This is a genomic window from Rhodococcus sp. DMF-1 (assembly GCF_021441945.1).
Classification (GTDB): Bacteria; Actinomycetota; Actinomycetes; order Mycobacteriales; family Mycobacteriaceae; genus Rhodococcus; species Rhodococcus ruber.
Genome location: NZ_CP090442.1, coordinates 222,946 through 450,897, shown reverse-complemented (window position 1 = coordinate 450,897; position 227,952 = coordinate 222,946). Strand labels below are relative to the sequence as shown.

213 protein-coding genes, 3 tRNA genes and 1 pseudogene (2 of these 217 cut by a window edge) are annotated in these 227,952 nt (G+C 70.7%); 94 read left to right on the top strand and 123 right to left on the bottom strand.

Translation table 11 applies throughout. The annotated features are described in order from the left end of the window. On the top strand, positions 1-529 hold the 3' end of the coding sequence (locus tag LZP97_RS02240; protein ID WP_048771849.1) for an FAD-binding oxidoreductase. 1,094 nt of this gene lie to the left of the window's left edge; 529 of the gene's 1,623 nt are visible here — the last part of the coding sequence; its start codon lies beyond the left edge, outside the window; it ends in the stop codon at positions 527-529. Here LZP97_RS02240 and LZP97_RS02235 read toward each other — a convergent pair. The 3 genes from LZP97_RS02235 to LZP97_RS02225 all read right to left on the bottom strand — a co-directional run bounded on the left by LZP97_RS02235 (position 516) and on the right by LZP97_RS02225 (position 2,778). Continuing rightward, positions 516-1,739, bottom strand: a complete 1,224-nt coding sequence (locus tag LZP97_RS02235) for an EAL domain-containing protein (protein ID WP_053085911.1) — start codon at positions 1,737-1,739, stop codon at positions 516-518. The genes LZP97_RS02240 and LZP97_RS02235 overlap by 14 nt on opposite strands. Before the next feature lie 80 nt (positions 1,740-1,819). Further along, positions 1,820-2,026, bottom strand: a complete 207-nt coding sequence (locus LZP97_RS02230) for a hypothetical protein (RefSeq protein WP_029539881.1) — start codon at positions 2,024-2,026, stop codon at positions 1,820-1,822. Positions 2,027-2,307: 281 nt separating this feature from the next. Further along, positions 2,308-2,778: a nitroreductase family deazaflavin-dependent oxidoreductase gene (locus LZP97_RS02225; protein WP_010592551.1), complete on the bottom strand. Its 471-nt coding sequence runs from the start codon at positions 2,776-2,778 to the stop codon at positions 2,308-2,310. Positions 2,779-3,074: 296 nt separating this feature from the next. Here LZP97_RS02225 and LZP97_RS02220 point away from each other — a divergent pair, with 296 nt between their 5' ends. From LZP97_RS02220 to LZP97_RS02210, 3 genes are all read left to right on the top strand, one after another. Continuing rightward, on the top strand, positions 3,075-3,689 hold the full coding sequence (locus LZP97_RS02220) for a class I SAM-dependent methyltransferase (protein WP_010592552.1): 615 nt from the start codon (positions 3,075-3,077) through the stop codon (positions 3,687-3,689). 160 nt (positions 3,690-3,849) lie between these two features. After that, positions 3,850-4,812, top strand: coding sequence for a hypothetical protein (locus LZP97_RS02215; protein ID WP_048772021.1), 963 nt, complete (start codon positions 3,850-3,852; stop codon positions 4,810-4,812). Positions 4,813-4,933: 121 nt separating this feature from the next. Continuing rightward, positions 4,934-5,911, top strand: coding sequence for a pseudouridine synthase (locus LZP97_RS02210; protein WP_048771852.1), 978 nt, complete (start codon positions 4,934-4,936; stop codon positions 5,909-5,911). Positions 5,912-5,998: 87 nt separating this feature from the next. On the opposite strand, the gene ychF is transcribed toward LZP97_RS02210, so the two are convergent. Genes ychF through LZP97_RS02195 form a run of 3 tightly spaced genes read right to left on the bottom strand, consistent with a single transcriptional unit; the run spans position 5,999 to position 8,135 of the window. After that, the gene (gene ychF / locus LZP97_RS02205) at positions 5,999-7,078 is read right to left on the bottom strand and encodes a redox-regulated ATPase YchF (protein WP_017680264.1); all 1,080 of its coding nucleotides are present in this window, start codon (positions 7,076-7,078) and stop codon (positions 5,999-6,001) included. Positions 7,079-7,090: 12 nt separating this feature from the next. After that, a complete protein-coding gene (locus tag LZP97_RS02200) occupies positions 7,091-7,732 on the bottom strand; it encodes a class I SAM-dependent methyltransferase (protein ID WP_017680265.1) in 642 nt (213 codons plus the stop codon). Further along, positions 7,719-8,135 (bottom strand): hypothetical protein, encoded by a 417-nt coding sequence (locus tag LZP97_RS02195; RefSeq protein ID WP_010592852.1) that lies wholly within the window; start codon positions 8,133-8,135, stop codon positions 7,719-7,721. The genes LZP97_RS02200 and LZP97_RS02195 overlap by 14 nt, the downstream gene beginning before the upstream one ends. A 130-nt stretch (positions 8,136-8,265) precedes the next feature. On the opposite strand from LZP97_RS02195, the gene LZP97_RS02190 reads away from it, so the two are divergent. Then, the gene (locus tag LZP97_RS02190) at positions 8,266-9,435 is read left to right on the top strand and encodes an AI-2E family transporter (RefSeq protein ID WP_010592853.1); all 1,170 of its coding nucleotides are present in this window, start codon (positions 8,266-8,268) and stop codon (positions 9,433-9,435) included. A gap of 10 nt (positions 9,436-9,445) precedes the next feature. Here LZP97_RS02190 and LZP97_RS02185 read toward each other — a convergent pair whose 3' ends face one another. Both LZP97_RS02185 and LZP97_RS02180 read right to left on the bottom strand, forming a co-directional pair. Continuing rightward, positions 9,446-12,421: an AAA family ATPase gene (locus LZP97_RS02185; RefSeq protein WP_048771856.1), complete on the bottom strand. Its 2,976-nt coding sequence runs from the start codon at positions 12,419-12,421 to the stop codon at positions 9,446-9,448. Next, positions 12,418-13,593 carry an exonuclease SbcCD subunit D gene (locus LZP97_RS02180; RefSeq protein ID WP_010592855.1) on the bottom strand — a complete coding sequence of 392 codons (1,176 nt, stop codon included), beginning with the start codon at positions 13,591-13,593 and terminating at the stop codon, positions 12,418-12,420. The genes LZP97_RS02185 and LZP97_RS02180 overlap by 4 nt, the downstream gene beginning before the upstream one ends. Positions 13,594-13,677: 84 nt before the next feature. Here LZP97_RS02180 and LZP97_RS02175 point away from each other — a divergent pair, with 84 nt between their 5' ends. Both LZP97_RS02175 and LZP97_RS02170 read left to right on the top strand, forming a co-directional pair. Next, the gene (locus tag LZP97_RS02175; protein WP_026137639.1) at positions 13,678-14,841 is read left to right on the top strand and encodes a DNA recombination protein RmuC; all 1,164 of its coding nucleotides are present in this window, start codon (positions 13,678-13,680) and stop codon (positions 14,839-14,841) included. A gap of 23 nt (positions 14,842-14,864) precedes the next feature. Further along, positions 14,865-15,845: a DUF6542 domain-containing protein gene (locus LZP97_RS02170; protein ID WP_064066190.1), complete on the top strand. Its 981-nt coding sequence runs from the start codon at positions 14,865-14,867 to the stop codon at positions 15,843-15,845. A 44-nt stretch (positions 15,846-15,889) separates the two neighbouring features. On the opposite strand, the gene LZP97_RS02165 is transcribed toward LZP97_RS02170, so the two are convergent. After that, complete coding sequence (locus LZP97_RS02165; protein WP_010592858.1) at positions 15,890-16,891, bottom strand: 4-hydroxy-3-methylbut-2-enyl diphosphate reductase; 1,002 nt, start codon at positions 16,889-16,891, stop codon at positions 15,890-15,892. A gap of 79 nt (positions 16,892-16,970) precedes the next feature. Between LZP97_RS02165 and LZP97_RS02160 the strand changes: the two genes are divergently transcribed. From LZP97_RS02160 to LZP97_RS02150, 3 genes are read left to right on the top strand one after another with little or no spacing between them, the layout of a single operon-like run. Beyond that, the gene (locus LZP97_RS02160) at positions 16,971-17,726 is read left to right on the top strand and encodes a lipid droplet-associated protein (RefSeq protein ID WP_010592859.1); all 756 of its coding nucleotides are present in this window, start codon (positions 16,971-16,973) and stop codon (positions 17,724-17,726) included. Continuing rightward, the gene (gene xseA / locus LZP97_RS02155) at positions 17,723-18,970 is read left to right on the top strand and encodes an exodeoxyribonuclease VII large subunit (RefSeq protein WP_040275280.1); all 1,248 of its coding nucleotides are present in this window, start codon (positions 17,723-17,725) and stop codon (positions 18,968-18,970) included. The genes LZP97_RS02160 and xseA overlap by 4 nt, the downstream gene beginning before the upstream one ends. A gap of 10 nt (positions 18,971-18,980) precedes the next feature. Continuing rightward, on the top strand, positions 18,981-19,241 hold the full coding sequence (locus LZP97_RS02150) for an exodeoxyribonuclease VII small subunit (RefSeq protein ID WP_010592861.1): 261 nt from the start codon (positions 18,981-18,983) through the stop codon (positions 19,239-19,241). Positions 19,242-19,322: 81 nt separating this feature from the next. Here LZP97_RS02150 and LZP97_RS02145 read toward each other — a convergent pair whose 3' ends face one another. Continuing rightward, entirely contained in the window at positions 19,323-19,892 is a 570-nt protein-coding gene (locus tag LZP97_RS02145) for a DUF4245 domain-containing protein (RefSeq protein WP_082170354.1), read from the bottom strand. 178 nt (positions 19,893-20,070) lie between these two features. On the opposite strand from LZP97_RS02145, the gene glpX reads away from it, so the two are divergent. The 3 genes from glpX (at position 20,071) to LZP97_RS02130 (ending at position 23,662) form a co-directional block, all read left to right on the top strand. After that, positions 20,071-21,108, top strand: coding sequence for a class II fructose-bisphosphatase (gene glpX / locus LZP97_RS02140; protein WP_010592864.1), 1,038 nt, complete (start codon positions 20,071-20,073; stop codon positions 21,106-21,108). Between the two features lie 84 nt (positions 21,109-21,192). Further along, the gene (locus LZP97_RS02135; protein WP_048771860.1) at positions 21,193-22,602 is read left to right on the top strand and encodes a class II fumarate hydratase; all 1,410 of its coding nucleotides are present in this window, start codon (positions 21,193-21,195) and stop codon (positions 22,600-22,602) included. Positions 22,603-22,687: 85 nt separating this feature from the next. Next, positions 22,688-23,662, top strand: a complete 975-nt coding sequence (locus tag LZP97_RS02130) for a phosphotriesterase family protein (protein ID WP_048771863.1) — start codon at positions 22,688-22,690, stop codon at positions 23,660-23,662. A gap of 53 nt (positions 23,663-23,715) precedes the next feature. On the opposite strand, the gene LZP97_RS02125 is transcribed toward LZP97_RS02130, so the two are convergent. Then, on the bottom strand, positions 23,716-25,233 hold the full coding sequence (locus tag LZP97_RS02125; protein ID WP_017680273.1) for an AMP-binding protein: 1,518 nt from the start codon (positions 25,231-25,233) through the stop codon (positions 23,716-23,718). A gap of 165 nt (positions 25,234-25,398) precedes the next feature. On the opposite strand from LZP97_RS02125, the gene LZP97_RS02120 reads away from it, so the two are divergent. Beyond that, positions 25,399-26,766: an MFS transporter gene (locus LZP97_RS02120; protein ID WP_010592868.1), complete on the top strand. Its 1,368-nt coding sequence runs from the start codon at positions 25,399-25,401 to the stop codon at positions 26,764-26,766. A gap of 66 nt (positions 26,767-26,832) precedes the next feature. Here the strand turns inward: LZP97_RS02120 and LZP97_RS02115 are convergent, their stop codons facing one another. Then, complete coding sequence (locus tag LZP97_RS02115) at positions 26,833-27,309, bottom strand: MaoC family dehydratase (RefSeq protein ID WP_010592869.1); 477 nt, start codon at positions 27,307-27,309, stop codon at positions 26,833-26,835. A 169-nt stretch (positions 27,310-27,478) separates the two neighbouring features. On the opposite strand from LZP97_RS02115, the gene LZP97_RS02110 reads away from it, so the two are divergent. The 3 genes from LZP97_RS02110 to LZP97_RS02100 are packed head-to-tail and all read left to right on the top strand — an operon-like array spanning position 27,479 to position 30,552. Then, on the top strand, positions 27,479-28,729 hold the full coding sequence (locus LZP97_RS02110; RefSeq protein ID WP_010592870.1) for an acyl-CoA dehydrogenase family protein: 1,251 nt from the start codon (positions 27,479-27,481) through the stop codon (positions 28,727-28,729). Positions 28,730-28,731: 2 nt separating this feature from the next. Then, complete coding sequence (locus LZP97_RS02105) at positions 28,732-29,529, top strand: SDR family oxidoreductase (protein WP_017680274.1); 798 nt, start codon at positions 28,732-28,734, stop codon at positions 29,527-29,529. Between the two features lie 39 nt (positions 29,530-29,568). Further along, positions 29,569-30,552 (top strand): NADPH:quinone oxidoreductase family protein, encoded by a 984-nt coding sequence (locus LZP97_RS02100; protein WP_010592873.1) that lies wholly within the window; start codon positions 29,569-29,571, stop codon positions 30,550-30,552. 19 nt (positions 30,553-30,571) lie between these two features. On the opposite strand, the gene LZP97_RS02095 is transcribed toward LZP97_RS02100, so the two are convergent. Next, the gene (locus LZP97_RS02095; RefSeq protein ID WP_010592874.1) at positions 30,572-31,159 is read right to left on the bottom strand and encodes an LGFP repeat-containing protein; all 588 of its coding nucleotides are present in this window, start codon (positions 31,157-31,159) and stop codon (positions 30,572-30,574) included. 254 nt (positions 31,160-31,413) lie between these two features. Between LZP97_RS02095 and LZP97_RS02090 the strand changes: the two genes are divergently transcribed. Genes LZP97_RS02090 through LZP97_RS02080 form a run of 3 tightly spaced genes read left to right on the top strand, consistent with a single transcriptional unit; the run spans position 31,414 to position 33,912 of the window. Continuing rightward, positions 31,414-33,027: a serine hydrolase gene (locus tag LZP97_RS02090; protein ID WP_048771869.1), complete on the top strand. Its 1,614-nt coding sequence runs from the start codon at positions 31,414-31,416 to the stop codon at positions 33,025-33,027. Then, on the top strand, positions 33,024-33,449 hold the full coding sequence (locus tag LZP97_RS02085; protein ID WP_010592876.1) for a limonene-1,2-epoxide hydrolase family protein: 426 nt from the start codon (positions 33,024-33,026) through the stop codon (positions 33,447-33,449). Before LZP97_RS02090 ends, LZP97_RS02085 begins: the two co-directional genes overlap by 4 nt. Before the next feature lie 52 nt (positions 33,450-33,501). Continuing rightward, on the top strand, positions 33,502-33,912 hold the full coding sequence (locus LZP97_RS02080; protein WP_010592877.1) for a carboxymuconolactone decarboxylase family protein: 411 nt from the start codon (positions 33,502-33,504) through the stop codon (positions 33,910-33,912). A gap of 102 nt (positions 33,913-34,014) precedes the next feature. On the opposite strand, the gene LZP97_RS02075 is transcribed toward LZP97_RS02080, so the two are convergent. The 3 genes from LZP97_RS02075 to LZP97_RS02065 all read right to left on the bottom strand — a co-directional run bounded on the left by LZP97_RS02075 (position 34,015) and on the right by LZP97_RS02065 (position 38,233). Then, positions 34,015-35,370, bottom strand: a complete 1,356-nt coding sequence (locus tag LZP97_RS02075; protein WP_172603586.1) for a PhoH family protein — start codon at positions 35,368-35,370, stop codon at positions 34,015-34,017. Positions 35,371-35,636: 266 nt separating this feature from the next. Then, the gene (gene glyA / locus LZP97_RS02070) at positions 35,637-36,932 is read right to left on the bottom strand and encodes a serine hydroxymethyltransferase (RefSeq protein ID WP_010592879.1); all 1,296 of its coding nucleotides are present in this window, start codon (positions 36,930-36,932) and stop codon (positions 35,637-35,639) included. 98 nt (positions 36,933-37,030) lie between these two features. Continuing rightward, positions 37,031-38,233: a hypothetical protein gene (locus tag LZP97_RS02065; protein ID WP_017680280.1), complete on the bottom strand. Its 1,203-nt coding sequence runs from the start codon at positions 38,231-38,233 to the stop codon at positions 37,031-37,033. Between the two features lie 172 nt (positions 38,234-38,405). Between LZP97_RS02065 and coaA the strand changes: the two genes are divergently transcribed. Then, positions 38,406-39,338, top strand: a complete 933-nt coding sequence (coaA, locus tag LZP97_RS02060) for a type I pantothenate kinase (RefSeq protein WP_003935077.1) — start codon at positions 38,406-38,408, stop codon at positions 39,336-39,338. A gap of 61 nt (positions 39,339-39,399) precedes the next feature. On the opposite strand, the gene LZP97_RS02055 is transcribed toward coaA, so the two are convergent. Next, positions 39,400-40,167 carry an isoprenyl transferase gene (locus LZP97_RS02055; protein WP_010592881.1) on the bottom strand — a complete coding sequence of 256 codons (768 nt, stop codon included), beginning with the start codon at positions 40,165-40,167 and terminating at the stop codon, positions 39,400-39,402. Positions 40,168-40,326: 159 nt separating this feature from the next. Here LZP97_RS02055 and trhA point away from each other — a divergent pair, with 159 nt between their 5' ends. Further along, positions 40,327-40,995, top strand: coding sequence for a PAQR family membrane homeostasis protein TrhA (trhA, locus tag LZP97_RS02050; protein ID WP_010592882.1), 669 nt, complete (start codon positions 40,327-40,329; stop codon positions 40,993-40,995). A 62-nt stretch (positions 40,996-41,057) separates the two neighbouring features. Then, positions 41,058-41,972: a mechanosensitive ion channel family protein gene (locus tag LZP97_RS02045; protein WP_010592883.1), complete on the top strand. Its 915-nt coding sequence runs from the start codon at positions 41,058-41,060 to the stop codon at positions 41,970-41,972. A 12-nt stretch (positions 41,973-41,984) separates the two neighbouring features. Here the strand turns inward: LZP97_RS02045 and LZP97_RS02040 are convergent, their stop codons facing one another. Genes LZP97_RS02040 through mca form a run of 3 tightly spaced genes read right to left on the bottom strand, consistent with a single transcriptional unit; the run spans position 41,985 to position 45,173 of the window. Continuing rightward, positions 41,985-44,012, bottom strand: coding sequence for a thioredoxin domain-containing protein (locus LZP97_RS02040; protein ID WP_048771873.1), 2,028 nt, complete (start codon positions 44,010-44,012; stop codon positions 41,985-41,987). A gap of 10 nt (positions 44,013-44,022) precedes the next feature. Further along, a complete protein-coding gene (locus LZP97_RS02035) occupies positions 44,023-44,298 on the bottom strand; it encodes a hypothetical protein (RefSeq protein ID WP_006940388.1) in 276 nt (91 codons plus the stop codon). Then, positions 44,295-45,173 (bottom strand): mycothiol conjugate amidase Mca, encoded by an 879-nt coding sequence (gene mca, locus LZP97_RS02030; protein WP_026137642.1) that lies wholly within the window; start codon positions 45,171-45,173, stop codon positions 44,295-44,297. The genes LZP97_RS02035 and mca overlap by 4 nt, the downstream gene beginning before the upstream one ends. A 154-nt stretch (positions 45,174-45,327) precedes the next feature. On the opposite strand from mca, the gene LZP97_RS02025 reads away from it, so the two are divergent. Continuing rightward, positions 45,328-45,759 (top strand): DUF4307 domain-containing protein, encoded by a 432-nt coding sequence (locus LZP97_RS02025; protein ID WP_017680284.1) that lies wholly within the window; start codon positions 45,328-45,330, stop codon positions 45,757-45,759. A 223-nt stretch (positions 45,760-45,982) separates the two neighbouring features. Continuing rightward, on the top strand, positions 45,983-46,477 hold the full coding sequence (gene greA, locus LZP97_RS02020) for a transcription elongation factor GreA (protein ID WP_003935085.1): 495 nt from the start codon (positions 45,983-45,985) through the stop codon (positions 46,475-46,477). 87 nt (positions 46,478-46,564) lie between these two features. Here greA and LZP97_RS02015 read toward each other — a convergent pair whose 3' ends face one another. The 3 genes from LZP97_RS02015 to LZP97_RS02005 form a co-directional block, all read right to left on the bottom strand. Next, a complete protein-coding gene (locus tag LZP97_RS02015; RefSeq protein ID WP_026137643.1) occupies positions 46,565-47,962 on the bottom strand; it encodes a bifunctional lytic transglycosylase/C40 family peptidase in 1,398 nt (465 codons plus the stop codon). A gap of 198 nt (positions 47,963-48,160) precedes the next feature. Beyond that, positions 48,161-49,315, bottom strand: a complete 1,155-nt coding sequence (locus tag LZP97_RS02010) for a cystathionine gamma-synthase (protein ID WP_048771876.1) — start codon at positions 49,313-49,315, stop codon at positions 48,161-48,163. 80 nt (positions 49,316-49,395) lie between these two features. Beyond that, positions 49,396-50,781 carry a cystathionine beta-synthase gene (locus LZP97_RS02005; RefSeq protein WP_010592891.1) on the bottom strand — a complete coding sequence of 462 codons (1,386 nt, stop codon included), beginning with the start codon at positions 50,779-50,781 and terminating at the stop codon, positions 49,396-49,398. A gap of 115 nt (positions 50,782-50,896) precedes the next feature. On the opposite strand from LZP97_RS02005, the gene LZP97_RS02000 reads away from it, so the two are divergent. Next, positions 50,897-51,859, top strand: a complete 963-nt coding sequence (locus LZP97_RS02000; protein ID WP_010592892.1) for an SGNH/GDSL hydrolase family protein — start codon at positions 50,897-50,899, stop codon at positions 51,857-51,859. Here LZP97_RS02000 and LZP97_RS01995 read toward each other — a convergent pair. From LZP97_RS01995 to LZP97_RS01985, 3 genes are all read right to left on the bottom strand, one after another. Then, a complete protein-coding gene (locus LZP97_RS01995) occupies positions 51,856-52,707 on the bottom strand; it encodes a Bax inhibitor-1/YccA family protein (protein ID WP_026137644.1) in 852 nt (283 codons plus the stop codon). The two genes, LZP97_RS02000 and LZP97_RS01995, sit on opposite strands and share 4 nt — an antisense overlap. A 95-nt stretch (positions 52,708-52,802) precedes the next feature. After that, positions 52,803-53,933: a class I SAM-dependent methyltransferase gene (locus LZP97_RS01990; RefSeq protein ID WP_048771880.1), complete on the bottom strand. Its 1,131-nt coding sequence runs from the start codon at positions 53,931-53,933 to the stop codon at positions 52,803-52,805. Further along, the gene (locus LZP97_RS01985; RefSeq protein ID WP_048771882.1) at positions 53,927-54,286 is read right to left on the bottom strand and encodes a hypothetical protein; all 360 of its coding nucleotides are present in this window, start codon (positions 54,284-54,286) and stop codon (positions 53,927-53,929) included. Before LZP97_RS01985 ends, LZP97_RS01990 begins: the two co-directional genes overlap by 7 nt. A gap of 161 nt (positions 54,287-54,447) precedes the next feature. Here LZP97_RS01985 and LZP97_RS01980 point away from each other — a divergent pair, with 161 nt between their 5' ends. Beyond that, positions 54,448-57,942, top strand: a complete 3,495-nt coding sequence (locus tag LZP97_RS01980) for a serine/threonine-protein kinase (RefSeq protein ID WP_048771885.1) — start codon at positions 54,448-54,450, stop codon at positions 57,940-57,942. A 44-nt stretch (positions 57,943-57,986) separates the two neighbouring features. Then, on the top strand, positions 57,987-59,003 hold the full coding sequence (locus LZP97_RS01975) for a magnesium transporter CorA family protein (RefSeq protein ID WP_048771887.1): 1,017 nt from the start codon (positions 57,987-57,989) through the stop codon (positions 59,001-59,003). A 31-nt stretch (positions 59,004-59,034) separates the two neighbouring features. On the opposite strand, the gene LZP97_RS01970 is transcribed toward LZP97_RS01975, so the two are convergent. Further along, positions 59,035-59,226, bottom strand: coding sequence for a hypothetical protein (locus tag LZP97_RS01970; RefSeq protein WP_010592900.1), 192 nt, complete (start codon positions 59,224-59,226; stop codon positions 59,035-59,037). Positions 59,227-59,336: 110 nt separating this feature from the next. On the opposite strand from LZP97_RS01970, the gene LZP97_RS01965 reads away from it, so the two are divergent. Further along, positions 59,337-59,534, top strand: a complete 198-nt coding sequence (locus LZP97_RS01965; RefSeq protein WP_003935098.1) for a CsbD family protein — start codon at positions 59,337-59,339, stop codon at positions 59,532-59,534. Between the two features lie 72 nt (positions 59,535-59,606). Here the strand turns inward: LZP97_RS01965 and LZP97_RS01960 are convergent, their stop codons facing one another. Continuing rightward, positions 59,607-61,103: a DUF4389 domain-containing protein gene (locus tag LZP97_RS01960; RefSeq protein ID WP_048771891.1), complete on the bottom strand. Its 1,497-nt coding sequence runs from the start codon at positions 61,101-61,103 to the stop codon at positions 59,607-59,609. A gap of 357 nt (positions 61,104-61,460) precedes the next feature. On the opposite strand from LZP97_RS01960, the gene LZP97_RS01955 reads away from it, so the two are divergent. The 5 genes and pseudogenes from LZP97_RS01955 (at position 61,461) to LZP97_RS01935 (ending at position 63,538) form a co-directional block, all read left to right on the top strand. Beyond that, positions 61,461-61,604, top strand: a complete 144-nt coding sequence (locus tag LZP97_RS01955) for a hypothetical protein (RefSeq protein WP_169833332.1) — start codon at positions 61,461-61,463, stop codon at positions 61,602-61,604. A gap of 297 nt (positions 61,605-61,901) precedes the next feature. Next, positions 61,902-62,603 (top strand): type 1 glutamine amidotransferase domain-containing protein, encoded by a 702-nt coding sequence (locus tag LZP97_RS01950; RefSeq protein ID WP_040274538.1) that lies wholly within the window; start codon positions 61,902-61,904, stop codon positions 62,601-62,603. A gap of 4 nt (positions 62,604-62,607) precedes the next feature. Further along, positions 62,608-63,037: pseudogene (locus tag LZP97_RS01945) on the top strand (glutathione-dependent formaldehyde dehydrogenase); the annotation flags it as partial. 54 nt (positions 63,038-63,091) lie between these two features. After that, positions 63,092-63,244, top strand: coding sequence for a hypothetical protein (locus tag LZP97_RS01940; RefSeq protein WP_156525151.1), 153 nt, complete (start codon positions 63,092-63,094; stop codon positions 63,242-63,244). A 132-nt stretch (positions 63,245-63,376) separates the two neighbouring features. Continuing rightward, positions 63,377-63,538 carry a hypothetical protein gene (locus LZP97_RS01935; protein ID WP_234420170.1) on the top strand — a complete coding sequence of 54 codons (162 nt, stop codon included), beginning with the start codon at positions 63,377-63,379 and terminating at the stop codon, positions 63,536-63,538. A 31-nt stretch (positions 63,539-63,569) separates the two neighbouring features. Here the strand turns inward: LZP97_RS01935 and LZP97_RS01930 are convergent, their stop codons facing one another. From LZP97_RS01930 to LZP97_RS01895, 8 genes are all read right to left on the bottom strand, one after another. Continuing rightward, positions 63,570-63,740 (bottom strand): hypothetical protein, encoded by a 171-nt coding sequence (locus LZP97_RS01930; RefSeq protein WP_162919285.1) that lies wholly within the window; start codon positions 63,738-63,740, stop codon positions 63,570-63,572. 182 nt (positions 63,741-63,922) lie between these two features. Continuing rightward, positions 63,923-64,765: a hypothetical protein gene (locus LZP97_RS01925; RefSeq protein ID WP_234420169.1), complete on the bottom strand. Its 843-nt coding sequence runs from the start codon at positions 64,763-64,765 to the stop codon at positions 63,923-63,925. Positions 64,766-64,898: 133 nt separating this feature from the next. Beyond that, positions 64,899-64,975 (bottom strand) — tRNA-Leu (locus LZP97_RS01920). Between the two features lie 118 nt (positions 64,976-65,093). Next, positions 65,094-66,050, bottom strand: coding sequence for a Ppx/GppA phosphatase family protein (locus tag LZP97_RS01915; protein ID WP_040274533.1), 957 nt, complete (start codon positions 66,048-66,050; stop codon positions 65,094-65,096). Continuing rightward, complete coding sequence (locus LZP97_RS01910) at positions 66,047-66,574, bottom strand: DUF501 domain-containing protein (RefSeq protein ID WP_040274530.1); 528 nt, start codon at positions 66,572-66,574, stop codon at positions 66,047-66,049. Before LZP97_RS01910 ends, LZP97_RS01915 begins: the two co-directional genes overlap by 4 nt. After that, entirely contained in the window at positions 66,571-67,233 is a 663-nt protein-coding gene (locus LZP97_RS01905; RefSeq protein WP_048771906.1) for an FtsB family cell division protein, read from the bottom strand. The genes LZP97_RS01910 and LZP97_RS01905 overlap by 4 nt, the downstream gene beginning before the upstream one ends. Before the next feature lie 10 nt (positions 67,234-67,243). Beyond that, positions 67,244-68,530 (bottom strand): phosphopyruvate hydratase, encoded by a 1,287-nt coding sequence (gene eno / locus LZP97_RS01900; protein ID WP_003935106.1) that lies wholly within the window; start codon positions 68,528-68,530, stop codon positions 67,244-67,246. A gap of 153 nt (positions 68,531-68,683) precedes the next feature. After that, positions 68,684-69,445, bottom strand: coding sequence for a lytic transglycosylase domain-containing protein (locus LZP97_RS01895; RefSeq protein WP_010592911.1), 762 nt, complete (start codon positions 69,443-69,445; stop codon positions 68,684-68,686). Positions 69,446-69,584: 139 nt separating this feature from the next. Here LZP97_RS01895 and efeU point away from each other — a divergent pair, with 139 nt between their 5' ends. The 3 genes from efeU to efeB are packed head-to-tail and all read left to right on the top strand — an operon-like array spanning position 69,585 to position 72,893. After that, complete coding sequence (gene efeU / locus LZP97_RS01890) at positions 69,585-70,463, top strand: iron uptake transporter permease EfeU (protein ID WP_010592912.1); 879 nt, start codon at positions 69,585-69,587, stop codon at positions 70,461-70,463. Between the two features lie 28 nt (positions 70,464-70,491). Beyond that, the gene (gene efeO / locus LZP97_RS01885; RefSeq protein WP_040274524.1) at positions 70,492-71,631 is read left to right on the top strand and encodes an iron uptake system protein EfeO; all 1,140 of its coding nucleotides are present in this window, start codon (positions 70,492-70,494) and stop codon (positions 71,629-71,631) included. Continuing rightward, positions 71,628-72,893, top strand: coding sequence for an iron uptake transporter deferrochelatase/peroxidase subunit (gene efeB / locus LZP97_RS01880; RefSeq protein ID WP_040274522.1), 1,266 nt, complete (start codon positions 71,628-71,630; stop codon positions 72,891-72,893). Before efeO ends, efeB begins: the two co-directional genes overlap by 4 nt. A 29-nt stretch (positions 72,894-72,922) precedes the next feature. On the opposite strand, the gene LZP97_RS01875 is transcribed toward efeB, so the two are convergent. The 6 genes from LZP97_RS01875 to LZP97_RS01850 form a co-directional block, all read right to left on the bottom strand. Further along, a complete protein-coding gene (locus LZP97_RS01875; RefSeq protein ID WP_040274520.1) occupies positions 72,923-74,296 on the bottom strand; it encodes a sugar transferase in 1,374 nt (457 codons plus the stop codon). A gap of 260 nt (positions 74,297-74,556) precedes the next feature. Continuing rightward, on the bottom strand, positions 74,557-76,413 hold the full coding sequence (locus LZP97_RS01870; protein WP_003935112.1) for a putative bifunctional diguanylate cyclase/phosphodiesterase: 1,857 nt from the start codon (positions 76,411-76,413) through the stop codon (positions 74,557-74,559). Between the two features lie 44 nt (positions 76,414-76,457). Further along, on the bottom strand, positions 76,458-78,590 hold the full coding sequence (locus LZP97_RS01865; RefSeq protein WP_040274517.1) for an Rv1355c family protein: 2,133 nt from the start codon (positions 78,588-78,590) through the stop codon (positions 76,458-76,460). Beyond that, the gene (locus LZP97_RS01860) at positions 78,587-79,270 is read right to left on the bottom strand and encodes a hypothetical protein (RefSeq protein WP_040274515.1); all 684 of its coding nucleotides are present in this window, start codon (positions 79,268-79,270) and stop codon (positions 78,587-78,589) included. Before LZP97_RS01860 ends, LZP97_RS01865 begins: the two co-directional genes overlap by 4 nt. 213 nt (positions 79,271-79,483) lie before the next feature. Further along, a complete protein-coding gene (locus tag LZP97_RS01855) occupies positions 79,484-79,909 on the bottom strand; it encodes a hypothetical protein (RefSeq protein WP_003935115.1) in 426 nt (141 codons plus the stop codon). Further along, a complete protein-coding gene (locus LZP97_RS01850; RefSeq protein ID WP_040274513.1) occupies positions 79,906-80,367 on the bottom strand; it encodes an effector binding domain-containing protein in 462 nt (153 codons plus the stop codon). Before LZP97_RS01850 ends, LZP97_RS01855 begins: the two co-directional genes overlap by 4 nt. A gap of 246 nt (positions 80,368-80,613) precedes the next feature. On the opposite strand from LZP97_RS01850, the gene LZP97_RS01845 reads away from it, so the two are divergent. The 4 genes from LZP97_RS01845 to LZP97_RS01830 are packed head-to-tail and all read left to right on the top strand — an operon-like array spanning position 80,614 to position 84,353. After that, on the top strand, positions 80,614-81,870 hold the full coding sequence (locus LZP97_RS01845; RefSeq protein WP_040274512.1) for a class I SAM-dependent methyltransferase: 1,257 nt from the start codon (positions 80,614-80,616) through the stop codon (positions 81,868-81,870). Next, on the top strand, positions 81,867-82,661 hold the full coding sequence (locus tag LZP97_RS01840) for a hypothetical protein (RefSeq protein ID WP_003935118.1): 795 nt from the start codon (positions 81,867-81,869) through the stop codon (positions 82,659-82,661). The genes LZP97_RS01845 and LZP97_RS01840 overlap by 4 nt, the downstream gene beginning before the upstream one ends. Next, complete coding sequence (locus tag LZP97_RS01835) at positions 82,658-83,302, top strand: PIG-L deacetylase family protein (RefSeq protein WP_003935119.1); 645 nt, start codon at positions 82,658-82,660, stop codon at positions 83,300-83,302. Before LZP97_RS01840 ends, LZP97_RS01835 begins: the two co-directional genes overlap by 4 nt. A 10-nt stretch (positions 83,303-83,312) precedes the next feature. Then, on the top strand, positions 83,313-84,353 hold the full coding sequence (locus tag LZP97_RS01830; RefSeq protein ID WP_040274511.1) for an NAD-dependent epimerase/dehydratase family protein: 1,041 nt from the start codon (positions 83,313-83,315) through the stop codon (positions 84,351-84,353). 20 nt (positions 84,354-84,373) lie between these two features. On the opposite strand, the gene rfbC is transcribed toward LZP97_RS01830, so the two are convergent. Beyond that, positions 84,374-84,928, bottom strand: coding sequence for a dTDP-4-dehydrorhamnose 3,5-epimerase (gene rfbC, locus LZP97_RS01825; protein WP_003935121.1), 555 nt, complete (start codon positions 84,926-84,928; stop codon positions 84,374-84,376). Between the two features lie 71 nt (positions 84,929-84,999). Between rfbC and LZP97_RS01820 the strand changes: the two genes are divergently transcribed. After that, the gene (locus LZP97_RS01820; protein WP_040274509.1) at positions 85,000-86,130 is read left to right on the top strand and encodes a class I SAM-dependent methyltransferase; all 1,131 of its coding nucleotides are present in this window, start codon (positions 85,000-85,002) and stop codon (positions 86,128-86,130) included. Between the two features lie 520 nt (positions 86,131-86,650). Here the strand turns inward: LZP97_RS01820 and LZP97_RS01815 are convergent. From LZP97_RS01815 to LZP97_RS01800, 4 genes are all read right to left on the bottom strand, one after another. Further along, complete coding sequence (locus LZP97_RS01815; protein WP_267966309.1) at positions 86,651-88,189, bottom strand: oligosaccharide flippase family protein; 1,539 nt, start codon at positions 88,187-88,189, stop codon at positions 86,651-86,653. A 2-nt stretch (positions 88,190-88,191) separates the two neighbouring features. Further along, a complete protein-coding gene (locus LZP97_RS01810; RefSeq protein WP_040274503.1) occupies positions 88,192-89,223 on the bottom strand; it encodes a glycosyltransferase family 2 protein in 1,032 nt (343 codons plus the stop codon). A 2-nt stretch (positions 89,224-89,225) separates the two neighbouring features. Continuing rightward, positions 89,226-90,590, bottom strand: coding sequence for a nucleotide sugar dehydrogenase (locus LZP97_RS01805; RefSeq protein WP_230831641.1), 1,365 nt, complete (start codon positions 90,588-90,590; stop codon positions 89,226-89,228). A gap of 64 nt (positions 90,591-90,654) precedes the next feature. Next, on the bottom strand, positions 90,655-92,772 hold the full coding sequence (locus LZP97_RS01800) for a heparinase II/III family protein (protein ID WP_230831639.1): 2,118 nt from the start codon (positions 92,770-92,772) through the stop codon (positions 90,655-90,657). Between the two features lie 37 nt (positions 92,773-92,809). Between LZP97_RS01800 and LZP97_RS01795 the strand changes: the two genes are divergently transcribed. Then, positions 92,810-94,246, top strand: coding sequence for a putative glycoside hydrolase (locus LZP97_RS01795; protein WP_234574956.1), 1,437 nt, complete (start codon positions 92,810-92,812; stop codon positions 94,244-94,246). A 1-nt stretch (position 94,247) separates the two neighbouring features. Here the strand turns inward: LZP97_RS01795 and LZP97_RS01790 are convergent, their stop codons facing one another. Genes LZP97_RS01790 through LZP97_RS01770 form a run of 5 tightly spaced genes read right to left on the bottom strand, consistent with a single transcriptional unit; the run spans position 94,248 to position 101,677 of the window. Then, positions 94,248-95,465 carry a glycosyltransferase family 4 protein gene (locus tag LZP97_RS01790; protein ID WP_048771911.1) on the bottom strand — a complete coding sequence of 406 codons (1,218 nt, stop codon included), beginning with the start codon at positions 95,463-95,465 and terminating at the stop codon, positions 94,248-94,250. Next, on the bottom strand, positions 95,462-97,735 hold the full coding sequence (locus tag LZP97_RS01785; RefSeq protein WP_200903447.1) for a glycosyltransferase: 2,274 nt from the start codon (positions 97,733-97,735) through the stop codon (positions 95,462-95,464). The genes LZP97_RS01790 and LZP97_RS01785 overlap by 4 nt, the downstream gene beginning before the upstream one ends. Beyond that, positions 97,732-98,799, bottom strand: a complete 1,068-nt coding sequence (locus LZP97_RS01780; protein WP_230831637.1) for a glycosyltransferase family 4 protein — start codon at positions 98,797-98,799, stop codon at positions 97,732-97,734. Before LZP97_RS01780 ends, LZP97_RS01785 begins: the two co-directional genes overlap by 4 nt. Then, entirely contained in the window at positions 98,796-100,292 is a 1,497-nt protein-coding gene (locus LZP97_RS01775; protein WP_040274490.1) for an O-antigen ligase family protein, read from the bottom strand. The genes LZP97_RS01780 and LZP97_RS01775 overlap by 4 nt, the downstream gene beginning before the upstream one ends. After that, complete coding sequence (locus LZP97_RS01770) at positions 100,289-101,677, bottom strand: hypothetical protein (RefSeq protein ID WP_048771915.1); 1,389 nt, start codon at positions 101,675-101,677, stop codon at positions 100,289-100,291. Before LZP97_RS01770 ends, LZP97_RS01775 begins: the two co-directional genes overlap by 4 nt. A gap of 227 nt (positions 101,678-101,904) precedes the next feature. On the opposite strand from LZP97_RS01770, the gene LZP97_RS01765 reads away from it, so the two are divergent. Further along, a complete protein-coding gene (locus LZP97_RS01765) occupies positions 101,905-102,627 on the top strand; it encodes a GNAT family N-acetyltransferase (RefSeq protein ID WP_234575099.1) in 723 nt (240 codons plus the stop codon). A 288-nt stretch (positions 102,628-102,915) separates the two neighbouring features. Here the strand turns inward: LZP97_RS01765 and LZP97_RS01760 are convergent, their stop codons facing one another. Beyond that, positions 102,916-104,310 (bottom strand): polysaccharide pyruvyl transferase family protein, encoded by a 1,395-nt coding sequence (locus LZP97_RS01760; protein ID WP_048771918.1) that lies wholly within the window; start codon positions 104,308-104,310, stop codon positions 102,916-102,918. 302 nt (positions 104,311-104,612) lie between these two features. Between LZP97_RS01760 and LZP97_RS01755 the strand changes: the two genes are divergently transcribed. Continuing rightward, entirely contained in the window at positions 104,613-105,983 is a 1,371-nt protein-coding gene (locus LZP97_RS01755; protein WP_048771921.1) for a glutamate-1-semialdehyde 2,1-aminomutase, read from the top strand. On the opposite strand, the gene LZP97_RS01750 is transcribed toward LZP97_RS01755, so the two are convergent. The 6 genes from LZP97_RS01750 to LZP97_RS01725 all read right to left on the bottom strand — a co-directional run bounded on the left by LZP97_RS01750 (position 105,968) and on the right by LZP97_RS01725 (position 113,203). Then, the gene (locus LZP97_RS01750) at positions 105,968-106,855 is read right to left on the bottom strand and encodes a MazG family protein (protein WP_029539902.1); all 888 of its coding nucleotides are present in this window, start codon (positions 106,853-106,855) and stop codon (positions 105,968-105,970) included. The genes LZP97_RS01755 and LZP97_RS01750 overlap by 16 nt on opposite strands. Before the next feature lie 100 nt (positions 106,856-106,955). After that, positions 106,956-110,588, bottom strand: coding sequence for a transcription-repair coupling factor (mfd, locus tag LZP97_RS01745; protein ID WP_010592940.1), 3,633 nt, complete (start codon positions 110,586-110,588; stop codon positions 106,956-106,958). A gap of 261 nt (positions 110,589-110,849) precedes the next feature. Continuing rightward, complete coding sequence (locus tag LZP97_RS01740; protein ID WP_048771923.1) at positions 110,850-111,419, bottom strand: PIN domain-containing protein; 570 nt, start codon at positions 111,417-111,419, stop codon at positions 110,850-110,852. A gap of 11 nt (positions 111,420-111,430) precedes the next feature. Next, positions 111,431-111,763 (bottom strand): helix-turn-helix domain-containing protein, encoded by a 333-nt coding sequence (locus tag LZP97_RS01735; protein ID WP_017679512.1) that lies wholly within the window; start codon positions 111,761-111,763, stop codon positions 111,431-111,433. A 51-nt stretch (positions 111,764-111,814) separates the two neighbouring features. Then, complete coding sequence (locus LZP97_RS01730) at positions 111,815-112,450, bottom strand: ScbR family autoregulator-binding transcription factor (RefSeq protein WP_017679511.1); 636 nt, start codon at positions 112,448-112,450, stop codon at positions 111,815-111,817. A gap of 159 nt (positions 112,451-112,609) precedes the next feature. After that, positions 112,610-113,203, bottom strand: a complete 594-nt coding sequence (locus LZP97_RS01725; RefSeq protein ID WP_010592944.1) for a TetR/AcrR family transcriptional regulator — start codon at positions 113,201-113,203, stop codon at positions 112,610-112,612. Between the two features lie 236 nt (positions 113,204-113,439). On the opposite strand from LZP97_RS01725, the gene LZP97_RS01720 reads away from it, so the two are divergent. From LZP97_RS01720 to LZP97_RS01695, 6 genes are all read left to right on the top strand, one after another. Continuing rightward, positions 113,440-113,511: transfer RNA gene (locus LZP97_RS01720), tRNA-Gln, on the top strand. A 71-nt stretch (positions 113,512-113,582) separates the two neighbouring features. Continuing rightward, positions 113,583-115,061 carry a bifunctional UDP-N-acetylglucosamine diphosphorylase/glucosamine-1-phosphate N-acetyltransferase GlmU gene (gene glmU / locus LZP97_RS01715; protein ID WP_048771927.1) on the top strand — a complete coding sequence of 493 codons (1,479 nt, stop codon included), beginning with the start codon at positions 113,583-113,585 and terminating at the stop codon, positions 115,059-115,061. Beyond that, positions 115,058-116,038, top strand: a complete 981-nt coding sequence (locus LZP97_RS01710) for a ribose-phosphate diphosphokinase (protein ID WP_003937863.1) — start codon at positions 115,058-115,060, stop codon at positions 116,036-116,038. Before glmU ends, LZP97_RS01710 begins: the two co-directional genes overlap by 4 nt. Before the next feature lie 53 nt (positions 116,039-116,091). Then, positions 116,092-116,721: a DUF2461 domain-containing protein gene (locus LZP97_RS01705; protein WP_017679508.1), complete on the top strand. Its 630-nt coding sequence runs from the start codon at positions 116,092-116,094 to the stop codon at positions 116,719-116,721. A gap of 193 nt (positions 116,722-116,914) precedes the next feature. Continuing rightward, positions 116,915-117,568 (top strand): hypothetical protein, encoded by a 654-nt coding sequence (locus LZP97_RS01700; RefSeq protein ID WP_010592947.1) that lies wholly within the window; start codon positions 116,915-116,917, stop codon positions 117,566-117,568. Between the two features lie 232 nt (positions 117,569-117,800). After that, positions 117,801-120,362 (top strand): LuxR C-terminal-related transcriptional regulator, encoded by a 2,562-nt coding sequence (locus LZP97_RS01695; protein ID WP_234574954.1) that lies wholly within the window; start codon positions 117,801-117,803, stop codon positions 120,360-120,362. A gap of 109 nt (positions 120,363-120,471) precedes the next feature. Here LZP97_RS01695 and LZP97_RS01690 read toward each other — a convergent pair whose 3' ends face one another. Continuing rightward, positions 120,472-121,113 carry a class I SAM-dependent methyltransferase gene (locus LZP97_RS01690; protein WP_010592950.1) on the bottom strand — a complete coding sequence of 214 codons (642 nt, stop codon included), beginning with the start codon at positions 121,111-121,113 and terminating at the stop codon, positions 120,472-120,474. Positions 121,114-121,167: 54 nt separating this feature from the next. On the opposite strand from LZP97_RS01690, the gene LZP97_RS01685 reads away from it, so the two are divergent. Next, positions 121,168-122,397 carry an MFS transporter gene (locus LZP97_RS01685; protein ID WP_040274475.1) on the top strand — a complete coding sequence of 410 codons (1,230 nt, stop codon included), beginning with the start codon at positions 121,168-121,170 and terminating at the stop codon, positions 122,395-122,397. A 4-nt stretch (positions 122,398-122,401) separates the two neighbouring features. On the opposite strand, the gene LZP97_RS01680 is transcribed toward LZP97_RS01685, so the two are convergent. From LZP97_RS01680 to LZP97_RS01655, 6 genes are all read right to left on the bottom strand, one after another. Next, the gene (locus tag LZP97_RS01680) at positions 122,402-123,598 is read right to left on the bottom strand and encodes an MFS transporter (protein ID WP_082061346.1); all 1,197 of its coding nucleotides are present in this window, start codon (positions 123,596-123,598) and stop codon (positions 122,402-122,404) included. A 71-nt stretch (positions 123,599-123,669) separates the two neighbouring features. Beyond that, on the bottom strand, positions 123,670-124,626 hold the full coding sequence (egtD, locus tag LZP97_RS01675; protein ID WP_017679505.1) for an L-histidine N(alpha)-methyltransferase: 957 nt from the start codon (positions 124,624-124,626) through the stop codon (positions 123,670-123,672). Beyond that, on the bottom strand, positions 124,623-125,369 hold the full coding sequence (egtC, locus tag LZP97_RS01670) for an ergothioneine biosynthesis protein EgtC (RefSeq protein ID WP_026137478.1): 747 nt from the start codon (positions 125,367-125,369) through the stop codon (positions 124,623-124,625). The genes egtD and egtC overlap by 4 nt, the downstream gene beginning before the upstream one ends. Further along, on the bottom strand, positions 125,362-126,657 hold the full coding sequence (gene egtB / locus LZP97_RS01665; protein WP_040274471.1) for an ergothioneine biosynthesis protein EgtB: 1,296 nt from the start codon (positions 126,655-126,657) through the stop codon (positions 125,362-125,364). The genes egtC and egtB overlap by 8 nt, the downstream gene beginning before the upstream one ends. Further along, entirely contained in the window at positions 126,654-127,886 is a 1,233-nt protein-coding gene (gene egtA / locus LZP97_RS01660; protein ID WP_017679502.1) for an ergothioneine biosynthesis glutamate--cysteine ligase EgtA, read from the bottom strand. The genes egtB and egtA overlap by 4 nt, the downstream gene beginning before the upstream one ends. 79 nt (positions 127,887-127,965) lie before the next feature. Continuing rightward, positions 127,966-129,207, bottom strand: coding sequence for an APC family permease (locus LZP97_RS01655; RefSeq protein ID WP_064065647.1), 1,242 nt, complete (start codon positions 129,205-129,207; stop codon positions 127,966-127,968). 45 nt (positions 129,208-129,252) lie between these two features. Here LZP97_RS01655 and LZP97_RS01650 point away from each other — a divergent pair, with 45 nt between their 5' ends. The 4 genes from LZP97_RS01650 (at position 129,253) to pth (ending at position 133,477) form a co-directional block, all read left to right on the top strand. Further along, on the top strand, positions 129,253-130,431 hold the full coding sequence (locus LZP97_RS01650; RefSeq protein WP_234574952.1) for an aminotransferase class V-fold PLP-dependent enzyme: 1,179 nt from the start codon (positions 129,253-129,255) through the stop codon (positions 130,429-130,431). An 88-nt stretch (positions 130,432-130,519) separates the two neighbouring features. After that, on the top strand, positions 130,520-131,989 hold the full coding sequence (locus LZP97_RS01645) for an FAD-dependent oxidoreductase (protein ID WP_048771943.1): 1,470 nt from the start codon (positions 130,520-130,522) through the stop codon (positions 131,987-131,989). Between the two features lie 206 nt (positions 131,990-132,195). Then, entirely contained in the window at positions 132,196-132,801 is a 606-nt protein-coding gene (locus tag LZP97_RS01640; protein ID WP_010592961.1) for a 50S ribosomal protein L25/general stress protein Ctc, read from the top strand. A gap of 103 nt (positions 132,802-132,904) precedes the next feature. Continuing rightward, positions 132,905-133,477 carry an aminoacyl-tRNA hydrolase gene (gene pth / locus LZP97_RS01635; RefSeq protein WP_010592962.1) on the top strand — a complete coding sequence of 191 codons (573 nt, stop codon included), beginning with the start codon at positions 132,905-132,907 and terminating at the stop codon, positions 133,475-133,477. 45 nt (positions 133,478-133,522) lie between these two features. Here the strand turns inward: pth and LZP97_RS01630 are convergent, their stop codons facing one another. Beyond that, a complete protein-coding gene (locus tag LZP97_RS01630; RefSeq protein ID WP_010592963.1) occupies positions 133,523-135,157 on the bottom strand; it encodes a fatty acyl-AMP ligase in 1,635 nt (544 codons plus the stop codon). Positions 135,158-135,374: 217 nt separating this feature from the next. Here LZP97_RS01630 and LZP97_RS01625 point away from each other — a divergent pair, with 217 nt between their 5' ends. After that, on the top strand, positions 135,375-137,045 hold the full coding sequence (locus LZP97_RS01625; RefSeq protein WP_010592964.1) for a peptide chain release factor 3: 1,671 nt from the start codon (positions 135,375-135,377) through the stop codon (positions 137,043-137,045). Positions 137,046-137,149: 104 nt separating this feature from the next. After that, positions 137,150-137,683, top strand: coding sequence for a hypothetical protein (locus LZP97_RS01620; protein ID WP_048771946.1), 534 nt, complete (start codon positions 137,150-137,152; stop codon positions 137,681-137,683). Between the two features lie 88 nt (positions 137,684-137,771). On the opposite strand, the gene LZP97_RS01615 is transcribed toward LZP97_RS01620, so the two are convergent. The 4 genes from LZP97_RS01615 to LZP97_RS01600 form a co-directional block, all read right to left on the bottom strand. Further along, entirely contained in the window at positions 137,772-138,809 is a 1,038-nt protein-coding gene (locus LZP97_RS01615; RefSeq protein ID WP_017679495.1) for an enoyl-CoA hydratase/isomerase family protein, read from the bottom strand. Between the two features lie 83 nt (positions 138,810-138,892). After that, complete coding sequence (locus tag LZP97_RS01610) at positions 138,893-139,339, bottom strand: VOC family protein (RefSeq protein ID WP_017679494.1); 447 nt, start codon at positions 139,337-139,339, stop codon at positions 138,893-138,895. Between the two features lie 44 nt (positions 139,340-139,383). Then, positions 139,384-139,863, bottom strand: coding sequence for a nuclear transport factor 2 family protein (locus tag LZP97_RS01605; protein ID WP_017679493.1), 480 nt, complete (start codon positions 139,861-139,863; stop codon positions 139,384-139,386). Positions 139,864-139,960: 97 nt separating this feature from the next. Further along, a complete protein-coding gene (locus tag LZP97_RS01600) occupies positions 139,961-140,584 on the bottom strand; it encodes a TetR/AcrR family transcriptional regulator (RefSeq protein ID WP_017679492.1) in 624 nt (207 codons plus the stop codon). Between the two features lie 91 nt (positions 140,585-140,675). Between LZP97_RS01600 and LZP97_RS01595 the strand changes: the two genes are divergently transcribed. Together LZP97_RS01595 and LZP97_RS01590 are read left to right on the top strand one after the other, a co-directional pair. Further along, positions 140,676-142,190, top strand: coding sequence for an acetyl-CoA acetyltransferase (locus LZP97_RS01595; protein WP_048771949.1), 1,515 nt, complete (start codon positions 140,676-140,678; stop codon positions 142,188-142,190). Continuing rightward, entirely contained in the window at positions 142,187-142,981 is a 795-nt protein-coding gene (locus tag LZP97_RS01590; protein ID WP_017679490.1) for an enoyl-CoA hydratase-related protein, read from the top strand. Before LZP97_RS01595 ends, LZP97_RS01590 begins: the two co-directional genes overlap by 4 nt. Positions 142,982-143,081: 100 nt before the next feature. On the opposite strand, the gene LZP97_RS01585 is transcribed toward LZP97_RS01590, so the two are convergent. Then, complete coding sequence (locus tag LZP97_RS01585; RefSeq protein ID WP_048771951.1) at positions 143,082-144,878, bottom strand: ABC-F family ATP-binding cassette domain-containing protein; 1,797 nt, start codon at positions 144,876-144,878, stop codon at positions 143,082-143,084. Between the two features lie 21 nt (positions 144,879-144,899). Then, entirely contained in the window at positions 144,900-145,826 is a 927-nt protein-coding gene (locus LZP97_RS01580) for a 4-(cytidine 5'-diphospho)-2-C-methyl-D-erythritol kinase (protein WP_010592974.1), read from the bottom strand. A gap of 75 nt (positions 145,827-145,901) precedes the next feature. Between LZP97_RS01580 and LZP97_RS01575 the strand changes: the two genes are divergently transcribed. Next, on the top strand, positions 145,902-146,891 hold the full coding sequence (locus LZP97_RS01575) for a helix-turn-helix transcriptional regulator (RefSeq protein ID WP_010592975.1): 990 nt from the start codon (positions 145,902-145,904) through the stop codon (positions 146,889-146,891). Between the two features lie 81 nt (positions 146,892-146,972). Here LZP97_RS01575 and LZP97_RS01570 read toward each other — a convergent pair whose 3' ends face one another. The 6 genes from LZP97_RS01570 to LZP97_RS01545 all read right to left on the bottom strand — a co-directional run bounded on the left by LZP97_RS01570 (position 146,973) and on the right by LZP97_RS01545 (position 151,732). Next, positions 146,973-147,179: a cold-shock protein gene (locus LZP97_RS01570; RefSeq protein ID WP_003937833.1), complete on the bottom strand. Its 207-nt coding sequence runs from the start codon at positions 147,177-147,179 to the stop codon at positions 146,973-146,975. A gap of 411 nt (positions 147,180-147,590) precedes the next feature. After that, positions 147,591-147,797 (bottom strand): cold-shock protein, encoded by a 207-nt coding sequence (locus LZP97_RS01565; protein WP_003937832.1) that lies wholly within the window; start codon positions 147,795-147,797, stop codon positions 147,591-147,593. A gap of 240 nt (positions 147,798-148,037) precedes the next feature. Beyond that, a complete protein-coding gene (gene rsmA / locus LZP97_RS01560) occupies positions 148,038-148,928 on the bottom strand; it encodes a 16S rRNA (adenine(1518)-N(6)/adenine(1519)-N(6))-dimethyltransferase RsmA (protein WP_102031928.1) in 891 nt (296 codons plus the stop codon). Between the two features lie 135 nt (positions 148,929-149,063). Beyond that, positions 149,064-149,228: a hypothetical protein gene (locus LZP97_RS01555; RefSeq protein WP_017679484.1), complete on the bottom strand. Its 165-nt coding sequence runs from the start codon at positions 149,226-149,228 to the stop codon at positions 149,064-149,066. Positions 149,229-149,470: 242 nt separating this feature from the next. Then, positions 149,471-150,598 carry a resuscitation-promoting factor gene (locus tag LZP97_RS01550; protein ID WP_010592977.1) on the bottom strand — a complete coding sequence of 376 codons (1,128 nt, stop codon included), beginning with the start codon at positions 150,596-150,598 and terminating at the stop codon, positions 149,471-149,473. A 708-nt stretch (positions 150,599-151,306) separates the two neighbouring features. Further along, positions 151,307-151,732 carry a DoxX family protein gene (locus LZP97_RS01545; protein ID WP_010592978.1) on the bottom strand — a complete coding sequence of 142 codons (426 nt, stop codon included), beginning with the start codon at positions 151,730-151,732 and terminating at the stop codon, positions 151,307-151,309. Between the two features lie 193 nt (positions 151,733-151,925). Here LZP97_RS01545 and LZP97_RS01540 point away from each other — a divergent pair, with 193 nt between their 5' ends. Together LZP97_RS01540 and LZP97_RS01535 are read left to right on the top strand one after the other, a co-directional pair. After that, positions 151,926-152,435 (top strand): VOC family protein, encoded by a 510-nt coding sequence (locus LZP97_RS01540; RefSeq protein WP_040274459.1) that lies wholly within the window; start codon positions 151,926-151,928, stop codon positions 152,433-152,435. Continuing rightward, on the top strand, positions 152,436-153,416 hold the full coding sequence (locus tag LZP97_RS01535) for a pirin family protein (RefSeq protein ID WP_010592980.1): 981 nt from the start codon (positions 152,436-152,438) through the stop codon (positions 153,414-153,416). Between the two features lie 165 nt (positions 153,417-153,581). Here LZP97_RS01535 and LZP97_RS01530 read toward each other — a convergent pair whose 3' ends face one another. Further along, complete coding sequence (locus tag LZP97_RS01530; RefSeq protein ID WP_029539910.1) at positions 153,582-154,640, bottom strand: maleylacetate reductase; 1,059 nt, start codon at positions 154,638-154,640, stop codon at positions 153,582-153,584. A gap of 53 nt (positions 154,641-154,693) precedes the next feature. Then, a complete protein-coding gene (locus LZP97_RS01525; protein WP_010592982.1) occupies positions 154,694-155,524 on the bottom strand; it encodes a TatD family hydrolase in 831 nt (276 codons plus the stop codon). Positions 155,525-155,560: 36 nt separating this feature from the next. Here LZP97_RS01525 and metG point away from each other — a divergent pair, with 36 nt between their 5' ends. The 5 genes from metG (at position 155,561) to LZP97_RS01500 (ending at position 161,832) form a co-directional block, all read left to right on the top strand. Further along, the gene (gene metG, locus LZP97_RS01520) at positions 155,561-157,108 is read left to right on the top strand and encodes a methionine--tRNA ligase (RefSeq protein ID WP_010592983.1); all 1,548 of its coding nucleotides are present in this window, start codon (positions 155,561-155,563) and stop codon (positions 157,106-157,108) included. A gap of 40 nt (positions 157,109-157,148) precedes the next feature. Then, the gene (locus LZP97_RS01515; protein ID WP_010592984.1) at positions 157,149-158,327 is read left to right on the top strand and encodes a DUF2786 domain-containing protein; all 1,179 of its coding nucleotides are present in this window, start codon (positions 157,149-157,151) and stop codon (positions 158,325-158,327) included. 93 nt (positions 158,328-158,420) lie between these two features. After that, positions 158,421-159,566, top strand: a complete 1,146-nt coding sequence (locus LZP97_RS01510; protein WP_234574951.1) for an NAD(P)/FAD-dependent oxidoreductase — start codon at positions 158,421-158,423, stop codon at positions 159,564-159,566. Then, positions 159,563-160,483, top strand: a complete 921-nt coding sequence (locus tag LZP97_RS01505; RefSeq protein ID WP_010592986.1) for an RNA polymerase sigma-70 factor — start codon at positions 159,563-159,565, stop codon at positions 160,481-160,483. The genes LZP97_RS01510 and LZP97_RS01505 overlap by 4 nt, the downstream gene beginning before the upstream one ends. A 50-nt stretch (positions 160,484-160,533) precedes the next feature. Next, positions 160,534-161,832 (top strand): aminodeoxychorismate synthase component I, encoded by a 1,299-nt coding sequence (locus tag LZP97_RS01500; protein WP_234574950.1) that lies wholly within the window; start codon positions 160,534-160,536, stop codon positions 161,830-161,832. On the opposite strand, the gene LZP97_RS01495 is transcribed toward LZP97_RS01500, so the two are convergent. The 3 genes from LZP97_RS01495 to rsmI all read right to left on the bottom strand — a co-directional run bounded on the left by LZP97_RS01495 (position 161,771) and on the right by rsmI (position 168,426). Next, positions 161,771-165,754: an nSTAND1 domain-containing NTPase gene (locus LZP97_RS01495; RefSeq protein WP_234574949.1), complete on the bottom strand. Its 3,984-nt coding sequence runs from the start codon at positions 165,752-165,754 to the stop codon at positions 161,771-161,773. The genes LZP97_RS01500 and LZP97_RS01495 overlap by 62 nt on opposite strands. Before the next feature lie 383 nt (positions 165,755-166,137). Continuing rightward, complete coding sequence (locus LZP97_RS01490) at positions 166,138-167,532, bottom strand: alanine/glycine:cation symporter family protein (RefSeq protein WP_017679474.1); 1,395 nt, start codon at positions 167,530-167,532, stop codon at positions 166,138-166,140. 33 nt (positions 167,533-167,565) lie between these two features. After that, positions 167,566-168,426, bottom strand: a complete 861-nt coding sequence (rsmI, locus tag LZP97_RS01485; protein ID WP_017679473.1) for a 16S rRNA (cytidine(1402)-2'-O)-methyltransferase — start codon at positions 168,424-168,426, stop codon at positions 167,566-167,568. A gap of 71 nt (positions 168,427-168,497) precedes the next feature. Here rsmI and LZP97_RS01480 point away from each other — a divergent pair, with 71 nt between their 5' ends. Further along, positions 168,498-170,006, top strand: a complete 1,509-nt coding sequence (locus LZP97_RS01480; RefSeq protein ID WP_174557556.1) for a dolichyl-phosphate-mannose--protein mannosyltransferase — start codon at positions 168,498-168,500, stop codon at positions 170,004-170,006. Here the strand turns inward: LZP97_RS01480 and LZP97_RS01475 are convergent. Beyond that, complete coding sequence (locus LZP97_RS01475) at positions 169,957-170,517, bottom strand: SAM-dependent methyltransferase (protein ID WP_017679471.1); 561 nt, start codon at positions 170,515-170,517, stop codon at positions 169,957-169,959. The two genes, LZP97_RS01480 and LZP97_RS01475, sit on opposite strands and share 50 nt — an antisense overlap. Positions 170,518-170,553: 36 nt before the next feature. After that, positions 170,554-170,916 (bottom strand): GntR family transcriptional regulator, encoded by a 363-nt coding sequence (locus LZP97_RS01470; protein WP_017679470.1) that lies wholly within the window; start codon positions 170,914-170,916, stop codon positions 170,554-170,556. Between the two features lie 114 nt (positions 170,917-171,030). Between LZP97_RS01470 and arsC the strand changes: the two genes are divergently transcribed. Continuing rightward, the gene (arsC, locus tag LZP97_RS01465) at positions 171,031-171,378 is read left to right on the top strand and encodes an arsenate reductase (glutaredoxin) (RefSeq protein WP_026137470.1); all 348 of its coding nucleotides are present in this window, start codon (positions 171,031-171,033) and stop codon (positions 171,376-171,378) included. Here the strand turns inward: arsC and arcA are convergent. Beyond that, complete coding sequence (arcA, locus tag LZP97_RS01460; protein ID WP_017679468.1) at positions 171,375-172,607, bottom strand: arginine deiminase; 1,233 nt, start codon at positions 172,605-172,607, stop codon at positions 171,375-171,377. The genes arsC and arcA overlap by 4 nt on opposite strands. 115 nt (positions 172,608-172,722) lie before the next feature. On the opposite strand from arcA, the gene LZP97_RS01455 reads away from it, so the two are divergent. Then, a complete protein-coding gene (locus LZP97_RS01455) occupies positions 172,723-173,190 on the top strand; it encodes an FABP family protein (protein ID WP_010592996.1) in 468 nt (155 codons plus the stop codon). A gap of 3 nt (positions 173,191-173,193) precedes the next feature. On the opposite strand, the gene LZP97_RS01450 is transcribed toward LZP97_RS01455, so the two are convergent. Then, complete coding sequence (locus LZP97_RS01450; RefSeq protein ID WP_017679467.1) at positions 173,194-173,811, bottom strand: response regulator; 618 nt, start codon at positions 173,809-173,811, stop codon at positions 173,194-173,196. Then, positions 173,808-174,989: a sensor histidine kinase gene (locus LZP97_RS01445; protein WP_051009366.1), complete on the bottom strand. Its 1,182-nt coding sequence runs from the start codon at positions 174,987-174,989 to the stop codon at positions 173,808-173,810. The genes LZP97_RS01450 and LZP97_RS01445 overlap by 4 nt, the downstream gene beginning before the upstream one ends. A gap of 112 nt (positions 174,990-175,101) precedes the next feature. On the opposite strand from LZP97_RS01445, the gene LZP97_RS01440 reads away from it, so the two are divergent. Together LZP97_RS01440 and LZP97_RS01435 are read left to right on the top strand one after the other, a co-directional pair. Next, positions 175,102-176,172: an ABC transporter permease gene (locus LZP97_RS01440; RefSeq protein ID WP_010592999.1), complete on the top strand. Its 1,071-nt coding sequence runs from the start codon at positions 175,102-175,104 to the stop codon at positions 176,170-176,172. 35 nt (positions 176,173-176,207) lie between these two features. Then, a complete protein-coding gene (locus LZP97_RS01435; RefSeq protein WP_010593000.1) occupies positions 176,208-176,870 on the top strand; it encodes an ABC transporter ATP-binding protein in 663 nt (220 codons plus the stop codon). Positions 176,871-176,873: 3 nt separating this feature from the next. Here LZP97_RS01435 and LZP97_RS01430 read toward each other — a convergent pair whose 3' ends face one another. From LZP97_RS01430 to LZP97_RS01420, 3 genes are all read right to left on the bottom strand, one after another. After that, complete coding sequence (locus LZP97_RS01430; protein WP_064065655.1) at positions 176,874-177,734, bottom strand: SDR family oxidoreductase; 861 nt, start codon at positions 177,732-177,734, stop codon at positions 176,874-176,876. Between the two features lie 112 nt (positions 177,735-177,846). Beyond that, positions 177,847-177,990, bottom strand: coding sequence for a hypothetical protein (locus tag LZP97_RS01425; protein WP_155621893.1), 144 nt, complete (start codon positions 177,988-177,990; stop codon positions 177,847-177,849). Positions 177,991-178,100: 110 nt separating this feature from the next. Further along, positions 178,101-178,176: transfer RNA gene (locus tag LZP97_RS01420), tRNA-Ala, on the bottom strand. Positions 178,177-178,275: 99 nt separating this feature from the next. Between LZP97_RS01420 and LZP97_RS27365 the strand changes: the two genes are divergently transcribed. Next, positions 178,276-179,925, top strand: coding sequence for a LuxR C-terminal-related transcriptional regulator (locus LZP97_RS27365; RefSeq protein WP_326491664.1), 1,650 nt, complete (start codon positions 178,276-178,278; stop codon positions 179,923-179,925). Continuing rightward, complete coding sequence (locus tag LZP97_RS01405) at positions 179,922-180,713, top strand: class I SAM-dependent methyltransferase (protein ID WP_017679461.1); 792 nt, start codon at positions 179,922-179,924, stop codon at positions 180,711-180,713. Before LZP97_RS27365 ends, LZP97_RS01405 begins: the two co-directional genes overlap by 4 nt. A 22-nt stretch (positions 180,714-180,735) precedes the next feature. Here the strand turns inward: LZP97_RS01405 and sepX are convergent, their stop codons facing one another. The 4 genes from sepX to LZP97_RS01385 form a co-directional block, all read right to left on the bottom strand. After that, complete coding sequence (gene sepX / locus LZP97_RS01400; RefSeq protein WP_010593004.1) at positions 180,736-181,584, bottom strand: divisome protein SepX/GlpR; 849 nt, start codon at positions 181,582-181,584, stop codon at positions 180,736-180,738. A gap of 225 nt (positions 181,585-181,809) precedes the next feature. Then, positions 181,810-182,445, bottom strand: a complete 636-nt coding sequence (locus tag LZP97_RS01395) for a GNAT family N-acetyltransferase (protein WP_010593005.1) — start codon at positions 182,443-182,445, stop codon at positions 181,810-181,812. Continuing rightward, positions 182,445-183,704: a molybdotransferase-like divisome protein Glp gene (gene glp / locus LZP97_RS01390; protein WP_010593006.1), complete on the bottom strand. Its 1,260-nt coding sequence runs from the start codon at positions 183,702-183,704 to the stop codon at positions 182,445-182,447. The genes LZP97_RS01395 and glp overlap by 1 nt, the downstream gene beginning before the upstream one ends. A 32-nt stretch (positions 183,705-183,736) precedes the next feature. Beyond that, a complete protein-coding gene (locus tag LZP97_RS01385) occupies positions 183,737-184,648 on the bottom strand; it encodes a UTP--glucose-1-phosphate uridylyltransferase (protein WP_003937797.1) in 912 nt (303 codons plus the stop codon). A gap of 61 nt (positions 184,649-184,709) precedes the next feature. Here LZP97_RS01385 and LZP97_RS01380 point away from each other — a divergent pair, with 61 nt between their 5' ends. The 4 genes from LZP97_RS01380 (at position 184,710) to mscL (ending at position 187,065) form a co-directional block, all read left to right on the top strand. After that, a complete protein-coding gene (locus LZP97_RS01380; RefSeq protein ID WP_048771979.1) occupies positions 184,710-185,315 on the top strand; it encodes a 5-formyltetrahydrofolate cyclo-ligase in 606 nt (201 codons plus the stop codon). A gap of 69 nt (positions 185,316-185,384) precedes the next feature. Next, entirely contained in the window at positions 185,385-185,681 is a 297-nt protein-coding gene (locus tag LZP97_RS01375; RefSeq protein WP_017679459.1) for an FmdB family zinc ribbon protein, read from the top strand. 97 nt (positions 185,682-185,778) lie between these two features. After that, positions 185,779-186,468, top strand: a complete 690-nt coding sequence (locus tag LZP97_RS01370) for an RcpC/CpaB family pilus assembly protein (RefSeq protein ID WP_017679458.1) — start codon at positions 185,779-185,781, stop codon at positions 186,466-186,468. A 165-nt stretch (positions 186,469-186,633) separates the two neighbouring features. Then, positions 186,634-187,065, top strand: coding sequence for a large-conductance mechanosensitive channel protein MscL (mscL, locus tag LZP97_RS01365; protein ID WP_234574948.1), 432 nt, complete (start codon positions 186,634-186,636; stop codon positions 187,063-187,065). A gap of 91 nt (positions 187,066-187,156) precedes the next feature. Here the strand turns inward: mscL and LZP97_RS01360 are convergent, their stop codons facing one another. From LZP97_RS01360 to mrf, 9 genes are all read right to left on the bottom strand, one after another. Beyond that, positions 187,157-187,795 carry an MspA family porin gene (locus tag LZP97_RS01360; RefSeq protein ID WP_064065662.1) on the bottom strand — a complete coding sequence of 213 codons (639 nt, stop codon included), beginning with the start codon at positions 187,793-187,795 and terminating at the stop codon, positions 187,157-187,159. Positions 187,796-187,847: 52 nt separating this feature from the next. Then, positions 187,848-188,609 carry an MspA family porin gene (locus tag LZP97_RS01355; protein WP_234574947.1) on the bottom strand — a complete coding sequence of 254 codons (762 nt, stop codon included), beginning with the start codon at positions 188,607-188,609 and terminating at the stop codon, positions 187,848-187,850. A 784-nt stretch (positions 188,610-189,393) separates the two neighbouring features. Next, positions 189,394-189,891: a MogA/MoaB family molybdenum cofactor biosynthesis protein gene (locus LZP97_RS01345; protein WP_026137469.1), complete on the bottom strand. Its 498-nt coding sequence runs from the start codon at positions 189,889-189,891 to the stop codon at positions 189,394-189,396. 74 nt (positions 189,892-189,965) lie between these two features. Beyond that, positions 189,966-191,213 (bottom strand): S1C family serine protease, encoded by a 1,248-nt coding sequence (locus LZP97_RS01340; RefSeq protein ID WP_010593013.1) that lies wholly within the window; start codon positions 191,211-191,213, stop codon positions 189,966-189,968. A gap of 103 nt (positions 191,214-191,316) precedes the next feature. Next, on the bottom strand, positions 191,317-192,705 hold the full coding sequence (locus tag LZP97_RS01335; RefSeq protein WP_234575096.1) for a HAMP domain-containing sensor histidine kinase: 1,389 nt from the start codon (positions 192,703-192,705) through the stop codon (positions 191,317-191,319). Between the two features lie 38 nt (positions 192,706-192,743). Then, complete coding sequence (locus LZP97_RS01330; RefSeq protein ID WP_017679452.1) at positions 192,744-193,430, bottom strand: response regulator transcription factor; 687 nt, start codon at positions 193,428-193,430, stop codon at positions 192,744-192,746. A gap of 109 nt (positions 193,431-193,539) precedes the next feature. After that, positions 193,540-193,713 (bottom strand): 50S ribosomal protein L32, encoded by a 174-nt coding sequence (gene rpmF, locus LZP97_RS01325; RefSeq protein WP_026137468.1) that lies wholly within the window; start codon positions 193,711-193,713, stop codon positions 193,540-193,542. 24 nt (positions 193,714-193,737) lie between these two features. After that, complete coding sequence (locus LZP97_RS01320; RefSeq protein ID WP_234574946.1) at positions 193,738-193,992, bottom strand: type B 50S ribosomal protein L31; 255 nt, start codon at positions 193,990-193,992, stop codon at positions 193,738-193,740. Beyond that, on the bottom strand, positions 193,989-195,203 hold the full coding sequence (mrf, locus tag LZP97_RS01315; protein ID WP_017679449.1) for a ribosome hibernation factor-recruiting GTPase MRF: 1,215 nt from the start codon (positions 195,201-195,203) through the stop codon (positions 193,989-193,991). The genes LZP97_RS01320 and mrf overlap by 4 nt, the downstream gene beginning before the upstream one ends. 117 nt (positions 195,204-195,320) lie before the next feature. Here mrf and rpmB point away from each other — a divergent pair, with 117 nt between their 5' ends. The 5 genes from rpmB (at position 195,321) to LZP97_RS01290 (ending at position 197,361) form a co-directional block, all read left to right on the top strand. Further along, complete coding sequence (rpmB, locus tag LZP97_RS01310; RefSeq protein ID WP_017679448.1) at positions 195,321-195,557, top strand: 50S ribosomal protein L28; 237 nt, start codon at positions 195,321-195,323, stop codon at positions 195,555-195,557. Continuing rightward, positions 195,557-195,721 carry a 50S ribosomal protein L33 gene (rpmG, locus tag LZP97_RS01305; RefSeq protein WP_003937781.1) on the top strand — a complete coding sequence of 55 codons (165 nt, stop codon included), beginning with the start codon at positions 195,557-195,559 and terminating at the stop codon, positions 195,719-195,721. The genes rpmB and rpmG overlap by 1 nt, the downstream gene beginning before the upstream one ends. Positions 195,722-195,724: 3 nt before the next feature. Next, the gene (rpsN, locus tag LZP97_RS01300; RefSeq protein ID WP_017679447.1) at positions 195,725-196,030 is read left to right on the top strand and encodes a 30S ribosomal protein S14; all 306 of its coding nucleotides are present in this window, start codon (positions 195,725-195,727) and stop codon (positions 196,028-196,030) included. A 10-nt stretch (positions 196,031-196,040) separates the two neighbouring features. Then, a complete protein-coding gene (gene rpsR / locus LZP97_RS01295; protein ID WP_003937779.1) occupies positions 196,041-196,301 on the top strand; it encodes a 30S ribosomal protein S18 in 261 nt (86 codons plus the stop codon). 193 nt (positions 196,302-196,494) lie between these two features. Next, positions 196,495-197,361, top strand: a complete 867-nt coding sequence (locus LZP97_RS01290; protein WP_017679446.1) for a DUF559 domain-containing protein — start codon at positions 196,495-196,497, stop codon at positions 197,359-197,361. A gap of 73 nt (positions 197,362-197,434) precedes the next feature. Here LZP97_RS01290 and LZP97_RS01285 read toward each other — a convergent pair whose 3' ends face one another. The 6 genes from LZP97_RS01285 to LZP97_RS01260 are packed head-to-tail and all read right to left on the bottom strand — an operon-like array spanning position 197,435 to position 203,699. Beyond that, positions 197,435-198,448 (bottom strand): zinc-binding dehydrogenase, encoded by a 1,014-nt coding sequence (locus tag LZP97_RS01285; protein ID WP_010593020.1) that lies wholly within the window; start codon positions 198,446-198,448, stop codon positions 197,435-197,437. After that, a complete protein-coding gene (phnE, locus tag LZP97_RS01280) occupies positions 198,424-200,025 on the bottom strand; it encodes a phosphonate ABC transporter, permease protein PhnE (protein WP_040274409.1) in 1,602 nt (533 codons plus the stop codon). The genes LZP97_RS01285 and phnE overlap by 25 nt, the downstream gene beginning before the upstream one ends. Next, positions 200,022-200,858 (bottom strand): phosphonate ABC transporter ATP-binding protein, encoded by an 837-nt coding sequence (phnC, locus tag LZP97_RS01275; protein ID WP_017679443.1) that lies wholly within the window; start codon positions 200,856-200,858, stop codon positions 200,022-200,024. Before phnC ends, phnE begins: the two co-directional genes overlap by 4 nt. A 1-nt stretch (position 200,859) precedes the next feature. Then, on the bottom strand, positions 200,860-201,828 hold the full coding sequence (locus tag LZP97_RS01270; RefSeq protein ID WP_048771991.1) for a phosphate/phosphite/phosphonate ABC transporter substrate-binding protein: 969 nt from the start codon (positions 201,826-201,828) through the stop codon (positions 200,860-200,862). Positions 201,829-201,858: 30 nt separating this feature from the next. Then, a complete protein-coding gene (locus tag LZP97_RS01265) occupies positions 201,859-202,536 on the bottom strand; it encodes a phosphonatase-like hydrolase (RefSeq protein WP_048771993.1) in 678 nt (225 codons plus the stop codon). A 32-nt stretch (positions 202,537-202,568) separates the two neighbouring features. Beyond that, positions 202,569-203,699 (bottom strand): TIGR03364 family FAD-dependent oxidoreductase, encoded by a 1,131-nt coding sequence (locus LZP97_RS01260; protein ID WP_048771998.1) that lies wholly within the window; start codon positions 203,697-203,699, stop codon positions 202,569-202,571. A gap of 96 nt (positions 203,700-203,795) precedes the next feature. On the opposite strand from LZP97_RS01260, the gene LZP97_RS01255 reads away from it, so the two are divergent. After that, positions 203,796-204,512, top strand: coding sequence for a GntR family transcriptional regulator (locus LZP97_RS01255; RefSeq protein ID WP_010593025.1), 717 nt, complete (start codon positions 203,796-203,798; stop codon positions 204,510-204,512). 24 nt (positions 204,513-204,536) lie between these two features. Here the strand turns inward: LZP97_RS01255 and LZP97_RS01250 are convergent, their stop codons facing one another. After that, complete coding sequence (locus LZP97_RS01250; protein ID WP_017679440.1) at positions 204,537-204,695, bottom strand: hypothetical protein; 159 nt, start codon at positions 204,693-204,695, stop codon at positions 204,537-204,539. 169 nt (positions 204,696-204,864) lie between these two features. Here LZP97_RS01250 and LZP97_RS01245 point away from each other — a divergent pair, with 169 nt between their 5' ends. Genes LZP97_RS01245 through LZP97_RS01235 form a run of 3 tightly spaced genes read left to right on the top strand, consistent with a single transcriptional unit; the run spans position 204,865 to position 207,377 of the window. After that, on the top strand, positions 204,865-205,791 hold the full coding sequence (locus LZP97_RS01245; protein WP_029539917.1) for an AEC family transporter: 927 nt from the start codon (positions 204,865-204,867) through the stop codon (positions 205,789-205,791). Positions 205,792-205,814: 23 nt separating this feature from the next. After that, positions 205,815-206,207 (top strand): hypothetical protein, encoded by a 393-nt coding sequence (locus LZP97_RS01240; protein WP_010593027.1) that lies wholly within the window; start codon positions 205,815-205,817, stop codon positions 206,205-206,207. A gap of 3 nt (positions 206,208-206,210) precedes the next feature. Then, positions 206,211-207,377 (top strand): MFS transporter, encoded by a 1,167-nt coding sequence (locus tag LZP97_RS01235; RefSeq protein ID WP_017679437.1) that lies wholly within the window; start codon positions 206,211-206,213, stop codon positions 207,375-207,377. Positions 207,378-207,428: 51 nt separating this feature from the next. Here LZP97_RS01235 and LZP97_RS01230 read toward each other — a convergent pair whose 3' ends face one another. Together LZP97_RS01230 and LZP97_RS01225 are read right to left on the bottom strand one after the other, a co-directional pair. Next, entirely contained in the window at positions 207,429-209,366 is a 1,938-nt protein-coding gene (locus tag LZP97_RS01230; RefSeq protein WP_040274399.1) for a vWA domain-containing protein, read from the bottom strand. Beyond that, positions 209,366-210,751 carry a sigma 54-interacting transcriptional regulator gene (locus LZP97_RS01225; protein WP_119699500.1) on the bottom strand — a complete coding sequence of 462 codons (1,386 nt, stop codon included), beginning with the start codon at positions 210,749-210,751 and terminating at the stop codon, positions 209,366-209,368. The genes LZP97_RS01230 and LZP97_RS01225 overlap by 1 nt, the downstream gene beginning before the upstream one ends. 143 nt (positions 210,752-210,894) lie before the next feature. Here LZP97_RS01225 and LZP97_RS01220 point away from each other — a divergent pair, with 143 nt between their 5' ends. From LZP97_RS01220 to LZP97_RS01210, 3 genes are all read left to right on the top strand, one after another. Beyond that, complete coding sequence (locus LZP97_RS01220; protein WP_234574945.1) at positions 210,895-211,467, top strand: DUF4126 domain-containing protein; 573 nt, start codon at positions 210,895-210,897, stop codon at positions 211,465-211,467. Between the two features lie 22 nt (positions 211,468-211,489). Continuing rightward, the gene (locus LZP97_RS01215) at positions 211,490-212,449 is read left to right on the top strand and encodes an alpha/beta hydrolase family protein (RefSeq protein WP_010593032.1); all 960 of its coding nucleotides are present in this window, start codon (positions 211,490-211,492) and stop codon (positions 212,447-212,449) included. Between the two features lie 315 nt (positions 212,450-212,764). Beyond that, the gene (locus LZP97_RS01210) at positions 212,765-213,001 is read left to right on the top strand and encodes a hypothetical protein (RefSeq protein ID WP_006945013.1); all 237 of its coding nucleotides are present in this window, start codon (positions 212,765-212,767) and stop codon (positions 212,999-213,001) included. Between the two features lie 27 nt (positions 213,002-213,028). Here the strand turns inward: LZP97_RS01210 and purH are convergent, their stop codons facing one another. From purH to LZP97_RS01190, 4 genes are all read right to left on the bottom strand, one after another. Beyond that, the gene (purH, locus tag LZP97_RS01205) at positions 213,029-214,594 is read right to left on the bottom strand and encodes a bifunctional phosphoribosylaminoimidazolecarboxamide formyltransferase/IMP cyclohydrolase (protein WP_064065668.1); all 1,566 of its coding nucleotides are present in this window, start codon (positions 214,592-214,594) and stop codon (positions 213,029-213,031) included. Then, positions 214,581-215,195, bottom strand: a complete 615-nt coding sequence (gene purN / locus LZP97_RS01200; RefSeq protein WP_010593034.1) for a phosphoribosylglycinamide formyltransferase — start codon at positions 215,193-215,195, stop codon at positions 214,581-214,583. Before purN ends, purH begins: the two co-directional genes overlap by 14 nt. Positions 215,196-215,282: 87 nt before the next feature. Continuing rightward, positions 215,283-216,983, bottom strand: a complete 1,701-nt coding sequence (locus tag LZP97_RS01195; RefSeq protein WP_234574944.1) for a cell division protein PerM — start codon at positions 216,981-216,983, stop codon at positions 215,283-215,285. A gap of 66 nt (positions 216,984-217,049) precedes the next feature. Further along, on the bottom strand, positions 217,050-218,312 hold the full coding sequence (locus LZP97_RS01190; protein WP_210062628.1) for a DUF5336 domain-containing protein: 1,263 nt from the start codon (positions 218,310-218,312) through the stop codon (positions 217,050-217,052). 107 nt (positions 218,313-218,419) lie between these two features. Between LZP97_RS01190 and LZP97_RS01185 the strand changes: the two genes are divergently transcribed. Continuing rightward, a complete protein-coding gene (locus LZP97_RS01185) occupies positions 218,420-219,043 on the top strand; it encodes an IMPACT family protein (RefSeq protein WP_140188353.1) in 624 nt (207 codons plus the stop codon). Between the two features lie 81 nt (positions 219,044-219,124). Here the strand turns inward: LZP97_RS01185 and sucD are convergent, their stop codons facing one another. From sucD to LZP97_RS01170, 3 genes are all read right to left on the bottom strand, one after another. Next, a complete protein-coding gene (gene sucD / locus LZP97_RS01180) occupies positions 219,125-220,027 on the bottom strand; it encodes a succinate--CoA ligase subunit alpha (RefSeq protein WP_010593038.1) in 903 nt (300 codons plus the stop codon). Between the two features lie 15 nt (positions 220,028-220,042). Next, the gene (gene sucC, locus LZP97_RS01175; protein ID WP_010593039.1) at positions 220,043-221,212 is read right to left on the bottom strand and encodes an ADP-forming succinate--CoA ligase subunit beta; all 1,170 of its coding nucleotides are present in this window, start codon (positions 221,210-221,212) and stop codon (positions 220,043-220,045) included. Positions 221,213-221,355: 143 nt separating this feature from the next. Next, positions 221,356-223,065 (bottom strand): hypothetical protein, encoded by a 1,710-nt coding sequence (locus LZP97_RS01170; RefSeq protein WP_010593040.1) that lies wholly within the window; start codon positions 223,063-223,065, stop codon positions 221,356-221,358. Positions 223,066-223,291: 226 nt separating this feature from the next. Between LZP97_RS01170 and LZP97_RS01165 the strand changes: the two genes are divergently transcribed. Beyond that, a complete protein-coding gene (locus LZP97_RS01165; protein ID WP_010593041.1) occupies positions 223,292-224,335 on the top strand; it encodes a M23 family metallopeptidase in 1,044 nt (347 codons plus the stop codon). A 64-nt stretch (positions 224,336-224,399) separates the two neighbouring features. Here LZP97_RS01165 and pcrA read toward each other — a convergent pair whose 3' ends face one another. Beyond that, positions 224,400-226,838, bottom strand: coding sequence for a DNA helicase PcrA (gene pcrA / locus LZP97_RS01160; protein ID WP_082900265.1), 2,439 nt, complete (start codon positions 226,836-226,838; stop codon positions 224,400-224,402). A gap of 289 nt (positions 226,839-227,127) precedes the next feature. On the opposite strand from pcrA, the gene LZP97_RS01155 reads away from it, so the two are divergent. Continuing rightward, the gene (locus LZP97_RS01155; RefSeq protein WP_003937752.1) at positions 227,128-227,436 is read left to right on the top strand and encodes a chorismate mutase; all 309 of its coding nucleotides are present in this window, start codon (positions 227,128-227,130) and stop codon (positions 227,434-227,436) included. A gap of 181 nt (positions 227,437-227,617) precedes the next feature. Here LZP97_RS01155 and LZP97_RS01150 read toward each other — a convergent pair whose 3' ends face one another. After that, positions 227,618-227,952, bottom strand: partial view of an NAD-dependent succinate-semialdehyde dehydrogenase gene (locus LZP97_RS01150; protein WP_234574943.1) — the final stretch only. It continues 1,117 nt past the right edge of the window; only the last 335 of its 1,452 coding nucleotides appear in the window; its start codon lies off the right edge, out of view — the gene reads right to left on this strand; the stop codon is at positions 227,618-227,620.

Sequence of the window (227,952 nt, the reverse complement as noted above, 5' to 3'; positions counted from 1 at the left end):
CTCGTCCGGGGACGGGACCGACACGGACGCCGCGGGGCGGTGGCGGTCGTCGTTCCTGCGCATGCCGTACCTGCGCGACGCCCTGGCCGCCCGGTCGATGATCGTCGAGACCTTCGAAACCTCCTGTACCTGGGACGTATTCGACACCCTGCGGGAGGCGGTGCACGACGCCGCGAACGAGGCACTGCGCCGGGCGGGCGCGACGGGGGTGGTCGCATGCCGGTTCAGCCACGTGTACCCGGACGGCCCCGCCCCCTACTTCGGCATCTACGCCGCGGGCCGGTGGGGCAGCACGGTGGCGCAGTGGGACGACATCAAGGCCGCCGTGTCGGAGGCGCTGCTGACCGCCGGCGGCACGATCACCCACCACCACGCGATCGGCCGGGATCACCGGCCCTGGTACGACCGCCAACGTCCCGACACGTTCGCCGCGGTCCTGCAGGCGGCCAAGTCCGTTCTCGACCCGGCGGGCATTCTGAACCCGGGGGTCCTCGTCGATCCCGCGCCGAGCCGTCCTACGCCGAGGTGAACCGGTCCAGGATCGAACGGGCACATCGCACCACGGTGCCGCGGTCGTACGAGACGACGTAGTCGAACTCGCGATCGAGGTCGTCGGTGCCCCGATGCAGGTCCACGGCCGACAGGACGCACGCGAAGTACGGGCCGAGGACGACGACGTTCCACTCCTCGACCAGGGGGTCGTCCGGGTCGAGCGACGCGTGGTGGATGCCCGCCTCCGCACAGGGGCCGAGGCCCACGCCGTACACGCCGGCGTACGCGATCCGCTCCGCCATGTACTGCCAGCGGGCACGGGTGCGCTCACTGAAGTTCCGCGCGTACTGGAACGTGCCGAGCACGATGGTCTCCGCCCCCGCGGCCCCGGCCTGCTGCTCGAGACTGGTGCTCATCGCGACCAGGAGGCGCTTGAGGCTGTGCACAGGCCGGCGCCCTTCCGTGGCGATCGCGAAGGGTGTGCTCGCCTCCGCGGCGAGGTCGCTGCGGACGGGGGTGGACGGGAAGGGATCGACCTTCTCTTCCGCGAGCTGTTCCGGGGCGTCGACTGCGGGATAGAGCGCCCCGAGCCCGTAGGTGGCCCCGAGCGCAAGGGCCCGTCGCCGGCACGGTTCCGAGTCGACGCCGTCCGCGATCACGAGCGCACCGGTCCGTTCGACCTGCGCGGCCACGGCGTGCGCGGCACGGGCCGTGGCGTCGTCCGCGCGACGAGCCGACAGCCGCGGGGCCAGGACGATCACGTCCGGTTCGACGAGCGGCAGCAGGGCCAGGGACTGCGGACGCGACCCGACGTCGTCGACCGCGACGACCTTGCCGCTGCGACGGGCGTCGGCCACCGCACGCAACGTCCGCGACGGATTGGCGATCAAGGACTCCTCGGTGATCACCACGACGTCGCGCCGCAAACCTTCCGCGTCGGGGACGTCCAGGGTCTCGACCGATTCGAGGTCCATCGCCACCAGCGCGGGAACGTTCCGGATCGGTCTCGACTGCGCGACGGACCACTTGAGGCAGTCGAGGTGCCGCTTCTCGCTCATCGTCCGTGCCGCCGCCCGCAGCGACTCTGCAGTGGCGAGCGGTCCTCCCGCGGGGCCACGCAACTGGACCTCCACCGCCGCCAGCGCGCCCGAGTCGAGCCGGCGCACCGGCGCGTAGAAGGGCGTCACCTGCAAACCGACGGTCTCGGGAACCGCGGGCCGGGTGGGGTCGGCGAGGACGAACACCATGAGCCCAGCGTCGCACGCCCGTCCTGCTCCGCAAAGGCGGGCCAGGGACCGGTCCCGGCCTTCCCCAGCCGGGACCGGGATCAGACGGCGGCGACGAGCACCGCGGCGAGGCCTCCGACGAGCACCACCACCGACACCCCGATCAGGAGCGACCCGGCGATCGACGCCGCCACCAGGCCACCGCCGAGACCGAAGAGCGCGAGCAGGATCCACCCGACTCTCGGACTCTCGACGAGCGATGCAGCCCGTTCGCCGGAGATCTCGGGGATTGCCGGTGTGGTCGCCATGGTCACGTCCCAACCTCGTGCGCACCGCACGGCCGCGCTCGACCGTTGCTGCTGATACTCGTGAGCCTGCCGTGCACGAGCATTCCTCCCTCCGGTGACGTTCCCACCCTCACTCACATCACCGAACGGCAACATTCGATCACGAACGAATAACAGGGCCGGTAGTGGCGCTTCGGCGACCGCATCTCCGCGCGGGCGCAGTCCCTCTTCGAGAACTGCGGGCACCTCCCCGTCGGGAATCGGGGCCGACGCAGCCGAGCGCGTCCGTCGTCCGTCGTCGTTCAGTTCTCGGGCCGGCGGTCCGGGGTGAGTTCGAATACCGGGTGGCGGTCGGCCTCCGCCTCGAATTCCTCCGTCGAGGCGTCGCGGCCGGCCCGGAAGTAGTCCCGGGTGGCGGACGCGACGCCGACGTACGTCCGCAGGACCGGGCCGGCCTCGTGCGCCGGCACCTCTCGGATCGTGTAGTGGCGGGTGCGGAAGCGGCGGGTGAGGCCCACGCGGCCGGAGGCGCGCGCGTTGAGCACCCACGGCACCGCACCGTAGGGCGCCACCAGCCAGCGCCGGCCCGCATGCTCGACGACGGTGACGGGGTTGGCGCGGGTGCGGCCGGTGCGACGCCCTCGCGTGGTCAGCAGGTACGAATGCGGGACGACGCCGGCCCGCACCAACGCGCTCATCACGACGTTCTCCAGGCGGTGGGTGCGGCCCCTGCGATACCGGCGGGGCTCGCCGGGCCGGGAGTCGGACTTCACATCGCACTCCTCTGTACGGAGGACAGGTGAGCCGGACTCGCGCACCCGCGCAGCGTCTGCCGGACTCGTCCACTGCACGTTCGCGGTCGGGCACACGGATGTCAACCGGTCCCGGCAGGTGACCGGTCATCGAACGGGTCTGCGCAGCCGGAGCGCCGGCGGGTGCGCTCGACAGAGCTCCACCCCGGGTGCCTAAGGTGACCGCATACGGTGACTGCGGCCCGCCGTGCCGGGTCTACGGCCCGCCGCGCCGGGGACTGCGGTCCACCGCACGGCCGAATCGAGGAGGAACGACGATGAGCGATCGCACCCCGAGCCAGTGGGAAGAGATCACCGCGGCCGACCCCGCACATTCCACCTGGTACGTCGAGCGGTTCCGGACGATGGCGTCGGAAGGCAAGGACATCGTCGGCGAAGCCCGGCTGGTCGACGCCATGCTCGACCGCGGCGGACGAGTCCTCGACGCGGGCTGCGGCCCGGGACGGATCGGTGGCTATCTGCACGATGCCGGTCACGTGGTGGTCGGCGTCGACGTGGATCCGGTCCTGATCGCTGCTGCGGAACAGGACCATCCCGGCCCGACCTGGCTCGTCGGCGATCTCGCCGAACTGGATCTGCCGGCCCGCGGTGTCGCGGCCGATTTCGATGTCATCGTCTGCGCGGGCAACGTGATGACCTTCCTGGCGCCCTCCACTCGCGGTGCGGTCCTGGCGGGCTTCGCCCGTCATCTCGCCCCGACGGGTCGGGCGGTCGTGGGGTTCGGCGCGGACCGGGGCTACGAGTTCCCGCAGTTCCTCGCCGACGCCGCGGCCGGCGGTCTCGCGGTGGACCTGAAGCTCTCGACCTGGGATCTGCGCCCGTTCACCGACGGGTCCGGGTTCCTGGTCGCGGTGCTGTCGCGCGCGGACTGATCCCCGTCCCTTCTGCCGGTGCCGGACCCGGACGCAGGTCACGCGCCCCTCGGATGTGTTCTCCCTCACACAGTGTTACCCGCCAGTAGGTGCCGGGTAGCCGAACGATGTCACGTCGGTGAGCCCCATCGATGACATCGACCGAAGGAGCGAACGCACGATGACCAAGACCGACACCGCCACGCTGCTCACCCAGCTGCGAGCACTGCTCGACCTGACCAACACCGAGATCCAGGTCGCCGAGACCCGGATCGCCCAGGCCCGCACCGAGGCGGTCCGCCGCGAACTGACCGAGAACGCAGCCAACGGCCGCGACCGCGCCGAGGCCATCGAACGCACCATCCGCGAACTGGGCGGCCTGCCCGACGTCATCGGCCCGTTCGTCGGCCGCGCCGCCGCCGCGGTGAAGGCCATGGCCGAACAGGCCCAGCCGTTCGACGAGGCGCTCCTGGGCGACCTCGCGCTCGAGCACCAGCTTCTCGACCGCGCCCGCTACCTCAAGGCCCTCGCCACGGCCGCCCAGACCCCCGCGGTCGTCGGCCTGGCCGATCGTCTGATCACCGCCCACAGCGCGACCGTGGAGTGGTTGACCACCGTCCTGGCCGAGGACGCCCTCGGCGGGCCCGCCGCGCTGCGACGGACCCCGCTGCAGGCCGCCGCCGGCGCGGCCGTGCGCATCGTCAACGTCCCGCTGATGTGGTCCACGCGCGGCATCGACCGCGCGATCGACGCCGCCCGCTCGACCCGGCCCGCCCTGGGGTCGCTGCTGGCCCGTGGCGCACATGCCGGCGACGTCGCCACCAAGACCCTCACGGCCAGCCGGGACGCGGCGCTCGAGACCGCCGAACGGATCACCCGCCGCGAAGGCGCGGACGGGACCGCCCGGGCCATCCACACGGCGCGCAGCGCCACCGGCATCCTCTCCGCCGAGGAACTTCCGATCGCCGACTACGACAGCCTCAACGTCTCCCAGGCGGTCGCCGAGGTCAAGGAACTGACCGAACCGGCCGACGTGCGCGCGATCGTCGCATACGAGGAGGCCCACAAGAACCGGCACGGCGTCGTGTCGGCCGCCCAGACCCGCCTGGCCGCCATCGCCCAGGAGGTCGTCGGGCTCCACTGATCGACCGTCGCAGCAGATCGCCGGGTTCCGCGCCGCGGGGCCCGGCGATCGCTTGTGGGCCGGACCGTCCCACCCACGTCTCGGCCCGACCCGCGGCGCGGACGAGCCGGCAGGCGGTGGGATGATGACGGGCGTGCCGATGCCCTCACCGCTTCCCGTCAAGGACGGGATCGGACCGACGCGCCTGCGCGTCCCGGCGTCGGGTCCGTGGGCAACGATCGCCGCGTACGTCGTCGCGAGGTTCGACCACCTGGACGCCGACGACCTGTACCGGCGGTTCGACGCCGGCGAGATCGTGGGTTCCGACGGCAGTCCGATCGGTCGTGGCACCGCGCTGGGCGCGCACCGGTTCATCTGGTACTACCGCGATCTGCCGGTGGAGGAACCGATGCCGTTCCAGGAGGAGATCCTGCATGTCGACGACGATCTCGTCGTGATCGACAAACCGCACTTCCTCCCGACCACCCCGGGCGGACGATACCTGCGCGAGTCCGCGCTCGTCCGGTTGCGGACCCGCCTCGACAACCCGTACCTGACGCCGATCCATCGACTCGACCGAGCGACCGCCGGCCTGGTGATGTTCTCGGCCCGCCCCGCGACGCGCGGCGCCTACCAGTCGCTGTTCGAAAAGCGGCGGGTCGTCAAGGTTTACGAGGCGGTGTCGGCGCGACCGCCCGGGTGGGACCCGGACGCACCGGCGCTTGCCGGTCGCGCCCTGCCCACCGTCTACCGCAACCACATCGAGGCGCGGCGCGGCGAACTACGGGTGGTCGTCGACAACCTCCGTGAGCCCAATGCCGAGACGGTGGTGGAGGTGTGCGGGACCGGCGTGAGCGCCTCCGGACGTGCTGTGCTGCACACGGTTCTGCGTCCACACACCGGACGGATGCACCAGTTGCGGGTGCATCTGGCGGCGCTCGGCGCCGGGATCCTGGGCGACCGTTGGTATCCCGACCTGCTGCCCGAGGCCCCGGACGATCATTCCCTCCCACTCCAATTGCTCGCGCGGGAACTGGAATTCAGAGATCCGCTGTCGGGGACGCCGCGGAGGTTCGTCACCCGCCGGACGCTGGGCGAGGCACCCGTGCCGGGGTGCTGAGCGCAGCGTGTGTGGTGGCGTCGCGCTCGGCAACCTGGGGGAGGCGACGGCAGACACCGAGCCGGTGTCCCCGACGTCGGGGCCCCACTACACGTTGAAGCGGAACTCCACGACGTCGCCGTCCGCCATGACGTAGTCCTTGCCCTCCATGCGGACCTTGCCGCGGGCCTTCGCCTCGGCCATCGATCCGGCCGAGTCGAGGTCCTCGAAGGAGACGACCTCGGCTTTGATGAAGCCCCGCTCGAAGTCGGAGTGGATGACACCGGCGGCCTGCGGGGCGGTCGCGCCCTGCGGGATGGTCCAGGCCCGGGCCTCTTTCGGACCGGCGGTGAGGTAGGTCTGCAGGCCGAGAGTGTGGAAGCCGACGCGGGCGAGCGAGTGCAGGCCCGGCTCGGTCTGTCCGATGGACTCGAGCAGTTCCTGGGCCTCGTCGGCCTCGAGCTCGATCAGCTCGGATTCGACCTTCGCGTCGAGGAACACACAGTCGGCCGGGGCGACGGCCGCGCGGAGCTCCTGCTGCTTCGCCTCGTCGGTGAGCACCGCCTCGTCCGCGTTGAACACGTACAGGAACGGCTTGGTCGTCATGAGGTTCAGCTCGCGCAGCAGGCCGAAGTCGAGCGAGTCCTTCGCCGCGAACAGGGTCTTCCCCTCGTTGAGCACGCCCTGGGCCTTGACGGCCTCGTCGAACAGCGGCTTGAGTTCCTTGTTCTTCTTCGCCTCCTTCTCGAGGCGCGGCAGGGCCTTCTCCAGGGTCTGCAGGTCGGCGAGGATCAGCTCCGTCTCGATGATCTCGATGTCCGCGAGCGGGTCGACGCGGCCGTCGACGTGGACGACGTCGTCGTCGGCGAACACCCGCACGACCTGGCAGATGGCGTCGGCCTCGCGGATGTTGGCGAGGAACTTGTTGCCGAGCCCGGCGCCCTCGGAGGCGCCCTTGACGATGCCGGCGATGTCGACGAACGACACGGTCGCAGGCAGGATGCGCTGCGACCCGAAGATCTCGGCGAGCCGCTCCAGCCGCGGATCGGGCAGCTCGACGACGCCGACGTTCGGCTCGATGGTGGCGAACGGGTAGTTCGCGGCAAGCACTTCGTTCTTGGTCAGCGCGTTGAACAGCGTCGACTTTCCGACGTTGGGAAGACCGACGATTCCGAGGGTTAGGCTCACAGAATCGATATTCTACGGGGTCGCGGTCACGCCCCCGTCATCCGCACGGCGCGCGACGGCCACCAGCCAGTCGGCATCGTCGTGCCACGGCCGCAGGTCCCAGGTGGCGAAACGCTGCTCGAGTACCAGGCCGGCGGCCGCGAGGTCGGCGGCGAACTGCGACGGACGGTATGCCGCGCCGGTAGTGAACCCGGCGACGAACACCCCGCCCGGGCGCAGGTGCGCGGCGATCCGCCCGAGCACGGACCGCTCGGAGCCGGGCGCGAGGAACACCATCACGTTGCCGGCCGAAACCACCGCATCGAACCTCGGGCCCGGCAGATCCAGCTGCGCCAGGTCGGCGAGATGCACGGTCAGCTCCGGGTGCGACCGGGCCGCCTCCACGAGCACCGGGTCGAGATCGACCGCGGTCACCCGATGGCCCCGCCGGGCCAGCTCGAGCCCGACGCGGCCGGTGCCGCAGCCGGCGTCGAGGATCCGCGCGCCACGCGGGACGAGCACGTCGACGAACCGGGCCTCGCCGTGCAGATCCGTCCCCGCGTGCGCGAGTTCGGCGAACCGCTCGATGTAGGCGCGGGAGTCGTCGGCGCTACGCTCGGACTGCCATCGCGTCGCGGAGCTCGACCCGATGCCCCGGTCGTCAGCAGGCGACACGGACGAGTTGCGAGATCCGGCCGGCCTGCTCCTCGGTGGGCGCGGTGTCCCCGTTCTGCGCCAGCTCGCCGACCTTGGCGATCACCTCCTGATCGCTCGCGCCGGAGTCGATCAGCGGGCACGTCTCGATGACGATCGCCTCGATGGAGGCGTCGTCGCGGTCGGCGGCGAGGTTGGGGTAGCCGGTGCGGAACGCGGCCACGAACGTCGCGAGCTTCGCCTCGTCGAAGGCGCCGCGCGCCCGCTCGGCGACGCTCGACGCGGCCGAGGCGAGGCTCGAGGCGGCCCCGCCGATCGTTGTGCGCGCCGCATCGGACTCGTTCGACGCGTCGTCACCGGAACTGCAGGACACGAGCACGACAGCCGCGGCACTCGCGGCCAGCACGGCGGTGAACTTCTTCATGGCCGAAAGCCTGCCACGATCCGTGGGTTTCGCGCCGGTGAACCGCCCCCCGAGCCGCCGTTCCCGTAGATTGCAGACGGAGCCCGATCCGCGGCGTCGAGAGCATCGGAAGGACCGTCCGTTGAGCGATGTGCAGAGCACCGAGCGCAAGCCACCGGCACCGAAACCGGACCGCACCACGCTGATCGCCTCCGGCGGGCTGGCGCTGGCGAAGTGGTCGGCGGCGCTGGTCGTGATCGCGGCGGGCGCGCTGGTCATCGGCTGGATCATCGAGAAGATGTGGGTGATCGTCCTGCCCGTGGCACTGGCGATCGTCGTCGCCACCATGCTGTGGCCGCCCACCCGCGGCATGATGAAGCGCGGCGTGCCGCCCGCGGCCTCCGCCGGCCTGACGCTGTTCCTGTTCTTCGCGATCGTCGGCGGCATCATCGCGGGCATCGTCCCGTCGGTGGTGGCGCAGGCACCGGAACTCGCGAACAAGACCACCGACGGCATCAACAAGGTGCTGGACTGGGTGCAGGGCCCCCCGTTCAACCTGAAGGACGAGCAGCTCGAGAACGCGACCCAGGTCGTGATCGACAAGGTCCAGGAGAGCGGCGCCACCATCGCCAGCGGCGTGTTCACCGGCGTCAGCACGGCCGGTTCCCTGCTGGTGACGATCGGCCTGGTCCTCGTCCTGGTGTTCTTCTTCATCAAGGACGGGCCGCGATTCATCCCGTGGGTGCACGCCGTCGGTGGCGGTCGTGCCGGGCGGCACCTGGAAGAGGTGCTGATCCGGATGTGGAACACCCTCGGCGGGTTCATCCGCACGCAGGCGCTCGTCAGCTTCATCGACGCGTTCTTCATCGGTCTGGGCCTGGTCATCCTCGGGGTGCCGCTGGCGCCGGTGCTGGCGATCCTCACCTTCATCGGTGGGTTCATCCCGATCGTCGGTGCCTTCGTCGCCGGAGCGCTCGCCGTCCTCGTGGCGCTCGTCGCGAACGGGCTGACCACCGCGATCATCGTTCTCGTCATCATCATCGCGGTGCAGCAGCTCGAGGGGAACGTGCTCCAGCCCGTGCTGCAGTCGCGCAGCATGCATCTGCATGCGGTGGTCGTGCTGCTCGCCGTCACCGCAGGATCGTCGCTGTTCGGCATCATCGGCGCGTTCCTCGCCGTCCCCGTCGCGGCCGTCGCCGCGGTGGTGCTGCGTTACGTCGGCGAGCAGATCGACGAGCGCAGCGCTGCGACGGACGAACTCGAGACGACCGAGGAGACCCCGGCACTGCCACCGGCACCGGCCGAGCCCGGCCCGGCCTGATCGGCCGGGCTCAGCCGGCGATCTCCACCGTGGACCCGGCGCGGCCGCGCACGACGTGCAGGCGGCTGGGGATACGCTGACGCATTTCGTCGACGTGGCTGACCACGCCGACCACCCGGCCGCCGGCGCGCAGTTCGTCGAGCACGCCCATCACCGCGTCGAGCGCGTCGGCGTCGAGCGTGCCGAACCCCTCGTCGATGAACATCGTGTCGAGCACCAGTCCCCCGGATTCGGCGGCGACGACATCTGCGAGCCCGAGCGCCAGCGCCAGCGACGCCTGGAACGACTCGCCGCCCGAGAGGGTCTTCGTGGACCGCACCACACCGGTGTATTCGTCGTGGATGTCGAGCCCGAGGCCACCGCGCTTGCCGTGCGTGCCTGCCGCATCGGAGTGCACGAACTCGTAGCGGCCACCGGACATGCGCCGCAGCCGCACCGAGGCCGATTCGGCGACCTCCTCGAGGCGGGCCGCGAGGACGTACGAGCGCAGCGACATCTTGCGCGCATTCTGCCCGGTGCCCGCGACGACTTCGGCGAGGGCTGCGAGTTCGGCCTGCTCGTCCCGCAGCGGCACCAGCTTCGCGTACTCGTCTTCGAGGCGCGTCGCGAACTTCTCGATGTCGGCGTGGCGTCGCTCGGCCTCGGAGGCTGCGGAGACGGCCGCGGCCAGTGCGGCCGCACTGCGCGCGACCGCGCCCTCCGGTTCGGCCAGGTCCACCGGGTCGTCGCCGACCCGTGCCGTATCCGGGTCGTCGAGCACGCCCTGCGCCGCCGCGCGCCGGTCGGCCGCCGCGCGCAGCACCTGGTCGATCTCGCGCAGACGCGCCTCGGGACGGACGGCCGCCAGGGCCTGCTCGACGCTCGCGAATCCCGCCCGTTCCGCGGCTGCGGCCGCCTCCCGGGCACGTTCGCGCGCGCTCGTCGCCGCGTTCGCGGCCCGAACCCGGGCGTCGAGCAGGTTCGCCGCGGCGGCGGCGAGCGTCGCGATCCGACGTCGGCGGGTGGCGAGGGAGTCTTCGTCCCCGGCTGCCGCGGTGATGCGGGCACGGATCTCGTCGGCCTCCGCGGCGGCGCTCTCCTCGCGGTGCGCAGCCTGGGCGGCCTCGACATCCACCGCGTGCGCCTGCTCGCGCAGGTCGGCGTCGAGCTGGCGCAGCCGCGCGATCTCACCGCGGTGGCGCTCGCATTCGGCCGCGGTGGCCGCCGCCGCGGCGTGCGCGGCGGCGGCCCCGGCCCGCGCCTCGGTGAGTTCTTCGAGACCGGCGTCGCCGCAGCGCTGCCGCAGCACCGCGACGGTGTTGGCGAGGTCCGCGACGGCCGCCTGCGCCCGCGTCAGTTCCGCGCCGGCTCGCTGCTCGGCGTCCCGGGCCGCGTCCTCGTCCGCCTTGGTGGCGGTGTCCGGCGCCGGCCGGGCCGGGGACGGATGAGCGGTGGCTCCGCACACCACGCACGGATGCCCGTCGACCAGATCGGTGGCCAGTTCGGCGGCCATCCCGGCGATGCGGCGCTCACGCACGTCGAGCAGGGCGGTGCGCGCGTCGAGGTGTGCGTCGCGACGGGCGACGACCTCGTCCTCGAGCCGGTGCAGCTGCGGGGCCAGGTTCTGCAGTTCGGTGGCGGCGGCGAGGGCGTCGCTGGTTCGCGTGAGGTCGGCCTCGAGCCGGGGCAGCGTGGCGGCGGCCTGCTCGGACTCGCGCGCGGCCTTCTCCGCAGCGTCGCGGCGACCGGGGAGTTCGTCCAGTTCCTCGGCGATCCGTTCGGCGCGCACCGCCAGATCGCGGCGCTGCTCCTGCAGGGCGGCGCGGTCGGTCTCGAGCCGGATCAGCCGCTGCTCCTGCTCGAGCAGGCCGTCGAGGCGGACCACCTCCGCCGACCAACGCTGTTCGTGGGGCCGGATCAGTCCGCGGTCGGCGTCGGCGGGGGAACCGTCGAGCTGCGCGACGAGGGCCCGACCCTCCCGGTCGGCGGCGACGGGCGCGGCCGCGTCCACCGCGGCGGCATGGGCGGTGGCGGCGGCTTCGGCGGCGCGGTGCGCGTCCCGGGCGATCTCGACGACCGGCGCCGCCCGCCGGGCCGTGTCGAGTTCGGCGGTCAAAGTCTGCAGCTCGGCGGCCGCGGCATCCAGCTCGGCGAGCTCGGCGACCGCGCGGGCGCGGCGTTCCTGGCACCGTCGCAGCTCGGTCGCCTCCGCGAGGGCCGCCCGATCGCGGATGTCGTCGGCGCGCGCACGGTCGAGTGCCGCCAGCGCGAGGTCCCGGTTCTCGGCGGCGTCGTCGCGCAGTCGATGCGCCCACACGACCGGTTCGGAGTCGGCGCCCGCCTCGAGGCCGGCGGCCGCGCTGACCTTGGCGAGGAGCAGGTCGACGGCACGCTGCTGTTCCTCGAGGCGGGTGGCTGCGGCACTGCGCCGGTCCTTGAACCAGCGTTCGACGGAGCCGAATCGGGTGGTGTCGAACAGCCGCTCGAGCAGCTTGCCGCGGTCCTCGCTGTCGGCGCGCAGGAACTTCGCGAACTCGCCCTGCGGCAGCAGCACGACCTGGAAGAACTGCTCGGCGCTCATCCCGAGCAGCCGCCGGACGGCCTCCCCGATGTCGGGCAGCCGGGAGAGGTGCTCACCCGAGCCGTCGAGCCAGGTCAGGCTCGCTTTGGCGTTCTGCTTGACGGTCCCGGTCCCGCGCAGCTTCGGACGCTCGTAGTCGGGGCTGCGCACGATCCGCAACCGCCGGCCGGCGACGGTCGCCTCGAGGCTCACCTGGGGTGCGGTGCCGGCGGGGGCGTGATCGGACAGCAGCCGGCGCCCGTCGGCGCGGGCCCCGGGCACCGTGCCGTACAGGGCGAACGCCACCGCATCGAGGATGGAGGTCTTGCCGGCGCCGGTGCGGCCGTGCAGCAGGAACAGTCCGTCGGCGCCGAGTTCGTCGAAGTCCACCCGCACGGTGTCGGCGAACGGGCCGAACGCGGTGACCTCCAGCTGGTGCAGCCTCACGCGGACGCCTCCCCCGGTGCGACGGTCTGCTCGGTTCCGACACCCGCGGCGCGGTCGACGTCGCGCAGCGCCTGCTGTACCCAGCGCAACTCCCGCGCGGACGGCTCGGAGCGCACGTCGGTGAGGAACTCCCGGGCGATGTCGAGGTCGGTCCGGCCGCGCACCTTCTGCCGATAGGTGCCGGTCGAGGTCGCGACGGGCGGGTCCCACTCGACGTGGACGGCCCGGGGGAAACGGGCCTGCAGCCGACGCATCGCGTCGAGGGGGCGCACGGCGTCCGTGAGAACGGCCGAGACGTAGTGCTCCTCCGCCGCGGCGTGCGCGTCGTCGGTGAGCAGCTCGTCGAGGACGCCGGTGAGACGGCTCAGGCCCCGCACGACTGGCAGGTCGACACGCTCGACGCCCGCCCGCCCGGCCGCATCCAGCTCGACGAGCCACACGGCTTTGCGATGGGTGCGCTCCCCGAACGAGTACGGCAGCGGCGAACCCGAGTAACGGACGTGCTCGGCGACGGTCTGCGGGGAGTGCAGATGACCGAGCGCGACGTAGTCGACGCCGTCGAACGCCGACGCCGGGACGGTTTCGACGCCGCCGACCGAGATGGACCGCTCGGAACCGGAGGCTTCGGCGCCGACGACGAAGGCGTGCGCGAGAACCACGGCGCGGACGCCGCGGGCGCGGGCGTCGGCGCGGACCCGGTTCATCGCCGCGCCGAGGATCTCCGCGTGTGAGCGCGCCTCGGGCACGCCCAGGTCGGCGCGGGTGATCTCCGGCTCCAGGTAGGGGATGCCGTAGAAGGCGACGGTGCCGTGGGCATCGTCGAGCAGGACGGGCCGGTCGATCTGGGAGACCCGGGTGATCAGATGCAGCCCGCCCTCGGCGGCGAACGCCGCGCCCGCGCCCAGGCGGACGGGCGAGTCGTGGTTGCCGGACGTCGCGACGATGACGGCACCGGCCGCGCGGATCGCTTCGAGCCCCGCGTTGCACACCGCGACGGCATCGGCACTCGGGATGGAGCGGTCGTAGACGTCCCCGGCCACCACGACCACGTCGACGTGCCGCTCGGCGACGAGGTCGGCGAGGGCGGCGAGGGCCTGGGCCTGGTCGGACAACAGATCCACACCGTGGAAGGTGCGGCCGATGTGCCAGTCCGAGGTGTGCAGGATCCGCATGCCGTCAGACCGTAGAGCAGCGCACCGACACGCCGTCGCCCGGTCCGGGTGAGCCTGTCGGTCCACTCGGGCATCATGCGCACCATGACGGCACTCACGGCACTGGCGTTGCTCGCGGCCCTCGCGCTCGGCGTGGTTGTCGGCTGGTTGCTGCACGCCGCCCGCAGCGGCGACCGCGCCGCGCGGGCGGAGGCCCAGCTCGCGGCCCTGCGCGAGAACGAGGGGCAGCTGCGGCAAGCGCTCGGCGCCGTGAGCGAGGACTCCGCCCGCCGCCATTCGGGCGCGATCGGTGAACAGGTCTCACGTCTCGTCGGACCCTTGCAGGAGGCAGTGGGGGCGCTCGCCCGGCAGGTGGAGCACGTCGAGCGCAACCGGGTGCACGCGTACGCCGGTCTCACCGAGCAGGTCGAAGGCATGCACCGCGCCTCGCAGCTGCTCTCGACGCAGACGCAGCAGCTGGTGACGGCCCTGCGCGCCCCGCAGGTGCGCGGACGGTGGGGCGAGATCCAGCTCGAACGCGTCGTCGAGCTCGCCGGCATGGTGCGGCACTGCGACTTCGACACCCAGGTCACCCGGGACGGGGTCCGCCCGGATCTGCTGGTGTATCTCGCCGGTGGCAAGCAGATCGTCGTGGATGCGAAGGTGCCGTTCGCCGCCTATCTCGACGCCGCCCAGGAGGAGGACGTCGCTCGGCGTGACCAGCACCTGGTGCGGCACGCCCGTCAGGTACGCACGCATGTCGACCAGCTCTCGGCGAAGGCCTACTGGGAATCGTTCGATCCGACGCCCGAGTTCGTGGTGCTGTTCGTTCCCGGCGACCCGTTCCTCGATGCGGCGCTGGCCGCGGATTCGGACCTGCTCGAGTACGCGTTCGCGCGGAACGTGATCCTGGCCACCCCCACCACCCTCGTGGCGCTGCTGCGCACCATCGCGCACACCTGGCGCCAGGAGGCCCTGTCGAAGGAGGCCGCGACGATCCACCAGCTCGGCCGGGAGCTGTATCAGCGGATCGGGGTCGTCGGCGGACACCTCGATCGGCTCGGGTCCCAGCTGGGCAAGGCCGTCGACTCGTTCAACCTGACCGTCGCGTCGATGGAGTCCCGGGTCGGGGTGACGGCCCGGAAGCTGAGCGAACTGGAGATCTTCGACGGCGAACACCCGGAGGTGCGACCGGTCGATGCGTGGCCGCGCCGCGTGACGCCGACGGATACTTCCGAGTCCGACGGTCCTGTCGACGAAGCAAGTTGACCCGAGGGGTCTAGTGTCGACATGTGTCTGCAACGCAACGTGCTCGCTCGGCGGTGCCGCTCGACATGCGGTCGGTGGCGCCCACTGTGCCTGGCGTCCCGTGGTGGGGCGCGGTCCTCGTCGCGGCGGGCTCGACCCTGCTCGGCTTCCTCATCGATGCGGCACGCGGTAACGAACTGGGTTCGGCGTTCTCCGCGTTCTACGTGCTCGGTTGCGTCGCGGCGGTAGCGGCCGTGCAGCATCGGGCGCTGTTCACCGCGATGGCCCAGCCGCCGCTGCTGCTGCTCGTCGCCGTTCCGATCGCGCAGGAGTTCCTCGTCGAATCCGGTGGTGGGGGCCTGAAGGACCTGGCGCTCAACGTGGCGTATCCGCTGGTGAACCGGTTCCCGGTGATGCTCACCGCCACGGTGGCGGTCCTGGTCGTCGGCGGGCTGCGGATCTTCCTGAGCCGGTCGCAGGTACCGGCCCCGGCCCGTCCGCGCCGGCGGGGCGCACGCGCCGCCGGGGCCCCGTCACGCGACTCGCAGCTGGACCGCGACGGTGGTGGGGCTGCGAAGCCGGCGCGGGGACGTCGCGCCCGTGCGGCCGCCCGACCCCCGGCCTCCACCAAGGCCAGCGTGCGACAAGTTGCAGACACGCGCGACAACCCGGTGGTGCGGCGCCGCACCACCGCCCCGGCTCCGGACGCGGCGCGCCGCGGCGCCGGCGAGCCGCCCGCGGCACCCGATGTCGCCTACCGGACCCGGCGGGCCGAACCGGCCCCACGACGGGCCGAACCCGCCCCACGACGGGCCGAACCGGCCCCACGGCGAGCCGAACCGGCCCCACGGCGGGCCGCCGAGACCCGCCGGGACTACGACCGGCGCGGCGATCACCGCTCCCGCCCCGACCGTCCCTACGAGCGGGGAGAGGTGCCCCCGCCGTCCCGTCGGCGGGCGCCGGGACCGGAGACCCCGGACTACCGGCAGCCCCGGGTGCGCTATCGGGACCGGTACGAGGACTGACCGAGTCCGCGCCGGATCACACGCGCCGGATCACGCGCGCCGGATTACGCGCGACGCGCGGAGCGCAGTTCGCGCGGCAGCGCGAACACCAGGGTCTCGTTGGCTGTGGTGACCGACTGCACGTCGGCGAAACCGTGCTCGGCGAGCAGGTCGATCACGCCGCGTACGAGGACCTCCGGCACCGAGGCGCCGGAGGTGATGCCCACGGTCCGGACGCCGTCGAGCCATGCCGGGTCGACCTCGCGGGCGTAGTCGACGAGATGCGCGGCCCGGGCACCGGCCCCCAGAGCCACCTCCACGAGCCGGACCGAGTTCGACGAATTGCGGGACCCCACGACGATGACCAGGTCGCATTCGGGCGCCATCGCCTTGACCGCCACCTGCCGATTCTGGGTGGCGTAGCAGATGTCGTCGCTCGGGGGATCCTGCAGCAGCGGGAACTTCGCGCGCAGCCGCTGGACCGTCTCCATGGTCTCGTCGACGCTGAGGGTGGTCTGCGAGAGCCAGATGACCTTCGCCTCGTCGCGCACGGTGACCTGGTCGACCGCGTCCGGACCGTCGACGAGCTGGACGTGGTCGGGGGCCTCGCCGGCAGTGCCCTCCACCTCCTCGTGGCCTTCGTGACCGATGAGCAGGATGTCGTAGTCGTCGCGGGCGAAGCGCTTCGCCTCCTGATGCACCTTCGTCACCAGGGGGCACGTGGCATCGATGGTGCGCAGGCTGCGTTCGGCGGCGGAGGCGTGCACCGCAGGGGAGACACCGTGCGCCGAGAACACGAGCACCGCGCCCTCGGGTACCTCGTCGGTCTCCTCGACGAAGACGACACCTCGCTCGGCGAGGGTCTCGACCACGTGCCGGTTGTGGACGATCTCCTTGCGGACGTAGATCGGGGCACCATGCTTCTCGAGTGCCTTCTCCACCGTTTCGACGGCCCGGTCGACACCGGCGCAGTACCCGCGCGGCTCGGCGAGCAGGACGCGCTTGCCGGCAGCCGGTGAACCGGCCGACCGAGTGATTCCGACTTCGAGGGGAACAGGCGCAGACATGCCTCCAGGGTACGGGCCGTCCGCGGGGCCGGCCGTCCTCGGCTACCAATCGGGCGGCACGTGAGGCAGTCTGTTTCCCATGATCCGTCCACCGTTCATGGCGCGGGTGGCGGCCGGGCTGGCCGTCACCGCGTACGAAGAGACCCTCAAGCTGCCGTCCACCGCGGTCGCCCTGCCGATGACCACGGTCAGCCAGATCCTTCAGACGACGATGCGGATCCAGCAGACGATGACGTCGCTCGCGATCAAGGGCGACCAGTTGTTCGAGCTGCTCGGCGCTGCCCCCGCCGAGGCGCCGTCGTGGGCCACCTTCGACGACGACGCCGAACCGGTGGGCATTGCCGAGCCGTCGACCGCGGGGGCACCGGGACGCTTCGCCCTCTACTCGATGCCGCCCGCGACGGAGGCGGCGGTGCCGGTCCCCACCGATTCGAGGGCCGGGAAGTCCGCCGGCGCCGGGACGGAGGGGTCCGGGCCCCGCGCCGGAGCCGAGTCGACCGCCGAGTCCACCGCCGCCAAGATCAGTGCCGGCACGACCGCAGCCGGCGGCGACGCCGACACGACCGCGACGAAGCCGGCGAAGAAGGCAGCGAAGGCACCGGCGAAGAAGACCGCGAAGAAGGCTGCCGCCGGGAGCGCGGCCGGGGCCGAGCTTCCCGAGATCGTCGAACTGCTCGACTACCCGTCGCTGACCCTGGCGCAACTGCGGGCGCGGATGCGCACCCTGTCGGTCGAGGACCTGCGGGCGCTGCTCGAGTACGAAAGCGCCACCCGCGCGCGGGACCCGTTCGAGACCATGCTGTCCAACCGGATCGCGAACGCAAGCACCAAGTGACCTCCGCGCCCACGGCCACCCCGTCCAACTCCGCGGAACATCCGTGGCCCGTCCGGACCGTCTCGCAGAAGGTCGCGAGCTGGATCGACCGGCTCGGCTCGGTCTGGGTGGAGGGACAGATCACCCAGCTCAACGTGCGTCCCGGCACCCGCACCGCCTTCCTCACGCTGCGGGACCCGTCGGCGGACATGTCGCTGTCGGTGACGTGCTCGCCGCAGCTGGTGCAGAACTCCCCTGTGCCGCTCACCGAGGGCAGCCGGGTGGTGATGTTCGGGAAGCTGTCGTTCTGGACCGGCCGCGGCACCCTGGCCCTGCGGGTCACCGAGATCCGGGCCGTCGGAATCGGCGAACTCCTCGCTCGGATCGAGCGGCTACGGGCGCTGCTCGCGGCCGAGGGGCTGTTCGACCCGCGGCTCAAACGGCCCCTGCCGTTCCTGCCGCACCGGATCGGTCTGATCACCGGCCGGGCGAGCGCCGCCGAACGGGACGTGCTCAGCGTCGCGCAGCGCCGGTGGCCGGCGGTCCGTTTCGAGATCCGCAACACCGCCGTCCAGGGGCCCACCGCGGTCCCGCAGATCCTCGAGGCGCTCGAGGAACTCGACGCGGACCCGTCCGTCGACGTGATCGTGCTCGCGCGCGGCGGCGGCAGCGTGGAGGACCTGCTGCCGTTCTCCGACGAGGCGCTGTGCCGCGCGATCGTCCGGTGCACGACGCCCGTGGTCAGCGCGATCGGGCACGAACCGGACAGCCCGCTGTCCGACTACGTCGCCGATCTGCGGGCGGCCACCCCCACGGACGCGGCGAAACGGATCGTGCCGGACGCGGTGGCCGAGCAGGACCTGGTGGACGAGCTGCGAGAGCGAGCGGCGGCGGCGCTGCGCAACTGGGTGCGCAGGGAGGAGCACGTGATCGAACAGCTGCGCAGCCGGCCGGTGCTCGCAGACCCGCTGCGCACCGTCGACCAGCGGCGCGAGGAGATCGAGCGGCTGCGGCAGTGCGCCCGACGCGACGTGGCCCGGGCGATCGCCGCCGAGGCCACCCGGATCGAACATCTCGGGGCGCGACTCGGGACGCTCGGTCCCGCCGCCACCCTGGCCCGCGGCTACGCGGTGGTGCAGCGGATGATCCCGGACGGGGACGCGGAGGTGCTGCGGTCCGTCGACGACGCACCGCCCGGCACCCAGCTGCGGGTGCGGGTCGCCGACGGTGCGGTGCGCGCGGCCGTCATCGGACGAGAGAAGTGACGAGGAACGGATGAGCGAGACGAAGGACACGCCCGTGAGCGGCCCGAACGACGACGTTGCGGAGTTCGGCTACGAGCGGGCGCGCGACGAGCTGGTCAACGTGGTCAAGATGCTCGAACAGGGTGGCCTGGACCTGGACGAGTCGCTGACGCTGTGGGAGCGGGGCGAGGCGCTCGCGCGCCGCTGCGAGGAGCATCTCGCCGGCGCCCGGCAGCGCGTGGAGGCCGCGCTGGCGCACAGCGACGACGAGGTGGACGAAGACGACGAGTGAGCGGCGCGCCCGTCAGGGCTGTAGCGGCGCGCCCGTCAGGGCTGTAGCGGCGCGCCCGTCAGGGCTGTAGCGGCGCGCCCGTCAGGGCTGTAGCGGCTCAGCCGCCCCCGCTGCGGCCGCGAGTTCGCGGAACTCGGCCTCGTCGCCGGAACCACCGACGAGGATCCGGACGTCGCCGAAGTCGGACACCCACAGCGGTTCGACACCCTGCCCGCCGTAGACCACCCAGTCGCGGCCGGCGATGTCCTGCGCCCCCGTCGCGGTACGCGGCTCCCCGGCGACGAACCGCACCAGCTCGTCCTCCCCCGCATTCGACTGGGTGAACCGCACGTACCGGCCGGCGGGGGTGATGTACCCGACGGTGCTCGAGTCGCCGCCCTGTTCGCCGGTGATGATGCTGCGGCTGCCGGAGTTCGCCTGCCAGTCCTCGGGCACCTTCGGCTGCCGGATCGGGAAGTCCAGCTCACGCGCGTCGTACTTCAGGCCCGCGTCGACGTCGAAGCTGGGCACGGGTCCCGCGGTGGGGCCGCCGGGGCTGAAGGAGCACTGGCTGGCGATGGCGGCCACGACGACCATGATCAGCAGCAGCGGAATCAGCGACCACGCCATGTCGCGCGTGTCGTGGAGAATGCGGGGTTTCTGGGGGGCCACGCCTCCAGTCTGACAGCCGTCGGCACCGATACCCGCACGTGGCCGGGTCCGAGCCCCGCTCACGGGGCGGTGATGAGAGAATTACCACTCGAAACCATCGGAACCCGACGGTCGTCCCTTCGACGTCCGTCTCGCGTCGGCAACCACGTCGACCGACCGCACCAGGAGGCAGTAGCCCATGACGGCCAGCACCCCGACCCGCCGCCAGGCCCCGGACCGCAATCTCGCCCTCGAGCTGGTGCGTGTCACCGAGGCCGCGGCGATGGCTGCGGGCCGTTGGGTCGGCCGTGGCGACAAGGAAGGTGGCGACGGCGCCGCCGTCGACGCCATGCGTCACATGGTCAGTTCGGTGTCCATGCGCGGCGTCGTCGTGATCGGCGAGGGCGAGAAGGACGAGGCGCCCATGCTCTACAACGGCGAGGAGGTCGGCAACGGCGACGGACCGCTGTGCGACGTGGCGGTCGACCCGATCGACGGCACCACTTTGATGGCGAAGGGCGCACCCGGCTCCATCGCGGTGCTCGCCGTCGCCGAGCGCGGCGCCATGTTCGACCCGTCCGCCGTGTTCTACATGGACAAGATCGCTGTCGGCCCGGAGGCCGCGGACGTCATCGACATCACCGCGCCGGTCGCCGAGAACATCAGCCGCGTTGCGAAGGCGAAGCACTCGGAGATCTCCGACATCACCGTCACGATCCTGGACCGCCCCCGGCACGCGCAGCTCATCAGCGATGTGCGCGCGACCGGCGCCCGTATCCGGCTGATCTCCGACGGTGACGTCGCCGGTGCGATCGCCGCGGCGCGCCCGGGTTCGGGTGTCGACATGCTGCTGGGCATCGGCGGCACCCCGGAGGGCATCATCGCCGCGGCCGCGATGCGGTGCATGGGCGGCGCGCTGCAGGGTCGCCTGGCGCCGAAGGACGACGAGGAGCGGCAGAAGGCGATCGACGCGGGTCACGAGCCGGGCCGCGTGCTGACCACCACCGACCTGGTCAAGGGTGAGAACATCTTCTTCTGCGCGACCGGCGTCACCGACGGTGAGCTGGTGAAGGGTGTCCGCTACTACGGCGGCGGCGCGACGACGCAGTCGATCGTGATGCGCAGCAAGTCCGGCACCGTCCGGATGGTCGAGGCGTACCACCGGCTGAAGAAGCTCAGCGAGTTCACCTCGATCGATTTCCACGGCGTCGCGGGGGCCGTTCCTCCCATGCCGTGACCCGGTTCGCGGTCGTGGCGCCCTTTCGGATCTCCGCCGGTCCGAAGGGGCGCCGCTGCGGCTCGAGCGGCCTACTGTGAAGCCATGGCCGACAATTCCGAGCAGCAGTTCCGAATCGAACACGACACCATGGGCGAGGTCCGGGTCCCGGCCGACGCCCTGTGGCGCGCTCAGACCCAGCGGGCCGTGGAGAACTTCCCGATCTCCGGCCGCGGTCTCGAGCGCACCCAGATCCGCGCGATGGGCCTGCTCAAGGCGGCGTGCGCCCAGGTGAACAAGGATCTGGGTCTGCTCGACGCGGAGAAGGCCGACGCGATCGTCGCCGCCGCTACCGAGATCGCCGAGGGTCTGCACGACGACCAGTTCCCCATCGACGTGTTCCAGACCGGTTCGGGCACGAGCTCGAACATGAATGCCAACGAGGTCATCGCGAGCATCGCCGCGCAGCGCGGGGTGACCGTACATCCCAACGATCACGTCAACATGTCGCAGTCGTCGAACGACACCTTCCCGACCGCGACGCATGTCGCCGCCACCGAGGCGGCGGTGAAGGATCTCGTCCCTGCCCTCGACCAGCTGCGGGCCTCGCTCGCGGCGAAGGCGGAGGAGTGGAGACGCGTCGTCAAGTCCGGGCGGACGCACTTGATGGATGCCGTGCCGGTCACCCTCGGCCAGGAGTTCGGGGGCTACGCCCGGCAGATCGAGGCCGGCATCGAGCGGGTGCAGGCGACCCTGCCACGGCTGGGTGAGCTGGCCATCGGGGGCACGGCGGTCGGCACGGGCCTGAACGCCCCCGAGGGATTCGGTCCCCGCGTCGTCGCCGAACTGGTGCGGGTGACCGGGGTGGAGGCGCTGACGCCGGCGAAGAACAGCTTCGAGGCGCAAGCCGCGCGGGACGGTCTCGTCGAGGCGTCCGGGGCGCTGCGGACCGTCGCGGTGTCGTTGACGAAGATCGCCAACGACATCCGGTGGATGGGGTCCGGCCCGCTGACGGGTCTCGCCGAGATCCAGCTGCCGGATCTGCAGCCCGGCAGCTCGATCATGCCGGGGAAGGTGAATCCCGTGCTGCCGGAGGCAGTGACCCAGGTGGCGGCGCAGGTCGTGGGCAACGACGCGGCCGTGGCGTGGGGTGGTGCCGCGGGCGCGTTCGAGCTCAACGTCTACATCCCGATGATGGCCCGCAACCTGCTCGAGTCGCTGCGCCTGCTGGCCAACGTCTCGCGTCTGTTCGCCGAGCGGTGCGTCGACGGGCTCGTGGCGAACACCGAGCATCTGCGTACCCTCGCCGAATCGTCTCCCTCGATCGTGACGCCGCTGAACTCGGCGATCGGGTACGAGGAGGCCGCTGCGGTCGCGAAAGAGGCGCTGCGGGAGAAGAAGACCATCCGGCAGACGGTCGTCGACCGGGGGCTGATCGGTGACGGCCTGAGCGAGGAGGAGCTGGATCGGCGGCTCGACGTGCTCGCGATGACACGGGTGGAGCCGCGAGACTGACGACACCCGGGGTCTTGTGATGAGCGTCTCATCGTGATCTGATACGAAGCTGAATTCTAATTCAGGTCGTAGGAAGCGAGACGTCATGACCACCGTCCCCACCGTCACCGGCACCGTCGACAGCGGCAGCCTCGGCCGGACACTGATGCACGAGCACCTGTTCGTCCTCTCCCCCGAACTGCACGGCAACTGGGACATCGGCGTCGACCTGGACGCGGCGGTCGCCGAGGCGATCACGCGCGTCCGGGAGGTGCACGCGGCCGGCTTCGACACGTTCGTCGACCTCACCGTGGTCGGCACCGGCCGCAACATCGACCTCATCCGACGGGTCGCCGAGGCCACCGACATGAACATCGTCGTGGCGACCGGTCTCTACACCTACATGGACCTGCCGCACTACTTCCACTACCGCGGCCCCGACACCCTGTTCGGCGGCCCGGAACCGATGGTGGACTTCTTCGTCCGCGACATCGAGGAAGGCATCCTCGACTCCGGAGTGCGGGCGGGAATGCTCAAGTGCGCCATCGACGCCCCGGGCCTGACCGCGGGAGTCGAGCGGACGGCACGGGCCGTGGCGGTCGCCCACCGCCGCACCGGCGTACCGATCACGGTGCACACCCACGCCCACTCCGAGTCCGGACGGGTGATGCAGCGCCTGTTCACCGAGGAGGGCGTCGACCTCTCGCGTGTGATCGTCGGCCACAGCGGCGATTCCGACGACATCGGCTATCTCACGGCGCTGATGGACGCCGGCTCGTACATCGGCATGGATCGCTGCGGCGTGGACGTGTATCTCGGCTTCGAGCAGCGGGTGAAGACCATCGCCGCCCTCGTCGAGCGCGGCTATGCCGGCCGGATGCTGCTCTCGCAGGACTACGCCACCCTCAACGACTGGCTCGACCCGCAGATGCTCGCCGTCGCGACGCCGCGATGGAGCTATATGCACCTGCACAACGACGTGCTGCCCGCGTTGCGGGAGGCCGGGGTCGGCGACACGGACATCGACCGGATGCTGATCGACAACCCGCGCGAGATCTTCGAACGTCGCTACACGTACTGAGCCCGGCGGGCCGTCCGCGGCCGGGCACGCCACCCGGCCGCGGACGGCACCGGTCACACCGCCGACTCGGAACGGCGAACGACGAACCGGGACAACTCGTCCCGGTCGATTGCCCGCTTGAGGATCTTCCCGGACGCCCCCTTCGGCAGGGCGTCCACGAAGCGGACGATGCGGGGCGCCTTGTAGGCGGACAACCGTTCCCGGCACCAGCGCACGACGTCCTCGGCACCGGCGCCGGCGTCGTCGCGCAGCACGACCACCGCGGCGATCTCCTCGCCGTAGTGGCGGTCCGGCACGCCCACCACGGCGGCCTCGACCACGTCGGGATGCTCGTAGAGCACCTCCTCCACCTCGCTGGGATACACGTTGTAGCCGCCCCGGATGACGAGGTCCTTGACCCGGTCGACGATGCGCAACCGGCCCTGCTCGTCGAATTCCCCGAGATCGCCGGTGCGGAACCAGCCCTCGTCGTCGAGCACGGCCGCGGTGTCGGCCGGTCGCTGCCAGTAGCCGGCCATGACGACGGGTCCGCGGACGAACACCTCGCCCACCTCCCCCGGGCCGCACGCGACGCCGTCCGGCCCGTAGACCTCGACCTCGATGTCCGGGGCCGCGGTGCCGCTGTACCCGATGCGCGCCGGGACGTCCCCCCACGAGAAGGTCGCCATGGCCGTGGTCTCGGTCAGGCCGTATCCCTCCCGGATGGTGCAGCCGAAGCGGTGCTCGAAGTCACGGGCCACCTCCCCCGGCAGCGACGCACCCCCCGATACCGCCAGCCGGAGTCCCGCGAAGTCCGCTGGTCCGTAGGGAGATTCGGCATGCAGCATCGCGTTCCACATGGTCGGCACCCCGCACACCACCGTCAGCCGGTCCCGGACGACGAGGTCGAGCATCGCCGCCGGATCGAACGGGGACAGCAGGGACAGGGAGGCCCCCGCGGTGAAGGCCGACATCATCACCGACGCCTGGCCGAAGATGTGGAACAGCGGCAGCCCGGTCCCGACTCGATCCTCGGGTCCCGATTCGGACAATCGGCACGAAATGCGTCCTGCAGACAGCAGATTCGAGACGGTGAGCTGAGCCCCCTTCGGGCGGCCGGTGGTGCCCGAGGTGTACAGCACCGCCGCGGTGTCACCGTCGGCACGGTCGACGGGATCGACGGGCTCCTGTTCGACCGCGGCGCCGGGCTCCAGCGACAGCCACGGCACACCGAGCCCCTCCGCGGCCTCGGCCACCGAGCCGGAGGCGGCATGCCAGGCGATCGCGAGCACGGCCCGCGAATCCCCGAGGGTGTAGCGCAGTTCGGCCGCGGTGGACATGGTGTTCACCGGCACCACCACGGCACCGAGCGCCTGGATGCCGAGGTAGGCCACCACGAACTCGGGCACGGAGGGAGCGAGCAGGAGCACCCGGTCGCCGGCGGCGACGCCGCGGCTGCGGAGCAGCGCGCCGTAGCGCAGCGCGTCGTCGCGCAGCTCGCGGTAGCTCCGCTGCCCGTCCCGCGTGCGCAGGGCGATGCGTTCCGGCGCCGCGTCCGCGTGGGCGAGGACGGGGTCGAGAACACTGGCCATGAGTGGTTTCCCTTCGTCGAGAGACACAGTGGGGGAGAGCGGCTCGTGATTGACATCACATGACCGATGCCCCAGACTAGCACCACAGCCTGAACCCGAATTCATGTTTGAGTGCTGTTTCTCGGCCCGTCCGACCGGAGGAATTGATCTGTGACATCGCCATCCGTGAGTCCGACCGGCATCACGACCGCCGGCACGTCGCACCACACGCGCGCTCATCGTAAACTGCTCGCCGCCGGGCTCATCGGCAGCTCGATCGAGTGGTACGACTTCTTTCTGTACGGCACCGCCGCGGCGCTGGTGTTCCCGCACGTGTTCTTCCCCGACAGCTCCCCCCTGATGGGAACGCTGTTGTCCTTCAGCACCTTCTGGGCCGGGTTCGTCGCCCGGCCCCTCGGCGGGCTCGTGGCCGGCCACTTCGGTGACCGCTACGGCCGCAAACCCGTCGTCGTGGTCTGCCTGCTGCTCATGGGTCTGGCGACGTTCCTGATCGGCTGCCTGCCCTCCGCCGCCGCCATCGGGGTCCTCGCCCCCATCCTGCTGGTGACGCTCCGCTTCCTGCAGGGCCTCGCCTGCGGCGGGCAGTGGGGTGGAATCGTCCTGCTGCTCACCGAGTCCGCCGATCCCAAACGTCGAGGCTTCGCCGGCACGTTCGGGCAGATGGGCGTGCCGTGCGGCGTCATCCTGGGCAACGTCGCGTTCCTCACGGCGACGGCCGCGATGTCGAACGAGGTGTTCCTCGACTGGGGCTGGCGGATTCCGTTCCTCGCCAGTGCCGCGCTGTTCCCCGTCGTCCTCTACATCCAGACCAAGGTGGAGGACACCCCCGAATTCCGGGAACTGCAGGCCGAAGTCGCGGCCAAGCGGCCCGAGCAGCAGGTCGTCCAGGCCCCGCTCGCCGAGGCGATCCGCACCCACTGGCGCAAGATCCTGCTGGGCTGCGGTCTGCTCGCCGCAACCAACTCGCTGTTCTACATCAGCATCGCCGGCGTCCTGAGCTACGGCACAACCGAACTCGGCATGGACCGCAATTCGATCCTGGCCATCTCGCTGGCGAGCTCGCTGGTGGGCCTCGGGTTCATCCTGTGGTCGGGGTGGATCTCCGACCGCATCGGCCGCCGGCCGATGATCATGATCGGGGCCGCGGCACTCGTGCTGTGGGCATTCCCCTACTTCTGGCTCGTCAATACCGCGAACCTCGCGTTGTTCGCGGTGGCCGTCACGGTCGGGTCGATCTTCCAGTCCATGACCTACGGCCCGCTGGCGGCGTACCTGGGCGAGCTCTTCGAGCCCAACGTCCGGCTCTCCGGCGCGTCGCTCGCCTACCAGCTCGCCGCCGTCACCGTCAGCGGCGGCACGCCGTTCATCATGACCGCCCTGATCGCCAACACCGGCACGACCACCCTGGTCTCGGTGTTCGTGGCCCTCATGGGCGCCCTCACGCTGTTCTCGGCGTGGGTGCTCAAGGAGACCAACCCCGCGGAGGTGCGCCGCGACCCGAAGGCCGTCCCGGGCATCGCCCACGCACGGTAACCGAACGGGTGCTGCCGGCCTCCACGATCGCTCGTGGAGGCCGGCAGCATCTGTGCCGTACGCAGCTCAGGCGACGACGCGGGCGAGCGACTCGGCCACCGCGACCGGCTTCTCCTGCCCCTCGCGCTCGAACGTCTGCAGCGTCCGGATCTGGATGCCGCCACCGGCGGCCTCGGCCCCGAGCACCTGCATGCGCATCCGGATGCGGGAACCGACCGGCAGCGGCGAGACGAAGCGCACCTTGTCGTAGCCGTAGTTGAGGCCGTGGGCGAACCCGTCGAAGCTCATGAGCTTGTAGGACAGGCCCGGCCCCAGCGAGAGCACGAGCAGACCGTGCGCGATCGTCGTCCCCAGCGGACTCGTCGCGGCGCGCTCGGGGTCGACATGGATCCACTGGTGGTCGTCGGTGACCTCGGCGAAGGCGTTCACGAGTTCCTGGGTCACGGTCACCCAGTCCGTCGGTCCGATGTCCCGTCCCACCAGGTCCCGGAGGTCGTCGAGGCCCGTGGGTCGCACGGGCAGGGTGCTGATGTCGTCGGTCATGGATGCTTCCTCTCCGCGCGGCCGGAGCGACTCGCGCCGAATCAAAACTTGAAGTTGAAACCGCGTTCAACTATACAGGGAGGGAGACGTCCGTCACCATCCTGTTCGCGACGTACCTCGACGACGGGCGATCCCCAGCCCTGCCCCTCCCCTTCCGCCAGGAGTGACCATGTCGGTCTACGAAATGTCCGAACGCACCGTGCAGTACCGCGACGCCCTCCTCGCCTTCATGGACGAGCACGTCTACCCCGCCGAGTCGGTGTACGAGGAACAGATGCGCGCCTCCGGGGACCCGCACTTCCAGCCCCCGATCCTCGAGGAGCTCAAGGCCGAGGCCCGCCGGCGCGGCCTGTGGAACCTCTTCCACCCCCACCCCGACTGGGGCCCGGGCCTGACCAACCTCGAGTACGCGCCCCTCGCCGAGATCATGGGCCGCAGCCACATCGCCTCCGAGGCGTGCAACTGCAACGCACCCGACACCGGCAACATGGAGGTGCTCACCCTCTTCGGGACCGACGAGCACAAGGAGAAGTACCTGCGCCCGCTGCTCGACGGCACGATGGCCTCGGCGTTCGCGATGACCGAACCCGCCGTCGCCAGCTCCGACGCCACCAACATCGAGCTGTCCATGGTCCGGGACGGCGACGAGTACGTCCTCAACGGGCGCAAGTGGTTCGCCTCCAACGCGATGCACAAGAACTGCAAGGTCCTCATCGTCATGGGCAAGACCGACCCCACGGCGGCCCCGCACCGCCAGCAGTCGATGATGGTGGTGCCCATCGACGCTCCCGGCGTGACCGTCGTGCGCAACCTCCCGGTCTTCGGTTACGCCGACCGCGAGGGCCACGCCGAGATCACCTTCGAGAACGTGCGGGTGCCGAGCAAGGACGTGCTCGCCGGCGAGGGCGAGGGCTTCGCGATCAGCCAGGCCCGCCTCGGCCCCGGCCGCATCCACCACTGCATGCGCGCCATCGGCATGGCCGAGCGAGCCCTCGAACTGCTGTGCCGGCGCGCGTCGAGCCGGGTCACGTTCGGTCAGCCCGTGAGCGAGCGCGCCAACATCCAGGACTGGATCGCCGAGGCCCGGATCGAGATCGAGATGACACGGCTGCTCACGCTCAAGGCTGCCCACCTGATGGACACCGTCGGCAACAAGCAGGCCCGGATGGAGATCGCCGCGATCAAGGTCGCCGCCCCGGCGATGGCGCTGAAGATCATCGACCGCGCCATCCAGGTGCACGGCGGCGGAGGCGTCACCGACGACTTCCCGCTCGCCATGATGTACGCGCACATGCGCACCCTGCGCCTGGCCGACGGCCCCGACGAGGTGCACAAGCGGTCCATCGCCGTCGCCGAACTGCGCAAGTACCGCACCGCTCCCGCCGCCTCGGTCAACGGCCACAAGGTGACGGTGGGCTGACGATGACCGGACTCGATCTGACCGGCCGCACCGCGATCGTCACCGGCGCCTCCCGCGGTATCGGGCTGGCCGTCGCCCGGGACCTCGCAGCGGCCGGCGCGAACGTGGTGCTCACCTCCCGCAAGCAGGACGCGGCCGACGCCGCGGCCGCCCAGGTCACCGCGGCCGGGGTGCGCGGCACGGCACTCGGCGTCGGCGCGCATGCGGTCGACGAGGACGCGGCCCGGAGGTGCGTCGACCTCACCGTCGAGCGGTTCGGGCGCCTGGACATCCTGGTCAACAATGCCGGCACCAACCCCGCGTTCGGTCCGGTGCTCGCCCAGGACCACGCACGTTTCGCCAAGACCTTCGACGTCAACCTCTGGGGTCCGGTGCTGTGGACCTCACTGGCCGTGCAGGCGTGGATGGGCGAGCACGGCGGAGCAGTGGTCAACACCGCCTCCATCGGAGGGATGGCACCCGAGGCGAACATCGGCCTGTACAACGCCTCGAAGGCGGCACTGATCCACCTCACCCGCCAGCTCGCCCTGGAACTGGCGCCGCGGGTGCGGGTCAACGCCGTCGCCCCGGGTGTCGTGCGCACCCGTCTCGCCGAAGCCCTCTGGAAGGACCACGAGGACCGGCTCGAGGCGGCCCTGCCGCTCGGCAGGATCGGCGAGCCGGCCGACATCGCCTCGGCGGTGGCCTTTCTCGCCTCCGACGCCGCGAGCTGGATCACCGGCGAGACCCTCGTCGTCGACGGCGGCGCGATGCTCGGCACCGCCGCCGCAGCGGAGGCCGGCGTCGCCGTCGCCCCGTGAGCGCACCCCGCACACCGAACTCGATGGAAAGGTAATCCCATGAAGGCCTGGCGAATTCACGAAGTGGGCGAGCCCAAGGAAGCGCTGCAACTCGTCGACGTCCCCGATCCGGAGGCAGGCCCCGGACGGCTCGTGGTGCGCGTCGCCGCGACGCCGGCCAACTTCCCCGACGTGCTGCTGTGCCGCGGGCAGTACCAGATGAAGCCGGAACTGCCCTTCACCCCCGGCGTCGAACTGGCCGGGACGGTCGTCGCGGTCGGCGAGGGCGTCACCCGCTTCGCCGTCGGCGACCGGATCATCGGCAATCCCGAGTTCCCCTTCGGCGGTTTCGCCGAGCTCGCCGTGGTTCCGGAGGAGGACGCCTACCGCGCCCCGGCGTCCCTCGACGACGCCGAAGCGTCGGCGTTGTCGATCGGATACCAGACGTCGTGGTTCGCCCTGCACCGGCGCACCCAGCTGCGGGCCGGGGAGACCCTGCTCGTGCACGCCGCGGCCGGCGGCGTCGGCAGTGCCGCAGTGCAACTCGGCAAGGCCGCCGGCGCCACCGTCATCGGTGTCGTCGGCGGCGCCGAGAAGGCCGACTACTGCCGGGCCCTCGGCGCCGACGTCGTCGTCGACCGGCACCGCGAAGACTTCGTCGACGTCGTCAAGGACGTCACCGCGGGTCGCGGTGCGGACGTGGTCTACGACCCGGTCGGCGGCGACTCGTACAGCCGCTCCACCAAGTGCATCGCGTTCGAGGGCCGCATCCTGGTGATCGGGTTCGCCGGTGGCACCATCCCGCAACCGGCGTTGAACCACGCGCTCATCAAGAACTACTCGATCATCGGCCTGCACTGGGGCCTGTACCGGCAGTACAACCGTGCCGCGATCGAGGCCTGCCACGAAGAACTGTGCCGCCTCGCCGACGACGGCGCCATCCGACCGCTGATCAGCGAGCGACTCTCCCTCGACGACGTCGCCGACGGCGTGGCCCGCCTCGGCGACGGGCACACCGTGGGCCGGCTCGTCTTCCAGCCGTGACCGGCCGCATCCGGACGGGCTACTTCGGGATCACCTGCGTCGCACCGTCGACATAGGTGATGGTGCCCATCTCGAACTCGCTCTCGAGCCCGTTCGGGATGGGCCGCTCGTCGCTGATGGGGAATCCGAGTTCGCCACCCGCACCGCCCTGGGCCTCCCAGGCGGTGCGGATCTCGCCCCACACCACGTGCGCGTCGGTGTCGGGGCTCCAGGCGACGATGCCGCCCTCGAACTCCGCGACGTAGCCGTCGCCGACATCCTGCTGATCCGCGGTCGGTGCGCCCAGCGGGCTGTCGGCACCGCCGATCTCGTTGTACTTCGCCAGAATCGGCCCGCTGATGGTGTACTCGCCGCCGCCCGCACCCGGCAGGGTCGTCGTCTCCTCGACGGAGGCGCCCGGCTCCGTGTTCTCGGCCCCGGTGGCGCCCTCGACCGCGGACTCCGCGGCGGACGTCGCGCGCTCGACTGCCGATTCCGCCGCGCTGGTCACGCCGGCCACGGCGTCCTCGGCGCTGGTGCCGTCGTCGCTGCTGCAGCCGGCCAGGACCAGTCCCGCGGCAGCAGCGGCCGCGGCCACGGTGGCGGTGCGACGGGCTCGTCTGTTCATGGCATCCTCCTCGGAGATCGGGCACCGGTGTCTCGACGCTAGCGAGTGGCCCCGGGCCCCGGGCGGTTTCCGTCCGGACCTGCCCGCGGCCCTGCGCCGCACGCCGGCGTCGGCGCTGGTCGTCGCGGTGACCCCGGTCCCGCGCCCGGACGTCACGGTTGCACAACGATCGTCGTTGCGGGGCCCGAGGCTTCGAGAGTCTTCCGCGCGCCGAGCCGGGGGCATACCATGCGACGGACGAGAAAGGCCGTGACATGCGCGCACCCCGTCGTCGCCGGATCGGCGCCGCCCTCGCCCTCGTGGCGATCCTGTCGGCCGCCTGCGTCTCGGTCGACACCGCCGACTCTCCGGCGTCCTCGGCGCCGGCCTCGCCGGAAGCCCAGTCCCTCTCTCCCCCGCAGGTCGCCGGCATCGACATCCCGGACGGACAGGTCGACGACGCTGTCGCCCGCCTCGACGACCTCGCCCGGGAGCTGATGGATCGGACCGGCATTCCCGGAATGGCGGTGGCGGTCGTGCACCGCGGTGAGATCGTGTACGCGGAGGGGTTCGGGGTGCGCGAGGCCGGCCGCGACGGTGCGGTGGACGCCGACACCGTCTTCCAGCTGGCCTCGATGTCCAAGCCGCTCGGCGCCACCGTCGTCGCCCGCCAGGTCGGCGAGGGCGTGATCGGCTGGGACACTCCGGTGGTCGAACGCCTGCCGGGGTTCGCGCTCGCGGACCCGTACGTGACCAGCCGGGTGACCGTCGGCGATCTCTACGCCCATCGTTCCGGACTTCCCGACCACGCCGGCGACGAACTCGAGGACCTCGGTTTCGAGCGCGAGCAGGTGTTCGACCGATTCCGCCTGCTGCCGCTCGGGCCGTTCCGTGATTCGTACGAGTACACCAACTTCGGGCTCACCGCCGCGGCACAGGCGGTCGCCGACGCGTCCGGCGCCGAGTGGGCGGACCTGTCGCAGCGGGTGTTGTACGAGCCTCTCGGAATGACTTCCACCAGTTCCCGATTCGAGGACTACGCGGCCCGGCCCAATCGGGCCGTCGGCCATCAGCTCGTCGACGGCGACTACGTCGCGCGCGCCGTCCGCGATCCCGACGCGCAGTCCCCGGCCGGCGGGGTGAGCGCCTCGGTCACCGATGTCGCGCGGTGGCTGACGATGCTGCTCGGCGACGGCGAGTACCAGGGCCGCCGCATCGTCGACGCGGACGCCCTGCTCCCGGCGGTGTCCCCGCAGGCCGTGGCGAGCCCGCCGGGCACCGTCGACAGCCGGGCGGGGTTCTACGGGTACGGATTCAACGTGGGCACGAGCCCAGCCGGGCGCGTGACGCTGAGCCACTCCGGGGCGTTCGCGCTGGGCGCCGCGACCGCGTTCACCGCGATCCCGTCGGCGGACGTCGCGATCGTCGCGCTCACCAACGCCGCCCCGATCGGGGTGCCGGAAACCCTCGCCGCCGAGTTCACCGATCTCGTGCAGTTCGGGGAGATCCGGGAGGACTGGACCGACCTGTACGAGCAGCGCTTCGCCACGTTCGACGACCCGAAGGGCTCGCTCGTCGGGCGCACCGCCCCGACGAACCCCACCCCCGCCCGTCCGCTCGGGCAGTACACCGGCGCCTACACCAGCGAGTACTACGGTCCCGCGCGGATCGACGAACGCGCGGGCGCCCTGGTGCTCACCATCGGTCCCGCCGAACAGACCTACCGGCTCGACCACTGGGACGGCGACGTGTTCACCTTCCCGATCGAGGGCGGTGAGAACGCCCCGGACGGGACGGTCTCCACCGCCACCTTCACCCCGGACGGCGTCACGTTCGAATACTGGAACGAGAACGGCCTGGGAACCTTCACCCGAACAGGAGCGTCATGACCGCACCCGAAACCGTCGCGGACGAGAAGTCCGTCGCCGTCGTCCGCGAATTCCTCGACGCGATGGTCGCCGAGGACATGGAACGAGCCACCGCCCTCCTCGACCCGGACATCGCCTGGCACAACACGTCGCTGCCGACCGTGCGGGGCCTGCCCCGGGTGCGGCGCATCCTCGAGGGCCTGCGCCGGCCGTCGCTGGGCTTCGACGTCGTCGTCCACCACATCGCCGCGACCGGAAACGTGGTGCTCACCGAGCGCACCGACGTCATGCGCGTCGGCCCGGTGTCCGTCCGGTTCTGGGTGTGCGGCACCTTCGAGCTGCGCGACGGGAAGATCACGGTGTGGGACGACCACTACAACGTCGGCACACTCGTCGGCGCCACGGGTGCCGGCGTCCTCCGGGCGGTGCTGCGCCGGTCGTAGAATCTCCTCGGCCGTCGAACCGTTCGACGGCGACGACGCAGGGAGCACGACGATGACCGACGCCGACCGGACGCCCGCGTTCGAGGCCGGAGTCCGGGTCCGCAGCGAGGTGATGGGCGCCGACTTCGTCGAGCGAGCCTTCGACCGCGCCCGCGGCACCGACGCCGAGGAGATGCAGGAGTTCGTCACCGAGCACGTATGGGGCTCGGTGTGGACCCGGCCGGGACTCGACCGTCGCAGCCGCAGCCTGCTCAACCTCGGCATGCTGATCGCGCTGCGCGCGGAGAACGAGCTGCGCGGGCACGTGCGCGGCGCCCTGCGGAACGGATTGACCCGCACCGAGATCGTCGAGGCGGTCATCCACGCGGGCGCCTACTGCGGCGCCCCGGCCGGCCTGGCCGCGATGCGCGTCGTCCAGGAAGTCCTCGAGGCCGAACTCGGTCCGCGCCCCGAGCAGGACTGACCCGCCGCCGCGGTGTGAACGGCGTTGGTGGTGGGCCGAATGTCACATTGCGTCGATGACATCGACGCAATGTGACATTCGGTCACCACCGGGCAGCCGGCCTCAGGCGCCGGGTGCGAACTCCTCGAGCATCTCCGTCACGAGCGCCGCGATCGGCGAACGCTCACTGCGGGTCAAGGTGACATGCGCGAAAAGCGGGTGCCCCTTGAGCTTCTCGATCACCGCAGCGACGCCGTCGTAGCGGCCCACCCTGAGGTTGTCGCGCTGGGCGACGTCGTGGGTGAGCACCACCCGTGACCCGGCGCCGAGGCGGGAGAGCACGGTGAGCAGCACGTTGCGCTCGAGGGACTGCGCCTCGTCGACGATCACGAACGAGTCGTGCAGCGACCGGCCCCGGATATGGGTCAGCGGAAGCACTTCGAGCATGCCCCGGCTGATGACCTCGTCCATCACCTCCGGGCTCGCAAGGCCGTCGAGGGTGTCGAACACGGCCTGCGCCCACGGCCCCATCTTCTCGCTCTCGCTGCCGGGGAGATAGCCGAGTTCCTGTCCTCCGACGGCGTACAGCGGCCGGAACACCACGACCTTGCGCTGGGTGCGCCGCTCCAGCACGGCCTCGAGACCCGCGGTCAGGGCCAGTGCCGACTTACCCGTGCCCGCCTTACCGCCGAGCGAGACGATGCCGACGGACTCGTCGAGCAGCAGGTCCAGCGCCACCCGTTGCTCCGCGGAACGCCCGTGCAACCCGAACGCCTCCCGGTCTCCGCGCACCAGCTGCACCCGCTTGTCCGGCGTGACCCGGCCCAGCGCGCTGGACGAGCCGCCCAGCAGACGGATCCCGGTGTGGCACGGCAGATCCCTCGCGGTGTCGAGGTCGACGATGCCCTCGGCGAACAGGTCGTCGATCAGCGTCCGGTCCACCTCGAGTTCGGTCATGCCGGTCCAGCCCGACGTCACCACGTCCTGGGCGTGGTACTCGTCGGCGCTGAGCCCGACGGCGCCGGCCTTGACCCGGAGCGGGATGTCCTTGCTGACCAGCACCACGTCGTGCCCGTCGCCGGCGAGGTTCAGCGCGCACGCCAGGATCCGGGAATCGTTGGTCTCGGTGCGGAATCCGGCCGGCAGCACCTGCGGGTCGGTGTGGTTGAGCTCGACGTGCAGGGTGCCTCCCGCGTCCCCGATGGGAATGGGCTGATCGAGCCGCCCGTGCTGCAGGCGCAGGTCGTCGAGCAGCCGCAACGATTCCCTCGCGAACCAACCCAGTTCGTGATGGTGCCGCTTGCCTTCGAGTTCGCCGATCACGACGAGGGGTAGCACCACTTCGTGCTCGGCGAAGCGGGTCACCGCCCACGGATCGGAGAGCAACACGGAGGTGTCCAGCACGTAGGTGCGCACATCGGGTTTCTTCGCCGGGGTCCGGCCGGAGCGGCGGGCGGGGACGGAGCGTGTTGCAGTCACGTGAGGCTCCTAGGCCTGTGTAGCACCACACAGACTTCGTTCGATGGGCCGGTCGAACCTGGTGTCCACGAGGGACACGAGGGCCGGGTGCCGGCCCCTCGCTCTGTCTGTCACAGTCACGATCAGGACCTCCCGCGTAGCCGGCAACTGCGCCGTCTACACCCCCGACGCTAACGCCGACACGCCCCGTTCGCTCGACGAGCGAAGAGGCGTGTCGGTGAAGATTGGGTAAACGTGGCAATCCCGGCACGTGCCGGGAGCCGCGCCTAGATCAGTTTCCAGTCCTCGAGACCCTGGTACAGCGGCGCGGCGGCGGCGAGCGCGCTCACCCGGCCGCGCAGCGCCGCGGCGTCGGATGCACCCGTCAGTGCGGCCGCGATGATGTCGGCGACCTCGGTGAACTGCTCGTCCCCGAAGCCGCGGGTGGCCAGCGCCGGGGTGCCGATGCGCAGGCCGGAGGTGACCATCGGGGGACGCGGGTCGAACGGCACCGCGTTGCGGTTGACCGTGATGCCGATCTCGTGCAGCAGGTCCTCGCCCTGCTGGCCGTCGAGCTGCGAATTACGCAGGTCGACGAGGACGAGGTGCACATCGGTGCCGCCGGTCAGCACGGTGATGCCCTTGTCGGTGACGTCGGACTGCATCAGCCGCTCGGCGAGGATCTGCGCGCCGGAGACGGTCCGGCGCTGCCGGTCCTTGAACTCCTCGCTCGCGGCGATCTTCAGCGCGGCGGCCTTCGCGGCGATGACGTGCATGAGCGGGCCGCCCTGCTGGCCCGGGAACACCGCGGAGTTGATCTTCTTGGCCCACTCCTGCTTTGCGAGGATCAGACCCGAGCGCGGACCGCCGAGGGTCTTGTGGACGGTGGTGGACACGACGTCCGCGTACGGCACCGGCGACGGGTGCAGCCCGGCGGCGACGAGACCGGCGAAGTGCGCCATGTCGACCCACAGGTAGGCACCGACCTCGTCGGCGATGGAGCGGAACGCCGCGAAGTCCTCGTGCCGCGGGTACGCGGACCATCCGGCGACGATGACCTTCGGCTTCTCGGCCAGCGCGATCGAGCGGACCTCGTCCATGTCGACGCGGTGGTCCTCCTTGCTGACCCCGTAGGACGCGACGTCGTACAGCTTGCCGGAGAAGTTCAGCTTCATGCCGTGGGTCAGGTGCCCGCCGTGGGCGAGGTCGAGCCCCAGCAGCTTCTCGCCCGGGTTCATCAGCGCCATCAGCACGGCCGCATTGGCCTGCGCCCCCGAGTGGGGCTGGACGTTCGCGAACTCGGCGCCGAACAGTTCCTTGGCGCGGGTGCGGGCGAGGTCCTCGACGATGTCGACGTTCTCGCAGCCGCCGTAGTAGCGGCGTCCCGGGTATCCCTCGGCGTACTTGTTGGTGAGCACGCTGCCCTGCGCCTGGAGCACCGCGCGCGGCACGAAGTTCTCCGACGCGATCATCTCGAGCGTGTCACGCTGGCGCGACAGCTCGCCGGCCATGGCCTGCGCCAGCTCGGGGTCGAGATCTGCGAGCGAGGCGGTGTTGACGTCGGTGCCGGGCACAACGGTCATCGAGGTTTCTCCAAGCTGGGGACGGCGGGAATTCACCTACCAGTCTACGAACCCGACCCCCGGTCCAGGAACCCGGTCCCCTCGGGCGACGGCGCAGGTCATGACTGCTCGCACCGCAGGACGCCGGGCACCAGGGGTTCGTCGAGCAGGCGACGGAACCGTTCGACGCGTTCCGGGCCCGCCGGGGCCTGCGCCAGCCAGCCGCCGAGCAGGCGGTACCCCTCGACGTAGGTGCTGATGTAGGCGCGCCACAACGGCGACGACAGGAAGCGGAGCGACTGCCGGGCCCGTTCCGGACTCGACAACGACCACCGCTGCAGGAAGGCGACGACCTCGTCGCCGGTGCGTCCCCGGTCGTGCAGGAGCAGAGCGGCGTCCTGGCGGACGCTCAGCAACTCGGCCGACGCCTCGTGCAGCTTCTCGGCGAGCTCACCGTCGAACCGCAGGCCCAGGTCGGCGTAGATGTCCTGCGCCCACCGCCCCCAGCCCGGTCCGACGATCGTCTCCAGCGCGAGGTCTGCCAGCCCCTCGGCCATGAGGCACTGCGGGGTGTTCACGACGAAGAGGGTCTGCTCGTCGTGCCCCCCGGCGACCAGTCCGGCCTCCTTGCGGCAGTGTTCGGTGTGGTGGCCGGGATAGGACTCGTGCGCGATCAGCCGCGGCAGGTGCGACATGTGCTGGTCGAGATCGGAGTTGATCGCGACGCGGGAGCGGTAGCGGCCCAGGTAGTAGTTGAACCCGGACCACGGCTTGTCGCCGACCACCTCGTACTCGACGGTTTCGGTCTCGGGTAGCGGGAACACCGCCCGGACCTTGTCGCGCAGGGCGCTCGAGAAGGCGTCGACGCACTCGGCGAGGCGGTCGGCGGGAACGACCTCGGACTTGCGGTGGGCCTGCAGCCGCTCGGCGAGCGGGCCACTGCCGGGCAGCAGCGCATCGATCCGCCGGTGAGCGTCGCGGTACGCGTCCTCGTCGCCCAGGCCGATACGCACGTCGAAGTAGGCCTCGACCTCCTCGACGAAGGCGATGTCCTCACCGGCGAACTTGCGGGCCGAGCAGTCGAGGGCGCGCAGGTGCACGTCGAGGAAGCGGGTGCGCTCACCCGAGAGCCCCGTCGCGGGCAGCTCGGCACGCAGCCGCCGTGCGGTGTGGGACAAGTCACGAGGGTCCGGGGCCGGCGCGTTCTCCACCCGGCGACGCAGCTCCGGGTCGCCGGTGAAGGCGTCGACGAAACCCTCCTCGAGCCGGTCGAACGCCAAGCCGAGCAGGAGGTATTCACGCACCAGCGAGTCCGGGTCCATGCCCTCGCACCCTAGTCCCCCGAACCGGCCCCCGGCCCGTCGGCGACCCCGGAAACCGGACCCCGCGCAGCGAGCGGATGTGTCAGCGAGCACAATCGGCCGATATGGACATCCTTCGCTGCGAGCCATACCCGGGGTGTGCCGCCGGGCCCGTCGAGTCGGGAGTGTGCCGGTGGCGCGTCTGAGCGAGCCGAGTCCGTACGTCGAGTTCGACCGCAAGCAGTGGCGGACGCTGCGCAAGTCGACGCCGCTGGTGCTGACCGAGGAGGAGCTGCGCGGCCTGCGGGGCCTCGGCGAGCAGATCGATCTGGCGGAGGTGGCGGAGGTGTACCTTCCGCTGGCCCGTCTGATCCATCTGCAGGTCGCCGCGCGACAGCGACTGTTCGCCGCGACCGCCACGTTCCTCGGCGAGAAGCATCCGGACCAGCAGGTGCCGTTCGTGATCGGAGTGGCCGGCTCGGTCGCGGTCGGCAAGTCGACCACGGCGCGCGTGCTGCAGGCACTGCTGGCGCGCTGGGAACACCACCCTCGGGTGGACCTGGTGACCACCGACGGCTTCCTGTACTCGTCCCGGGAGCTGATGCGACGGAACATCATGCATCGCAAGGGGTTTCCGGAGAGTTACGATCGGCGCAAACTGCTCCGGTTCGTCACCGAGGTCAAGTCCGGCGCCGCGGAGGTGGCGGCCCCGGTGTACTCGCACATCTCCTACGACATCATCCCGGGCCAGTATCACGTGGTGCGGCAACCGGACATCCTCATCATCGAGGGCCTGAACGTCCTGCAGACCGGTCCGCGGCTGATGGTGTCGGACCTGTTCGACTTCTCGATCTACGTCGACGCCCGCCTCGAGGACATCGAGAAATGGTATGTGGAGCGGTTTCTCGCGCTCCGCAAGACGGCGTTCTCCGATCCCGAGGCGCATTTCCACCACTACGCGAACCTGTCGGACCGCGACGCCGTGGGCGCCGCGAAGGAGATCTGGCACTCGATCAACCGGCCGAACCTGGTGGAGAACATCCTGCCGACGCGGCCGCGCGCAACGCTGGTCCTGCGCAAGGACTCCGACCATTCGATCAACCGTCTGCGCCTGCGCAAGCTGTAGGCGGCTTCGCCGCCGGTGCGTCCTTTGGGCTGCGGGGACAGCCCAAAGGACGCACCGGCGGTTAGGCGCCGAAGCGGCGGTGCCGCGCCGCGAAGTCGCGCAGCGCGCGCAGGAAGTCGACGCGCCGGAACTCCGGCCAGTAGGCCTCGGTGAACCAGATCTCGGAGTACGCGCTCTGCCACAGCAGGAAGCCCGAGAGCCGTTGCTCGCCGGAGGTCCGGATGACCAGGTCGGGGTCGGGCTGCCCCGAGGTGTAGAGATGATCGCTGATGGCCTCGACCGTGACGGCCTCGACCAGGCCCTCGCCGTCGAGCCCCTCGCGCTGCTTGGCCCGCAGCAGAGCCTGCACGGCGTCGGCGATCTCCTGCCGGCCGCCGTAGCCGACCGCGACGTTGACGTGGGTGCCGGTCCGGCCCTGTGTCCGCTCGGCGGCCTCGCTCAGGCGCCGGCTCAGTTCGTCCGGCAGCAGGTCGAGCGTGCCGACGATCTTCACGCTCCAGTTCTGTTCCGGGCCCGAGATCTCCTCGACGACGTCGGTGATGATCTCGAGCAGCGCCTCGAGCTCCTCGGGTTCACGCTGCAGATTCTCCGTGGAGAGCAGGTAGATGGTGGCCCGCTCGATGCCGGCGGCATCGCACCAGCTCAGCAGTTCGGCGATCTTGAGTGCGCCCATGCGGTGCCCGTGACTGACGTCGGTGAACCCGTTCTCGCGGGCCCAGCGACGGTTGCCGTCGCACATCACGGCGACGTGCCGGGGGTGCTGGGCGCCGTCCAGCTTGCTCAGCAGCCGTCGTTCGTAGAGCTGGTACAGCAGGCCGCGCGCGTTCACCCCGAGATCACCACGCGGGTCACATTACGCTCACGATGTCCTCCGGGCGCGACGGCGGTCGGGTGCGTCCCTCGAACGCGGCTCCCCGCCCCCGCCCCGACACGCCGAGAAAGTTACGGAAGCGTAGGTTACTCTTCGGTACCGAAGGGAGGCCCGGCCATGACGGTATTCGGGATCGACGAACTGCCCGTGAAGCCGCGGATGCGCGGCTGGATCCATCTGTGGGCGTTCGGCGTGGCCGTGGTGGCCGGCGCCGTGCTGGTGGTCCTGTCGCAGACCGTGGCCGATCCGCCCGCGGGCTGGTCGACGGTGATCTACAGCCTCACCGTGTGCGGGGTGTTCGGCGTGAGCGCCCTCTACCACCGGGTCCACTGGCACGACCCGCGGGCGCGCACGTGGATGAAACGCGCGGACCATTCGATGATCTTCCTGTTCATCGCCGGCAGCTACACCCCCTTCGCGACGCTGGCGCTGCCCCCGGACACCGGCCGCACGCTGCTGACGGTGGTGTGGACCGGGGCCCTCGCCGGCGTGGCCCTGAAGATGCTCTGGCCCACCGCGCCCCGCTGGGTGGGTGTCCCGCTGTACCTGTTGCTCGGCTGGGCGATCGTCCCCGTCGCCGGCCAGCTGATCGACGAGGCGGGCATCGCCGCGATGGTGCTGCTGCTGGTCGGGGGGATCCTCTACAGCATCGGCGCGATCCTCTACGCCACCAAGTGGCCCGACCCCTGGCCGCACGTCTTCGGCTACCACGAGTTCTTCCACGCGGCGACCGTGCTCGCCGCCCTCTGTCACGCCGTCGCCGTGTGGCTGGTGGTGTTCGGGTAAACCCGATCGGACGAAGATCACATCGGTGGCAGCCGCGTCGCGGATCCGTAGACTCGGCCGGGATGACTGTTCAGCGACTGGCATTCGAACTGACCGACACCAACCGGGAGTGGCTCGTCGAGCGGCCGCTGGCGATCGCGGGATACGTCCTGGCGGCGCTGATCCTGAGGTTTGTGCTGCACCGGTTCATCGACCGGATGACGAAGCCGCGACACCAGAGCAGCAAGCCCGGCCTGCTCCGCCCCTTCCAGGAGCGCGCCCCGAAGGGTCTGCCGGGGGTGCTGGTCAACGAGCGGCGCACGCAGCGCGCCGAGACGATCGGCTCGGTGCTCGAGTCCGGCGTCTCCGTCGTGCTGCTCGTCTGGTGCGTCCTGCAGATACTCGGCACCCTCGGACTCAACGTCGCACCGTTCATCGCCTCCGCCGGCATCGTCGGCGTCGCGCTCGGTTTCGGTGCGCAGAACCTGGTGCGTGACTTCATCTCCGGGATGTTCATGCTGCTCGAGGACCAGTACGGCGTCGGCGACGTCGTCGACCTGGGCGACGCGGTCGGCACCGTGGAATCGGTCGGCCTGCGGGTCACCACCGTCCGCGACATCAGCGGCACCCTCTGGTACTGCCGCAACGGCGAGATCCTGCGCGTGGGGAACATGAGCCAGGGTTACGCCGTCGCCGTCGTCGACGCCCCCATCGCGCACGCCGCCAACGTGCACCGGGCGTGCGAGGTGGCGCTGCGCGCCGCGCTCGAGACCGTCGAACGCGACGACCTGGCCCGCGACATCCTCGAGCCGCCCGAGATGCTCGGCGTCAACTCCGTCACCCCCGAATCGGTGACGCTGCGGATCACCGTGCGCACCCGTGCCGGCAAGCAGTGGGCCGTGCAGCGCGCGATCGCCCGCGCCGTGCTCGAGGCGTTCGACGACAACAGCATCGATGCCCCGCTGCCGGCACTGCTGACCTCGTCCCGCGCCGGCTGAGACCCGGATCGCTCAGGCCGAGAGCGCCGCGCGCAGTTCGGCCGCCGTCGTGACGGGCCGGTCGCACACGTATCCGCGGCACACGTACGCCGCCGGACGTCCGTCGACCAGCGGTCGGTCGGCCAGCAACGGTGACGAGTCCGGATCCCCGCCGACCACGACGGCGCCGCCGGGAGCTGCCTGCCGCGCGACGGCGAGCAGTTCGCCGCCGCCGACCGCCGCCACCTGGACGGGTCCGCGCACCGCCGCCTCGGCGACGGCCAGCCAGTGCCCGGCCGAACGCGGCGCCCGTTCGAGCAGCACCACCGCGGACCGCAGCGACGCGTCCGCCGCATCCGTGTACCGCGGGTCCTCGGGCACGACCGCGGCGAGGGTGAGCAGGGCTTCGCAGATCAGCGCCGCCCCCGACGGGGTGGCGCTGTCGATCGGATCCCGCGGCCGCGCCACCAGGGTTTCGGCATCGTCGGCGGTGTCGAACCAACTACCGGGCCGTGCCGGATCCTGGAAATGGGTCAGCGCCACGTCGGCGAGCTCCCGGGCCGGGCTCAGCCACGCGGCGTCACCCGTCGCCTGGTACACCGCGAGCAGGGCGGTGACGAGGGCGCCGTAGTCCTCGAGCACACCCGCCGGGGCACCGACCGTGCCGCCGAGGGAGGCCCGTCGCAGCCGTCCGTCCACCACGTGCAGGTCGAGCAGTGCCCGCGCGCAGTCGACGGCCGCCTCGACCCAGTCGGCCCGACCGGACGCGGCGCCGGCCTCGGCCAGCGCGGTGATCGCGAAACCGTTCCACGCCGTGACGACCTTGTCGTCGCGGCCGGGTTGCGGACGCTGCAGCCGGGCGGCGAACAGCTCGGCCCGCACCCGCTCGTAGCGTTCGGCATCGTCCGGCTCGGCGAGCAGCTGCAGCACCGACGAGCCGTGTTCGAAGGTGCCGGCGCCGGTCACGGTGAACAGCTCGGCCGCCCACTGCGCGTCGTCGTCACCGAGGACCTCGGCCAGCTGCGCGGGTGTCCACACGTAGGTCAGGCCCTCGACCCCGTCGGTGTCGGCGTCGAGCGCCGAGGCGAAGCATCGTCCGGCGGTGCGCAGGTCCCGCAGCAGGAACTCGACGGTCTCCTCGGTGACCCGTCGCACCCAGGGCGCCGACGTCCGTCGCGCGAGGTGCGCGTACATCCGCAACAGCAGCGCGTTGTCGTAGAGCATCTTCTCGAAGTGCGGAACCACCCACCCGGCGTCGACGCTGTAGCGGGCGAAACCGCCGGCCAGCTGGTCGTAGATGCCGCCGCGCGCCATCGCCTCGGCCGTCCGTTCGACGAGGGAGAGCACGGCCGGGTTCCCGCTGCGCTCGTATCCGCGCAGCAGGCCCTCGAGCAGCGCGGACGGCGGAAACTTCGGGGCGCCCCCGAACCCGCCGTGCACCGCGTCCTCGTCGGCGGCGACGGAGGCGTCGGCGGCATCGAGCAGGGCGGCGTCCACCGGCCGCTCGCCGGGCGCGAGCCCGCCGCTGCCGCGGCGCAGTTCCGAGACGATCGCCACGGCGGAGCGGTGCACGTCTGCGCGACGGTTGCGCCAGGTGTCGGAGATCGCCTCGAGCAGCTGGGCGAACGACGGCATGCCGCCGCGCGGCATCTTCGGGTAGTAGGTGCCGCAGTAGAACGGAGCGCCGTCCGGGGTGAGGAAGCACGTCATCGGCCAGCCGCCCTGCCCGGTCATCGCGACGGTGGCGTTCATGTAGATCGCGTCGATGTCCGGGCGTTCCTCCCGGTCGACCTTGATGCACACGAAGTGCTCGTTCATCGACGCGGCGGTGGCCTCGTCCTCGAACGACTCGTGCGCCATCACGTGGCACCAGTGGCACGCCGCGTACCCCACGGAGAGCAGAACCGGCACGTCCCGCTCGCGGGCCCAGCTCAGCGCCTCCTCGCCCCACTGGTGCCAGTGCACCGGATTGTCGGCGTGCTGCCGCAGGTAGGGGCTGGTCGCCTCGCCGAGGGTGTTCCGGTGGCGGGTGTCGGGCGCCGAGGCCTCCGGGGGTGTCACGACGCGTCCGTCAGTTCGTGGCCATCGGGGGCTGGGGGTGGTCGGGTTTGCGGCTCTCCGCGGCCCCGCGATCGGTCCCCTCGTCCGCGGCCTGGTCCGGCTCGGGGTGCTCGGGCTCGAACGTCTCCGGCAGCTTGCCGAGCCGCTTGTTCATCGAGCGGATCAGCAGGGCGGTGGCCACGAGCAGGATCACGATGAGCGCGAGACCGAGCGGCGACGCCTTGCCGAATTCGGGGCCGGTGGGGTCCTGGGCCAGGACCTCGGCCGCCAGCATGCCTACCGTCATCTCACCTGTCCGTCCTCGATGCCCGCGAACAGATCCGTTTCGGGGATCGCCGTGTGCACGCGGGTCTTGGCCAATTCGAATTCTTCCGTCGGCCACACCTTCTGCTGGATGTCCAGCGGCACGGCGAAGAAGGAGCCGTTGGGATCGATCTGCGTCGCGTGGGCGCGGAGCGCGTCGTCCCGCTTCGGGAAGTAGTCGCTGCAGGTGATCTGCGTGGTCACCCGCGCCATGATGTCGCCCTGCTCGGTGCGCCACCGCTTGAGCCATTCCTCCATCGGGAACGGCTCGCCCCGCCGCTCGTACTCCTCGCGGAACAGCTCCAGGCGCTTGCGGATGAACCCGTGCGAGTAGTACAGCTTCTGCACCTTCCACGCCGGTCCGGCCTCGGGGAAGCGGTCCGGGTCACCGGCCGCCTCGTACGCCGCGACGGACACCTCGTGGCACCGGATGTGGTCGGGGTGCGGGTAGCCGCCGTTCTCGTCGTACGTGGTCATCACGTGCGGCCGGAACTCCCGGATCACCTCGACGAGCTTGCGGGTCGGTTCCTCGAGCGGCACCAGCGCGAAGCAACCCTCGGGCAGCGGCGGCTTCGGGTCGCCCTCCGGCAGCCCCGAGTCGACGAACCCGAGCCACCGCTGCTGCACCCCCAGGATGCGGGCGGCCGCGGCCATCTCCTCGCGCCGGACCTCGGGCATGCGGTCCCGGATCCCGGGGATGTCCATCGCGGGGTTGAGAATGTCGCCGCGTTCACCCCCGGTCAGGGTGACCACCAGCACCTCGTGCCCTTCCGCGGCATAGCGGGCCGTCGTGGCGGCACCCTTGCTCGACTCGTCATCGGGATGGGCATGCACGGCCATGAGCCGTAGTCCGCTCACGTCTTTCCTCCACCTCGCCGTCGGCTGCATCGTCGCTACCCGGACCACCGGCACTGCGGGCCGGTGTCCTGGGTTCCTCCCCTATAGTTCCACCTGACACGTCCCTCGTCAGCCACGCCCCCGCTGCGCCCGCGGGTGCACGAAAGTAAGTGTGATGACCGACACCACCCCGACCGACCGCTACCCGACCGACCGCTACCCGGCGACGGGCGGATCCCGCCGCACCTGGCTGTGGGCACTGGTCGCCGTCGGGCTCGTCGCCGGGGTGCTCGCGGCGTTCCTGCTCTACCAGAAGTTCGGCACCCCGGACATCGAGAGCGAGGTCGTCACCTACACCGTCGTCGACGACTCGACCGTGCAGGTGCAGTTCACCGTGACGCGGAAGGACCCGTCGCAGGAGGCGGTGTGCATCATCCGCTCGCGGTCGAAGGACGGATCCGAGACGGGCCGGCGCGAGGTGCTGATCCCGTCGTCCGAGTCCGGCACCCTGCTGATGGACGCGCCGGTGGTCACGTCGCAGCGGCCGGGCATGGCGGACATGTACGGCTGCAGCTTCGAGGTGCCCGAATACCTGCGCGCGCACTGACCGCACGCTGCGGATTCCGTGGTCGCGACCACGTTGGTGCTAGAATTGCCTGATACACGGTTCCACCCTTTGGGGCCGTGTATTGCTGCATAGGAAGCAGTGCGGTCCTGTTCGCCACTGGCTTGGGGGGAACGTTCGAGGGATCCGCGTTGCCGTCGTCGCTGCGAGTTGCGGCGACCAGTCGACGGAGCCGGGAGCTCCAACCCGAAGGAAGTGATCGAGGATGACCGAGACCCAGGTGACCTGGCTGACACAGGAGTCGTACGACCGACTCAAGGCAGAACTCGACCAGCTCATCGCGAATCGTCCCGTCATCGCGGCCGAGATCAACGAGCGCCGCGAGGAGGGCGACCTCAAGGAGAACGGTGGATACCACGCCGCTCGCGAGGAGCAGGGTCAGCAAGAGGCCCGGATTCGTCAGCTGCAGGAACTGCTGAACAACGCGAAGGTCGGTGTCGCGCCCACGCAGTCCGGCGTCGCGCTGCCCGGCTCGGTCGTCACGGTCTACTACGACGGCGACGAAAGCGACAAGGAGACGTTCCTCATCGCCACCCGCGAGGAGGGCGCCCGGGGCAACGAGATCGAGATCTACTCCCCCAGCTCCCCGCTGGGCGGTGCCCTGATCGACGCGAAGGTCGGCGAGACCCGCGAGTACACGCTCCCCAACGGCAGCACCATGAAGGTGACGCTCGTCAGCGCGGAGCCGTACCACAGCTGACCGACGGCGAGCCGTCGTGCGGCTCGACCGACATGCGAGAAGGGTCCGACCGGCGCCTCCGGTCGGACCCTTCTCGCGTACGGCACCTCAGATCAGGCGACGGGCCTTCATGCCGGGGAAGACCGCGCCGACGCGCACCACGTCTCCGAACGTCGGGGCATGCACCATCTGGCCGCCGCCGATGTAGATGCCCACGTGCCCGGGTCCGTCGGACTGCCAGTTTCCGAACACCAGATCTCCCGGCCGGGCCAGTTCGATCGGAATCTCGGTGCCGACCCGCCACTGCGTCTGCGACGTACGCGGCAACGTCACCCCCGTCGCCGCGTACACCGCGTACGACGTCAGGCCCGAACAGTCGAACCCGCCGCCGGACGGACCGTTGATGTTGCCGCCGCCCCACACATACGGCAGCCCCAGATACCGGAACGCCAGATCCACCACCCGGTTGCCGGTCTCGGTCATCCCCGGCAACCCGAGCCCGAAGAACGGCGAGAGCAGCCGCGCGAACACCATCTCGGTCGCCCGGATCTTCGCCACGTACGGCTTGGTCTGGTTCTCGTAGTCCGGTAGGCCGGACGGCATGCCCCCGGATCGGCGCACGGCCCCGAGACCGGCGTTGTACGCCGCGAGCGTGAGGTCGAGAGTGTCGCCGCGCACCACCCCCTGTGCCTTCCACTGCTCGATCTGCCGGTAGTTGTCGCACAGCAGATTCCCGGACGCCATCACCGGGTCGGCGATGCCGAGCACGTCGGCCCGCCCGTCCCCGTCGGCGTCCTTGCCGTAGGCATCCCACGTACCGGGCATGAACTGCCCCGGCCCCTTCGCACCCACCGGCGAGACGGGGGCGCTCGGTCCGTACCGGAAACCGTTCTCCGCCGAATACAACGCCGCCAGCACCGGCGCCCCGACCCCCTCGCACAACTTCCCGGCCTTGCGCAGCCACGGCGCGAACACCGCGATCGCCCCGATCGGCGCCAGGTTCGTGCCGGGCAGGATCGCCGGGATCGACGGCAACGTCACCGCCGCGCCGCCGGTCCCCACCCCGCCCGGTGCCGACCCCCACGCACCGCTGCCCGTCGCAGCGCCGGGGGCGGGGGCGCCGAACACGGACGGCCGCCCCGCCGGCGCGGCCGGGGCCAGCACCGACGGCGCCTGCGGGGGCGCGGCCTGTACCGGATTCTCGGCCGGTGGTTCGAGCACCGCGACCGCCTCCGGCGGCAGATGCGGCATCAGCGCGTCCTTCGCGGCCGACGTCGCATCCGCCACGGCCTGCTCGGCGGCCGGGCGCATCGGCTCGGGCAGCGCCGCGACGAGGTCGGTGACCTGCTGATCGGTGGCCGCGGCCGACGATTCGGCGGACGCCTGGAACGACTCGATCACCTGCGTGACCTGTTCCTCCAGATGCTCCGGGATGTCCACTCCCTGTACCAGGGCGCTCGCCGCCGTGGCTACCGCCACAATCACCGCCGACGGGTCAACTGACATTCGCGAACTCCCCATCCCTCTGACGAACGACTTCACCGTACTGTGTGATCTCGATCACCGATGCGGTTCGTTACATCCATATCATATATATGCGAGAACGCGTTCTAGTTCCGGACTTGTGACGCGCCACACACACGGGACTTGAAGTTACAGCAACATGGTCGTCGCCGCTCGCACACCCGGCCGGCCGACGCCCCGTCAGGCCGTGAGCGCCTGCTCGACGTCCGCGAGGAGGTCGGCGGCATCCTCGATACCCACCGACAGGCGCACCAGATCGTCCGGAACCTCGAGCAGCGACCCGGCCGTCGAGGCGTGCGTCATCGCGCCCGGGTGCTCGATCAGCGACTCCACACCCCCGAGGGACTCCGCGAGCGTGAAGATCTCGGTGCGTGCGCAGAAGTCGAGGGCGGCCTGCTTGCCCCCGGCCAGACGCAGCGAGATCATGCCGCCGAACCGGCGCATCTGCTTCGAGGCGACGGCGTGATCCGGATGCGACTCGTGGCCGGGGTAGATCACCCGGGTGACGGCGGGATGCCCGTCGAGCAACTCGACGATCTTCTCGGCGTTGTCGCTGTGCCGTTCCATGCGCAGGGCCAGCGTCTTGATACCGCGCATCGTCAGGTACGCGTCGAACGGGCCCGGGACGGCGCCCGCGCCGTTCTGCAGGAACGCGAACTTCGCGTCCAGCTCCTCGTCGTTCGTCACCAGCGCACCACCGACGACGTCGGAGTGGCCGCCGAGGTACTTGGTGGTCGAGTGCAGCGCGACGTCGGCACCCAGGGTCAGCGGCTGCTGCAGGTACGGCGACGCGAACGTGTTGTCGACGACGATCTTCGCCCCACCGGTGTGCGCGACGTCGGCGAGTGCCGCGATGTCGCCGATGTTGAGCAGGGGGTTCGTCGGGGTCTCGACCCACACCAGTCTGGTGGTGGGCCGCATCGCCTCTCGCACGGCGTCGACGTCGGAGATCGGCGCCGGCGTGTACTCGATGCCCCACTGCGTGAACACCTTGTCGATCAGCCGGAAGGTGCCGCCGTAGGCGTCGTTGGGGATGACGAGATGATCGCCGGGGCGCAGCACCGAACGCAGCAGGCAGTCGGTGGCGGCCATGCCGGAACTGAAGGCCCGGCCGAACGTTCCCGCCTCGATGGCCGCGAGATTCGCCTCGAGCGGCTTGCGGGTGGGGTTGCCGGTGCGGGCGTACTCGAATCCGCCGCGCATCCCGCCGACGCCGTCCTGCGCGAACGTCGAACTCGCATAGATGGGAACGTTGACGGCACCGGTGGCCGGGTCGGGATCGTATCCGGCGTGGACCGCTCGGGTGGAGAATCCGTGGCTGCGCTGCTCACTCATGCCGCTCAGCGTAGTCGGGGGGCGGAAGAACCACGGGCCGGGGAACATTCCCCGGCCCGTGGGTCACCGCGGGAAAGGCGTCAGGAGCCGGCGCTGATGAACCCGAGCAGGTCGTGGCGGGTGATCACCCCGACGGGCTTGCCGTCGTCGATGACCAGCAGCGCGTCGGTGTCGCCGAACGCCTTCGTGGCGGCGGCGATCGACTCGCCGACGCCGATCAGCGGCAGGGTCGGGCTCATGTGCTTCGCGACGGGGTCGGCCAGCCGGGCGCGGCCCTCGAAGACCGCGCTGAGCAGTTCCCGCTCGCTGACGCTGCCCGCGACCTCACCGGCGGTGACGGGCGGCTCGGCGCCCACGACCGGCATCTGCGAGACCCCGTATTCGCGGAGGATCTCGATGGCGTCGCGGACCGTCTCGGACGGATGCGTGTGCACCAGCGCGGGCAGCTCGCCGGACTTGCTGCGCAGGACGTCGCCGACGGTCGAATCGTCGGGCTTGCCGTCGAGCGGGGCCCGCAGGAAACCGTACGAGGCCATCCAGTTGTCGTTGAAGATCTTCGACATGTAACCGCGCCCACCGTCGGGCAGCAGCACCACGACGAGGGCGTCCGGACCCTCGCGCTCGGCGACCCGCAGGGCGGCGACGACGGCCATGCCGCACGACCCGCCGACGAGCAGGCCCTCCTCGCGGGCGAGCCGGCGGGTCATGTCGAACGAGTCGGCGTCGGAGACGGCGATGATCTCGTCGGGAATCGACGGATCGTAGGCGCTCGGCCAGAAGTCCTCGCCGACGCCCTCCACGAGATACGGGCGACCGGTGCCGCCGGAGTACACGGAGCCCTCCGGGTCGGCGCCGATCACCTTGACCGTGCCGCCCGACACCTCCTTGAGGTAGCGGCCGGTGCCGGTGATGGTGCCGCCGGTGCCGACGCCGGCGACGAAGTGGGTCACCTTGCCGTCGGTGTCGCGCCAGATCTCGGGACCGGTGGTCTCGTAGTGGCTCTCCGGACCGGCCGGGTTGGAGTACTGGTCCGGCTTCCATCCACCCGGCAGTTCACGGGCGAGACGATCGGAGACGGTGTAGTAGCTGTCGGGGTGCTCCGGGGGGACCGCGGTCGGGCACACCACGACCTCGGCCCCGTACGCGCGCAGCACGTTGCGCTTGTCCTCGCTGACCTTGTCGGGGCACACGAACACGCACTTGTAACCGCGCTGCTGGGCGACGAGCGCGAGACCGATCCCCGTGTTGCCGGAGGTCGGTTCGACGATGGTGCCGCCCGGCTTCAGTGCACCGGACTTCTCGGCGGCGTCGACCATCTTGACCGCGATGCGGTCCTTCGAGCTGCCGCCCGGGTTGAGGTATTCGATCTTCGCCGCGACCACGCCCGAACCCGGTGTCGTCACCGAGTTGAGCTTGACCAGCGGGGTGTTTCCGATGAGGTCGACGACGGAATCCGCGATGCGCATTCCTCCATGCTCTCAGATGCCGGCGCACGACGGCGTTCCGGCTGCTCGAGCGGCGGATTCGACGCACACTGGACACGGCAACGTCAGGGCCGTCCGCTCGGAAAGGTGATCTCCCGTGCCCCGAACCTCGTGGCGCGCCGCGGCGCTGGCCGGCGCGACGGCCGTCGCCGCCGGCTCCGGCGCCGGCGGCGCCTCCTGGCTCACGTACACGTACCTGATGCGCCAGGCGACGGCGGCGAGAGGTGTCATCGGCCGTACCTGGGCGAGGCCGCCCGAGGCGGACGGGGTGTACCCGCCCGGAGCGCAGTCCCCGGTGCCGTGGCGCCGCGGCGTGCCGTTCGACCTGCACCTGATGATCTTCGGGGATTCGACGGCCGCCGGCCTGGGCTGCGTCAGCGCCGCGGAGGTGCCGGGAGTGCTGCTGGCCCGGGCGCTGGCCGACGAGTCGGGCCGCAGCGTCCGGCTCGACACGAAGGCCATCGCCGGCGCCACGTCGCGGGGACTGGCCGGGCAGGTCGACGCGATGTTCGTGGCGGGTCCGCCGCCCGACGCGGCCGTGATCCTGGTCGGGGCCAACGACGTGACCGCGAAACTGTCGCTGCACCGTTCGGCACAGCGACTGGGCTCGGCGGTGCGGCGTCTGCGCACGAGCGGCGCCGCCGTCGTCGTCGGTACGTGTCCCGACCTGGGGGTGGTCGGCGCGATTCCCCAGCCGCTGCGCACCGTGGTACGGACGTGGGGGCGGCAACTGGCCCGCGCGCAGGCCGCGGCGACACGCGCGGCCGGCGGGTATCCGGTGCCGCTGGCCGACCTGCTGACACCCGAGTTCCTGTCCGCGCCCGACCGCCTGTTCTCCGCGGACGGGTTTCATCCCTCGGCCGCGGGATACGAACTCGCGGCCGGACACCTGCTGCCGGTGCTGGCCGCCGCGCTCGGACTCTGGGCCGGTGGCCCGGTGCCGGCTCCGCCGCAGACGTCGGCGGCCGCGCGGCTGTGGCTGCCCCGGACACGCCGCGGGCCCCGGGAACGGGTGTTCCCGGGGCCCGCGGTCGGCACGGTGGCCGGAGAGCTGGGCTAGTCGTTCTGGAAGTACGACAGCAGGCGCAGGATCTCGACGTACAGCCAGACCAGGGTGACGGTCAGACCGAAGGCGACGCCCCACGCGGCCTTCTCCGGCGCCTGGGCGCGGATGAGCTGATCGGCGGCGTCGAAGTCCAGCAGGAAGCTGAACGCGGCGATGCCGATGCAGACGAGACTGAAGACGATCGCCAGGGCGCCGCCGTCGCGCAGGCCGAGGCCACCGTCGACGAAGAAGCTCGCGACGAGGTTGCCCAGCGCCAGGACGAGGACACCGATCAGGGCGCCGACGATCATGCGGGTCAGGCGCGGGGTCACGCGGATCGCGCCGGTGCGGTAGACGACGAGCATGCCGAAGAACACGCCGAACGTGCCGAGCACCGCCTGGACGATCAGGGTTCCGCCGCCGGCGCCACCGAAGGTGATGTCGGTGAACATGAACGACAGCGCGCCGAGGAAGAAGCCCTCGGCGACGGCATAGGCCAGGACGATGGCCGGGTTGTCCATCTTGCGGCCGAAGGTGGCCACGAGGACCAGGACCAGGCCGATGAGACCGCCGCCGATGACGAACGGCGCGGCGAGGTTCGCGTTGCCGTTGACGAGGACGTAGGAGATCAGCGCCGAGATCGCCAGCACCCCGAGCGTGATGCCGGTCTTGGTGACGACGTCGTCGATCGTCATCGACCGCTCGGTGGCGGGCCGGGCCCACGGGTCCGTCGGCGCGTACTGCGGCTGACCGAATTGCTGGGTGACCTGCGCGGCGCCCGCCGTCGCAGAGCCGAACGTGGCGTATCCGCCGCCCTCTTGCTTGGGCAGGTTGCGGAACACCGGGTTACTGGTGGTGCGCACCGTGCACATCCCTTCTGGTGGTCGGTTCTGTCCGTTCAACGATCCGCGGACGCCGGGAGTTCCCGGACCCGAGCCGAGCACGGACAAACCGGACTCTACCGGGTGCGCACGGACCTGGTCACGGTGAACTTACGGTTGCGTCCGGCAACTTCCGTGCGGCCGATCGTCCGCTGCAGGATCCCACGATAGTTCAGGTGGGTGTTGTAGACGGTCCACAGTTCCCCGCCCGGACGCAGCAGCCGGGCCGCCGCGTCGAACATCTTCACGGCGGCACCGGTGTGCACGGCGGCGCCGACGTGGAACGGCGGATTGCACAACACCACGTCCACGGAGGCGTCCGGCAGCGTCCCGGCGACGTCGTCGCGCAGTACGTCGACCCGGTCGGCGACGTGGTTCGCGGCGGCGGTGGCGGCGGCCGAGGCGACCGCCGCGGCCGACTGGTCGGTGGCGGTCACCCGCAGGCCGGGGAGCTGCCGGGCCGCGGCGACGGCCAGGATGCCGGTGCCGCAGCCGAGGTCGACGGCGGTCCTCGCGTCGCGCGGCAACCGGGGCACGAAGCCCAGCAGGAACCGGGTGCCGATGTCCAGGCGGGGGCCGGCGAACGCCGCCCCGTGCGCGACGACGGTCAGCCCCGCCTCGGGCACCGTGCCGGTCACCGGGTAGGTCGGCTCGGTCGCGATCGGGCCGCGGGCGGTGAGCACCCGCGACTTCTGCCGGCCGCGGGAGGCGCGTACCTCCGTGAAGCACCGGGCCAGTACCTCGTTCATCGCGGGCGTGATGTGCTTGTCGCGACCCCCGGCGAACACCGTCACACCGGGATCGGCATACCGGGCGACGGCCTCGGCGATCTCGGTGAGCGCGGCGAGCGACCGCGGCAACTGCAGCAGCACCACCCGGACCCCGGCGAGCAGGTCGCTGCCGAGGTCGTGCGTGGTGTAACGATCGGTCAGTCCTTCGCGGGCGGCGTTCGCGGCCAGGGCCCGCTCCCCCACCACCGAGTCCTGGTGAACCCGGATCCCCGACGCGGAGTGCCGCACGGCGACGCCGAGCGTGAGAGCCCCGTAGTGGTCGTCGATCACCGCGACGGTCCCGGCCGGCGCCGCGGCGAGCGCGGCACCGGCCTCGTCGAGAATCAACCGGTCGGCGGCGTCGACGGCGACCAGGTTGGGCGCCTCCACGTCGGGGAGGCGCCGCAACCGGGCGAACAGCTCCTCGCCGGTCAGCACTGCCCCTTGCCGGCGTTCTCGATGGCACGCAGGGTGTCGGCCTGCTGCTCCTCGCTCAGCTCCGCCCACGCCGGCAGCGACTTCTGCGCGTCGGCGACGGAGGCAGCAGCCTGGGCGCGGTCCTGTCCCCAGGATTCGAGCTGGTCGAAGTACGGCACGAGGGCGCCGCAGATCTCGTCGTAGCTCTGGCCCAGCTCGATGCCCGTGCTTCCGGTGACCTGGCTCGTGCTCGGCGCGGCGGTGGTGGACTCGGTGGTCCCCTCGGCTGCGGAGCCGGAGTCACCGGACGAGCCGCAGGCCGCCGCGAGCAGCACCGCACCCGTACCGAACAGCGCCGCGAGAGTCTTCTTCATCGTTTCCCAATTCCGATCGCAGTGTCGTTTCCCGGAAGATCCGGCCGTCGTTGCCGGGAGCCCCGGCCGGACAACGGTAATGGAGAACCGGCGATCCATCCGTGTCGTGCCCGCCACACCCGGGACTATCCTGGAGGAATCCACATGAGGTGAGTGCCCCGATGGCAGAGAACGATCCCCTCGCCACCCAGCGAGCCACGGTCTCCCACGTCGCCGCGGCGGAGGACGAGACCGTCGAGGATCTGCGCCTCGCGGGGTTCGCCGAGGCAACCGAGATCGGCCGTGGTGGCTTCGGGGTGGTGTACCGGTGCCGGGAGACGGCGCTCGAGCGCACCGTCGCGGTGAAGGTGCTCACCGCCCCGCTCGACGCCGACAACCTCGACCGATTCCTCCGCGAGCAGCGCGCGATGGGCAGGCTCTCCGGGCATCCGCACATCGTCACCGTCCTGCAGGTCGGCACCACCGGCAGTGGCCGGCCCTACCTGGTCATGCACTACCACCCCCACGACTCGCTCGAGGCGCGCATCCGCCGCTACGGGCCGTTGCCGTGGCCGGACGTGCTGCGCATCGGCGTCAAGCTCGCCGGGGCGCTCGAGACGGCGCACCGGGCCGACGTGCTGCACCGCGACGTCAAGCCCGCGAACATCCTGCTCACCCAGTACGGCGAACCGCAGCTCACCGACTTCGGCATCGCCCGCATCGCGGACGGCTTCCGCACCTCGTCCGGCGCGATCACGGGCTCCCCCGCCTTCACCGCGCCGGAGATCCTGGCCGGGTCGCCGCCGACCCCGGCCGCCGACGTCTACGGTCTGGCCGCCACCCTGTTCTGCGCGCTGACCGGGCATGCGGCGTTCGAGCGGCGCCGCGGGGAGCAGGTGGTCACGCAGTTCCTGCGGATCACCACCGAACCGGTCCCGGATCTGCGGGGCACCGGCGTCCCCGAGGAGGTGTGCTCTGCCCTGGAACGCGGCATGGCCACCGATCCGGATGCCCGTCCGCAGTCCGCCGCGGAGTTCGGGGAGTTGCTGCAGCGGGCCCAGGAGCGGGGCGGCTGCGACGTGGACGAGATGGCGCTGCCCGCGGATCCGGACGGACCCGGGCCGCTGCCCGTCCCGGGAACCCCGCACACCACCGGACCCCACCTCACGCCCACCTCGATCACCACGCCGCCGGTGCCGGTGACCCGGTTCCGGCCGCACGCCGCCAGCCGACCGCTGGTCCCGCGCACCCACCTCATCGACCGGCTGCGCCTCGCCCGCCGCCGCCGCCTCGTCGCGATCCATGCCCCGACCGGATTCGGGAAGTCGACGCTGGCCGCACAGTGGCGGGAGGTCCTCACCGCCGAGGGCGTCGCGGTGGCCTGGCTCGCGGTCGACCGGGACGACAACGACGTCGTGTGGTTCCTCACCCATCTGATCGAGGCGTTCCGGCAGGTGCGTCCGCAGTTCGCCCGCCAGCTGCGGCAGGTGCTCGAGGCCCACGGCGACGACGCCGAACGGTACGTCCTGTCCACCCTCATCGACGAGATCCATCACGAGGAGACCCCGATGGCCTTGGTGATCGAGGACTGGCACCTCGTCACCGCACCGGGAACCGTCGCGGCACTGGACTTCCTCCTCGACCGAGGATGTCATCACCTGCAGCTCGTGGTGACCAGCCGAAGCCGGGCCGGGCTGCCGCTCAGCCGGATGCGGGTCCTCGACGAGCTCGTCGAGATCGACTCCGAGGCTTTGCGGTTCGACGCCGAGGAAGCCGAGGGCTTCCTACGCGACGTGAGCGGCCTCGACCTCGGACTCGAGGACATCCGGGGCCTGACCGAAGTCACCGACGGCTGGGTCGCCGCGCTGCAACTGGTGTCCCTGTCCCTGCGCGACAGCGAGGACCCGACCGATCTGATCGAGAACCTCTCGGGCCGCCACCACGCCATCGGCGAGTTCCTCGCAGACAACGTGCTCGACACCCTCGAGCCGGAGGTGTACGAGTTCCTGCTCGCGACGTCCGTCACCGACGAGATCACCGGCAGCCTCGCCACCGCGCTCACCGGCGACCTGCACGGACAGGCGATGCTCGAGCAGATCGAGGCCCGGGATCTGTTCCTGCGCCGGGTCGACGACGAGGGCAGCTGGTTCCGCTACCACCGGCTGTTCGCGGATTTCCTGCGCCGTCGGCTCGAGCGTGATCATCCCGAACGCGTGGAGCCGCTCCATCGTGCCGCTGCGCAATGGTTCGCACACCAGCACATGCTGCGCGAGGCCGTGGACCACGCGCTCAGCGCCGACGACCAGGAACTCGCCGTCGACATCATCGCCGCCGACGGGATGTTCCTGATCGAGCACTCCCACATGACGACCCTGCTGGCGCTGGTCGCGAAGCTACCGCCCCGCGTGGTGGCCACGCACCCGCGGCTGCAGATGACGGTGGCGTGGGCGAACGCGTTGCTGCAGCGGGCCAACCAGACCCGCACCGCACTCGCGGCGGCGCGGGGATGTTTCAGCTGCTGCAATGCGGCGGCGGAGGACATCGCGGTCCTGCAGGTCGAGGCCGACGTCGTCGAGGGTGTCGTCGCAGTCTCCACCGACCGCATCGCCGACGTGGCGGACAAGGTCGCGCCGTGCCTGGACGATCCGGACGCCTTCCGGCCGTGGGTGGTGTCCGTCGCGGCGAACGTGGCGACCTTCGTGGACATCTACCGGTTCGACTTCGAAGCCGCCCGGCGGCGGCAGCGGTGGGCCGAGCCCTACCACCGCGCCTCCAACGGCCCCTTCAGCCGCGTGTACGGGCAGTGCCTGCTCGGCATCGCGGCCAACGAGCAGCTCGACGTCGCCGCGGCCGAGGGACATTTCCGTGCGGGACTGCGGGCCGCGCGCAAAGTGGGCGGCATCCACACCCACGCCGCGCGGCTGGCCGCCGCCATGCTCGGGGAGCTGCTCTACGAACAGGGCCGGATCACCGAGGCCGAGGCCTTGCTCGACGAAAGTCACGAGCTCGGAACCGAGGGCGGCGTACCGGACTTCATGATCGCCCGGTTCGTCACGGCCGCGCGGCTCAAGTCCCTGCGCGGTGACCGCGTCGCCGCGGCGGCCCTGCTCGACGAGGGAGCGCGGGCCGCCGACGACTATCGGCTGCCGCGACTGCGTGCCCGGGTGGTCAACGAACGCGTGCGGCTCGGCCTGCCGGGGCCGCAGCCCGCCCCGCGACAGATGCCCGATTCCGATGCCCCCGACCCCGACGGCGTCGCCGAGATCACCGCGCAGGTGGAGGACGCCACCGCCATCCGGCTGCTCTACGGCAGCGGCAGGCCCGAGGACGCCGCCGTGGCATGCGAGTGGGCCCGGCTGTGGCACCGCCGCGTCTCCGGACGCGGCCGCCGTCGCGCCGAACTGCAGGCGCTGCGGCTGCTGGTGGCGTGCCTGCACGCCGCCGGACGGATCGAGGAGGCCCAGCACGTGCTGGCCCCCGCCGTGGCGACGTGCGGGCGCCTGGGCATGCTCCGCTACCTCGTCGACGGCGGGGCCCACGTGGTGCCGCTCCTGCCCCTGCTACGCGATCGGCTGCGCACCCTGTTGTGGCCCCCGGACTGGCCGGCCGTGGACGAGGCCTTCCTCGACGAGATGGTGCGGCTGGCGGAGGCCGGCGGCGCGAGCATCGCGCTGTGAACCCGGGCCGCCCCGAACACCCCGGGGTAGGGCAGACTGCGAGCGTGACCGCTGCCGTCCCCGACCACATCCGCACCAGGCTCTGGCGCGACGGACGGCTCGTCGCCGAGAACTACCCGCTTGCGGACGTCTCCGACTACCTCCGGGACGAGACCGCCCTGGTGTGGGTGGATCTGCACGATCCGACGCACCGCGAGCTGACCGACATCGCGGAGGAGCTGGCATTCGATCCGCACGCCGTCGAGGACGTGGTGGCGCACGGGGAACGCACGAAAGTCACCCGCTACTCCACGCACACCTTCCTGACCGTCTACGCCACGTCGCTGGCGTACGGGAGCGAGCCGGCCGACACGCTCGGGTCCCGGCTCGAGACCACGCGGGTCTCGGTGTTCGTGGTCCCACGCGGCCTGGTCACGGTGCACCGGGGTACCGGATTCGACGTCGAGGAGATGGTGCGGCGCTGGGACGACAACGCCGACCTGCTGCGGCACGGCACCGCCGCGCTGCTGCACGGGCTGCTCGACGTCGTCGTCGACGGCCAGTTCGAGGCCATCCAGGGCCTCGACGACGCGATCGAGGAACTCGAGGACGGGCTGTTCGACGAGCGTGCGCACATACGCTCGCTCCAGCGTCGCACCTACCGGGTACGCAAGGAACTCGTCCAGTTGCGCCGTGTCGTCCTGCCGATGCGCGAGGTGGTCGCCGCGGTGATGCGGCACCGGGCCGAGCGGGGCAACTCCGTCGAACTCGACGGCTGGTACAGCGACCTGTACGACCACGTCATCCGCGCGACGGAATGGACCGAATCCCTGCGTGACATGGTCACCACGGTCTTCGAAACGAACCTGTCGCTGCAGGACGCGCAGCTGAACACGGTGATGAAGAAGCTCACGGGGTGGGCCGCGATCATCGCCGTGCCCACCGCGGTGACAGGGTGGTACGGACAGAACGTGCCGTACCCCGGCTTCGGGCAGTGGAGCGGGGTGCTGTCGAGCACCGCGGTCATCGCCGCGTCCGCGGGAACCCTCTACATCGTGTTCAAGCAACGCAACTGGTTGTGACGGACGCCGGGTACGGCACGTGTCTGCTCGGCTACGTGGTTCCTTCGGAGTCGTCGAAGAACCGCCAGTCGTCGTCGCCCTCGACCCTGACCTCCATACGCCAGCCCAGTTCGCTGTTGTCGGCCTTGGAGTCCACGAACCAGGCGTGCGCGTCGTCCGCGCTCTCGATGTCCTTGGTCGCCACCACTTCGCCCTTGGGGTCGATCACTCGGTATGTAGCCATGCCGGGGGCTTTCCCCGGCGATCCGGCACTCAAACCCGAGCCCCCAGGATTGGCATGGCCGGGGCCGGGGTATCCGGGGATGGAAGTGACCACGGACGAAGGAGGATGAAGTGGCTGATTTCATCGACAAGGCCAAGCACAAGGCCGAGGACGTCACCGGTCAGGCCAAGGAAGGCGCCGGCCGCGCGACCGGCGACCGCGACCTCGAGGCCGAGGGCCGGGGCGACCAGGCGTCGAGCGGTCTGAAGCAGGCGGGCGACAAGATCTCCGATGCCGCCGGCAAGGTCAAGGACTCGTTCAAGAAGTAGCGCCGCGGCGCGCAAGCACGCGCGTGGCCCCGTCGACCCCGTCGACGGGGCCACGGCTCGTTTCCGGGGCCGTCAGCGTCCCTCCCCCGGCCGTGCCTGCTCCCCGGAGGTCGCGTTGCCGTACTGCTCCTTCGACAGCGGAATCTGCGTTCGACCGGGTTCCGGTGAGAGGTCGTCGCGCGGCCCGGCCAGCGGCGCGTACTCGTGCAGTTCCCGGGGGCCCTGGTCGAGCCGGAACGGCGGGTACTCGTCGCGCAGCAGCGCCGCGTAGGCCCACACCCGGAAACGCCAGCGGTTGATGCCCACGACGAGATCGAACACCCCGCTCGGGTAGCGGGCGGTGAACAGCAGGGCGATCGCCGCGACGAGCACGAGAATGCCGAGCAGGGACCACGAGTAGGTCCACGCCGCGTCGTCCCAGTCGCCTGAGGTCGCGGTGGCCCCGCCTCCGACGAGCACGGCGAGGATCAGGTAGTGCGGGACGGCGAGCAGCCACCACTTGACCAGCACCAGTCCCCGGGAGAGACGTTCCGGATAGGGGACGTCGAAGTCGGCGGGGTAGTCCGTGCGATGCAGGCTGAAGGGCGGATACCGGTCGGTGCCCAGCGCCGAGTAGGTGTAGAACCCCACCCGCCACCACCACCGCATCACGCCGACGTTGAAGTCGAACAGCGCCCGCGGGTAGCGGCCGGTGAACAGGATCGCGAAGCCCGCGACGACGGTCGTGACGAAGTGCGCGATCGCGAGGAAGAAGAGCACGATGTAGTGCGGGATCGCCAAGAGCCACTTCACGAGCCACAGCCAGCGCGACGGCGAGTCCGGGTCGCCGCGCAACATCACCGGGTAGGTGCCCGGGGCGACGGCGGCCGGCGGCGGAGCGTGCGCCGAGGGCGGACCGTGCCGGCCGAGCCCCACCGCGCCGAGGACGAGCAGCGGCACCCCGATCACGAGCAGGACGAGAGCACTGACGAGCAGCCACAGCGCGAGGGGTCCCAGGAACGGGAACTGGGCGCCCGCCTGCAGGTCCACGACGACGCCCGGGGTGGCGTCGGCGTTCATCACGACGATCGACCACACCCCTTCCTGGAAGTCCCAGCGCAATTCCTGTGTCCCGGGTCCGGCAGCCGACGCGGCCCAGAAGTCCTCGTCACCGGGCACCCGGGCGGGGTCGTCGCCGGGGATCTCGCGGTACTCGGCGCGGAACGGCTCGAACCGGACGTCGGTGAGTTCGGCGTGTGCGACCCCGGACAGGAAGGCGTCGACCTCCCGCTGCGGGCCGATGCCGACGAACACCGGCTGTCCGGGATCCTCCGATGCCGCACGCAACCTGAGCCGGCCGAAGTCCTCGGCGCCGAAACCGGTGGGCGTGTCGTCGAAGACCAGGTCGATGCGTTCGGAGACGAGGGCGCTCGAGTCGGTGCGGAAACGCTCGGTCGGAGCGGTGAACCAGCCGTCGTCGCGCTGGACGAAGTACCCCCAGCCGAGCACGCCGGCGGCGGCGAGCAGGGCCAGTCCGAGCATCGACAGCAGAACACCCACCACGAACATGACGATGTTGCCGGCCTTCATAGCGGCCTCCGATTCGGAGTGTCGTACACGCGGTCCGAACTCACCGTAGACGCGACCGAACCGGACGAACAAGACTTTGCCCCACCTCGCCGCGCCGCACCCCGCGACACGTCACGCACCGGTTCCGTGCGCGTAACGCATCGGCCATCCAGCGGCGTGTAGGGTGAGGGCATCGACGACACGTCTCGGTCGATCGCTTCCGGTCGGGCGAGTACAGCGTGATTTCGGTCGAGCACCACCCACCGAGCCCTGCCCCGGAACTGCCGTACCCGCATACCGGGTGCGGGTGTAGCGGCGGCAGCGTCGGGGTACCACAGCTACGCCGCCCGACACGGCTCGCCGGCCCGAAAGGACATCATGCACAACGAAACCGAGTTCCAGACGCCGCTCTTCGTCGAGCCCACCACTCCCGGCGACGAGGGCAGCACCGAGCCCGTCGCGACCTCGCAGCCGCCGAGCGGCCCCTACGACTACAACGCCATCTTCTCCGCCCGGGCCTGATCGCCGTCCGCGTCGTTCCGTACTGCGGGAAATCGGTTTCGGACTGCGGGATGACGTGCCCGCCAGACGATCCCGGCGCCGCCCTCGCAACGGATGACCCGTGCGGCCGGACCGCCGCCCGGTCGCGTACAGTGGACCACGGCCGGAGGGGAAGACCCGGCCACGCGAACGCCCCGGCTCCGTGCCGGGGCGTTCGTCATTCCGGGCGATGCCCGGAACGACGATTGGAACCGGCCGGGAACGGGAACGCACCCTGTGGGTCGCCCCACGACCCGTTCCCGACCGGAAGGATTGATCATGACCGAGGTGCTGTTCGTCGTGACAGGAGCCGATCACTGGACGCTCGCCGACGGGACGCAACACCCGACGGGATTCTGGGCCGAGGAACTGATCGAGCCGTACCGGGTGTTCACCGATGCCGGCTTCCATCTCACGTTCGCCACGCCGGGCGGCCGCAGCCCGGTCGTGGACGAGGCCAGCCTCGCACCCGACGCCGCCGGCGGCGAGGACCGCAGTGACGAGCTGCGGCGGACCCTCACGGAGCTGAGGCCGGTCCTCGACTCGCCCGCCGTACTCGAGGACGTGCGCGCCGAGGACTACGACCTCGTGTTCGTCCCGGGCGGGCACGGCCCGATGGAGGACCTCGCCGTGTCCGAACCGTTCGGCAGGCTGCTCGCGGAGTTCATGGCCGCCGGCAAGCTCGTCTCCGTCGTATGCCATGCTCCCGCAGCGTTGTTGCCCGCACGAGGTGCCGACGGCGGCTGGCTCTTCGACGGGTACCGGATGACCGGCTTCACCAACGAGGAGGAGACGCAGGCCGGGCTCGCCGAGAAGGCGCCGTGGCTGCTCGAGGACCGCCTCCGCGAGAGCGGCGCCCGATTCGACGCGGGACCGGCATGGGAATCACACGTGGTCGTCGACCGCAGCCTCTACACCGGGCAGAACCCGGCGTCGTCGCGGGCGGTGGCCGAGCGAGTGGTCGAGGCGACGAAGAGTTAGCCCCTTCGGCGCCCGAGGACTCTCGGAGGGCGGATCGGACACCCTGTGGTTCACAGCCGGACGCGTGATCGTGATCGATCCCCTCGACTACCGACTCGCGAAGACGCGCACGTTCGCGCACGCCGAGATGTACAACCCTGAACTGGGCGATCGACTCGGTCCGCAAGGCCGGGACGATCCCGGTGATGGGCGCGTACGGCTCGACGTTCAGCGCCGTGAAGTTCGGGGACTCCATGGACGAGGGACTGACGCTGCGGATGAACCAGTGCCCGGTCGAGCGTCGATCGCCACGCTTGTCCGAGCACATCCGTAACGGTTACCTCAACCCGAAAGAGGTTGTCACGCAAAGAATCCCACGCGAACACATCGCGGAGGCCTATCACATCATGCCGGCCGAGCTGGACGACTGCATCAGGAATCGTCTCTGCTCGTAACCGCCGGCGGGACTACGCCTTGCAGACATACCGGACATCCGGTTTCCTGTAGCTGTGCGCTGCCCGTGGAAGTGGAACAAGGACGAACCGCTCTTCGGTGACCCCGAGGCCCCGCGCGGCATGGTGGCGATCGTCGCCGTCGTCGTCGCGGTCGTCGTCTCGGCGACAGTGCTGTTGCTGCTGGCCTCGGGCGGGACGCTGCGCTGAGACTGCGGCGGAAGACTCGCCGGCGGCCGTCGTGCCACCCCTCCCCTGCGTTCCGGGCGTCGTATTCGGCCGAATGCGGCCCGAAGGGAATGTTCGCCTGGAACGATTCCGGGTGTGAAGCACTTTCGGATTGTGGACCGAGACGGTGCCGTCATCGACCAGCAGTCGTTCGAGACCCAGGACGAAGCCCTCGCATGGGCGCACACCCACCCGCGGTCGGGAGCCCCGGAATGGACGCTGGAGGAACAGGTCGGGCACGACTGGGAGAAACGGGAGAACCGGGAGCGGTCCTGACCCGACCGGTCGGGACCGTCCCGGCCGTGGATCACCCCTTCTGACGCTTCGCCCAGGTCAGCAGAAGCTTCGGCTCTCCGGGATCGGAAGAATCGAGTTCCAGCGTGGCGTCTTCGGGAGCGCCCGCGAGGAAGGCCCGGACGATACTCATCGTGACCGGCGTCGTGAGGGACAGAACGGCACTTTCGGATTCGTTCGACATGTTCCGAACGTATCGTCATCGCGGACCCCGTGCCGGGTGGGAAGAGCGATCGAACTACCCGACGGCAACTGGATCGGTGGCGTGTCGTCGGTTCTCCCCGCCTGACGACGTGTCCTGCCGAACCCTCCCGGATGCCGTGAGCGGTTCGCCGCTTCCGCCGGGTCTCTGCTCGACGGGCCCCGTCAGGGAGTCAACGCCCGGCAATCGTCGAGCTGAGCGGGGGGCTGTCCACCGCCCCGTTCCCGGCTGTCGTCCTGGATGACCGTGCCGACGTACCGATTGGTGAACGGGATCTGGTCGGCCTCCACGGTCCCCTGCAGCACGATCCTGCCATTGACCCTGGCCGTGTACCGGTTCCCGTCGGCACGCAGCTCGACGACCGCGCCTTCGGGGAACTTCGACGTGGACGCGTACTGCGGCGTCCCCGCGGCGGGAGCGAATCCGTTCGGGCTGGAAGGATCCTCGTAGTACAACGCCATCATGCTCTCGGTGAACGCGAACTGCACACCGGTGTCGACACCGGGATTGGCACGCACCACCGGACCGATCGACGAGTGCTCCGGGTCGCGTCCGTTCCAGCGGACCACACACCGCATCACCTGCGTCTCGCTCGGCATCGGCTCACTCCAGAACGCGAGACTCAGCGGGGTCGACGGAGTCCCCCGGCCGTCGAGATGACCGTTCACGATCTTCAGGGTGCCGCCCCCGTGGGTGATCCAGTTCGGGCCGAGCGGACCGTCCGGACGATCGAAGTCGTCGGCCGCACGCAGGACCAGCGGAGCCGGTGCGCGGCGGATGCCCTCGACCCCCTCGTCGGCGGTGGCCACGAGCGGGGAGGCTGCCATCCCTGGAATCGGAGCGAACTCCGGCGCGGAGGCGCGGACCTGTTCGTCGGCGGTACCCGGATCCGCGGCGGCGAGGGGTGAGACTCCGGTTGCGAGGGCCAGCGACCCCCACACGATGCCGAGCCGCACTGCACCCCTCCGGACGGACGCGCCCAGGCGATCGTTTGGTTCGGTAAGCACACAGGGCATTGTAGGGGCGGAAGTCGCGGCTGCCAGTGATGCCCGTCACGACCATCGCCCTCGGCCCCACGCGGGGCGGTCTGGAAGCCGTATCGAACGCGCCGGTCGGGTCGGCTCACAGCTGGTTGGGTTGTGGTGCCCCCAGTCGGACTCGAACCGACACTCGGCGGATTTTAAGTCCGCTGCCTCTGCCAATTGGGCTATGGGGGCGCATGAAGAGAGTAGAGCGTGGCGCCTCGGGGCCCGCAGCCGCGTCGCGCCCAGTCATCCGCGGAGACGATCGTCAGCGCGTACGGCTGGGCGCGGAGCGGCTGAGTGCCGCGGCTGCCTACGCGATCGACAGTGCGATCCCGTCGAGGATGTCGTGCTCGCTCACGACCAGCTCGCCGATGCCCGCGCGACGAGCGAGTTCGTCGGCCAGCACCGTCGTGACGACGGCTCCGCCCCCGATGACGTCGACCCGTCCGGGGTGCATCGGGCCGAGCGCGGCGCGTTCGTCGTGGGTGGCGGCGAGCAGGCCGTCGCACACCTGGCGCAGCCGGTCGAAGCCGACGGTGGACAGGTGCACCCGCTCGGGGTCGTATTCCTCGAGCCCGTTCGCGAGCGCCGCGATCGTGGTCATGGTGCCGGCGACGCCGACCCAGGTGCGAGCCTGCTCCACCGGCACGTGGGCGAGCGCTTCGGTGATCTTCTCCCCCGCGAACGTGCGCGCCGCGGCGACCTGCTCGGCCGTGGGCGGGTCGTCGTGCAGGCACCGCTCGGTCAGGCGCACGCACCCGATGTCGGTGGAGTAGGCGGCGTGCACGCCGTCCGCGTCGCCGAGCACCACCTCGGTGGAACCGCCGCCGAGGTCGACGACGACGAACGGCCCGCGTGCCGGGTCGAGTTCGCCCACGGCGCCGGTGAAGGACAGCCGCGCTTCCTCGTCGCCGGAGATGACTTCGGCCTCGGCACCGGCGATCACCGCGCCGAGGACCTCGCGGGTCATGGCGAAGAAGTCGTCCCGGTTGGCGGCGTCGCGGGTGGCGGAGGTGGCGACCATTCGCACCGCCTGCGCCCCGGTCTCGCGGACGAGGCCGGCGTATTCGACGAGGGCGACGCGGGTGCGTTCGATCGCCTCGGGGGCGAGCCGGCCGGTCGCGTCGACGCCCTGGCCGAGCCGCACGACCCGCATCAACCGGGTGACGTCGGTGAGCCGGCCGCCGTCGTCGAGATCGGCGATGAGCAGGCGGATGGAGTTGGTGCCGCAATCGATCGCCGCGACGCGGCGGGTACCCGCGGTCACTCGCCCTGCCCGCGCAGTTCGGCGTAGGTGGGCCAGTCGGCGGGGATCGCGGTGCCGCGCAGGCCGGCGTCGGCGGCGAGGGCGACGGCTTCGTCGCCGAACGGGTTCACCCCGGGTCCTTTGGCGAGGGAATGAGCGATGAGTACGTGCAGGCACTTGACGCGGTCGGGCATGCCGCCGCCGCTGAAGTCGGTGCCGAGCGATTCGATGGCGTCGCGTTCGGCCAGGTAGGACTCGTGGGCACGGCGGTACGCGGCCGCGATCTCCGGGTCGGCGGCGATCCGCTCGGTCATCTCCCTCATGACCCCACCGGATTCCTGCCGGCTGGCCTCGGCGGTGAGCCGCGGATCGGTGAGGTAGAACAGCGTCGGGAACGGCGTGCCGTCGGGCAGCTTGGGTGCGGTCTTCACCACGCCGGGGGCGCCGTCCGGGCAGCGGTAGGCGATGGCGAGAACGCCACGCGGAGCCCGCCCGAGCTGGGCGGCGACGGCGTCGAGGTCTTCCTGTGCGACGGGATCGGTCACCCGGTCGGTTCTCCTGGTTCTGGGGGCGCCACCGGCATCTGCCGCGGCACCGGGGCGGGTTCGGGTTCTGGCGCGGGCACGGACACCGACTGCCACAGGTCGCTGTACCAGGCGCCCGTGGAAGGCAGTTCCTCGGCTTGCTCGGCGACCGGTTCCTGATAGTCGCCGGGCAACTGCACCTGGTAGGGGGTTTCGCCGGGCATGACGAACCGCAGGCGCTCGCGGGCCTGGGCGCGGATCCACGCGGGATCCTCGATCTGCGCCTTCTGTTCGCGCAGCGCCGCGATCTCCTGCTCGAGCTGCGCCCGTTCCGCGGCGACCCGCTCGGCCTCGGACCGTTGGCTGACGTACGTGCGCAGCGGAACCGCGAGGGTCAGGGCGAGCCCGCACACCACGAGGGCGAGGACGACGGCACGGCCGGTGGACAGGCCGAAGAAGGTGCGCTCGGCGCGGGCGGCCCGGGACTCGCGCGGCGTCCCGACCCGGGTGGGCCGGGCCCGGCCCCCGGTGCCTCCGGTGCGGGCACCGGAGGCGTCGGCGGTCGGTTCCGTCGAGGCAGTCGGTCCGGCCGGGCGGGCCCGGCCGGGCCGCCGAGCGCCCGGCGCACCCTCGGTGCGGGTGCGTCGGGCGCCGGGCCGGGACCTACCGCGCTGGCTCATGCGGGTGCGCTCAGCCCTCGATGTTGAAACGCGGGAACGCCAGTTCGCCGGCGTACCGGGCGGCGTCGCCGAGCGACTCCTCGATGCGCAGCAGCTGGTTGTACTTGGCGACGCGCTCGGAGCGGGCCGGAGCACCGGTCTTGATCTGGCCGCTGCCCACGGCGACGGCGAGGTCCGCGATGGTGGTGTCCTCGGTCTCGCCGGAGCGGTGGCTCATCATCGACTTGTACCCGTTGCGATGCGCGAGATCGACCGCGTCGAGGGTCTCGGTGAGGGTGCCGATCTGGTTCACCTTCACGAGCAGCGCGTTGGCGGCACCCTTGACGATGCCTTCCTCGAGGCGCTCGGGGTTGGTGACGAAGAGGTCGTCGCCGACCAGCTGCACCTTGTTGCCGATCTTGTCGGTCAGCGCGACCCAGCCGTCCCAGTCGTCCTCGCTCAGCGGGTCCTCGATGGACACGAGCGGGTATGCGGAGAGCAACTCGTCGTAGAAGTCGGCGAGCTCGTCCGCGGTGCGGTCCTTGCCCTCGAACTTGTAGCCGGTGCCCGCGGTGTAGAACTCGGTGGCGGCGACGTCCAGCGCGAGCGCGACATCCGTTCCGAGCTTCAGACCGGTCTTGGCGACGGCCTCGCTGATGAGGTCGAGGGCCTCCTTGGTGCCGGCGACGTCGGGCGCGAATCCACCCTCGTCACCGAGGCCGGTGGCCAGGCCGCGGCTCTTGAGCACGGACTTGAGGGAGTGGTACACCTCGGCGCCCCAGCGCAGGGACTCCTTGAAGGTGGGCGCGCCGATCGGGGCGACCATGAACTCCTGCACGTCGACGCCGGTGTCGGCGTGAGCGCCGCCGTTGAGGATGTTCATCATCGGCACGGGCAGGATGTGGGCGTTCGGGCCGCCGAGGTAGCGGAACAGCTCGAGCCCGGAGGACTCGGCCGCCGCCTTGGCGACGGCGAGGGAGGCACCGAGGAGCGCGTTGGCTCCGAGCCGGCCCTTGTCGGGGGTGCCGTCGGTGTCGAGGAGGGCCTGGTCGACGGTGCGCTGTTCGGTCGCGTCGAGACCGATGATCGCCGGGGCGATCTCGCCGAGGACGCCCTCGACGGCCTGCTCGACGCCCTTGCCCAAGTAGCGCTCGCCGCCGTCGCGCAGCTCGACGGCCTCGTGCTCACCGGTGGAAGCACCGGACGGCACCGCAGCGCGGGCGAAACTTCCGTCGTCGAGCAGCACCTCGACCTCGACCGTGGGGTTACCACGCGAATCGAGGATCTCGCGGGCTCCTACCTGCTCAATGATGGCCACTGGCTGATTCTCCTTCGATGGACTTCACGCTGCGGGGTCTGCACGCTGGGGACAGCCTAACCGCCCCGACCTGCGCCCGAAGCACGGCGCGCCCCGCGGTGGCGGCCACCGGCGGGTTGCCCGGTGGCGAGGCGGACGGATCGGACAGTCGCGTCAGGGTCGACGGCCCACCCCGTACGCGGCGGCGCGGTCGCGTACCAGAGCGAGGTACTCACCCGAGAGGTTGTAGGCCATGAGAGCGCGCGTCCACCCCTCGGCAGTGGTGAGGTCGCCTCCGCGGTCGCACAGATAGCGGCCGGCGGACAGGGCCGCGTCGTCGATGTTGTCGGGATCGGCGACGCCGTCGCCGTTCGCGTCCACACCCCAACGGGACCAGGTCTCGGGAATGAACTGCATGGGCCCGACGGCCCGGTCGAGAACGGGATCACCGTCGAGGCGGCCCCCGTCGGTGTCGCGGATCTCGGCCAGTCCGGGTCCGCCGTCGAGGGGCACACCGCGGATCGGCGGGTCGACGCGGCCGTCCGGGGCGATGGCGGCGCCGTTGTACCGGCCGTGCCGGCTCTCGACGCTTCCGATACCGGCGAGGGTCGTCCAGGCGAGACCGCAGCCGGGGCGCGCGGCGGCGAGCACGGCGGCGGCGTGACCGTAGGCCTCGAGGGCGGTGCGGGGGATGCCGAGTGCCTCGGCCTGCGGCGCGGCCCAGTCCCGCAACTGGTCGGCGGTGCGGCCGGGGGCGTCGACGTCGATCGCCGGGACGGCGGTGCCGGGTACGGGCGGGACGCCGTCGGGGATCGGGATGCGCGGCTCGCGTGGGCTCCAGACCGCAACCCCGACGACCACGAGGATCGTCGCAGCGACCGCGCCGAACAGGACGCGCGGCCACGGTGAGCGTCGCGGCGAGGTGGCAGGGGGCATGGTTCCCATCATCCATATCGCCGGCAAAGCGCAGGTAAAGAGACCAAGGTCCCTTTCGACGGCGCTCTCGCCGGGTGTATGTTTTCGGCTTGCATCACCTAATAGAGGTTCGCCTCACCTAACTTTTGGAGTCGTGTCCATGTCAGTGCTTGCCGCGAGTTCCGGGGCGCCTTCGATCGCCACCCAGCTGATGGGTTCGGGTCTCATCGGCCTGCGCGAAGGCCTCGAAGCAGGCATCGTCGTGATGATCCTCGTCGCCTTCCTCGTCAAGTCCGAGCGCCGCGATGCACTGCGGTGGGTACGGCTCGGCGTCGGCACTGCCGTCGCCATGGTGGCCGCGACATTCGCGATCATCCATCTCGGCACCACCACCCTCACCGGGCTCGCCGCCGAAGTCGCCGCGGGTCTCGCCTCGCTCGTCGCGGTGGTGATCGTGACCGCCATGGTGCTATGGATGCGCACCGCATCGCGGTCGATCTCGGGCGATCTGCGCGCCGGGATGGAGAAGGCACTGCTCGCAGGACCGGCCGCGGTACTGACCCTGTCGTTCTTCGCGGTCGGGCGTGAAGGCCTGGAAACCGCGCTGCTGATGGTCGGGTACGCCGAGAACACCGCCGGCAGCGCGTGGCCGCTCGTCGGCCTGCTCCTCGGGCTCGGCGTGGCCGCCGTCCTCACGGTCCTGATGTACCTCGGGGCGATCCGGATCGACATGGCCCGCTTCTTCCGGTACACGGGTGTCTTCCTGGTCGTGGTCGCCGCCGGCATCCTGGCCTACGGCCTGCGCGCCCTCCAGATCGGCGGCGTCCTGCCCGGCGGCTCCACTCTCGCCTTCGACGCCTCAGCCCACTACGACGCCGGCAGCTGGTACGGAACCGTGCTGGCCGGCATCCTCAACCTCCGCCCGGATCCCACGATCCTGCAGGCCGTCGCGTGGGTGAGCTACCTCGCCGTCGTCCTGTCCCTGTTCCTGCGTCCCGTCGCGCCGGCGCGCACGGCCGAACCCGCCGTCGCCGCCTGACCCCTCCTGTTCGAAAGGCACCGATCACATGCGCCGATCCACGTACGCCCTCGCGGCGGCAGCGGCCCTGCCCCTCGCTCTGGCGGGCTGCACCGAGAAGTCGACCGCAGCCGACGACTCGATCGCCGTCACCGCCACCGACAACGCATGCGAGGTGGCGGCGGCGAAGGGCACGACCGGGCACTCCTCCTTCAGGATCACGAACAACGGAACCACGGTCACCGAGTTCTACGTGTTCGCCGCCGGCGACCGGGTGATGGGCGAGATCGAGAACATCGGCCCAGGACTCACCCGGCAGCTGATCGTGAACCTGCCCGAGGCCGGCACCTACGAACTGTCCTGCCGCCCCGGGATGGTCGGGGACGGCATCCGGCAGGAATTCGTGGTCACGGGTGATTCCAAGGCCGCCACCGACGCCGACGGCAAGCTCGCCGAGGCCGGGGACGGTTACCGCCGGTACATCCGCAGCCAGACCGAGGCGCTCGTCTCCGCCACCGGCGAATTCGTCGCCGCCGTGAAGGCGGGCAACGTCGACGAGGCCAAGCGGCTGTTCCCGATCAGCCGCACCTACTTCGAGCGAATCGAACCCGAGGCGGAGAGCTTCGGCGACCTCGACCCCCGGATCGACCTGCGCGAGGCCGACCTCGAGCCCGGTCAGGCGTGGACCGGCTTCCACCGGCTTGAGAAGGACCTGTGGGTGCAGGGCGCCCAGCCCGACACGGCTGCGATCGCCGATCAACTCTCCGCCGACGTCCGGGAGCTGGCCGAGCTGGTGAACGCCGACGACTACACGGTCGACCCGACCAAGATCGCCGGCAACGCGCAGGGTCTGCTCGACGAGGTCTCGACCTCGAAGATCACCGGCGAGGAGGACATCTTCTCGCACACCGACCTGTGGGACTTCCAGGGCAACGTGGACGGCTCCCAGGCCGCGGTCGCGGCCCTGCGCCCGATTCTCGACGCGAACGACCCGCAGCTGGCGCAGGCCATCGACGCCCGCTTCGCCGATCTGGACGCCGCGCTCGCGCAGTACCGGCAGGGCGACGGCTTCGTCTCCTACGACACCGTGACCGAGCCGCAGCGCCAGGAGCTGTCCCGCCTGCTCGACGCACTGTCGGCCGAGGTGAGCAAGGTGCAGGGCGTCGTCGCGGGGGCAGCGGGCGCATGAGCGAGACGCCGACCTCCGCGCCCGCGTCCCGCGCGGGCATCTCCCGCCGGCGCCTGTTCGGTGCCGTCGGTGCCGGAGCCGCGCTCGCCGGGGCGGGCGCGGTGGTCGGCCGGGTCACCGCCCCCGGTACGGACGTCGGCACCGCCGGCACCGTCCCGTTCCGGGGTGCGCATCAGGCCGGGATCGTGACCCCGGCCCAGGACCGCATGCACTTCGTCGCCTTCGACGTCACCACCGACGACCGGGACGAGGTGATCGCGCTGCTGAGGACGTGGACCGAGATGGCCGAGCGGATGACTGCCGGTCGCGAGGCCACCGAGGACGGCGCCACCGGCGACGGCCCCTACCATCCGCCCACCGACACCGGCGAGGCCCTGGACCTCGACGCCTCGCAGCTGACCCTGACCATCGGGTTCGGACCGTCGTTCTTCGACCGGTTCGGACTGTCCGAGCGCAGACCTGCTGCGCTGCAGAATCTTCCGCACTTCCCGGCGGACAACCTCGATCCCGCGCGCAGCGGCGGTGACATCGCGATCCAGGCATGCGCCAACGATCCACAGGTGGCGGTGCACGCCGTCCGCAATCTGGCCCGGGTCGCGTTCGGCACCGCGTCGGTACGCTGGTCGCAGCTCGGCTTCGGGCGCACCTCGTCCACTTCCACGTCGCAGCAGACACCGCGGAATCTGTTCGGGTTCAAGGACGGAACGAACAATCTCAAGGCCGAGGATCCCGCGGCGCTCGCCGAATCGGTCTGGGTGGACGCCGGCGACGACCAGGCCTGGCTCGCCGGCGGCACCTACCTGGTGGCGCGACGGATCCGCATGCTCATCGAGCAGTGGGACCGGGCGGTGCTGCAGGAGCAGGAACAGGTGATCGGCCGCACCAAGCGCGAGGGCGCTCCGCTCGGGAAGACCGGCGAATTCGACGAACTCGATCTCGAGTCCAAAGGACCGGACGGGCCGTTCGTCCCCGTCGCCGCGCACGTGCGGCTCGCGTCGGCTCAGCACCTCGGCGGGCTGAAGATCCTGCGCCGGGGATACAACTTCACCGACGGCTCCGACGGCCTCGGCCACCTGGACGCGGGCCTGTTCTTCATCGCGTTCTGCCGCAACCCGCTCGAACAGTTCGTGCCGATGCAGCGCGAACTGGCACGACGGGACGCACTCAACGAGTACATCCAGCATGTCGGGTCGGCGGTGTTCGCGTGCCCGGCCGGCCCGGCGCCGGGCGAGTACTGGGGGCAGGCGCTCTTCGAAGCGTGATGAGACGGCGCGTAGCGCGGGCTCTCAGTTCAGTAGGCGCCGTCGCTGTGCAACACGGCACGCAGGGTCCTGCGCAGGATCGACAGATCGAGCGCGAACGTCCAGTTCTCGACGTACCGCAGGTCGGCACGCACCGATTCCTCCCAGCTCAGGTTGCTGCGTCCGCTGACCTGCCACAATCCGGTCAGCCCCGGCTTCACGAACAACCGTCGGCGCGCGCCGTCCTCGCCGTAACGCGCCACCTCGCACTCGAGCGGAGGTCGTGGGCCCACCAGCGACATGTCGCCGGTGACTACGTTGAACAGCTGCGGCAGCTCGTCGAGCGAGTACCGGCGGATGACGCGGCCAACCCGCGTGACCCGGGGATCCTCCCGCATCTTGAACAGAATCCCGTTGCCGTCGCTGCGGTCGGCCAGCTCCGCGAGACGGTCCTCCGCGTCGACCACCATGCTGCGGAACTTGAACATCGTGAACGTCCGCCCGTCCCTGCCGACACGGGTCTGCCGGAAGAGCACGGGACCTGCGCTCGTGACGCGAATGGCCAGGGCAATTGCCAGCAACAGCGGCGCCAGCAGCGCCACGATCGCGAGGGCAGCGACCCGGTCGAAGATGTTCTTCACCACCCAGGCCGGGCCGACGTAGCGGGGGGCACTGAGCTGGAGCAGCGGCAGCCCGGCGAGCGGTGCCATGTGCAGGCGCGGTCCCACCAGGTCCATGAGGACCGGAGCCATCAGCAGATCGGCGCCCGTATGCTCCAGGTCCCAGCTGAGTCTGCGGGTCTTCGAATGAGTCCAGCCGCTCGACGGCAGCAGGGCGACCGCCTGGAACTCGTGCAACTGTGCAATCCCGACGATGTCGTCCTCGGTGCCGAGCACCGGCACGTCGTCGACGGCGAGCGGGAGTGCCTCGTCGAACTTCGTGACCGGCAGGCAGATCCCGTCCATCTGCCAGCCCGCGTCGCGGAACTCCTCCGCTCGGGCGAGCAGTTCGTGCACCTCCAGCGTGTCACCCGCGACCAGGACCGATCGCACGAAGCGTCCCCGCCGCCGGCGGCTGCGCACGAAGCGACGCAGCAGCAGGCGGGCACCGAGCGTCGCGACGGCGGCCAGCGGTAGTGCGCCGAAGACCCAGGACTGACCGCTCGCGGTCCCCCACGCGTAGCCGGCCACGGCCAACGTCGCCGTGGCGAGCACGTACGCCCGGCCGACTCGGCGCAGCTCCTCGACGCCGGCTCCCAGAACCCTGACGTCCCAAGCCCTCTGGATCGCGAGGCTCGACATCGCAGCGACCGGGACCACGGCGACGACGGCGAGCGTCTGCCCCGTGGGAATCTCCGGTGTGTGATAGCCGAAGGTGATTGCCAGGTCGGCCACCAGGATGCAGAACAGGTCGCAGCAGAACACCAGAACGGCATACCGGCGCTCCCACCGGGGCCTCGGAACAGGATTCGGGGCGCAGAGTCCAGGCAGGCTCCGCCCCGCATCCGACCGCGTGGCGCCCGCGTGGTCCACCGTGGTCCGGACTGTGGCGCCACCCGCACCGGCAACGGGGGTGTTCATCTCGCGGTTCCGCATCGGAGTCATCCCCATTTCGGAGTCGAGGAGCCTCGGACCCCTTAAAACCTACCTGGAGATTGTTTTAGACACAATAACGGACCGGTGGTTCATTCATGCAGGGGGATCGGCACCTTCCACGGAAGGTCGATTCTTCCGCGGCGCAATACTTCCTCGATCTGCTCGGGCGGCTTCGGCCGACTCAGGAGAAAGCCCTGCGCGCGCCGGCATCCCATGTCCAGAAGCTTGGTCGCTGCCGAAACCGACTCGAGACCCTCGGCCACCACCTCTAAGCCGAATGCCGAAGCGAGTCCCATGATCGACTCGACGATGACGCGATCGCTCTCGCTGCGCTGAAGGTTCAGCACGAACGCCTTGTCGATCTTGAGCGTGTGGACCGGCAGCGACTTCAGGTGGGCAAGTGAGCTGTACCCGGTTCCGAAGTCGTCGATCGCGCAGCACACGCCCAGACGCTCGAGCCGCCGGAGCGTCTTGCGCGAACGTTCGAGATCGCTGACGACCACATACTCGGTGATCTCCAGGCACAGGCACGAGCTGCCGAGGCCGAACTCCTCGAGTGCGCTCTCCACCGTCTCCACGAAATCGAGGCTCACCAGCTGCACGGGCGAGACGTTCACACTCATCCGAATGTTCAGTCCCGGAATACGCCGTCGCCACTCCGCCAACTGCCCGCACGCCGTTCGCAGCACCCAGCCTCCGAGCTCGCCCGCCAGGTTCGTCGACTCGGCCACCTCGATGAACTCGGCCGGCTGCAGCTTGCCCAGCACCGGATGATTCCATCGCACCAGGGCCTCGACACCGAGAATGCTGCCGTCACGCAGGTCGAACTCGGGTTGATAGTCCAGGGTGAGATGCTCGTCGTCGATCGACGTCCGCAGGCTCAGCTCGATGAGGTTGCGGCGCTCGCTCGCGCCTCGCATGTCCTCGGTGTATGCGACGACGCTGTTGCCACCCTTGCTCTTGGCCATCAGCATCGCCTCGTCGACCCGGCCGAGCAGCGCCACCGGCGTGATCCGTCCGGGCTCGCCGACGGCAACGCCGAGGCTGCCCCCGCGGCCTACGACCTGACTGCCCAGCTGCACCGACATCCCGACCGCCCACCGCAGCGCCTCGGCGCGTTCCCGGGCCGCCTCCAGCGACACCGGCCCGTCGAGCACGACGACGAACTCGTCACCGCCGAGGCGTGCCACCATGTCCTTCGGATCACACACGCGCGACAATCGCTGTGCGGTACGGCACAGGAACACGTCGACGGCGGCGTGACCGAGGAAGTCGTTGAGCGGCTTGAGCCGGTCCAGGTCGAGAAACAGAACGGCGACCGGCCCCGGCTGCCCCCGCTTCAGCCGCTCCTCGAGGTGTTCGAGGAGGGCGCGCCGGCTCGCGAGGCCGGTGAGATCGTCGTGATAGGCCGCGTCGCGCAGGTCCTGTTCGGCGCGGACACGGGCCTGCACCTGCGCCAGCAGAGCCGCGATCATCATCAAGGTGTTGATCTCGTCCTCGCTCCAGTCGCGATCACCGGCCTTGATGAAGCCCAGGGTGCCGGTGGTGACGCTCCCGGAGATCAGCGGCACCGCCGCGACCGAGACCTCGGGCACTCCCGAACCCGCGCGCACCCGGTCGGCGTATTCGTCCCCCGACTGTCCCGGGCGGGTGACGGCCGGTTCCTTCATGGTCTCCGTCATGGCGAAGATCGGGTCGGCGTCCCGAAAGTGCACCACTCCCAGAGGGTCCGGGTCCGGCACGAATTCCCGCGGCGGCCACTCGGCGACGAGGACCGTCGCGTGGATCTCGTGATCGTTGTAGCGAAGAAAGCAGGTGTCGACCTCGAAGTGCTCGACGAGCTCCTGGAGCACCCGTTCGATCACCGAGTGATGAGACACGGCGTCCGCCGGCATGAGGTGGGAAGCCACCCGGGTGACGATGTTCTCGAAGCTCTTCTCCGCCATCTCAAACCCCTTGGGAACAGCACATTCGACGCGAGCGGACCGGATCAGGGATGTTTTCGAACTCTATCCGAGCGACGCGCACTGCGAATCCGTTCCGGTCGCGCCCGCGCCACCCGGAGCAGGAGGGCGAAGCGCAGGTCGGCCGGCCGGTCGAACGCGTCGTCGAGCGTCGACTGCAGCTTTCCGAGCGCGCCGAACCGGACCTCCGAAAGCCGGACGAGGTCGGTGTCGTCCTCGGCGTAGAGAAACACCGGTGAAGCAGGCTGGACCGCAAGCCCCAGACTGTGGGCGCAAATCCACACGCTCTCGGCTGCCATCCCCGCACGGACGTAGTCGGCGGGCCGTGGACCCGCCGCGAAGACCGCCACGAGTGCCGAACTGCTCCGCACCCGCATTCCGGTCAGCCGCCCCAGCCCGTGCCCCAGGTCCCACTCCCCGAGTTGATCGAGCACATCGTTTCGAAGCGCCAGGTCGAGCATCGTGCGCTCCGCGTCGTCCATCCCGAGTGTCCGGACGTCGATGCCGCTGTCGATATCCTCCGAATCCGGCCACCGTAGTTCCGAGAGCATCTCGCGTCGCAGAACGGGAGTCAGGTAGCGGATCCTGTCCGATTCTGCGAGCAGCTCCGCGGCCTCGGCGAGGCGATCGGCGCCCGTGACGATCCTGATCCGGCCCCCCTCCTGTTCGGCTGCCTGGTGGAGGGCAGCCGTCTCGGCGTCGGAAAGTGGCGATCCGTCGCCGGGTTGCCGATTGGTTCCGCGGGCGAGCATCGGCTCGTACTGGGCGGCCAGGACCGAGTCCGTTCCGTCGGAGAACTGCATCGTCGCGATCACCTTGCGCGCAGGCTCGCCGACGTCCCGCTCGAGCACCCGGACCGGACCGAGTATCCGGTGTGCCGCGGCAGCGATGCGCGCGTTCTGCAGGGCCGCGCCGAGCGCGACGTAGCTGCCTCGGGCGTGGATGTCGATCGCGGTCGGCACGAAGTCGTCCGCGATGCCGATCTCGAGGGTTCCGCCGCCGGCCGTGACGGACCACGGCTGGCTGTTGCCGCCCGAGGGGGCTCTGCTCGCGGCGTGCAGTACCCGGTCGATCGGATCGTCCGATTCCGGGGGCGGGGGTGCATCCGCATCCGGCCGGTTTCCGGGATCCGCCGGGAGGGTCAGGGCGTCGAGGCAGGCTTCGACGTCCACACGGCCGCGTCCCGAGTTCAGCGGTTGCCCGAGCCCCAGCCGTCGCACGACCGCGGCGACCGTCGCGCCGCCGAGCATCACCTCGCTGCCCAGTTGAGGCCAGGTGGCCAGCGTCTGCTCCACCTCCAGGAGGGAAGCGGCCATCCGGGCCGAGATCCGCTCCGGTCCGAGCAGGCGCAGCGCGTACGGAATCTTCTCCCGGCCCGACAGCGCGGCGAGCCGCTCCGGGTCGATCTCTCCCAGCAGACCGTGGAACGGCCGCCCCTGCTGCAGATCGAAGCGTTCGACGTCGATCAGTCCCCGGTCACTCGTCTCCATCACCAGCGGTACCGCCCGCCGGGCCGCTTCCGCACGCAACGCGACCTTCACGTCCAGCGAGTCGCACTCGTCCACCACGATGTCGAGTCCGTCCACGAACTCGCTGATCGTTTCCGGCCCCACTCCCTCGGGCCACACCGACAGGGGCAGGTACGGATCCAGTTCCGCGAGTCGTCGCGCGGCCACGACCGCTTTGTTCGTGCCCAGATCGACGAGGGAAGCCGGCAGCCGATTGAGATTCGACAACTCGATCGGATCGAAGTCTGCGAGTCGCAGTTCTCCGCACACTCCGTCGAGCACCAGCGCCTGCGCAACCGAGAAGCCGACACTCAAACCGACGATTCCGACCGTCACTTCCTGCAGCCGATCCTGTTCGGCCGACGTCACCTTGTTCCGGTTACGATCCAGCCGTAACCGCCGGAACGAGTTCGGGCCGAGTACGCGGACGACGGTCCGATGCCAGGGGTAATGGACCCACCGCGCCGGCTCGTCGAGCAGGTCGCTCTCCGGCCGCGGGAGCACCTCGCGCAGTCCTCTCACCTGATCGGCGAGACGGTCGACGACGACGAGCCCGGGTTCGGAGCGGAGACGTCGAAGCTCCTCCATGTCCTGCGGCCGGTCCTCCGCAAACACAGAGGGCGTCCATCCGGTCTCGCCGTCGGCGTTCACATCGGCTCCCCGTCGAAGCGGATCCCACCCACTTCTCGTCGGAGTTCGTCGCCGAACGGATCGGTGCGCAGACGGTCCCACCACATGAGCCGGGTCCGATAGCGGGCGTCCGGGTACGGGGTGGCCGGCATGCTCGGGTCGACCACACCCCCGCAGGTCTTCCACAGATCCAGCAGGTTGTCGGCGGCGGTGGCCATCATGTATCGCGAGTCGAGCAGGCCCATGAACTTCGCGCCCATGCGCGCCACGGCAAGCGTGAGTTCTCGGCGCTTGGGCGCATCCTCGGACACCCACGCCGCCTTGGCTTCGATCAGACCGAATGGGATTCGGCTCTCGATCATGCGGCGGAGATGGTCGACGTGCTCCGGCGCGCTCCATTCGGTCAAGGCGTGGGACTCGTCCGCGTTCTGGTAAGGCCCCTGGGCCCGCACCCCGCCCACGACGACCCCCCTTCGATCGAGTCCCGCGCAGAATATTGCCGTGCTCTCCCCGCTTCGCACAGTTTCGTACTCCAGTGCGGATTCGACGCCGAATCGACGATAAGCGCCCAACGCCCGGGCAATGTATTCGTTCCACAGATCCGGCGCCGCACTCGGTGCGGCTGCGACGAACGAATATCCGGAGGCCTGATCCCGGTAGGTCGAGACTCGCTCCCGCACCGAGTGCGATGCGGCGCGCACTGCTCGATCCACGGTCGGCCTCCCGACTTTGCGGGAGACCCCGGTCGGAGTCACCCGGCGGACCACATCGGATCCTCGCGCTCCTCGCGGTCGAAATCCCCGACCCGGGACGGTGCGGATCGTATATGTGGCTGTATGGATCGAGTATGCAGTATCCGGGTGCTCCCCACAGTGTTCACGCCGAAGAACGGTGTTCGAAGCACACAACAGCGTTCAAGCCAGAGATATGTAGAGTTCCGTCAGTCCCGACGGTCCGATGACTGCCACCTCCTCCCGGTGTGCCCGCTCGATCAGCCCCTCCTTCTCGGCGATCTCCACCTGGTGCCACACGTCGTCGACGGGATCGGAGTGCTCTCCGTCCGGCACGAAGCGGGCGAAGTACCCGGCGGGGACCCGTACCAGCGAGTCCCCGATCGTCAGCTCGCTCAGGCCCTCGCAACGACTGCCGATTACCGCATTCCATCCGACCTCGGGATGGCAGATGTAGACCACGAGCACCTCGCCGACGCCGCGCGCGCGGATGCGATCCTCCGTGAAGGCCAGCAGTTCGGACTGCTGGCCGGTCGATCCCGGTTCGAGTCCCGGCAGAACGAGGCCGCCCACATAGTGGTCGTGCAGTTTGGTGAGTTCGAAACTCATTGCACACCAGCCTTTTCCGAGGTCACGATCGACACGTACATGTCGATGCGGTACGCGTGCGGATAGAACTCGAAATCACCGGTGAAGGATCGGACGATCTCGCCGGCCTCCTCGGCCGCACGGATCTGGTCCCACAGATCGATGAAGACGCCGGGGAAAGTACCGGTCGAGGAGAACTTCGCGTACGTCCCGGCCGGCAGGCAGGCAACTATGTGCCCCTCCGTCACCTGGTCCAGCGACTCGCACTGATACCCGACCGTCTGGGTGTAGTAGGAGTCGATGTCGACCGCGTGATCGGTATAGGCGGAGGCCAGCGGACCGCCGAGCTCCTGCTTCAGCACCGCCGACCAAGCCCGGTCGAGCGCGCGGTCGCGAACCTTGCCGAGAGCCCGGCGCGGGCTGCGCACGGGCAGACCGGCGACGAGAGTCCGTTCGCGCTGAACGATCTGAAACGACATCGGGAGACCTCCCCAGGACCTCACAGTACGCCTCGCCCCCGGCGTGCCCGACCCACGAGCGGGGGAGTGAATAGTCCCGAGTCTAGGTGTGTCTACCGATCGGCGCCAAACAGCCGCCAAAACAATATTGAGGTTTGTTTAAGGCTATCGTTCGATCTCTCAGTATGGTTATCTAGTTGAGTCGGACCCGATGTTGCAAAATCTCGCAAGCGCGGTCCCCGGCCGACTGCCCGAGGGGTGTGATCAATGAAGTGCCGACTGTGCGAATCGGAGCGGCTCCTCAGCGTGCTCGATCTCGGTGCCACGCCACCGTGCGAACGCTTCCTGGCCGCGGACGAACTCGACCTGCCCGAAACCACCTATCCCCTGCATCTGCGGTTGTGTGAGGACTGCCTGCTGCTGCAGATCCCGGCGCTGATCACCCCCGAGGACACCTTCACCGAATACGCCTACTACTCGTCGTTCTCCGACTCGTGGGTCGACCACGCCCGGCAGTTCGTCGAAACCGCCGTCCGCAACCTGCAACTCGGACCGGACTCCTCGATCGTGGAGGTCGCCAGCAACGACGGCTACCTGTTGCGGCACGCAGTCGCCGCCGGCATCCCGTGTCTGGGCATCGAACCGTCGGTGAACGTCGGCGCCGCGGCGCGCGCGATCGGTGTCCCCACCGTCACCGCGTTCCTCGACGAAGGACTCGCCGAGGACATTCGCGAGGAGTACGGGCCCGCCGATCTGGTCGTGGCCAACAACGTCTACGCCCACATCCCGGACCTGCTCGGGTTCACCCGTTCGTTGCGCACCCTCGTCGCCGACGACGGCTGGATCTCCATCGAGGTGCACCACGCGCTGAACCTGGTGCGCGAAGCACAGTTCGACACCGTCTACCACGAGCACTTCCAGTACTACACCGTGCTGTCGGCGATGCGGGCGCTGGCCACCGGCGGTCTGTCGGTCGTCGACGTCGAACTGCTCGGCACTCACGGCGGATCGATCCGGCTCTGGGCCCGACCGGACGAGGCCTCGAGCTCTCCTGGAGCACGGGTCGAAGCCGTGCTCGAGGAGGAGCGACGGGCCGGTCTGCACACGACGGCGGGTTACCGCGAACTCGAAGCCCGCGCCCGTTCCGTCCGCCGAACCCTGCTGCGATTCCTCCTCGACTGCTACGACCAGGGCCTGTCCGTCGTCGGCTACGGCGCCCCGGGCAAGGGAAACACCTTGCTCAACTACTGCGGAATCCGGCCGGACCTGATGGCCTACACCGTCGACCGCAATCCGTACAAGCACGGGCGTTACACACCCGGCGCCCGGATCCCGATCCTCCCGCCGGAACAGATCGAGAAGGACCGGCCCGACGTGGTCGTCGCCCTGCCGTGGAACCTGGCGGCGGAACTGACGACCCAATTGCAGTACATCTCCGCCTGGGGCGGCCGGCTCGTATTCCCGCTGCCCGAACTGCACACCACCATCGGCCCTGCCGATTTCGTCAGGAGGATCACGGTATGAAAGTCGTCCTGTTCTGCGGCGGCTACGGCATGCGCATGCGCAACGACCGTACCGACGAGATTCCCAAGCCCATGCAGATGGTGGGCCCACGGCCCTTGCTCTGGCACATCATGAAGTACTACGCCCACTACGGCCACACCGAGTTCATCCTGTGCCTCGGCTACGGAGCGGCCAAGATCAAGGACTTCTTCCTCGACTACCACGAAGAACAGTCCAACGACTTCGTCCTCCACGACAACCGGGTCGAGTTGCTCAACACCGACATCAGCGACTGGTCGATCACGTTCGTCGACACCGGCCTCGAATCCGCGATCGGCGAGCGCCTGCGCCGCGTGCGTGACCACCTGGACGGGGACCGGTACTTCCTCGCCAACTATGCGGACGTCCTGACCGACGCTCCCCTCGACGTGATGATCGAGCGCTACCACCGGTCCGGCGCGACGGCGTCGATGCTCGTCGTCCCCCCACAGTCGTCGTTCCACTGCGTCGATGTCGCCGAGAACGGTGAGATCAAGGAGATCGTCCCGGTCAGCCGCTTCCCGATCTGGGAGAACGGCGGGTACTTCGTGCTCAGTCAGGAGATCTTCGATCTGCTCCCACCCGGCGGCGACCTCGTCGCCGACGTCTGCGGCACCCTCGCCGGGCAGGGCCGGCTGTACGGCTACCGGCACGACGGGTTCTGGAAACCGGCCGACACGTTCAAGGAACGCGCCGAGCTGGACGACAACTACGCCCGCGGCATCCATCCGTGGACCGTGTGGGAGACCGCCCGTGCGACGGTGACGTCGTGATCGAACTGCACGCCCGCGACATCGGGGAGGTCGCGGTGCTCGGAGCCCACTGCGACGACATCGCGATCGGCATCGGCGGCACACTGCTCACCCTGACCGGCCGGGCGACACAACCCCTGCGGGTACGCGCCTTCGTCCTGTCGGGTGAAGACTCGCGACGCGAGATCGAGGAACGCCACGCGCTTGCGGCACTGTGCCCCGGGGCGGACGTCGAACTCACGGTCCTCGACGTTCCGGACGGCCGCGCCCCCGCGTACTGGGACGCGATCAAGACCGCCCTCGAATCCTTCCGGCACACCTGCGAACCCGACGTGGTGTTCGCACCGCAGCGCGGTGACGCACATCAGGACCACCGGTTGCTCGCCGAACTCGTCCCCACCGTCTTCCGCGACCACCTCGTGCTCGGATACGAGATTCTCAAGTGGGAGGCCGACACCCCCCACCCGGTGCTCTACCACCCCCTGACCCGCAAGGTGGCCGAGGAGAAGGTCCGGATCCTGCTCAAGCACTACCCCTCTCAGCTCGACCACGACTGGTTCGACGAACAGGCCTTCCTCGGTCTGTCGCGGCTGCGCGGCGTGCAGTGCCGTCGCCCGCACGCTGAGGCGTTCGTAGTCGAGAAGGCCACAGTCCACTTCTGAAAGGCATGCCATGCGCGTCCTCGTCACCGGGCATCAGGGATACCTGGGCTCCGTCATGGTCCCGGTTCTTCGGGCCCACGGTCACATCGTGACCGGACTCGATTCCGGCCTCTTCGCGGACTGCGTCCTCGGGCCCGCACCGGAGGAACCGTCCGCGATCCGGATCGATCTCCGTGACGTCACCGCCTCGCACCTCACCGGATTCGACGCGGTGGTCCACCTTGCCGCCTTGTCCAACGATCCCCTCGGAGCGCTCGAGCCGGACATCACGTATGCGATCAATCATCAGGCGTCCGTACGGCTCGCACGCTGCGCCAAGGCAGCCGGGGTGCGGCGGTTCCTCTATGCCTCCACCTGCTCCGTCTACGGCGCGGCCGGCGAGGACGCAGTCGACGAGAACGCGCCCCTGCGTCCGCTGACGCCGTATGCGGAGAGCAAGGTGCGGGTCGAGGACGACGTGACCGCCCTCGCCGACTCCGGTTTCTCGCCGGTCTTCCTCCGCAACGCCACCGCGTTCGGATTCTCCCCGCGCCTGCGCGCCGACATCGTCCTGAACAACCTCGTCGGCACCGCGGTGCTGACCGGCCAGGTGCGTGTGCTCTCCGACGGCACGCCGTGGCGGCCGCTGGTACACGCGCAGGACATCGCCGAGGCGTTCGCGCACGCGCTGGTCGCGCCGATCGACCGGATCCACTGCGCCGCGTTCAACGTGGGCATGGAGGCCAACAATGTGACCGTCGCCCAGATCGCTCAGACCGTCGCCGACATCGTCCAGGGCGCGGAGGTCGTGATCACCGGCGAGACCGGTGCCGACCCGCGCTCGTACCGGGTCGATTTCAGCGCGATCCGCAAGGCGTTCGACGACTATCTGCCGCAGTGGACCGTGGCCGACGGGGCAGCCGAACTGTATGCCCGCTACCTCCAGTACGGGTTGACGCGCGAGGGCTTCTCGAACCGGTTCGTCCGGCTCGCCCACCTGAAGCGTCTCCAGGAGGCCGGGGTGCTCGACAGCACGATGCGCTTCGAGCACTCCGGCGCCGGGCGGCGGTGAGGATGCCGGCGTCCGGGCAGTCAGAGGCCGGCCGCCAGGGCGGACCACGGCCCCGCTGCCGCATCCCGGGCGCTGAGCACCGTCACCGGGAGGGGCCATCCGATCGCGAGGTCGGCGTCGTCGTACCGGACCGCCAGATCCTCCGCCGGGTCGTGCGGCCGGTCGATGCGGTAGCACACGTCCGCCACCTCGGTGAGGGCCTGAAACCCGTGCAGAAAGCCTGGCGGCACATAGAGATGGGCGAACTCCACGTCGTCCAGGAGGAAGGCGCTGTGGCGGCCGAACGTGTGCGAACTTCGCCGGATGTCGACCAGCACATCGTGGATCGCGCCGTGCGCGCACCGCACGAGCTTGGCCTCGCCCCGTCCGGACCGTCCGTGCATACCGCGTACAACGCCGCGTTTCGAACGCGACTGCGAGTCCTGGACGAAATCGGCGGCGCGCACTCCGCTCGCGCCGAGGTGGTCGTCGAACACCTGGGCGTCGAATGTGCGGGTGAACAGTCCCCGATCGTCCCGGAACGGCTCCGGGCGCAGGACGACCACATCCGCCAGTTCCGTCGTTTCCACCCGCATCGGCCCATCGTCGCGCATCGACGCCGACCGCGTGGCCGAACCGTGCACCGTTGCGGCGGAAGGAGAGCGCTGTGAGCACCTGCCGAGGATGCGGGAGCCCGGACGTCGAGCGCGTCGTCGACCTCGGCCCGATGCCCGCAGCGGACTGCTTCCCTGCCGTCGACACTCCCGTCACGGCCGACGAGACAGCGCACCCGCTCGCGATGAACCTGTGCCGCGACTGTGGGCTCGCACAGCTCGCCGAGGACGACTCGGTGCCCGACGAGCCTCGTGGAGTCGAACCGCAGGCGCTGCGCGACCAGGCCGCCGCCGCCGTACGTGCTGCGGCCTCGGAAGGTCTCCTCGTCGGCCGGACGGTAGCCGAGTTCGGCAGCCCGCACGGCGGTACCTGGCTTCCGTTGCTCACCGAACACGGCTTCCGGGTAGCTGCGGCGGGCGCCGCGGCCTCGGTGGTGCTCGACTCGTTCGGCATCATGCACGCTCCCGACCAGCGCGCGGCGTTTCGCGAGCGCGCATCGGCTGTCGCCCCCGGCGGCGTGCTGCTGCTGCAGTTCCATTCGTTGGCCACGATCGTCTCGGGGGGCCAGTGGACGGCACTCCGGCACGGGCACTATGCGTACTACTCACTGACCGCACTGCGCGCGCTGCTAGCCGAGGTGGGTCTGTACGTTGTGTATGCCCGCGAGTTCGAACTGTACGGCGGCACCGTGCTGGTCGCGGCACGGCGGACGCCGCGTGCCGTGCCGGCGGCGGAGACCCGGAACATCCTCGAGAAGGAGACGGCGATCGGTGTCACGGACGTGTCGTCGGTACGCCGGTTGCAGAGGGCAGCGGACACGCAGTCCCGCGCGCTGCGCGCCTGGCTCGAATCGTCGGCACGCCGACGGCGACGGATCTTCGCCTACGGGGCTGCGTCCCGGGCGGTAGCGCTCTTCGCACGCGCCGGGCTTGATCGGCGCCTCGTCACCGCTGTGGCAGATGCCTCACCGGCCAAGCAGGGCCGGCGCATGCCGGGAACCGACGTGCCGATCGTCGCGCCGGAGGAAATGATGATGGCGGAGCCCGACCGGGTTCTGCTCACCTTGCCGGATCTACTTCCCGAGGTGCGCGAGCGTTATCGGGAACTGGAGGGCCGCTGGGTACCGCTCGACGGGTACGCACAGGCGTTTCAGCAAGGAGGATTTATCAACGCACGCGCGTAACCGGCGGTCTGATACAGATACTGCCATGCCCATTCCCCAGGGGAGAGCCCGTCCGGACTGGCGATCATCAGCACATCGCCGGCGAAACAGCGCCGGATGATGAATCCCGCACGTGAAAGATGCGGCAGGAACGTGATCACGATGATCTTCCGCCAATGCTCCCGAGCGGCCAGGTCACGAATCGCTCACGCTTCCCCGGATGTCGTCGGAGGACGGGGTGCGAAGCAGGTCACCGTCGGAATCGACGGCTCCGCACACAGACCCGTGAGCCGATCGTCCTCACCGCCGCTGGGATCCGACAGCGCGACGTGTGCCGCGAGACCCCTGTTCGCGAGCTCGATCCCGTAGGCGTAGCGCTCCTCTCCCGGGCCACCCAGCACAACGATTGCGTCTGCCGGGAGGAGGTGATCCTGAGCGGGTGCTACGTACAGGGGGATGCCTCCGGCGACCACCACCAGGAGCACGAAGACGACGAACGACAACCGCCGTCCGATCCGGATCCGTCTCGCCCGAGCGCTCGTCACGCTCTCGTGCATGTCCGTCCCCGGAGACGAGCGATCAGCGACACCCCCGCCGCCCGGATCTCGGCGAAATCTGCCGGGGCGACCAACCTCGTGACGAGGAGATACCCGAGACCGAAGACCAGAACCTCGAGGACGAGCCGGCCGATACCTGCGACGAGCGACAGTTCGTCGGGACTCCCTCCCGATCGTTCGAAGTACATGACGGCGAAGAACATCGGGACGGACGCCGCGACAGGCGACCACATTACCCGCAGCATGTCGCGTCCGGTCACCCCTACTACCGAGCGCGTCACGGCGAGTCCCGTGACCCCGACGACAACTGCCGTTCCGGAGACAGCCAGCCCTACTCCGGACAGCCCGAGCGGAAGAAGCAGGAGGAGCAACGGGATGCCGGAGAGTATCCCCGCCCCCGTCATCCAGTTCATCCGCACGGATCGCCCGGCACCCTTGAGGGACTCCGCACTGACCGAGGTCATCGCCACTCCGATGCCTATACCGGCCATCGACGCCAATGCGACGCCGGCGCCGCGCCAAGGTTCACCGAGCAACAACACGACAGCTGACTCGCCCAGCGCAGCTGTCAATGCCGCCACCGGCACTGTCACCCGCCATATCCATCGGAGAGACCGCAGGAATGCCGCCCGGAACCGTTCGACGTCCGAGGCGATCCTGGAGAAGGCCGGAAACAGGACATACGAGCACACCTGGACGATCGCCATGGACGGGATCAAGGCGATTCGACGTCCGTAGCGGTAGTTGCCCAGAGCCGCTTCGTCGAGACCTCGACCGATGATGGTCAGCTCGACGGCTTCCTGCGCACGTGCAGCCATACCGTCCAGCAGGAGGGGGAAGGAGAACACGGCGAGCTCGCGCCACAGCCGTACCGAGAAGTGTCCGCGGAACGGATTACAGTGCGAGAGCGACCAGCTCGCTGCAATCCATACGGCCAACGATGCGTACGAACCTATCGCAAGCGCCCACACCCCCAGCCCCTGGGCTGCGCATGCAATCGAGACCACCGCGTAGGTCAGGCCGACTGCCGGATCGACGACGACCCGGCGACTGAACTGGAACCGTCGCTGCATGACGGCATCGGGCACACTCGTCGCAGCCGTCAACAGCACCGACCCGGACATCACCGCTGCCACTGTCGCCACTTCGTCGCTGTGGAACAACCACCCGATCATCGGTGCAGCTGTCAGGACCCCGACTGCCATGAGGGATCCCGTCGCGAGGGTCACCCAGAACACGGTGGTGACGGCGTCGTCGACCTCGTTCTCGCGTTGGATCAGCGCCTGGGCCAAGGTCCCATGGGTGAATACCACGAGGAATGTCGTCAGTACCGTTGCCGCCGCGAACACACCCACGATTTCCGGGGTGAGCAGACGTGCAAGGACCAGAGTCTGCACGAAGGTGATTCCCTGGACGAGGACGAGCCCCGCCGCAGCCATTGCCGCTCCACGCCGCAAGCGTCCCGCGAGCGGTCCGACAGGAGGGGCCTCGGCGGACTCCGGGCGTTCCGTAGGCTTCGACATGGTCACCCGGATCCCCGGACGGGGCGGACGATCCGGGCACCCGCGACGCCGTATCGCCGCACAGTGCCCGAGAGGTGCTGCTTGAGGGGATGGACGCGCCGAAGCACGCCCGGCGCGACAGCCAGTGCCGAGACCACAGTGGCAGCTCGGAGACTCGGCTTCTGGCCGAACGCGGTGCGCGCGGCGCGGCGAGCCGAGCGCACGTCTCCCTCGAGCAATGCCCACCGAGCCCGGCGGAGGGACTGGTGGTACCGCAAGCGCCGCAACGTCGGGTCCACGGCACGACGTTGGACCGGCCCCCCGGCTAGAGACAGGAACGTCGCCTGCAGTCGCTCGTCGAAGGCTTCCACCCGGGACGGATCGCGCGAGGACGAGTCCGCTCGCACCCGGCACCGCGCCAATCGGTCGTCGAGCAACCGCACGTCCCAGCCTGCGGCCGTGATGCGCAACCACAGCAGGACGTCCTCCTCGACACCGGCGGGGGCCGTGTAGCCGCCGACAGCATTCCACACGTCGCGCCGGACAGCGCCGCTGTAGTAGGGCACGATCCCTCCGAGCACATCCGAAAACGTCAGTGGCACATCCACGTGACGTTTCCGGTTGCGGTAACTGATACTTCTCAGGTACCCGCGTTCGGTGCCGTCGCCGAAACCGAACAGCGTCGCGTCGCAGCCGACCGCGGCGACGTGTGGTTCCGCCTCGAAGACGGCCCCCACGCGTTCGCAGAAGTCGGGCCGCAGCAGGTCGTCGCTGTCGAGCACTGTGAGCACACGGCCGCGGGCCGTCCCTGCAGCCGCCGTGACTCCGCCGCCGTAACCCCGATTGGCCTGTCGGATCAATCCGATCCGGTGGTCGTCGGCGTATGTGCCGACAATCCGCGCGATGTCGTCCGAGTACCCGTTGTCGACCACGATCAACTCCCAGTCGCCACGGGTCTGGGACAGGACGGACTCGATCGCCTCGGGAAGATACTGCTCGGTACGGTACGCGGTCGTGAGGATACTGAAGAACGGCTCTGGGGACTCGGCGCCCACGGCTACCAGCCCGTTCCCACGTAGCCTCCACGTCGCCGCCGGTCCTCGGCGTGAGGCAGGCGGACCAGGTCCACGATCACATGGTCGGCGCCGGCTCGGTCGAGAGCAGCGACCGCCCGTTCGTCACGAGAACCCGCGATGAGTACCTCACCGTGCGACAGGACCTCGTCGGGATCGTCGGTCAGTGCAGACCCGATGTGCGGCAGGCGATGGTCGAGGAATGCCTGATTGGATCCCGTCAACCGCGACAGTGCCACGTCGGCGTCGTAGATCTTGAGATCGAATCCCTTGCCGATCAACCGTTCGGCGAGCTCCACCATCGGGCTCTCCCTTAGGTCGTCCGTGCCCTGCTTGAACGACAGCCCGAACAGCCCGATCCGGTGTCGATCGAGCGACAGCACCAGGTCGACGACGCGGCGGAGGTGGACTTCGTTCGAGGTCAACACATTCGAGAGCACAGGCACCTCGACGTCGTGTCGGCGCGCAGTATGGACGAGAGCTCGTACGTCCTTGGGCAGGCAGGAACCACCGAACGCGAAACCGGGCATGAGATACGCGGGGCTGATGTTGAGCTTCGTGTCCGACACGAAGATCTCCATCACGGCGTGCGAGTCGAGTCCCAGCGCTCCGCAGATCGCACCGATCTCGTTACCGAAGTCCACCTTCAGCGCGTGGAAGCTGTTGTCCACGTACTTGACCATCTCGGCCACGGCCGGCCGAACTCTGAATCGGGATCCCCCGAAATCTTCGTAGAGTGCCATGACCTGCATCCCACTCCGGGGATCGCTCTCGCCCACGACAGTCTTGGGCGGATCGAAGAAGTCCTCGACGCTACTCCCCTCACGGAGGAACTCCGGATTCACGCACACGCCGAAATCGATGCCGGCACGCTTTCCTCCCGACGCCGCCTCGAGACGAGGCACGAGCAGGCTTTCACAAGTGCCGGGAACCATCGTGCTGCGATAGACCACCACATGCCAGGAGTCCTTCGCCGCCAACCCCGACCCGATGATGTCGGTGACCCGTTCGAGGTACTCGGTGGACAGGCCACCACCGGCCCCGGAGGGGGTACCGACGCAGACTATGGACATATCGGTCTCGCACACGGCGCGGACGGGGTCGTCGCTCACGGTCAGCCGCCCGCTCGCTACAGCTTCGGCGGTGATGTCGGCGATCCGTCGTTCGACCACCGGCGCCTCACCGCGAGAAAGACATCGGAGCTTCCTGGGATCGACGTCCAGACCGACGACCGAGTGACCCCGGCTCGCGAGGCATGCTGCGGAGACACATCCGACGTACCCGAGACCGAAGACGCTGAGCTTCGAGCGCGTCGCGTCTATCCGATGATCCAACTTGACTGATTCCACGTTTTCACCGCCCAGATCAGACCGTTAACCTCGCAATCGAGCATATAACAGACTTGAGGTTGGTTTAAGTCCTTACGCGATCCATCTCGAAGGCAACCCGATGTGGACCGTCCAGGTCGATCCACTCCACTTGCACCCGGCCTTCCTCGACGTCGACGCGAAGATCGGCTATCGACCGAGCAGGCACCACCGCATGCGGTCCGGGTGCACGGGACTCAGGAAACGGAAGGAGCACCGTGGCGCACACAAAGGGCAGATCGGCATGGCAGCGGACGCTCGGCGCCCACGCGGGCACGCGGTGCTCGAGCTCACGCGACCACCAACCGAGCGCGCTGTCGTCGTCCCCGCGAACGGCCTCCGTCGTCACGACCCCGCCGCTGACCGCATATGCGAGTTCCAGCACCGGTACGCCGCGCCGCCGAGCCCGGTGGCCGGCACCGGCGGGCTCGACCTCGAGATCGGGGGCCATCGGCCAGGACACATGCACGTCGTGTCGGCCGCGGCCGGTGAACAGGTCCAACACGAGCACCGACTTCAGCGTCGGTGGTGCCATCACACGGCGACGGTGGACAACAGGCGCCGGAAGTCTTCGGTAGCCGTCGTGTTCGGCGTCGACGATGCCACCGAGAAGATCGATCTCACGAACCCGGACCTGCGCATGCCGCATCCACAGGAAGGGACCGCCGCGTACGGACTGGTCGAGCCCGTCCACACACGCCGTCGCATGAGCGCGCGTACTCCTGTGGGCCTCGCGCCATTCCGGATTCCGGTAGTAGCTCCCCGTCCCCGGGTCCCCGATCAGCGACTCCCCGGCGAAGTTCAGACTCATCGCCAACGCATCCGAGTGGCCGTGCGCGGCAATCGAGAGGTATCCGAGTGCCCCCACATCCATGAGAATCGTCCGTGGGCCGGACCGCAGCACTGCCATACCCCCGTCCGGCGCGAAGGCGGAACCCGCTGCCGTCGTTCGCAGGGTGATCTGCTCCCGGACCTTCACAGGACGCGCTGACGACAACCACGCCGCCGTCAGCGACTCCGGAGATTCCACCGCGCCGGCCGGCCTGTCAGCCAAGAAAGCATCCACGATTCCGAGATGTTCTCTGACCGTTCGGCGTGGTTCCGGACCGAGCCGTACCGCGAATCCCTGGTCGTCGTCGCCGTAGTGCGGCTCCGGGTCACACTCACCGATCACTGCCTCGAGATACTCCCTGCTGCGGAAGATTGCGGCAGTCAGGCGGTCCGGCGCGTGACCGTATCTGCGAAACAGCACAGCAGCGACGACGGTCAGCAACTCCACGACGAAGACCTGATAACCCAGTGCCTGCTCGGCACCCGCGCCGTCCGGCAGAATCTGCCGGTCAGCTTCCACGGCCAGTGCCGCGACCGCGTCCGCCTCCCACCGCGCGGCATGGCGCAGCTCCGGTAGGAGCAGAGCTACGATCGCCGGCCCTGCCAGTTCTCCCACAAGATGGTTGTTGGCCGAACTGAACCGCGAACGATCCTGCAGACAGCGTTCCGCACCGGCCGCAAGCATCCGTACGGCCCGGGCGAATCGCGCCTCCGTCAATGCCTGGGCGTCACGCAGTCCGTCTAGAGTCAGTGCGACCGAGATCGAGCGGATACCCGCCTCGAACGCACCGCGCCATGCGATACCCCACCCCGGTGGATTCCGGGCTATCCAGGAATCGAGCTGGGACAACGCAACAGTAGCGAAACGCTCTTCGCCGGTGAACATCCGAGCCGATGCCAGCCACGGAAGGTGCTGCAGCCGGTTCAGTTCCCAGATCCACTTCGGGTCACCCGGTCCCCTTCGGTGATCGATCCGGTGAGCTGGTTTCGACGGCCACTGCACACCTCGAAGCGGATCGGACCACCAGTCGATCGGGGTGTCCAGCCGGACCTCCGGATCGGCGAAGAACTCGAATCGATTTTCACATGTCCGCTCTGCAGCCCGGATCAGCGCCTCGACTTGGAGAGGGAGCCGATCCGCGATCTCCTCGGCTCGGGTCTTCCCGAACAGCAACGCCCCCCCTGCCCCTTCGCGGAATGCCGACAGGGCATCACTCCAGGTTCGGTTACCGGATCCGAGCAGTTCGGAATCCGTGGGGACTCCGTACCTGCCGCCGGACCGATAAGTACGTCCGACGCCACGCAGGCGCCAGACCACCTCCGGGGCACTCATCGAACCCAATCTGTGTGCATACCAACCGAGGTTCATCATGTCTCCGCTCGAAATCAGTCTGCGCCGGACGGATGACAACCGCCATCCCCCGTGGAAGTCTGAACATGTGATCGGTTCGACCATGTGGCAACGCCACGTACAGCGTTCGTGTGTGACCCTCGCCGTCGCCCTTCTGGCATCGGTCGCGGGATGCAGTACATCCGACGGCGTCCCGCCGCCCGTGCCGTCCGACGCAGGCCTCCTCACGTTCCCCAGAACAGCCACGTACTTCCTGTTCCAGCACGATCTGCCGACCGCGCAAGAACTCGCCCAGTACGACGTCGTCGTCATCGACAACGAGTGGGGCCACCGAATGCCGCGGGACTTCTTCGACGACGTCCGGGCAGCAAACCCGCGAACGCGCCTCCTCGCCTATGTCAACTTGATCGACCATCCCGACCGGCTCGGTTCCGAGGAGTACTGGCGCAATCGATATCGTCTCTGGCAGTTCGATTCTCACGGAGAGAGCCAGTTCCCCGACGAGTGGCTGGCGAAGCGCGCGGACGGCACGGTGGTCAGCGAATGGCCCGACACGTCGATGTCGAACCTCACCGACCAGGGACCGAGAGTGGACGGATTGTCCTTCGGCAGATACGCGGCCGACTGGGTGGTCGACACGGTGTGGTCGCAGGGGGTCTGGGACGGCATCTTCCTGGACGTGTGGGGCGACCGAATCTACAGCGCCGATTCCGACCGATGGGATATCGACCGGAACGGCACGGATGAGGCCGACGCGCAGATCTACGGCGAGGACATGCCGTGGGGCAGGGGAATCGAAGAGGCCGAACGCATCATGCGCGACCGCATGCCCACTGCCCTGCTCGTCGCCAACGGAGACAGAACCCTGCGCGATCGACAACTCGACGGGCGGGCATGGGAGAACTTCGCCGACCCTCGTGCCGAGCGTGATCCCCGCTTCGACATCGAGCAGTACATTCGTCTCACCGCGCGGGGCGATCATCGGGAACCGGGACTGGCCATGACCATCAACAAACTCGGTCCTCAACCCAGCTCCGAACGCGAACTCACCCGTGCACGGTTCTTCCTGACAGCCACACTTCTGCAGGACGGCTACTGGGCGCCCATGGGATCCGACTACGGCGAACCCGCATACATCGACGAGATGGACGGCGGTGGGCTCGGCAGCGGATACCTCGGCGACCCGATAGCCCCGAATCCGACGCTCGCACATGTCGAGGCGCAGTATTCCGGAACTGCAGGAATCGGGATGGTTGCACCGAATGTCTTCCGCCGCGACTTCGACCACGGCATCGTGCTCGTCAACAGCAGCGACGAGCCGGCGACCGTAGCGCTGGGCGGGACGTTCCGGCACCTGACCGGCACCGCCGACCCGGAAACCAACGACGGAAGCACTACGGATCGTGTGACGATACGTTCGTACAGCGGTGTGGTCCTGTTGCGCAACAGCCAATGACTCACCCCGCGACCTGCGGAAGTGCAACGTCGTCGCGGAACAACGCCCCGTAACATCGAAGAAGGTTTTCTCGCGACGTCCGCCACGACAGTTCCTGCTCCACCCGCGATCGGCCGAGTGCCCCCATCCGGGCACGCAACTCGTCGTCCCTCAACAGGATGTCGACCGCTCGTGCGAAGGCCTTCTCGTCGTTCGCCGGCGCGTAGAGCGCAGCGTCGCCGGCCGAGACACGGGCCTCGACGAGGTCGAACGACACCACCGGCTGGCCGATCGCCATGTACTCGACGATCTTGTTCATCGTCGAGAGGTCGTTGAGCGGATTGCGCGGATCCGGCGCGAGGCACACGTCCGCGGTGGACAGACAGCGTTGCACGAACTCGTCCGGCACCCGGCCTGTGAACTCGACGACGTCGTCGAGGCCGAGGTCACGAGCGAGCGCCTGCATGGCCTCGAATTCGTCCCCGGCACCCATGCAGATGCAGTGCACATCGTCCCGGCCGAGGTCCCGGTGCAGATATGCCACGGCACGCAGGAGATAGTCGATTCCGTCCTGCGGTCCCATGACGCCGAGATACGCGAGGAGATAACGCTTTCCCCTGCGCAACTCCGGATCGGGAGCGCGCCGCACGAATCGTTCGAGATCGGGCGCACTGCGCACCACGGTGACCCGGTCCGGCGCCACATGTCCACGCCCGATCGCGATCCGGCGGTAACTGTCGTTGGTTGCAATGACTGCATCCGATACCGCGAACGTCAGCCGTTCGAGCAGCCTCGTCGCAAGGTACAACATGCGTCCGCCCCCGGGAAAGCGCGACTGGAACAACTCCGGCACGAGATCGTGGTGATCGAATACAAATCGCGCTCCGCCCGGACGCAGAACGAGTGCCACGACGAACAGCAGGTCCGGGGGGTTGCACGCGTGCACCGCGTCGACGCGGCCTTCGCGCCGCACTTTCAGCGCCAGCCGGGTGGTGTGCCACAGGGCCGCGGTGTACTCCCTGAGATAACCGGCCGGCCCTCCGGTGGCGGCGCGGAGAGGATAGCGGAGGATCCGAACACCCTCGATCGTGACCTCCGGCTCCCGATCCTGCCCACCGCCCATCGGGCAGATCACCGTCACCTGGTATCCCGCCTCGGCCAGCGACCGGCTCTCTTGCCATACCCGACGGTCGAACGGCACCGAGAGGTTCTCCACCAGCACCAGAATGTGTCTCTTCATCGCTGCCCTCCCAGGGTCTCGACGAGAAGCTGCTCATATGCGCGCGCCGTGTCCTCGATCCGGAAGTTCTGCTCCACACGCATTCTGGCGCGCTTACCCATCTGCACTCGCAGTTCGGGGTCCCGAGACAATGCGAGTAGACCATCTGCCAGTCCCTCCACGTCACCGACCGGCACCAGATATCCTTCCGCGCCGTCGGTGATCAGATCACTCAGGCATCCACAGTCGGTCGCGACCACAGGAACTGCGGCAGCCATCGACTCCAGTACCGCGAGCGGCATCGCCTCGTGCACCGAGGAAAGGCAGGTCACGTCGAATCCCGGAAGCAGAACGGCGACGTCCCGACGAGTCCCTACGAAGAGCACACGATCTGCGATACCGAGTTTCTCTGCCAGGCAGATCAATTCTTCCATTCGCTCGCCGTCCCCGACCACCACCAGACGTGCCGGACGCAGCAGCGGAAGTGCCTTAGAAAATGCCTCGAACAGCACGTGGTGCGCCTTCTGCGCGCTGAGCCGGGCCACGACGGCGACGACGAAGTCCTCAGGACCGAGGTCGAGCGCCTGCCGCGCGCGCACCCTGTCTTCTCCGGTCGGGGGGTCCCCCACCGCGATGCCGTTGGGTATGACGACCTCCGAGGTTCGGCTCCACCGGGATCTGCCGACGCCCTCGTGCGCGTGCAGATAGTCCCGCTGGCTGTGCCCGAGGAGAATCATGGCGTCGGCAAGCCACAGCGAGGCGACGGTCCATCGCGGAAGGCATCTGCCGCCTTGCGATACGAGATCCATGTCGTGAACGGCAACGAGATCCGCCCGCACCCCGGCCGCATGTGCGGCGATCCGGCCGAGAGCCAGGGCGGCGCGGTGATGATGCGTGACGAGCACCGCATCGGTCCGGTCCCGGCGCAGCGTGTCGATCAACTTGGGCAGCGTCGTCAGGTCCCAACGGTTTCGCCGGTCCAGCACTTCGACCTGGATGCCGGCGTCCCGGTAGTCGTCGGCAAGCGGCCCGGCCTCGTGCAGGCAGACCAGGCGCGGTAGGACCAGACGTCTGTCGAGACGCCGGAACACGTCGAGCATCACGGTCTCGATTCCACCGACGAAGGTGCGGTCGAGCACGAGGGTGAGCCGGACCGGACTCCGGGGTGGACCGGCGGCCTCCTCCAACGCACGTTCACTCTCGGCGACACTCTGCGTCAGGGTGAAGGAAGACTCCACCCGCGCACGGGCTGCCTGCCCGAATCGCCACCTCAGATCCGGCGAACGCAAGAGGGTGAGCAGCGCCTCGGCCAGCGCTTCCGGATTTGCCGGCGGCACCAGGATCCCGGTGGTGCCCTCATCGAGCAATTCGGAGACGCCGCCGACGTCGGTGCACACCGCAGGACGTGCGGTGGCCATCGCCTCGAGCAGCGCTATCGGGAAGCACTCGACGGTGGAGGACGTGAGGGCGAAGATGTCCAGGGCCCGCAGGACGTCCCTGACGTCCGATCGAGCTCCGGTGAACACGACGCGGTCCGCGATCCCGAGTTCACGCGCGAACCGTTCGAGACGAGCACGCTCGGGGCCGTCACCGACCACGAGAAACCACGTCTCGGGTACCTCTGCGAGAACGCGGCGGGCCGCGCGCAGGAGTGTGCGGTGATCCTTCTCCGGACGCAGGGCGGCGACGATTCCCACGATCGGTTCGTGCGATGGGATTCCTAGTGCAACTGCGACATCCCGATTCGGTGACGGGATGAATTCGTGCGGCTCGACTCCAGTGTGAACGACCCGGATCTTGCGCTGCGGGATTCCGAGATCCTCGGTGAGGTACCTCGTCTGCGCGCGTGCCACGCCCAGGAACATGTCGGTGAACGGTTGCAGCACCTTGTCGCAGATTCGACGCCATCGACTGCGTGGGTCGATGTCGCCGCAGTTGTGCACCCACACCGACAAGTGCGGCACCCGCGCCCACACGGCCGCGATCCTGCCGAGACTCTCGGCGCTGTATCCACGAGTCACCACTACGTCCGGCGCGAATAGACGCATCTCCCGGCGGAGCTCGACGAGCGCCCGTAAAGCCTGCCTCTTGCTCCTGTGCAGCGCATGGGCGGAAATTCCTTGTGCCTGGAGCTCGCCGAAGAGTTCCCCTTCGCTCCCGATGCAGATCAACCGAGCCGTGAACCGGTCGGGGTCGAGCCGCGGCAGAAGCGTCACCGCGTGCCGTTCTGCGCCGCCGATCCGCAGGTCGGGGACCACGAACATCACTCTCACCGGCTGTTGCGTGCTCATCGTCGGAGCTCCTCGTACAGGTCGTCGAATCGACGCCACACCACGTCCACATCGAAGTCGGAACGGATTCTCTCCCAGGCCGCGAGGCCCAGCCTGGTGCGCAGCAACTCGTCGCACAGCACCCGTTCGAGGGCTGCGGCCAGAGCAGTCGTGTCGTCGGCGGGGATCAGAACCCCACACGAGTCGTCGACGAGGTCCGGAATTCCGCCTGCCGTGCTGGCTACGACACACAATCCTCGCGCCATGCCCTCGAGAATTGCCATCGGCTGGCCCTCGTCACGCGAGGGCAGTACCAGTACGTGCGCACTGTCGAGCAACTGGGGCACCGCCTCCGGCGGAACCCAGCCGGGCAGCGCGACCGTGTCCGTCAACGCCAGTGCACGGACCCGTTCACGCGCGCGCCCTACTTCTCCGTCACCGGCGACGGTCAACCGTGCGTACGCGGAGTTCGTCCCTTCCGCAATCCGAGCCCAGGCCTCCAGCAGCGTGAATGTGCCCTTGCGGTCGCCGATCTCGCCGAGGAACAGCACGTGCAGGGGTCCGTTCCGGCTGGACTGGTCGACTCTGGTTGCAGGTCGGACCGCATTCGGGACAACTACGACCCGGGCATCGGGTGCAATCTTCTGCAATCGTTGTCGCCAGCGCTCCCCCAAGGCGACCACGACCGCAGCGCGGGCGAGTGTCGAACGGATGAGCAGTCGGATCGGGAAGGGCGCGCGATCGTGAAATCTGTCGAACGAGGAACCGTGCACATGCAGCACGACCGGCACTCGGAAGACGGACGCGACCCAGGCCAACGTCGCCTTCCGGATGAAGCTGCCCGCTATCGACGTGTGCAGGTGCACCACGTCGGGACGATCGTTGACCAGCGCACGAAGGAAGACGACGAGGCCATTCGCGAATGCACCGATCCGGGCGGGCTTGGATCCGTTTCGGTGCGTACTCACGTGTTCGATGTCCCACCGGTCCCACAGCGGCGTGTCGTGCATGGTGCGCACGAAACTCCCCACTCCACCGCGGGTGGTCATGCTCGTCGACGCCCACACGACATGGCGCCGCGTCATCGCTTCACGCTCCCGGCCTCGGCTGTGTACCGGTCGGCGCATCCGATCGCGACCCCTACCAGCACCATCACGGCAGCGTTCGGAAAGTCGAAGAATCGCAGATCGACCGTCAATCCGGTGATCGCCATTACCATCAGTCCCAGCAGGCCCAGAAGGGCCGTCCGGCGGCCGTCGAGTCCGTATTCGGGCAGAATCCGATACGCCCGGAACAGCCGCACCGCGAGCAGGACGACGACGGCAATCCACAGCCCCAGGCCGATCAGCCCGAGTTCGGCCGCGATGCCGAGCTCGTTGAAGTGGGAGGAGATTGCGAAGCCGCGAATCCACGGCACCTCCGGCGACCACTGCTTGTGGTGGTAGGTGTTGACGGCGGTGAATCTGCCTATCCCCCAACCCGTCAGCGGCTTCTGCCCTATCGCCCACAGGGCGGTGCCGGCGGTGTTGAGCCGGTCCTGCACTTCGGCCGGTGAGCCGACGCCCCCGGCCGAACGATCGGTTCCGGTGAACCGTTGCCAGTTCGTGGCGATGGCGATCACCGCCGTGGTTGCCGCAAGTACGAATCCGGTTCGGAATCCTCGTGCCCACAGCATTCCGGCGACGATCACGAGCGCAAGACCGAGCCACACCGCACGGGTATGCGTGAAGTACACACCGTAGGCGCACGCGACCGCGATGACGGCAGCACAGAGCCGGCGAAAGCGCGGCTCTGTGCGTTCCGACGACAGCACGAGCGCGACAGCGAAACCGAGAATGAGCACCATGCCGTTGACGACCGGTTGATTGAAGATCCCGACAGCGCGTCCCTCCCAGATCGGAGCCGTCACTATGTACCGCGGCCATACGAGAGCCTTGGGGCCGAGGAACTGCATGATGCTCACTGCTGCCGAGTACGCTGCCAGCACTGCGATGATCCACAGCAGTGCTCGAATCGCCGACACCCGCACGAAGACGTATCTGCCCACGAGATACGCAGTGAAGGGGATCAGGACACCGGTCAGAACGAAGCGCACGACGGACAGCGACGCCCCGGTCACGGGAACGGTCGCAAGGTATCGGTGCGTCGCGAGCATCGAACCGATGTTCCATACCACGTACAGCGCCATCGCTGCCTCGACTGCGCCGACGCGCGCGTCGGCTGCTGATGTGGTGTACATCCAGATCCCAAGTGCGGCAATCACCCCCGCATAGGCAAGTACGAACGGATCCACCGGCAGGATCGGCGGCAGCGCCACCCGGAGAAACGTCGTCAACAGGAGCAGGAACAGCGCGACGACGGGCGAGCGGAGACCGGCGGCAACCATCGCGCCTGCAATTGCCGCGAGGAGCAGCAGCACTGGGAACTTCGCTGGAAACCCGGTCGCGACAGCAGCGATCGCGAGGACTGTCGCCGTCGCAGCCGCGATCAGGACGAGGTGGACGGCTGTGAAGGATCGGGGCAGCAGACGCTCGGTCGACGCCGGTCCGCGGGTGGCCGGGTGCGCTGCCGTCGTCATGGGCGCATTCCTGGAGTCGGCGCAGGGGTACGGCCGAGGTCGTGGTGATTGTGCACAGCAGCGGACCAGGAGATCTCTTCCGCAGGCGGGTACGGCGCAGAAGTATCGCCGCGCGGATCCACGACGACCGCTCCGAGGAGGTGGGCGTCCACCTGAGTGAGCAATCGGACGGCCTCTGCCGCGTCTGGCTGGCGTGCGCGGCGCCGGTCGAGTACCAGGACAGTTTTCTGTGCCGCCGCGCAGAAGATCTGAGCGTCGGCGTCCTCGGTGACCGGCGCGAGGTCGAACAGTACGACGTCGGCTTCACCGCGGAGCTGCTGCAGCAGTGCCTCGAGCCGTTTGCCGGACAGCGGCACGGACTCACCGGTCGTATCCCGCACGCTCAGTACCCGGAGTCCATCGCCGGGTGCCTCTGCACCGGCGCCGGCAACGGTCGACGACGTCACGTTCTGAGGAATCACGACGACACGGACGCCGGATCGACTCCAGCGTCGGGCCACCTGGCGAGCGACTTGTCCTGTCACCTCGCCTCCGGTCGGCGACGTCAGGGCGACGGTGCGGAGCCCGCGAACCTCGCCGGCGGCGAGGGTGTTCACGAGGTTGTGGAACGCGAGCTGACGTGCTCGATCCGCCGAGGTCGAACCGCCGGCCGGGACGACCCCGAGCGACTCGATACCGAGGCGCTCCCGAACATCCTGGGTGGTGCTGATCCGCCGCATGACGGAATCGAGTGCGAGCGCCACGAGTACTCCGAGCACCATTCCCCCCAGTAGACCGAGTGCCACGTTCCGGAAGAGGGATGGCGAGTCCTCCGAGACGCCGGCATTCAGCTGCAGATCCTGGATCTGGTTGGTCGCGTCGAGTTCGAGCTCGCTGATCTGCGCCTGCAGCTGAGCGAGCGCCACGTTGTCGGCGATTCCCGGCCGTGATCGCTCTTCGTCGAGTCGCTGGCGCAACTCCTCGAGGGATCCTTCCCGCCCCCGGTCGCGCACGGAGTTGACATCGTCACGAAACGTTCCGGCCATGATGCGGGCCGCCTCTGCAGCGGTCTCCGCGTCTCCCGCCGTAGCCTCGACGAACAGGATCGGTCCGGCCGCCGCAGTGCGAGCGGAGAAGGACGTGTCTGCGGGAAGGCTCCCGACGACTCGCAATTGCTCCTGATACGAGGAGTCGTTGAACAGATCCACGTAGCCCTGCACGAGAACCGCGTCCTGTTCCGGCGCGCGATTCTGGGACGACACGATCAAGGCCGAACGGCCCGTGTACTCCGTAGCACTCTGCCCTGTCGTCCACACTGCTCCCCCCACGGCCAGCAGCGTCGCCAGCACCACGATGGGCCAGTAGCGGGCGAGGTGGCGAATCCGATCATTGAGTGTGCTGTCCACAGCCCCTCCGCAGCACCGGGGAGCGCTTCGACGCTCCGAGTTCATGAAGGCCATTCCCGACTCGAGTAAGAATCTACCCGATAAAACCAACTTGGAGTATCTTTATAAGTCAAATACGGGTCGTAAGTTTGCAGGGGCGGTACGTCGGGGCGAGAGGAGCAGATGTGGACCCTCCACGGACAGCGATCACGATCGTGATCGCCGCCTGCCGATTCCACCTGAGGTCGATGCGGCACCTTGCCCACCCTCGTCGGATCCGGCAGAAGCGACTGTTCCTCGGGCCGGTCCGGGTAGCCGGGCACACTGTGACGTTGCGTAGTCCACGCTTGGGCGACGCAACGGCTTGGAGAGAGATCCGCCTTCGGGACCAGCGGCTCATCGAGCCCTACTGGCTGACCGCCACGGACGACTGGGACCGCCGCCATACCGTCACCGTGTGGGTGGGCGAGTGTCTCGCACGCCGCCGGGCCGAACGGTCCGGCACTGCTCTACCCCTGGTGGTCGAGATCGACGGAAGATTCGCGGGGCAGTGCAATTTCGAATGTATCGATCCCGCGGCCCTGACCGCTCAGACGAGCGTCTGGATCGACTCTCGATTCGCCCGCGCGGGTATCGGCCTCGCAGTCGGCGGCTTGGCGATGAGTTACCTCTTCGGCACTCTCGGGCTGCGCCGGATCTCGGCTGCCATCTGCACGGAGAATGTGGCGGCAGCACGTACGGTGCAGCTTCTCGGGTGCCGACGCGAGGGCACCATGTCCAGCTATCTCGACGTCGGCGGACTGCGCCGAGATCACGACCTCTGGGCGATCACGTCGGAGATGTGGCAGCAACAGCAACTGCTCCGCGCGCAACTCGAGCAGGTCGCAGCGTCGGACACACCCGTGGTGGCGGACACACACGAGGCCGGCACACATGAGGCCGAAACCGCACGTATGCGCCGTCCCGGATGAGAAGACACCGAACGGCTCGCGCCGGACCAGGCCCGTTTACCGACCGGGTCCCTAGGTCAGGCTGTAGGTCAGGTACTGCTGCAGGTCGGGTACTGCTCTAGGCCAGGCTCCTGTAGGGCGGGAATCGCCTGTAGTGCAGGGAAACTGCACCCATGCCGATGGGCCGGGAGCGGCCTCGCGCATTCAGGTTCGGAGCCTTCAGGTTCGGATGGGCCCTTGCGGGATTACCTGCGCTCGCGATATTCCCTGCGCTCTCGGTACACCTGTACTCGTGCACTCGGCCGCGAATCAAACGCTCGACTGCCGATCGAGCATGGACTGTGCGGATGCACCGGAAGTCCGTTCGACCAGACCGAACATCCGCTCGTAGGCTTCACGACTTGCCGCGACCTGAGCCCGCGCCCGCTCCCGTAGTACCGGACGTAACTGCGGAGCCGCTTCCCACAGTTCCCGGATCGACTTCGAAAGCAGGGCATCGAGGTCGTGGTCATCGAGGTGAATCAATTCGAGACCGCCCCCGAACATCGCCCTCAATCCACCCAGCTTGCCGTCGTAATACTTCGACGACGACAGGCCGACGACCGGAATTCCTTGAGACAGAGCAAAAACAGCCACATGATACGCGCCGGTGACCAGAACCCGGCACCGTCCGACTGCAGCAGCGAGATCTCGAGCACGTGCGTAGCGATCCAAGGGCACGGCCACCGACGGATAGCCCTCGAGCAGCGGCAGCGTCGATCGGCGGTCCTCCGACTCGTGCTCGGAAACTATGAGTGGCACGAGCGTGGCACCGACTCCGAGAGCGAACTCCTGCACAGACCGCCGCACACTTGTCCGAGCCCGATCCCCCACGGGCGAATAGTCTGCAATACGCAGACAAACACCGAGATCGGAGCCCATCTCCGGGCGGCCGGCGTCATATCCGAGTTCCACGGCGTCGTCTCCGGTAGTGCATATGCGCTCGTCCGGTACTCCCATCCTCGCCAGCAGGTCCGGACCCCACACGTCCTCTCGCAACGCGATGACATCGACCCGCGGCAGCACTTTCGCGGCCCGAGCGAAGAGCACCGGATCGTCGATCGGGCCGATCCCCTGACCCAGCGCAGCAGTGGGAATTCCATTCTCACAGGCGTATTCGAGCAGATCCAGGGTACGCGTGGCCTGGTATGTATCGACGTCAGCGAGGTAACCTCCGCCCATCGCAACGATCAGCGACGCCGTCTTCGCGGCCTCCGGAATACGAGCAGCCGGATTCACGGTGTTCCTGTCACGGTCGTGACTGCGCCACTTCTTCATCCGTGCCCACGGATGACGCACCGAGTCGGGCAGTTTGCGCATCTGCTGCCTCGGCGGGTTCGTCAGGAACCACCACACTTCCGAGACTCGTCCGACAACGGCAGGTCCCAACCGTGCCGGCAGCCGACTGGACCGTCCCAGCCTCGACCAGTGGGCTCCACGTCGGTAACCGACCGGCTCGGCAGTGGGCTCGAATGCTCGTAGCAACCCGGGTGCATAGGTCAGGACACCGATGCGGGCGTCGGGCCAGCGCGCTCGGATCCGGCGCACGGTGACATCGAGTAATGCCAGATCACCCTTGTTGTTGAGCCAGTATTCGCCATTGTCGATCAGGACCCGGATGGGAGGCTCCCCACGGGCTGACAGACCGAGCGGAATCTTCACCATCCGCAAACTCCCATCGGATCGAGCACAGTTCGATCACGGCGTCGTCCTACTCGACAGCTGTTCGTCCCATCGAGTAGAGATGTTCAGGGCGGAGGGTCGTTACCGTCGACGATACCGCACAAGACCTACCGATTGAACCCAAAAGTTGTTGGGGAACACCGGAGAAGGTTGCGGTCGCGCGCACTCCTACCGAGAATGATGACGCTACCTCATACCCGCTCATACCCGTGTACCCTCGGAGCCTCCCACTTCCTCTCGTGTCCGCCCCTCGCTCCACGCGTCGTCATCGAAGGGAGCCGACAGTGCCGCACTCTTCTCCACCATCGTTCACCCGGTCGACCGCACTCCAGGCCCGGCTCCACGAGATCGTGCCCGGCGGTGCGCACACGTATGCCCGGGGCTCCGACCAGTATCCGGAATCCATGGCGCCCGTCCTCGAGCGCGGGGCGGGTGCCCGCGTGTGGGATGCCGACGGAAACAGCTACATCGAGTACGGGATGGGCCTGCGGTCGGTGACGCTCGGGCACGGCTACCGTCCCGTCGTCGACGCCGTCGCCGCCGCGATCGCCGACGGCACCAACTTCAGCCGGCCCACCACTCTCGAGGTGGCCGCGGCCGAGGACTTCCTCGCCCTGGTGCCCGGCGCCGACATGGTGAAGTTCGCCAAGAACGGCTCCGACGCCACGACCGCCGCGGTGCGCCTGGCCCGGGCCGTCACCGGCCGCCGGCACGTGGTGGCGTGCGACCAGCCGTTCTTCTCCGTCGACGACTGGTTCATCGGCACCACCCCGATGAACGCAGGGATCCCCGAGGAGATCACCGAGCACACCCACCGGTTCCGGTACAACGACCTCGACTCGCTCGACCGGGCGCTGTCGGCCAGGCCGACCGCGTGCGTGATCCTCGAGGCCGCCACCGCCCTCGCCGAACCCGATCCCGGCTTCCTACCCGGCGTGCGCCGACTGTGCGACCGGCACGGGGCCCTGCTGATCTTCGACGAGATGATCACCGGATTCCGCTGGTCCGAGCACGGGGCACAGGGCGTGTACGGCGTGCGGCCGGATCTGTCGTGCTGGGGCAAGGCGATGGGGAACGGCTTCCCCGTCGCCGCGCTCGCCGGCCGGCGCGAATTCATGGAGCTCGGCGGCCTGCGCACCGACGAGGACCGGGTGTTCCTCCTGTCGACCACGCACGGACCGGAGTCCGGCGGACTGGCCGCGTTCCGCGCGGTGGTGCGTGCCTATGCGACCGAGGACCCGATCGGGCGGATGGAAGCGGCGGGCCGCAAACTGGCCGACGCCGTCAACGCCGCGGCCGCGGACCTCGGCATGGACCGGTACGTCCAGGTGATCGGTCGACCGTCCTGCCTGATCTTCGTCACCCGCGACCCGAACCTGCAGCCGTCTCAGGAATTCCGCACGCTGTTCCTGCAGGAGATGCTCCTCCGGGGTGTACTCGGGCAGTCGTTCGTGATCTCGGCGGCCCACACCGACGCCGACCTCGAAGAGACGGTGGAGGCGGCGCGCGGCGCCCTCGCGGTGTACCGGCAGGCGCTCGACGCGGGCGGGGTCGCCGGCTTCCTGCACGGCCGGCCCGTCGCCCCGGCTCTGCGCGCCCGTGCGGAGCCGCGGCGGCTCGGCGAGGCGCCGGTCGGAACTCACTTCTCCCAGTAACGCACCCATGCGTCCGCGTCGAGACCGCCGTACGGCACGCCGTCGGCGTGAGCGGCCTTCTCCGTCGCGCGCACCGTCGCGACGAACTGCAGCGTCGCGCTGCGCAGCGCGTCCTCCGCGCCACCGTCGCCGGTGACGTACACCGTCCGGAGTTCGGGCGGGACGAGGTGCGCGGGAAGCCCCGCCCGGGTGGCCCGGGCGATCACCTTGTCGGTCAGCGCCAGCGCCGGCTGCGCCGTCGCGATGCCGTCGAGGCAGGAGGGCCGCGCCTTCTCCGCCGCCTTCGCCACCTCCCACGCCGCCTCCTGCTCGGCCACGTCGATCGGGCCGGTGTGACCGTTGGTCAGGTGCGGGCTGCGCGACGCGAGCTTGGCGACGAGCGTGTCGGCGACATCGTCGACGGTGAACGGGTCGGTGCCGGACTCCTCGGCGATCCGCGAGTGGAACAGCACCTGGAGCAACAGGTCTCCCAGTTCCTCGCGCAGGCCGTGCGGGTCACCCTCCTCGATCGCGTCCAGCAGCTCGTACGTCTCCTCGAGCAGGTAGCGGCGCAACGAGTCGTGTGTCTGGGTGACCTCCCAGCCGCCGAAGCCCCACAGCCGGTCCATCACGTCCACGGCACGCAGCAGGCGCTCCCCCGGCGCGGGCGGGGCGGCGATCACCCGCTCTCCCCGCCGTACGCGGTCGCGCACCGCCTCGTGTCCCGCATCGACGGCGATCAGCGTCTCGGCGCCGGATCCCACGGTGGCGCCGAGGGTTTCGCGCACCGACACCGGCACGTCGTCGGTGCAGTCGAGCGGCCCGGTCAGCAGCGGCACCGCCTCGAACGGCACCGATCCGGGCCGGTACGGGTCGAGCAGAATCACCGTCACCGCCGTCGCCTCACATTCCCCGTCGCTGCGCTCGCCCCGGTCGTCTTCCCCGTCGCTGCGCTCGCCCCGGTCGTCTTCCCCGTCGCTGCGCTCGCCCCGGTCACACGCTCGCGGCGGTCGGCACGCGCACGTCCACCGATCCCTGCGCCTTGCCGTCCAGGGCGAGCAGGAAGTCCGCTATGTACTGCAGCAACTCGACGTCGCGCACCCGCTCGGAACCCACGCCGCCGGTCCGCGGCAACGGCAGTTGCACGATGCCGCTCGTGGCGCGGTACTGCGCCGCCGGATAGAGCCGCTTGAGCCGCATCTGCTTCGAATCCGGCAGGTGCATCGGCGAGATCTTCAACTGGGTGCCGGAGACCGCGACCTCCTCGAGGTCGTACTCGCGGCACAGCAGGCGCAGCTTGGCCACCGACACGAGCCGGCCGACCTCCTCGGGCAGCGGACCGTACCGGTCGACGAGTTCCTCGACCACCGCGGCGATCGCGTCGTCGTCGTGCGCCGCCGCGAGCTTGCGGTAGGCCTCGAGCCGCAGCCGGTCGGAGGTCACGTAGTCCGGCGGGATGTGGGCGTCGACCGGAAGATCCACGCGCACCTCCTTGGCGGCCTCCTCCGTGGCGACGGGGCGGCCGTCCGCGGCGGCCCGGAACGCCTCCACCGCTTCGCCGACGAGACGCACGTACAGATCGAATCCGACGCCGGCGACGTGACCTGACTGCTCCGCGCCCAGAACGTTTCCCGCGCCGCGGATCTCGAGGTCCTTCATGGCCACGGCCATGCCCGCGCCGAGATCGGAGTTCTGGGAGATCGTGGCGAGCCGGTCGTACGCCGTCTCGGTCAGCGGCTTCTCGGGCGGGTACAGGAAGTACGCGTAACCCCGCTCGCGGGAACGGCCGACGCGTCCGCGTAGCTGGTGCAGCTGCGACAGCCCGAGCGAGTCGGCGCGTTCGACGACGAGGGTGTTGGCGTTGGAGATGTCGAGGCCCGTCTCGACGATGGTGGTGCACACCAGGACGTCGTACTGACGCTCCCAGAAGCCCTGCACGGTCTTTTCGAGGGTGTCCTCGTTCATCTGTCCGTGCGCGACCGCGACCCGCGCCTCGGGGACGAGGTCGCGAATTCGCTTGGCGGCCTTGTCGATCGAGCTCACGCGGTTGTGCACGTAGAACACCTGTCCGTCGCGCAGCAGCTCGCGGCGGATGGCGGCGGCGACCTGCTTGTCCGCGTAGGCGCCCACGTAGGTGAGCACCGGGTGCCGCTCCTCGGGCGGGGTGAGGATCGTCGACATCTCGCGGATGCCGGCCATGCTCATCTCCAGGGTGCGCGGAATCGGCGTAGCGGACATGGTCAGCACGTCGACGTGCGTGCGCAGGGCCTTGATGTGCTCCTTGTGCTCGACGCCGAATCGCTGCTCCTCGTCGACGATCACGAGACCGAGGTCCTTCCATCGCACGCCGGTCTGCAGCAGCCGGTGGGTGCCGACGACGATGTCGACCTCGCCGTCGGCGAGGGCGGCGATCGTCTCCTTCGCCTCGGCGGAATCGGTGAAGCGGCTCAAGCCCTTGACGGTGACGGGGAACGACGCCATCCGCTCCGTGAAGGTCTGCAGATGCTGCTGCGCCAGCAGCGTGGTGGGCACCAGCACCGCGACCTGTTTGCCGTCCTGCACGGCCTTGAACGCGGCACGCACCGCGATCTCGGTCTTGCCGTAGCCGACGTCGCCGATGACGACGCGATCCATCGGGACCGCCTTCTCCATGTCGGCCTTGACCTCGGAGATGACGGTGAGCTGATCCTGGGTCTCGGTGAACGCGAACGCGTCCTCCATCTCCTTCTGCCACGGGGTGTCCGGCGCGAACGCGTGCCCCGGGGCGGCCTGGCGGGCCGCGTACAGCTGCACCAGCTCCCCCGCGATCTCGCGGACGGCCTTGCGCGCCTTGCGTTTCGTGTTGGCCCAGTCGGAGCCGCCGAGCTTGCTCAAGGCGGGCATCTCGCCGCCGACGTAGCGGGAGAGCTGGTCGAGGGACTCCATTGGCACGAACAGCCGGTCACCCGGCTGCCCGCGTTTGCCCGGCGCGTACTCGATGACCAGGTACTCGCGGCGGGCGCCGCCCACGGTCCGCTCCACCATCTCCACGAACCGGCCGATGCCGTGCTGATCGTGGACCACCATGTCTCCGGCGGTGAGTGCCAGCGGATCCACCTGGTTGCGGCGCTTGACCGGCGTGCGCCGGCCCTCGGCGGCGGTCACCCGGTTGCCCGTGAGATCGGACTCGGTGACGAGCACCAGTCCGGGCACGTCCGCGCCGTCGCCCGGCAGCACCAGGCCGTCGTGCAGCGCGCCGCACAGCACCCCGACCGTGCCGCGAACCGGTTCGGCCCCCGGATCGAGCCGCGCTGCGGGTACGTCGTTCTCCTGAAGCCGCTCGAGCACCCGCTGCCCGGTGCCGGCACCTGCAACGACGATCGCCGCCCGCCCGCCGGTGGTTACGTGCGCGCGCAGGTTCGCGAAGAGCATCGTCAGCAGTTCCTCGGACCCGCGCACCTCCGGCGCCGACTGCACGTCGAGCACGACCTCGGTGTCGGCGCCCGACGCCAGCGGGCTCAGCGTCCACCACGGCCGGCCCGCCGCTTCCGCCGTCTCCCGCACCCCGGTCAGCGGGCGGTATGCGGAGGCGGCCAGGTCCACGCCCTTCATGTTCGCGGTGTCCAGCGGCGCGGCCCCGCCGAGCGAGGCCGCGGTCCACGACGCCTCGAGGAACTCCTGGCCGGTGCGCATCAGGTCCGCCGCGCGGGTGCGGACCTTCTCCGGATCGCACAGCAGCACGTGCGTACCGTCCGGCACGACGTCGGTCAGCAACTGCAGTTCGCCGGTCTGCAGCACCGGCAGCAGCGCCTCCATGCCCTCGACCGGAATGCCGGAGGCCATCTTGTCGAGCATCTCCACCAGGGCCGCGTCGGCCGGGTTGTCCTGGGCGAGGCGCGCCGCGCGTTCCTTGACCTGCTCGGTCAGCAGCAGTTCCCGGCAGGGCGGGGCGATGAGGGTGCTCACCTCGAGTTCGGGGATGGACCGCTGGTCGGCGACGGAGAACGGGCGCAGCTCGGTGACCTCGTCACCCCAGAACTCGACTCGCACCGGGTGGTCCGCGGTCGGCGGGAAGACGTCGAGGATGCCGCCGCGCACCGCGAACTCGCCGCGCTTGCCGACCATGTCGGCACGGGTGTAGGCCAGCTCGACGAGCCGCTCGATCAGCTCGTCGAAGTCGTGCTCCGCGCCGACACGCAGGGTGACGGGCTCGATGTCGCCCAGACCGGGGGCCATCGGCTGCACCAGCGAGCGCACGGTCGCGACGATCACCCGCAACTCGGGTCCGTAGTCGCGGTCCTCGGGGTGCGCGAGCCGGCGCAGCACCTGTAACCGGCGGCCGACGGTGTCGGCGCTGGGCGAGAGCCGCTCGTGCGGCAGCGTCTCCCACGAGGGGAACTGCGCGACGACGTCGCCGAGCATTTCGCGCAGCTCCGCCGTGAGATCGTCCGCCTCACGGCCGGTCGCGGTCACCACGAGCAGCGGCGTCTTCGCGGCGAGCGCGGCAGCGACGAACGGCCGGGCCGCGGGCGGGGCCACCAGGGCCTGTGCGGCGGTCCCGGCGAGGGCGGCCACACGCTCGAGCTGCGCGTCGGCCAGCGCGATCCGCGCCAATCCGGACAGGGGGGTGACGGACACGTCGGACACGGGAAGGGCGCTCCTGGGGTTCGAGAAGAGGACCGTCCGAGTCTATGCGGTGTCCGGTTCGAGCGGCCAGGACCACTGCCGCGGGCGGCACGGCAACACAGCCGCGGGCGGCACGGCAACACAGCCGCGGGCGGCACCGGCAACACAGCCGCGGGCGGCACCGGCAACACAGCCGCGGGCGGCACCGGCAACACTGCCGCAGGCGGCCACCGGCAACACTGCCGCGGGCGGCACCGGCAACACTGCCGCGGGCGGGACGGTTCAGGGCGGGTCCGCTGCCAGTAGGTCGGCGCTGTTGTCGCCGAGCGCTGCGCGCGCCCACGCGGCCAGCCGCGACCGCAGAGCGGCGTCGGCGAGCTCCTCGCCGGGCCCGAGCCATCGCCGTCGCGCCATCTGGTGCAGCACACGCACGGCCCGCCGGGGATCGGCGTCGAGGACGTACGCGACGAAGGCGTCGGGTGTCTGTGGCTCGACCCCGGACCGCTCGAGCGAGCGCGCGAGACCGGCGTCCGTGGTGACGACGACGTCGGCCTGTGCGAACAGCGCCACCGCCGTCAGGTGCGCGTCGCGGGGATCGCTGACGTACGGCACCTCGCGCAGCACCGTGGCGGGCCAGCTCACCCGTGCCTCGGGGAAGGCCGTGTCGAGTTCGGCGAACAGGAAGTCCCGCGCCGGGCGCGACATGTGCGCCGGCAGCCTCCGCTCCACCTCGGCGACGATGCCGTCGCTCCAGTAGGGCCGGTACAGCGCGTCCTCGGCGAGGGCGAGCAGCACGTCGCGCACGCGCGGCGGCGTCAGTGCCGGCGCGTCGAGTACCGCCCGGATCGGCACGATCGTTCCCCCTAGAAGTCGTCGTCGTACAGGCCGTCGCGCCGGCTCAGGTCGGCGACGGCGTCCAGGGCCCGGCTCCGGGCTTCGGCCCTCCGGGCGGCACAGGCGAGGACGTCGGCGCGGCGGATGCGACGGTGCAGACCGTGGAACCGGGAGGGCAGGGTGCCGTCGTCGACGAGACGGGCCACGTACGCCCGGCCGACACCGAGCACGTCCGCCGCCTGTGCGGTGGTCAGCAGCGCGGGCACCGGGACGATGGTCACCGCGGCGTCGGCTCCGGACTCGTCGAGGGTGCGGGCGAGTGCCGCGCCGGCCGCAGCCGCGTCGAAGGGTCCCAGGGTCACGGCGGCGATCGTGTCAGGCGATGGCGGCCGGCGCAACGATTGCCTCCGGGATCAGACCCGGAGCCGGCGCGAGGCGAACTGCTTGAAGTACTCGGCCTTGGCGGGCGGCACCAGGGCCGGCAGCATCAGTCCCCACGCGTTCTCGAGGTATTCGACGAGGGCCTCACGACAGTCGAGCGCTGCCGCGACCATCCGTACCCCGGTGAACACCTGCAGGAGGAACAGACCGACCATGTCGGGGTCCACGTCCTCGTTCAGGTCACCTTCGGCCAGGGCGCGCTTCGCGAGGTCGCGCATCGTCGCCAGCCAGGTGTCGAACAGGCGGTCGCCGGTGCCGCGGTAGTCCCCGATCTCCACGGCCAGGCGGAACATCGCCCGGACGACCGGATCGTTCCGGGACAGGTCGACGGTGAGGACGGACAGCTCGATCAGTGTCTCGAGGGCCGGGGTGCGGTCGTTGATGGTCGTCACCGCGGCCTCGGCGAGACGCGCGAAGCCCGCGTCGACGACGCCGCGGGCGAGCTCTTCCTTGGACGCGAAGTGGAAGTACAGCGCACCCTTGGTGACGCCGGACTCCTGGATGATCTCGTTGAGGCTGGCATTCGCGTAGCCGAGGTTCATGAAGATCTCCGCGGCACCGCGGACCACGGATTCGCGGGTGACTTCCGCGCGGACCTGCCGAGCCATTCACGGCCTCCCGGACGGGCTCGTACGCAGGAGACGATCCGGGCGATCGGCGCCGATCGCCGCTCGGTTGATCACCGCGATCACCTGGCATCCCTTCTAGAGTCGGCTGGGCAACGATACCACCTGGTAGAGGGACGATCGGGGGACTGCGCCACCGGCTCAGGAGGTCCCGAGCTGCGGGTCCGCCTCGAGGTGCGTAAGTCCGTTCCAGCACAGGTTCACCAGGTGGGCGGCCACGACCTCCTTCGACGGGCTGCGCTCGTCCAGCCACCAGGTCGCGGCCGTCGCGACCATGCCCACCAGTGCCTGCGCGTAGAGCGGAGCCAGATCCGGGTCGAAGCCGCGGCGGGAGAAGTCGCCGGCGAGGATGTGCGCCACCTGCCGCACCGCCTCGTTCAGCAGGGACGAGTACGTGCCCTCCTCCGCGGTGACCGGGGAGTCCCGCACGAGGATGCGGAAGCCGTCGGTGCGTTCCTCGACGTAGGTGAGCAGGGCCAGAGCCACCCGCTCGACCCGGACGCGCGAGCGGTTCTGCGTCAGGCTCGCGCTGATCATCGACATCAGGGTCGACATCTCCCGGTCCACGACGACGGCGTACAGCCCCTCCTTGCCACCGAAGTGCTCGTAGACCACCGGCTTGGAGACCTGGGCCCGATGGGCGATCTCCTCGATCGACGCCGCCTCGTAGCCGCGCTCGGCGAAGATCGCCCGGCCGATCTCGATGAGCTGTTCCCGGCGCTGGGTGCCCGTCATCCGGACCCGCGGGCTGCGGTCGGCGTGGTTCTGCGACGGTTTCGACACGTAGTACATCCTTTCCGGCACCCGGCCGGACCCCGGGGCCACCGGAAAACCCCGGGGACGACGCGCGGCGGGTTGCGCTCAGCCTATCCGGGACGACGACGCGCCCGGCCCCGCGTTCGACTCCGGGCGTGGCGGCATGCGAGGATCACAGACGCATGACCGGGGCGTCGGCGCCGGGAATGCGGCAGTCCGCCGTGGTGTAATCGGCAGCACCTCTGATTTTGGTTCAGATAGTTCAGGTTCGAGTCCTGGCGGCGGAGCAGGGCAGTCGGGGCCCGTGAGCTCCCCTGCCGGTGCCGAACCTGCGCATGTCGAACGTCGAGGGAGCTTCATGCAAGTGCAGACCGCAGTTGTCGTCCTGGCGGCCGGAGCGGGTACGCGAATGCGGTCCAAGACCCCGAAGGTGCTGCACACCCTCGGGGGCCGCACGATGCTCGCCCATTCGCTGCACGCGGCCGCGGAGCTGGACCCGGACCACCTCGTGGTGGTCGTCGGGCACGAGCGCGAGCGGGTGTCCGCCGCGACCGCCGACATCGCCGAGACGCTCGACCGCAAGGTGTCGATCGCGGTCCAGGACCGGCAGCTCGGCACCGGCCATGCGGTGCAGTGCGGGCTCGACGCCCTGCCCGGCGACTTCTCCGGCGTGGTCGTCGTCACCAACGCCGACGTCCCGCTGCTCGACGGCCACACCCTTGAGGCGCTCGAAGCCGAGCACCTCGCCGAGCCGATGCAGTCCGCGGTGACCGTCCTGACGTTCCTCGCCGACGATCCCACCGGGTACGGCCGCATCGTCCGGAACGGCCACGGCGAGATCCGCGAGATCGTCGAGGAGGCCGACGCCGACGCCGAACAGGCCGCCATCGACGAGGTCAACGCCGGCATCTACGCCTTCGACGCCGAGTTCCTCCGCGGCGCACTGACCCGGCTGCGGGCCCACAACGCCCAGGGCGAGCTGTACCTGACGGACGTGGTCACGATCGCGCGGCAGGACGGCCGGGCGGTGTTCGCCGCCCAGCTCGCCGACGCGACGAAGGTCGCGGGCGCGAACGACCGGGTGCAGCTCGCCGCGCTCGCGGCGCAGCTGAACCGGCGCACCCTCGAGCACTGGATGCGCTCGGGCGTGACCGTCGTCGACCCGGCCAGCACCTGGGTGGACGTGGACGTCGTCCTCGCCCGGGACGTGACCCTGCTCCCCGGGGTGCAGCTGCACGGCCGGACCGTGGTCGGCGAGGACGCGGTGATCGGCCCGGACACCACGCTGACGAACGTGCGGGTCGGTGCCGGAGCGTCGGTGGTGCGCACCCACGGTTCGGACTCCGTGATCGGCGACGGGGCGACCGTCGGTCCGTTCGCCTACCTGCGTCCGGGCACCGACCTCGGCGAATCCGGCAAGATCGGCACCTTCGTGGAGACGAAGAACGCCGAGATCGGGCCGCACTCGAAGGTGCCGCACCTGACCTACGTCGGCGACGCCACCATCGGCGAGCACTCGAACATCGGGGCTTCGAGCGTGTTCGTCAACTACGACGGCGTGCACAAGTCGCACACGGTCGTCGGATCCCACGTCCGGACCGGATCGGACACCATGTTCGTGGCGCCCGTGACGGTCGGCGACGGCGCCTACACCGGCGCCGGCACGGTCCTGCGCCGCAACGTTCCACCGGGGGCGCTTGCGGTGTCGGGTGCGCCACAGCGCAATATTGAAGGCTGGGTCCAGCGGAACCGCCCCGGGACCCCCGCGGCCGAGGCAGCGACTGCAGCACGGCAGCAGCAAGAGATCGAACGGCAAAAGGACGGCCAGGACCAGTGACCTCCAATTGGATCGACAACCAGAAGAACTTGATGCTCTTCTCCGGCCGGGCCCACCCCGAGCTGGCGGAGCAGGTGGCGAAGGAGCTCGACGTCCAGGTCACCCCGCAGACCGCGCGGGACTTCGCCAACGGCGAGATCTTCGTGCGGTTCGAGGAGTCCGTCCGCGGCTCCGACGCGTTCGTGCTGCAGAGTCACCCGTTCCCGCTCAACCAGTGGGTGATGGAACAGCTCATCATGATCGACGCGCTCAAGCGAGGATCGGCCAAGCGCATCACCGCCGTTCTGCCGTTCTACCCCTATGCCCGCCAGGACAAGAAGCACCGCGGCCGTGAGCCCATCTCCGCTCGCCTGATCGCCGATCTGCTCAAGACCGCCGGCGCGGACCGCATCATCACCGTCGACCTGCACACCGACCAGATCCAGGGCTTCTTCGACGGCCCCGTCGACCACATGCACGCCCAGGGCCAGCTCGCCGAGTACATCCGCGACAAGTACGGCGTCGAGAACATCGCCGTGGTCTCCCCCGACTCCGGTCGCGTCCGCGTCGCCGAGAAGTGGGCCGACACCCTCGGCGGTGCCCCGCTGGCGTTCATCCACAAGACCCGCGACCCGCTCGTGCCGAACCAGGTCAAGTCCAACCGTGTCGTCGGCGAGGTCGAGGGACGCACCTGCATCCTCATCGACGACATGATCGACACCGGCGGCACGATCGCCGGCGCCGTGAAGATCCTGAAGGAGGCCGGCGCGGGCGACGTCGTCATCGCCGCCACCCACGGTGTGCTCTCGCATCCGGCCTCCGAGCGCCTGGCGTCGTGCGGCGCCAAGGAGGTCATCGTCACCAACACGCTGCCGATCGACGACGAGAAGCGTTTCCCGACGCTCACCGTCCTGTCGATCGCACCGCTGCTCGCGCGCACCATCCAGGAGGTGTTCGAGAACGGCTCGGTGACGTCGCTGTTCAACGGTTCCGCGTAGCCGCGGGAGGCGGTGTACTTTCGGACCGTCACCGGACCGAAAGGACACCCGGCATGTTCACCGGCTTCCCCGTTGCCGCCCTCGACTTCTACGAGGATCTCGAGGCGGACAACAGCAAGCCGTTCTGGGCCGCGCACAAGGCCGTCTACGACGACTGCGTGCGCGGCCCGATGCTTGCGCTGCTCGCGGAGCTCGAACCGGAGTTCGGAGCGGGCAAGGCGTTCCGCCCGCACCGCGACGTGCGCTTCAGCACGGACAAGTCGCCGTACAAGACCCATCAGGGCGGCTTCGTGCAGACCGGGCCCGGCGTCGGCTTCTACGTGCAGATCGACGCGGCCGGGATGCGGGTCGCCGGCGGCTTCTACCGGGGCTCGTCCGACCAGGTCGCCGCATACCGTGCCGCCGTGGACGATTCGCGCCGCGGACCGCGACTCGAACCGCTCGTCCGGCGGCTGCACCGGGCCGGGTACGAGATCGGCGGCGAACGGCTGAAGACCCGTCCGCGCGGTGTCGCCGAGGACCACCCCCGACTCGACCTGCTGCGGCACAAGTCCCTCACCGCCGCGCGGGCACACCCCTCGCCCGAGTGGATCGACACCCCGCGCACCCTCGACGAGGTGCGCTCCGCCTGGCGCGACGTCCGGCCCCTCGTGGAGTGGCTGACCGCCGCCACCGCCACCTGAAAAGCGTTCGCATCGCGGACGATCCGAGGGTTTGCGTGCCGTACCGATCGGTACGGAAAGTGCTGTGGCACAAGAGTTTGCCGCCCGTACACCTGCCGTCGGCATGATCTTCGTCACGCCGACACCTTCAGTCGCAGGTCGCGCCGGACCCGCCCGAGCGGACCCCACCGGTCTTCACTTAAGGTGGCTCCTCGTGATCGACGCGCGAACCCTCGAGGCCCCCACCGAAAACGCGAAACTCGAGACCGTCCGACGGTGGAAACCCGGAGCCTGCGTCTGGTGCGGCGACACCGAGTCCGTCGAGCCGTTCCGTAACGAACCCCGTTGCGGCACTTGCCGCACGCACGAATCCATCATCGACGAGGCCCGCAAGTTCGTCGGTATGTACGGTCTGCGCCCCATCGGCGGCACACTGCAGTCGGACGACGAGGAGGAGTACGAGCACCGCAAGGCCGCCCGCGACTCGCGCCGCGTCCTCAACGACATCCGGCTCGCCGAACAACCCGATCCCGCCCTCGTGCGCAAGGCTCTGCGTCCCCGCGCCGCCGCCGTCGTCGCCGAGACCGTGCGCCGGCCCGCCACCCCGCGCACGCCCTCGGTGCGCCCGTCGCAGCGCGCCGCCGAACCCGCGCCGGTACGCACCGGCGGCGTCGACGTCGACGAGATCCAGAACCGCGCCCTCGCGCTGCTCGATCAGCTCTCCGCGATCGATGCGCAGCTCGCGCTCGTCGCCGAGCAGTCCGGCCTCGCCGCCCGCGCCCGCCGCGGCGACCTCGAGAAGCAGAAGGCCACCATCCTGCGCACCCTGGCCGCCCTGGAGAAGGCGCGGCTCAGCGCGACGAGGTAGGAGCTCTCGCCCCCAGGGGAGGTTGTCGCGGCACCGTCCGGTGCCGCAGTCGACAACCTCCCCTCGTCGTCTGTAACGCCTGGTCGGACTACGCAAACCGGACATCCCTCTCCTCGGTCCGGAAGAGACCGGGTAGTCTGCCCGTGCCGAGGGGTCTGTCGGGGACACCGGGGACAACGGTGGAGACCGCACATGCCGGCGTGCGTCGACAGACCGAGCGAGAGGAGTTGCCGTGAGTGTCCCCGGCGCCGTCCGTACCGGGGTACCGACGTGGCGGACGCTGGCCACCGCCGTGCCCCGCGCCCGCCTGTTCGACATGCTCGACCGCGGGTCCGCGCTCACGGTGGTCCACGCACCGGGCGGATTCGGCAAGAGCACGCTCCTGGCCACGTGGCTGCACCGGGGCGGCGCACCCGAACGCGACATCGCGTGGGTGCCGGTGGCGGACGACGCGGCACCGGACCGCATCTGGTCCGACGTCTGCACGGTGCTGGGCGAACACGTCGCGCCCGGTGACCCGGCCGAACGGCTCGCCGAGGTCCTCCGATCCCGTCCGGCGCCGTCCCTGCTCGTCCTCGACGGGCTCCCCGCCACCGCGCTCGACGACCTGCTGCCGGCGATCCGGCACCTGCTCGACCGCTGCCCGTCCGTCGACGTCGCCGTCTGCGTACGGGGCAGCGCCGCATCGGCGGCCGTAGCCACGGCCGGCGTGGACTGCACGTTCGTCTCCGCCCACGATCTGCGGTTCACGCCGCGCGAGACCGCGGAGTTCTTCCGCGCCGCCGGGGTGGAGCTCGCGGCCGACGAGTACGGCGACCTCTGCCGCGCGCTGGGCGGGTTGCCGCAGTTGATCTCGGGTGCGCTGAACGTCGCGCGGCTGCACCGGGGCGCACCGGTCGACCAGGAGGGCCGGCCGTCGCCCGAACTGGCCGTCGCCATCGCCGGGTCCGCATCGGTTCTGCTCGACACGCTGACCGCCGAGGAGCGCGCGTTCGCGCTGCGCGTGGTCGCCGCCCGTGCTCTCGACGCGGAACTCGCCGCCGAGCTCACCGGTCGGTCGGACGCGGCCGGACTTCTCGACCGGCTCGAAGCGCGGGGCCTGCTCGTCGTCGACGAGGCAGCCGAGACCCGGACGTGGGCGTGGCCGTCGGCCCTGCGGCTCGCGGTGCTCGACCAGGCCCGGCAGGAGGAACCCGGGCGGGTCGACGAGCTGATGACCGTGCTCGCGCGCCGCCATCGGGACGCGGGCCGGCCGGCGCCGGCCGCGACGTATGCGGCCGAGGCCCGCAACTGGGCGATGGCCGCGGGCATCGTCGAACGCAGCTGGGGCCAGATGGTCGCCGAGCATCTCGAGGAACTCATTCTCGTGCTGCGGACGATTCCCGAGGACTTTCTGCAGGACTACCCGGCCGTGCTCGCCGGGCGGGCACTGTTCGTGCAGATGCTCGCCGACCATCCCATCCTGCGGGCCTCGCTCCCCGGCGAGCCCGACGAACTGCACGCACTCGGCGCCGGGCCGGACGCCGCGAACGTCCTGCACCTAGCGACGGTGCAGTCGCTCGCGCTGCGGGTCGCCGGCGATTTCGTCCAGGGTGCCGCGTGCACGCGGCGGCTCGAACCGCTGGTGCAGAGCATGCTCGCGCACCAGCCGGACAACATCACCCCACAGTTGCCGCTGCTGCGCGTCCAGTGGGCGATCACCTTCCAGCTCGCCGCGGATCTCGCCGAATCCAACCGGCAGTTCGAATCGGCCTACCGGGGCGGCGTCGCCGCGGGCACCCCGTACATCGTCCAGAACGCCGCCGGCAGTTCGGCGCTGAACTGGGCACTGGTCGGCGACGTGCCGCGTGCCCGCCGGTGGCTCGCCCGGGAGGCGACGGCGGAACCGTCCGACGGGCTCTTCGGCGAACTCGTCAAGGTCGGCGGCCGGGTCGCCACTGCCCTGACCCATCTCGACGCCCTCGACGTCGGCGCGGCCGAGGCGATGATCGACCTGCTCGGCGCGCCCAGCGACCGGGAGGAGCTGTGGGGATTCGTCGCCTACGCCCACGCCCAGCACGCGCTGCTCACCGTCGAGGCGTACGCGGGTCTGACGTGGTTGCACCACACCGTCGCCGGCCACGCCCATCGGCACGGCGACGGCGCGTTCTCCCGAACGCTGCTCACCGCGACGGAGATCGACCTGCACCTGGCTCTCGGCAACGGCAACCTGGCGCGCGCCGTGGCAGATCTCGAGCCCCGGCACCACCCGATCCTCGTCGTGCCGGACGCTCGGGTGGATCTGCTCGGCGGGAATCCCGGCCGGGCCGTCAAGAAGCTCGCGCGGGTGTCCTGGCCGGACTGCGGCTTCCCGCGGGCCCACCTCGAGGCGCTGCTGCTCGAGGCCGCCGCCCAGCTCGACCTGGGTAATCCGGGGGCCGCGGCCGTGTGCTGGGAGCGCGCCTGCGCCCTCGGGCAGACGCTGGGCAATCGGCGCGCGTTCACCACCGTGCCGGACCGGCACCGGCGCGAACTCGAAGAGCGCAGCGGAATTGCGGTGCCCGGCGGTCCCGTCGGGGCGGTGTTCCCGGACGAGGTCGCACGGGTCGAGCTGTCCCCGCGGGAGAGGGAGGTGCTCGCGCTACTGGCCGAGGGATGCCCGCAGAGCGAGATCGCCCGCCTCCTGTTCGTCTCTCCGAACACGGTCAAGACGCAGCTGCGCAGCATCTATCGCAAGCTCGGGGTTCACACACGGGTCGAGGCGATCACCCGCGCGCGCGAGCTGCGGCTGCTGCCCGTCACCAGCGATCTCTAGACCCGCCCCACGGGCGGTAGGTCTCGCCGCCGCCCGCCCGACCCGAGCGGAGGTATCGCTCACCCGCTCGGACCGACGCAACGGCACAGGCGCTCGGCTCCGGGGAAGGTCAGGCCGGCTTGTGGGCGAGCACCCGGAACACGATGCCCATCCGCCCGGTGCGGTGCACGTCGTCGACGACGAACCCGGCCTCGGTGAGATAGGGCGCCGGGTCGCGGAGCAGGTGGTCGGCGCCGAAGCGGATGCTGAGCGGCTCGATGCCCCGCTGCAGGGCACGCAGCACCCGGTTCGTCGACGGCCCGTGCTCGGCGAGCACGATCCTGCCCCCGGGGACGAGCACGCGGTACGCCTGGGCCGCGGCGCGGGCCGGGTCGGGCACGGTGCAGAACGTGAAGGTCGAGAGCACGGTGTCCGCGCTCGCGTCGGGCAGGTCGAGGGCCTGCACGTCGCCCTCGCGCAGTTCGACGCGCGGGTCGGCGGCGGCCTTCGTCCGGGCGAGGTCGAGCATCCTCGGCGAGATGTCGACGCCGACGACGTGTTCGACCTCGGGTCCGTAGAGCGGCAGGTTGAGGCCCGTGCCGACGGCGAGTTCGACGACGCGGCCGCGAGCCTGCGCGGCCGCCCAGTGCCGGGCGGGGCCGAGTATCAACCGCTCGACCAGGCTCATGCCGCGGTCGTAGTTCTTCGACATCTCGTCGAAGATCCGCGAGACGCGGGCGTTCTCGTTCTCGACCTGCTCCGAATCGGTCACTGTGTCTCCTCACCGAAGTGTCACCGCCGACGGTACCGGCGTACCGTCCCGGCTGTGACCGAACCGATCCCGGAACAGCGCCGCGTCCTGACCGTACTGGTGGCCGCGCAGATTCTCAGCGGCGCGGGCCTGGCGGCCGGCGTGACCGTCGGCGCGCTCCTCGCGCAAGACATGCTGGGCAGCACGAGTCTCGCCGGGGTGCCCAGCGCCCTGTTCACGATCGGGTCGGCGGCGGCGGCCGTCGCCGTGGGGCGGATCTCGCAGCGCGCCGGGCGCCGTGGCGGGCTGACGTTCGGGTACGCCGCCGGCGCGCTCGGCAGCGCGGGTGTGGTGGCCGCCGCGGCGCTCGACACCGCGGTGCTGCTGTTCGCGGCCCTGTTCGTCTACGGAGCGGGCACCGCGACGAGCCTGCAGGCGCGCTACGCCGGCGCCGACCTGGCCGCTCCGGAGCGCCGGGGGCGCGCGGTGAGCACGGTGCTGGTGGCGACGACGCTCGGGGCGGTGGTCGGCCCGAACCTGACCGCCGTCATGGGCGACGCCGCCGAATCCTGGGGCATTCCCCGGCTGTCCGGGCCGTTCGTGCTCTCCGGCGTCGCCTACGGGCTCGCCGCGGTCGTCCTGTGGGTCCTGCTGCGTCCGGATCCGCTCCTGCTCGCCCGCAGCCGCGCGGCGGCCGCGGAGCCGGCGCCGGACGGCGAGCGGCCGGCCGTGGCCCGGCAGTGGTCGCCCGCGGTGACCGCCGGGGTGGTGGTGATGATCGTGACACAGCTCGTGATGGTGGCGGTGATGACGATGACGCCGATCCACATGCGCGACCACGGGCACGACGTCGGGGCGACGGGCGTGGTCATCGCGATCCACGTCGCGGCGATGTTCCTGCCGTCCCCGATCGCGGGGATGCTCGTGGACCGGGTCGGGCCCTACCGGGTCGCGGCCGCCGCGGGACTCGTCCTGCTGGCCTCCGGGGTGTCGGCGGCGCTGGCCCCGCCGCATTCGGTGCCCGCCCTCGCGTTCGCGCTGGGCCTGCTCGGTTTCGGGTGGAGCCTGGGCCTGGTGAGCGGCACCGCGCTCGTCACCGATGCGGTGCCGCTCGAGTCCCGCGCGGCCACGCAAGGCACCGCGGACCTGTTCGTCGCGCTGGCGGGGGCGGGCGGCGGTCTGGGTTCGGGTCTGGTCGTCGCGGCGGCGGGGTTCCCGGCGCTGGCGCTGACCGGTGCGGCGGTGTCGCTGGTGATCCTTCCGGTCCTCGCGCGACGGTCCGCCGCGCAGCCCGCCCTCCGCTAGCGGGTCAGGCCGGCACCGCGACCGCTCGTCGCGCCACCCGCAGATCCACCAGCCACACCAGGGCGGTCGCGGCGGCCGCCGCGACACCGAACAGGCACACCCCGGTCCAGCCGGCGCTCGTCCACGCGAACGCGCCGAGCGCCGAACCGGCCGCGGCACCGATGAAGTACGTCGTCATGTACACCGCGTTGATGCGGGAGCGGGCCGCGGGCGCCAGCGCGTAGACGATGCTCTGGTTGCTGATGTGGACGGCCTGCAGTGCCAGATCGACCGCGACCATCCCGACCAGGAACCACGCCAGCGAGTGCGCCCCGGCCGCCAGCGCGGCCCAGGACACGACGAGCACCGCCGCGCCGGCGCCGGAGGCGAGCTGCGCGAGGCCACGGTCGGCGAGGCGGCCGGTGAGGTTGGCCATCACCGCGCCGGCGACCCCGGCCAGGCCCACCAGCCCGATCTGCACCTCGTCGAATCCGTAGGGTTCGCCGGACAGCAGGAACGCCATCGTGGAGAACAGGGCGCTCACGGATGCGAAGGACAGGGCGCCGAGCACCGACCGGGTCCGCAGCCGCGGCTGGGTGCGCACGAGGGTGCCGAGCGAACGCAGGGTGGTCCCGTAGCCGATGCGCTCGGCAGGGCGCGACGTCGGCAGCGCTCGCCACAGGGCGAGCGCGACGAGGACCATCACGGCGGCGCTCACCCGGTAGACGGTGGCCCACCCGCCGAGGCCGGCGAGCAGCCCGGCGACGCTGCGGGCGAGCAGGATGCCGAGCACCAGGCCGCTCATCACCGTCCCGACGGCCTGCCCACTGCGCTCCGGTTCGGCCAGGGTGGCGGCGAACGGCACCAGCACCTGCGCGGCCACCGAGAACAATCCCGCGATCGCCGTGCCGACGGCCAGCACCGCGATGGTCGGAGCGAAACCGCTCAGCGCCTGGCCGGCCGCGGCGGCGAGCATGAGCCCCACCGTGAGGCGGCGCTTGTCGAACATGTCGCCGAGCGGCACCAGGAACAGCAGCCCGAGGCCGTAGGAGACCTGGGCGACGGTGACGGTGGCCGCGGCGGCGGAGTGGGAGGTGCCCAGGGCGACGGCGATCGAGTCGAGCAGCGGCTGGTTGAAGTAGTTGCCGCCCACGCACAGGCCGGTGGCCGCCGCCATCAACAGCAGGACGGGGGTGGTCAGCACGGGTCGCGGGGACGTCACGTCTGCCAGCCTCGCGCGGCCGGGACCGCGCTGTCCAACCGGCGTCGCGTCGGCGGCCGGGGCCGCGCGGGTCAGCTGCGGCTCGCGCCGATCAGCGCGAACCGGCCGTCGGGATCGATCCACTCGCGCCGTACGACGAACCCGGCCTCGGTCAGTTCGCGGCCCATGCCGTCGAGCCGGAACTTGGCGGAGATCTCGGTGCGCAGATGCTCGCCCTCCTCGAACGCGATCTCGAGGTCGAGGCCGGGAATCCGGACCGTCATGGGCTCGGTGGCCTCGAGTCGCATCTCGATCCACTCGTTGATCGGGTCCCACACCGCGACGTGCCGGAACTTCCCGGGTTCGAAGTCCGCGCCGAGCCGGGCATTGAGCACGTTCAGCACGTTGCGGTCGAACTCCGCGGTGACCCCGGCGGCGTCGTCGTAGGCCGGCACGAGCACGTCGGGATCGGTGACGAGGCCGATTCCGAGCAGTAGCCACTCCCCCGGCTCGAGCACCGCGGCGAGGTCGGTGAGGAACGCGGCGCGCTCGGTGGGCGCCAGGTTGCCGATGGTGCCGCCGAGGAATGCGATCAGGCGGCGTCCGCCGCCGGGCAGATGCGTGAGCGATCCGGTGAAGTCGCCGACGACGCCCCGCACGGTCAGGTCCGGGTATTCGACGGAGAGCCGGGTCACCGCGGACTGCAGGGCGACCTCGGAGACGTCCTGCGGTACGTACGTATGGATGTACGGTCGCAGCGCGTCGAGCAGGATCTCCGTCTTCTCCGAGGATCCCGATCCGAGCTCGACGAGCATCTCGGGCCGCGCCTCGTCGGCGAGCTCCGACGAATGTTGTTGCAGCAGAGACCGTTCGGTGCGGGTGGGATAGTACTCCGGCAGCCGGGTGATCTGATCGAACAGCTCGCCGCCGCGCTCGTCGTAGAGCCACGTCGGCGAGAGCCACTTCGGCGACGACGTCAGCCCGCGGCGCGCGTCGGCCCGCAGCGACTCGTCGAGCTGCTCCGGCGTCAGGTACACGTCCACCGTCATGAGACGGCCACCTCCATGGGGGACACGATGAGATGCCCCGGTCGGGCGCTGACCAGGTGCCGGTCCGGCACCTGGCGCCAGCGCGGATCGTCGTCGTACGGTTCCGAGGACACCACGGCGACGTCCTCGTCGACGAGGGTCCACAGCGAGTGGTACCAGGCCGTCGCCCACAGCCCGGAACCGTTGCCCAGCAACAGGTTCAGCCGCGAAGCCGGGGCGACGTCGAGCACGTCGTGCACGAGCCGCATCAACGCCTGCTCGGGCCGCGAGGAACGCAGCCGCGAATACAACAGCAGCCACAGCGCGGCGGCGTCGGTGGGCGACTCGAGCCGCAGCAGTTCGGCCACCGGCAGGCGCTCGGCCAGCGAGACGAGCGACCCGGGCCAGCCGCGGACGACGCCGTTGAGGCTGAACGCCCAGCCGTCGCGGGTGAACGGGGCGCACGCCGAGCGCTCCACCGGCATGCCTTCCGTCGCCGAACGCAGCGACGCCATGACGGCTCCGGCGCTGATATGCGAAAGACCTTCGGCGACAAAGGGATCGGACCAGATGGGGGTGGGGTTCCGATAGCGGCCGAAGCCGTCCGCACCCCACCATGCCACCCCGAACCCGTCGGCGTTGATCGTGCCGCCGCCACGCATGTCCTTCGGCGCCCACGACTGGCGCACCAGCGACCGGGGTCCCTCGGTCACCAGGGAACTCACCGAGCGGACCGGCCCGAGGTATCCCAGGTGTCTACACATCCGGCACGTCCCGCGCGCAGCGGAAGCCGGCGAAGATCTGCCGCCGGATCGGCAGGTCCCAGTTGCGGAAGGTGCCGCGGCAGGCTGCAGGGTCGGTGCCGAAGGAGCCGCCGCGCAGCACCCGGAAGTCGCCCCCGAAGAACACCTCCGAGTACTCCCGGTACGGGAAGGCCGCGAATCCGGGGTACGGCTCGAATCCGGACGCCGTCCATTCCCACACGTCCCCGATCAGCTGGTGCACCCCGAGACGCGACGCACCCGCGGGGTACGCCCCGACGACGGCCGGCTCGAGGTGCCGCTGGCCGAGGTTGGCGTGGGCCTCGGTCGGTTCCTCGTCGCCCCACGGGTAGCGCCGGCTCTGCCCGGTCAGCGGGTCCCAGCGGGCGGCCTTCTCCCACTCGGCCTCGCTGGGCAACCGGCGTCCGGCCCAGCGGGCGAACGCCTCGGCCTCGTGGAAGCACACGTGCACGACGGGCTCGTCGGGGTCGAGCGGCACCGTCACCCCGAACCGGCGGCGCCACCACGTGCCCGCGTCGTCGCGGGTCCAGAACTGGGGAGCCTCGAGTCCCGCCTGCTCGCGGTGCAGCCACCCCTGCGGGCTCCACAGTTCCCGGCGGGCGTAGCCGCCGTCGGCGAGGAACTCGAGATAGCGCCCGTTGGTGACCGGCACGGTGTCGATCGCGAAGGCCGGCACGTACACCCGGTGCGCGGACCGCTCGTTGTCCAACGCCCACGGATCCGTCGACGTCCCCATCTCGAACTCCCCGCCCGGGATCAGCACCTCCGCCGCGGCCGGTGCTTCGGCGCGCCGCGGCGCCGGCGGCGCGTCGAGGACCGGGGGCCCCGCCCGCAGCTGGTGTGTCGCGAGCATCGTCTCCGCGTGCTGCACCTCGTGCTGGACACTCATCGCGAACACGAAACCCTCGCGGGTGAGGTCGGTGTCGAAGCGGCACCGCGCCAGCACGTCCGCCGTGTGCGCGCGGACCTCCGCCGCGTAGTCGCGGGCCGCCCGCGGCCCGAGCAGCGGCAGCGCGGGCCGGTCCGCCCGCGGATGGCGGAAGGCGTCGTAGAGGTCGTCGACGTCCGGGCGCACACCGGCGTGACCGCCGGCCGCCCGGAGCAGCCAGCGTTCCTCCTGGTTGGCGATGTGCGCGAGGTCCCACACGAGGGGACTCATCAGCGGTGAATGCTGGGCCGTGAGTTCCGCGTCGTCGATGTCGGTCAGCGCGAGCACCCGCGCCCGCGCCCGCGCGAGGTCCCGGTCGAGCCGGGCATGCAGACCGCTCACCGATCCTGGACCTCCGGGGTGCGACCGCGGCAGCACCGCTCCGCCGCCGCGTCCAGCGCCGCGGTGAACCGCATGTCCGGCGACGCCTCCGCGGCGAGGGCGAGCAGTCCGACCGCCGCGGCCCGGATCTCGAGATCCGCGAGTCCGAACTCGGCCGCCTCCTGCCAGCGATCCACGACGGGGGCGGCGACGGCCAGGGCCTCGTCCATGACGGCCGGCGAGGTGAGCAGTGCCTCGACCGCGGCGACCGGGACCTGCCACAGGGCCCCCGGCTGCGCGTCGATGTACCGGACCTCGAGGTGCCCGGCCGGACGCACCGGCGGGAACAGGGTGGTCAGGTGGTAGTCCAGGTCGGCGACGGTGGGCCGGCGCCCGATCTCGTCGTCCAGGTCGCCACCCAGCCAGTCCGCGAACGACGCGCCGGGCGGCGCATGCCAGTCCCCGCCGGTCGCGCGCACACACAGCAGCGGCGCGTCCAGCGCCCACGCCGGGTAGCGCGCCGGATCGGGCACGGGGGTGGTGCGGTCGGCGTCCAGCGCCAGCCAGGTGCGCATCCGCTGCGACGCCCAGTTCCCGTCCGGTGCCCCACGCAGCGAAGGCGAACACGCGAACGCGGCCACCAGCGCCGGTCCGACGGCGTGCAGTACCCGCCACCGCCGGGCCAGCTCGTCGTCGTCGGCGCCGGCGTCGACGCTCACCTGGGTGGCGGCGGTGCTGTTCATCATCAGCCGGCCCAGCGGCCCGATCCGATCGAACCGCAGTTCCATCGCGCTGTAGCGGGGAGTGCGCAGCAGCCGCTGCGGTGGGCGCAGCCCGTCGGCCGCCGCGTCGACCAGGTCCACCGACCGGCGCGCCAGCAACGCACCCAGCATGCGGGCGTCGGCGGTGAGACGATCGCAGACCTGCCGCGCCGAGACACACGGCACGCTCGACAGTTCCACCTGCCCACCCGGCTCGAGGGTCACGGCGCTGCCCGACGGCAACGGCCGCGCCGAGGAGCCGGGAGCCAGCTGCCGGGGGGCGTGCGGACCGAGGGCCTCGAGGATGGCCTGCAACTCCGGCCGGGCGCGAGTGCCGTCGGCCCGGGCGGTGAGCCATTCCAGTTCCACGCCGATCAGCCGGGGCGGCCCGAAGCGGAAGCTCACCCGGCGCACGTGCAGCTCGGCGGCGGTTCGTGAGGCGATGCCGGCGTCCGCGCGCGGCACCGCCGGGTCGACTGTGATCACCACTCGGTCCGCCCCTCCCTCGCCTGTGGGCCAGCTCACGGACGAGCCTAACGTCAACCGGCGACAGGAGGCGGCTGAACGCTCACGCCGCGGCCCGGCGCGTCGCCCGGACGACGACACCGGCCGCGAGCACCACGATGCCGGCCACGACCGCACTCGGCGGCAGCGTCAGCACCAGGACGACGCATCCGACGGCGCCGACGACCTGCAGGAACCGGGGGTAGCGCCGGTTCTCGTCCCGCTGGGTGAAGGCGGCCAGATTCGCGACGAGGTAGTACACGAGAACACCGAAGGATGAGAATCCGATCACTCCGCGCAGATCGACGGTCGCGACGAGCACGCACACCGCCGCCGCGACGGCGAGTTCGGCCCGGTACGGCACCGCGAATCGCGGATGCACCGCGGCGAGCGGCCGGGGCAGATCACCCTGCCGCGCCATCGCGAGCGCGGTGCGGCCGACGCCTGTGACGAGGGCGAGCAGAGCCCCCAGCGACGCCGCCGCGGCCCCGGCGACCACGACGGGCGCCGCCCACGCCCAGCCACCCACGCGGACCGCGTCGAGCAGCGGCGCGCTGCTCGACGCGAGCCGGTCCGGGCCGAGGCATGCGAGCAGGGTCACGCCGACGACGGCGTAGAGCAGCACCACGAAGCCGAGGGCACCGACGATCGCCCGCGGGATGGTCCGGCGCGGCTCGCGCACCTCCTCACCGAGGGTCGCGATCCGCGCGTAGCCCGCGAAGGCGAAGAACAGCAGGCCGGCCGCCTGCAGCACCCCGTAGGCACCGCCGACGGGACCGAACGGATCGGCGGGTTGCGCCCCGGGACCGGCCCAGCTCGCCGTGATCGCGACGGCCAGCGCCACGAGCACGAGGGTCACGATGATGCGGGCGAGCCGGGCCGTGCGCGTGATGCCGCGGTAGTTCACGGCGGTCAGGGCGAGGACCGCGGCGACGGCGACGGGCCGCCGCCACGGTTCCGGCACGACGTAGGAGGCGAACGTCGCGGCCATCGCCGCACAACTGGCGGTCTTGCCGATCACGAAGCCCCAGCCCGCCACGAAACCCCACCACGGCCCGAGCCGTTCCCGCCCGTACACGTAGGTGCCACCGGACGTCGGGTACTGCGCGGCGAGCTGCGCCGACGAGGTGGCGTTGCAGTACGCCACGACCGCGGCGAGGGCCAGGCCGACGAGCAGGCCCGCGCCGGCGGCTGCCGCGGCCGGCGCGAACGCCGAGAACACCCCCGCCCCGATCATCGCGCCGAGCCCGATGGCGACGGCGTCGCCGGTGCCGAGCCGGCGTTGCAGGGATTTCGATTCGCTCACGTATACATTCCAAGCACGAAGACATGAACGGGAGGTGCGTCCTCGATGCTCGACCTGCAGCGCGCCCGTCGCGACACGCCCGGCTGCTTCGACCGGGTCTTCCTCGACAGCGCGGGCTCGTCGCTGCCGCCGACCCCGGTGCTGGAGACGACCGTCGCGCACCTGCGACGCGAGGCCGAGGTCGGCGGGTACGTCGCCGCCGCGGAACGCGCCGACGACCTCGCCGCGGTGAAGACCTCGATCGCGCGGCTGATCGGCGCGGAGGCGCCGTCGATCGCCCTCGTCGAGAGCGCCACCCGGGCGTGGGCGAGCTTCTTCTACCCGGTGCCGCTCCGCGCGGGCGACCGGATCCTGCTCACCCGTTCCGAATACGCCAGCAATGCGGTCTCCGCGCTGCAACGGGCCCGGGCGACCGGCGCGACGGTGGAGACGATGCCGACGGACGCGCTCGGCCGCATCGACGTCGACGCCCTCACCCGCACGCTCGACGAGCGGGTCAAACTGGTGTCCGTCGTGCACGCCCCCACCAACGGCGGGCTCGTCAACCCCGTGCGGGAGGTCGCCGACGCGGCGCACGCCGTCGGCGCGCTGGTGCTGCTCGACGCGTGCCAGTCCGTCGGGCAGCTGCCGGTGAGCGTGCCCGAGTTCGACGTCGACGCCCTTTCCGCGACCGGACGCAAGTGGCTGCGCGGACCCCGCGGCACGGGCTTCCTGTACGTCCGCCCCCGGCTGGTCACCGAGCTCGAACCGGCCGTCCTCGATCTGCACAGCGCGCAGTGGACGGCCCCGGGCGAGTACCGCCTCGCCGACGACGCGACGCGGTTCGAGCTGTGGGAGACGAACGTCGCCGCCCGCCTCGGGCTCGGTGCCGCCGTCGACTACCTGCTCGACCTCGGGGTCGACGCGGTGACCGAGGCGGTCGCCTACCGCGCCGAACACCTGCGCGAGGGCCTGGGCCGGATCCCGGGCGTGGCCGTGCGCGACCTCGGGAAGGAGCACAGCGGCATCGTCTCGTTCACCGTCGACGGCTGGGAGCCGCCGCGGCTGCGGGAGGCGCTGGCCGCCGAGGCGATCACGGTCACGGTCAGCGGGCGCGGGTCGACGCTGCTCGAGATGTCGGCGCGACGGCTCGAGTCGGTGGTGCGCGCCTCCCCGCACTACTTCGTCTCCCCCGCCGACGTGGACCGGTTCCTGGCGGCCGTGCGGTCGCTGGCCCGGTCCTGACCGTCCCGGCGACCGGGACGACCGGTTCCGTCCGGCGGCTCACGCGGTCAAGGTGTGCGAATCCCCGCACCACTTCGAGAGGATCGCGATGACCGAGACCAGTCCCGTCCGTCCTGTTCCCGTCGACCGGATCTCCGCCTGGGATCTCGAGGCCGACGTCGTGATCGCCGGGTACGGCATCGCCGGGGTCTGCGCGGCCGTCGGCGCTGCCGACGCCGGAGCCGACGTGCTGGTGCTCGAACGCACCGGCGGGTGGGGCGGCGCCGCCGCCCTCGCGGGCGGCTTCGTCTACCTCGGCGGCGGCACGGCCGTGCAGAAAGCCTGCGGATTCGAGGACTCGGTGGACGGCATGCGCGCGTTCCTCACCGCGGCACTCGGACCGGGCGTGGACGAGGAGAAGATCGCCGCCTACTGTGCGGGCTCCGTCGAGCACTTCGACTGGCTCGTCGGCTGCGGTGTGCCGTTCAAGCACGAATTCTGGGGCGAGCCCGGCTGGGAGCCTCCCACCGACGCGGGCCTGCAGTACACCGGCGGGGAGAACTCGGCGCCGTACGCCGCCGTCGCCCGGCCCGCGCCGCGCGGCCACGTGCCGCAGATGAGCAACAAGCGGACCGGTGAGCAGGGCGGCGGCTACATGCTCGTGAAGCCGCTCGCCGAGAAGGCCGAAGCCCTCGGGGTCCGCGCCGAGTACGACGTCCGGGTGCAGGCCCTCGTCACCGACGCGTCCGGCCGGGTCGTCGGGGTGCTGGCCAAGCGGTACGGCACCGACCTGGCGATCCGGGCCCGCCGCGGGGTCGTTCTCGCCACGGGCAGCTTCGCCTACAACGACGACATGGTGCGGGCCCACGCCCCGCACCTGGTGGGTCGTCCCGCCGCGTCGATCGAGGAACACGACGGTCGCGCGATCCGGATGGCGCAGGCGCTCGGCGCCGACCTGGCCCACATGAACGCCACCGAGGTGGCGTTCTTCTGCGATCCCCAGCTGATCGCGCGGGGCATTCTCGTCAACGGTCGCGGCCAGCGGTACGTGCCCGAGGACACCTACCCGGGCCGCATCGGGCAGCTGACCCTGCTGAAGAACGACAACGAGGCGTTCCTCGTCATCGACGAGGAGTCGTACGAGGCCGGGGTCGCCGCCCCGACGTCGTCGGCGCAGCTGCGCCACCAGCCGAAGTGGGTGTGCGAGACCGTCGCGGAACTCGAGGCCGAGATGGGTCTGCCCGAGCGGGCGCTGCAGTCCACGGTGGAGGTGTACAACCTGCACGCCGAACGGGGCGCCGACCCGCTGCTGGGCAAGAAGCGCGAATGGGTGAAGCCGATCGGGTCGCCCGTCGCGGCGATCGACCTGCGCGGCATGACCGGCGGGTTCACGCTCGGCGGCCTGCGTACGAGCCTGCACGCGGAGGTCCTGCACGTCGACGGTGCCCCGATTCCGGGGCTGTATGCGGCGGGACGCGCGGCGGCCGGACTGTCGGCGTGGGGGTACTGCAGCGGCGTCTCCCTCGGCGACGGCAGTTTCTTCGGACGGCGGGCGGGCATCGCCGCCGCGGGCGGCTGAGCGCAGGGGTGGCATTCGACCCGCTCGGGCGGATCCGGTAGAGTCGATCGAGTTGTCTCGGCGAGGGTGAACCGCGAAATCGCTGGCTCACCGTGATCGACGCGGCTGCGGCTCCGCTCGAGCGTGCCCACGCTCCTGGCCGCGCGCGTCGCCCCTCGCCGGGAAGACCGCCCCAGTTCGAGCCATATGCGTAGGAGCCTTTCAGCATGTCCGAGGAAAACCGTATCGCCGCCGTCGTCCGCACCGAGTTCGGCAAGGGTGCCGCCCGCCGCGCCCGCCGCGACGGGCAGGTGCCCGCCGTCCTGTACGGCCACGGCACCGATCCCCAGCACCTGTCGCTGCCGGCCCGCGAGTTCGCGGCCGTGCTGCGCGCCCACGGCACCAACGCCGTGCTGACCCTCGACGTCGACGGCTCGGAGGAGCTGGCGCTGACCAAGTCGGTCGTGGTCCACCCGATCCGCAACTACATCGAGCACGCCGACCTGCTCGTCGTGAAGAAGGGCGAGAAGGTCACCGTCGAGGTCCCGCTCGTGGTCACCGGTGAGGCCGCCTCCGGCACCCTGGTCGTCAACGAGGTCAGCACCGTCCAGCTCGAGGCCGACGCCCTGAACCTGCCCGAGCAGGTCGAGGTGTCCATCGACGGTGTCGAGGCCGGTACCCAGATCCTCGCGAACGACGTGCAGCTGCCCGCCGGTGCGACCCTGCAGGGCGACCCGGAGCTGCTGCTGGTGAACGTGGTTGCCGCACCGACCGCCGCCGCGATGGAGGGCGAATCCGCGGAGGGTGAGGCCGCCGAGGCCGAAGAGGCCTGAGCCCCAACCGGTTCCGCGTGACACGGGCGAGCGGCGCGTCATCCCCTCGGGGTGACGCGCCGTCGTCGTAGCACTACCCGCCGCAACGGAAGGACACCGCCAGGTGAGCGACGCCACCGCACTCGTCGTCGGGCTGGGCAATCCCGGCCCGCAGTACGAGAAGACCCGCCACAACATCGGCTTCATGGTGGCCGACACGCTCGCCGCCCGCGTCGGCGGGAAGTTCAGCGCGCACAAGCGCAGCAACGCCGAGATCGTCCAGGCCCGCCTCGACGGCCGGCAGGTGATCATCGCCAAGCCGCGCACCTTCATGAATCTCTCGGGCGGACCCGTCGCGGGTCTCGCCCGCTTCTTCTCGGTCGAGCCCGCCGACATCGTCGTCGTGCACGACGAACTGGATCTGGACTTCGGCACGGTCCGGCTCAAGCTCGGCGGCGGGGAGAACGGCCACAACGGGCTGCGGTCGATCTCGAGTGCCCTCGGCACCAAGCTCTACCTGCGTACCCGGGTCGGGATCGGCCGCCCGCCGGGCCGCATGGACCCGGCCGACTACGTGCTCAAACCGTTCTCGTCGACCGAACGCAAGGAACTCGACCTGATCCGCGAGCAGGCCGCGGACGCGGTGGAGCTGCTGCTGCGGGTCGGCCTGGAGGACGCCCAGAACCGGGTCCATTGACGTGTGCCCTTCCGGACCGGCCGCGGTCCGGAAGGACACCCCGCGCTACCCGCCGAGCAGGTGGACGGAACTGCCGCGCCGCAGCTTGCCCGACGACGTCTTCGGGATGCTGCCCGGGCCGAGCACCGCGACGGTGCGCGGCCGCACCCCCACCTCCGCGACGACCGCGTGCACGACGTCGCGTTCGATGCGGCGCACCTCCTCCGGGTCGTCGATCCGGTTGGTCTCGACGGCGACCGCGAACGACTCCCGCTTCTCGCCGGAATCGAGCCGGATCGCGACGGCGTTGCCGGGGCGCACGCCGTCGACGCTGCACGCGGCTCGTTCGATGTCGGTGGGATAGACGTTGCGGCCACCCATGATGATGACGTCCTTGACGCGCCCGCACACCACGACCAGGCCGTCCTCGGTGAAGTAGCCGACGTCGCCGGTGTCGAACCAGCCCTGCGGGTCCTGCGCGGGCACCGGACCGTCGACGGTGAGGTAACCGTGGGTGACGGCCTTGCCGCGCAGCTGGATGATGCCGACGCCGCGGGGCGGCAGTACCTGCCCGTCCTCCCCGACGACGCGGCCCTCGAGGCCGGGCACGAGATGCCCGAGGGTGGGCAGGCGCCGGGCGTTGGACCGGGTCGACGGGACCGCCATCCCGCCGGCCTCGAGCAGGTCGGGGTCGACGAGATCGAGGATCTGCCCGCGTCCCGGATCCGGCACCGAGACCGCCAGGGTGGTCTCGGCCATGCCGTAGACCGGCGCGAGCGCCGCCGGATCGAGCCCGAACCGGGCGCCGGCGGCGGCGAGGGCCTCCATGGTGTCCGGGTCGACCGGTTCGGCACCGTTCCACATCCACCGCACCGACGACAGGTCGACGGCGCCGTCGGGCGCCTGTGCGAGCTTGCGAGCCAGGAGTGAGTACGCGAAGTTCGGTGCGGCCGTCACGGTTCCGCGGTACTTGCTCATCAGCTCGGCCCACAGCAGCGGGGAGCGCAGGAAGTCGAGCGGGGTCACGGAGACGACCTCGGCGCCGACCTGCATGGGCACGCTCAGGAAGCCGACCATCCCCATGTCGTGGAACAGCGGCAGCCAGCTGACCATCACGTCGTCGTCGAGGGAGAACTTGATCCGCTCGATCATCGCGTACGCGTTGACGTAGAAGTTCTCGTGCGTGATCTGCACGGCCTTCGGGGAGCCCGTGGACCCGGAGGTCAGCTGCTGCAGCGCGATGTCCTGCTCGTCGGTGGGCAGCGGGTCGACCGGCGTGCCGGCATCCATCTCGGCGATCGTGACGACGGGAATTCCCCGCTCGGCCAGGAGCGGCGCGGCGATCTCGAACGGCGCGCCGAGCACCACCGCGCGGGCGCCGATCATGCCGATGACGACCTCGGTGTCCCGTGCCCACAGCGCCAGGTCGGTGCGCGGGGTGGGCTGGTGCAGCATCGTCACCGAGGCGCCGCGCATCCACACCGCCTGACAGGCGGGTGCGATGTCCACCGGATTCCCCGCGAGGATGCCCACGGCGTCGCCGTGACCGATGTCGGCCGCGGCGAGGGCACCGGCCATGCGCCGGGCCTGCTCGTGAATCTGCCCCCAGCTCTGGCGCCGGGGAGCGTCGGGCTCGCCGGTGACCAGACCGTGCGGGGAACGATCCGCGGTCTCGTACATCTCGTCGGTGAATCTGCTCACGAACCACTCCTCACGTCGATTCGCCCCCGGGCACCGGGTACGACGTTGCCCAGGGTGCCCCCGATCCGTCCCGGGAGTAAGTCTCTTCGGAGAATGTGACCGAATCTCACGGAAATCGACATTCGATTGCCGAGTAACATGGACGAGTTGTCTGCGATGCGCGAGCCGCCCGCGTGCATCGACGAGCCGCACATCCGCTTCGAGAGGTACTTCCGCGTTGACTACCCCGCCCGTTTCCACCGGCAACGACGCCGGCACCACCGCCGTGTCGTCGAAGGAAGTGCTCGCGGAGGCGGGTCGCCGCCGCACCTTCGCGGTGATCTCCCATCCGGACGCCGGCAAGTCCACGCTGACCGAGGCGCTGGCCCTGCATGCGAAGGTCATCGCCGAGGCCGGTGCGGTGCACGGCAAGGCCGGACGCAAGTCCACGGTGTCCGACTGGATGGAGATGGAGAAGGCCCGCGGCATCTCCGTCAGCTCCACGGCGTTGCAGTTCAACTACCGCTCCGAGGAGTCCGACGACGACGTCGTCAACGTGATCAACCTCGTCGACACACCCGGTCACTCCGACTTCTCCGAGGACACCTACCGGGTGCTCACCGCCGTGGACGCGGCGGTGATGCTGATCGACGCCGCCAAGGGCCTCGAGCCGCAGACACTCAAGCTGTTCCAGGTGTGCCGTCACCGGGGCATCCCGGTCATCACCGTGATCAACAAGTGGGACCGGCCCGGCCGGACCCCGCTGGAACTGCTCGACGAGATCGACGAGCGGATCGGCCTGACTCCCACCCCCCTGTTCTGGCCCGTCGGCATCGCCGGGGACTTCCGTGGCCTGCTGCGGCGCGGGGAGGACGGGGCACCCGTCGAGTACGTCAAGTTCACCCGCACCGCCGGCGGCGCGCGGATCGCTCCCGAGGACCGGCTCTCCCCCGCGGAGGCCGAGGACCGGGAGGGCGGGACGTGGACCGAGGCGGTGGAGGAGTCGGAACTGCTGTCGGCCAGCGGTCAGGACCACGACCAGGAGCTGTTCCTGGCCGGACAGACGTCGCCGGTGATCTTCGCGTCGGCCATGCTCAACTTCGGCGTCCGGCAGATCCTCGACACCCTCGTCGCGCTGGCGCCGCCGCCGCGCGCCCGGCTCGACGTGAACGACGCTCCCCGCAACGTCGACGACCCGTTCAGCGCCGTGGTGTTCAAGGTGCAGGCGGGGATGGACACCGCGCACCGCGACCGCCTGGCGTTCATGCGGGTGGTGTCCGGGGTGTTCGAGCGCGGCATGGTCGTCACCCACGCGCAGACGGGCAAGCCGTTCGCCACCAAGTACGCGCTGACGGTGTTCGGCCGGGAACGGTCCACGGTGGAGAACGCGTACCCCGGCGACGTGGTCGGGCTGGTCAACGCCACGGCCCTCGCCCCCGGGCACACCCTGTACGTGGACCGGAAGGTGGAGTTCCCGCCGATCCCGTCGTTCGCGCCCGAGCACTTCTCGATCCTGCGCGCCGAGAGCGCCTCGAAATACAAGCAGTTCCGCAAGGCCGTCGATCAGCTCGACTCCGAGGGCGTGGTGCAGATCCTGCGCAACGACATCCGCGGCGACGCGTCCCCGGTGATGGCCGCCGTCGGTCCCATGCAGTTCGAGGTGGTGGCGGCCCGGATGAAGGCCGAGTACAACGTCGAGCCGCGGATGGAACCGCTGGGCTACGCGCTGGCCCGCCGCACCGACGCGGCCTCGGTGGACGAACTGAACCGGCAGCGCGGCGTCGAGGTGTTCACCCGGTCCGACGGTGTGCTGCTGGCGCTGGTCAGCGACAAGTGGCGATTGCAGTACCTCCTCAAGGAACTGCCCGACCTCACCCTCGAGCCGCTGGTGGCCGCCGCCGACCAGTGACACCTGTGGTGGGTGGGACCGGTGTGGCTGTGCGTGGGACCGGTGTTGCTGGTAGTTTGCTGTGCCGTCGAGCCGACCCGGGCTCGCGGATGTCAGGAGCGTTCATGGACGACGACTCGACCGCACCGACCGACGGCACGCCGCTGCGCGGCCGTTCCGAGCCGGCGGACGAGTCGCCCGGACCCAAGCGGGCGGGCACCTTCGTCTATCCCCTGCCGGGAACCCTGACCGGCAACGGCGCGTCCGCCCCGCACGCGGTGGGAAGCCACGCGGCGGACCACGACGTCGCCGACGAGGCCGGAGGCAACGGCAGCGATCCGCTCTCGCTGCCGAGCTTCGACGAGATCGTCGCCGGCACGAACGGCGTCGCCGCGGACAGCACTCCGACCGCCGCGTCGCGCCGCAACTCGATGGGAGTGGCATCCGTGCGGATCGCGGCGCGACTGGCGCACACCGAGCTCGCCGCCCGCGCGCAGCGTCCCCACGCCTCCGATCCGACGGTCGAGACCGACGAACTGCTCACCCTGCTCGGTGAGTACCTCGTCGCGGGCGGATTCGAGAAGCCGGAGATCCGCGCCGTGCTGGGCGGGCAGGAGATCGTCGTCGACCTGCTCGCCCCGCGGCGCACCGCGCTCTGACGTCCGCATCCGCGCACCCCCTGGTCGAACGCGCACGAAATTACCTGTGCAGCTGACCATTTCGTGCGCGTATGGCCGGCCGGGGTGCCTACTCCCGGAACAGCCCCGCCACGACGGCCGGGTCCACGTCGCCGATCCCCCGCGGCGACCACGACGGGTTGCGGTCCTTGTCGACGAGCACCGCGCGCACCCCTTCGGCGAAGTCCGGCTCGGCGGTGATGCGGACCGCGACCTCGAGTTCCCGCGCGAAGCACTCGCGCAGCGGGCTCTCGGCGCCGCGGCGCAGCAGCTCCGCGGTGACCCAGAGGCTCGTCGGGGATGCCGCACCGAGCGCCGCCCGGGTGGTGACGGCCCACGTCTCGTCGATGTCGTGGTTGCCGGACAGGCGCTCGACGACGTCGGCGACGGTGCCGTCACCGAACACCGCATCGATGTCCGGGTACCGGTCCGCGATCGCCGACGCGGGGGCCGCCTCGGCGAACTCGTCGAGCGCCGGCTGCCAGTGGCCCTCGCGGATCCGGTCGGCGAGGGCGTCGATCCGGTGACTGGGAACGAAGTGCGTCGCGAGGCCGACGGCGATGGCATCGCCGGCGTCGACGCGGGCGCCGGTCAGCGCCAGGTACAGGCCGACCGCGTCGCAACGGGCCGTGGTGCCGCGCAGCCGCGGCAGGAAATGACTGGCGCCGACGTCGGGGATGAAGCCGATCGCCGTCTCCGGCATCGCCAGCACGGCCCTCTCCGTCACGACACGGACCGCGCCGTGCACCGAGATGCCCAGCCCGCCGCCCATCGTGACTCCGTCGAGGAGCGCGAGATACGGCTTGGGGTAGGTGGCGACCAGTTCGTCGAGCCGGTACTCGTTCGCGAAGTAGTCCCGGACCGTGGCGGTGTCCCCGGCCACGGCGGCGTCCCGCACCGACTTGATGTCGCCACCGGCGCAGAACGCGCGGTCGGATGCGCTGGTGACCAGGACCGCGGTGATCTCCGGGTCGTCGCGCCATGCCAGCAGGGCCTCGTACATGTCGCGGATCATCGACGAGTCGAGGGCGTTGAGGGCCACCGGCCGGTCGAGCACCACCTCGCCGATGCCGTTGGCGACGCGGGTGCGGATGAAGGTGTCGGTCACGCGCCGGAGCCTACCGGCCCCTGCCCCGGCAGCCGATCATGTGGGAGCCCCGATCGCGCACGTGTCTGCGCGGGGCGCCGGACCTACCTGCCGGTACCGGTGGCGGCGCCCTGCCGGCGGCCGGTCAGGGGCCCGACGAGCAGCCATCGGTGTCCGAACGGATCGAGCAGCGTGGCGTTGCGGTGACCGTGACTCTCGGCGATCCAGCGTTCGACGGTGCCGCCGGCGTCGCGGGCCTTGGTGAGCACGGCGTCGGTGTCGTCGACCGGGAGCATCAGGCTCACCGACGTCGCGCCGGCCTCGGGCGCGGACAGGCCCATCTCGGGGAACTCCTCCGCCAGATACACCATCCCGGTGGGAAAGACCAACTCGGCGTGGCCGATCCGGCCGTCCTCGAGCACCACGGGGTCCCCCGCCAGCGTCGCGTCGAACACCTGCCGGTACCAGTCGATGGCACTGCGGGCGCGACCCACGATGAGGTACGGGAGCGCACCGGCCCGGGGGAAGACTTCGGTGTCGGTCGCGGTCATCGGACGGGTCCCCTCCTCTCGGCCGGTACGGGTTCGCGGCCGGTTCAGGACGCGCGGGGCGGCTGCTGCAGCAGCGACCACCGGTTCGAGGTGAGCCGGAAACTGGGCATGTCGGCAACGGACGTGACTGTCTCCCAGTTCCTTTCGTAACCGGTGTGGGAGATGCGCCAGAGCCCGTCCGTGCCGCGCACGTAGCGGTCGTGGTAGTAGGCGGACCCGCGCATCACGAGCCCGTCCTCGGGCACCACCACCGTGTCGGCGAGGAACCAGATACCCGTGGCCGTGTCCCCCTCGACGTCGATCTCGGGGTGGCCGCAGTGGTGTTCGGTGATGACGTGGGATCCGAGGGTGTTCTCGAGGAAGTTCAGGAACGCGTCGCGCGATTCGAAACTCAGGTGTTCGCCGTAGACGGCGGTGGCCTCGGGAACCATGGTGTCGGCCAGTTCGATCCACGACTTCGTGTCGAGCGCCCGCGCGTAGCGGTACTTCAGCCGCTCGATCTCACGTATCGCCTGCAGGTCCATTCTCGCGCCTCCCACCACAGGGCCTGTCTGCCAGGCTAGCCGGGATCCCCCTTGGGGGGTATCGATTCCGGCGGCTCGCCGGGCAATTGGATTGCAGTTAGGTCACGGGACCTGGATCGTGTTCCCGTTTCGCGATCAGGGCGCGGATCGCGGCGTCGACGAGCGTGCGGGCGTAGGCGTCGTCGTCCGCCGCCGGTCCGGCGAGGGAGAACAGCACGTGGCTGAGCGCCGCACCGGTGACCATCTCGAGCAGGAGGGTCACCGAGACCTGCGGCGGCAGCTCACCGCGTTCGACCGCCCGCAACACGATGGTGCGGGCCGCGACGAGGCGGCTCCGATTGAGCGTGGTGGTCAGGTGGGCCAGCAGGTCCGGGTGCACGCGCGCGTCGAGCGCGACGCGCAGGCTCACCAGCCCAGGTGTGGTGCGGTAGCCGCGCAGCAGCTGGGTGACCAGTTCGACCAGGTCCGAGCGCAACGCCCCGGTGTCGATCGGCACCGGCAGCGGGCTGCGCGCCTCGAGCGCCTGCACGAGCAGTTCGTCCTTGGTGGCCCAGCGGCGGTACAGCGCCGCCCGTCCCACCCGGGCGCGCCGGCCGACCGCGTCGAGCGTGAAGCCGCGCCAGCTCGTCTCGGAGTAGACCTCGATCACGGCGTCGTAGACGCGATCCTCGAGGTCGGCATCGCGGGGTCGGCCACGGCGACGCACGATCGGCTCGGTCACGGTGAGCAGTGTGCCAGACCATTTACAGACTGAATCAGTCCGTATTACTGTGCGGGTGACCGTTGCCCCGACCACTCCCCCGAGGCCGCACATGACCGACCCTGCCCGGACACCCGTCGTCGTCGGCGTGGGCGACCTGCGCTCCGGACGCGCCGGCGCCCCCGCCGACCCCCGCGAACCGCTCGACCTGATCCACGACGCCGCCGGGGCGGCCCTCGCCGACACCGGCGTCGACGGCATCGCGCGGCGCATCGACGCCGTGTACGCCGTCAAGACCGCGAGCTGGGCGTACGACGACCTCCCGGCGCTCCTCGCCGCACGCCTCGGCGCCGCGGCGGCCCGCACCCACACCAGTCCCCTCGGGGGGCACTGGCCGGCAGCGCTGCTCGACCGCATCGGCCACGAGATCGCCACCGGCACGACCGGCGTCGCGCTCCTCGTCGGCGGCGAATGCCAGGCCTCGGTCACCGCCGCGACGAAGGCCGGCACCGACCCCGCCGCACTCGGCTGGACCACCGACCCCGGCGGCCCGCCCGCCTTCGACCCGGACGACCTCGGCAGCCCCGCGATGCAACGCGCCGGGATGCTCGCCCCCACCCGCGTCTACCCGCTGTTCGAGACCCGGCTCAGCCACGAACTCGGGCACTCCCACGACGAATCGCTGGCCTGGTCCGCGCAGCTGTACGCCGCGTTCTCCGAGATCGCCGGACGCAACCCCGCCGCCTGGAACCCCGATCTGCGCACCGCCGAGGACATCACCACCGTGGGCCCGCGCAACCGGATGGTCACCGCCCCGTACCCGCTGCTGCTCAACGCGATGCCGTTCGTCGACCAGGCGGCCGCCGTCGTCGTCACCTCGCTCGCCACCGCCCGCGAACTCGGCGTCGCCGAGGACCGGATCGTGTACGTGTGGGGCGGGGCGGGCGCGACCGAACCGGCCGACATCCTCGCCCGCGCCGGCCTCGGCCGGTCCGCGGCACTCGCCGACGCCCTCGCCCGGACCCTCGAACGCACCGACCTGCGGCCGGCCGACCTGGACATCGTCGACGCCTACAGCTGCTTCCCGGTGGTGCCGAAGCTGCTCGTCGAACACCTCGGCCTGCCCCGCGAGACCGTCCCGAGCGTCACCGGCGGCCACTCCTTCTTCGGCGGACCGCTCAACAGCTACACGCTGCACTCCCTCGTCGCCGTCACCCGCCGGCTGCGCACCGACGGCGAGATCGCCCTCGTCCACGGCAACGGCGGCTACCTGACCTACCAGCACACCGTCGTGCTCGCCGCCGCCCCGCACACGCGCGGGTACGTCGGCGACCCCGAGCCACACGTACTGCCCGCCACCGGACCCGAACCCGCCGTCGGCTACAGCGGTGACGTCGAGATCCATACGGCAACCGCGGAATACGGACGCGACGGCCATCCGGCGATCGGGTTCCTGGTGGGCACCACCCCCGACGGCCGTCGAGTCTCCGGCTACACCGACGCCGCCGGCGCGCAGGTGCTCGCCGCGGGTGCGGACATCGTCGGGCGCACCGTCCACGTCGTCGACCGCGGCGGCGCCCTGACCGTCACCCTGACCGATCCCGTCACCGAGGAGTCCCCCGCATGACCGAGCCCGTCGTCCTGGTCGAACAGCGCGGCCACACGCTGCTCGTCACCATCAACCGGCCCGGGGCCGCCAACAGCATCGACGCCGAGGTGCACACCGGCCTCGGCGAGGCGTGGGAACGCGCCGACAGGGACCCGGACGTGCGCGTCGTCGTCCTCACCGGTGCCGGAGAGCGGGTGTTCTGCGGCGGCGCCGACCTCGAGGCCCTCGGGACCGCCGGACCGGGTGGGGTCACCCCGCCCGAGACCGCGCACTGGGGGTTCGCCGGCGTCGTCAGGCACCCGATCGCCAAGCCGATCGTCGCGGCGGTCAACGGCACCGCCCTCGGCGGCGGTACCGAACTCGCCCTCGCGAGCGACCTCGTCGTCGCCGCCGACACCGCCGAGTTCGGGTTGCCCGAGGTCCACCGCGGCCTCATCGCCGGCGCCGGCGGGGTGTTCCGCATCGTGCAGGCCATCCCGCGGTCCGTCGCGATGGAACTCGTGCTCACCGGCAGGCCGATGTCCGCGGCCGACGCTCTGCGCTGGGGCCTGGTCAACCGCGTCGTCCCCCGGACCGACGTCCTCACCACCGCGCTCGAGCTCGCCGACCTCGTCGCGACCGGCGCGCCCCTGGCCGTGCAGGCGAGCAAGACGATCGCCCGCGGCATCGTCGACGGCATCGTCCCGTCCGAGGAACCGGCCTGGGACGCGACCGAGGCCGCCCTGGCCCGGCTGACCACCAGCGCCGACACCGTCGAGGGCGTCATGGCTTTCATGCAGAAGCGCGCACCCGTCTGGAGCGGACGATGACCACCGCACTGGATCGGGAGACCTGGGACACCCCCGAGCGGGCGGCTCCGCCGCCGGTGTGTCCTTTGGGCTGCTACCGCCGCCCAAAGGACACACCGGTCTACAAGTTCTCGGCGAGCTCCATCCACTGCTCCTCGGCGGCTTCCTTCTCCGCGACCACGCCGCGCAGCTCGGCGTCGAGCTTCTGCAGGCGATCGGGATCGGTGGCCGCGTCGGCGAGGTCGTGGTGCAGCTTCTCCTCCCGCTCGGTCAGCTTCGCCACGCTCCGCTCGAGCCGCGCCAGCTCCTTGCGGGCGGCCCGCTCGGCGGCGCCGTCGCGCTTCGGTTGTTCCGCGCCCTGTTCGGGCATCGACGTCTTCGCGACCGTGGAGGCCGACGACGGGATGTCCCCGTCACCGAGCGCCGCACGACGGCGCAGGTACTCGTCGATCCCGCCCGGCAGGTTGGTGAGCGCGCCGTCGCCGAACAGCGCCCACGTCGAGTCACAGATCCGCTCGATCAGATAGCGGTCGTGCGAGATGACCACGAGGGTGCCCGCCCACCCGTCCAGCAGGTCCTCGAGCTGCTGCAGGGTGTCGATGTCCAGGTCGTTGGTGGGTTCATCGAGCAGCAGCACGTTCGGCTCGGCCATGAGCACCCGGGTCAGCTGCAGCCGTCGACGCTCGCCACCGGAGAGATCGCCGACGGGTGTGCGCTGCCGCGCCGGGGTGAACCCGAGCCGCTCGGCGAGCTGGCCGGCCGAGATCTCCTTGTCCCCCAGTGTGATCCGTTCGGCCACGTCCTTCACCGCGTCGAGCACCCTCAGGTCGGTGGGCAGGTCGTCGAGTTCCTGCCGCAGCCAGCCGATCTCGACGGTCTTGCCCTGGATGCGACGACCGGACGCCGGTTCGATCTCCCCGGCGAGGGTGCGCAGCAGCGTCGTCTTGCCGGAGCCGTTGACCCCGACCAGGCCGATCCGCTCCCCCGGGCCGAGCCGCCACGTCAGGTCGCGCACCAGCTCGCGGCCGTCGGGGGTGGTCAGTGTCGCGTCCTCGAGCTCGATGACCACCCGGCCCAGACGGCGTTTGGCGAACGACGCCAGCGCCACCGTGTCCCGCGGCGGCGGCACGTTCGCGATCAGCGATTCCGCCGCCTCGATGCGGTAGCGCGGCTTCGAGGTGCGGGCCGGGGCCCCGCGCCGCAGCCAGGCGAGTTCCTTGCGCGCGAGGTTGCGGCGCCGTTCCTCCATCGCGTCGGCCTGCCGGGCCCGCTCGGCACGAGCGAAGATCCAGTCGTTGTAGCCGCCCTCGTAGCTTTCCACCTGCCCGTTGACGACCTCCCACGTGCGGGTCGCGACGGTGTCCAGGAACCACCGGTCGTGGGTGACGACGACCAGGGCGCTGCGCCGGGCGAGCAGGTGCTCGGCCAGCCACTGCACACCCTCGACGTCGAGGTGGTTGGTGGGCTCGTCGAGGACGAGCAGGTCGAGGTCCTGCACGAGGGCGGCGGCCAGCGCGACGCGTCGGCGTTCGCCGCCGGAGAGCCCGTCGACGAGGGCGTCGAGGCCGAGCCGGTCGACACCGATACCCGCGAGGACGGAGCGGATCCGGGCGTCGCCGGCCCATTCGTGCTCGGCCACCCCCAGCGGTCCCAGCACGACCTGTCCGACCGTGGATCCGGCCGGCAGGACGCCGCGCTGGGTGACGACCGCCATGCGCAGCCCGCCGACCCGGCTGACCCGGCCCGAGTCGGGCTCCTCGAGGCCGGTGAGGACCTCGAGGAGGGTGGTCTTGCCGCCGCCGTTGAGGCCGACGACGCCGATGCGCTCGCCCTCCTGCACACCGAGCGACACCGAGTCCAGCAGCGGTTTGATGCCGAAGGACTTCGAGACCTGTTCGAGGTTGATCAGATTCGCCACGCGGAGCAATGCCTTCCGAGATCAGGGGTGGGAGTTGTCGACGACGCGCGCGCCGGGGACCGGGCCGGAGGCCACGCGCACCGTCCGGCACACGCCGGCCCCGGCCAGTTCGGCGCTCACCGTCACCGCCGCGGCGGCGTCGGCGCACAGGAATGCACACGTGGGGCCGGACCCGGAGACGATGCCGGCCAGCGCGCCGGCCTCCACGCCCGCCCGCAGGGTGCGGCGCAGTGCGGGCGCGAGCGAGAGGGCCGCGGACTGCAGGTCGTTGCCCAGCAGCGGTGCCAGCACGTGCGCGTCACCGGCGGCGAGGGCCTGCAGCAGGTCGTCGAGGCCGCGGACCCGGGGCGGGGAACCTTCCGCCCGGAGACGGTCGAGTTCGCGGAACACCACCGGAGTCGACAGGCCACCCTTCGCGAGGGCCAGCACCCAGTGGAAGGTGCCACGGGAGAGGACCGGCACCAGCTGCTCGCCGCGGCCGGTGCCGATGGCGGTGCCGCCGTGCAGGCAGAACGGCACGTCGCTGCCCAGTTCCGCCGCGAGGTCGTCCAGGTCGTCGCGGGCGAGACCGAGTCCCCACAGGGCGTCGAGTGCGACGAGGGTGGCGGCGGCGTCGGCGCTGCCACCGGCCATCCCGCCGGCCACGGGGATGCCCTTGTCGATCGTGATGGCGACCTCGGGTGCGCGCCCGGCGCGTTCGGCCAGCAGCGTCGCGGCCCGCCAGGCGAGATTGGTGGCGTCCGCGGGGACGGCCGCGGCGTCCGCTCCGCGCACCCGCAGGCTCAACACGTCGGCTCGCACGACCGACACCTCGTCGCTCAGGGACAGCGCGTGGAAGACCGTGCGCAGCTCGTGGTACCCGTCCTCGCGCAGGTCACCGACGGCGAGATGCAGGTTCACCTTGGACGGTGCTCGCACGGTGACGGGGCTCGGGACGACGGACAGCACGGATATACAGCTTACGCACCCCTGCGGTCCCGAATGCGGACGGCGGCTGTCCTCGTTCGCTGGCATGCTCGGACCATGCGCGAAACGTCCGCTCGCCTGTTGCGGCTGCTGTCGCTCCTGCAGACCCGGCGGGACTGGTCGGGTGCCGAGCTGGCCGACCGCCTGCAGATCACGACCCGCACGGTGCGCCGGGACGTGGACAAACTCCGCGACCTCGGTTACCCCGTGGACGCCACCGTCGGGGTCGGCGGCGGATACCGCCTCGGCGCCGGCGCGGAGATGCCGCCGCTGCTGCTCGACGACGAGGAGGTCGTCGCGGTGGCCGTCGCCCTGCAGTCCGGGGCGACCGGCTCGGTGACGGGGATCGGCGAGGCGTCGGGGCGTGCCTTCGCCAAGTTGCGGCACGTGATGCCCTCGCGGCTGCGGCACCGGCTCGAGGCGCTGCGTGTGGAGGTCGTCGAGCGGGCGCCCGCCGCGTCCGCAGTCGACGCGGCGCTGCTGTCCGCCGTCGCCGCGGTGTGCCACGCACACGAGCGGCTGCGGTTCGACTATCGCGCGCACGACGGCGGCTGCTCTCGGCGGGAGGTGGAGCCGTACCGGCTGGTGCGGTCGGGTGCACGCTGGTATCTGATGGCGTGGGATCTGCATCGGCAGGACTGGCGGTCGTTCCGGGTCGACCGGATGGAGCCGAAGATCCCCACCGGTCCCCGGTTCGTCCCGCGCGAGCTGCCGCCGGGCGGGGCGGCGGAGTTCGTGAGCCGGGGCATCGCCCGCGGCATCGTCCGGACGCGGGCCCGGGTGCTGCTGCACGCGCCGTTCGACTCGATCGTGCCGATGGTCGACGAGCAGTGGGGAACTCTCGAGCCGGTCGACGAGAATCACTGTGCGGTCGCGCTCGGTGGCTCGTCGCTCGGGTCGATCGCGAGCTGGCTCGCGGAGTTCGACGTCGACTTCACGGTGCTGGATCCGCCGGAACTGCGGGAGGCGTGTCTGCAGGCAGGCCGCCGGCACGAGCTGCTCGCCCGGAGATACGAACGCGCCGGCTCCGTCGCGGGAAGCGACTGAGCCGGCGCGTGCGGTGACCGAATGTCACATCGGTTCGGTTCGATCGAGTGCGTGTGACATTCGGTCGGTGAGGCAGGTGGGTCAGCCGATGACGGTGACGCCGGTGGCCTGCGGGCCCTTCTGGCCCTGGCCGACCTCGAAGCTCACGCGCTGGTTCTCCTCGAGGGTGCGGAAGCCGCCGCCCTGGATCTCGGAGAAGTGCACGAAGACGTCCGCGGAGCCGTCGGCGGGGGCAATGAAGCCGAAGCCCTTCTCGCCGTTGAACCACTTCACGGTACCTTCAACCATGTTCATTCCTAAGAAGATTCGGGAAGCGCCGGGCTTCCCCACTCGTCGAGCGACACTTCGCCGCTCGGGTCTGTCACTCGACGGTAGAGAACGATTCCGTGTGGGCTATCGCATCCGCTCGCAACCAGAAATGTGCGAGGGGTGAACCACGAACACAACCTAACGACCGAGAGCCAGTAGATCACATCGAGGCCCGCACCGCCAGCGAAACGCCCGGAAAGAACTCGAAAGCGCATTGTGCGAGCCCTTTTTCGCGGAGCACACGCGGGGTCCGGAGACGGAAGAAGGACCGGTCCGTGCGGACCGGTCCCTCTTCACTGTTTGTCACACCTCTGCCGGCGGCACTTCCGCGGCGACCTCACGAGGCCGTCGGGGAATGCGCGCGTCCGGAAGAACGCGCAGCGAGCTACGTCAGCCGATGACGGTGACGCCGGTGGCCTGCGGGCCCTTCTGGCCCTGGCCGACCTCGAAGCTCACGCGCTGGTTCTCCTCGAGGGTGCGGAAGCCGCGGCCCTGGATCTCGGAGAAGTGCACGAAGACGTCCGCGGAGCCGTCGGCGGGGGCAATGAAGCCGAAGCCCTTCTCGCCGTTGAACCACTTCACGGTACCCTCAACCATTTTCAACCTCATACATCTCGGAAAGCCTCGAGGCCTTCACGTTTCGTCGAACGACACGACGTCGCCCGGGCCTGTCACTCGACGGCTGAGAAGGATTCCGTGGGAATTTCGCATCCGCTCGCAACTAGAGAAATGTGCGAGGGGTAAACCACGAACACACTACCTAACGACCGTGTACCAGTAGAGCACAGATCCGCCCGTCTGCCAAGCGTTGCGCGGGCACCGGTCTGCGCGCCGCCGTCACGACGTGCCGGCGATCCGCACGAAGGCGGCGGCATCGAGTTTCTCGCCCCGCGTCGACGGATCGATTCCGGCGGCGAGCAGGCGGCGCTCGGCTTCGGCGGCCGAGCCGGCCCAGCCGCTCAGCGCTGCGCGCAGCGTCTTGCGGCGCTGCGCGAAGGCGGCATCGACGACGGCGAACACCGTGCGGCGGTGCGCCTCGTCCGTGGGCCAGGGCGGTTCGGTGTAGCGGTCGATGCGCACCAGGCCCGATTCCACCTGGGGCACCGGCCAGAACACGGCCCGGCCGACCGAGCCGGCGCGACGGACATGGCCGAAGAAGCCGGCCTTGACGCTGGGCACGCCGTAGACGCGGCTGCCGGGCGCGGCGGCGAGCCGATCGGCCACTTCGGCCTGCACCATCACCAGAGCCGTACGCAGCGAGTCGAATTCGGCGAAAAGGTGAAGCAGCACGGGGACCGCGACGTTGTAGGGCAGGTTCGCAACGAGGGCCGTCGGGGCAACCGGCAGGTCGGCGGGGTGCACCCGCATGGCGTCTTTCAGGACGACGTCGAGCCGGTCGGCGAGGTCGGGGGCGCGGTCGGCGACCGTCGCGGGCAGTCGCTCGGCGAGCCTGGGGTCGATCTCGACGGCGACGACGCGGTCGACCACGTCGAGCAGGGCGAGCGTCAGCGAGCCGAGACCCGGGCCCACCTCGAGGACCACGTCGTCGCGGCCGACACCGGCGACGGAGACGATGCGGCGCACCGTGTTGGCGTCGTGCACGAAGTTCTGGCCGAGCTGTTTCGTCGGCCGGACACCGAACTCCTCCGCGAGGGCGCGCACCTCGGCGGGGCCGAGGAGGGCGGCACGACCGCGAGCGGTCACGTCGGAACCGTCGCGAGCGGTCACGTCGGAACCGTCGCGAGCGGTCACGTCGGAACCGTCGCGAGCGGTCACGTCGGAACCGTCGCGGGCGGTCCCGTCGGAACCGTCGCGGGGGGCCGAGCCGGGATCGCCGGAGGAGTGGTCTGGCACGTGCCGAACCTAGCGCACGCCGCTGCGGGACGAGTAGGACGGCCACGCTCCCCGGCGCTTCGGTCGACCCTTCCGGTCCACCTGTGGGCGGCCGTAGGCGCCGGTGACGGTGACCGCGACGAGGGCGTCGACCGGTTCGCGACGGGTCTCGACTCCGTCGATACTCGACGGCACCTCACGCGCCCTCCGCGGCACTCCGTGTACCCGGCCGTCACGTCGGTGCGCACGGTGGCCGGCGAGCGCTGTCCCCGGCCGACGTCGACCGGCGGGGTCGTGCCGGAGGAAGGTCTCGTGCCGGAAGAGCGTCGTCGCGGCGCCCCGGCGACGGATGTCGCCAGGAGCGCCGCGACGACGGTGTGCTGCAGCACGAAACGCGTGTCGGCGATCCTCGTCCGCGAGGACGTGAGGCGGAGTTCCTACCGCAGGCCCATCTTGCTGGTGCACGACGGCCAGGCTCCCCAGCCCTGTGCGGCCTGGACCTTCTCGGCGACGGCGATCTGCTGCTCGCGGCTGGCCAGGTCGGCGCGCGGCGCGTACTGGGTGCCGCCGAACGCGGCCCAGGTCTGCTGGGTGAACTGCAGGCCGCCGTAGAAGCCGTTGCCGGTGTTGATGGCCCAGTTGCCGGTGGCCTCGCACTGCGCGAGGGCGTCCCAGGTGGAGGCACGGCCGGAAGCGGGCACGGCCGGCTTGGGCTTGGTGCCGACGCGGACGACGGCCGGGGCCGGCTCGCGGAGGGTCGTCGAGGCCTTCTCGGTGCGGCCGACCTCGACGCCGTCGATCGTGTGCACCTCGAAGGTCACGGTGCGCTCACCGGGAGCACCCGGGGTGTCGACGGCGGTCTCGCCCTCGGTCATGTTCGGGTCGTCGACGCGCTGTTCGGGGGCCGGCACCGGCTGGTTCTCGATGCGGGTCTCGATGCGGTCGCGGGTGACGCGGATCTCGAGGCCCTCGGTCAGCGCCGCATCGACCGGGGGCATCACCGAATCGGCCTGCTCGAGCGCCACACCGTGCGCGGTCAGGAACTCCCCGACCGTCGGCGCCGCCATCCGCACCTCGACCGGCGGGGCACCACCGTCGAGCAACCGCACCGTCTTCGGGCTCACCACGTCGAGCTCGGCACCCTCGAGCGGCAACCGGTGCGACCGGGACGCCGAGGTGTACACGTCCGCGGCCAGCTCGAACTGCGCCAGCGCCTCGTCCACCGTCGACGCCGTCGTCCACACGGTGCGCTCGACACCGTCGACGCTCAGCTGCACCTCACGTGCCCGCCGCAGCACCACCGTGTCCCCGTCCGAGACCGCGGCGTCGACGGCCGGGGCCACCACGTCGTGCTCGCCGACCGGGTAGCCGGCGCCGGCGAGCACGTCACCGACCTCGGAGCTCATGGTGCTGAGCGCGACCCGCTCGCCGTCCACGTCGAGGGTGAGTTCCTTGTGCTGGATCAGCGCGGCGACTCCGCCGGCCGCGAGGGTGAGGAAGAGCGCGGCGACGACCACGTACAGCGTCGGCGATTTCGCTCTGTTGATCTTGGTGAAAGGTGACACGGTAATTCCTGGACTGTCGACAACTTCGATCACAGCACGGTAACGAATCGGCATTGATACGGCAACTGCAGTGGGTCTACCTGCGAATTTCCCGTAAGGAAGTAGGTGACGATTCGTAATTTTCGATCAATGACCGAGTCGTGTCCGAGCCGGAACCGCGTCGATTCGACGCCCGGAAAATCACCCCACGCGAAGCGTGAATTACCGCTGTGGAATTTGCGCGGGTGACCCACCGTCCGGGGCCGCGGCGGGGGGCGGTTCCACGCGCCCCGGACATCGTCGCGCTCTCGACGCGTGGACCCACGGTGCCGCGATCCGGGCCAGGGGGCGACGCGGAACTGCGCACAGCCGCGGCTGTCGGCTCGCGCAAGGCGGGAGGCACGGCACCGTCACAACGGACGGCCGTTCTGCGAAGGGCCGCAGACGAGGAGCGGCCGAAAAGTCCGACGCGCGGCGGGGACTCTGCCCGGCGGGCGAACGGCGACGCGCCGGGGCGAACGACGACCGCCCGGCGGCGACAGGCGACGGAGGAGGCGGTCGGGATCCGCGCGGCGAAAAACGCGACGGGTTGCGCGGGAGCGCCGCCGGGAGCTGCTCCCGGCCGACGGTTACGCCACGAGGGAGCCGTTCGGCGGGAACGGATGCGCGATCTTCGCGCGAAAGTGCTCCGAAGGCCGGCGCCCGGTCTCCCGGACGCCGGCCCTCGGCCTACGCGGTCTGCAGGAACCGCACCCGGCGGCCGAGCAGGGCGTCGACGCTGTACGCGCCGGCGCCGACGACCGCGAGAACCAGCGCTCCGGCGCCGAGTGCTCCGACGAGCTCCCATCCACCGTCGGTGACGTAGATGCCGTTGCCGATGTGGACGAAGAAGAACGCGCCGAGCATGTTCACCAGCAGCAGGACACCGAAGACCGGCACGAGCAGGCCGATGATCAGGGCGATGCCGCCGAGTGTCTCCACCCAGGTGGCGTAGAAGGCGGACAGCGCGGGCACGGGCACGTCCATGCCCTCGAATCCGGCCTTGGTGGCGGAGTATCCCTGGTTCACCTTCTGCAGCCCGTGGGCCAGGAAGACGATCCCGATGACCACTCGGGCGACGAGCAGCCCGACGTTGCGCAGGACGGGGTTGTTCATGGGGGTGACCTTTCGGTGCGGGCGGTGGGGGCTCGTCCTTCGATCGAAGCCGCCCCTACGGTAGCGACGCAAGGTTGAAGGTTCAACTTAATCGGCCACCCGCCGCCGGACGGCATCCGAAAAGTAGTTGATCGATCAATCACATGGGGTATGCTTTCGTCGAAGGCGCAACCACCGGCCGAAGGAGCCCCCCGTGAGCACCAGCGTGGAAGAGGAACGCAGCCGCCGCTCCGCGACGTTGCGGGAGGAACTCCGTACCCGCTACCTCCGGCCCGTCGGCGAACGACCCGCGTCGTCGGCGCGCGGGTTGCACCACACCGCACTCGTCAGCAGCGACGTCGAGCGCACGGTGCGCTTCTACCAGGACGTGCTCGAGTTCCCGCTCACCGAACTGGTCGAGAATCGCGACTACCCCGGTTCGTCGCACTTCTTCTTCGACATCGGAAACGGAAACCTGCTGGCCTTCTTCGACTTTCCCGGCCTCGACGTCGGTCCCTACCAGGAGGTCCTCGGCGGGCTGCACCACATCGCGATCAGCGTCGAGCAGAGCCGCTGGGAACGCCTGCGCACCAAACTGACCGAAGCGGGCGTCGACCTCGTCGAGCACAGCGAGGTCTCCCTGTACTTCCGCGACCCCGACGGCGCCCGCATCGAACTCATCGCCGATCCCCTCGGCGAGATGTACGGAAGCAAGGTCTTGTAGATGAGCAACGTCGACGCCGAGCCCACCGAGATCGTCTGCGAATCCGAGCCCGCGCCCACCCGGGTACAGATCATCACTTCCCGTGAGGTGCCGCTCGGCGGCCCGCGCGCGATGCCGGTCCGCCGCACGCTGCCGCAGCGCGCCCGGTCCCTCGTCGGAGCCTGGTGCTTCGCCGACCACTACGGGCCCGACGACGTCGCCGCGACCGGCGGAATGGACGTCGCGCCGCACCCGCACACCGGCCTGCAGACGGTGAGCTGGCTGTTCGCCGGCGAGATCGAGCACCGCGACAGCCTCGGCAAGCACGCATTCGTCCGCCCCGGCGAACTCAACCTCATGACGGGCGGCCACGGCATCGCGCACTCGGAGGTCTCCACACCGGCCACGACGGTCCTGCACGGCGTCCAGCTGTGGGTGGCCCTGCCCGACGCACACCGGGACGCTCCTCGTGACTTCCGGCACCACGTGCCCGAACCGGTCCGGCTCGCGGGCGCGACCGTCGCCGTCTTCCTCGGCTCCCTCGCCGGCTCCACGTCGCCGGTGCCCACCTTCACCCCGCTGCTCGGGGCCGAGATCACCCTCGACCCGGGCGCGAGCGTCGAACTGACCGTCGATCCCGCGTTCGAGCACGGCCTGCTGGTCGACACCGGCAGCATCCGGCTCGCCGGCACCGTCCTGTCCCGCTCCGCGCTCGGCTACGTCGGCACCGGCGTCTCCACGCTCCCCCTGACGAATCTCACCGACGAACCCGCACGTGCCGTGCTGCTCGGCGGGACGCCGTTCGGGGAGGAGATCGTCATGTGGTGGAACTTCGTCGGTCGCAGCCACGACGAGATCGTCGCGTTCCGCGACGAGTGGCAGCGCGAGGGAGAACGCTTCGGCCGGGTCGAGGGCTACACCGGGAAGGTCGCGCGGCTACCCGCACCGGCGCTGCCCAACGCGCAGATCCGGCCGCGCCGCAATCCCCCCACCGCCCACTGAGGGGGCACCCTCACCAGGAACACTGAGGGGGCACCCTCACCAGGAACACTGAGGGGGCACCCTCACCAGGAACACTGAGGGGGCACCCTCACCAGGAACACCGAGGGGGCACCCTCACCAGGAACACCGAGGGGGCACCCTCACCAGGAACACCGAGCGGCACCCTCACTCGGGACGGATCCCGGCATAGGCATCGCCCAGCAGTCGCCGCACCCCCACCCGGGTCACCTCGCGGGGGTTGGGGTACTGCCGTTCGGTGGCCAGGTGTGCCGCCTCGTCGAGGTCGCCCTCGGACATGCCCAGTTCGGCGAGCGTCGTCGGGCCACCCGCGGCCGCCACCAGGTCGAAGACCCCGGCCGGGGCGGTGGGCGTGCCGAGCGCATCGGCGATGCGACTCATCACGGCCGGTACCGACGGCGCGTTGAACGCCATCACGTGCGGCAGCACCACGGTGTGCGTCGCCGCGTGCGGCAGGTCGAAACTGCCGCCCAGGACGTGGCACAGCTTGTGGTGCAAGCCCATTCCTCCCGCGCTCAGGCACGTGCCGGCCAGCCATGCCGCGAGCAGCAGGTCCGAGCGACCCTCGCGGTCCGCGGCGTCGGCACCGAGGACCGGCACACCCCGGGCGATCGCGCGGATCGCCTCGAGCGCCAGCGTGTCGATGATCGGGTTGGCGTGCTCGGCGTACAACGCCTCCACGGCATGCGCCATCGCGTTGATCGCGCTGGTCAGTGCCATCGGGATCGGCATCGACAGGGTGAACTCGACGTCGTAGATGACGGTTTCGGGCAGGATGGCCGGCGACGAGTGCGTGGTCTTCACCCCGTCCGCGGTCTCCCCGAGGACGGGCGTGACCTCGGATCCGGCGTAGGTGGTCGGCAGGATCACCTGGTCCACGCCGGTGCGCACCGCGATCGCCTTCGACAGCCCCGTCGTCGACCCTCCGCCCACGGCGACGACGGCGTCGATGTCGTGCTCGGAGACCAGACCCAGCACCTTCTCGGTGACCGCGACGGGGGTGTGCATGACGGCCCCGTCGAACCGGGCGACCTGGAGGCTCCCGAGGGCCTTCTCGACGAGCTCGGCCTGCGGACGGACGTGTTCGCCGCCGAGCAGCAGGACCCGGGAGCGATCCAGGCGGCGCACCTCGTCGGCGACCCGCGCCGCGGTTCCCGGACCGAAGACCACCCGTGACGGCTGAGCGTTGTAGACGAAACTGTGCATGTCACCCATTGTCCCCGGCCACCCGCTCCGGCCGCCTCGGAACGGGGACACCGTTACGAAAGTCCGTATACCCGTTCGGCATTCGCGGTGGTCGTGGCGGCCAGCTCGGCCGGGTCCGCGCCGCGCACCTCCGCGAGCGCCCGCACCGTGTAGGGCAGGCAGTACGGCTCGTTGGGGGCGCCGCGGAACGGATGGGGCGTCAGGAAGGGGGCATCGGTCTCCACGAGCACCAGCTCGGGCGGCACCAACGGGGCTGCGGCACGGAGCGCCTTCGCGTTCTTGAAGCTCACCGTCCCGGAGAAGCTGAGCAGGTAGCCGGCGTCGACGCAGGCCCGCGCCATGTCTGCGTCCGACGAGAAGCAGTGGAAGATCACCGTCTCCGGCGCACCCTCGTCGTGCAGGACGCGCAGCAACTCGGCATCGGCGTCACGATTGTGGATCATCAGGGTCTTGCCGAGACGTTTGGCCAGGTCGATGTGCCAGCGGAACGCGTCCTCCTGCTCGAGCGGGTCGGCGCAGCCGTCGAGCTTGCCGGGCCAGTACAGGTCGAGGCCGGTCTCCCCCACGGCGACGACGCGCGGGTCGGCGGCGAGCTTCTCGATCTCGGCGCGCGTGACGTCGTCGAGCGCGTTCGCACGGGTGGGGTGGAGCGCCACGGCGGCGTAGACCCGTGCGTCCCAGTGCGCGGCGTCGACGGCGAAGCGGGCTGCGGCGATGTCGTCGGCCACGGTGACGACCCGTCCGACACCCACCGCGGCCGCCCGGTCGAGGACGGCCGCCACCGATTCGGCATCGTGGGCTCCGCACGCGTCGAGGTGCGTGTGGGCGTCGACGAGAGGCGAGAGCGGCTGCGGAGGCTCGGGCGCGGGACGGGTTCGGCTCACGGCCCATACACTATCTACCTATAAAGTGGACGCACCATGACTGCTCCTGCCGCCTCCCGCCCGCCGTTCTACCTGACGACCGCGATCGCTTATCCGAACGGCGCCCCGCACATCGGCCACGCCTACGAGTACATCTCCTCGGACGCGATCGCCCGGTTCAAGCGCCTCGACGGCTTCGACGTGTACTTCCTGACCGGTACCGACGAGCACGGCCTGAAGATGCAGCAGACGGCAGCGAAGGAGGGCCTGGACGTGCGGGACCTCGCGGCCCGCAACTCCGGCGTGTTCGAGGCCATGGACAAGTCGCTGAACATCTCCTTCGACCGGTTCATCCGCACCACGGACGCCGACCATCTCGAGGCGAGCAAGGCGATCTGGCAGCGGATGGCCGACAACGGGGACATCTACCTCGACACCTACTCGGGGTGGTACTCCGTGCGCGACGAGGCGTTCTACGCCGAGGCCGAGACGACCGCGCTCGACGACGGCTCGCGCATCGCCACCGAGTCCGGCACCCCCGTGGAGTGGACGGAGGAGTCGACGTACTTCTTCCGGCTCTCGGCGTATCAGGACAAGCTGCTGAAGCTGTACGAGGAGCGCCCGGACTTCATCGCGCCGGCCACCCGCCGCAACGAGATCGTCAGCTTCGTCTCGGGCGGGCTGAAGGATCTGTCGATCTCCCGCACCACCTTCGACTGGGGCGTGCCGGTGCCGGATCATCCCGAGCACGTGATGTACGTGTGGGTCGACGCGCTCACCAACTACCTGACCGGTGCGGGTTTTCCCGACACCGGGTCGGAGTCGTTCCGCCGCTACTGGCCCGCGAACCTGCACATCATCGGCAAGGACATCACCCGCTTCCACACCGTGTACTGGCCGGCGTTCCTGATGTCGGCGGGAATCGAGCTGCCCGAGCGGGTGTTCGTACACGGCTTCCTGTTCAACAAGGGCGAGAAGATGTCCAAGTCGGTCGGCAACGTCGTCGACCCGCTCGAGATGGTCGAGCAGTACGGCCTCGATCCGCTGCGCTTCTTCCTGCTGCGGGAGATCTCCTACGGTCAGGACGGCAGCTACAGCCACGAGGCGATCGTGACCCGCATCAACGCGGACCTGGCGAACGAACTCGGCAACCTCGCGCAGCGCTCGCTGACGATGGTCGCCAAGAACCTCGACGGTGTGGTCCCGGAGCCCGGTGAGTTCACCGAGGACGACCGAGCGTTGCTCGCGCAGGCCGACGCGCTGCTCGACAAGGTCCGGGCGGAGTTCGACGTGCAGGCGCTGCACCTCGCGCTCGAGTCGATCTGGCACGTCCTCGGCGAGACCAACCGGTACTTCTCCGCACAGGCGCCGTGGGTGCTGCGCAAGACCGATCCCGCCCGGATGGCCACGGTGCTGTACGTGACGCTCGAAGTCGTGCGGATCGTCGGCCTGCTCGTGCAGCCGGTGATGCCGGACTCCGCCGCCAAGATCCTGGATCTGGTGGGGCAGGATCCGCAGGCGCGGCAGTTCGCGGACATCGCCACGCGCCTCGCGCCGGGCACGCAGTTGCCGGCCCCGGCCCCGGTGTTCCCGCGCTACGAATAGCGCCACGCCGCCTGTCGGTGGCCTCGTGCACACTCCGCGCATGGGGCGAGATAGAACACACTTTCGACAGGCGGCGACCGGGTCCGGCGCATCCGAGGAGGTCTTCCACCTCGGAATCCGGCCGCTACTCGACGAACTGGGCGCCGCGTACGAGCGCGGCTGGCAACCGGTCGACGTCCTGCACGTGACGGCCCGTTCCGGCGACACCACGGACGTCCCACTGGCGGCCGCCGCGGTGCTTTTCGACGCCCGCCGCAGCGGCGCGGCCGACCGGGCACCCCTCGACTGGGTGCGCCAGCTCGGTGCGATCGCGCAACGCTGTCCCGCCGCCGCGCGGATCGCCGACCGGGTGCCACCCGACGCGCCCGCCCGCCAGTTGGGCGCGGAACTGCTGCGCGAGCTGCCCGGCCTGTCCCGCTTCCAGGTGATGGGGCTGGCGTTCGCCTGGAAGTACCTGCCGCAGTTCTCCCCACTCCTGCCGCTGCCCTCGCAGTGGCCGCCGCTGCGACCGGTCCCTGCGGCCGGCGAGGCCGCGACCCCGGATCCGCGGGTGCTCGCCCGGATCCGCGGCCTCCTGGCGAAGGCCGAGTCCACGGACTATCCGGAAGAGGCCGAGACCCTCACCGCCAAGGCCCAGGAACTGATGACCCGGTACGCGATCGGCACGGCCCTGGTCACTCGTGCGGGCGCGGACACTGCGCGAGGACGCCGCGTGCACGTCGACAATCCGTACGCGAAGGAGAAGGTTCTGCTGCTCACCGCGATCGGGAACGCGAACCGCACGCGCACGGTGTGGTTCACCAAGGTCGGAATCGCCACGATCGTCGGCGCCGACGTCGACCTGCAGCAGGTGGAGCTGCTGTTCGCGTCGCTCTCGGTGCAGGCCGCCCGGGCCGTGCGTGCCGCCGGGACGGGTGGCCGCACCGGCGGCGCGGCGACGGCGTTCCGCCGTGCCTTCCTGACCGGATACGCATATCGGGTCGGCGAACGGCTGCGGCAGGCGGACGCATGCGCGACCGCGACCGCCGCGGCCGACGCGAGCATGTCCGTCACACAACTCGCGCCGCTGCTGGCCCGTCGCTCCGAGGCCGTGGACTCGGAGTTCCGCCGCCTGTTCCCGACGACCCGGTCGACCCGTACACGCAGCGTCGATGCCGAGGGATGGTTCGCCGGCCGCGACGCCGCCGAGACCGCCTTCCTCGCATCCCCGCCCGGGTGAGCACTGCCCCGGTCGCCGCCTGTCACGTTCGGGGGCCGAGCGGTGTCCCATGTGCGACCGCGGACATCGTCGACAACAGAAGGGGTGGTCAGGATGACAACCGATGTGGTGGTGCTCGGAGCCGGGTACGCGGGAGTGATGGCAGCGAACCGTCTGCTCGCCACGCATCCGGGGGTATCGGTGACGGTCGTCGCGCCGCGACCGGTGTTCGTCGAGAGGGTGCGGTTGCATCAGGTCGCCGCCGGCTCCAGTGCGGCCACACACGACCTCGCCGACGTGCTGCATCCGGCGGCGGCCGTGCACGTCGGCACCGCAGTGCACATCGGAGCGGACCGGGTGCTGCTCGCCGACGGGACGACGTTGCCGTTCCACGTCGCGATCTACGCCGTCGGCAGCGGCGCCGCCGTACCCGCGATCCCGGGCGCCGGCCGGCTGCACTCGACGGCCGAGCTCGAACGCGCCCTGGACACGGCCGCCGCGCTCGGGGAACTCGGCGACGGGGCGGGCGTGGTGGTCGTCGGCGGCGGGCTCACCGGCGTCGAGTCGGCCGCCGAGATCGCCGAGGCGCATCCACGCCTGTCGGTCACCCTCGTCGGGGATCCCGTCGCACATCTGCCCGGGTCCACCCGGCGGTTCGTCGCCGCGCGGCTGCGACGGCTCGGTGTCCGGATCCGGCCGGGCCGGGTCGTCGCCGTCGAGGACGGCGCGGTGCTGCTCGCCGACGGCGACGGGGTGCCGGCCGAGCTCGCCGTCTGGGCGGGCGGATTCACGGTGCCGGACCTGGCCCGGCGCAGTGCTCTGCCCGTCGACGAGACGGGCCGGCTGCGGGTCGACGCGACCCTGCGGAGCGCGGACGGAGCGAACGTCGTGGGCGTGGGCGACGCCGTGACCGTCGACGGCCAGGATCACATCCGGATGAGCTGCCAGGCGGCGCTGCCGCTCGGCGCCCACGGCGCCGACACCACCTGGGCACTGCTGACGGGTACGGATCCGCGGCCGCTGTCGCTGGGGTTCGCGGCGCAGTGCATCTCGCTGGGCCGCTCCTCCGGCGTCGTGCAGCGCACCCGTCCCGACGACACGCCCCGCTCCCTCGCGCTGCGCGGTACGTTGGGGTCGTTCGGCAAGGAGGCGGTGGTGCGCGGGACGGTCTGGATGCTGCGACGGCAGGCGCGAGGGCACAGCTACCCGTTCCCCGCGGGTCCGGCCCCCGCGTCCGAGCCGATCGCGGTCCGTCGATGACCCCCGACGACACGCCTCGCGACGAGACGACGCACGACAAGACGACCCACGATGAACTGTTCACCCGGCACCGAGGCCTGCTGTTCGGCATCGCGTACGAGATCACCGGCAGCGTCGCCGACAGCGAGGACATCCTGCAGGACAGCTACCTGCGCTGGGCCGAGGTGGAGCTCGACGAGGTGGCGAACCCGCGTGCTTATCTGAGCCGCGTGGTCACCCGGCAGGCGCTGAACTCGCTGCGCACGGCGCAGCGGCGCCGGGAGGACTACGTCGGGCCGTGGCTGCCCGAACCGGTGCGGACCGCCCCCGACGCCGCCGAGGACGTGCTGCTCGCCGAATCGGTGTCGATGGCGATGATGCTGGTGCTCGAGACACTCGGCCCGCTCGAACGAGCGGTGTTCGTGCTGCGCGAGGTGTTCGGCTTCGACCACGCCCAGATCGCCGCGGCCGTCGGCAGGCAGGAGGCGACGGTGCGGCAGATCGCGCACCGCGCCCGCAGCCACGTGCAGGCGCGGCGCCGGCGGTACGCCGCGTCCGACGAGCAGGCGCGCCGGGTCGTGACGGAGCTGCTGTCCGCCGCTGCCGGCGGGGACGTGGAGGCACTCATGGCGGTACTCGCACCGGACGTCGTCTACGTCGCCGACGGCGGCGGCAAGGTGACGGCCGCGCGGGTCCCGGTGAGCGGAGCGCGGAAGGTCGCACGCGTGCTGAGCGGCCTGAGCCGCCGGCCGCTGCCCGACATGCGAGTGGAGTTCGCCGCGTTCAACGGCCTGCCCGCGCTGGCCGTGTACTCGGGCGAGCGACTCGATCTGGTCATGCTGATCGAGATGGACGCGGGCCTGGTCACCGGCCTGTATGTGGTGCGGAACCCGGACAAGCTCGGTGCGGCGGACCGGGTGATGCCGCTCGTCCGCTGACCGCCCGGCGGGATTCGGTCCGTTCCGGGGCCGCGTGGGAAGCTGTGCCCATGCGGATGGAACGGCTCGGCACCGGGGGCAGCCCGGCGCAGGTGCTGCGACTGCTGGGCGCCCGGGCCGAGGCGGCGGGCGCCCCGCCACCGGCTGCACTGACCGGAACGTGGTTCGGCGCAGCTGCGGTCCTCGCGCCCCACGTGCGTGCCGTCGCCACCCCACCGGCCGACGCCTTCGTCCTGCGCGGCCGCTCGGCCCCGGGCCGCGGCGAACCGGTCGTCGGCGGGGGGTGGATCGGCTATCTCGCATATCCGGACCGCACGCCCACCCACCCGGCGCTGCCTCGCGCGGCCGGAGGATGGACGGACACCGTCCTGCGGCTCGACCACGACGGCTGCTGGTGGTACGAGAGCCTCACCGACGCGGCGTGCCCGGCCGGGCTCGCCGGCGCCGTCCGCGAGGCGCCCGACGCCTCCGCTCGGGCACCGTGGCGCATCGACTGGACACCGCCCGATCGCGACGCCCACCGCCGCGGCGTGCGGCAATGCCTCGAGGCGATCCGCGCCGGCGAGGTCTACCAGGCGTGCGTGTGCACTCGTTTCACCGGTGCCTGGTCCGGCAGTCCGCTGCACTTCTTCGCCGACGGGATCGAGCGCACCGCCCCGGCCCGGGCGGCGTACGTCGCGGGCGACTGGGGTGCGGTCGCGTCCCTGTCACCGGAGTTGTTCCTCGCGCGCCACGGCGACCGGGTGACGTCGAGCCCGATCAAGGGCACGCTCCCGATCGGCGCCGATCCGGCCCGGTTGCGCGCGTCCGTCAAGGACGTCGCGGAGAACGTGATGATCGTGGACCTCGTGCGCAACGACCTGGGGCGCGTTGCCGAGACGGGGAGCGTCACCGTGCCGGACCTGCTCGGGGTGCATCCGGCCCCCGGGGTCTGGCACCTGGTGTCCACCGTCGCGGCCTCGTTGCGGATCGGGGTGGACACCGCGCGGTTGCTCGATGCGGCATTCCCTCCGGCGTCGGTGACCGGCTGCCCCAAGGTCCGGGCGCGGGAGTTCCTGCAGGTCTGGGAGCCGCACCCGCGGGGCGTGTACTGCGGCACGGTGGGCATGGCCAGTCCCGTCGCCGGGATGGAACTGAACGTGGCGATCCGCACCGTCGAGTTCGGCCGCGGGGACGCGGACACGCCGGGTTCGTGCGGGCTCGGCGTCGGCGGCGGCATCACCATCGATTCCGATCCGGACGCCGAATGGCAGGAGTGCCTCGACAAGGCCGCCAGCATCCTGGCGCTCAGCCCTCGCACACGGTCCGGCCGGCCACCGGCAGATCGGACTGTGGCAGCGTCTCGGTGATCCGGCCCGTCGTCGAGGCGCAGATCCGCGCGACGATCGACTCGACGTCCAGGCTCCAGGTGCGCACCGTCCCGTCGCCGCCCGCCGCGACCACGGCGTTGCGGCCCGGCAGGAAGCCGACCTGCCACCGTCCGACACCGATCTCGGTGATCGGGCCGCCCACCGGGTGCATGTGCTCCGAGTCGGCGACGTGCCACAGTCGTACCGTGCCGTCGTCGCTGCCGCTGACCACCTCGCTGCCGTTCGGGGTGACGGACACCGAGTAGACGGTGCCGGTGTGGCCGTGCAGCGCGTCGGGCCGGACGGTGAACGATCCGTCGGGTCCGCGGTCCCACACGCGGACCGTGTGGTCGTCGCCGCCGGTGGCGAGGACGTTGCCGTCGGCGCTGAACGCGAGGGCGTTGACGCCGGCGGTGTGACCGTCCGACACCGGCAGCGCGACGGGGGCGGACGGATCGGTGACGTCCCACGCATAGAGCGAGCCGTCCGCGCTGGTCACGACCAGATGCCGGCCGTCCGGCGTGAACGCGGCCGCCCGCACGAGATTCGTCGGGCCCCGCAGCGGTGCTCCCCGGCGCACCGGACGCGCCGGATCCGACACGTCCCACAGCACGAGAGAGTGGTCGTCGTGGCCGGTGACGAGGGTGGTGCCCCCGGGGCCGAAGTCGAGTTCGGACGTGAACCGGGTCTCGGTCACGATCGGGTCCACCCACAGCCGCGGGGCCGTGGGGTCGCGGACATCCCACAGGTGGATCTCGCCGTCGGTCGTCGAGGCGGTGACCAGAGTCGCGGCGGAGGGCGACAGGGCGGTGGTCACCGCGCCGCCCACCGGTCTGGGACGATCCACGACGCCGAGCGGCGCCCAGTGCCCGTCGGAGCCGATCCGCCACAGCGGCACGGAGGAGTTGTACCCGCCGGTGGCGACGAACGAGCCGGAGCGATCGATCGCGGGCAGCGTCAGCGCAGAGTCCGCGACCGCGACGCGTCCGCGCGGCAGCGTCCAGATCCGGATGTTGCCGTCGTGCCCGCCGGTGACCAACGCGGCGCCGTCGGGGGTGAACGCGAGCGCGGGGACGCCGCCGCCGTTGCCTGCGAGAGCCGGCCGCATCTCGTCGATCGTCCGCGTCTTCGGGTCGACCGCCCACAGCTTCGCGGTCCCGTCCCACGACGCGCTCGCCAGGGTGCGGCCGTCGGGTGCGAACGCGACGGTCCACACCCCGCCGGTGTGCGCCTGCACGGGAGGGCCGGTCGGGCGCACCGCCGCCGGGTCCGTGGTGTCGAACATCGTGACGACACCGTCGTCGCTGCTGACCGCGAGGGTCCGGCCGTCGGGGGCGAACGCGACGGAGTGCGCCACGTCGCGGAAACCGGTCAGCGCAGCGCCGACGGGCACGGCGGCGGCCGGGTCGGTCACATCCCACAGCCGCACCGACCGATCGTCGCTCGACGTGGCCAGCACGGTACCGCCGGGGTGGAACGCCACGGTGCGCACCGCCGCGCCGTGCGCGGGCAGGACGGTGCGGGGAAATCCCCGCGTCCGGGGCTCGCTCGTGTCGACGAGCACGACCGATCCGTTGTCGTACGGCACCGCGAGCGACCGGCCGTCCGGGCCGAACCGCACATTGTGGACGACCTCCGGCACGAACACCTCGCCGGTCAGCAGCGCGACGGGCCGGTCCCGGTCGGTGACGTCCCAGATCCACACCGCACCTGTTGCACCACCCGCCGCGAGCAGGGTGCCGTCCGGGCTGAAGGCGACCGAGGCCAGATACTCGGGCTCGTCGGACACCAGCGCTCCGAGCGGCCGCGGCGCGCCCCGGTCGGACAGATCCCACAGGCGGACACTGCCGTCGTCGCTCGCCGAGGCCAGGGTCGTGCCGTCCGGGGCGATCGCCAGCCCGTAGACCGGACCGCTGTGACCCTCCACGGACAGTGCCAGCGGCATCTGCTCGGTCGCGACGAGCCGCGAATACGCGACCTCGCTGTCCGGACGCAGGCGCCACGCCGCGAGCGCCAGCTGGGCCGCGGTGGACGGGTCCCGCTCCTGCATGGAGTCGGCGAGCGCGACGACCTGCTGGAACTGGGCGGCACTGCGCTCGGCCTCGGCGCGGCTCTTGCCGGCCCAGGCCAGCGTCCCCATCACCACCGCGACGACGGTGGAGAGCACGAGGGCGGCGATGGCACCGTTGCGGACGCGGGTCCGGCGACGGATCTGCCGTCGCGACTCCCGGAGAAAGGCCACCGCTGTCGGGCTGAGCGCGGTCTCGACACCGCCGGCCGGGGCCCGCCCCACGAGCTCCCGATCCTCGTGCTCGGCGACGAGGTCCATCCGGCCCCGTTGGTACAGCAGGTCCGCGTGCCGGCGGCCCGCGACCCAGCCTGCCGCGTCCGCCTCGATCTGCTGGCGCAGCGCAGCGTACGAGCGGTCGGCCCGGATCCACGACTTCAGGCGCGGCCAGGCGTCGATGACCGTGTCGTGAACCAGCTCGACGCTGCCGTCGTCGACGACGAGGACGCGGGCGGTGACGAAGTGGTCGACCACCCGGCGTCCCGCCTCGGCGTCGTCGCCGGCGGCGGCGAGCAGCCGATCCAGCGGGCGCCGGATCTTCACGTCGGTGCCGGTGCCGGTCACGTAGACCAGGTGGACGAGCATCGCGCGCGCGAGTCGGCGGCCGCGGTCGTCGAGCTCTTCCCACGCACGTTCCGCGCTCGCCGCGATCGATCCGCGTACCCCGCCGGTAGCGCGGTACCCGGCCACGGTCAGGTGACCGCCGCGCCGGCGTTCCCACAGGGCGTCGAGCAGGTGTGACAGCAGGGGCAGTTCGGCCCCGCCGACGTCGTCGTCGGTCAGCACTCCGAGGTCGTGCAGGATCAGTTCGACCAGGCCCGGCTCGAACCGCAGACCGAGCAACCGCGCCGGCGCGGTGATCACCTCGACCAGGTCGTCCCGGGTCAGGGGCTGGACCGTCTTGCTGTGCCGCTCCAGCGCCCGGGCCAGCACGGGATAGGTCACGGCCCGCTCGTAGAAGTCCGATCTCAGCGTGGCCACCACCGAGACCGGTGTGTCGCCGTCGCCGACGGTCGCGGCCTGATCGAGCAGCGCGAGGAACGCCGAGCGTTCGGCCGCGTCCTCGCAGTGGGTGAACAGCTCCTCGATCTGGTCGACGACGATCAGCAGGCCCGCGCTGCCCTCTCGGGCGGCGGCGGCGTGCAGCCGCGCCACCGCGGTCGGCTCGTCCGCATCCGAGATGTCGGCGAGTTCGGGTACGCACTCGACGAGCTGCGCCACCGGGTGCCGTCCCGGGGTCAGGACCACCGGCCGCCAACGGTCGTCACGGCACAGTTCCGGGACCAGGCCGGCCTGCACGAGGGAGGACTTGCCGACGCCGGAGGCACCGGTCACCACCACGATGCCGTGACCGTGGGCGGCGACGACGGTCTCGGCGAGTTCGCGCACGCTCCGGGCCCGGCCGAAGAACAGCTGCGCGTCCCGATCGCGGTACGCCTCGAGACCGCGGTAGGGCCGCACGCCGGGGGGCAGTGCCGCGGCGGGCGGCTCGGTGGGCTCCGTCCGGGCCCGCCCGGCCGGTCCCCGGGCGTGTTCCCACCACCGCTCCCACTGCTTGATCGAGTAGAGGCCGGGCGTCGGCGGCTGCGCGTGCAGAGCCCGGGCGGAGCGGATCAGCACCACCAGGACCGGACGGATCGTCTCGAACGTGGCGGGTACCCGGGCACCGGATCGCCAGTCGCTGATCCGCTGCACGGACACGGTGCGCTCGCTGCCCACGGAGCGGGCGACGGCCGACGCCTCGGAGGCGACCTTCTTGAGCGCGGGACGTCCCGCCGCCGCGAACAGCGTCCGGAGCTGGTCGGCGAACAGCTGCCGGGGCTCCGCCGCGGTTCGCTCGTCGACCGGTTCCATCTCCCGCATCCTCCCTGCTCCGCACCCCCCGAGGGCCCGGATCGTCCGCTGCGGAAAAACTCCTCACCGGTCCTGACCTGGGATGATATCGCGAGCGGGACGCGAACCGGTTGGTCACCCGGGATATCCCCGACAGAGTTGTTCCCGAGCGGGAAGACCCCGCGACGCGCTGCACCTCCACACCGGCCGGAACCCGACGAGGGGTGGTTCCGCCCGGTGCGGAGGGAAGGCGGCGCGCGACCCGAACCGAGGGACCGTGTACAAGCTCGTCGACCGGATCGTCCACGGCGTTCCGCCCACGTTGGTCGCGGCCCTGATCGTCGCGGTCGCCGTGCTGCTGATCGTCGCGCTCTCCTCGGCCGCGCCGTAACGCCCGGCCGCGGCTACCGCGTCGGCGTGCGGCTGTCCTTCGCGCCGAGCAGGTACGGATCCCGGGCGAGGTACTCCTTCGTCTCGCGGGCGATGAGTCCCGAGAGGATGAGCAGCCCGATCAGGTTGGGCAGTGCCATCAGGCCGTTCATCACATCGGAGAAGTTCCACACCACCTCGAGCTCGGTGGTGGCGCCGACGTAGACGACGAGTACGAAGATCGCCCGGTACGGGAGGACGCCGCCGCGGCCGACGAGACGTTCGACGCAGCGGTCGCCGTAGTACGACCACCCGAGAATCGTCGAGAAGGCGAAGAACACCACGGAGATCGTGACGATCCAGCTGCCCCAGTCACCGCCGAGGCCGTCCGAGAAGGCGAGGGAGGTCATCGCCGCGCCCTGCTCCCCGGATGTCCAGGCTCCGGTGGTGATGATGACCATGCCCGTGAAGGTCACGACGATGATCGTGTCGATGAAGGTCTGGGTCATCGACACCAGGCCCTGCCGGACCGGGTGGGTGGTCTGCGCGGCGGCAGCGGCGATCGCGGCGCTGCCCATGCCGGACTCGTTGGAGAAGATGCCGCGGGCCACGCCGTAGCGCAGGGCGATCATGAACACCGAACCGATGAAGCCGCCGGTCGCGGCGGTGCCGGTGAATGCGTCGGTGAACACGAGGGCGAACGCCTCGGGGATGTCGGTGATGTTGACCGCGAGGACGATGATCCCGGCGCCGACGTACAGCAGGATCATCGCGGGCACGAATCCGGCGGTGACCCTGCCGATGGACTTGATGCCGCCGAGCAGCACCGCGGCGGCGAGCACCGTCATGACGATCCCGGACAGCCAGGTCGGTACCCCGAACGTGGAGTCCATCTGGGTGGCGACGGTGTTGGCCTGCGTCATGTTGCCGATGCCGAAGCTGGCGAGCACCGCGAACACCGCGAACATCAGGCTCAGCACCAGACCGAACTTGTTGGGGATGGCGCGGGCCAGGTAGTACTGCGGGCCGCCGGACTGCTCGCCCTTGGCGTCGGTGACGCGATACTTGACACCGAGGAACGCCTCGGAGTACTTGCTGGCCATGCCGACGAGGCCGGTGATCCACATCCAGAACAGAGCCCCCGGCCCGCCGAAGTAGATGGCGGTGGCGACACCGGCGATGTTGCCGACGCCCACGGTGGCGGCCAGGGCGGTCGTCAGTGCCTGGTACTGAGAGATGTCACCTTCGGTGGCGTCCGGGTCCTTCCGGATGATCAGCCCCAGCCGCAGGGCCGGCCACAGCTTGCGGAACTGCACCCCCCGCAGCCGCACCGTCAGGATCACGCCGGTGCCCAGCAGCAGCGGTATGAGCATGTACGGGCCCCATACCACCGACGCGACCTCGACGAGGAATTCGTTCACCGACTCCATCCGTACCTCCTGCTGCGCGGTAAGGGGCAGAGTCTACGACGACGACTCGTCCTGCCGCGCGGCCAGTACCGCGTCGTACAGTTCGCGTTTGGAGACCCCGGCGGTCGCGACCTGGGCGCACGCGTCCTTCAGCCGCACCCCGTCCGCCACGAGCTGTTCGACCGCGTCGACCAGGTCGGCAGGCTCCGCCACCTGCGCCGAGGCGCCCTCGAGCACGACGGTGATCTCGCCGCGGGCACTCTCGGCGGCCCACTGCGCCAGCTCCGCGAGCGTGCCGCGACGCACCTCCTCGTAGGTCTTGGTCAGTTCCCGGCACACCGCGGCGCGTCGCTGCCCGCCGAGCACGTCGACCGCGTCGGCCAGGCACGCGGCGAGGCGGTGCGGGGCCTCGAAGAACACCACCGCGCGCGGCTCGGCGGTCAGGGTCTGCAGCCACGCGCGACGCGCGCCGGCCTTGCGGGGCGGGAAGCCCTCGAAGCAGAACCGCTCGACCGGCAGACCGGACAGCGCGAGCGCGGTGGTCACCGCGGAGGGACCGGGCAGGCACGTGACGGGCAGCCCGGCCGCGACGCACGCCGCCACCAGCCGGTAGCCGGGATCGCTGACGGACGGCATCCCGGCGTCGGTGACCAGCAGCACCGTCCGGCCCGCCTCGATGTCGGCGACCAGCGCCGGGGTCCGGGCGGACTCCACCTGGTCGTAGAAGCTGACCACCCGCCCGGTGACGGTGACCCCCAGCGCGGCGGCGAGCGACCGGGTCCGACGGGTGTCCTCGGCCGCGACGACGTCGGCGGTGCCGAGCGCGTCGCAGAGCCGTTTGGAGGCGTCGCCGATGTCGCCCATGGGGGTGGCGGCGAGCACGAGCCGGCCCTGTCCCGGATTGTCTGGCTGCATGCGCCTCAGCCTACGATCGGGACGTGACCGTGACGGACGAGCGCCCTGCCGAGGCATCGGACCGTCGCCGGATGCACAGCCCGGGTCCGACGGTGCCGGCATCGGATTTCGGTCCGGTCGACCGCGGCCGGGGCTGGGTGGTGACGCTGTTCGTCACCGCGATCGCGGCGATCACCCGGTTCACGATGCTGCACTACCCCACCGACGCGAAGACACCGGTGTTCGACGAGAAGCACTACGCCCCGCAGGGCTGGCAGGTGCTCACCGGCGGCGGGATCGAGGACAACCCCGGCTACGGCCTCGTCGTGCACCCACCGGTGGGCAAGCAGCTCATCGCGCTCGGCGAGGCGTTGTTCGGTTACAACGGGTGGGGATGGCGGTTCTCGGCCGCCGTCGCCGGGACGTTGCTGGTCCTGCTGGTGGTGCGGATCGTGCGGCGGTTGACCCGCTCGACCCTGCTCGGCGGTCTGGCCGGGATTCTCCTGATCGCCGACGGCGTCACCTTCGTCTCGTCGCGCCTCGGGATGCTGGACATCTTCCTGGCGCTGTTCGCGGTCGCCGCGTTCGGGTGCCTGATCGTCGACCGGGACGAGGTGCGGGCGCGGATGGCGCGCGTGCACGCCGAGGGACGCATCGCCGACACGGTGTGGGGTCCCCGGCTGGGCGTGCGGTGGTGGCGGTTCGGGGCCGGTGTGCTGCTGGGCCTGGCGGTGGGCACGAAGTGGTCGGGGCTGTATCTGATCGCGTTCTTCGGGTTGATGTCGGTGGCGTTCGACGTCGCCGCGCGCCGCGCCTACGGCGTGCGACGACCGTGGCTCGGGACCGGTCTGCGTGACGTCGGCCCGGCCCTCTACGCGCTCGTGGTGGTGCCGCTGGCCGTGTATCTGGCGACGTTCTGGGCGTGGTTCGCGGGCGAGACCGGGGTGTACCGGCATGCGGTGGGCCGGCAGATCGGCACGGACGGGGCGTTCTCGTTCGTGCCGGACGCGCTGCGCTCGCTGTGGTACTACAGCGCCTCCGTGCTCGAGTTCCACTCGGGTCTGACGAACTCGGCCGGCAACGTGCATCCGTGGGAGTCCAAGCCGTGGACGTGGCCGATGGGGTTGCGTCCGATGCTGTACTACTTCGCCGACGGCGAGCAGATCCGTGGGTGCGGCGGTGAGCAGTGCGTCAAGGCCGTCATGCTGGTGGGCACCCCGGCGATGTGGTGGCTGGCACTGCCGATGCTCGTGTGGGGCGGATGGCAACTGCTGGTGCGGCGGGACTGGCGGTGGGCCGCGGTGCTCACCGGGTACGCGGCGACGTTGCTGCCGTGGTTCGCCACGCTCGACCGGCAGATGTACTACTTCTACGCGGTTCCGCTCGCGCCGTTCCTGGTCATGGGGCTGACACTGGTGCTCGGCGACGTGCTCGGATCGCCGCGGGCCTCGACCGAGCGGCGGTCGACCGGTCTGCTGGTCGTGTGCCTCTACGTCGGCCTGGTGGTGGCGAACTTCGTGTGGCTGTGGCCGATCCTGACGGCCGCGCCGATCACCGTGGAGACGTGGCACCAGCAGCTGTGGCTGCCGAGCTGGCGGTGACGTCCGCGGGCGCGGCCCGCACGCCGACGGTCCGGCCGCCCTCGACGATGTCGACGATCGCGTAACCGCAGCGCGAGAGCAGCGCGCTGATCCGCATCGACACCGGTCCGACGGCCAGCCCCGGAGGGGGTTCGTCGAACACCCACAGCTCGCCGGTGGGTCGCAACAGCGACGCGACAGCCGTCGGCGCGGCGGGGTCGTCGCTGCGGAAACTGGGGACGTTGACGGCGAAGACGAGATCGAACGACCCCGGCAGGTCGACGCCGGGGAACTCGCCGACACGCAGTTCGGCGAGCCCGGCGTCGAGGCCGTCCCGGATGCGGCGACGCGCCCGGTCGATCTGCGTCGCCGAGCGGTCCACCCCCACGACGCAGCCGCGGCGGCGCAGCCGCTCGCACACGAGCGCGAGCGCGACGCCCCCTCCGCAGCCGATCTCGAGCACGTCGCTGCCCGGTTGCGGATCCATGGCCTCGACCGCGAACGCGATGCGCGCCGGCACGGTGCCACTCATGGGAAACTCCTCGTTGACGGGTGGGTGTCGGTGGTTTCAGGCGCCGCGCAGCGCCGCGACGACGAACTCGAGCACCTCGTCGTCGGACATGCCGAGGGTGCGCAGTTCGCGGACGTAGCCGGTGGCGGCGCGCTGGGCGAGCGTGCGGGTCGGGTCACCGGAATCCGCGACGAACGTGCCCGCCCGGCCCCGCGTCTCGATGATGCCGAGCTGCTCGAGCTCACGGTAGGTCTTGGCCACGGTGTTCGGGGCGATGCCGAGGTGTTCGGCCAGCCCGCGGACGGTGGGCAGCTTGGTGCCGGCGATCAGTTCGTCGCGCCGCACCATCGTGACGATCCGCTGGCGCAACTGCTCGTACGGCGGGACCGGCGAGCCGGGGTCGATGACGATGTCGAGCATCGGGGCGTCCTCAGGTGGGCTGATGGTGCGTCGAGGCTAACAGTGCCGGCCGACCGTTCCCGAATGCGCCGCGGCACCCCCGCACTCGCCCGTGCCGCACGGCAGAATGTGGCCATGGCAACGACCGCGACGATCTACCACAACCCCCGGTGCAGCACGTCCCGCAACACCCTGAAGGTGTTGCAGGAGGCGGGCCTCGAACCGACCGTCGTCAAGTACCTCGAGACCCCGCCGTCGCGCGACGGGCTGCGCAAGCTGCTCGACGACGCCGGCCTGGTCCCGAGCCAGGCGATCCGGCGGAAGGAGTCGCTGTTCGGCGAGCTGAACCTGGCGGATGCCTCCGAGGACGAGTTGCTCGACGCGATGGTGGCCCATCCGATCCTCATCGAGCGCCCGATCGTGGTCACCGACAAGGGCACCGTCCTGGCCCGGCCCGTCGAGAAGGTGCGCGAGATCCTCTAGGTCCCCGCCTCGCCCGCGGTCGGCCGGGCGCGGGCGAGCGGGCAGGACATGCAGCGGGGCCCGCCGCGTCCGGAGCCCAGCTCGGACCCGGCGATGCGCAGCACCTCGATGCCCGCGTCCTCGAGGCGCGTGTTGGTCTCGAGGTTGCGTTCGTAGGCCACCACCACGCCGGGCGCGAGGGCCAGGGTGTTGTTGCCGTCGTCCCACTGTTCCCGTTCGGCGACGACCGGATCGAGGCCGGTGTCGATGACGCGGAGCTTCTCGATCCCCATCGCGTCGGCGGCCGCCTCGAGGAACCCGCGCGGCCCACTGATCCGGACGTCACCGTTCTCCCGGCGGAGAGTGAAGGCCTGCAACGTCTCCCGCACCGCCGGGTACATCACCACGGCGTCGACGTCCACCATCGTGCACACGGTGTCCAGATGCATCGAGGCCCGCTGCTGCGCGATCGGCACCGCCAGCACGGTGTGCGCGAGACCGTCCTCGAAGACGCTCCGAGCGAGCGCTTCCGCACCCGCCGGGGTCGTGCGCTCCCCCACGCCCACGGCCACGACGCCCGGAGCGAGCAGCAGCACGTCCCCGCCCTCGACCGGCGCGGTGTGCGATTCGTAGGCCCGCCGCACCCCCAGGAACCGCGGGTGGAACGCGTAGATCAGGTCGGTGAGCGCCGCCTCCCGGCGCCGGGCCGGCAGGGCCAGGGTGGGGATCGCGACCCGGGGACCGACCCAGAACGACGAGTCCCGGGTGAACAGCAGGTTCGGCAGCGGCTCGATCACGAAGTCGGCACCGTGGTGCATCAACCGCACCAGCGACGGCGCGGCCCCGAGTCCCGCGGCGGGCAGTTCGTCGAACGTCATGCCCGCGACGAGGACGCGGGTGAGGTCCGCGGCGGACATCGCGCGCAGGTGGGCGGCGAGTTCGTGCGCCAGCCCGTGCCCGAGCCGGCGCGGGTCCACCGCGGACGACACCCCCTGGACGCGGGCGGCGCCGCTGACCTCGAGGGTCTCGGTGAGCAGGTCGGACAGGAGCAGCACCTCCACGCCCCGCCCCCGCAGCAGCTCGACGAACGCGTCGTGTTCCTCCTGCGCCCGCGCCACCCAGGGCAGCGCGTCGAACAGCAACTGGTCGTTGTTGCGGGGAGTCAGGCGTTCGAGTTCCGCGCCCGGCCGGTGCATGAGCACCGCTCTCAGCGCCCCCACCTCGGAGTCCACACCCAGCGCAGCGTTCATGGAATAGACCGTAATGCCGCGGGCCGCCTCACGGTGCGCCGAAACTCCCCGAACCCGACCCGGCGTCCATCCGCGGTGGCAGGATCGGCGGTGCCCGACGACCGAGGAGACATTCATGACCGACACCGACCCGCTCGGTGACCTCGCCGACTTCGCCGGCCGCTGGGTGGGCGGCGGCGAAGGCCACTACCCCACCATCGAGGACTTCACCTACGACGAGACCATCGACTTCACCGCCGTCCCGGGGAAGCCGTTCCTGATGTACGTCAGCCGCACGAAGAACCCCGGCACCGGTCAGCCCATGCACACCGAGAACGGCTACCTCCGTCTCGCCGACCACGACGTGGAGCTGCTGGTCTCCCAGCCGACCGGATTCGTCGAGATCCAGCGCTCCCGGCTCACCCAGGGCGTCCTCGACTTCACGCCCGTCCACCTCGAGCGCTCTCCGCACGCCAAGCCGGTGCACGAGCTGCGGCGGCGGTTCGTACTCGACGGCGACGACCTGTCCTACGACCTGTGGATGGCGCACGCGCAGACCCCGCTCACGCACCATCTGCACGCGACGCTGCGACGCGCCGGCTGACCCTCAGAGCAGGCCGCGCTCGCGTGCCGCGGCGACCGCCGCGGTGCGCGAGTCCACACCCAGCTTCGAGAATGCGTGCACCAGATGGGACTTGACGGTGGCTTCGCTCACGAACAGTTCCTTGGCGACGGCCCGGTTGGACAGGCCGCGCGCCACCGCGGCGAGCACCTCGATCTCGCGGGCGCTCAGCTCCACCCGGGGTGTCTGCATGCTGCGGTAGAGACGTTGCGCCACACCGGGATCCAGCACGGTTTCGCCCCGCGCCGCCCGGGTCACCGCGTCGACGAGCACGGCGGGGTCGGCGTCCTTGAGCAGGTAGCCGGCCGCCCCCGCCTCGACCGCGCGCAGAATGTCGGAGTCGGTGTCGTACGTGGTCAGCACCAGCACCTTCGGCGGATCCGGCGCGGCCGCGAGTTCGGCCGTCGCGTCCGCCCCGTCCATCCCGGGTCCGAGCCGCAGGTCCATCAGCACCACGTCCGGGCGGTGCGCGGCGTTCTGGGCGACGGCCTCCTGCCCGGACGCGGCCTCGGCCACCACCTCGAGCCCGGGCTCCGACGCGAGCAGCGCGCGCAGGCCCGCCCGCACGACGGGATGGTCGTCGACGAGCAGCACCCGGATCACGGCAGCATCCGCACGGGCAGCGTTGCGGCCACGGCGGTTCCGTCGCCGGGCGCCGACTCGACGACGACCGCGCCGCCGAGTTCGGCGAGCCGATCCCGCATGGCGGTGAGCCCGAAGCCCCCGCCCGAACCGGCCGCGTCGACGTCGAAACCGGCTCCGTCGTCGACCACGTCGAGCCGGACCTCGTCCGGGGCGTAGGCGAGGGTCACCCGCACGCGGCGGGCCCGCGCATGCAGCCGGACGTTCGCCAGCGCGCTCTGCGCCACCCGCAGCAACGCCACGTCGAATCCCGTGGGCAGCGGCAGCGGTTCACCGTCCACGCGCAGTTCGGCGTCGATGCCGGTGTCACCGCGCAACCGGTCCAGGACGCGGCCGAGGGCTGCCGCCAGCGGCGCGTCGTCGAGGTCGGACGGACGCAGCTTGTCCACGACCCGGCGGGCCTCGACGAGATTGCGCCGCGCGGTCTCCTCGATCCGGCCGAGCAGCGCCGCGGTGTCGCCGCCGGTCCGCAACCCGGCGCGGGCGAGCAGCAGGATCGACGAGAAGCCCTGGGCCAGCGTGTCGTGGATGTCGCGGGCGAGGCGGGCCCGTTCGGCGGTGGCGCCGGTCTCCCGCTGCAACCGCACCAGCTCGTCCTGGGCGTCGAGCAGTTCGCGGTGCGCCGCGGTGAGTTCGGTGAGCAGCGCGTCGCGTTGCTCCGCGTCGCGCACGAGCTGGCGGTAGATCAGGGCCGTGCCGGACGCCACGAGCGCCCCGAACAGGGGCCCGAGCACGGCGGCCGTCGGGTTGGCGGTGCCGTGCCCGATGCTCGCGGCGATCGCGACCGCCGTCAGTGCCGCGGTCGCCGCGATCGCGGCGACCGTGGGCAGCAGATGGAAGCACAGGAAGAACAGCGCGAAGGCGAGCCACACGAAATCCGGCGCGAGCAGCACCAGCGCCAGCCACCCGGCCAGCAGCACCGCCAGCCAGATTCCGCCGCGGGATCCGCGCCGGGCGAACCACAGCCCCGAGACGTACCAGGCGAATTCGGCGCCCGCGAGGACCAGCACCCCCGCCGAGCCGGCACCGCGCAGTGCCCCGACCAGCAGCAGCAGCACGAACAGCGCGTGCTGGCCCAGCTGCATCGCACGCAGCACCGGGACCGTCCCCTCGGGAGGGTGCGGTCGGGCGGTCTGCATTGCACCGACGCTAACACCGCCGACCACGCCGCCGCCTCCTACTTTCGATTGATCCGCGAACCCATCCGCCGAGCGATGCGCGGGCACCGTCGCGCCGGGCACGGTGGAACTCATGTTCCTCGCACTGCGCGATCTGCGCTTCGCCACGGGGCGCTTCGCCGTCATGACGGCGGTGCTCGTCCTGATTTCGTTCCTCGTCGTCATGCTCTCCGGCCTCACCGCGGGCCTGGGCAACCAGTCGATCGCCGCGATCCGCGGCATCGGCGCCGAGCACTTCGCCCTCGACGGCGGCGGCACCGATCCGTCCGACGTGTCGTTCGGCGAGTCCACCGTCACCGACTCGCAACGCGCCGCACTCGCCGCGCAGCCCGGTGTGGCCGACACCGCCGTGCTCGGGGTCGCGCCCGGCCGCGTCGGGTCGGGCGGACGCGAGGTGGCGGCGGCCCTGTTCGGGGTCGCTCCCGGGTCCTTCGCGGCACCGGCAGGCCTGCGCCCGGCGACGGCGGCCGTCGACGCGCAACTCGCCGCAGACAACGGCTGGTCGCCGGGCACGATCCTGACCGTCGGCGGCCGGGAGGTCACCGTCGCCGCCCTCGTCGAGGACTCCTACTACAGCCATCAGCCCGTCGTGTGGCTCGACCTCGGCACCTGGCGCGACCTGCCCGCGACGGCCGGCGCCGACGGGACGGTGATCGCGCTGCGGACCGGACCCGGGTTCGACGCGCCCACGGTCGCGACCGCGACCGGCACGAGCGTGCTCGACACCTCCGCGACCCTGGACACCATCGGGTCGTACACCTCCGAACGCGGGTCGCTGCTGCTGATGCAGGCCATGCTGCTCGTCGTCGGCGCCCTCGTCGTGGGGGCGTTCTTCACGGTGTGGACCGTCCAGCGCAGCCGGGACATCGCGGTGCTGCGCGCGATCGGTGCCTCCACCTCCTACCTGCTGCGCGACGCCCTCGGACAGGCCGCCGTGGTGCTCGTGCTCGGAACCGGGCTGGGCACCGTCGCCGCCACCGCCGCCGGGGCGGCCGCCGCCACCGTCGTTCCGTTCACGCTGAGCGCGGCCACGACCGTCCTGCCGTTCGTCGCGCTGGTCGGGATCGGCCTCCTCGGTGCCGCGGCGGCCGTCGCCCGCATCGGCTCCGTCGACCCGCTGACCGCGCTCGCCGCGGCCCACTGAGCTGTTCGAGAGATCCGTTCGAGAAAGGCACCACCATGAGCGTGCGGCTCACCGACATCGTCCTCACCTATCCCGACGGAGACGCCACCCTGCGCGTCCTCGACGGCCTGAACTTCCACGCCGAGGCCGGCGAGACGGTCGCCGTCACCGGCCCGTCCGGATCCGGCAAGTCGAGCCTGCTCGCCGTCGCGGGACTGCTCACCGTGCCCGATTCCGGCCGAGTGGTCCTCGACGGCGTGGACACCACGGATCTCGACGCGGCGACGCGGACCCGGCTGCGGCGGGACCGGATCGGCTTCGTGTTCCAGCAGGCGAACCTGCTGCCCTCGCTGACCGCTACGGAGCAGCTCGCGCTGGTCGCGCACCTGAGCGGGCGCCGGATCGACCGGGCCCGCGCCCGCGACCTGCTCGCGGCGGTGGGGCTGACGCAGCAGGCCGACCGCCGTCCCCACCAGCTCTCCGGCGGGCAGCGGCAGCGGGTCGCGATCGCCCGCAGTCTCGTCAACGATCCTGCGGTCCTGCTGGTCGACGAACCGACGTCGGCGCTGGACGCCGACCGCAGCCGCGAGATCGTCGAACTGCTCGAACGCACGGCGCGCGAGCGCGACGTCGCCGTCGTGATGGTCACGCACGATCGGGAAGCGCTGCGGGCGGGAACGCGGTTACGCGAGTTCGCCCTCGACAAGACCTCGGCCTGAGCGTCACCGGCGGGTGCGGACGGCCTCGAGGGTGCGGGAGAAGTAGTTGTTGGCCAGTTGCATCACCACGTTGTACGGCGGGGCGAACTTGCGGGCCCACCAGTAGCCGAAACGCACGTCGAACGACGTGTACACCAGGAAGCGGTTCTTCCGGATCCCGGCGAGGATGCACCCGGCGACCTTCTCCGGCGACGCGGCGTGCCGCTCGAACCGGGCGGTGAGCTTGCGGGCGGCCGGATGGTCGCGGTCCACGCCGACGATCTGCACGGAGTTCACCAGCGGGGTGCGGACCGCACCGGGCACGACGAGCGAGACCCCGATGCGATGCCGGTGCAGGTCGAACCGCAGCACCTCGGACACGCCGCGCAGACCGAACTTGCTCGCGCTGTACGCCGCGTGCCACGGCAGGGCCAGCAGTCCCGCCGCGGAGGAGACGTTGACGAGATGCCCACCGCGGCCGGCCTCGATCATCGGCGGCACGAAGTTCTCGATGACGTGGATCGGCCCCATGAGGTTGACGTCGACCATCTGCTTCCAGTGCCGGTGCTCGAGCGCGTCGACCGTGCCCCACACCGACGTTCCGGCGACGTTGGCGACGACGTCGAGGGCCCCGGCGCGCTCGTGGACGTCGGCGGCGAAGGCGGTGACGGCGTCGTAGTCGGAGACGTCGAGCGCCGCGGCGTGCAGCACCGAGCCCCCACGTTCGCGCACGGTGCGGACCGTGTCGTCGAGACCGTCGGCGGCGAGGTCGGTGAGCACCAGTTCGGCGCCCTCCGCGGCGGCGGCCAGGGCCAGTGCCCGGCCGATACCGCTGGCCGCTCCGGTCACGAGGAACTTCCTGCCCCGCAGGTCCTTGATCGCCATGCCCGCCCCCGCTCTCGTCGTCTGCGGGCCACCTTAGCGCGACGTCGACCGCCGCGGCGCCGCGCAGGCGCCGTGGTGCAAGGAGCGTTCGTCCTCCCGTCCGCGGGGTGAGTCAGAGGCGCTGGGCCATTTCCTCCTGGTACTTGCGGATCGTCTCCTCGATGCCGTCGGCGTCGGCGTCGCGGCCTTCGCTGCGGGCGCTGTCGGCACGTTCGCGGAGCACTCGAATAGCGCGCCGCAACTCGTCGTCACTCATCCTGTGTTCCATGTCACACAGTCTCCCCGACCGCGCGGCTGTTCGGCCCGCAATCGGCGGCACGACATCGACGACGAAAGGCGCCTCCCGGCCCGGGAGACGCCCTTCGGTGGTGGAGCTGAGGGGAATCGAACCCCTGACCTCTTCGATGCGAACGAAGCGCGCTACCAACTGCGCCACAGCCCCGCGGGTTCCGTTCGGAACCGCCCGCAAACTGTAGCAAACGTGCGCGCCGGAGACGAAATTGAGGTATCGGCACAGGTCACGGCGGCGGACAATCGACCTGTGGATGCAGTGCGCCTACGTGGGGACCAGGCCCTGCGGGAGGGTCGGTGGGCCGCCGCGCTGGCCGACCTGACGTCGGTGGCGGCCGCGACCGACGATCCGGCGGCGTGGCTCGGCATCGGCGAGGCGTCGTGGTGGCTCGGGCGCCTCGACGACAGCGTCGCCGCCTGTCGCAGGGCCTACACGACGGCTCTCCGGAGCGGCGACCGGGAGAGCGCGGTTCGCTGCGCGGCGTGGCTGAGCATCAGCTACACGTCCGATTTCGGCAATCGGTCGGTGGCCCACGGTTGGGTCCGCCGGGCGCAGCGACTGCTGTCCGAGGGGGCACCGGGCGCGTTGCACGCCCTGGTGTGGGTGGCACACGCCCACCGTCTGCTCCCGGACGCCGCGGCGGCCGCGCCGTGGGTGGCGCGCGCCCTGGACGCCGCACGCCGATGCGGCGACCGGGATCTCGAACTGGTGGCACTCGCCCAGTCCGGACACGTGGCTGTGGCCCGGGGCGACCTGGAACCCGGATTCGCGCTGCTGGACGAGGCCGCGGCGGCCGCCCTGGGCGATGCGGACCGCCGATTCGACACCGTCGTGTTCGTCTGCTGCGACATGCTCGGCGCGTGTGCGCTCGCCGGCGACACCCGTCGCGCCGGCGAGTGGTGCCGCGTCGCCGAGGACTTCACCTCCCGCCGGGGGTGCCCCTTCCTGTACGTCGAGTGCCGCACCCTCTACGGGGCACTGCTGCTCACCGCGGGCCGTTGGGCGGAGGCGGACCGGCTGCTGACGGCGGTGCTCACGCTCGACGAGAAGGTCTGCCCCGCTGTCCACGCGCGCGCCGTCGCGGCCCTCGCCACGCTCCGGGTCCGGCAGGGGCGGCTCGACGAGGCCCGGGCGATGCTGGATCGATCCCCCCGCCCGACCGCGGAGTTGGACACCGCTCGCGCCGAGGTCGCCCTCGCCGACGGTGACCCCGCAACCGCCCGGCGGCTGCTCGAACGTCGCGGCGCCACGTCCCTGCTGTGCGCCCGGGCCCAGGCGGCCACGGGCGACCTGGACGCGGCGACGGCCACCGCGGCGGCGCTCGACCCCGACGGTCCCGAGGCGGTGGAGGCGGCGGGGCTGACCGCCGCGGCGCGGGGCCGCGTGGTGGCCGCAGTCGATGCCTTCGAGACGGCCGCTGCTCGCTGGGCGGACCGCGCGGCGCCGTTCGAGGCGGCCCGCTGCCTGCTCGAACTGGCCGAATCGGCGATGAACGACGATCCCACCCTCGCGGCCGCACGGGGGCGAACGGCGGTGACGATCTTCCGGGAACTCGGAGCCGTCGCCGCCGCGGACCGCTCCGCGGCCCTGTTGCGGCGTCTCGGGATGCGCGGCCCCGGCATCCGCGCCACCGCTCGCACCGCCCCGGGCCTCGACAGCGGCCTCACCGCCCGCGAACGCGAGGTGCTGGACCTGCTCGCGGTGGGCCTGACGAATCCGGAGATCGCCGGCCGGCTGTTCGTCTCCCGCAAGACGGTGGCGCACCACGTGAGCCATATCCTCCGCAAGCTCGGCGTGCGGAACCGCTCGGAGGCCGCCGCGTATGCCGCCGCCCACCCGGAAGATGGGTCACCTGCCCGATGCGCCGTACCCGGGCGCGGCGCCACCCTCGGGACATGACGAACACGACCGAGAACTTCGGGATTTCACCGGCGGCCGCGGAGGTGTACGAGTCACGCTTCGTACCCGCGCTCTTCGCGCAGTGGGCGCCACGGCTGCTGGACCAGGCTGCGATCACGACGGGCACACGGGTGCTGGACGTGGCATGCGGAACCGGGATCGTCGCGCGCGTGGCCGCCGACCGGGTAGGGCCGTCGGGCCGGGTCGTCGGTGTCGATGTCAGCGAGGCCATGCTGGCGGTGGCACGCCGGATGTGTCCCGACGTCGAATGGCGCCGGGGTGACGCCGGCGCGCTGCCGTTCGCGGACGGTTCGTTCGATGCGGCGCTGTGCCAGATGGCGCTGATGTTCTTTCCCGATCGTGCCCGGGCGCTGCGCGAGATGCGACGCGTGGCGACGGAGGTGGTCGCCGTGTGTGTGCCGGCCGCGTTGGACGAGCAGCCGGCCTACCGGGACTTCGTCGACGTCGCGGTCCGGCACGCCGGTCCGCCCGCGGCGTCTCTCCTGGGCACCTACTGGAGTTGTGGGGACCGCGACGAACTGCGGGGATGGTTCCGCGACGCCGGACTCACCGTCGATCGGTTCACCACGCACACCGGAAGCGCGCGGTTCCCGTCCGTGGATGCGATGGTGGCGACCGAGGTCGAGGGCAGCCCGTTGATCGAACGGATCGACGCCGGCACGTACGAGGCGATCACCTCGGAGGCCCGATCGGTGCTGGCCCGGTTCACCGACCCGGACGGCTCGGTGTCGGCGCCTCTCGTGGCACACATCGTCACCGGGCGCTGAATACTCCCGAGCGGACCGACGGCTACTCGCCGGATGCCCGGCGCACCGGGTAGTCGTCGGCGTCGTAGCGGGGTTCGTACGCCTCGTAGGCGGGTTCGTCGTCCGCGTAGCGGTCCAGGTGCTCGAACACCGGGTCCTCGTCGTCGGCCTCGAGCACGACCGCGCCGGGACGGCGCAGCCGCGCCGGGACGAGACGTAACTCGTCGTCGCTGTGCGACTCGACGCCCAGGCGCGAGCGGTTCAGGCGGGCCATGCGACGACGACGGATCTCCTGTTCGACGCGCACCTGACGACGAAGGTAGACGAGGTAGCCCGCGAGGGCGGCCGTCGCGACCGCGCACAGCCACCACAGCGCCGACGAGACGACGAGGGCGAGGGCGGCGGTCATGATCGCTGCGAACAGCAGGCCGAGCACGGTGCGCTGCCGGAACTCGTAGCGCGCGGCGCGGGCCATGGCGTCGGCCTGGGGATCGAATCCGCCGCGTCCGCGGCGCTGAGGCACGAACTCCCGGGCGGGAGCACGTTCGGGACGGTCGTCGAAGTCGGTGTCGTGGTCGGTGTCGAGCTGTGTGTCCATGCGGTCCTCCGCTGGGTGGCGGTGTCTGCGGTCGTCCACCGTGCGGACGCGACCGGAGTCGTCGCCGGCAGTGGGACGGGCGGAATCCCGACTCGGACGCCAGTGGGGATCGCGGCGATGACCTGCGGCCGGCCCGCGCGGGGCGAGTGGCTCGTCGTCACCTCGGTGCAGAACCCGGGTTGCGAGTGCGGCGTCGGTCGTCTGACGGATACGGGGGCGCTTCGTGACCAGCATCGGCACCAGAACGAACAACCACACGGCGACCAACCCGATCCACAGGAGCGAGTTCGGCATTCGGCGGCCCTCCTCCCAGTCGTCGCCTACCAGTCCGTCGACGCCACTGACCCCGTCAGGTTAGCGGCCCCGAGGCCGTCACCAGGACAGAAACGCCGACTCAGATGACTACAGCTGTCACACGAGTCACGCGAACCATGTGACACTCTCTTCACTCTAGTCACACGCATATACCCACGTGTGGGTATTACTACGCATCGCTACACGTAATCTGCGTTACAGCCGTCAGGCCCAGCCGGCCCGGCCGCCCCGGATCAGCACGTCGGACACGCTGCCGGGTACCTCCTCGACCGTCATGGCGACCAGCAGATGGTCGCGGAAGCGCCCGTCGACGTCGAGGTAGCGCCGCAGCAGGCCCTCCTCGCGGAAACCCACATTGCGCAGCACCGCGCGGCTCGCGACGTTCTCCGGCCGCACCGTGGCCTCGACCCGGTGCAACCCGGCCGGGCCGAAGCAGTGGTCCAACCCGAGCGCCACCGCGGCCGTGGCCACACCCAGGCCGTTGACGTGCTTGGCCACCCAGTAGCCGATCCACGCCGACCGCAGCGCACCGCGCACGACGTTGCCCACGGTGATCTGTCCACAGAACTCCCCGTCGAGCTCGATCGCCATCGGCAGCATGTGACCCCGGCGGGCCTCCGCCCGCAGGCTGCGGTACAGCCCGGGCCACACCGTGATGTGATGACGCATCTCCCAGGGCACGTCCCCGGTGGGCTCCCACGGCTCGAGGTGCGCCCGGTCCCGGATCCGCAGCCGGCTCCACACCGCCGCGTCGCGCAACCGGATCGGCCGCACCGTGACCAGTCCACCGGCGACCCGCAGCGGACCCAGCTCCGCCGGCCATCCCGGATGACGGCTCATCAGCCGCGCTGTCCGAGGAAGGCGACGTCCACCGGATCGCCGGTGCGCACCTCGGTCACCTCCGGATCGATCAGCACCAGACAGTTCGCCTCGGCCAGCGTCGCCAGCAGGTGCGACGACGCGCCCGCCGCACCACCGAGCGCCTGGACCATGTACTCGCCCGTCGCCTCGTCGCGCATCAGCTGCCCCCGCAGGAATCCCTTGCGATCCGGGATCGAGGTGATCGGCGTGACGGTGCGGGCCGTGACGACGCGTCGCATCGGCTGCCGGCGCCCGAGCGCGATACGGATCAGCGGCCGCACCATCACCTCGAACACGACCAGCGCGCTGACCGGATTCCCCGGGAGCAGGAAGGTGGGCACCTCGTCGCGGCCGAGCTGGCCGAATCCCTGCACCGAGCCGGGGTGCATCGCCACCCGCTCCACCTCGAGCTTGCCGAGGTCTGCCAGCGCCTCGCGCACCTCCTCGAGCGCACCACCGCCGACGGCTCCCGCGACCACGACGATCTCGGACCGGATCAGCTGGCCCTCGACCACCTCCCGCAGGCGCTTCGGGTCGGTGCTGGCGATCCCCACGCGGTTGACGTCCGCGCCTGCGTCGCGGGCGGCCGCCGCCAGGGCGTACGAGTTGACGTCGTACACCTGGCCGGGACCCGGGGTGCGGTCCACGTCCACGAGCTCGCCGCCGACGGAGATCACCGACAGCCGGGGACGCGGATGGACCAGCACCTTGTCGCGGCCGACCGCCGCGAGCAGACCGACCTGGGCGGCGCCGATGATCGTGCCGGCCCGGACCGCGACATCGCCGGGCTGGACGTCGTCGCCCGCCCGGCGGACGTACTCACCCGACCGGACGGGACGCAGGACCTTGATACGCGCGCGGCCACCGTCGGTGCGGTCGAGCGGAAGGACGGCGTCGGCGAGGGTCGGCAGCGGCGCCCCGGTGTCCACCCGCACCGCCTGCCGCGGCTGCAGCCGGATCGGCTGACGCGACCCGGCCGAGACCTCGCCCACCACGGGCAGCGTCAACTCGATCGGTTCGCCGTCGTCGCCGATCGCATCGGTGCCCGCACCCTGGACGTCGACGCTGCGCACCGCGTAGCCGTCGATCGCGGCCTGATCGAAGCCGGGCAGGGGCCGCTCGGTGACGACCTCCTCCGCACAGAGCAGGCCCTGCGCCTCGGAGATGGCGACCCGGACCGGCCGGGGCGCCACCGCTGCCGCCGTGACCCTGGCCTGTTGATCCTCGACCGACCGCATACCGCTTCTCGTCCTCCCGACCTGTCGCGCCGTCAGTGCTTCAGGCGCTCGACGAGCCACTCCCGCAGGGAGGGGCCGTACTCCTCGCTGTTCAACGCAGAGTCAACCGCAGCGCGCAGATAGCCGCCGGGATTTCCGAGGTCGTGTCGAGTGCCCCGATGGACCACCACGTGCACGGGGTGACCCTCCTCGATGAGCAGGGCGATTGCGTCGGTGAGCTGCAGTTCACCGCCCGCACCGGGAGTGATCCGGCGCAGCGCGTCGAAGATCGCCCGATCGAGCAGATAGCGCCCGGCGGCGGCGAACGTGGACGGCGCATTCTCGGGCGCCGGCTTCTCGACCATGCCCACGACCTTCAGCACGTCCGGGTTCACGGCGTCGGGCACCTCTTCGACGTCGAAGACACCGTAGGCGCTCACCTGGTCCTTGGGCACGTCGATCGCGCACAGCACCGTGCCGCCGCGCTTGGCCCGCACCCGCTGCATGGTCTCGAGGACTCCGCGCGGCAACACGAGGTCGTCCGGCAGGAGGACGGCGACGGAGTCCTCGTCGGGATCGAGGGCGGCCTCGGCGCACGCGACGGCGTGCCCGAGTCCGAGCGGCTGCTCCTGCACCACCGACTCCACCTCGAGCAGCCCCGGCGCCTTGCGGACCTTCTCGAGCAGGTGGTACTTGCCGCTCTCCTTCAGTTTCGACTCGAGGACCAGGTCCTCGACGAAATGCGCGACGACGCCGTCCTTGCCCGGCGCCGTCACGATCACCAGTCGCTCGGCACCCGAGTCCGCGGCCTCCCCCGCCACGAGCTCGATTCCCGGCGTGTCCACCACCGGGAGGAGTTCCTTCGGCACGGTCTTGGTCGCGGGCAGAAAGCGCGTACCGAGGCCGGCCGCGGGAACCACTGCCGTGCGGAAGTGGCCCGCTGCACCGGTCGCATTGTTCGTCATAGATCCCACCCTAACTTTCGGCTACCACCCGGTAGATAGGTCAGATCCTAAGGTGACGGGTATGAGCGCACTCTCCAAGTCACAATGGCGGGCCCGAATCGTTGCCGCGCGACGGGTCCGTGACGACGAGGAGCGCCGCGGGGAGGACGCCGCCCTCGCCGCGGCGGCACGGTCCCTGGCCCCCGACCGGGCGACGGTGTGCGCCTACGTCCCGGTCGGGTCCGAGCCCGGCGCGCTGTCCCTGCTCGACGCGCTCTGCGAGGCCGGAAACCGGGTGCTGCTGCCGCTCACGCGGGCGGACAGCACCCTGGACTGGGCGCAGTACACCGGGGCCGGTGGGCTCGCACCGGCCGGGTACGGACTGCTCGAACCCACCGGGCCGGCACTGGGACCGGAGGAGGTGCGCCGCGCGCACACCGTGCTGGTGCCGGCGCTCGCAGTGGACGAGCGCGGCGTGCGACTCGGCCGCGGGGCCGGCTTCTACGATCGGACGCTGCATCTGGCGGCCGCCGACACCGTCCTCGTGGCAGTGGTCCGCGACGAGGAACTCGTACCGGAACTGCCCGAGGATCCCCACGACATCCGGATGGGCTGGGCCCTGACGCCCGGCCGCGGCCTGGTGCCGCTGAACGGGTCGGCCGGGACGGGGAATAGGGAACCCCAGTAGCGATGTTGGCACTGTCGGCTGTAGAGTGCTAACGCTGCGGTCGCCAACCAACTCGCGGAGGATCTACCGGTGCCCACTTACTCCTATGCCTGTACGTCCTGCGACAACCGTTTCGACATCGTGCAGTCGTTCACCGACGACGCCCTGACGGAATGCAACGAGTGCTCGGGCAAGCTGCGCAAGCTGTTCAATTCGGTCGGCATCGTCTTCAAGGGCAGCGGCTTCTACCGCACCGATTCCCGCAGCGGCGGCAGCACCGCCAGCGAGCCGGCGAAGTCCGACTCGTCGCCGGCCGCATCGTCGTCGAGCAGCTCGTCCTCCAGCACGTCGTCGAGCACCTCGGCTCCGGCCGCAGCCGCGAGCTGACACCGTTCATCCACAAGCGGACGATTCATCCACAGTCCGCCCCTGATCGGCGCTTCGACGGGCCGGCGGGCACGACCGAACCCCTAGGGTTCGGGCCATGCCCGCCGGCCCGTTCTCGTTCCTGCCCCTGCGCAATCCGCTCGACCCTACCCTGGCCGACCGGCTCACGGCGCTGACACGACCCGGCTGGGCGCGCACCGTCGCCGTGCGCCGCGCGATCGCGGCCGGTCTCGTCGGGGTCGCGGCGGTCTCCGCCGTCACCGGCGGCGCGTCGGACGACCGGACCCGCACGGTCGTCGCCGCCCGCGACCTGCGGCCCGGGCAGACCCTCACCGTCGACGACGTCACCGTCGTCGAGCGCGACGCGTCCCAGCTCCCGTCCGGGGCCCTCACCGATCCCGCCGAGGCCCTCGGTCACACCCTGGCCGGACCGGTGCCCGCCGGCGAAGTCCTCGTCGGGGTGCGGATGCTCGGGCCGCGCCTCGCGGCGGCCACCACCGGCGACAGCGCGGCCCGCGTGGTGCCGGTCCGCCTGGCCGACCCCGGCGTCGGGGATCTGCTCCGCGAAGGCGACCTCGTCGACGTCCTCACCGTCGCCGAGGCCTCTGCCCCGTCGGCACCGGAGGTACGGGTGCTGGCGACGGGGGCGACGGTCGTGCTGGCTCAGGGAACGGACGAGACGAACAACCGCGGAGAGAAGGTGGTGCTGCTCGCGCTGCCGCCCGAGCCGGCGACAGCCGTGGCCGCGGCCTCACTCGTCAGCGCACTGACGGTGACCTTGCACTGAGCGGGACGGTGACCTTGCACTGGGCCGGACAGTGACCTTGCACCGGGCCGGACAGTCACCTTGCACTGGGCCGGACGACGTCTCGTATTTCGGTCTGAGCCGCACACCTGCTGGTTTATGGTGCGACTGCGAGCACGACGACAACACCTGTCAAGGAGACGCACCATGCTGAAGGGCTTCAAGGATTTCCTGCTCCGCGGAAACGTGCTCGACCTCGCCGTCGCGGTCGTCATCGGCACCGCGTTCACGGCCATCGTCACCGCCTTCACCAGCAACATCATCGAACCGCTCATCGCGGCGATCGGCGGTGACAACGAGATGGGCTGGGGCGTCCAGATCCTGCCCGACAACCCCGAGACCTTCCTCAACTTCGGCGCTGTGGTGTCGGCGATCATCAACTTCCTCATCATCGCCGCCGTCGTCTACTTCGTGCTGATCGTCCCGGCGAACGCCGCCAAGAAGAAGTTCGCCACCGAGAAGGACGACACCAAGGCGAGCGCCGAAGACCTGCTCATCCAGATCCGCGACATCCTCGAGCTGCAGGCCGGCCAGAGCGGCGCACACGCCAAGCCCAGCCTCGAGGAGCGGGAGCGGTAGGCACGGCCACCCCGCTGCACCGAAAAAGGTTGGGCCCGCTCGGAATTCCGAGCGGGCCCAACCCGTTTCAGCCTGTGGCCGGAACGTCGTGTCAGACGGTCCAGGGCTTGCCGTAGGTGGTCACGTTGTCGCCGTTCGCGGTGATGGCGCGGACGAACGGACGGACCTGGACGGCGCCGATGACGCCGGAGGCGGTGCCATGGACGTTGGAGAACTGGACGGTCTTGAAATCACCGTCGAACTCGCCCTCGGCGACGACGAGCTCCTCGATGCCCGGAGCCGGGGTCAGCTCGAGCTCGGCGTAGGCCTGCGGGAGGATGTCGGTCACGGTGGCGGTCGCACCGTCCGAAGCCGAGAGCTCCAGCTCCAGGCCCGGGGTGGAGTAGGTGACGCCGATGGCTCCGTCGATGCTGCCGGCCCACGCGAACTGGTAGCCGAACTGGAACGTGGTGCCCTCGGCGTCGGCGGCGTCCGCGCCGATCAGGTTCGCGGTGCCGCGGCCGTTGTGGAACCACTCACGGTTGAAGGGGCTGCCACCCAGGGCCGGCACGCCGTGGATGTGGGTATCCTCCTGGGTCACGACGACCTCGAGGCCGTCCGAGACGATCCGGTTCTGATCGTCGACCGCAGCCTGCGCGGAGCCGGTCGCACCGAGGACGAGGCCCAGGACGGCGGCACCGGACACCGCGGCGTTACGTGCGGCCTTGAAGCCACGCGACTTGATTCCCATGATTTCTCCGTATTTCTTGGTGGGGATTACTGCGGGGTGAGGCGGAGCAGGACTAGATCGTCCAGACCTTGCCGTAGGTGGTGACGTTGTCGCCGTTCGCGGTGATCACGCGGACGAAGGGGCGGACCGAGACCGCGCCGATGACGCCGGTCGCGGCGCCGTGCACGTTGGCGATCTGGACCGACTTGAAGTCGCCGTCGAACTCGCCCTCGGCGACGACGAGCTCCTCGATGCCCGGGGCCGGGGTCAGCTCGATGCCGGCGGTGAACTGGGGCAGGAGGCTACCAACGGTCAGAACATCCTCAGCCCCCGGGACGGCAACGTAGAGCGGGTTCCCGCTCTCGTCGGTCTGAGGGATGAGATTGCCTGCTTCATCCGTGATCGGTTCGCCCTCTTCATCCGTTTCGTACAGCGGGTCGTACGAAACCGAACGAGTGGCCTCGAGTTCTGCCTCCGGGCTGGCCCAGCTGACGCCGATCGAGCCGTCGACCGCGGCCGACCACGCGAACTGGTAGCCGAACTGGAACGTCGAGCCCTCGAAGTCCGCGGCGTCGGGGCCGACGATGTTGGCGATGCCACGACCGTTGTGGAACCACTCACGGCTGAGCGGGCTACCGCCGATCGGGGGGACACCCTGGATGAAGGTGTCCTCCTGGGTCACGACGACCTCGTGACCGTCCGACACGATCCGGTTCTGGTCGTCGACCACAGCGCCGGCGGTCCCGGTCGATCCCAGAACCAGGCCGAACACGGCGGCGGCGGCCACCGTGACGTTGCGGGCGGCCTTCACACCGCGTCGCGTCTGCATCTTCATGAATGCCTCATCCATTCTCTGCGTGCCGGGTCACGCACACGCGTCCGACAACTGCCCTGTCGCCCGCGAGGCATGCCACACCATGAACACCGGCGGGCACCCGCCCGCCGGTGCGACGTGTGCGTCATCCGCACGGTTGCGTTTCCGATTCGTGATGAAGACCGCGACGTGTGCCGTTGATCTTGACCTCAGCGAACCACGACAGAGACTAGACCGTGACCTCGAACCCCAGCAACGGCTACGTCGGCGCGCAGAGCCCCGCCGGGACGGAAATGTTTCGGCCCAGTGAAACAACGGGTGACCAGCACCCACGGCGGCACACAGAGGCCGCGCGATGTCAAATCTTAGGTTCGGCTTATCCGCATTCGTGCATACCCACAGGTGACACCCGCAAACCGGGGTGTGATGCGGTGCATCCGCCCGGTGCGACGGTGATCGACCTCACCTGAAAGGGTGCCGATGATCAAGGTGAAACGCCGAGCGGAAGGGTTACGAAGAGATTTCGAACGGTCGGCCGAGAAATGAACGACCGCCCCTCGGGAAACAACTGTAAGTGGGGTAGATCACACACTGCCGTGGTGGGGCGGGACCTGCCGTCGCAGCCACTCGTCCGAGTCGGACGACTCGTCGCCCGGCGAGCGCTCGTCGCGAGTCGTCTCGGGGAGCACGTCACCGAAGACGCGGCGGAGCCGGGCCCGGTCGATCCGGGCCCGGCCGGCGTCGCCGCGCTGCGGTGCGTCGTCCGGCGACGCACCGGCAGCACTCTCGTCCGTGCCTGTGATGGCTATCCCTCCACTCGCGACAGTTCCTCGATCACGTGCGAGGCGAGCGGCAACAGTGTGGCCATGCCGTCGCGGATCGCGGCGCGCGACGACGCCAGGTTGGCGACCAGCGTGGACCCCGACAGCCCGACCAGACCGCGGGACAGGCCGGCATCCATCGCGCCGGCGGAGAAACCCGAGGAGCGCAACGCCTCGCCGATCCCCTGGAGCTCCCGGTCGAGCACGTCGGACGTGGCGTCCGGCGTCACGTCGCGCGGCGACACCCCGGTCCCACCGACGGAGATCACCAGGTCCACACCGCCGATGACGGCGGTGTTGAGGGCGTTGCGGATCTCCACCTCGTCGGCCGACACGGTGACGACACCGTCGACGGCGAACCCCGCCTCGGCGAGCAGTTCGGTCACCAGCGGTCCGGCGGAGTCCGGGTTGTCGCCGTGCGCTACCCGGTCGTCCACGATCACCACGAGGGCTCGTCCGGTCCTGGGGGTTTCGAATTCCATGATGCCCACCGTAGTTCCCCTGTCCGTCGAACGAGCTGTATGTCCGAGAATGAACCCGGCGGTCGATTCTGCTCTCATCGGCCACCCGCCTCCGCCTCCGCGAGCTGCACCTCGACGGTCTTCTCGCCGCCACCCTGAGCGTCGGTGTAGGTGATGCGGACGGTATCGCCGGGCGCGTACGAGCGCACGGCCGCGATCAGGGAGTCCCCGTCCGTGACGAGCCGGTCGTCGACCTTGGTGATGACCACGCCACTCGGAATTCCGGCCCGTTCCGCCGGTCCGCCCGCGGTGACCTCCATGACCCGGGCGCCACGCACGTCGCTCTGCGACGGCACCTGCACGCCGATGATGGCGTGGGTGGCCTTCCCGGTGTCGACGAGCTGGTCGGCGATGCGACGGGCCTGATCGACCGGGATGGCGAAGCCGAGACCGATGGATCCGGACTGTCCACCGGCGGTGGCGATCGCCGTGTTGACGCCGATCAGCCGGCCGTCCATGTCCACGAGCGCGCCACCGGAGTTGCCGGGGTTGATCGCGGCGTCGGTCTGCAGCGCGTCGATGACGGTGTTCTGGTTCCCGGTCTCCCCGCTGGTCGACACCGGCCGGTCGAGGGCCGAGACGATCCCCGTGGTCACCGTGCTCTCGAGCCCGAGCGGTGAGCCGACCGCGACGACCTGCTGGCCCACCTGCACGGCGGCGGAATCGCCGAGCTCGATCGGCGTGAGGTCGGTGCGGCCCTCGGCCCGGATCACGGCGATGTCGGAGATCGGATCGGTCCCCACGACGGTCGCCGGAGCGGAACTTCCGTCGGAGAAGTATGCGGTGAGCTGCGCGCCGGCGCCGCCGCCGGCGACGACGTGGTTGTTGGTGAGGATCAGGCCGTCGGAGGACAGGATCACCCCCGAGCCCTCGCCCTGTGCCGTGCGGCCGACCACCTCGATGCGCACGACGCTCGGCACGACCTTCTGCGCGACGGCCTGCACCGACCCCGCGGGCGCGGCGGCGACCGTCGTCGTGGACGGCCTCGGCGCGTCGAGAGCATTGGTGACGGACGCACCGCCGGTCGACTGTTGCGTGGTCCACGCGCCGACCGCGCCGCCGATGCCGCCGCTGACCAGTGCCAGCGCGACGGCGCCGAGGGCGAGCAGGCCCCGCGCGGACCGCGGTGCGCCCTGGGGTCCCGGCGCGGGCTGGGGCGGGGCGCCGAACGGCGCGGTGTGCCCGTACCCCGGACCGGAGGGGGCTTGGTAGGGATTCGGCTGGGGCGGTATCGGCTGGTGGGGCTCTCGGTGGCCGCCACCCTGGGTGGGGTCCTCGCTCATCTCATCGCTTTCGTGTACACGGCCGCCGGGTCGGTGGCTCGTCGGCTTCCCAGCATGCCCGCGGCGGCTGAGAGTCCGCTTAGACCCGACGCCGATTTTCCTGTCAATCCGCCGGGTGTTCGAGGTGCGGCGCGCCGGGCAGCACGATCCGGACGAGGGCGCCCCCGCGCGACGAGGCGTCGACCGCGATGGTGCCGCCGTGCTTCATCACGACCTGCCGCACGATCGCGAGGCCCAGGCCGGATCCGGGCATCGACCGCGACGCGGTCGAACGGTAGAACCGCTCGAACACCAGCTCGCGGTCCTCCTCCGGGATGCCGGGGCCGGCGTCGTCGACGGTCAGTTCCATCAGGCCGGGCCCGAGCTGGCGCATCGACACGAGCACCTCGGCGTCGGCGGGACTCCACTTGGCGGCGTTGTCGAGGACGTTGAGCACCGCCCGCGACAGCGCGGCCTGGTCGCCGTAGACGAACCACGGTTCCGTGTGGGCCGTGAAGTCGAGGTCGGAGCGGCGCCGCCGGGCCCGTTCGAGGCTGCGCTCGACGACGTCGGAGATGTCGACCGGCTCGAACACCGTCTCGGGTGCGTCCTCGCGGGCGAGGTCGACGAGGTCGCCCACCAGGGTGGACAGCTCCTCGATCTGCGCCACGACGTCGGCGCGCAGTTCCGCCATGTCCTCCTCGGGCAGGTTCGGGGCGTCCGGCCGACTCGCCGCGATGAGCAGTTCCATGTTCGTGCGCAACGACGTCAGCGGGGTGCGCAGCTCGTGGCCGGCATCGGCGACGAGCCGGCTCTGCCGCTCCCGCGACTCGGCGAGCGCGCGCAGCATCCTGTTGAAGCTCTCGGTGAGGCGCGCCAGCTCGTCGTGCCCGGTCACGCGGATCGGACGCAGGTCGTCGGTGCGGGCGACCCGCTCGGCCGCCGCGGTGAGCCGCGCGACGGGGCGCAGACCGGTGCGCCCGACCGTCGCGCCGGCGGCCGCGGCGAGCACCACCCCGCACCCGCCGACGACGAACAGCACGCTCGCGAGCCGTTTCAGGATGTCCGCGGTGGGCTGCAGTCGCTGCGAGATGACGATGGTGCTGCCGTCGGGGATGCGCTGCGCGAGCACCCGCTGATGACCGACGGTGCGCAGCGACGACTCCCGTTCGCCCTTCGCGACGGCGAACTCGGCGCTGCCGATCGGGACGGAGGATCCGGGCGGCACGTACTGCCCCAGGTCGGGATAGACGAGCGCCACGCTGATGTCGGAGCTGTAGAGCTGGGCGCCACCGATGTAGCGGGGGTCGTAGGTGATGAGGGTGCTGCTCTCGACGAGCGCGGCGGCTCGCGCCCGCAACTGCTTGTCGACGTCGGCGTAGAGAGCGCGCGCGACCACCGCATACGCCGCGATGGAGGTGACCGCGACGGCGATCGCCACGGCGCCGGCCGCCAGCAGCGTGACACGACGGCGCAGCGGCACCGACCGGGTCAGCAGCAGCGGGGGCCGCATCGGGCGCCCGGAATCCGGGTCGGTGCCTTCGAGTCGGGTCACGGCGGGGTTTCCCGCAGGACGTAGCCGACGCCGCGCACCGTGTGGATCAGGCGCGGCTCACCCTCGGCTTCGGTCTTGCGGCGCAGGTACCCCACGTAGACCTCGAGGGCGTTGCCCGAGGTGGGAAAGTCGTAGCCCCACACCTCCTCGAGGATCCGGCTGCGGCTCAGGACGCGGCGGGGGTTCGCCATGAGCATTTCCATGAGGGCGAACTCGGTGCGGGTGAGACTGATCGACCGGGCACCGCGGGTGACCTCCCGGGTGGACGGGTTCAGGGTCAGGTCCGCGAACCGCAGCGTCTCCTCCGACTCGGCCGGGTCGGGTGAGGCGCGACGGAGCAGCGCGCGCAGCCGGGCGAGCAGTTCCTCGAGCGCGAACGGCTTGGGCAGGTAGTCGTCGGCGCCGGCGTCCAGGCCCGCGACGCGCTCGGAGACGGAATCCCGGGCGGTGAGCACGAGGATGGGGAGGTCGTCGCCGGTGCTGCGCAGTCGGCGGCACACCTCGAGGCCGTCGACCCGCGGCATCATCACGTCGAGGACCATCGCGTCGGGCCGTTCGGCCGCGACGTGTTCGAGGGCGTCCTGCCCGTCCGTGGCGAGCTCGACGCTGTATCCGTTGAAGCTCAGTGATCGGCGCAGGGACTCCCGCACCGCCCGGTCGTCGTCGACCACCAGAATGCGCATGGCTTCCAGTGTGGACCCGACCGCTGAGAGGTGTCTGAGAGGAGGGCGGCGTGTCCGGCGAGGGAATCCGGGGGTGCTGCGATCCCCTCGGCGATCCCCTCGCCGGCCGTCACACCTCGTCGGGGTCGATAACCCCGAGCCGCACGGCCTTGACGAGCCGTCGCGGCACGTGGTGGGTGACACCGGCGACGGTGACCGGCACCAGGGCCGGGGCCTGCGCGTTCCACTGCGAGCGTCGGCTGCGGGTGTTGGACCGGGACATCCGGCGCTTGGGTACTGCCATCGTGGTTCTCCTCGGGTGGGTCGGTCAGGGACGGCGGCGCTTGCCGTACTTGCGTTCGAACTTCTCGACGCGGCCCGCGGCGTCGAGCACCCGGGCGGTTCCCGTCCAGAAGGGGTGGGACTCGCTGGTGACGTCCATGACGATCAGCGGGTAGGTGTTGCCGTCGGACCATTCGACCGTGCGGTCGGAGGTGACGGTGGAGCGGGTGAGGAACGTCGATCCGGTGTTCGCGTCCTGGAACACCACGGGGTGGTAGTCGGGGTGGATGCCGGGCTTCATGCTCGTCCTTCTCCTTCTGTCGGTGCGGCGTCGGCTGTGGGTGCCGGGAGGTCGTCGCACGGGTCTTCGTGGTAGTCGCCGAACGGGTCGTCCCATGTCGGCCAGGCCGCCGGGTCGGCGAACTCCTCGTCGGTGAGCAGCGCCCACTCCAGGGCGCGACGGATCTCGTCGGGGTCGGCGTCGTGGGTGAGAATCACCATCGAGGTGTCGCGGTCTCCGTAGGTGTCGTCCCAGCGCAGCGCCGCCATGACGCGCCGTTCGCCGGAGACTCGTTGCTGCTGCTCGGGAGTCATCGCGGCGAGCCACGGTCCGGCGTGGGCGACGCGCAGCCCTTCCCCGGCGGACTCGATCAGCAGCGCGGTGTCCGGTTGTGTCGCGACCCAGGCCCGCCCGCGAGCCCGGACGACGCCGTCGAGGAGGACGTCGATCGCCTCGTGCAGGCGCTGCGGGTGGAAGGGCCGGCGGGCACCGAACTCGAGCAGCCGCACGCCGCAGTCCTCGCCGAGCGGTGGCTGGCCGCGCAGCAGCGGCGAGTGGGCGTCGGAGACCGTCCCGCGCCGCGCCCCGGCGGGGATCTGCCGGAGCAGGTGTTCGACGTCGACGTCCTCACCCCACGCGACGGGGGCGTCGGGCGCGAGCCGGGCGAGCACCGCATGCAGCTTCGCCTGGTGCCAGCCGTCGGCGCCGGGCCGGACGACGAGAGCGTCGGCGAATTCGACCTGGCCCACGACGACCTGGGCGACGGTGCGGTCGTCGTCGAGTTCCTCGTCGCCGGTGGCGTCGGCGAGCCACGTGGCGGCGTCGATGCAGGTGACGGTGGCCTCGATCCGCACGTCGTGGGCGGCGGGCCCGTCGATCTGCCCGACGATGCCGGAGACGACGACGTGCTCGACGGCCCAGCACAACGCCTCGGGTTCGAGCAGCGGGTCGAGCAGCAGGACGATGCGGTCGACGTTGCTGCGGGCATGCAGGCGGCGCAGCAGCGGGAGCAGATCCTCGCGGAGGGTGCAGGACACGCAGCCGTGGGCCAGTTCGAGCACGTCGAGGCGGTGATCGTGCTCGGTGGTGAGGGTGCGGCGCACGACGCCCTCACCGACGTGGACGAGGTCGTGATGCACCACGACGGTCCCCGGACGCAGCAGGGCCCGCGCGGTCCGTTCGGTGGGTCCGCGCCGGCCGGAGACGACGATCAGCGGCGTTCTGGTGTCCACCGGAGCCCCTTTCGATAACGATTGTCATTAGCTCGCCGAGAGCGTACAGTCGCTCGGGCCATTTGTCGAAAACGATTGTCGTTACGCCCACGGGGCGCCGACAGAAGGGAGCCCGCCGTGTCGGCGCACTGCCAGGTGACCGGACGCAAGCCCGGCTTCGGGAAATCCGTCTCCCATTCCCACGTCCGCACCAACCGGCGCTGGGACCCGAACATCCAGCGCAAGACCTACTACCTGCCGTCCGAGGGACGCCGCGTCACCCTGACGCTCTCCGCGAAGGGCATCAAGACCGTCGACCGCGACGGCATCGAGGCCGTCGTCGCCCGTCTCCGCGCCCGGGGAGTGAAGCTCTGATGGCCCGCAACGAGATCCGGCCCATCGTCAAGCTCCGCTCCACCGGCGGCACCGGCTACACGTACGTCACCCGCAAGAACCGGCGCAACGATCCCGACCGGCTCGTCCTGCGCAAGTACGATCCCGTGCTGCGCCGCCACATCGACTTCCGCGAGGAGAAGTAGGTCATGGCCAAGAAGTCGAAGATCGCACGCAACGAGCAGCGGGCGCTCGTCGTCGCCCGCTACGCCGAACGTCGCGCGGAGCTGAAGGAGATCGTGCGGCGACCGTCGAGCACCGACGCGCAGCGCCTCGCCGCACAGACCGCCCTGCAGCGTCTGCCGCGCGACGCCAGTCCGGTACGATTGCGCAATCGAGACGCTGCGGATGGACGTCCGCGCGGCCACCTGCGGAAGTTCGGGCTCTCACGCGTGCGCGTGAGGGAGCTCGCGCACCGCGGCGAGCTGCCCGGCGTCCACAAGTCGAGCTGGTGAGGAGCGAGTCATGGCAGTCAAGAGGGGCCCGTCGAAGAAGTCGCGTGCCGTGGAAGGCCGCAAGCCCAAGAAGAACCCGCTGTTCGCGGCGAAGATCGAGTACGTCGACTACAAGGACGTGAACCTGCTCCGCACGTTCATCTCCGATCGCGGCAAGATCCGCAGCCGTCGCGTGACCGGCCTGACCCCGCAGCAGCAGCGTCAGGTGGCCACCGCGGTGAAGAACGCCCGCGAGATGGCCCTGCTGCCCTTCACCACCACCAGCAAGTAGAGCTCCACTCGCGGCGAGGGCCGCGCGGGCACGTGCCCGCGCGGCCCTCGCCGCATTCGTGGACCGTCGAGTGCGCAGTTCTCGTGCCACTGCCCGGCGTGTCGCCACGAGAAGTGCACACTCGCGCGAGTTGTCCACAGGCCCCCGTGACCTCGGTTCCCTCCGGTACGGCCACCGGGCATTCTCGGCGATCATGGGGGAATTCGACGAACCGTTCCTGGGGACGCACGCCGTCCAGGCGGGCATTCTGACGCCGCATCAGCTCCGGCGATTCCGGCGCGTCCATCGGAATGTGTACATCCACCGGGACGCGGCCGTCACACCGAGCGGCCGCGCGCGAGCGGCATGGCTCTGGGCAGGGGGCGACGGAGTGCTGGCCGGCTACTCGGCTGCGGCCCTGTTCGGCAGCCGGTGGATCGATGCGACCGCGCCCGCGGAGCTGATCCGGCGCGGTAGCCGCCGGGGCACCGCAGGGGTCGTCGTGCACGCCGGGACGCTCCCCGACGACGAGGTGTGCGAGTTGGCAGACATGCGAGTGACGTCACCGGCTCGCACCGCGTTCGACCTCGGCCGTCGCCTCGCCCTGGATGCCGCGGTCGAACAGCTCGACGCACTGTGTCGTGCCACCCGCTCGGATCCTGCGTGTGTCGCCGAACTGGCCGATCGGCACAGCGGCGCCCGTGGCGTGCGGCGGTTGCGGGAGGCCCTGGCGCTGGTGGACCCAGGAGCCGAGTCGCTTCCGGAAACGCGGGTGCGGCTGCTTCTCGTGCGCGGCGGCCTCCCCCGCCCCAGCACCCAGGTCCCGGTCGTAGGGGTGGACGGACGCATTCTGGGCTGGGCCGACCTGGGCTGGAAGCAATGGCGCACCGTCGTCGAGTACGACGGCATCCATCACTGGACGGACGAGCGCCAGCGCACCAAGGACATCGAACGATACGAGGCCTTCGCGGCGCTGGGCTGGTCCGTCGTCCGCGTCAACTCCGAGCAGCTTCGCCTGCGCCCCGCGTCGATCGTCGCGCGCGTGCGGGCGCGACTTCGATCGGCGGGCGCGCCGGTCTGACCGCCGAGTGCGCACTTCTCGTGCCACTGCCCGGCGTGTCGCCACGAGAAGTGCGCGCTCACGGGGCTTGACCTCACGGGGCGGCGGACGCCCGCAGGGCGGGCGCGGCGGGCCGACGCAGGGCGTGCGCGACGTCGTCGAGCCGGACCGGTGCCGCGACGAGCTCGTCCCACGGGTACGTACCCGCGGTGCGGGTCAGGAAGGCCACGGCACGACGCAGGTGGGCGGGCTCGTAGTTGTGGACTCCGGTGACGGTGAGCCACCCGCGCACGACGGCCTCGGGGTCGAGGGATACCGAAGGGCCGGGCGTCACGGATCCCGCCAGGACGAGGCGGCCGCCGACGTCGAGCCGGTGCAGGCACTCCCCCACCGCGACGACGGATCCCGAGAAGTCGAGCGCGACGTCGACGGAGCCGCCTTCGTCGCCGACGCCTCCGAACCGCTCGGCGACCGCGACCCGCTCCGCGTCCGGGTCGGCGACGCGCACATCGGCGCCGGCCTCCGCGCACAACGCGGTCGCGGTGACCCCGAGCATGCCCGCGCCGCACACCAGGACCCGCCGTCCGGCGACGTCACCGGCCGCCTCGACGGCGGCGACCGCCGTCGCCGTCGCACATGCCGCCGGGGCCGCGACGACGTCCGGCACCGTGTCCGGCACCCGGACCACGCCCACTCCGGCCGGCAGCACGATGTGCCGGGCGTAGGTGCCGGACAACCCCCAGGCGCCGTCGAAAGGTTCATGACCCACCTTGCGCAGGGTCCGGCACTTGGCGGTCCGGCCGGACCCGCACCTGTCGCACGCACCGCACGAGGCCGTGACGGTCCACACGACCCGCGTGCCGACGACGGTCCCCGCACCGGGTCCGGCCGCGACGACCTCGCCGACGGCCTCGTGTCCGAGCACCGACGGCTGTGGCCCGGGCCGTCGTCCGGCGACGGTGTGCAGGTCGCTGCCGCACACCGTCGCGAGCCGGATCCGTACCAGCAGTTCCCGGTCACCGAGGCGCGGGACGGGCACGTCGCGCACGTCGACGCCGGTGCCCGTCCACACGGCCGCGCGCGTCAGACCACCAGCGACCGGATCCATCCCGACACCCTTTCGATCAGGTAGACGACGGCGAACACGACGAGCACGATCGCTCCGGCGAACTCGAAGTTCAGGGTCCGGATCGCCTCGAAGAGCAGGAAGCCGACGCCGCCGGCGCCGACGATGCCGAGCACCGTCGAGGTGCGGATGTTGACGTCGAGCAGGTAGAGGCTCGAGCCGATCACGGACGGCACCGCCTGCGGAATCACCGCCGCGAACAACGTCTTCCACCAACCGCAGCCCACGGCCCGCGCCGCCTCGACGGGACCGGGGTCGATCTCCTCGACGGCGTCCGCCACGAGCTTGCCGAGGAATCCCACGGATCCGAGAGCGAGCGCGCACGCCCCGGCGACGGGGCCGAGTCCGATCGCGGCGACGAAGATCACCGCGAGGATCAGTTCGGGCACCGCGCGGACGAACAGGATCACCGAGCGCGCCGACCAGTACACGGCCGGATGCGGGGACACGTTGCGGGCGGCGAGTATCCCGAACGGCAGCGAGAGCACGATGCCGGCGGCCGTGGCGACCGCACCGATCGCGAGGGTTTGGAGCACGGCGTCGACCAGCTTGCCGCCGACCGCGGTGAAGTCCGGCGGGAGCAGACGGGTGAACACCTCGAGCGAGGGGCCGATCCACGTGAGCAGCGCGCGCGGGTCGATACGCAGGCTGATCAGCGCACCGACGGTGGCGGCGGCGACCGCGCCGGAGAAGATGAGTCGCGCGGCCTTCTCGCGGCGCGGATCCGGATCGGTGGGTGCCAGCAGGGTCCGCCGGACGAGGACCGCGAGCACCTCCATCGCGGCGATGATCGCGAGGATCACGCACACGATGCCCAGCGCCCGCGGATACACCAGACCGCGCAGGGCGTCCTGGAGCGCGAACCCGATGCCGCCGGCGCCGACGAATCCGAGCACGACGGAGGTACGCAGGTTGATGTCGATGCGGTAGACGAACGTCCCCAGCCAGGCGGGAACCACCTGGGGCAACACGGCATTGATCATCTCGCGGACGTACCCGGCCCCCGTGCTGCGGACCGCCTCCCGGGGCCCGGGCTCGGTCTGCTCGACGGCGTCGGCGAACAGCTTGCCGAGCATGCCGATGGAGTGCAGGGCGAGCGCGAGCACGCCGGGTAGGACGCCGATCCCGAGGGCGCGGACGAACAGCACCGCGAACAGCAGGTCCGGCACCGCCCGGCAGAAGGTGATCATCGCGCGCGCCACCGTGTACACGGCGGGGTGCGGGGTGGTGTTGCGGGCGGCCAGGAAGGCCAGCGGCACCGACGCGACGGTCGCGAGCACCGTGCCGAGCACCGCCATCAGCAGGGTGTCGAGGGCGAGCTTCCAGATCCGGCCCGGATCGTCGAGGGTGGGGGGCAGCATGCGGCCGAGCAGGCCGGCGACGTCGTCGAGCCCGTCGAGCAGCGCCGCGGGGGCGAAGTCGATGTAGCGGGCGGAGGCCAGGACGGCGAGGAACGCGACAGCCCCGCACGTCCCCAGCAGACGCCGGCGGCGGACGGCCGACCCCGGCAGGTGCCGCCCGACGCGGTCGGGCGGCGCGGGCGCGAGGGCGGTGCTCACGACGGTCCCGTCGGCGCCGAGGCCGGCTGGGCGGCCGGGTCGACCCGTCGATAGATGTCCATGGCGTCGGCCCGGCTCAGTTCCACGGCGGGCCGGTCGAGCACCTTCCGCCCGCCGCGCAGGCCGACGATCCGATGGGCCCAGCCCAGCGCAAGGTCCACCTGGTGCAGGGTGCACACGACGGTGAGCGTGTCCTCCATGCACACCCGGAAGAGCAGGTCCATCACCACCCCGGCGTTCTCGGGGTCGAGGGACGCGACCGGTTCGTCGGCGAGCAGGACGGTGGGGCGCTGCATCAGCGTCCGCGCGATCGCGACTCGCTGCTGCTGCCCACCGGAGAGGGTGTCGGCGCGACGGTCCGCGAGGTCGGCCAACCCGACGCGGTCGAGATGGGCGAGGGCCTCGGTGCGCATCCGCCTCGGGTACGTCGCGGCGCCGTAGCGGGGAACGCGCAGCCGTCCGAGTCCGCCGACGAGGACGTTCTCGAGGCAGCTGAGCCGGCCGACGAGGTTGAAGTGCTGGAAGACGAACCCCACGTCCCGGCGCAGGTTGCGCAGCTCGGCGCGCGACGCCAGATCGACGCGGGTGCCGGCCACCTCCACGGCCCCGTCGGTGACGCTGTGCAGGCCGTTGAGGCAGCGCAGCAGCGTCGACTTGCCGGAGCCGGACAGGCCCAGCAGCACGACGAGTTCGCTGCGGTGCACGGCGAGGTCGACACCGTCGAGAGCCACGGTGCCGCCGAACTTCTTCGTGACGCGACGGGCGGAGACGACGACGTCGTCGCCCGCGACGGTCGGGGCGTCGTCGCCCACGACGGTGTGATCGCTGTTCAATTCAGCCCTTGCACTTGTCGGATTCGGTCAGGGCGCACACCTCGCGCACGCCCTCGTAGTCGGCGTCGGTCGCGGGGACGACGCCCCATGCCCGTTCGTCGGTGATACGGCACTCGCCCTCGCACAGTCCCGCGCCGCGCATGTGATCGGCGTTGGCCTTGTCGACGAAGATCGCGCGGAGCCGGTCGACGACGTCGGCACCGAGCGAGTTGCTCGCCACGAACAGCGAGCCGGCGATCGTCTCGGACTCCCAGACCTTCTTCAGTTCGCCTTCCTCCAGGTCACCGCTGGCGATCATGGTCTCGTCGACCATGGTGTCGAAGGCGAAGCCCGCATCGCAGTCGCCGGCGGCGATCGCGAGGGCCGACGCGTCGTGGCCGCCCGCGTAGACCGGGTTCACACCGGCGGCGACGGCCTGCTCGGTGCCGGATTCGACGACGCCGGCCTCGATGAGTCCCGCGGAGGGGTACAGGAATCCGGACGTGGAGCCCGGATCCACGAAGCACACGTCCTTGCCGGCGAAGTCGTCGATGCCGTCGATCTCGGTGTTGTCGGAGCGGGTGAGGCCGTAGGACCGGTAACCCGGCTCTCCGCCGGGTTCCTGGACGACGGCGCCGAGCGGGCTGACGGCGGCGCCGTTGACGCCGGCCACGACGTAGGCGAACGGACCGAAGAAGGCGAGGTCGACGTTGTCGGCGATGATGCCCTCGACCACGCCGGCGTAGTCGGAGGCCTGCACGAACTCGACCTCGGCGCCGGTCTCGCGCTCGAGGAGCGCGAGGAGCGGATCGTAACTGGCCTGCAGATCCGCCGAGTTCTCCGCGGGAATCGCGGCCAGGGTGAGCTTCTCGGGGAAGCCCTGAGCATTGACGGCGTCGGGATCGGAGCCGCCGCAGGCGGTGAGGGTGAGAGCGAGGCCGGTCGCGAGCGCGGTCGCGGCGACCGTGCGGCGGGAGAAGTACGGGTGCATGTCGGGAGTCCTCGGGGTCGGAGGTGTCGGTCAGGACTGCAGGAGCAGATCGGGCAGGTCGGCGACGGAACCGACGATGTGGGTGGCCCCGGCGTCGCGCAGCGTCTGTTCGTCGTGGGCGCCGGTGCGGGTGCCGACGACGACGGAGGCGCCGGCGCGGCGCCCGGAGAGAATGTCGCCCACGGTGTCGCCGACCACGGCGACCTCGCGCACGTCGTCGATCTCGGCGCGCAGCAGCGCGGTGAGCACCAGGTCGGGGTACGGCCGGCCGCGACCGGCGTCGGACGGTGCGAGGGTGAGGTCGGCGAGGTCCTGCCAGCCGAGCGCCGAAAGCAGCCGGTCCTGGGTGGCGCGGCTGAAGCCGGTGGTGAGCGCCACGACGAGCCCGGCGTCGCGCAGCCGGGTGATCGCGTCCGCGGCTCCGGGGATCGGCTCGACCTCGCCGGCGTCGACGAAGTCGTCGTAGGCACGTTCGAAGGCGGCGTTGGCGGCGCGGGCGCGCTCCTCGGAGCCGAACAGGGACCGGAAGACGACGATCTTGGACCGGCCCATCGTGTCGAGTACGTAGCGCCGGGCGGCGTCGCGTTCGGGTCCGTCGGTGGGCAGTCCGACGCCGGTGGCGGCCGCGTCGAAGGCGCGCAGGACGAGGCCACCGTCGGCGACGGTGGTGCCGGCCATGTCGAGCACGGCCAGTCGGATGACAGTCATCGGTACTCCGGAATGGTTGCGAGAGAGGATGTTCAGAGACTCAGGAGGTCGGCGGTGCACTCACCGAGGTAGGGGCCGAGGGTCATGCCGCGGCCGCCCGGTCCGGCGATGATCCAGACGTCGTCGTCGACGCGGGCACGGTGGACGAGTTCGGTGGGATCGAGGCACTGGCTGTAGACCCCGGCCCACCGGCGCACCACGGGCGGGAGCCGGCGTCCGAGCAGCTCCTCGGTGACGGTGACGAGGTGCTCGTACGGGGCCTCGTCGACGTCGAACGCGAACGGTTCGTCGTACTCGTGCGTGTCGCCGAGGGTCAGCCCGCCGTCGAGTCGCTGCACGCACAGCAACTGCATGCGGTGCTGCTCGGCGGTGAGCGCCTGCGGTTCGCGCGCCTTCAGCTCGTCCAGCGCGGCCCCGGCGAATCCCGGGTAGTAGCGCAGGCTGTCGCCGTCGGCGACGGACGTGGTGAGCTTCTCGCCCAGCGGTGCGGTCTGCATCATCTGCAGGCGCACGCGGCGCAGGGGCAGGTCGCCGCCGAGTTCACGGGCGAGACCGGACAGGGTCGCCCCGGGGCACACGAGCACGAGGTCGGTCTCGTGGACGGTGCCGTGGTCGTCGCGCACCTGCACCGTGCCGTGGGCGGTGCGGGTCACGCTGCGGGCCTCGGTCTCCGGCCGGAAACGGTACCGCCCGGAGGTGGCGAGGTGCCACCGGATCGCGGGCAGGGCGACGCGGGATTCGACGGCGGCGTCGGTGCTGCAGTGCAGGCCGGCGGCGAACTTGCCCCGGAGGGCGGGATTGAGCCGGCGGATCGCTTCGGCCTCGAGCAGGGTGAAACCCCGGTCGCGGGCGTCGGCGCGGTCGGCGGCCGCCCGGGCGACGACCACCTCCGCGTCGCTGCGGAGAAGGGTGATCGAACCGTTCGCCCGGAAACCGATGCCGGGGACGCGGGCGCCGAGGTCGGCCCACAGCTCGCGGGAGCGCAGGGTGGCGGCCAGTTCGTCCTCGGTGCGCCCGGAGACCCACACGAGGCCGAAGTTGCGGACGGTGGCGCCCCGGGCTTCCGGCTCGCGTTCGAGGTGGACGACGTCGTGTCCGCGGCGGACGGCGGCGTCGGCGTGGGCGGTGCCCAGGATGCCGCCGCCGATGATCAGGACTCGCATGACCCGAGCCTGAGTGATGGTCTAGACCAATAATGGGACGGCAGGCGAACGCCCGGTGAACAATTGGTATAGACCAGAATCCGGTACGATTCGACCGTGCCAGAAACCGCTCGCGAGACCCGGGTCCCCAAGCACCAGATCGTGCGGCATCAGGTCACCGCCCTGCTCGACGAGCTCTCCGTCGGCGACCCGGTGCCCTCCGAGCGTGAACTCGCCAGCCGGTTCGACGTGGCCCGGGAAACCGTCCGCCAGGCGCTGCGCGAGCTCCTCGTCGACGGCCGCATCGAACGCCGCGGCCGGGGCACCGTCGTCGCGAAGCCCAAGATCCTGCAACCGCTGATCATCGGTTCCTACACCGAGGCGGCCCTCGCGGAGGGCCGGAGCGCGGGACGCATCCTCGTCGGCTGGACCGACCTCGCCGCCGACCCCGACCTCGCCGCGGTCCTCGCGATCGCCGTCGGCGATCCCGTCCTCGAACTCGAACGCGTCCTGCTCACCGACGGCGTCCGCGTCGGACTGGAACGGACCCGCCTGCCCGCCGCCCGCTTTCCGGGACTCGCCGACAGCTTCGACGCCACGTCGTCGCTGTACGCGGCGATCCGCGCACGCGGCATCACCTTCGCGCGCGCGGTCGAGTACATCGAGACCACCCTGCCCGACGCACGCGAGGCGGCGCTCCTCGACGCCGACATCCGCACGCCCATGCTCCTGCTCAACCGCGTTTCCTACGATCGGCACGAGGCACCGATCGAGCAGCGGCGCTCGCTCTACCGTGGGGACCGGATGACGTTCGTCGCCACGGTGACGCCCTGAGCCGTTCCCGGGGCCCGGCAGACCTCACGAACCGTCGTCGCCCCAGACGCCGAGATGCTGCAGGACCAGTTCCTGCCGCCGTACGAGCCGCTCCGAGAGCGTCCAGTCCGCGTGCTGATACCGCGGATGCTGGGCCAGCGCGATGACGTTGGCCGGGGGATGAACAATCGGGTCGGTCGGCATTTTTTCAGCATCGCAGATTCCCGGCCCCGGTGCCCGGTCGGCGTCCGTTCGCGGCGTCTCACCGGACGGGGCGACAAGGGCGGGATGTGCCCCGTGCCGTTACCGCCGGTAAGGTTCTCGGTCTGGCGTGCAGCGCCTGCATATCGTGTGCTTTCGAAGGGTTGTGTCGGTGTCGGGCGTGATCGCGGGATTCAGCGTCATCTTCGTGATCATCGCGATCGGATTCGTACTCGGCCGGACGGGCACGCTCGGACCCGAGGCCCAGTTCGTGCTCAGCCGGATGGTGTTCTTCGTCGCCACCCCCGCGCTGCTGTTCGACTCGCTGGCCACCTCCGACCTGTCGGTGATCTTCTCCCCCACCCTGTACGTCGCCGCAGCCACTGCGTTCGCCGTCGCCGCGCTCTACCTCGTCGTCGCGAAGCTGTGGCTGCGCCGGCCCCTGCCGGAGCTGACGATCGGCGCGCTTGCCGCCTCGTACGTCAACTCCGCCAATCTCGGCATTCCGATCGCTGTGTTCGTCCTCGGCGACGCCTCGTTCGTCGCGCCGCTGCTGCTGTTCCAGATCGTGCTGTTCTCCCCCATCGCCTTGACGATGCTGGACCTGTCGACGATGCGCCCCGGCGCGTCACGACGGGAGACGATCACCGCCCCGTTCAAGAACCCGATCGTGCTGGCGGGCGCGGCCGGACTCGCCGTCGCCGTCGCCGGCTGGACGCCGCCTGCCGCGCTGATGCAGCCGTTCCACCTCCTCGGTGGCGCCTCCGTACCGGGTGCCCTGCTCGCATTCGGCCTGTCGCTCCAGGGGGTGCGGGTGCTCGAGAAGGGCACCAGCCCGCGCCGCGACGTCGCGCTCGCATCGGTGCTCAAGATCGTGGTGCAGCCCGTCCTCGCCTACGTCATGGCCCGGCACCTGATGGGCCTGGACGGGCACGAACTCTTCGCGATCGTCGTGGTGGCGACGCTGCCGACCGCACAGAACGTGTTCGTCTACGCGAGCCGCTACGGCCGCGGCATGGTGCTCGCCCGCGACGCCGCGCTGGTCACCACCCTCGCCTCGATCCCCGCGATCGGCGTCGTCGCCGCGCTCCTCGCATGACGGGCGCGGCTAGGTTGAGAGCCATGCGATTGCCGGTGCTCGCCGTGTGCTGCGTCCTGGCCGGCGCGTGCGGTCCGGGCGGCGCCGACGTCCCCGCCCTACCGGAGGAACCGACACCGGTGGGGGCGACGGTCTTCACCGCCCGCGACGACCTCGTCGAGCCGCACCCGATCCCGCTGCGCTCGTGGACCCGAGTGGACGACGACCGCATCGCCGTCCACTTCGAGACCGGCACACCCGCGTGTTTCGGAGTCGACGCCACCGTCGGCGAGTCCGACTCCGCCGTGACGGTGGCGTTGCGTGGCGGCACCCTGCCGGAGGCGGTGGACCGGGCGTGCATCATGATCGCCGTCACCGGTGTGCTCGAGCTGACGCTGCAGGCACCGCTGGCCGACCGGATCGTGACGGCCGGCTGACCGATGTCCCGCATCCCCCGGCACTGGCTGCTGCTCCTGTGCACGGCGACGGCGCTGCTGCATGCGACGTTCCAGTCGGTGCGCGTCCTCGTCTCCTACCGCGTGCTCGCCCTCGGCGGCGACGCGGCCGTGATCGGCGTGGTGACGGCCCTGTTCGCCCTCGTCCCGCTGGTCCTGGCGGTGCAGCTGGGCCGGGCCGTCGACCGCCGGCACGCGGCGGGGATTCTCCGGGGCGGTGTCGTGGTGTCGGTGGCCGGTGCGCTGATCATCGCGGTCAGCCCGGACCTGTGGGTCCTCGGCCTCGGCAACACCGTCCTGGGTCTCGGTCAGCTTCTGGTGACGGTGTCCGGACAGGCGTTCGTGTCGATCCTGTCGCCACCGGGTGAACTCGACCGCGGCTTCGCGGGCATCACCCTGGGAGTGTCGGTGGGTCAGGCGATCGGGGTGCCGCTCGCCGGCGTGATCGCCGCGGCGAGCAACGGGGACACCGTCGAGACCACCCCGGCGTTGCTGGTGATGACGGTCCTCGCCGCGGCAGCCCTGCCGTTCGTCGTCGGCCTGCGCGAACCGCCCGGCTCCGGTCGCGCCCCGGGCGACGCGCCACCGCAGTCGGTGCGGTCGATGCTGGGCACACGCGGGATGAAGCCCGCGATGTTCTCGAGCCTCGTCGTGCTGGCGTCCGTCGACATCGTGGTCGCGTACCTGCCGCTGCTCGGGGAGGAGTTCGGCTTCGGGGTGCTGCTGGTGTCGGCCCTGCTCACCGCTCGTACCGTCGCGTCGATCGTCTCGCGTGCGGTGCTGCCGTGGGCACTGCGGACGATTCCGCGGCGACGTCTGCTGCTGTCGGCGACGGCGTGCACGGCCCTGCCCGTCGCGGCGCTGCCGTTCCTGCCGAACCCGTGGGCGCTGGGGATACTCCTGGCGATCTGCGGTGCCTTCTGGGGGTTCGGGCAGCCACTGACCATGACGTGGGTCGTCGAGCTGGTGGCACCGGCGGACCGGGCGTCGGCGCTGGCCGTGCGCCTCACCGGCAACCGTCTCGGCCAGGTGTCGGTGCCGTTGGCAGCCGGCGCGATCGCCGGCGTCGCCGGCACGGCGTCGGTGTTCCTGGTGACCGCGGGACTGCTCTCGACCGCCGCGGTGAGCACCTGGCGGGCGCTGCGCCGGTAGCCCGTGCGCGTTTCCGGTAGTTCCCGCTACCAGAATCGCGCACGGGGTGGGTCAGCGGCGGCGCAGCCGCACGTAGTCGCCTACGACGGCGGCCCCGAGGCCGTCGACGTCCGGCGCGACGACCCGGCCACCGACCCGGCGGGCCATCCGGTCGACGATCCGCGCCAGCCCGGGATCGTCGCCGAGCCGGAAGATCGTCACGTGCGCCCCGACGCGGGCGAGATGGTCGAGCTCACGGACCGTCATGCCGAGCGTGCGGGCGCTGGGCGGATAGTCGAACGCCGCGTAGCCGTCCGCCTCGAGATGCGCGGTGGGCTCACCGTCGGTGACCACCAGCACCACCGGCTGGGCATTGGAATGCCGGCGCAGGTGCCGGCCGGCCAGCATGAGCGCGTGGTGCAGGTTCGTGCCCTGCTCGTACACCCCGTCCAGCCCGGCGAGTTCGGAGGCGGTGACGACGCGGGCGTGCCGGCCGAACGCGATCAGCTGCAGCGCGTCGCCGCGGAACCGGGTCGAGACCAGGTGGTTGAGGGCCAGGGCCGTGCGCTTCATCGGCACCCACCGGCCGTCCATCACCATCGAGAACGACGTGTCCACCAGCAGCGCCACCGCCGCCTGGGTGCGCTGCTCGGTCTCGACGACCTCGACGTCGGTGACATCCATCCGCACCGGGATCCGCGCGGGGGCGCGCAGGGTCGCGTTGGTGAGGGTGCGCACCACGTCCCACGGCTCGGTGTCGCCGAACTCCCACGGGCGCGACGCCCCGGTGGGCTCACCGGTGGCCCCCGCCCGGCGGGTCTCGCGCTGCCCGCCCCGGGTGGACAGCTGGTCCATGACGTCGCGCAGCGCGGTCCGGCCGAGTTCGCGCATCGCCTTGGGCGACAGGCGCCACTGCCCGTCGGCGCCCCGGTCGAAGAACCCCTGCCGCTGCAGTTCCTTCTCGAGCTGGGCGAGCGTGCGCGCATCGGCCGCGGCGTCGTCGCCGAGCTGGCGGGCCAGCGCGTCGAGGTCGATGTCGTCGAGGGAGGCGCCGGCGTACTGCTGGGAGAGCTGCTCGGCGAGTGCGTCGAGTTCGGCGACGTCCTGCAGCGCCCCCGTCGCTTCGCCCAGGCCCATTCCCCGGTCCCCTCGGAACCGCTCCGACCCGGTCCAGTCCTCCCCCGGGCGGGCGGCACGCAGGTGCGAGTCGAGACGGTCGAGCTGCGACATCAGGCTCGGCCAACCGAACGCCTGCTGAGCGAGGGCGTCGAGCTCGTCGCGCTGTTCCTGGCTGAGCGAGTTGCGCAGGCGCTGCGCCGCCGCCGCGCGCTGGGCCAGCGAGTCGAGCAGTTCCTCCACGTTGCCGGGATTCTCCGGGAAGAAGTCGCCGTGTTCGGCCATGAACCGCTCGAAGTCCTCCTGGGTGTCCTCCCCGCGGGAATGCTTGTCCAGCAGATCGTTCAGATCCTCGAGCATGCGGTTCACGCGCTCACGGTCCTCGTCGGTGGCACCTTCGAGGGCCTGCTTCATCCCGGCGAACCGCTGGTCGAGCACCTCGCGGCCCAGCAGGTCACGGATCTTCTCGTAGTCCTCCCGGGCCTGCGGGCTGCGCCAGTCGTAGTCGGCGAGCTCCTGCACGGCCTGCGCGGTGGAGGCGGGCAGTTCCTCGATCCGCATCTCCGCGAACCGGGCGTCGTCGTCGAGTGCGCGTGCGAGGGCCTTGCGTTCCTCGAGGACGGCCCGGTCGAGCAGCTCACGCACCTCGCGCAGCGTGCCGTCGAGGTTCGTCCGGTCCAGCAGCTCCCGCCGACGCCGATTCGCCTGCGCCGCAAGGCGGTCCAGCCCGCGCATCGAGCCGTGACCGCGGCGCAGCAGTTCCCGCAGCGCACGTCGCGGCGAACTGCCGGCCAGCACGTCCTCGCCGATCGCGGCGAGGGCCTCACGCAGATCCACCGGCGGGGCGAGGGGGTCGCCGCCGTCGTAGGGCCCGTACCGCGCGCCCCGGCTCATCAGGAGTACACCGCGGCGCCGTCGTCGTCGGCGTGCTTGGCGATCCGCCGCGCGAGGTAGAGGCCCTCGAGCGCGAGTTCGACGGCGGCAGCCCGCGTTCCGATGTCCTCCGCGCCGAGCCGCTCGGCGACGACGTCGAGGACGGGCAGGTCGGGCAGTTCGTCCAGCAGTGCCTTGGCGGTGATCCGTTCCCCGGTCACCACCGGCTGTCCCTGCTCGACGGCGGTGACGAGCGGGCCGAGGTTCACCCCGGCGAGCCGGGTGCGGGCGGCGTCCGCGGTGGCCCGCCTCAGGAGGTGATCGAGGACCTCGAATTCCCGTCCCTCCTCGCCGGATTCGAACTCGACCTTGCCCCGCAGCACCTCCACGACGGTGCCGAGGTCGACGGGACGTGCGACGGGGTCGGCCTCGCCGAGCACGGCGCCGCGACGCATCGCCGCGGCGGCGACGGTCTCGGCGCCGGCGACGGCGAAGCGCGCCGACACACCGGAACGCTGGTCCACCGAGGTGGATTCACGCAGCAGGCGGGTGAAGCGGGCGAGGATCTCGAGCAGGAAGTCCGGGACCCGGGCCTGCAGCTGCGCCTCCTGCTCGATGACGGCGATCTCGTCGTCGAGCTGCGTCGGGTAGTGGGTGCGGATCTCGGCGCCGAACCGGTCCTTGAGCGGGGTGATGATCCGGCCGCGGTTGGTGTAGTCCTCCGGATTGGCGCTGGCGACGAGCAGGACGTCGAGCGGGAGCCGCAGCGTGTACCCGCGCACCTGGATGTCGCGTTCCTCCATGACGTTGAGCAGCGAGACCTGGATGCGCTCGGCGAGGTCGGGCAGCTCGTTGACGGCGACGATGCCGCGGTGGGCGCGCGGCACGAGACCGAAGTGGATGGTCTCGGGGTCGCCGAGGCTGCGGCCCTCGGCGACCTTGACGGGGTCGACGTCGCCGACCAGGTCGGCGACGGAGGTGTCGGGGGTGGCGAGTTTCTCGGCGTAGCGTTCGCTGCGGTGCCGCCAGGCGACGGGCAGGTCGTCGCCGAGTTCGGCGGCGCGGCGGATCGAGGCGGGGGTGATCGGGTCGTAGGGGTGCTCGCCGAGTTCGGAACCGGCGATAACCGGTGTCCACTCGTCGAGCAGCAGCGGCAGGGTGCGCAGCAACCGGGTCTTGCCCTGCCCGCGTTCACCGAGCAGCACCACGTCGTGGCCCGCGAGCAGCGCACGTTCGAGTTGCGGAACGACGGTGTCGTCGAATCCGACGATGCCCGGCCACGGGTCGAGGCCGTCGCGCAGGGCGGCGAGCAGGTTCTGCCGGATCTCGTCCTTGACGGAGCGGTGCTCGTGTCCCGAGGCACGCAGCTCTCCGACGGTGGACGGCCTGAGTGTGGGTGACGTCACCCCTCCCAAGGTACGAGCGTTCGGTGATTTCGGCACCTGCAGCCGCGGCGGTGCCCCACCCGGAACCGGCGCCGTACCGGCAGCTCTTCCCGGATCGGGCCGTGCCGGAGCGCGCTGTCGGCACCGATCCCTAGACTCCCGCCATGGACACCTGGCTCCTCGCGGCACTGCTGGGCATCGGGCTGGCCGCCGCCACCGGCCTGCGCACCTTTCTCCCGCTGCTGATGCTCGGCACCGCAGTGCACTTCGGCCTGTTCGGAATCGCGCTCAACGAGTCGATGCAGTGGGTCGGGTCGACGGGCGCGCTCGTCGCCCTGGCGATCGCCACCGTCGTCGAGGTCGGCGCCGACCTCGTCCCCCTCGTCGACAACGTCCTCTCGGCCGTCGCGACCGTCGTGCGGCCCGTCGCGGGCGCGCTGGCCGCCTGGGCGGCGTTCGCCGATCTCGACCCGGCGATGGCCGCTCTCGCCGGCATCGTCGTCGGCGCCCCGACCGCGATGGCGGTGAGCACTGTGCAGACCGGCACCCGCGCGGCGAGCACGGTCACCACCGCGGGACTCGGCAACCCGGCGCTGTCGCTGCTCGACGACCTGCTGTCGTTCGTCACGTCGCTGATCGCGCTCGTCGTCCCGCTGCTCGTCGTGCCCCTGCTCGCGGGCTTCGCGTGGGCCGTCCACCGCGGGTATCGACGGCTGAGCCGCCTGCGGACGGTCTGACCGGTTCTGATAGACACGACGCATGGCGGACACCGACATCTCCTTCTCCAGCGGCGACGTGACCCTGCACGGCAGCCTGCGCGTGCCCGCCGCGAGCGACGGAAACGTCCCCGCCGTGCTGCTGCTCGCCGGCAGCGGTCCCACCGATCGCAACGGCGACAGTGCGCTGCTGCCCGGCCCGATCGGCACGCTGCGCCACCTCGCCGACGTGCTCGAGCGCAACGGCTTCGCGAGCCTGCGCTACGACAAGCTCGGCAGCGGTGTGACCGGCCTCGGCCCCTACGACGTCGCCGACGTCGCCGACCTCGGGTTCTCCACGTTCATCGACGCCGCCACGGACGGCCTCCGGTTCCTCGCCGCGCAGCCGGGCATCGACGCCGAGCGGCTCTACGTGGTCGGGCACAGCGAGGGCGCCCTCATCGCCCTCACCCTCGCCGACGCCGGTGCCCCGGTCGCAGGCATCGCGCTGCTCGAGCCCTTGGCCGTGCGGTTGCTGGACCTGCTCACCGCCCAGATCGACGCCCAGCTCGACGCGGTCGTCGACGCCGGTCAGCTCCCGATCCAGGTCGCCGACGAACTGCGCCTGGCCCTCGCCGGCGCCGTGGAATCGCTGCGCGCCGACGGCACCCTCAGCGACACCCTGCCCGAGCCGCTGCGCAACGCCGGTCTGGTCTCGGCCAACGCCAAGGCCCTCGCCGAGGAGGACGCGCTCGATCCGCGGATGCTCGCGGCTCAGCTCGAGGGCGGGCTGCCGGTGCTGACCAGCGTCTCGGCGAAGGACATCCAGGTGCGGGTCGAGGACGTCGACGCCCTCGACTCGGCGCTCGTGCACACGAACCTGACGTCCCTGCGCCTGCACCGGTCCAACCACGTGCTCAAGGACATCGGCGACCAGCAGTCCACCGGTGCCGACTACATCGCCGATCTGCCCTTCTCCGACGAGTTCACCCGCGGTTTCGAGGCGTGGCTCGCCAAGCTCTGACCCCTCGCCCGAGACGGGCGGAACACAAGAGATGTCAGATTCGCTTTACTCGGGTATGGTGTCCGGTTAACCCGTAGGAACACACGAGAAAGGTACGGTCCGATGCGAGACGACAAGGTCATCGCGGCGAAGTCGATGCGCGTTGCCGTACCCAGCTGGTGCCGACACACCTACGCGTACTTCCACTTCGCCAAGTGGCGACCCCGGGAATGAGTCGACGACTCGACCGATTCCTTCTCGGGCACCCGGGCACATCGCCTCGGGTGCCCTTTCTTTTCCCCGCATACCGATCTTGTCCAGTAAGAGGAGAACACGATGAAACTGCGACTCGGCGCCACCGGCGCCGTCCCCAAGGACCTGCCCGACGATCTCACCGGTCACGCGATCACGATCGACCTGAGCCACGTCGGCACCGAACAGGCTGCGGCCGCTGCGGACCTCATCCGCGAACTGCTCGACCGCGGCGCCGCCCGGCTGGTCATCTCCGACGCCCGCGACGCCGCGCCGCGGACGGTGACCCGCCCGGCGACCGGGCACCCGCACGCAGCCTGACCGGCGCGTGCGGGCGGCCGGCGTCGCTCAGTGCGCGAAGTGGCGTGCGCCGGTGAGGTACAGGGTCACGCCGGCCTCGCGAGCGGCCTCGATGACCTCGTTGTCGCGCACCGAACCGCCCGGCTGCACGACGGCCCGGACACCGGCCTCGGTGAGCACCTGCAGGCCGTCCGCGAACGGGAAGAACGCGTCGGATGCGGCGACGGATCCGACGACCCGGTCCCCGGCGCGGGAGACCGCGAGCCGGGCGGAGTCCACACGATTGACCTGCCCCATGCCGACACCGACGGTGGCGCCGCCCGCGGCGAGCAGGATCGCGTTGGACTTCACGGCCCGGCAGGCACGCCACGCGAACTCGAGATCCGCGAGGGTCTCGGCGTCGGCGGCCTCGCCGCAGGCCAGCTCCCAGTTCGCGGCCGAATCGCCCGGCGCGGTGAGGGTGTCGCGCTCCTGCAGCAGCATTCCGCCGGAGATCTGCCGCAGTTCGATCTGCGCCGCCTGCGGCGAGTCGGCCCGCAGAATGCGGATGTTCTTCTTGCGGCTGAGCACCTCGACCGCGCCGTCCGCGTAGCCGGGGGCGATGATCACCTCGGTGAAGATCTCGGCGACCTGCTCGGCCATCGCCACGCTCACTTCACGGTTGACGGCGATCACGCCGCCGAACGCACTCACCGGATCGCACTCGTGTGCCTTGCGGTGCGCCTCGGCGACGGACTCCGCGACCGCGATCCCACACGGGTTGGCGTGCTTGATGATCGCGACGCACGGCCGGTCGTGGTCGTGCGCGGCGCGCCAGGCCGCGTCGGCGTCCTGATAGTTGTTGTACGACATCTCCTTGCCGTGGAACTGCTCGGCCCGCGCCAGACCCGGCTCGCCCGCCTCGTTCACGTACAGCGCCGCCGCCTGGTGCGGGTTCTCGCCGTAGCGCAGCACGGCCGCGCGCTCCCACGTCGCACCGGCCCACGCCGGGAACTGCTCGGCGGTGTCGGCCTCCCCGGCGGCGTAGCCGGCGTTCATCCAGCTCGCCACCGCCACGTCGTAGGCGGCGGTGTGCTGGAATGCCTGGGCGGCAAGGGCTTTGCGCTGCGACAGGGTGAACCCGCCGCCCTTGACGGCGTCGAGCACGTCGTCGTAGCGGGCCGGGTCGACGACCACCGCGACCGACGGGTGGTTCTTCGCGGCGGCACGCACCATGGACGGGCCGCCGATGTCGATCTGCTCGACGCACTCGTCGGCGGTGGCGCCGGAGGCGACGGTCTGCGTGAACGGGTACAGGTTCACCACGACCAGTTCGAACGCCTCGACACCGAGTTCGGCGAGCTGATCGAGATGATCCTGCTTGCGCGTGTCGGCGAGGATGCCGGCGTGCACCCGCGGGTGCAGCGTCTTGACCCGGCCCTCGAGACATTCGGGGAATCCGGTGAGGTCCTCCACCTTGGTGACGGGGATTCCGGCGCCGGCGATGGTGGCCGCCGTGGACCCGGTGGAGACCAGCGCGACACCCGCCTCGTGCAGGCCCGTCGCCAGTTCGACCAAACCGGTCTTGTCGTAGACGCTGACGAGTGCGCGTCGCACAGCCTTACGTTCGGTCACTGGGGATCACGGCCTTTCGTCCATCGGATACAACTCCACGGGTGGCGACGGCGGCGACCACGTCGGCCAGCAGTCGTCGCTCCACAACCTTGATGCGTTCGTGCAGGGTGGCCTCGTCGTCGTCGTCGAGGACCGGCACGGGTTCCTGCGCCAGGATGGGACCGGTGTCGACACCCGCGTCGACCAGGTGCACGGTCGAGCCGGTGACCTTCACCCCGTAGGCGAGGGCGTCCGGCACGGCGTGTGCGCCGGGGAACGCGGGCAGCAGCGCCGGATGGGTGTTGACGATGCGGCCCCCGAACCGGTCCAGGAAGACCGGCCCCAGGATCTTCATGAAACCGGCCGAGACCACCAGGTCCGGCTCGTGCGCAGCGACGGCGTCGGTCAGGGCGCGGTCCCACGCGGCCCGGTCCGGGTGCTCGCGCAGCGCGACACGGACGTGGGGAATACCGGCGGCCTCCGCATGCCCCTCGGCGGCACACTCGCGGTCCACTCCGACGGCGACGATCCGGGCGGGATATCCGTCCGTGTGCGTCGCGTCGATCAGCGACCGCAGCAGGCTGCCGGTGCCCGAAGCGAGGACGACGACCCGTGCCGGCACAGTGGGCGGCAGCTGGTCACGCGAGGCAGTCAGCGCTCTACTCCTGGAACTCGAGAGGGGTCGGCCGGAGGCTCGGCCGGGTAGAGCCTAGCCCTTGGGGGGTGTGGCACCCTCCGGCAGGTCGCCGTTGGGCTCCGGTGGCGCGCCGGCATCCCGGTCCCTCTCGCCGGGCCGGGCCGGCTCGTCGGCCGCGTCCTCGATCGCCGCGTCGACGACGTCCGTACGTTCGGCCACAGGGTCCTCGGTGTCCGGGTCCTCGGTGTCCGGGTCCTCGGTGCCCGGGTCCTCGGTGTCCGCGTCCTCGGTGTCCGGGTCCGCGGTGTCCGGGTCCGCGGCGACGGGCGTATCGGCGGCGGCCGAGGGGTCGTCCTCGACGATCTCGGCATCGAGCACGTCGGCGGCCGGTGCCGCCTCGAGCTCCCGGACGTCGTCGTCGGGGTTCTCGTCCGGCTCGTCGCCGGGGCCCTCGGCCGCCTCGTCGCCGGGCTCCTCGTCGGCGAGCTGCTCCCCGGCGACCTCGTCATCGGCGAGCTTCTCCTCGGCGGCCGACTGCCGGGCGGCTTCCACCGCAGCCAGGCGGTGCTCGCGCCAGAGCAGCAGCTGCGAGGTGACGAGGCCGAGCAGTCCCGTCCACGCGAACACCAGCACCCCGGCCAGCCACCAGTTTCCGCCGACCACACCGAAGACCCCCAGCGGGCCACCGGCAGCCCACGTGGCCAGCGCGGTGGCCGCACCGGCGAGCGCCGCCGCAGCAACCACCGTGAGGGCGGCGTCGGTGGACGACACGCGTTCCCCTCGGGCGCGTGCCTCGAGGTGGCACCGGGCGACGTACCGCCCGAGCAGCGCGCCCACCGTCGCGGGGACGGCGAGCAACACAGGCCAGAACGGCGCGGCCGGTCCCGGTGGGATCACGGCAAGCACCGGCAGGGCAGGCAGGTCCCCGCCGGTCGCCTCGAACAGGCTCAGGCGCACGTCGCCGAACTGCACCGTGCTGCCGGTCACCACGGCGGCGGCCCCGATCAGCACGTTGGGCAGGTACAGCACCGACAACACCGTCAGCCCGAGGGCGCCGACCGCTCCCCCGCCGCGGCCGATCAGGTCACCGACCACGGTCCACGACCACAGCAGCGCGAGCACGGTCACCACCCCGCCCGCGGCGAACATCCCCAGCACCGTCCGGGCCGCGGGACGCACGGCGGCGACCAGCCAGTTCGGCACCCCGTAGCGGGACGCCAGCGGCCGCCACGTCCGGGAACCGATGCCGAGCCCGGCCCCGACCAGGTACAGCGCGGTCACCCACGCCAGCGCGGACGCGGGATTGGGGGTGACGACAGGCAGGACACTTGCCGCATCCTGGATCACGATCAGTGCCGCCACCGTGATCACCGTCGGACCGGCGAGGGTGGCCGCCGCGATGCGCGAGGCGTTCCGGCGATCGAGCGGACGGCCACCGAGGGCGACGACACCATCGGTGGCCGACCGTGCGGCCCGAGCGGTCAGCCACACCAGCACCGCTGTCGGCAGCAACGGCAGCACCCCCAGCGGTACCCCGTCGATCGTCAATGTCACCTGGTGCAGGGCCAGCCAGCTGCCCGCGATGGCCGCGTAGATGCCGGTCAGGTCGCTGCTCGCGGCCACCATCGTGGTCACCACCAGCGTGGCGATCAACGCGAGGGTCACTGCCGGCACCTTGGCCGCAGTGCCGAGCAGGATCCGCAACTGCTCCGGTTCGACCGGGGTGTCTTCCGGGGTCGTGTGCCGGTCGGACCGGCCTAGCGTCGAGGTCATCGTGTCGAGAGTGTCACCCGGCGACGATCGGGACGGTCAGGCGCGCCGCAGCATGTGCGGGAGCCCTCACCGCGGTTCGTCGCCGGGACGGAACGCCTGCGTCGGCGCCGGATCCGACGTCCGCTCGGTGTCCCCCTCCGAGGAACGGCCGGTGGCCTCGCGCTCAGAGTCTGCGTCCCGGGGGGCGAGCACCGTCGGCTCGTCGACGTCGCCGCCGGCAGACTCGCCCGTCCGACCGGCGGGACCCGGAGTCCCCGCACCGTACGGCGCCTGCGCGCCCGTCGGGGTGTAGGCCTGCTGTCCGGGGTGCTGGCCCTCGGAGTGCTGCCGGTCGACGCGCAGCGGCTGGCTCAGGTGTTCGGTCTGGGCGCCGGCGTCCGGGCTGGGGTAGTGCTCGCGCGGCTGCGCCCCCGAGTACTGGGTGCCGGGGTACTGGCCCCCGGCGTACTGGCCGGAGGGGTACTGGCCGGACGGGTACTGGCCCGACGGGTACTGGCCCGACGGGTACTGACCGGACGGGTACTGACCGGACGGGTACTGACCCGAGGGGTACTGCGCCTGCTGGTAGCCGGGGTACTGCGCCGAGGTCCCGGACGGGTAGGCCGAGGTCCCGGAGGGGTAGGCCGAGGATCCGGAAGGGTACCCGGAGCCCGGCGTTCCGTATCCGCTCGCCGTCGCGCCGGGAGCGTAACCCTGCCCCCCACCGGCACCCTGCGCACCGTAGCCCTGCGCACCGTAGCCCTGCGCTCCGGCACCCTGCGCTCCGTAACCCTGCCCGCCGTAACCCTGGCCGCCGCCCTGGCCGCCGAACGACTGCGCGGGCGAACGACGCTGGCCGGGCACCAAAATCCCGATCCCGAAGAGCAGCGCCATGAGCGCGAGCGCGGTCTGCAGGAAACCGAGGACGAGGATCGACACCCCACCCCAGGAGATGCCGGTGTCGTCCGGGAGGTGGAAGAGCTGGAACAGCGACACCACGAAGCCGACCGCGGAGGCCGCCACCGCGACGGAGCGCAGGTCCTGACCCGGCAGCAGCGACAGCGCAGCGGCCGCGCCGCCGAAGAGCAAGAAGGCCAGCGGGACGACCGCGAACCCGAAGTCGAACGACGACAGCGCGACCTGGGTGCCGAAGGAGATGCGCACGTACGGCGCCAGGCCGAGCAGGAAGTTCAGCACCGCCAGCACCGCGACGGCGATCGGCAGGAGCAGCGGCACCACCTTGTCGGAGACGCCGCGGGCGGCGGACCCGGGTCCTGCCCCGGTCGACGACCCCGAGGGGCCTGCCGGGTTGTCGGACCGGCCCGTTCCCGAGCCTGCTGGGTAGGTCATCGCTCCTCCTGATGTCGTCGGCTGCTCTGCGACCAGCCTAGGCACGATCACCGTGGGCGGCAGGAGTCCCGCGAATCCGGCGAATCCCCACCGGCGAGAATGTGCCCATGCCCAGCACCCTCGAGCCCGGACCGGACGTCGTCGCCGAGACGGAGATCAAGCACTCCCGCTTCCTCGCCGTGCTGCGCCGCGTCGACTCGGACACCGCCGCGCTCGCCTTCGTCGAAGAACAGCGGCGGCTGTATCCCGATGCGCGGCATCATTGCTGGGCCTTCGTGGTGGGCGACGAGCCGGCGCACCGGGCGGAGCGGTCGAGCGACGACGGGGAGCCGGGTGGCACGGCCGGGGTGCCGATGCTGCAGGTGCTGCACCACCGCGACCTGGTGAACGTCGCGGTGGTGGTCACCCGATGGTTCGGGGGCATCAAGCTCGGCGCGGGCGGACTGGTCCGAGCGTATTCGGGTGCGGTGGCGGTTGCGGTCGACGCGGCGACGCTGGTGCCGCGGGAGCGGCGGGAGGTGTTCACGCTGGCGGTGGGGCACGGTGATGCCGGACGCGTGGAGTCGGAACTACGGGTCCGCGGAGTGAGCGTGCTCGACGTGTCCTACACGGAGCGTGTCGTCTTCACCGTCGCGGCGCGGGATGCGACCGAACTGCAGAGCGTGGTGGCATCGGTGACGGCCGGTGCGGGGGAACTCGTGCCCGTCGGCACCGAATGGGTCGACGGGTAGGCAGCGGAGCCGCCGGTGTGTCCTTTGGGCTGCCTGGACCGCCCAAAGGACACACCGGCGGCGAAGCCGCTCCGCTCTGTTCTAGAGCGACTGCAGGATCTCGCGCGCGAGAGCGGCGGTCTCGGACGGCGTCTTGCCGACCTTCACGCCGGCCGCCTCGAGGGCGTCCTTCTTGGCCTGCGCGGTGCCCGAGGAGCCGGAGACGATGGCGCCGGCGTGGCCCATGGTCTTGCCCTCGGGAGCGGTGAACCCGGCGACGTAGCCGACGACCGGCTTGGTCACGTTCGCCTTGATGTAGTCGGCCGCGCGCTCCTCGGCGTCGCCGCCGATCTCGCCGATCATGACGATGAGCTTGGTCTCGGGATCCTTCTCGAACGCCTCGATGGCGTCGATGTGGGTGGTGCCGATGACCGGGTCGCCGCCGATGCCGATGGCGGTCGAGAAGCCGAAGTCACGCAGCTCGAACATCATCTGGTAGGTCAGCGTGCCGGACTTCGACACCAGGCCGACCGGGCCCTTGCCGGAGATGTTGGCCGGGGTGATGCCGACCAGCGACTCGCCGGGGGTGATGATGCCGGGGCAGTTGGGGCCGATGATCCGGGTCTTGCTGCCCTTCTCGACGTTGTAGGCCCACGCGTACGCGGTGTCCTGCACCGGGATGCCCTCGGTGATGACCACGAGCAGCGGGATCTCCGCGTCGATGGCCTCGATGATGGCGTCCTTGGCGAACTTGGGGGGAACGAACGCGATCGAGACGTCCGCGCCGGTCTCCTTCATCGCCTCGGCGACGGTGCCGAAGACGGGCAGCTCGACGGCGGAACCGTCGGCCGCGGTGTGGGACACCGTGGTGCCGGCCTTACGGGCGTTGACGCCGCCGACGACCTGGGTCCCGGCCTTGAGCATCAGGGCGGTGTGCTTGGTGCCCTCGCCGCCGGTGATGCCCTGGACGATGACCTTCGAGTCCTTGTTGAGGAAGATAGACATGTTCTCCGTGTGTCCTTACTTCGCGGCGTACGCCAGCTCGGCGGCCTTGTCAGCGGCCTCGTCCATGGTTCCGACCAGCGTGACCAGCGGGTGGTTGGCGTCGGCCAGGATCTTGCGGCCGGCCTCGACATTGTTGCCGTCCAGACGGACGACCAGCGGCTTGTTGGCCTCGTCGCCGAGGATCTCGAGCGCCTTGACGATGCCGTTGGCGACGGCGTCGCACGCGGTGATGCCACCGAACACGTTGACGAACACGCTCTGGACCTGGGAGTCGTTCAGGATCACGTCCAGGCCGGCGGCCATGACCTCGGCCGAGGCGCCACCGCCGATGTCGAGGAAGTTGGCAGGCTTGACGCCGCCGTGCTTCTCACCGGCGTACGCGACGACGTCGAGGGTCGACATGACCAGACCCGCGCCGTTGCCGATGATGCCGACCTGACCGTCGAGCTTGACGTAGTTCAGGTCGTGCTCCTTGGCCTTGGCCTCGAGCGGATCGGTGGAGTCCTTGTCCTCGAGCTCGGCGTGCTCGGGGTGACGGAAGCCCGCGTTCTCGTCGATGGTGACCTTGCCGTCCAGGGCGAGGATCTGATCGTCGGGGGTACGCACGAGGGGGTTGACCTCGACCAGGGTGGCGTCCTCGGCGACGAAGACCTCCCACAGCTTCTGGATGGTCACGGCCGCGGCGTCGAGCACCTCGGCGGGCAGGTGGCCCTGCTCGGCGATGCTGCGCGCGAACGCGAGGTCGACACCCTTGACGGCGTCCACGGACACCTTGGCGAGACGCTCGGGCTTGGTTGCCGCGACCTCTTCGATCTCCATGCCGCCCTCGACCGAGCACATGGCCAGGTAGGTGCGGTTGGCACGGTCGAGCAGGAAGGAGATGTAGTACTCCTCCGCGATGTCGCTGGCCTCGGCGACCAGCAGCTTCTTGACGATGTGACCCTTGATGTCGAGGCCGAGGATGTTCTCGGCGTGGGTCTTCGCATCCTCGGGGGTGGCGGCGTACTTCACGCCGCCGGCCTTGCCACGACCACCGGTCTTGACCTGGGCCTTGACCATCACAGGCTTACCGATTTCCTCGGCGATAGCCTTGGCATCGTCGGCCGTGTCGGTCACACGACCCAGCGACGTCGGCACACCATGCTTGGCGAAGAGTTCCTTCGCCTGGTATTCGAAGAGATCCATCTGCTCACCGTCTCGTCTGCGTTGACGCCCGCTCGAGGGGTATGAGCGGGTCCGTTCGGACTGTAACTAGTCGGAAGTCCCACCAAACGCCCGCACTCCTGGTATGTGTCGCATGTCACCGGAGTGGGGCCCCGAGGGGTACCTCACGGATTTTCCTCCCGGATTGTGAGCCACGCCGCAGCCAGGAGGAGCACCACCCCCAGGATTGCAGGCAGCGTGAGGACTCCGTTCACCGGCTCCTGCTCCGGGGTCCGTACGAGCACCCACGAGGCCGCGTACAGGGCCACCGAGGCCGCCGCACCGAGCAACAGCACACTGCCGCGGGCCGGCCGCGCACGCGCTGCGACCAGCACCGCGGCGACCACCGCGACGGCGAGCACCGCCCGCCCCCACACGTCGTACCCCCAGGGGTAGCTCAGCACCGAGCCGGCGCCGGGCTGCAACGGCAGCAGCACCCCGGCACCGGCAGTGAGCGCCGCCGCCGCGCCCACCGTGCGCGCGACGGGCCCGGCGATCCGTTCGACGGAGGTGTCGATGCCGTCGCGTTCCGCACCTCCCGCGAGGACGACGAACACGCCCGTCACCGCCGCCCCCAGGATGGCGGCCCCGGCCAGCCAGGTGCCCGGCCCGGCGCCGACACCGGGCAGGCCCGCGGCGAGCACCCAGGACTGCAGCACCGCCCCGGCGGCGGTGACCACCCCGGCGGCCGGCACCACGACGGCGGGTCGCAGCGGAGCAGCGAACTCGGAGAGCAGCAGCCACACGCTCAGTGCCAGCACGAGCAGACCCGCGGCGAACAGCATGCGGGCGGCAGGCAGTTCGGGCGCCGCACCGGCGGGCACCGACAGCGCCGGCAGCAGCGAACCCACTGTCGCGACGGCGCCGGTGACGAGCCCCGCGACACCCGCCTGCCGATGCCGCGCCGCGGGAGCGGACGGCAGCACCCTGGGCACCGGCCCGGCGGCGTGATCGGACCGTGCGACGAGCCGGGGCAGCGCGGCCGCGGCCGCGACGAGCAGGACGGCAGCGAGCACGCCGACGGCGGCCGCGGACGACGGCGTCAGCCGCGCACCGCTCAGTCCCGCCGCCAGCCGGGGCCCCAGGATGCCCAGCGCACCGAGCCCCGCACCGGCCAACGCCCCGGCTGCGGCGGCCGACGACGAGGTCACCAGCGCCCACGTCGCCGCCAGCAGCACCGCGACCGCCGCCACCAGGGCGCCGATCGCCGCAGCCGGCGTGGCGTCGAGGACGCCGGAACCGAGCAGGACCGGGTCGTTCGACACGAAGGGCGGGGCGAGCAGCGCACCGGCCGCGGCAAGTGCAGCTCCCGCCACACCGGCCGCCGCCGGAGCCCCGGTGCGGGCAACCGCGGGCCGGTCCTCGCCGGGGAGGTGGGCGTCGGGCTCGGCTTCCAGTTGCCGGACCGCGACGGCTCCGAGGGCCCCGGCGAGGACCGAGGCGAGATGACCGGCGAGGACGACGCCCGCGCCGGGACCTGCCGCGAGTCCCGCGGCGGTGACGGGCCGGAACAGCTCGAGGCGGTCCGCGTCGAGGGCGTCGGTGAACAGCGCGACGTCGAGCAGGGCCGCGCCGAGTGCGACGAACCCCGCTCCAGCGAGAAGCGCGGCGGCCCGGACGGCGGGGAGGGGGCCGCGCCGGCGGGCAAGACTCACCGCACCGGCGGGAACCGCGAGCGCGACGACGGCAGCGACGAGGGACGCGGCGCCCGAGGCGGCGCCGACCGGTCCCGTGTCGGCACGGACCACGGGCAGGAGCGGCGCGACCGCCACCGCGGTGGCTCCGAGCGCGGCCAGGACGAGCGCAGCGAGAAGTACGGGCGGGCGGCTCGGCACGATCCGACGCTACGACGGCCTTCCGGTACATCCCGGCGTGACACACCGTAAGTCTTCGGTATCGCCCCGTAACCAGGGAAATGTTTCCAGATTTGCCCAGCTCAAACTGTGATGCCGGTCACAAGGTCCGATTTCCTGCCCGTTTAGGTTGCCACGCTTGCGATCGTTTCGTTACCGTCGCTTCGGTCCGAGTAACGGTCAGGTCACGAACGGAGGACGGCAGTCGATGCACACTTGCACTCCCCGCGCCGACAGCCGTCCCGACAGCGAGTTCGACGATATCGACTTCGCAGGGGCGACCGACCGCCTCTACCCGGGCCACTGGCAGCCGCACGAGCACTACTTCGACGAGGGCCCTGCGGACGATCCGGACGTCTCGAGCATTGTGAATTTCCGTAACACCAGCACCACCGAGCAGTACGAATTCTACGGCGACGAGCCGGCCCGCCCGCTCACCGCCCCCGCAGTGTCCGACGGTGATCCGGCCGCCCCGCCTCGTCGCGGCGGCGCCCACCGCGTTCCCACTCCGCCCGCCGCCCTCAAGGGCCGTGCCGCGGTCCTCGCGGTCGCCGCCGGCGCCGTCGTCGCCGCGGGTCAGGCCGCCACCAGCGGCCCCGCTCAGAACTCCGAGCATTCCGAGGTCGCCCTCGCCGCCGACACCACCGGCTCGAACGTCATCACCGCCACCGCGGTGCCGCAGGCCGCCCAGTTCGCCGCGGAGACCGAGTCCGAGAGCGCGACTCCCTCCCAGGCCCCTCAGGTCCTCAACATCGCGGACCCGAACGACCTGTCCCAGTTCTCCAATCTGCTCGCCAAGGGCCAGCGCTTCAGCGAGGAGCGCGCCGCCCGCGAGGCCGCCGCCCGTCGCCCCCTGTTCGTCCTGCCGGCCGCGGGCGTCTTCACCTCCAGCTACGGCGCCCGCTGGGGAACCCTGCACGCCGGTGTGGACATCGCCGGTCCCATCGGAACCCCGATCCTCGCGGTCGCCGACGGCACCGTCATCGACTCCGGTCCGGCGTCCGGGTTCGGCATGTGGGTGCGTCTGCGCCACGCCGACGGCACCGTCACCGTCTACGGTCACATCGACCAGTCCTTCGTGACCGTCGGTCAGCAGGTCATGGCGGGTGACCAGATCGCCACCATGGGCAACCGTGGCCAGTCCACCGGCCCGCACCTGCACTTCGAGGTCCACCTCAACGGCATCGACAAGATCGATCCGCTGCCCTGGCTCGCGACTCGCGGCATCTCCCTCGGCATCCGGAACGACTGACCGCCGACCGCATTCGCGATACGGGCCCCGCACCGGCTGGTGCGGGGCCCGTATCGCGTCCGGCTCAGAGTTTGACCATCGGCACGCCGCCGACGAGCATCAACCGCACCTTCCCGGCGCTGCCGAAGTCGACGACCACCGTCGCGGTCGGCCCGGAGCCGCGGGTTTCGAGGACCGTGCCGAGGCCGTACTTGTCGTGGCTGACCCGATCGCCGACGGCGAGCACGAGATGGTTGTTGCGCGAACGCCCGGAACTCGGCGTCGACGGCCGGTCGCCGCCGAACCGGGAAGTCCCGCCCCCGAAGCCGGAACCGATTCCGCCGTAACCGCTCCGGCCCCGCCCGGCACCGATGGCGTGCCCACCGGCGACCCCCGGATCCTCCCGGCGCCATTCCACGAGTTCCTGCGGGATCTCCTGGAGGAAACGCGATTCCGGATTGGTCACGGGCTGCCCCCAGGCCGAGCGCAGCACCGCGCGGCTCAGATACAGGCGGTGCCGCGCACGGGTGAGGCCGACATAGGCCAGGCGCCGTTCCTCCGAGAGTTCGGCAGGGTCGCCGAGAGCGCGCATGTGCGGGAACTGCCCGTCCTCCCACCCGGTGACGAACACCACCGGGAATTCGAGCCCCTTGGCGGTGTGCAGCGTCATCAGGGTGACGACCCCGTCGCCCTCCTCGGGGATCTGATCGGCGTCGGCCACCAGCGACACCCGCTCGAGGAACGCCGCCAGGGAACCGGGCTCGGGCTCCCCCTCCGGCACCTCGCGTTCGTCCTCGAGACCCGCGGCGTTGCGCGCGTCCGAACAGAATTCTCTTGCGACGCTGACCAACTCGTTGAGGTTGTCGAGCCTCGTGCCGTCCTGCGGGTCGTCGCTGGCCTCGAGCTCGGCGCGATATCCGGTGCGATCGAGCACCGCTTCGACGATGTCGCCGATGTCGACGAGGTCGTTGCCGTCGGCGTCGGTCTCGGTGAGCATCGCCCGTAGTTCGTCCATGAGGTCGACGAACGCGGCGACGGCCTTCTGCGAGCGGGAATTCAGCAGCGGCACGGTCCCCTCGGCGGCGTCGCGCAGGGCCCGGCCGAACCCGACGCCCGTGCGTTCGGCGTGCACCGCCACGCAGGCCTCGGCGCGGTCGCCGATGCCGCGACGGGGGGTGTTGAGGATCCGGCGCAGGCTGACCGTGTCGTCCGGGTTCGCGAGCACCCGCAGGTACGCGACGAGGTCCCGCACCTCCTTGCGCTCGTAGAAGCGCACGCCGCCGACCACCCGGTAGGGCACGCCGTGCCGGATGAACACGTCCTCGAGGGCGCGCGAGGAGTTGTTGGTGCGGTAGAAGACGGCGATGTCGGCGAATTTCGCGTCCCCGGCGTCGACGAGCCGGTCGATCTCCGCGGCGACGAACTGCGCCTCGTCGTGCTCGTTGTCGGCGACGTACCCGGTGATCGGCTCCCCCGCACCGGAGTCAGTCCACAGCCGTTTCTCCCGACGCCCGGTGTTGCGGGCGATCACCGCGTTCGCCGCGGAGAGGATGGTCTGGGTGGAACGGTAGTTCTGCTCGAGCAGGATCGTGCGAGCCTCGGGATAGTCGCGTTCGAACTCCTCGATGTTGCGGATCGTCGCGCCGCGGAACGCGTAGATGGACTGGTCGGCGTCGCCGACGACACACAGTTCCGCCGGCGCGACCGCGTCGTCCGACACGGTGTCGTCCGCCCCGCCGACGAGCGTGCGCACGAGCACGTACTGCGCGTGGTTGGTGTCCTGGTACTCGTCGACGAGAACGTGGCGGAACCGTCGGCGGTAGTACTCCGCCACCGGCGGATGCGCCTGCAACAGCGCCACCGTCTCCCCGATCAGGTCGTCGAAGTCGAAGGCGTTGGCCGCGCGCAGCCGCTGCTGGTAGTGGGCGTAGACCGTCGCGACGATCCGCGGCAGGTCCGCCGCCTCGCGATCCGCGGCGGCCGCGGCCTCCTCGGGACCGATCAGCTCGTTCTTGAGATTGGAGATGTGCGTAGCCAGCAGCCGCGCGGAGTACCGCTTGACGTCGAGGTCGAGATCCTTGGCGATCATGGTGAGCAGCCGCCGGGAGTCGTCGGCGTCGTAGATGGTGAAGTTCGAGTTCATCCCCGACAGCAGCGCCGACTGCGCGCGCAGGATCCGCACGCAGCTCGAGTGGAACGTCGACACCCACATGCTGTTCGCCCGCGGGCCGACCAGGTGGGCGACACGCTCGCGCATCTCGGCGGCCGCCTTGTTGGTGAACGTGATGGCCAGGATCTGGCCCGGCGTCACCCTCCGCTCCCCCAGCAGGTACGCGATGCGCCGCGTCAGCACCGCCGTCTTCCCCGAGCCGGCGCCCGCGACGATGAGCAGCGGAGAACCCGTGTGGGTCACCGCCTCCCGCTGCTGTGGGTTGAGGCCCTCGAGCAGAGCGTCGGAGGTCGTCGCTCGCACCCCCGGGTTCGGGGCGGGGACGGGACGGCCGGAGGCAACGGGAGTGTTCATCGTGGTACCAAACTACCGGCGATCGCCGACAGCCGTGCCGGCCGGGCGGGGGCGATTCGACAGGTATGCCTTACTTGGCCGGTTCGGGGACGGGTGGCAAACTGAACGTCATGTCATGTGCTCCACGTCGCCGCTACCGGCGACACTGCCATCGGTGTGAGAGCCGATGACCGAGGCCTGACCGCACCCCGAGGCTTCGGCTGCCGCGCCACCGAAGCCCGAGCCGACGGCCGGACCGGTAACGCCCGCAGAATCCGAAGCGATCCCAGAGCTGACGCGAGGAGACGACATGAGCACCAACACCGAGGCCACCGGTTCCGGAGCCAGCGCATCCGATGCTGCCCTGCCCACCACCGAGGCGGAGATCGACGAGCTCCGCAAGGAGATCGATCGGCTCGACGCCGAGATCCTGGCGGCGGTCAAGCGCCGCACCGAGGTCTCGCGCATCATCGGCCAGACCCGGATGGCATCCGGCGGCACCCGCCTGGTCCACAGCCGGGAGATGAAGGTCCTCGAGCGCTTCAGCGAGCTGGGCCAGGAGGGTCACACGCTGGCCATGCTGCTGCTGCGACTCGGCCGCGGCCGCCTGGGTCACTGAGGCCGCGGCCGCCTGGGTCACTGAGGCCGCGGCCGCCTGGGTCACTGAGGCCGCGGCCGCCTGGACCCACCGAGGCCGCGGCCGCCTGGACCCACCGAGGCTGCGGCCGGGGTCACCGAGGCACCCCGGCCCCGGTACGCCCCCGAGCACGCGACGGTCGGGGGCGTAGCCGTCGCGCAGGTCACTGCAGCGCGATGTACTTCGTCTCGAGGTACTCCTCGATGCCTTCGCTGCCGCCCTCGCGGCCCAGCCCGGAGGCCTTGACGCCGCCGAAGGGCGCCGCGACGTCGGAGATCACGCCCCGGTTGACGCCCACCATGCCGGATTCGAGGGCCTCGGACACCCGCAGCGCCCGGTCCAGGTTCTGCGTGTAGATGTACGCGGCCAGTCCGTATTCGGTGGCGTTGGCCGCGTCGATCGCCTCCTGCTCGGTGTCGAATCCGGTCACGGCGGCGACGGGACCGAACACCTCCTCGCGCAGGATCCGGGCGTCGGCCGTCACTCCGTCGAGCACGG

What these genes read in the sequence shown, in the direction of transcription:
- LZP97_RS02080 (WP_010592877.1), top strand. Translation starts at nt 33,502, where the DNA reads ATGACCGACGCCGACCGGACGCCCGCGTTCGAGGCCGGAGTCCGGGTC.
- LZP97_RS01195 (WP_234574944.1), bottom strand. Translation starts at nt 216,983, where the DNA reads ATGACCTCGACGCTAGGCCGGTCCGACCGGCACACGACCCCGGAAGAC.
- efeB (WP_040274522.1), top strand. Translation starts at nt 71,628, where the DNA reads ATGAGCGAGACGCCGACCTCCGCGCCCGCGTCCCGCGCGGGCATCTCC.
- rpsN (WP_017679447.1), top strand. Translation starts at nt 195,725, where the DNA reads ATGGCCAAGAAGTCGAAGATCGCACGCAACGAGCAGCGGGCGCTCGTC.
- LZP97_RS01425 (WP_155621893.1), bottom strand. Translation starts at nt 177,990, where the DNA reads ATGAGTGACGACGAGTTGCGGCGCGCTATTCGAGTGCTCCGCGAACGT.
- LZP97_RS01285 (WP_010593020.1), bottom strand. Translation starts at nt 198,448, where the DNA reads ATGGATCCGGTCGCTGGTGGTCTGACGCGCGCGGCCGTGTGGACGGGC.
- LZP97_RS02115 (WP_010592869.1), bottom strand. Translation starts at nt 27,309, where the DNA reads ATGACCGACGACATCAGCACCCTGCCCGTGCGACCCACGGGCCTCGAC.
- LZP97_RS01605 (WP_017679493.1), bottom strand. Translation starts at nt 139,863, where the DNA reads ATGGACCTGCAGGCGATACGTGAGATCGAGCGGCTGAAGTACCGCTAC.
- LZP97_RS02150 (WP_010592861.1), top strand. Translation starts at nt 18,981, where the DNA reads ATGAGCGAGACGAAGGACACGCCCGTGAGCGGCCCGAACGACGACGTT.
- LZP97_RS02180 (WP_010592855.1), bottom strand. Translation starts at nt 13,593, where the DNA reads ATGCGGATCCTGCACACCTCGGACTGGCACATCGGCCGCACCTTCCAC.
- LZP97_RS01895 (WP_010592911.1), bottom strand. Translation starts at nt 69,445, where the DNA reads ATGCCCCCTGCCACCTCGCCGCGACGCTCACCGTGGCCGCGCGTCCTG.
- LZP97_RS01505 (WP_010592986.1), top strand. Translation starts at nt 159,563, where the DNA reads ATGACCCCCGACGACACGCCTCGCGACGAGACGACGCACGACAAGACG.
- LZP97_RS01340 (WP_010593013.1), bottom strand. Translation starts at nt 191,213, where the DNA reads ATGAGCGAGGACCCCACCCAGGGTGGCGGCCACCGAGAGCCCCACCAG.
- LZP97_RS01345 (WP_026137469.1), bottom strand. Translation starts at nt 189,891, where the DNA reads ATGGAATTCGAAACCCCCAGGACCGGACGAGCCCTCGTGGTGATCGTG.
- LZP97_RS02100 (WP_010592873.1), top strand. Translation starts at nt 29,569, where the DNA reads ATGAAGGCCTGGCGAATTCACGAAGTGGGCGAGCCCAAGGAAGCGCTG.
- LZP97_RS01395 (WP_010593005.1), bottom strand. Translation starts at nt 182,445, where the DNA reads ATGAGCCGTCATCCGGGATGGCCGGCGGAGCTGGGTCCGCTGCGGGTC.
- LZP97_RS02015 (WP_026137643.1), bottom strand. Translation starts at nt 47,962, where the DNA reads ATGTCAGTTGACCCGTCGGCGGTGATTGTGGCGGTAGCCACGGCGGCG.
- glmU (WP_048771927.1), top strand. Translation starts at nt 113,583, where the DNA reads ATGCAAGTGCAGACCGCAGTTGTCGTCCTGGCGGCCGGAGCGGGTACG.
- LZP97_RS01795 (WP_234574956.1), top strand. Translation starts at nt 92,810, where the DNA reads ATGTCTCCGCTCGAAATCAGTCTGCGCCGGACGGATGACAACCGCCAT.
- LZP97_RS01475 (WP_017679471.1), bottom strand. Translation starts at nt 170,517, where the DNA reads ATGAGTGGCACCGTGCCGGCGCGCATCGCGTTCGCGGTCGAGGCCATG.
- LZP97_RS01185 (WP_140188353.1), top strand. Translation starts at nt 218,420, where the DNA reads ATGCCCAGCACCCTCGAGCCCGGACCGGACGTCGTCGCCGAGACGGAG.
- LZP97_RS01765 (WP_234575099.1), top strand. Translation starts at nt 101,905, where the DNA reads ATGCGGCACCTTGCCCACCCTCGTCGGATCCGGCAGAAGCGACTGTTC.
- LZP97_RS02025 (WP_017680284.1), top strand. Translation starts at nt 45,328, where the DNA reads ATGACCGACACCACCCCGACCGACCGCTACCCGACCGACCGCTACCCG.
- trhA (WP_010592882.1), top strand. Translation starts at nt 40,327, where the DNA reads ATGACGGTATTCGGGATCGACGAACTGCCCGTGAAGCCGCGGATGCGC.
- metG (WP_010592983.1), top strand. Translation starts at nt 155,561, where the DNA reads ATGACTGCTCCTGCCGCCTCCCGCCCGCCGTTCTACCTGACGACCGCG.
- LZP97_RS01215 (WP_010593032.1), top strand. Translation starts at nt 211,490, where the DNA reads ATGGCGGACACCGACATCTCCTTCTCCAGCGGCGACGTGACCCTGCAC.
- LZP97_RS02210 (WP_048771852.1), top strand. Translation starts at nt 4,934, where the DNA reads ATGATGACGGGCGTGCCGATGCCCTCACCGCTTCCCGTCAAGGACGGG.
- LZP97_RS01730 (WP_017679511.1), bottom strand. Translation starts at nt 112,450, where the DNA reads ATGGCTCGGCAGGTCCGCGCGGAAGTCACCCGCGAATCCGTGGTCCGC.
- LZP97_RS01190 (WP_210062628.1), bottom strand. Translation starts at nt 218,312, where the DNA reads ATGACCTACCCAGCAGGCTCGGGAACGGGCCGGTCCGACAACCCGGCA.
- LZP97_RS01220 (WP_234574945.1), top strand. Translation starts at nt 210,895, where the DNA reads ATGGACACCTGGCTCCTCGCGGCACTGCTGGGCATCGGGCTGGCCGCC.
- LZP97_RS02090 (WP_048771869.1), top strand. Translation starts at nt 31,414, where the DNA reads ATGCGCGCACCCCGTCGTCGCCGGATCGGCGCCGCCCTCGCCCTCGTG.
- LZP97_RS01385 (WP_003937797.1), bottom strand. Translation starts at nt 184,648, where the DNA reads ATGACGAACAATGCGACCGGTGCAGCGGGCCACTTCCGCACGGCAGTG.
- LZP97_RS02125 (WP_017680273.1), bottom strand. Translation starts at nt 25,233, where the DNA reads ATGGCCAGTGTTCTCGACCCCGTCCTCGCCCACGCGGACGCGGCGCCG.
- LZP97_RS01250 (WP_017679440.1), bottom strand. Translation starts at nt 204,695, where the DNA reads ATGCCGACCGACCCGATTGTTCATCCCCCGGCCAACGTCATCGCGCTG.
- LZP97_RS01565 (WP_003937832.1), bottom strand. Translation starts at nt 147,797, where the DNA reads ATGGTTGAGGGTACCGTGAAGTGGTTCAACGGCGAGAAGGGCTTCGGC.
- LZP97_RS01645 (WP_048771943.1), top strand. Translation starts at nt 130,520, where the DNA reads ATGACCGAGACCAGTCCCGTCCGTCCTGTTCCCGTCGACCGGATCTCC.
- pcrA (WP_082900265.1), bottom strand. Translation starts at nt 226,838, where the DNA reads ATGAACACTCCCGTTGCCTCCGGCCGTCCCGTCCCCGCCCCGAACCCG.
- LZP97_RS02165 (WP_010592858.1), bottom strand. Translation starts at nt 16,891, where the DNA reads ATGTCTGCGCCTGTTCCCCTCGAAGTCGGAATCACTCGGTCGGCCGGT.
- LZP97_RS01230 (WP_040274399.1), bottom strand. Translation starts at nt 209,366, where the DNA reads ATGAGCCGGGGCGCGCGGTACGGGCCCTACGACGGCGGCGACCCCCTC.
- sepX (WP_010593004.1), bottom strand. Translation starts at nt 181,584, where the DNA reads ATGCCGAACTCGCTCCTGTGGATCGGGTTGGTCGCCGTGTGGTTGTTC.
- LZP97_RS01590 (WP_017679490.1), top strand. Translation starts at nt 142,187, where the DNA reads ATGACCGAGCCCGTCGTCCTGGTCGAACAGCGCGGCCACACGCTGCTC.
- LZP97_RS02005 (WP_010592891.1), bottom strand. Translation starts at nt 50,781, where the DNA reads ATGCGCATCGCGGATTCCGTCGTCGACCTCATCGGAAACACCCCGCTG.
- LZP97_RS01355 (WP_234574947.1), bottom strand. Translation starts at nt 188,609, where the DNA reads ATGAAGATGCAGACGCGACGCGGTGTGAAGGCCGCCCGCAACGTCACG.
- LZP97_RS02175 (WP_026137639.1), top strand. Translation starts at nt 13,678, where the DNA reads ATGACGGCACTCACGGCACTGGCGTTGCTCGCGGCCCTCGCGCTCGGC.
- LZP97_RS01905 (WP_048771906.1), bottom strand. Translation starts at nt 67,233, where the DNA reads ATGAGCCAGCGCGGTAGGTCCCGGCCCGGCGCCCGACGCACCCGCACC.
- LZP97_RS01380 (WP_048771979.1), top strand. Translation starts at nt 184,710, where the DNA reads ATGAGCGCACTCTCCAAGTCACAATGGCGGGCCCGAATCGTTGCCGCG.
- LZP97_RS01480 (WP_174557556.1), top strand. Translation starts at nt 168,498, where the DNA reads ATGCACAGCCCGGGTCCGACGGTGCCGGCATCGGATTTCGGTCCGGTC.
- LZP97_RS01240 (WP_010593027.1), top strand. Translation starts at nt 205,815, where the DNA reads ATGCGATTGCCGGTGCTCGCCGTGTGCTGCGTCCTGGCCGGCGCGTGC.
- LZP97_RS02045 (WP_010592883.1), top strand. Translation starts at nt 41,058, where the DNA reads ATGACTGTTCAGCGACTGGCATTCGAACTGACCGACACCAACCGGGAG.
- LZP97_RS01830 (WP_040274511.1), top strand. Translation starts at nt 83,313, where the DNA reads ATGCGCGTCCTCGTCACCGGGCATCAGGGATACCTGGGCTCCGTCATG.
- LZP97_RS02230 (WP_029539881.1), bottom strand. Translation starts at nt 2,026, where the DNA reads ATGGCGACCACACCGGCAATCCCCGAGATCTCCGGCGAACGGGCTGCA.
- LZP97_RS01970 (WP_010592900.1), bottom strand. Translation starts at nt 59,226, where the DNA reads ATGGCTACATACCGAGTGATCGACCCCAAGGGCGAAGTGGTGGCGACC.
- LZP97_RS01530 (WP_029539910.1), bottom strand. Translation starts at nt 154,640, where the DNA reads ATGCACAGTTTCGTCTACAACGCTCAGCCGTCACGGGTGGTCTTCGGT.
- LZP97_RS01330 (WP_017679452.1), bottom strand. Translation starts at nt 193,430, where the DNA reads ATGCGCATTCTGGTGGTCGACGACGACCGGGCGGTGCGGGAGTCCCTG.
- LZP97_RS01155 (WP_003937752.1), top strand. Translation starts at nt 227,128, where the DNA reads ATGAGCACCAACACCGAGGCCACCGGTTCCGGAGCCAGCGCATCCGAT.
- LZP97_RS01640 (WP_010592961.1), top strand. Translation starts at nt 132,196, where the DNA reads ATGTCCGAGGAAAACCGTATCGCCGCCGTCGTCCGCACCGAGTTCGGC.
- LZP97_RS02010 (WP_048771876.1), bottom strand. Translation starts at nt 49,315, where the DNA reads ATGAGTGAGCAGCGCAGCCACGGATTCTCCACCCGAGCGGTCCACGCC.
- LZP97_RS01960 (WP_048771891.1), bottom strand. Translation starts at nt 61,103, where the DNA reads ATGAAGGCCGGCAACATCGTCATGTTCGTGGTGGGTGTTCTGCTGTCG.
- LZP97_RS01445 (WP_051009366.1), bottom strand. Translation starts at nt 174,989, where the DNA reads ATGCAGACCGCCCGACCGCACCCTCCCGAGGGGACGGTCCCGGTGCTG.
- LZP97_RS02105 (WP_017680274.1), top strand. Translation starts at nt 28,732, where the DNA reads ATGACCGGACTCGATCTGACCGGCCGCACCGCGATCGTCACCGGCGCC.
- LZP97_RS01780 (WP_230831637.1), bottom strand. Translation starts at nt 98,799, where the DNA reads ATGACGCGGCGCCATGTCGTGTGGGCGTCGACGAGCATGACCACCCGC.
- LZP97_RS01650 (WP_234574952.1), top strand. Translation starts at nt 129,253, where the DNA reads ATGCTCGACCTGCAGCGCGCCCGTCGCGACACGCCCGGCTGCTTCGAC.
- LZP97_RS01270 (WP_048771991.1), bottom strand. Translation starts at nt 201,828, where the DNA reads ATGCACCCGTACTTCTCCCGCCGCACGGTCGCCGCGACCGCGCTCGCG.
- glp (WP_010593006.1), bottom strand. Translation starts at nt 183,704, where the DNA reads ATGCGGTCGGTCGAGGATCAACAGGCCAGGGTCACGGCGGCAGCGGTG.
- LZP97_RS01955 (WP_169833332.1), top strand. Translation starts at nt 61,461, where the DNA reads ATGCACAACGAAACCGAGTTCCAGACGCCGCTCTTCGTCGAGCCCACC.
- LZP97_RS01470 (WP_017679470.1), bottom strand. Translation starts at nt 170,916, where the DNA reads ATGCTCGACATCGTCATCGACCCCGGCTCGCCGGTCCCGCCGTACGAG.
- LZP97_RS01870 (WP_003935112.1), bottom strand. Translation starts at nt 76,413, where the DNA reads ATGGCGGAGAAGAGCTTCGAGAACATCGTCACCCGGGTGGCTTCCCAC.
- LZP97_RS01980 (WP_048771885.1), top strand. Translation starts at nt 54,448, where the DNA reads ATGGCAGAGAACGATCCCCTCGCCACCCAGCGAGCCACGGTCTCCCAC.
- rpsR (WP_003937779.1), top strand. Translation starts at nt 196,041, where the DNA reads ATGGCAGTCAAGAGGGGCCCGTCGAAGAAGTCGCGTGCCGTGGAAGGC.
- LZP97_RS01495 (WP_234574949.1), bottom strand. Translation starts at nt 165,754, where the DNA reads ATGGAACCGGTCGACGAGCGAACCGCGGCGGAGCCCCGGCAGCTGTTC.
- efeU (WP_010592912.1), top strand. Translation starts at nt 69,585, where the DNA reads ATGTCAGTGCTTGCCGCGAGTTCCGGGGCGCCTTCGATCGCCACCCAG.
- LZP97_RS02095 (WP_010592874.1), bottom strand. Translation starts at nt 31,159, where the DNA reads ATGAACAGACGAGCCCGTCGCACCGCCACCGTGGCCGCGGCCGCTGCT.
- sucD (WP_010593038.1), bottom strand. Translation starts at nt 220,027, where the DNA reads ATGTCTATCTTCCTCAACAAGGACTCGAAGGTCATCGTCCAGGGCATC.
- LZP97_RS01210 (WP_006945013.1), top strand. Translation starts at nt 212,765, where the DNA reads ATGAAACTGCGACTCGGCGCCACCGGCGCCGTCCCCAAGGACCTGCCC.
- LZP97_RS01260 (WP_048771998.1), bottom strand. Translation starts at nt 203,699, where the DNA reads ATGCGAGTCCTGATCATCGGCGGCGGCATCCTGGGCACCGCCCACGCC.
- LZP97_RS01800 (WP_230831639.1), bottom strand. Translation starts at nt 92,772, where the DNA reads ATGAGTGCCCCGGAGGTGGTCTGGCGCCTGCGTGGCGTCGGACGTACT.
- LZP97_RS01440 (WP_010592999.1), top strand. Translation starts at nt 175,102, where the DNA reads ATGTTCCTCGCACTGCGCGATCTGCGCTTCGCCACGGGGCGCTTCGCC.
- sucC (WP_010593039.1), bottom strand. Translation starts at nt 221,212, where the DNA reads ATGGATCTCTTCGAATACCAGGCGAAGGAACTCTTCGCCAAGCATGGT.
- LZP97_RS02220 (WP_010592552.1), top strand. Translation starts at nt 3,075, where the DNA reads ATGAGCGATCGCACCCCGAGCCAGTGGGAAGAGATCACCGCGGCCGAC.
- LZP97_RS01515 (WP_010592984.1), top strand. Translation starts at nt 157,149, where the DNA reads ATGGGGCGAGATAGAACACACTTTCGACAGGCGGCGACCGGGTCCGGC.
- LZP97_RS02035 (WP_006940388.1), bottom strand. Translation starts at nt 44,298, where the DNA reads ATGACGGTAGGCATGCTGGCGGCCGAGGTCCTGGCCCAGGACCCCACC.
- rpmF (WP_026137468.1), bottom strand. Translation starts at nt 193,713, where the DNA reads ATGGCAGTACCCAAGCGCCGGATGTCCCGGTCCAACACCCGCAGCCGA.
- LZP97_RS02110 (WP_010592870.1), top strand. Translation starts at nt 27,479, where the DNA reads ATGTCGGTCTACGAAATGTCCGAACGCACCGTGCAGTACCGCGACGCC.
- LZP97_RS01790 (WP_048771911.1), bottom strand. Translation starts at nt 95,465, where the DNA reads ATGAAGAGACACATTCTGGTGCTGGTGGAGAACCTCTCGGTGCCGTTC.
- LZP97_RS01265 (WP_048771993.1), bottom strand. Translation starts at nt 202,536, where the DNA reads ATGACTGTCATCCGACTGGCCGTGCTCGACATGGCCGGCACCACCGTC.
- LZP97_RS01360 (WP_064065662.1), bottom strand. Translation starts at nt 187,795, where the DNA reads ATGGGAATCAAGTCGCGTGGCTTCAAGGCCGCACGTAACGCCGCGGTG.
- LZP97_RS01320 (WP_234574946.1), bottom strand. Translation starts at nt 193,992, where the DNA reads ATGAAGCCCGGCATCCACCCCGACTACCACCCCGTGGTGTTCCAGGAC.
- LZP97_RS01610 (WP_017679494.1), bottom strand. Translation starts at nt 139,339, where the DNA reads ATGACCGCGACCGACACCGAAGTCTTCCCCCGGGCCGGTGCGCTCCCG.
- rpmG (WP_003937781.1), top strand. Translation starts at nt 195,557, where the DNA reads ATGGCCCGCAACGAGATCCGGCCCATCGTCAAGCTCCGCTCCACCGGC.
- LZP97_RS01725 (WP_010592944.1), bottom strand. Translation starts at nt 113,203, where the DNA reads ATGACGGGCACCCAGCGCCGGGAACAGCTCATCGAGATCGGCCGGGCG.
- egtD (WP_017679505.1), bottom strand. Translation starts at nt 124,626, where the DNA reads ATGACGGTGGACGTGTACCTGACGCCGGAGCAGCTCGACGAGTCGCTG.
- LZP97_RS02195 (WP_010592852.1), bottom strand. Translation starts at nt 8,135, where the DNA reads ATGAAGAAGTTCACCGCCGTGCTGGCCGCGAGTGCCGCGGCTGTCGTG.
- LZP97_RS02065 (WP_017680280.1), bottom strand. Translation starts at nt 38,233, where the DNA reads ATGGACCCGGACTCGCTGGTGCGTGAATACCTCCTGCTCGGCTTGGCG.
- LZP97_RS01165 (WP_010593041.1), top strand. Translation starts at nt 223,292, where the DNA reads ATGCACACTTGCACTCCCCGCGCCGACAGCCGTCCCGACAGCGAGTTC.
- LZP97_RS02130 (WP_048771863.1), top strand. Translation starts at nt 22,688, where the DNA reads ATGACCACCGTCCCCACCGTCACCGGCACCGTCGACAGCGGCAGCCTC.
- LZP97_RS01405 (WP_017679461.1), top strand. Translation starts at nt 179,922, where the DNA reads ATGACGAACACGACCGAGAACTTCGGGATTTCACCGGCGGCCGCGGAG.
- LZP97_RS01490 (WP_017679474.1), bottom strand. Translation starts at nt 167,532, where the DNA reads ATGGAGTCGGTGAACGAATTCCTCGTCGAGGTCGCGTCGGTGGTATGG.
- LZP97_RS01570 (WP_003937833.1), bottom strand. Translation starts at nt 147,179, where the DNA reads ATGGTTGAAGGTACCGTGAAGTGGTTCAACGGCGAGAAGGGCTTCGGC.
- LZP97_RS01370 (WP_017679458.1), top strand. Translation starts at nt 185,779, where the DNA reads ATGCCCGCCGGCCCGTTCTCGTTCCTGCCCCTGCGCAATCCGCTCGAC.
- LZP97_RS01595 (WP_048771949.1), top strand. Translation starts at nt 140,676, where the DNA reads ATGACCGACCCTGCCCGGACACCCGTCGTCGTCGGCGTGGGCGACCTG.
- LZP97_RS01435 (WP_010593000.1), top strand. Translation starts at nt 176,208, where the DNA reads ATGAGCGTGCGGCTCACCGACATCGTCCTCACCTATCCCGACGGAGAC.
- LZP97_RS01545 (WP_010592978.1), bottom strand. Translation starts at nt 151,732, where the DNA reads ATGAACAACCCCGTCCTGCGCAACGTCGGGCTGCTCGTCGCCCGAGTG.
- LZP97_RS01760 (WP_048771918.1), bottom strand. Translation starts at nt 104,310, where the DNA reads ATGGTGAAGATTCCGCTCGGTCTGTCAGCCCGTGGGGAGCCTCCCATC.
- LZP97_RS01840 (WP_003935118.1), top strand. Translation starts at nt 81,867, where the DNA reads ATGAAAGTCGTCCTGTTCTGCGGCGGCTACGGCATGCGCATGCGCAAC.
- egtC (WP_026137478.1), bottom strand. Translation starts at nt 125,369, where the DNA reads ATGTGTAGACACCTGGGATACCTCGGGCCGGTCCGCTCGGTGAGTTCC.
- rsmI (WP_017679473.1), bottom strand. Translation starts at nt 168,426, where the DNA reads ATGCAGCCAGACAATCCGGGACAGGGCCGGCTCGTGCTCGCCGCCACC.
- LZP97_RS01235 (WP_017679437.1), top strand. Translation starts at nt 206,211, where the DNA reads ATGTCCCGCATCCCCCGGCACTGGCTGCTGCTCCTGTGCACGGCGACG.
- LZP97_RS01620 (WP_048771946.1), top strand. Translation starts at nt 137,150, where the DNA reads ATGGACGACGACTCGACCGCACCGACCGACGGCACGCCGCTGCGCGGC.
- LZP97_RS02215 (WP_048772021.1), top strand. Translation starts at nt 3,850, where the DNA reads ATGACCAAGACCGACACCGCCACGCTGCTCACCCAGCTGCGAGCACTG.
- LZP97_RS01510 (WP_234574951.1), top strand. Translation starts at nt 158,421, where the DNA reads ATGACAACCGATGTGGTGGTGCTCGGAGCCGGGTACGCGGGAGTGATG.
- efeO (WP_040274524.1), top strand. Translation starts at nt 70,492, where the DNA reads ATGCGCCGATCCACGTACGCCCTCGCGGCGGCAGCGGCCCTGCCCCTC.
- LZP97_RS01845 (WP_040274512.1), top strand. Translation starts at nt 80,614, where the DNA reads ATGAAGTGCCGACTGTGCGAATCGGAGCGGCTCCTCAGCGTGCTCGAT.
- greA (WP_003935085.1), top strand. Translation starts at nt 45,983, where the DNA reads ATGACCGAGACCCAGGTGACCTGGCTGACACAGGAGTCGTACGACCGA.
- arsC (WP_026137470.1), top strand. Translation starts at nt 171,031, where the DNA reads ATGGCAACGACCGCGACGATCTACCACAACCCCCGGTGCAGCACGTCC.
- mscL (WP_234574948.1), top strand. Translation starts at nt 186,634, where the DNA reads ATGCTGAAGGGCTTCAAGGATTTCCTGCTCCGCGGAAACGTGCTCGAC.
- LZP97_RS01815 (WP_267966309.1), bottom strand. Translation starts at nt 88,189, where the DNA reads ATGTCGAAGCCTACGGAACGCCCGGAGTCCGCCGAGGCCCCTCCTGTC.
- LZP97_RS01950 (WP_040274538.1), top strand. Translation starts at nt 61,902, where the DNA reads ATGACCGAGGTGCTGTTCGTCGTGACAGGAGCCGATCACTGGACGCTC.
- LZP97_RS01705 (WP_017679508.1), top strand. Translation starts at nt 116,092, where the DNA reads ATGTTCACCGGCTTCCCCGTTGCCGCCCTCGACTTCTACGAGGATCTC.
- glpX (WP_010592864.1), top strand. Translation starts at nt 20,071, where the DNA reads ATGACGGCCAGCACCCCGACCCGCCGCCAGGCCCCGGACCGCAATCTC.
- LZP97_RS01535 (WP_010592980.1), top strand. Translation starts at nt 152,436, where the DNA reads ATGAGCAACGTCGACGCCGAGCCCACCGAGATCGTCTGCGAATCCGAG.
- LZP97_RS01575 (WP_010592975.1), top strand. Translation starts at nt 145,902, where the DNA reads ATGCGCGAAACGTCCGCTCGCCTGTTGCGGCTGCTGTCGCTCCTGCAG.
- LZP97_RS01335 (WP_234575096.1), bottom strand. Translation starts at nt 192,705, where the DNA reads ATGCGGCCCCCGCTGCTGCTGACCCGGTCGGTGCCGCTGCGCCGTCGT.
- LZP97_RS01855 (WP_003935115.1), bottom strand. Translation starts at nt 79,909, where the DNA reads ATGAGTTTCGAACTCACCAAACTGCACGACCACTATGTGGGCGGCCTC.
- glyA (WP_010592879.1), bottom strand. Translation starts at nt 36,932, where the DNA reads ATGACCGTTGTGCCCGGCACCGACGTCAACACCGCCTCGCTCGCAGAT.
- LZP97_RS01985 (WP_048771882.1), bottom strand. Translation starts at nt 54,286, where the DNA reads ATGAAGAAGACTCTCGCGGCGCTGTTCGGTACGGGTGCGGTGCTGCTC.
- LZP97_RS01850 (WP_040274513.1), bottom strand. Translation starts at nt 80,367, where the DNA reads ATGTCGTTTCAGATCGTTCAGCGCGAACGGACTCTCGTCGCCGGTCTG.
- LZP97_RS01500 (WP_234574950.1), top strand. Translation starts at nt 160,534, where the DNA reads ATGCGGATGGAACGGCTCGGCACCGGGGGCAGCCCGGCGCAGGTGCTG.
- LZP97_RS02160 (WP_010592859.1), top strand. Translation starts at nt 16,971, where the DNA reads ATGATCCGTCCACCGTTCATGGCGCGGGTGGCGGCCGGGCTGGCCGTC.
- LZP97_RS01930 (WP_162919285.1), bottom strand. Translation starts at nt 63,740, where the DNA reads ATGTCGAACGAATCCGAAAGTGCCGTTCTGTCCCTCACGACGCCGGTC.
- LZP97_RS01430 (WP_064065655.1), bottom strand. Translation starts at nt 177,734, where the DNA reads ATGGCGATCAAGGACCTGCGGGGCAGGAAGTTCCTCGTGACCGGAGCG.
- LZP97_RS01290 (WP_017679446.1), top strand. Translation starts at nt 196,495, where the DNA reads ATGGGGGAATTCGACGAACCGTTCCTGGGGACGCACGCCGTCCAGGCG.
- LZP97_RS02135 (WP_048771860.1), top strand. Translation starts at nt 21,193, where the DNA reads ATGGCCGACAATTCCGAGCAGCAGTTCCGAATCGAACACGACACCATG.
- LZP97_RS02085 (WP_010592876.1), top strand. Translation starts at nt 33,024, where the DNA reads ATGACCGCACCCGAAACCGTCGCGGACGAGAAGTCCGTCGCCGTCGTC.
- LZP97_RS01785 (WP_200903447.1), bottom strand. Translation starts at nt 97,735, where the DNA reads ATGAGCACGCAACAGCCGGTGAGAGTGATGTTCGTGGTCCCCGACCTG.
- rfbC (WP_003935121.1), bottom strand. Translation starts at nt 84,928, where the DNA reads ATGCGGGTGGAAACGACGGAACTGGCGGATGTGGTCGTCCTGCGCCCG.
- LZP97_RS02235 (WP_053085911.1), bottom strand. Translation starts at nt 1,739, where the DNA reads ATGGTGTTCGTCCTCGCCGACCCCACCCGGCCCGCGGTTCCCGAGACC.
- LZP97_RS01455 (WP_010592996.1), top strand. Translation starts at nt 172,723, where the DNA reads ATGACCGACACCGACCCGCTCGGTGACCTCGCCGACTTCGCCGGCCGC.
- arcA (WP_017679468.1), bottom strand. Translation starts at nt 172,607, where the DNA reads ATGAACGCTGCGCTGGGTGTGGACTCCGAGGTGGGGGCGCTGAGAGCG.
- LZP97_RS01775 (WP_040274490.1), bottom strand. Translation starts at nt 100,292, where the DNA reads ATGACGACGGCAGCGCACCCGGCCACCCGCGGACCGGCGTCGACCGAG.